Genomic DNA, 230,686 nt, shown 5'->3' on the forward strand with positions numbered 1-230,686 from the left:
TCCTTTGGCATTCGTGAGTGGTAGGTCACATGAAATCAGTGCAATTTCGTTTCACACTTTATGGTTGTATCGCGATTCTCTCTTGGAGTTGTCTGCTTGGCATCGCGAGGTTGGTTACGGAGAGTTTAGGTCCTGTAGGCGGGGCAGCCATGTTGTACTCTCTTAGCTCTGTTTTCCTTCTTATCGTGGTCGGTATTCCAAAGTTGTCTTACTTTTCTCCCAAGTATCTTGCGCTTGGTGGTGCGATGTTCGTCTGTTATGAAATATTTCTCGCTCTATCTTTGGGATATTCCAACTCGCGCGCGCAGGCAATTGAGGTGTCGATTGTCAATTACCTTTGGCCCGCACTGACGGTTTTATTTGCGGTCCTTGGCAGCAATAAAAAAACAAACTGGTTGCTTTATCCCGCAGTTACGCTGGCGTTTGTTGGGGTTGCTTGGACTGTGAGCGGTGAGAATGGCTTATCCATAACTCAGATCATGTCCAATGTTAGTAGTAACCCTCTGGTGTATTTTATGGCTTTCGCTGGCGCGGTTATATGGGCTTTTTATTGCAACTTAACCCAAAGGCAGCAATCTAAACATAATGCGATTACCCTGTTTTTTATTGCAACAGCTGTTTCGCTTTGGGTCAAATACGCGTTTACGGATGAGCCACCAATGACATTCAGTTGGGAAGCGATGGGGTACTTAGTGGCCTCTGCGGCTTTAATGGCTGGTGGTTATGGTTTATGGAATATCGCGATCGTTGGCGGCAATATGGTTTTTCTCGCCACCTTGTCTTACTTCACACCCATTTTTTCCGCTTTATTTTCTTCCATTATTCTTGGCGTAACTCTGAGCCATAGCTTTTGGCAGGGCGTTGTGATGGTAACAGTGGGCTCGCTGATGTGTTGGTTAGTCACCAAAGAGAAGCGCGAAGCGGCTGGGTAAGTTACCAACGAGATCAGAGAATTTAAGTGAGCAACGAACAGATCTCCCTTGCGAGCTGTATTCGAATACGAAGAAACTAAATCGAAAAAATTAAAAAAGCTCCCGAGATTGGGAGCTTTTTATTGAGTTTTAACGGCTCTTTGGTGGCACTCTAATAAGCGACGTTCAAGTGTAGTTGAAGCTTGAATCTGTGCTTCGACAGTCGCTTGATAAGCTGCTTACGAGTGTGCTCTAGTGTATCAAGCTCCAATGTGTCGTCATCAATATGTACGTCCACATTTACTCGTAGCTCTTGGCCCACCTTCGTTACGCCAGCCAGTTTCAATTGATGCTCAGTTACTTTTTCAATCTCAAGAACATCTTTGCCAACGCTCTGACACAGCTCTTTGCTTGGTGCCATCATTAGTAGTTCACGTAAGGCACCTACTAGCATATCGAACGGTACTTTGAGGAAATAAAAGCCCATTAAAACCATCATCATGGGGTCGGCATATACCGCATACTCAGAGAATGGCGTTAGTGAAACAGCCCAAGCCGAGATAAATCCTACGGTCACCGCCACACTCAACAAAGTATCCATTTGCCACTGTTTTTTCTCCGCTTCAATCAAGCCTGATGAGAAGCGGCGGCTGCGTTTCGCCATAAACCACCAAGCGTAACCACAACCGATAACATTCACGATGCCGAATAAGGTCGCAATAGAAGCATCGACCTGGCGACCTCCAGACATCAATGCTGATATCGCAGAGTAGAGAGAGAAGCTTACAACCACTAAAATGACGGCTGCTTTTATCGCAATAACGATTGGTTCTAAGACCGCTTTTCCAAATGGGAATACAGATTTTGAAGGCTTGTTAATATAGTAAGAAGCGGCCAGTGACAATAAAGTTAACAGTAAGCTGACCAAAGAGTAAACACCGTCAAAAACGATTACAATTGAGCCTACAAGCAAGCCAAGTACCATACCACCAGCAGCGAACCCAGATGCCAAAAGGGCTGAAATGGTTAGAATACGGTTTTCGTTTTTGCTTGTCCTGTCACACATAAAAGATGCCTTTGAATTTTAATACCTTACTATTCTTCGCTCATAAGGTAATTTAGGCAACCACAAAGTGACCAGTAACTAATCTAAAAAATTGCGTTTTTATTTATGTTCTTATAAAACAATGGCTTACTATGATTTCTTGGTGTCAGTAAAATTGACGCTCACTGATAAAATGTTTAGAAGTCAAATAAATACTCGCTCAATTTATCTGCTAACCACGTCATTGCTGGATGCTCAGTATGGCCGTTAGGTGAAAACATACAGTAGTCTTCTTGCGTCAAGCCGTATGTGTGTTTGATAACGGCGAGCTTCTGCTGACGAAGGTAATGGCGGATTAATGGTTCAGGAAGCACGCCCCAAGCGTCTTCTTCTAAGATGGTGTTCAGCATGTAGTCAAAACTCGAAAAACCAATATATCGAGTCGAGAAAGGTTGCAGTTCAGGGTTGTCTTTCTCATTTAGGTACACCATTAGTGCTTGCATCTGACTACGTAGATCTTCGTCTGAGACACGGCGCATCTTACTTAGGCGGTGTTCTACACTGCATACTGACATCATACGTATCTTACCTAAAGGGTTATATACGATACGAGGATCGTCTACTCGCTCATAATCAACGCCGAAAGCAAAATCTACTTGGTGGGTACTGACCAAGTTGGCTAAGTCGCCACTGGATGCCAAGATTAAGTTGAAGGTTGTTGAAGGAAAGCGGTTATTCAATGTATGAGATAATTCTTGCCAGAGATCATCAGGTAAGGAGTCGTCACGTGCTACCCAAACTTCCGCGTTAAACCCTTCCGAGATTTGAGCGCAGGTCTTTCTGACCCGTTGTGCGATGATAAGTAGGTGTTCGCAATCTTTGTAAATGGCTTTACCAGCTTCAGAGAGGGTGAGCTGGTTGCCAGTTCGGTTAAACAATTCAACGTCGAGATCTTTCTCTAATGCCTTAATCGACATACTGAGTTTGGTGCGATTGCAGTCGAGTTGCCTTGCCGCTTCAGAAACAGAACCACACTCAGCGATGGTGCAGAAGGCTTCTACTTGAGTTAAGTTCATGATTTGACACAACCAATAAATGAATTCAAATAATTTGGGTATTATGCAGATGCGCTCCCAAAGCCATGAAAGATTATCGAAAAAAACGCGAATCCGCCAGATAAGTCTATGGTCTTTTAACGGTTTTGCGGTAATCTATGTGGGTTACAAAAAGTGAACATGGAGGCCACGATGGCACAAGATTGGGACGGCTTAGCAAAAAACTGGGAATCAAATCCAGCAACAGAGCAATTTGCGCAGTCGGTGTTTGAGCAGTTACAACAGCTAACTCAGCTTGATGGCATTAAAGTACTAGATTTTGGATGCGGAACAGGGCAGTTAAGTCAACGATTGTCACCGATGGTTAAAGACATCGTAGCATTAGACGCATCGGAAGCCATGATTGAGGAACTCGATAAAAAAGAGCTCGTCAACGTAGAACCTGTGGTAGATGCACTATCTCGCGGCTTGGTCGCTCAGCACCCTGCGTTTCGTGGACAGTTCGACTTGGTGGTTGCATCATCAGTTTTAGCGTTCGTGGAAGACTTAGACGCGTCATTAACGATCTCGCATTCTCTACTTAACCACGGCGGCTATTTTGTTCATTTTGATTGGATTGCAGAATGTGAACAAGACGGTTTTACCCTTGCGAAGTCTGAGCGTGCACTGAAAGAAGCAGGCTTTACTGAAGTTGAATCGCAACACGTTTTTGACATTACATCTGATGGTAAAACAATGTCGGTATTAATGGGGCTTGGTCGTCGCTAATACCGCTGAATAAAGAACAAAAAATGACAAAAGCGAGCTAACAAGCTCGCTTTTTTCTTATCTGCTGAGGGTATATGTAACTTCACTTGCTCTAAACAAGCGTCGTGGTGCAGGCAAGGACATACTCGAACAACTTAGTCTTCGGAGGTTATTTTGAGACGACTATCCTGCGTATCTCCTCCAGCACTTCAGGGTTGGCTATTGCGCCTAAATTTTCGACGCTTCGGTTGTTAACGACTTGCTTAACGGCTAACTCGACCAGCTTTCCTGAGCGTGTCTTAGGTATATCGCTTATTGCGTAAATTGCACTAGGTACATGCCTTGGAGAACATGCAGACTTTAGCTGTGCTTTGATGGAAGCGATCATCTCGTCATTGAGCTCTACCCCTTTGACTAATTGGACAAACAGCCATATTTGTTCGTTGCGATCGACTTCTTTTCCTACTGCGATCGAATCTAGAATACCGTCTATACAGTTCACTTGCTGATAGATTTCGGCCGTGCCGATTCTTACGCCACCGGGATTCAACGTGGTATCACTTCGACCATAAAACACGTATCCCCCAACGCTGGTCTGTTCAACATCATCGCCGTGGTGCCAAATATTGTCGAATTTATCCCAATAAGCGCGATGATATCTCTCACCGGTGTCGTTCCAAAAGCCAGCAGGGAAGTTGGGTAATGAATTGGCACAAACCAACTCACCGCGCTCTCCCATTACGCTATTACCTTGTGGGTTAAAGACTCGGACATCGACCCCTAACCCTGCTGATTGGCACTCTCCCCGATAAACGGGAGAAATAGGGTTGCCTAATACAAAGCAGCCACAAATGTCTGTTCCGCCAGAAATCGAGGCGAGGTGTACATCTTCTTTAATGTGCTGATAGACATAATCAAACTGTTCTGGATACAGAACAGAGCCAGTCGAACAAATGGTTTTCAGACTTGAAAATGCATCACTTTTCTGCGGAGAAAAAGATGCTTTTTCCAGCGCCTCTAGGTATTTTGCTGAGGTTCCAAATAGCGTCACTTCGGCTTGTTCTGCGAGGTCCCAGAGCATATTATGAGTAGGGTAAACAGGGCTACCATCAAAAATCACCAAACATGCACCGCTCGCGAGTGAAGAAACGTGCCAGTTCCACATCATCCAACCGCAGGTCGTGTAATAAAACACGCGTTCGTTCGGTTGAATATCGCAATGCAGTTGATGCTCTTTCAAGTGATTAAGCACCGTTCCGCCGACGGAATGAACGATGCATTTCGGTTTGCCTGTTGTGCCTGAAGAATAAAGAACAAATAGCGGATCGTTAAAATTCACACGAGTAAAAGTCAGCGCTTCGGGTGTGTATTGATTCAGGACGTTTTGCCAATCTTGGGTGCAGACATCGCATTCAAAAATGTGTGGTTTAAGGTAGCTAATTTGGCAAACTTGTTTAAGACCATCAAGATGATCCGCAATATGCTGGTTTTTCTCAGACATATCGAAAGTTTTGCCATTGAATGTATAGCCATCACAAGTAAACAGGATTTTGGGTTTCACTTGACCAAAGCGCTCCAAAACGCTTTCGACGCCAAAATCAGGTGAGGTGGAAGTCCAGGTCGCCCCTAAACTGGTGGTTGCTAGCATGGCTATCACCGTTTGAGGTAGGTGAGGTAAATAACCAGCGACGACATCACCTTGCTTAATTCCACATTCTTTCAACCATTGCTGCACACTCGAAACTTCTTCGCACAATTGTTTCCAGGTGTAGGTCTGTTTTTCTTCACGTTCATTTTCAAACCAAATCGCGAGATCATCGGGTTGGTGACACGCGTAGGTTAGCAAATTTTCGGCGTAGTTAATTTGCGCGTTTGGGAACCATTTTATATCCCTATTTTCAACAGGTTGCTGCCAGCGACTTTCTGCTCGCTCTTTTATGGTCTCTCCCGGAGTGCCAATGACGTCGCAGAATAGCCAAACTTCCTGCCAAAATTTTTCTACATGATCGAGTGACCATTGATGCAGATCAGCGAAGCTTTCAAGGGTATTTCCTTGTCGATTAATGTGTTCAATAAACTGTGTAATGTTGGCTTCTTCGATACGACTTTCGCTCGGTTGCCATACTTTGCTGCTCTCGCGCATAGGTCCCTCTATAACAAAGTGATAACAGGTTTTAGTTTGAGAGGAATACACGATAAAGTCAAACAAGCCAGATATTATATCGTGTCATAAAAATCATGCAGTTACGATGCATTGTAAACAATATGTTACATCGGGATGATGCTGAGAAAGTCGCGTAGGGATTGGAAGCTCTTAAGACTACAGATAGGCTTAATGTAAAGGATTTGTTAATGGAGATGAGCCATGACCCAGTATCGTTCTAAACCCGTAAACCAGGAAGGCAGGGTTGAATGGAGCCGTGAAGAAGACGCCATTTGGCGAGATTTGGTAACACGACAAATGGGTGTGATCCAAAACAGAGCTTGTGAGGCTTATTTACACGGTTTGACGCTGCTTGATTTACCTCAAGACCGCGTTCCTCAGTTACCAGAAATTAATCGTGTCTTGATGGAGACAACAGGTTGGCAAGTGGAGCCCGTTCCCGCGCTTATTGATTTCGACCGATTTTTTAATCTACTCGGTAATAAGCGCTTTCCAGTCGCCACATTCTTGCGTACAAGAGATGAGTTCGATTACTTACAGGAGCCAGATTTCTTCCACGAAATATTTGGTCATTGTGCGATGTTAACCAACCCAGATTTTGCTGCATTTACCGAACATTATGGTCAACTAGGGCAAGCCGCTACCCCAAAACAAAGAGCCTATCTCGCTCGCCTCTACTGGTTTACCGTAGAGTTTGGTTTGGTGAAAGAAGGGGACAAAACCAAAATTTACGGTGGTGGTATTCTTTCATCTCCTGGCGAAACCCTCTACGCATTAGAGAGTGATGCAGCAATTCGCGACCCATTTGAATTACAAACTGTGCTGAGAACGCCTTATCGTATCGACATCATGCAACCGAAGTACTACGTGATTGATGACTTTTCTCAGCTTTTTAAAATCAGTCAGTTAAATTTATTGAAACAAGCCGATCTAGCGATTGAAGCTGGACTGCTTCCTCCACTTTTTGAACCAAAGGAACCTGCTCATGTTGAATGAACAAAAATGCGAAGCTTGTAGTATCGATGCCATTGCACTAAGCAAAGAAGAGCAACAGTCTCTGCTTCTGCAATTGTCTGATTGGCAGATCATTGAAAGAGAAGATATACCTCAACTAGAAAAGGTGTATAAATTTAAGAACTTCAAACAAGCATGGGCTTTCAGTAACAAAATCGCGGAACTGGCAGAAGATGAGTTCCACCATCCCTCTATTTTGTTGGAATGGGGTAAGGTTACCGTAACGTGGTGGAGTCACTCTATCAAAGGTCTGCATAAAAACGATTTTATCTGCGCATCAAAGTGTGACGCGCTAGCATCGGCAGAGTAGGACATTACCTCATACAAAAAAACGCCCGGCTTACGTCGGGCGTTTTGGTTCTAAATGACTTTTACATTACTTTATAGATTGATTCGGAAGACGGATGTCGTGCCCGATACCTCATTGCCAACGACGATAAAATGACCACCATTACGGGTAAAGTAATTAATGGATTCTGGACCTAAATCGCCTGCTTTTGGATTGTATGTATCGTTCATGCATTCGCCATCTTCGACTTCTGTACACACTGGTTGATTGTAATCACGGCGGTTGACGTAATGTATAAACTGCGCTTGTTTCGGGTCTGTGATGTCATAAATCATTGTACCGCCTTGACGCTCCAAGCCGATAAACGCGTAATGGCGGCCGTTAATTTGTGCTACTTCAATCGCCTCTGGCTCAATGCCTTTATCATCACTTCGGTCATCGCCACTATTATTGTTATCGTTGGTGCTGTTGAAGTTCTTGCCTTCATTCAGCAGCGCGATAGTCGCGAAATCGTCACCACTATCGAAGACCAACTTGCCGTTTTCATCCCAAATCGAGAATGAACGCGCGCCAAATGATTGAACATTCTCTTGTGCAGAAAGCGTTTGTTCCGGCTTAATCACTTTTAAACGCGCGAGTTGTTTGTTGTCTTTTAGTGCCTCTGCCAATGGGTGTTCTGCTGCCACTTTCAGCTTCTTACCGCGCACTTCATCAATATGGCTTAAACAGCTCCCTTGCTCAGATGTGTATTCATCTGTACCGAGGTAATCGTCTTCATCCCACATAAAGCCAGCTTTGTCGCACAGTTCTTGAGTGGTTTTGAATCTGTACTCACGCCCGTCGCCTTCATTTGCAGATACGATGTAAGTACTCCCATTCACTGAGTAGCTGTCGATGGTGTCAGGCATAAATAAGCCAACCAGTTGTGGGTAGCTTTTCAAGTTCCCAATGATTTTGTCTTTGTTGGATGCATCGAGTTTAGCGCCCGACCAAGACTTCTCTCCTAAGCCAACAATTTTTTCTACCGATTTGCTCTCTGGATTGACGATTGCCATGGCGTTATTTTCTTGTAGCGCGACATAGATTTTACCGTTATCTGCAAAAGTGAGGTATTCCGGCTCTAGATCTTGTGCGATGGTGGCGTTTGGCCCCGAAATACGCACATTCATTGGGAGCTCTGCTTTTCGTGAACCATCAAATTCGTTAAAGCCAATTTGTGTTACTTCTGCTTGAGTAACACCAAGGCTCAGATCGATCAAAGTGATACTACCTTCAGGGTCAATGCTGTAATCGCTGTTTGGTTCTCCTTCATTAGCGGTTGCGATGTATCGGCCATCTTTTGAGAAGCCAACCATGTCTGGCAATGCGCCTGTTGGGAAAGTCGTGACTAATGACAAATCGCCGGAGCGGTACAAGCCAACAATACCATTCGCTTGTTTATTACTGTTTTCAATCGCAACTGCTACCAAACCATTGAATACAGCGACACTGTTTGCTGCGCCAATTTCAATGCCCGCTGCTTCGCCAGCGCTGTTGAGATCAATGAATGCGCTTTGCGTTGGTACGCCGTTGTCATCCATAGAAAGTACATCGACACGTTTTGCTTGAGCATTAACCACATAGAGTTTATCCGTACAAGCGTCATAACTGACGATTTCAGCTGCCGATGTGTCGAATGGAGCATCAGCAACGGATGTTCCGATAAACGTTAAACCTTGAATTGACGTTTCCCCAGTAACGGGTGCAGTGGTAGGTTTGCATTGTGTAGCGAATGAAGCCACGGTATCTTCGGGTTGTGATGAACACGCGATGGCAAGTGATGACAATGCGAGTACACCGATTGCCTTTAAAGGGGTGATCATGATATCTCCTTATCAATCCGATAGGTTGTCAATCAGCATGGGTTTTATGCTGCTGTCCATTTCCGCAATTGGAATGATAGAGCGCTGAATGACGTTTGATTTGGTAAGGCTCTGAATATATGTATGATTGATGACTCTTATATTGGCTTTTTATGAAACTAATGTGTCATCAATATGATGAAGTAGGGATAGAGGAATAATGGAATTAAAATCGTTTTTAGATTTATTGGCAGCGTCACCAGAGCAGGTCGAATTTGAAGCAACGATGGCGGTGATCGAAGATAACTATACGTTTGAGCCAACCGCTTTTGTAAATGGTGAGACACAAAACAATGCAGGCGAGAACAACGGTTCGTGTAAGATCTTCGCTTTCGGTTTGCTAAACAACCTAGACAAAGAAGCGACGCTAGCCTGCTTTGGCCGTTTTTATCGTGAAGATGTATTGCAGTATCCAGAGAACAGCGATCACCAGAATATTCGTAATTTTATGGTGACAGGGTGGGAAGGCATTAAGTTTGAAGCGTCCGCTTTAACCGCTAAATAAACACCAGTCAGAAAACGATGATCAGTAAGCCAGTCGTATTACGCGACTGGCTTTTTTTCTAGACATTTTCGGCACAAACACAGCTGGTTGGCGCTTGGCTTGGGTAAATCACGGGTTTCTATAGTAAAGCACCAGCATGTCTCTTTGCCTGCGGCGATATCACAATGGGCTTGAGTCCCGCACTCAGGACAACTGTGCGTTGAATCTTCTCCTGCGATTTGTTCGATAATCGCATCTCGTTGGAGATCGGTTTTGTCTTTCCATTGGATGATTTCATCCATCGTTCGGTGACAACCAGAGCATATTCCGGCGTTATTTTTACATGCAGCTCGACAAGGTGACTTCATTGCTTTCTCGTTCTCATTTTTTATGCCGCGTACTCTAGCATAAAGCGAGTCAAGGCCGCCAAAAATAAACGTGACTGCGATTTGCTGGTGAGGAGGGAGAACCAGTGTTACCCTTGGACGAGTTACCTTAACTCTCTGTCACTTATGTTAGAAAAAGAAAACCTCATTAAACTCGCTAGAATGCAAATGCCATTTGGGAAATATGCAGGGCGAGTGTTAATCGACCTGCCTGAAGAATACTTACTGTGGTTTGATAAAAAGGGCTGGCCAAGCGGCGAGCTAGGGGATTTGCTCAAGCTATGTTTAGCGCTCAAAATTGAAGGCTTAGATAGTGTCGTGAAGCCTTTGAAGCGTATGTAACTAGCCACAGAAACTCCCACTCTTAATGAAAAGACTTATTATGAATTTTGATATCGATGCACTGAAACATCACCAATTGGTCGAAGATGGTAAACTAGAGGGATGTTACATTCATCAGCCAGCTCAAGGTAGCCAACACAATGACAAAGCTGTTTTGGCAGAGCGCCAAGCGTTGGAAAAGTTGGGATATAAGGTAATACAGCTTAAAGCTAAAAGCGGGACAACAACGTTTGCCGAGGCGATGCAAAAGCTTGCGAAGGAAACTGGTCACCTGCCTAAGGAGTAAGTGAGTGTAACCTGCCACAGCCTTACAAGTTCTCCCACCAGACTATTTTTTCATTCAAAAGAGCCAGACCGTTAGGCTGACTCTTTTTTGCCCCAAAAAAGAACTGGAATAAATACTCTACAAAATTTGGTTCGTACGTTTTACCCTACGAAAAGTTATCCGATTGAATGTAACTCAACACTATTGAGCCTTCATTGTGCTTGTTTGATTAGTCAAACTGCCTATTTAATTGGTTAAATCATCATGCAATCTTGTTGGGGATGATAAATCACTGAAAATATTGTTATTATCCTTTTTATTTATCAGTAAAACCGACTCCCATGAGATATGAATCCTCTCCTGTAGCCCCAGAAGAAAGACAAGAAACCACTAGAGAACGAGCAGCACGTCAACGCTGAGAACGTCAGGAAGAGCTGAGATCTACCGCGAGCGATGAGAAACGATGGGCTGAAAATAGAGAGCGCGTTCTTGCTGAACGCAAAGCGGTCCAACAAGCTTACGACCTAACAGAAAAAGAATGGAACGATGATTTACAAAAGCAAGCTAAAGAATATCAGTGGGACACCTCTCAACAAGAGAACGTGAGTATTGCGGTACTGACTGTTGAAGAAGGTAACGAGTATTTAGACTTGCTCATCAAAGACTCGCATGGACAACTTTCGAACGGCAAGGACTACACTGGCGTAGGCATGGGGCTTAAAGGCGCTTATGAGGTCGCTAAAGAGCTTGGCGGTTGGGGGCAACCGCTAAAGCTGTCAATATCAATGGTGTAATGAATATTGTGGTTGAGAACTACAAGCCTAAATATTTAGACCTAGGTATCCGTTGGCAAGAAGCAACACCACAAATGCTTAAAATTGGTCATGCTCTAAATACTGTTCAAGGCAATGTCAGTTTCTTGAAAGGCAACATCTATGTTGAACTTGTGTTTAGTGGTGCGGTTAATGCGGTTGACTACATTCTACATGATGAAAAAACGCTAGGTGAAGTGGTCGGCCAATTTACAGCGGATATATCTAAGGGCATTGCCGCAGGAGTTATCGCTCAAGGAATAACTATTCTGGGAGTCGCAACATTAAGTACGGTACTTGTTGTGCCAACCGCTCTAACACTTGGTATTTTCGCTGTTACTGCGTTTATTGTAGGAAAGGAAATATCTAAACTAGATGACCAATTTAAATTCACGGAACCGATGAAGAATCAAGTAGAGAAAACTATTAATGATTTCTAATGAAAAATTTAACCGAAGACTAAAGATAAAGCGTTGGCTTAAAGTGATGGCTAGTTGGCCTCTTATGGTTTTTATGGTGTGGTTGAGCTACAGCTCAATTAATGAGTTAATTAGCATTAACAACTCAATCGGTATCATTCCTAAAGTAAAACTAGCAGGTTTAGTGAACAATGTTGCTTCTTTTGTAGGCCTTCTAATATTTGGTTTTATAGCGATCATTCCCATAGCTATGCTACACAGGTCAACAGAACTATTACTAAAAGTACCATTTTCGACAAAAACAGGGCTATATTCTATAGCGATAATAGTATTAAGTTCTATTGCCTCTGCCATATGGTTAGATAACAACACGAGAGAAAAAATAAAGCAATATGACTATATTGAATGTACTTCTGAACAAGAACTTACATTAAAATCCTCAAGTCGGACGTATGTTTTAGACCCTAGTTCGTGCGATTAAATCATCTTTCAAGCTCTTGGCACAAGCACCCTGCTAGCGTATGTACATGTCATGCGCTAGCTCTCAATACTTGAAGTTATCCATTAGTTGCTAATATTCTATTTGTCGTAACGCATTTTTCGCCAATTATAAGCTATAGGGTTTTCTCAAGCTGTATTTTGCTTTACAGGAGTCAGAATGCCTGGCTCCTTTTCCCTTTGCTTGTCGCGAACGCTACCATCTTGGTCGTAGAGTATTGGTTATCGAAACCATTAACTCATGTTAGTGAAAGGAAGTTCCTGAACCCTATAGTGCTTCTTTCACCAATCTTCTGTTTGGGCCATTATCTCTAACATCCAGACGCGAAATAGCATAAGATACACGGCCTTTACTAGCACTGAGCCACTCATTGTAATGACAGATAAAACACAGCAAGCGACATTTGCCGATCTTGGCCTGATTCCAACATTAGTCGAGCGACTAGAAGCGTTGGAATACAGCCAACCGACGCCCATTCAATCCCGTTCTATTCCTGATATCCTTGAAGGGAAAGATATTATTGGTGGTGCCAATACGGGGTCTGGTAAAACCGCTGCTTTTTCGCTGCCAATCTTGCAAAAAATTGTTCAGCAAGACGAATCAAACAATCGCCGTGGCAACTTCGTTTCCCACCTGATTTTAGTACCAACTCGTGAGTTGGCATCACAGGTGGCATATAACGTCAAATCTTACTCATACCATCTCAGAGATAAGATCAAAACGGTTGCCGTATTTGGTGGTGTATCGGTGAACCCACAAATGCTGGCGCTTCGTGGTGGCTGTGACATCATTGTTGCAACGCCGGGTCGATTACTTGATCTGGTATCCAGTAACGCGATTAAGTTGGACCAAGTAAAAACGCTTGTTCTTGACGAAGCCGACCGTATGTTGAGCCTCGGATTTACCGAAGAACTGAATAAGATTCTTGCGTTACTCCCAGAGAAGAAACAGACGCTGTTATTTTCTGCAACTTTCCCTGATAAAGTGACGACGTTGGCTCAGCAGTTGCTCCGCGACCCTGTTGAAGTTCAGTTGCAGAGCGCAGAAGCCAGCACTTTGGTGCAGCGCGTGTTTAGTGTAAATAAAGGTGAGAAGACGGCGGTACTCGCGCACTTAATCAAACAGCATCAGTGGCGACAGACTCTGATTTTTGTGAATGCTAAGAATGCCTGTAATCATTTAGCTCAAAAGTTGTCAAAACGCGGTATTACCGCTGAAGTTTTCCATGGTGATAAAGGGCAGGGCGCTCGTACTCGTGTCCTTGACGGTTTTAAGTCTGGCGAGATTCAAGTTCTTATTGCCACCGATATCGCAGCACGCGGCCTTGATATAGAAAAACTTCCAGTGGTGATTAACTTCGATCTTCCGCGTAGCCCTGCTGATTATATGCATCGAATCGGTCGTAGTGGTCGTGCTGGTGAAGTAGGTTTAGGGTTATCTCTTATCGATTACGACGACTACCACCATTTCAAAGTGATAGAAAAGAAAAATAAGTTTCAACTTGAACGCGAGCAGGTAGTCGGTTTTGAAGTGGAAAACGATCAGAGTGAAGCCTACTTTTTACCAATGAAGCCGCGAGCGAAGCCTGCAGGTACGGGTAAAAAGAAGAAAAAGCGTAATCAATAGAAAACGTAAACTACATGTGAGTTTAATTACGGGAGTTGTTGGAGAAATGGAATGCTCACTAGCTTGAGTCTTCGCTTCTAGCCATTCCTTTAAAGAACAATAGAGCCCTGCTGGAGCTACCAGTAGGGCTCTATTGCTTTTCAAGATAGTGTTATTGGCGACGAGCAGGGCGTCCGCGAGGTGAACGCTTTTTAAATGCAGACGCTGCTTTGGCTTGTGACTTAAGAATAGAGTCAACGGTTAGCGGCATTGGCTCTTTAGGTTCAAGGCCATGAGGGAACGTACGAGCTCTTGGTGGTAAGTTGTATTCTTCTTCGCTCGCGCGTGGCATGCGCTTAAAGCGATAAAGGTAAAAGTTTTCTAATTTTTCTCTCGCCCATTCGGTTTTCTTTAAATACTTCACGCTACTTGCAATCGAAGGCTTAGTGTTAAAGCAATTAAAGCGCATTGCTGTATCTAGAATGTCCCAGCCGTAAAAATCCACTAACTCTTGCAACATAGTCTCTAGCTTCAACCCGTGCAGTGGATTGTTCTGTTGCAGCTCGATTCTCTCTTCGTCAGTCATCATTTTTAAGGGCCTTACTCATTAAAGGGCGGAGTTTAACAAAGTATACAATGCAGAGATATCGATAGTTACTTTGCGATGGATGCGAGCACAGTGCTCTCTACCTTGAAAGTATAAATAGGAATTAGCCGTTCTACTTGGATCTCTGCTCAAAAATGACTCAGAAAAGTTCAAGCGTCCTAGCTCGATGTTAAATTATTGTATAATAAGTGAGATTCTTGTTGTTCTTTTACTAATGTCTAATATTCCTACCCATAGCAACACATGCTTAATAAGCTCAAAATCAAAATTGGTTCATGCCGCTTTCTTAGTATGGCCTAGAAGTTTGATGTGGGTGTTGTCTCGTATTGGTCGAAGGTCTGTCTACCAAGCGAAACTCTAGTTGACGTAGTTCAACGTTGAAACATAAAAGGATGACTCAATGTCTGACAAAAGTAAGACTTTTTACAGGGATGTGCGCAAAAAACCGCATGAATTTGAAAACCGAGAAGACTTTCTAAATCATGATTTAACCGTCATGAGCTTCCGTCGCTGGGGAATTCATTTGCCCTCACGTGATTACAGTATTGAAATCGAAGACTGGGTACCTGCATTAGCAGCAACTATTGGTAAGGTGGTGATGGTCACTGCCATGGTTTCCGCTTTTGCTGCTCAGTTTGGTTTATCTCCGGAATTCATTGCAGAAAACGTGCGTTACGAATTACTTATCGCTGGAGCCCTGTTCGTCATTCTGTTTTCTGCCATCCTAAACCCGAATGCAAACTTAGCGGGCACCCATGGCCCAATGATACCGCTGATTCCTATGATTGCAGCTGCAGGAGGACACCCTCTCGCGTTAGGTTTGATGGTATGTGTTTTTGGTTTAATTCTCGCTTTAACCAAAGGTGGCTCTAAACTCATGACTCTGACTGGTATCGGGGTTCGAGGAGGGTTGTTGATCTACCTTGGTGCTGTTGGGTTGCTCGGGCAAATTAATAAGACGGAAGCGTGGGCTGCAAGTACGGACCAAGGTTACATTTCGTTTGTGGTCATAGGCCTAACCGTTATGGTTTACGCTTACTTAGCCAAGATCAATAAACGTTGGCTCGCTATCCCATTGTGCTCTGCACTCGCGGGTATTGTTGCTTATATGATGGGAGCGGAATTCACTTTTACCACAGAGCCGGGCCTGCCTAATTTCAGTCCATTCTACTGGTGGGGGGAAGATACAGGCTGGCAGTTAGGCTGGCCAACCCTAGAGCACTTTATTGCCGTGACTCCATTTGCTCTATTGGCAGTCGCTATGTGGTCCCCTGATTATCTCGGCCATCGTGTGTTTCAAGAACTTAACTACCCAAAAGAAGCGAAAGGCGTACTCATGGATGTCGACGACACGATGGTCGGAGCGTCTGTTCGTCAGGGGGTTGGTTCACTATTAGGTGGCGGTAATTTAGCTTCTTCTTGGGGTACGTACATGATTCCAGCCGCAATTGCCAAACGTCCTATTCCAGGTGGCGCACTGTTAACGGGTTTCATGTGTATTGCGGCGGCGGTAATTGGCTACCCAATGGATCTAGCAATGTGGGAGCCTGTTCTGCGTGTTGCTTTGATTGTCGGTGTATTCTTACCACTTTTAGAAGCGGGTATGCAGATGATCCATAAGCATAAAGATTCACTCAGTGCAGGTATCTGTATTTTTGCCTGTGCATTCGTTAATCCAGTCTTCGGTTGGGCAATCACGATGCTGTTGGATAACCTCGGGCTTATCGGCGACCATGAGCGTGCTAACGAACTATCGCGCAAAGATAAATATCTGATTCCTGGCACTGCGTTTATCGTTTGTGCAGGCTCCCTTGCTATTGTTGGTCAGCTTCCAGGCATTCCAGCTCTTATCGGTTAATCGAATTATGCTCTAAAGGTATAGTGAGAACAGTGAGTAAAGGGACTTGCTTCTTAAAATAGTAGACAAAAACAAAAAGCTACCTAGTACCAGGTAGCTTTTTGCATGTAGGGTTAGGCTATATGAGTGATTCAATGCCGTATTTTGCGCCGTAGTGTTCAACGACAAAATCAATGTCTTTGTCACCACGGCCTGATAAGTTGATCAAAATCGAGCCGGTTTCTCCTTGCTGCGCGAGTTTAATTGCGTAAGCGACAGCGTGTGAGGATTCAATAGCAGGAATTATTCCCTCTTCACGAGACAGCTCAAAGAAGGCATCAATCGCTTCGTCATCACTGATTGAGCCGTAATTGACACGGCCAATGTCTTTTAAGTAACTATGCTGAGGTCCAACCGATGGGTAATCCAAGCCACTTGCTACAGAGTACACTTCCTGAGGTTCACCTTGTGCATCTTTAAGCATGTAAGACTTAAATCCGTGCATGATACCTGGCTCACCGAGTGTGAGTGTTGCAGCATGCTCGCCAACCTTTTGCAAAGAGCGGCCCGCAGGTTCAACGCCGTGAATGGCGACTTGTTCATCCTCTAAGAAAGCAGTAAATAGCCCCATCGCGTTAGAACCACCTCCAACGCATGCGACGAGATTATTGGGTAACTTGCCGGTCATTTCTTTGAATTGAACTCGTGCTTCGTTACCGATAATTGATTGGAAATCTCTCACCATTTTAGGGAATGGGTGAGGGCCAACGACAGAGCCTATCGCATAAAGTTGTGTATCAGGATCTTTCAGATAAGCTTCGAATGCAGAATCTACCGCTTCTTTGAGGGTTTTGCGCCCATGAGTGGCAGGAATGACATTAGCACCAAGGATTCTCATGCGGACGACATTCGGATGTTCTTTGGCGATATCAACTTCACCCATGTAAATATCGCATTTCAAGCCAACCAATGCCGCGGCTGTAGCAAGCGCAACACCGTGTTGCCCTGCGCCAGTTTCAGCAATCAGTTTCTTCTTACCCATCTTTTTAGCGAGAATGGCTTCCCCTAAGCAGTGGTTAATTTTATGTGCGCCTGTATGGTTTAAGTCTTCGCGCTTTAGGTAGATGTCTGCTCCGTATTTTTTAGACAAGTTTTCCGCATGGAAGATTGGGCTAGGTCGTCCAACAAAGTGCTTATACAAGCGAGCGAGTTCCGCTTTAAATTCAGGATCTTTGCTGCATTCCTCATAAGCTGCGTTGATGTCATGCATGATTTGTTCAAGCTCAGGTGGAACAAAGCTACCACCGTATTCACCAAAGTATCCTTCTTCGTTGGGCATAGTGAGATCAAACGAGTTTTTCATTATTTACATCCTAGTTAACGAAAGTATTGATACTTTTATACCCAAAATTTAGAAGTGGTTGTGTGATCAGTTGCTTAAATCAGAGTTCGCGATCTAGTGCACTAGTTAAAAAGTACAGCTTGTGTAGGGGATAATAGTTGTGATGTAGAATCAGGTGGTTTGAATAGGTGCAAAAAAGCCTCGAGAGATCCTAGGCTGTCATAAGAACCTCTCGAGGCAAACAGAATGCTGGAAATACACTCTGCGATGGTGTCTGGAAACAAAAATTAGATTCGTTTCCTTTGTCAGATATTAGGGTTTTAGAATGAGTCGATGTCAGCGAAATGTCACAAGTTAATTGCGGTATTAAAAGTTTATTTTTTATTTTTGATTAATGGATTAGAAAGTAACCTAAAACAGGCTAACCTACCGCGTGTTCCGCATCTTTTAAGTTGAACATGTCTTTCTTTGTTTCGAATCGGTGTCTTTAACCAACACGTGCACTTTGGTCCCTAAAGTAAACGTGGCGCTCTGGATGGAAATTTTTTGTTTGACTGCATCAAATTCGAACTCACCATTTTGGAAAGTTGGTAAAGGAATGAGACCTTCGATTCGGTTTTCCTCTAACTCAACAAATGCTCCGAAGTGTGTGAATCCAGACGCTGTCCCTATGAAGTGTTGTCCGATAAATGGCTTCATGTAATGGCATTTCAGTGCAAACTCAATCTCTCAGCTAGGGATAATGTGCTCGTAATTATTAGAATTTATTTATTGAGCAGATATATTTAATTTCATTTTTTCTCTTATATTCGCCAATCGCTTTTATTTTATAAACTTTATTTTTATGAGCAAAGCATGAAGCGAAGTGATTCAGATATGAATGAGATTAATTTAGTTCCAAACTGGAATTACAAGGTAGGTTGTGTGATTACCTAAAGATGTATACCAAAGTGACTTTATTGAAAGTGATTAATGATGGTGTGGGAGAGGTAAGTGATTTGGGTATATAAACTTAGATAGAGAATAGTAAGGGCAGTAACAAGTGGAAGGGGATTGTGGCACCAACAACATTGATGCCACACAAAGAATTACAGTGCAGTTACTTCAGCTGCTTGTAAACCTTTGTTACCTTGTTCAACAACGAACGATACTTTTTGGCCTTCAGTAAGAGTTTTGAAGCCTTCAGAAACAATAGAACGGAAGTGAACGAATACGTCATCACCGCCATTGTCTTGAGAAATAAAACCAAAACCTTTAGTTTCGTTGAACCATTTTACTGAACCAGTTAATTTATTAGACATAGATACCTCTATATTTGATTGTTTTAAATATTGAATTTTTAGCTAATATCAAGTGCTACTATATGATTTTAGAGATAACTATTTTGTCGCAGGAACGTAAACGAGGAATTCGATGTGGAACTGAGAGAAACTTTGATCTTTAATTACATTAATAGCTCTTTCCGTAAGAGCTGATGTGCAGTATACCGACAAAATTAATAAAGGCTAGCCTTTTCTTTTTTATTTTTTGAGTACACCAAGCGCATTGCTTTCAAAGCATACGCTTGGTGTATAAGACGGCGTGATGTTATAGGTGGCGTCGAGCGCTTAGTGTTTTCTGGTTGGGCCGTTACGAACGATGTCTTTACCATTGTCATATACGTGCTGCGAAACCCAGCGGCCAAGGAGCAATTGGTGCTTTTCTCCTAATACGGCAACAAATGGACGGCCATCGGTATTAGAGGTGGCTAGCGCAACGCCAGTGACACCTTCAAGGCCTAGAGCGCCGCTTTCTACTAAATGCAGAAATGCCTCCAACTCTTCAATCGTTTCGATTACATGGTTATCAATATTCATTGTATTCAATCTCTTCGAATTGCATTGCGGTCGCGTACTCTACCTAAGTTAAGCGTGGAAACCAAGCTTCTACGTGCGTCATGTAATGAGAGAACTTTGCCCTGCCACTAATCATCAATAAGTTAGTCTCGATAGTCCGGAACTTGCCTAGATTCAATGGGGCAGAAAACACTCTCTGGTTAGACATGAGTCACATAATGTTGTCTGGTTTATCTCATCAATACTTTTGCTATTGGATGGGGTGAAGGGGAGTGCAATAATTTGTAAAACTCTTTTCCTAAAGGCTGTTATGAAGAAAGTCCTGATTACCGGTTTTGAACCTTTTGGTGGTGACGCCATTAACCCCGCCTTAGAAGCGGTCAAGCAATTAGAGGCTGCGGCCATAAAAGGCGGTGTGATAGTTACTTGCCCAGTCCCCGTAGTTCGATATGACTCGGTGAAAGTCGTTATTGAAGCAATAGAAGCGCACCAGCCAGACTGTGTAATTACTGTAGGGCAAGCGGCCGGGCGTAGCGCGATAACCCCAGAACGTGTCGCAATTAATGTCGATGATTTTCGTATTCCAGATAACGCTGGGCATCAGCCGATTGATGAACCCGTGGTGGCTGATGGTCCTGATGCTTACTTCTCGACATTGCCGATAAAGCGTATTGTTCAAACGCTGCAAAAGCAGGGGATACCTAGCCAGATTTCCAACAGTGCCGGAACATTTGTATGTAACCACCTTTTTTATGGGATCCAACATTATCTAAAAGACAAACCTATTCGTCATGGGTTTGTTCATATCCCATTATTGCCAGAACAAGCAGTAGATGGCAGTCAGCCTTCCATGTCTCTGGAGATGATAGTCGAAGGGCTAAGGCTGGTGGCGCAAGTTTGTATTGCCAATGAAAACGACATATTGGTCAGCGGCGGGTCGATTTGCTAGTAAGTGCTTTACAGTCCACTAAGTGTCTGAAAGCTAGTAATAAGTTCATCGTTTGATGTTGTAATAAATGTTAGCTTTGTCAAATTTCACAAGTAGCGAAAGGAGTAGCATTGAATAGTCAGGTTGGATGTTGTTCAAACTGGCACTCCCCTAATACAGGAGGTATTAGGGGCTACCCTTACGAAAGGCGAGTTATCATGAAAAGCAACAAAAGTAAGTCTATCGCACTTATCTCTGTCGTTGTTTTCGCATTGGCTATCGCTGCGCTTAAATTCGAAAATACACTCGGAGTTCTTCCCATTGTAGTCGCTATTATCGCGTTTTTTGCCTGCGTCATTTACACCAGTATGTATCTTTCTGATATGAAGCGTTCAGAGTTGATAAGTCACTCTGATCATTCTCAAAAAATGTATACCCACGCATCACGCAATGAGCTTGATGAGCGCGATAAAAAGCGTTGAAGCGAGTCACATTCTCCGTATACTTTGCTGGAGCATTAATGCACTAACGTGTCGGAGATAAGCATGTCAAATCGAGTACCAACCAACATACTGACCGGATTTTTGGGTGTCGGTAAAACGACCACGATTTTAAATCTACTGAAGAACAAACCGGAAAACGAAAACTGGGCGGTTTTGGTCAATGAATTTGGTGAGATTGGCATTGATGGTGCATTGATGACCGACCAAGGTGCGCTGATTAAAGAAGTGCCGGGTGGCTGTATGTGTTGTACGGCGGGCGTGCCAATGTCGGTCGGTATTACCGCGTTACTGCGCCAAAAACCGGACCGTTTATTGATTGAGCCGACAGGCCTTGGTCATCCAAAACAGGTTATCGCGACGCTTACCTCAGAACAGTATGAACCTTACGTTGATCTAAAAGCGACGATCGCTCTGGTTGATCCGCGTAACTTAAGTGATGAAAAGTATCTTTCTAACCAAAATTTCGTGGACCAGTTAGACAGCGCAGATGTGGTTATAGGCAGTAAGGTTGACCTTTGTACCAGTCACGACATTGATGTGTTTAATGACTGGGTGACGGACCAATCTCCCTCAAAAGTATTCAGTAAGCTTATTCATGATGGTGAGTTACCGATAGAAGTCTTGGATATCGAACGGGTTTACGGCAGCGCTTCTTCCCATATCGAGTCACATCATCATGACCATGCTCACCAAGAGCCTCAATTCCAGTTGCCGCCAGGTGAAGCCTTTGTGCGTAAAGAGAACAAAGGGCAAGGGTATTTTAGTTGCGGGTGGTTGTTTGGGGCAGAGTACACGTTTGATTTTGATAAACTCTTCTCAATGCTTTCGGACTTAACGGCTGAACGTGTTAAAGCAGTGGTCAATACGGATCAAGGTTGTTACGCGTTTAATGTTGCCAACAGAGTCGTGTCGGTGAATGAAATCAGCTTAGAAGGCTTTGAATCACGATTAGAAGTGATAGATTCTCAGCTGTTGCCATGGGATGAGCTTGAGCGAATTCTCCTTCAGTTATCTGGCATCAAACATTAAATCGCGCAAAGGTTAAACGAAAACGGTGAACCACTAATATATCTGTGCTCACCGTTTTTTCTTTTGTAGGATTTCAATGAGAAAAGTGAGATAAATCACTCAAATTCGGGTATAGTGCACGGCTAAATTTTTAAAGCTATTTTTAGTGGTTTGTTTAAGGAATACGCTCAATGTCATTTTCATCTCAAGGTTTTGCGCCAGAAGTGGTTAAAGCACTGGCAGAATGCGGTTATGAAAAGTTAACGCCAATTCAACAGAAGGCGATTCCAATGGCTCGCAAAGGCCATGATATTTTCGCTACAGCACAAACAGGTACTGGTAAAACGGCTGCGTTTTCTCTGCCTATGATTCAGCAGCTGCTAGACAGTAACCGTAGCGCTTCTCGTAAGACTGCTCGCGCACTTATCTTGGCTCCAACTCGTGAGCTTGCTGAACAAATTGCTGACAACATCAAAGCTTACACGAAGTACACGAACCTGTCGGTGGCTGCGATTTTCGGTGGCCGTAAAATGTCTTCTCAAGTAACGGCATTAGAAAACGGTGTAGATATCCTAGTGGCTACACCTGGTCGATTGGAAGAGCACATTGAACAAGGTAATGTCTCGGTCGCACACTTAGAGTTTTTAGTGTTTGATGAAGCAGACCGTATCTTGGATATGGGCTTTATTCATGCAGTTCGTAAGATCATGCTGGATGTGGATACAGACCCACAAATCATGATGTTTTCGGCAACGACTTCGAGCCAACTAAATCTGTTAGCAAAAGATATCCTGCGTAAGCCTAAGCGTATTGAAGTTGAGCGAGCGAATACGACAGCACAGACAGTTGCTCACGTGTTATATCCAGTTGATCAAGAGCGAAAAACGGAACTGCTTTCGGAGCTGATTGGTCGTAAGAACTGGAAACAAGTGTTGGTATTTGTGAACTACAAAGAGACCGCAAACGACGTTGTAAAAGAGCTGAAACTTGATGGTATCAAAGCGGTGGTTTGTCATGGTGACCGTGCTCAAAGCGCTCGTCGTCGTGCGCTAGAAGAGTTTAAGTCCGGTAAAGCACGTGTCATGGTGGCTACCGATGTCGCTGCTCGAGGTCTAGATATTGAAGATTTACCTCACGTTGTGAACTATGACATGCCTTTCCTAGCGGAAGATTACGTTCACCGAATTGGTCGTACAGGCCGTGCAGGTAAACAAGGTCATGCCGTTTCATTTGTAAATCGAGATGAAGAACTCACGGTTGTTCAGGTTGAAAATCTAATCCAGCAGCGAATTCGCCGTATTGAGCTTGCTGGCTATGAACCAAAACAGCGTGAATCTTACATTGAAAAGCTGCACTCAAAACCAGCATTCAAGAATCGTCAAGGTCGTCGTAATAATCCGAACCAGTCGGCAACAGACCAAGGGTCGGCAGAGCGTCGTCTTGCTATGGTGAAGCGCCTGAAAGCGCGTCGTGGCGCAAAGTAAATTACACAGTCTGTGTGAAAAGAGCCCCTCAATTGAGGGGCTTTTTTTGTTTTGTCGTTTCGCGTTAATTTAGGCCAAGCATATTTGGCTCACCACGATAAATAATGCGATCGTTTCCTCGGTGAATACCAAACGTAACTGTAACAGGTGGATTTTCCTCTTCACTTGTCGTGTTATCCCAATCGTATTTCAGCCAAGGGATGCGATTACCTGAGCCGTCTAAATCCAGGTGGAATTGTATTTGCTCGCGTGCTGAGTCAATTTGGCTTGCAACGATATCGGTCATCCTGCCAACATGCATTGTCCCAACTCCAGAAAGCATGGCGTTGTTTGCAGGCGCATTCGACCAAATTGGCGTGCTGAAGTAATATTCACCATTCGCCGTTGTTGAGCTGTCATCGAAGTTAGTCATAAATCGACCGTTTTGCCAAGTTTCTACAGCAAGTGGCACTTTGATCACCATGCCTTGGTTGCCACCTACATCTTGAAAGTTCAAACGACCGAATCGAATGTCTGGTTGTTTTGTGAGTACTTCGCTATCGTCGAAGAAGTTTACCTCATCAACGGCTTTAGTCGTGACTATACCTATTTTGCTGCTGTCACTGTTAGTCCCTTTATTAAATGGGCCATCAGGATATTGCTTATCTGTCGTGTTCTTTTTCCAGCATGGGCTATTGTTACAAGTCGCATTGGTCGAGGGCTTCTCTATAACAAACGTTCCAACACTCGCGCTACCCAGTAGTTTCCAGTCTACCTTCTTAGGCTTAGGCGGCAAAAACCGATCGGAGTATGAGCTTAGCTCGCCTAAATCGAAATGTTGTTGAAGGTTAGACGAAAAGTGGACGTAATTCTTCACGTTTTCCTTATTCGCATTGAGTGCGACAACATCGTAAGTGACTTTCTCAAAAGGTTGATTCATGTAAGCAAAAGTTTGGCCATGTGGGTAGTGCCATTCTTGGTCTTGCACTTGAAAATATTTTGGGTAAAAACGACCAACGTAACGATAGCCTTCGTTCACAGTCATACCTAGATATTTACTTTCTAGGTTTGCTTTTACTCTCAAGCTCCCGACTTCTTCCCAATATAATCCATTAAAGACGAATTGATCATTCTTGGCTGAATTATGCGCCTGAGCCAGTGAGTCACTACTTTTTAGCAATTTTGAGGTTTGGTTCGCTGTCTCTGATGGCGTATGTTGCTCACTCGACAAGACAACCGATGCTGCTGGAGCGTCATCAAGCGTAAAATTACGGGTGATAGAAGCATCACAATAGCGTGCTGATTCAACAGACCCACTTACAGAGCCGTCAGGTTGCCAAATGATTGGTTTCACCGTTAGAGAGAAAAGTTCTCCGGCAGCAAGAAACCCTTCTCCTTGTTCAGAGGTGCCAGAAGGCAAAGCACGTTGGTTGTCACAAATAGCGAGTGTCCATGGTCGCGAGTGCACATTAAATGTCCCTTTCACTTCCACTTTGCCTTCTTCTGGACATTCTTCAAATCCCTCACATTCAAAATGATCGGACAATGTCACTTCAAATATGCCGGACTCGTTCGTGATAAGACCATGTTCAGACAAGCCGTCTTTAAATTCCGCTGAATAGCTAAAGTTTCCTTCACTTCCTCCTAATGGTTGAACCAATGGATGAAAAATCTTAGGCGTACCATTGTAGTTGCTTGCCACTACAGGTTCGCCGGTGGAGGCACAAGCAAGCAATCGCGTATGCACGTTTTCTGGTTTACCTGCAATAACGCGTATTTCATTTAAAGTTGCGCTTTTCGTCTTTGAGTAGGCCTCAAACATAAATGGCGTAAACATAAAGCGAACAGTTTGATGCTTGCTCGTGTCTTTCGCCATAGTGAAAGTTAGTGTGTAGTTGGTATCTAACGAGATCGTATCAATATTATTCGGAACCACTCGAACAACAAGTTCACCATTCTCGTCAGATATAAATTGGTTGGCTCCTAATGTCTGCTGACCTTTAACCACCTCTAAAGTGAACAAGTCAGGGTGTGATAGGACAGCACTGACTTCTGCGCTTACAACTTCTCCATTATTGGTTGTTGTTGCTGTAAATTGCGGAAGATCGTCGCCGCACATCAGTGCCATGTCGTCCGATGGTGTGACGCTGAGGTTTAAGTCGTTCTCCGATGGAGGCTGCATGCTGCAATTCGGAACATCTTGAGGGGTGATTGGACAGACTTGGGAAGAGTAGTGACAATCAGCCTCGCCCAATCCACAGTATTGCGTGTATTTGTTGTCTTGTGCTTTCGTTTGTGCACTTCCTGGCGTTTGTTGGATTTCACCACAAACTTGACTAGGCTGATTTGGAGCGTTGTTGAAGTTCAATGTTTGGAAGTATTTAATTGCTGCGGTGGAACTATAGAATGAGCCACTTAATGTAGCTGACGATCCTACAGATTCAGCCGTACCATAGATCGACATATCTTTTATAATCAGAGATTTGTGCGCAGAAACATCACCGACGACAAAATGGTCTTGTAAAGGATGGTTTGTTTTTAGGTGTAGTGTTTCGCCTTGTGATTCGACCTTACCACAGATGTTTGTATTAAATATATTGGTCGTGCTGTGAGTCAAAATGTCACCAATAATGGTGTTGTACTCACCATTAATATGAAGGGCCTCACCTGTTAGCTCTATATCCCCATCGATGAGTACGTTATGCAGCTTTGTTGGATAAGCCGATAGAAGATCACCATAGATAACAGTGTGCTTGTTTTGGTAATCGTCGAGGTTTGATGCTTTCTCATTGTTAACCGTTAATCCGGTAGCGAGGGCGTGTAGAGAGATACGTTTATTGGGTTCACCAATTGTATTATTCCCCTCTAACACAATTCCATAATCTGCTTTTAATGTTATCTCTTTTTCCGGTAATGAGGAGACAATTTTATCACCAGCGGGTAGGACTAGTTTCCCTGTACAGCGATAAGTCGTGCCATCGCTTTCGATACTAAAACTCTTGTGTGAGCAAAGTTGACCTAACTCAGATAGATCTTTTACGTCATAAGTGGTGGCGTGTGAGGTTAGCGGTAAAAAAAGAACCGCAGTGAAAATACTGCAAAGACGCATCATCAAATGTCCTAATGAGTGGAACAAGATGGCATCAAGCGAGCGTGAGCAAATGCTCACTGAAATTGGAATAGCTGCGGTACTTTTTTGTTCTGAAGCCGCTTAGTTATTGAACTTTGGTTATTTTTTATTTCGTATGTCATACCAAAGTTTAGCGGCCTTATTACAACGTAAGTGTCAGGTTAGTTCAAGAGGCAAGTGTGATGTGTGTCGATTTATATGTGTAACTATTTGTTAGTTAAGGATAATAAGTAAGCATGTTGGTTCAGAATCAGGAAGGACGCGATCCTGATTCTGAACGTTTATAACGCTAGGCAGCGTGAACGATGAGTGGAGCCATCTGATATAACTCTTCTAGTATGGCTTTCGTTTGTCTCGAATACACCAGACAATCTCGATCGCCAACGAGCTGAATTGCTCTCACTTTACCTGCAACCAAACATTGCCTAATCGTGCGTAGAACCATTTGGATATCAATTTCTGACGCGCCATCAAGGCTGTTTTTGGTTTTTAGAGATCCAAGGTCGATACTAATGATTATTTGGTCGCAGTGGTCTAGGTAATTGCCGATCTGTTGCTTAACATTATTGCGATGACGAAAAGAAAACTCTTTATCGGTTACCCAGTCACAACCTTGATCCTCCGCGTATTCCCACGTTTCTTGCTTTGTATCTTGTTCGCTAACACCAGCAAAAAATAATCGCACGTTTTGATAGCGAGAAAGAGCAAAATGAAATGCCGAGCCTAAACGTGGTTCAAGTGTTGGTTTCAAGTTCATGTCATGTCCAATATTTACCACACCCACTTCGTCTCGATAGGACACGACCACAGGTAACATGGACAAGATTGCCTCGGTACAGTTAGTGACTAAAACAGGAATTGAGTGGCGAGAAAGCGAAAGGCTTAATGCTTCCTGAAACTCGCCATTTTCCAGCTTGTCGTGGTTGAAGTGACCAAAGTTTTCAGCGGTTTCATGATCATGTTGTTGGTAAAGCCAATCACTAGCATTTTCCAAACTTTGATCAGCTAATTCAAACGCGCCCTTAGACATGGGTGGCAAATACTCACACACTGTCATAAAAGAAAAAGGGTAATGTTGCGGCTGTTTCACTGTGTGATGGAGTTTATAGCGTTTGAAAAAGCTTAACATGATGAATTACCTTTCTGGTGGTAGTGCCCTTGCCGCTTGCAGTACATGTAAAATAATGCGCTGCTTATCCTTTTCGACTCGGTGGGCCGGAGCCATCACCGAGACTGCGCCAATCAGTTTGCTTCCTTTCATTACCGGTGCGCTAATACCTGAAACACCAGGGTCAATCTCAGAAGTACTGACGGCATATCCGTGTTTACGGATGGTTGTGAGCTCTTTTTCCCACTCGTCGCGTCGGTGATCTTGATTAAAGTATCTCAAGATTTTCTCGCATCGACTTTGAGGCATAAAAGCAAGCATCACTTTAGATGAGGCACCGCGCAGCAGAGGTTGACTTTGACCCTGGACGAAGCTGCAACGCAGCGCCTGCATACTTTCTTTCTGTCTGACACAAAGCGCACGATAACCCGCTGGTACCATATAAGCGGCCATTTCCCCGGTTTGTTGTACCAACCTAGCCAGTATGGTTTCGACCATGTCGAGCCCATGTTGCGCGGTCTCATAGCTGTGCATGAGTAATAATGCCGCCGGACCAACGACAAATGTCTTGTCGTGAACGCTTTCTTCGATCAAGTTCCACTCTTTAAGCAGTTTTAAGTGTCGGTAAAGGCTGCTTAAAGGAACGTTCAATTGCTCGCTTAGCGTTTTCGCAGAAACTGGGAACGGACTAACTGCAACTTGCATTAACAACTGCAGTGATTTTTCGTTTACCTGGTTAGCATTAGCTTTGTTTGTCGTCATGAGAGTGTTGTAACGTGTTGTAGGAGTTACGACAAATATAATTCTTAATCACTGAGAAAAGAAAAATAATTTTAATGGGTAATTCTCACATGATGAGAAACAGACAGGTAAAGACTTTCGCAAGTACCGATAGACATAACATGGTGTCGAATTAAAGTCTCAGGTTTGAGGCGCTTGATACTAAATTGGAACAGGAGTGAATAAGACATTGTTTAGTTTGCGGTATTACTCAGCGTTTCGCATACTGAGTTAATCCAAACAAATAATGTTAAAAAACGTGAGTTGCTAGCGGGTATCGGAATCGAGGTACCATCTCAGTAAATCGGTTTTATAAAAGGTTACTTTTATATGCTGAATAAGGCGATTTTTAAAAAAGCCATCATTTTTCTTCTGCCTATTCCCTTGGTTATTGGAGAGGTTTTGTATTTAGCTCGTGAAAGCGTGCAAAACAATCTCAATCATTTATTAGAAAAAAATGTGCAAATTGCAGATGAAATTTTATTCCAAATAGAGACAGAAAACCGCACGGCGTTGCTACACCCTGAACGATGTGAAGAGCTCCAGCAAAGCTTAATGTTTGAACGAGATATTGAAGAAATGCTCATTGTGAAAGAGGGAGTCATTACTTGTTCTTCGAAATTGGGAAGTATCTCTAAACCGTTAGCTGAGCACATCACCTTTCCTAAGGGACAAACGCTAGCGTTTGGTAGTGTAGATAGTTTGTACGATCAGTTCTTGCTTGTGGTAACGGAAGGAGAGCGCGGTTATCAAGCCGTAACGATTATCGATCATGACTACTTTAATGCGACAATAGGGTTTAACAACGATTTACGCCTAAAACGCTCTGCGCTGTTTATCCATGAGCAAGTTTCACCCGAAGGAGCATTAAGAGCGGGAAGTAATCCTATCGGTATCAAATCGTCGCAAATGTTTGAGTATGAAGCTTTGAGTGAAGCCAGCGATCTTTTCGTCAAACAGAGAACACTTTCCTATTTTTTGTACTCAATTCCAATTATTTTCGTGATCTACCTTTGTTTGTATGCGTTGAATAAATTTATTGATCCTCATCGCAACTTGATACTGGATCTTAAAAGAGCAATAAAAAGAGGAGAGTTGACCCTGTATTACCAACCGCAAGTTAACGTTGATACCGGCCAGTTATTCGGGTTTGAAGCGCTTGTGCGATGGGAGCATCAAAGTAAGGGGTTCATTTCTCCGGATGAGTTTGTCCCTGCGGCAGAGCAAAGTGGATTGGTTTTTTTACTTACTGATTTCGTTCTGGATAAAGCGGCAGAGGACTTCAGTAAATTAGGCTTTGATCAGCCTGTCCACCTTGGTATTAACGTGCCGCCTGGTTATTTAGTCGGACCAAACGCGATCAGAAAAATTCAATTGCTCGACAGACAGTTGAGCCGAAACAAAGTCTCATTAGGGGTAGAGATAACGGAGCGCCAGCTCATTGATTCAGAGGCGAGAAAATGCATTGCAGCGCTGCGAGTGCATGGTATTGATGTGCTGATCGATGATTTTGGAACTGGCCAAACCTCGTTAGCATTTCTACAGCACATGCGCATAGATTACTTAAAAATCGATAAGTGCTTTGTCGAAACCATTGGTATTCCTAGCCTTAGTGCTTCTGTCTTAAAAGCGATGGTTCACTTCGCGGAAGAATTACAAGTACAATTGATCGCTGAAGGCGTGGAAACCATAGCGCAAGCTGAACACTTAAAGCAGATGGGAGTGAGATATCATCAGGGATACCTTTACTCCAAACCATTACCTTATGAGCAGCTTGCGCAGCGAAGTCATTATGATTGGTAGACGTTAGCTCTATAACACTGAGCATTTTCATCAAACACAAACTCTAACTCATTTTTGATGCTATCTAAGCGGTCTTCTTGGTAGTGAGACACATACAATAGTTGGCTTAAATTCTCTCTAGCGATGAGTTCAAGTGTGTTCTTAACTAACCGTCTACCCAAAAAATCTAACCCTTGATACGGCTCGTCCAAAATCAATAATGTGGGTTGTTTCACGATGGCTCTTGCAATCAGTAATAGTCGCTGCTGACCGTACTCTAATTGCTTGAATGAGGTTTTTTTGTACTGGCTCATATGTAAGATATCGAGCCACTCGTTTGCAATATTCATCTCTTTGCGAGTTGGCTGGTTATACAACCCAATCGAATCGTAAAATCCTGACAAAATGACTTCTAATGCGCTGCAATTGACTCGATATTGGAGGTGTAGCGCTGAAGACACCATGCCGATATGCTGCTTAATTTCCCAGATTGTCTCGCCAGTACCACGCTTTTTACCAAAAATATCAATGTCATTGCTGTAGCATTGCGGATGATCGCCAAAGATCAATCCAAGTAAGGTACTCTTTCCACAACCATTTGGACCTTTGACCTGCCAATGTTGGCCCTTGTCTATGCGCCAGTTCAAGCCAGTAAAAATCTTCTTATCGGTGTATTCAACAGCCCCATTCTTTAGTTCAAATATTGGGTTGTTGAATGGTGTCGAGTGCTGATGCTGACGTATCAAGCTCATCATTTCTTCACTCTGTTGTTCTGACTGAGATTTAATTTGTCCAATGATTGGATGATTATCCCAACTGGACTTATCCATTGTACTATCAAGCTTTCCTGCACTGAAAAGCGCGATGCTATTGATCCACTCAGGCATGTCAGATTCGCGAGAGAAGGTTATGAGTAGTTGCACATTTTGAGAAAGCGAGTGTAAATAGCGAGCGAGAGCAGCTCGGTGCGCAATATCTAAGCCAGTAAATGGATTATCGAGTAATACTAAGTCAGGTTGTGTGGCTAAAGCTCGGGCGAGCATTACTCTTCTGGTTTCTCCGGTAGAGAGAACACGGAAGCCACTATCTCTAAGATGACTTAGGTCGAGATCATTAACTAGCTGTTCAGTTAAGTTAGTGTCTTGGCTCTGTTCTAGGATTAATGAATAAACAGTGCTTCCTTGGTCGATACGATCAAGAAAATCCGTATCATCTTTTTCTAATTCTCTTTCCAGTAATCGCTGTTGCTCTGATAACGAGACTTGCGCAACGGACAGCCCATTTAGCTCAATTTCCCCACTATTTGGTGACATTTCATCACAAATAAGGTCTCCAAGCAGAGAGCCAATATCTCCATCTGCGCTGAATATCCCCCAAGACTGCTGAGTGTTAATTTTCCAATCGTCAATAAACAAGTGTGTCGTATTTCTCTTAGCTGCAAGCTGACGAAAGTGAATAGTCATTGTGTTTGTCTTCCTTGTTTTCGTTTTAGTGGATTACTTATAACAATTTACGAACTCAGTACGGAAGCGCTTTTGTGTATTAATTTTGAACAGTACTCAGTCTTGTGCATATTAACGAAGCCTTGTATTAGAGGATAAAAATGCGACTAGAGTCATTAAGTAACAAGTGAACTTGTCAATAATTTTGTTTTATTTTTGAATCAACCTATCATTATGCATGTAAGTGTTATGCTGGTAAATTCATATTTGCCGTTTGTTAATTAATCAATGTAAGGACACATGTTTATGAGTGAAACGGAATACGATTACCCCTCGAGTTACAGCCTAGTTTCCATTACCGATACCTCCAGTTACATCAAATATGCCAGTGAAAACTTTAATGAAGTAGCGGGGTTTGATGAAGGGGAGCTTATCGGTAAACCCCACAATGTTGTGCGTCATCCTGATATGCCAAAACAGGCTTTTAAAGATTTATGGACTCACCTGAAAACTGGCAAACACTGGATGGGAATGGTCAAAAATCGACGTAAAAACGGCGGCTATTATTGGGTTGACGCGTTTGCTTCTCCTATAAAATCTAATGGTGAAGTTGTGGAATACCAATCAGTGAGATTTAAACCTGAGCGTATACACATCCAGCGAGCGGAAAAAGCGTATTCGAAGCTTCGAAATAATCGTAAGCCGTGGAAAATGTATCTTCCTCGTACACGTTTGTGGATGAGATCGGCCTTCTTCCTTTTAATTTCAAACCTTCTTGGCTTACTCACTCTACAAATGAATCAATCACCAATGATAGCGTTTGGCGTTGTTGCGTTACTTTCCGTTTTCTCTATTTATGTATTAACCAGACCAGTTGAGAAGCTCGCTAAACAGGCTAGGCAAGACTTCAACAATCCACTCATGGAATATATTTATTGCGGAAGAATCAACGATCTGGCTGAGATTGAGCTGGGTATGAAGATGCGTAAGCAATTTGCCAATGCGCTATTGGGGCGCGTTGGCGTGTCTGTAAAAGACTCTTGCGAAGAAACGCGCGCAAGTGCTAACAGTGCTGCGACAAATAGCCAGCAAGTGACGGAGAACTTAAGCGCACAGAAAGTGGAGATTGACTCGGTCGCAACAGCGGTCAACGAGATGCAAGCCTCTTCATCTGAGATATCAAATAATGCTCAAGCGACCGCCGAGGCTACGTTAGAAGCGCAAAATACGATGATAGACAGCCGTAGCGTTATCGATAATGTTAACCAATCGGTTTTAGAGTTGGTGGGTGAGCTCGGCGAAATATCTAAAGTGGTCATACGTTTGAACCAACAAACCGAGCAAATTGGAACCGTTGTTGAAGTCATCAATGGTATTGCCGAACAAACTAATTTATTAGCGTTGAACGCTGCAATTGAAGCCGCGAGGGCAGGCGAACAAGGCAGAGGGTTTGCCGTTGTAGCAGATGAAGTGAGAACCTTAGCTAAAAGAACTCAGGAATCGACAACAGAGATTAAATCGGCCATTGAAGGGATTCAAAATGGGAGCAAATCAGCGGTTTCTGCGTTAGAGAAAGGTAATGAAATGTCGACCGGAACGGTAACATTGCTAGGTACTGCTTTGGATAGCATTCAACAACTGGAGTCCCTTGTTCAGGACGTCGTCGAACGAAACCAACAAATTGCGGTCGCGATAGAAGAGCAGGTTTATGTAACGGATGAAATAAATGAAAACATCCAGTCGCTTAATTTAAAGTACAGTGAATCGTATGAACTGATGACTGAAACGAATCATATGAACACCAAAGTGCAAAATTGCACCAATGACCTGTCTGAAATGATTAAGAAGTTTGCTTAAACTTTAGAAAATCGAAGTTAAAAGCCCGCTAAACATTAGCGGGCTTTTAACTGGAATATAGTGAAGTGCTGGGTTCGTTTACGAGAGAGGATTTCTAAATCTCGTTTTTTAAGAGCTAAAACGACGAAAGCTCGCAATAAATGCGAGCTTTCTAAATAAGTGGCGGAGAGATAGGGATTTGAACCCTAGATACGCTATTAACGTATGCCGGTTTTCAAGACCGGTGCTTTCAACCACTCAGCCATCTCTCCGTTGTGGGCGGTATAATAAGGAGCATAGTCCGACTTGTAAAGTGCTGAATTATAATAGAAGTTCTGTTTGCTTGTTTTATGATCACTGATGTGATGTTGGACAGTTTGAAAACGGAGTGAAAAAGGGACAAAAAGTACCAATTTATAGAGTTTTTACTTTATATTGGCGCACGTCAATAAAATGGTGTTTTATTGTTATCTTGCTGATATATAAGACATAACATGCTTTTAGGGTACATGTGTTCGCCCGAAAGTATTTGCAAGACTTTGTGAACTAATTCAAAATTAACTGGTATAGCCAGTTGTGCTTAGAATTCTTAAGGGTGTTTATGAAGGTCACAAATCTATTTAAAGACAAAGTTGATGCGATTTCTGCTCATCAATCCGAGTTTATGAATTGGATGTCTCCAACGTTACGCGATTATTGGAGTGACTTTTTGGGGAAAGCTCAAAATAGCTTTCTTTTCTCAAAAGTTCGTGATCACCAGCAGCCAGCCGTCAACGAAGAAGTTGCACCTCAACCTGCACCGATCGTAATGGCACCTGAGGCTCAAAAGCTTTATGACGAGTTAAGTGAAAAAATTGGCGAAGTTATTCACACTGGTGATTGGGTTCATGTGTCTCAAGAACGTATTAACCAATTTGGTGCGGTAACGGAAGACATGCAATGGATTCATACTGATCCAGAGCGTGCTTCAACTGAATCTCCATTTAAGACAACTATCGCTCATGGCTTTTTAACATTAGCATTGCTGCCTAAACTGACGGATTCAGTCGATCCAGAAAAGCCAATGTTCCCAACAGCTAAAATGGTAGTTAACTTGGGTTTAAACCAAGTCCGTTTCCCTTACCCTGTCAAAGCAGGCAATAATGTTCGTGCAGTCAGCACGTTAACAAAAGTAACGCCAATCAAAAAAGGTTTGGAGATTGAGCGCGAAATTAAAGTGGAAATTGAAGGTATTCGTCGACCTGGTGCGGTTGTGGTCTCTGTAATTCAACTGCATTTCTAATTCCGAAACCGGATAGAACACGACATAGTAAAAGAGAGCATCAGGGTGCTCTCTTTTTCATTTTTACTGATTAAAGTTTTTTACTGGCGTATAACCGTAATCTGCAATCGCTTTTTGTCCCTGCTCTGAACGAAGGAAAGCGATAAAACCTTTACCTGCATCGCTAATCTTATCTACTTTGTATAGCACTAGGAATGGTCGCGCCAACTTGTACTTATGATTGCTAATGTTTGTCGAGGTTGGGTCAATACCATCTAACTGAATCGCCTTGATCGAGCGATCTACTGACCCTACAGAGATAAAACCAATGGCGCGAGTGTTATGGTTAACAATGGTTTTTACCATGCTGTTGCTGTTTACAACCAAGTTGTTTGGGCTGATATCCGAGACAAGGCGATCATTAACGATTTTGGTCAGTCCCAGCAAGCTTTCGAAGCTGTAACGTGAACCTGAAGACGCTTCTCTAGTAACCACCGCGATAGGCTGATCTGCGCCCCCGACCTCTTTCCAATTCTTAATCTTACCTTTGTAAATATCAAACAGCTGTTGCTGAGAAAGGTTTTCTACAGAGTTGGTACGGTTTACAACAACAGCGAGGCCATCATAAGCGATAGGGTATACATTGAGATCTTCACCTTTTTCGCTTTCAGTCAGATAGCGAGAGCTCATGCCTATTTCGGCTACTCCTTTATTGACCATGGTGATACCAGCACTCGAACCAATGCCCTGAACAGCAACGTAATCGTCTGGGTGTGTTTTGTTGTATTCCTCAGCAAGTACATCCATCACACGAGCAACCGACGTTGAACCCGAGATGTTGATTTCTTTTGCAATGGTAGGGAGGGAGACTGCTATGGCCAATAACGTCGCCACAGTAAAACGTAACATATTAAACTCCATATACGGGATAAAGCAGAGTTTATGATATTGCGTTCAGGTTACACTTTTGTGAACTGTTAGCGCTAAACAGGGGAATTGTTTCTAGTCAAGAGGTGATGGAGCTAGCGTTTCCAAGTGGACTGAGATGATAATCTGGGCAAATGATAATATAGCTATCTTATACTTGAGTTAGGTAGATAACTACCATCGGTGATGATGTAAAGGTTATATACTAGGATCGACAGCTCTAACTATCATCCATCGGGAGAACGTTGATGTCAGTGTCCCAAATGGCGACAAGTCGTTTATACAAATCAGTTCAATCGCTCTGCTCTGCGCGTAATGCTAACTTGCCTGTCGAACAGGGCAAGTGCCTCTATGAGCTAGTAGAAAATGGCGTTGAGCTTCATCGGGCGCATTTTCTCCTCGACTCCCAGCATAGCGAGTATACTTCTCCCGTCGCGAAGATCATGTTTGATGAGGAAAACCAACTTTGGTATTTCTATGTTCCCACATATCACAACGAGCTGTTAAGGTGGGTGCCTTATAAGCCACTTCCATTTAGCCGAATGCTTGAGGACTTACTCAACGAGTTGGAGCGCGATCCTCAAGCGTGTTTTTGGGAATAGGGCGAGCCCAACGGATGCGAATGCCGACATGATTTATACTTTAGGCCTAACAACTTGGTTTCTAAAGTCTTTGGGGGTCATGTTGTAAACGGATTTAAATGCTGTACTGAAATGCGCTGCACTTTTAAAGCCAGACTCAAACGCTATTTCTGTTATTGATTTTTCTGACTTGCGCAGTTGGGTTGCTGCGAAGTTTATCCGTTTCACCTTTAATATCTGAGAAAACGAAAGATCATCTGCGGCGAGGCGACGTTTTAAGGTTGCGATGGACATGCTCATATGAGCCGCTAAGCCTTCTAGCGTGATGTCTTTTTCAATATTACCCTCAATGTACTTAATGGCTTTTTGAGAGTCGCTCAGGCTACTTGCATCATCTATGATAGATAGGATGTTTGGCTCTACCTCAACCATCAACGACAGCAATGCCATTGCGATATGGCTTTGTGTGTAGTCTGGAGCATTGCGACTCGCTAACTTAACCAACATGTCCTTCAATTGTGCTACTTCGCTACTGGATTGCGTTGAAAAAGGATAGAAGCGCCTTTCTTCCGTTTTGGAACGTAGCATCGGGTGCGCTTTCTTAAAGTCACAGAATATATTTGGATTGAAGACTAAAGCCAGTGCTTTAAAGCCTCCGTCACTAGAGACGGCTTCTGCACTGCTCAGATCTGCGGAGTTATAGAGTGTGAAATCTCCGGCTTTAAGTTCAAATTGCTCGCCATTAGGTTGATGAACTAATAGGGCACCTTCTTCAACAATATATAACCCATTATGTGTTGCAGTGTAACGCTCACTTTTGCGCGCAGTGAAGTGATTAAAGCGAATGATCTCAATGTTCGGCATACTCTTTCTTATCGTTTTACATAACAAATAAAAAAGGCGCTCAATAGAGCGCCTTTTAACTTCATTCGGTATTACTCACTTACAGTCTGTTCTGTTTGTGCTGCTGGTTGTTCAGCGAATACCTGGGTTGGCTTTGCAACTAAACTGCGGTTTTCTTGGTTTACGTCCGTAAGGACAATTTCCAATGTATCCCCAAGTTTGTATACGACCTCTTTATCGATAGAGATGGTACCGTTGTCGCCATTGCACTCAATTCTTTCTTTATTATCAAGAATTAGTGCACCAGGAATAAAGGCTGCTGCGCCATTTTCGAGAAGTCGGACACGTGCGCCTGCACGATTAATATCGAAAATCTCACCTGTGAAACAAGTTTTCTTACTCGGCTCATCAGCAAGCGTGCGTGCATATAGCCAATCTGAGACATTTCGCTCAGCGATTTTATGATGTTTACGATGTAGAGCTAGCTCTTCGCCTACTTGGTCATCTGGTTTTTGTACGGGTTCTTTACCAAGGATGACGGCCTTCAACATACGGTGGTTGATCATATCACCGTATTTACGAATTGGTGATGTCCAAGTTGCATAGATGTCTAAACCCATTGCGTAATGAGGCAGAGGCTGATTACCCACCTCACTGTATGCTTGGAACTTACGAATGCGGTTATCTAGATAAGACGTTTCTTGAGCTGCCAACCAGCGGCGCAACGCAGCAAAGCCTTCTAGCGTAGCAATAGACTCCGCTGTGAACTCCAACTGGCCTTCTGGATTGACAAGTTGAACCACTTCTTCAATCTTCTCGTTCTTGATACCTGCATGCGTATTGAAGACACCTGTTTCAAATTTATCGCGTAATGTACGACCTGCACAGATGTTTGCGGTAATCATGGATTCTTCAACAAGACGGTTTGCACTGCGGCGCATGTCTGCGTGGATAGCAATTACATCGTTATCTTCACTGAGCTCAAAACGGTAGTCAGGACGATCAGGGAAGACCACTGCGTTTTTCTCACGCCATTCAGCGCGAGCAAGAGAGAACTCATAAAGATCACGAACGATGGTCGCGATCTCTTCAGATGGCTGCCATGCTTCAGAGCTGCCGTTTTCTAACCAATCAGACACGTGATCGTATGCTAGGCGTGCATGTGATTTGATGTTTGCCGCGAAGAATTTAATATCGTCGCCAATCACACCATCTTTACTTACCGTTACGGTACAGCAAATAGCAGGGCGGGTTTCACCTTCAATCAGAGAACATAGGTTGTCCGCTAAATCACGAGGTAACATCGGGATGTTGCGGCCTGGAAGATAAATAGTATAGCCACGCTCACGCGCTACTTTATCCATTTCATCTTCAGGTGTGATGTAGGCGGTTGGGTCCGCAATAGCGATGGTGAGTTCGAAATCGCCAGATACGGTTTTCTTCGCGTACAGCGCATCGTCCATATCTTTAGTCGATTCACCGTCGATAGTGACGAATGGAACATGAGTCATGTCTACGCGTTTTAGCTCCGCGTCGTCTTTCAGTTCCCAGTTATCGATGCCTGCTGGCTCAGAGTTTGGTAGATCGTTTTGAGCAAGCGTTACCCACCAAGGCGCAATTTTATCATTCGCGTCAGTGATTTTTTCAGAAATTTCTACGAAGAAAGAGTTATCGCCTTTTAGAGGGTGGCGAATAAGATGTGCGACAACCCAATCACCTTCGGCGAACTCGTCAGGTTTTAGACCTTTCTTTAGTTTCGCTTTAAGAGATAGCTTTTTAAGCTGTGGGTGATCAGGTGCTACGTTGAGCTTGCCTTTGAACATTTTTACTCGACCAATAAAGCGAGTCACGGCTTGTTCCAGCAGCTCTTGTGGCTCTGCAACTTCGCGTTCATTTTCGGTGCGGATAATGGCGATGACTTTGTCACCGTGCATGCACTTTTTCATGTACGCAGGCGGGATGAAGAAGCTCGTCTTACTGTCCACTTCCAAAAAGCCAAAGCCTTTATCTGTGGCTTTTATTGAGCCTTCTTTTTTAGGCAGGTTTTCTTGGATTTGCTGCTTAAGCTGAGCGAGTAGTGGGTTATCTTGAAACATCTTTTCTTAAATTACCTATGGAGTTGGGCACACTATAATCATTGCGAGCTATTATTACTACCTGTGAAGCGTAATTTCGCCGTGAATTTTGCCAATTTAACCACGAGAAATTGGCTTAAATATTGATGAAATTCTCATCTGTGAGTTACGCGAATCTACGGGGAATGGTAGGGTTGGTGGAAAAATATGCTAAAAATACCATTATTGAGAATAAATTGTGATGTAATTCAATTTTTTCTGGATTTTTTTATGCTTTTAAGGAATAATCCGCCTCCCTTAGTCGTCCCTAATGGCTTATCGCGGTTGTGTACTGTGCTGTGTTCCCGTCTGAATGGAATCAGTATCTGGATGGATCAGTATCGAATTGGAAGAGCATATGGGACTGTTTTTTTGTTTAATTAAGTAGGATCCCAATGCAAGATTCTGTTATTCAATTCAGTGATTTATCTCTGAATGATTCTATCCTTTCTGCTCTAGACGGAATGGGTTTCGTGTCACCAACTCCAATTCAGGCTGCGGCAATCCCACACCTATTGGAAGGTGCTGACGCGCTGGGTAAAGCTCAAACAGGTACAGGTAAAACAGCAGCGTTCTCTCTGCCTCTTCTCAACAAACTCGATCTAAACCAACGCAAACCGCAAGCGATTGTACTTGCTCCGACTCGTGAGCTGGCAATTCAGGTTGCAGCGGAAATGAAAAACCTTGGTAAAAACATCAAAGGTTTGAAAGTTCTAGAGATTTACGGTGGCGCATCTATTGTCGACCAAATGCGTGCTCTTAAAAGTGGCGCTCATGTAGTTGTCGGTACTCCAGGCCGTGTTCAAGATCTTATCAATCGCGAACGTCTACACCTAGACGAAGTTAGTACTTTCGTTCTTGATGAAGCAGACGAAATGCTAAACATGGGTTTCGTAGATGACGTAACTGCGATCATGGAGCACGCTCCAGAGTCAGCACAACGCGTTCTGTTTTCTGCAACTATGCCTCCAATGCTGAAGAAGATCGTTGAACGTTTCCTTCGTGACCCTGTAACGGTTGACGTTGCTGGTAAAAACCACACTGTAGACAAAGTTCAACAACAGTTCTGGGTAGTGAAAGGTGTAGAGAAAGATGAAGCAATGTCTCGTCTTCTTGAAACTGAAGAAACTGACGCGTCAATCGTATTCGTACGTACTCGTCAAGATACTGAGCGTCTGGCTGACTGGCTATCTGCACGTGGCTTCAAAGCAGCTGCACTGCACGGTGACATTCCTCAGTCTCTACGTGAGCGTACTGTTGATCACATCAAACAAGGTGTTATTGACATCCTAGTTGCAACTGATGTTGTAGCTCGTGGTCTTGACGTTCCACGTATTACGCACGTATTCAACTACGACATCCCATTTGATGTTGAGTCATACATCCACCGTATCGGTCGTACTGGCCGTGCTGGACGTAAGGGTAAAGCGATCCTTCTAGTTCGCACTAACCAAATTCGTATGCTTCGCACTATCGAGCGTGTAACTAAGTCATCTATGGAAGAAATCCAACTTCCTCTACGTGACCAAGTTGCTGAAGCTCGTCTAGCTAAGCTAGGCGCTGAGCTTGAAGCAGAGAAAGAGCACAAAGCACTAGACAAATTTGCTGAGTTGGTAGAGAAACTACAAACTTCTCTAGACATCGACCCAGCAACACTTGCTGCTATGCTTCTTAAGCGTCAGCAAGGCAAACGTCCTCTGTTCTACATTGGCGAAGACCCAATGGTTGAAGCAATTGAGCGTGACAAGCAACGTCGTAAAGAGCGCCGTGAAGGTGGTCGCGACGGCGGTCGTAACTTCAACAACCAAGACTGGGATACTTACCAGCTTCAAGTTGGTCGTGAGCAAGGCGTTCAAGTTAAAGACATCGTTGGCGCTCTAGCAAACGAACTAGGTCTAGGTAAAGGTTCTATCGGTGCGATCAAGCTAGCTCAAGGTCACACATTCGTACAGCTACCTAAAGCAATGACTTCAGACGCGGCGAACAAGCTAAGCAAACTACGTATCCGTCAACAAGATGTTGGTGCTGTAGTATGTGATTTCGATGATTTCCGCGAGTCTCGTGGTGGTCGCCGTGACGGTGGTCGTCGCGATGGTGGTCGTCGTGATGGCGGTGGTTACCGTGGCAACCGCGAAGGCGGCAATCGTGGTGGTGATCGTCGTGAAGGCGGTCGTCGCGAAGGTGGTTTCCGTGGTAACCGTGACGGCAACCGCGATGGTAATCGTGAAGGTGGCGAACGTCGTTTCGATCGCAACCGTGGTGGTGATCACCGTGGTGCACATCGTGGTGAACGTGGTCACGGTCGTGGCCGTCGTACAGACGCATAATCACGAGTGATTAAAGCGACGGTTTAAGTTGCTACAAAAAGAATTGAAAGCCGAGCAAAGCGCTCGGCTTTTTTATGCGCGTCTAATACGGTTTTGCTTTTCATCGTGTTTGTTTACCCAACTTATTACTTCGTCTAAGGGCAGGGCAGAACAAGTAACCCTGAATGATGTCACAGCCTCGACTTCTCAAAAAATGCAGTGTGTCCATGTCTTGAACGCCTTCTGCTACGACCGAATACCCTAATCCATGTGCTAGCGCAATCGTGTTCTCAACGATAGAGCGGGAGCCTTCAGTGCGGCTTGCTGTGAAAAGAAATTAACCAGCTTACCTTGAAACGTATTATCAATCTTTCGACGTTTTTGAGGTTATCTCATAATTTGAATCAGTCATTGGCCTTCAGGTTGTGTCATGTCTTCGATAGACTCAAAGTAGTATTTACGATAAGGGAGCCCAGTAAGAGCGTCATGGACGGCATTGCGCTTCTCTCTTTCAGCAACAGTATGAAGCTTTAATATCGAATCGTTGCTCCACTTAATCACCAGCACGACAAAGATACTGCCGCCAAAAAGTATAAGAGAAACCCCCGTTTCTAAGAGAGAAGTAATAGGTTTTTGCATGATAGCGTGCAAAAAAACGGCATAAGCAAAAATGAAACAGCTGATTAACAATAATAGGAAAGTCCACCCGGTTACGTCAGTTTTCGAGCAGATGTTTTTTGTCATCTGCCATCCCCAGCAGAGCAAAATCAAACCTAAGATCACTAATAGAAATGCAATAGTGGGCACATTATTACCCCGATTTATTGATTGGTTTGTTATTTTTGTTCACCCAATAAACAACGTAGCTTATATATCTGACTTTGTACAAATTGACCTATTCATAAATTATGTTTAACAAGTGATATTTTTTAGTCTTCAAATAAAATCAAAACTTGCTACAGATCAACAAAATTTGTTCAATCAAATCGCTTTTACTAAAAGATTGTTGAAAGATTAAAAAATTATTGAATAATAGAGGGGCAAACAAGAAGTACGCAGCGCACAAGCGCTATTACAACCTCTGCTCTACAACAGGATAACTATTTCATGTCTAATTCGTTTGTACTGGTGATCAACTCTGGTAGCTCTTCATTAAAATTTGCTGTTATTGATTCTGAAACCGGTGAAGCTTTGGTATCAGGTATTGGTGAGTGTTTTGGCCTACCTGAAGCTGAAATCAGTTGGAAATATCAGGGAGAAAAAACCGTTGAAGCAATTCCAGCTGGCGGTAACCATCATCAGTACGCTGTTGAGCGAGTGGTAAAACTACTCGAAACTCTAGGTTTGAGCTCAAAATTTGTCGCTGTAGGCCATCGCATTGTCGCAGGCGGTGAAACCTTTAAAGGAACTGTGAAAGTTGGTGAAACAGTTATTCAAGAAGTAGAGCGCCTTGCTGAACTTGCACCACTTCATAACAAAGCGAACGCTGAAGGCATGAGAGCGGCAATGGCGGCGTTCCCTTCACTGCCTCAATTTGCTGTATTTGACACTGCTTTCCACCAAACAATGCCAGCCAAAGCCTTTATGTACGCACTTCCTTACGAGCTTTACGAAGAGCATAAAGTGCGTCGTTACGGTGCTCACGGTACAAGCCACTACTACGTAAGCCGTGAAGCAGCGAAAATGCTAGATAAGCCGGTTGAAGAAAGCAGCTTTATCACTGTGCACTTAGGTAACGGTGCATCAGTGAGTGCGGTTAAAAATGGCGAATGTGTTGATACAAGTATGGGTTTGACGCCGTTAGCTGGCCTAATGATGGGCACTCGCTGTGGTGACCTCGACCCAAGTGTTATCGAGTTCCTTTTCCGTAAAGGCTGGGAAAAAGACGAAGTGTTCGAGATGATGAACAAGAAGTCAGGTTTCTTAGGTGTATCTGGTGTGACAAGTGATGCTCGTGGCGTACTAGAAGCAATGGAAGCGGGGAATTCACGTGCGAAGTTGGCATTTGAGATCTTCACTTACCGCGTTGCGAAATACATTACATCCTACCTCGCGGCTCTGGATTCATTAGACGGCATCATCTTCACTGGTGGTATTGGTGAAAACTCACTACCAATTCGTCGTGAAATCTTGAAAAACCTAAAACTGTTAGGTTTTGTTGAAGATGAGAAAGGTAACGAAGATGCAAGATTTGGTAACGCAGGTGTTATTGCAGCATCTGAGTTGTTAGGTGCCAAAGCTCTTGTTATTCCTACTAACGAGGAATTTGTGATAGCTAAACAATCGGTTGAGCTATTGTAATATATAACGAAAACAGAAAGTTAAAAGCGAGCCTCGTGCTCGCTTTTTTATTTAAAGCAATTTGGTAATTACTCTTTGAGTTTCAGAGCTTCGCGCTTTTCGATTAAAAAATCCATCAAGACGCGGATTTTTTTCGGCATATGCTCTCGTGAAGGCATATATAAATAAAACCCTGGAAACTCTTTGCACCAAGGTGTCAGAACTCGGGTCAATCTTCCCTCATCTATGTGCTTTTCCACCCATAAATCAATATGCTTCACTAAACCCACACCCTGTATTGCAGCTTGTAACATACTATAGTCATCATTAAAAATAGCATTACCTTTAGGCTCGAAAACGAGGGTGCGCTTTGCAACATCTGGAGAGGTTAGCGACCAATGATCAATTGTTCCGCTAGAGGTAAAACGATAAGCAAGGCAATTGTGATCTTCTAAATCCTCAGGAGTTTGAGGTAGTCCATTTTGCCTAAAGTATTCAGGAGAGCTCACTATTGCCGTTGTTAACGGCGGAGTAATAGGGATCGCAACCATATGTTCATCTAAGCTTAATCCTAAGCGAATGCCAGCGTCAACGCCTTCTGCGACGATGTTAGAAAACCCATCATCCATGATTAGCTCTAGGCGTATTTTAGGATAACGAGAGAGGAACTCACCTAGATAGGGCTCAATAAGCAGCCGAGCAGCGGTTCTTGATACACTGATACGGATTAATCCCGAAGGCTCAAGATGAGAGTCGTTCAATTCGTTAACGACCTGCTCAATGTTCACCAATGAAGGTTGCAAAATATCAAGCAGACGTTGGCCTTCTTCCGTCAGCGACATACTTCTGGTGGTTCGATTAATTAACCGAACTTGTAGCTGTTGTTCTAACGCTTTTAGGTGTTGTGATAAGGCAGCACGGGTTACCCCCATTTCTAAGGCTGCTTTAGTGAAACTGCGATGGCGAGCAATATGTGCAAACCACGTCAGTGATGAAATTAAAGAAGGTTCTATTCTCATTTGTTAAGTATAACTAAACAGTCATGTAGATAAAACGATATTTATCCGAAACAGTGTGTTGACTAATATTACATCGAAGCTTAGGTCAGCCTGAGATGAACAGTTAACCTCTAATGGAGAATGTCGCTATGTCTAAAGTCACTTTCAAAAATCTCAATGGTCAAGGTATTGAGATTTCAGCGGTTATCAACTTCCCTACAGATTTTGATGCAAGTAAACAATATGCGGCGGTTGTTGTTTCACACCCAGGTGGTGGCGTAAAAGAGCAAACCGCAGGCCTATATGCGAGTAAACTTGCAAAAAGCGGCATAATTGCCATTGCGTTTGACCGTTCGTATCAAGGTGAAAGTACAGGTGAGCCTCGCCAAATGGAAAACCCTTACACGAGTACTGAAGACGTGAGCGCAGTCGTCGACTATCTGACAACGTTAGAGTACGTCGATAACGATAAAATTGGCGCAATGGGGATTTGTGCTGGTGCGGGCTATAGTGCAAATGCAGCGATCAATGATCGTCGAATCAAAGCACTGGGTATGGTTAGTGCCGTAAACATTGGCCAAATGTTCCGTAATGGTTGGGATAATTCGGTTAACGATGCTGACGCTGTTGGTTACTTAGAATTTGGTTCGAATGCTCGCACAACCGACACGAATGGTACAGAATTCGCGACTATTCCTCTAGCTCCGATGCGTGAAGAAGATGCCTCAAATGCAGAACTACGCGAAGCTTGGGAGTATTACCACACACCACGTTGTGAACATCCAAATGCGCCGGGTTTTGCTCTAACTCGTAACTTAAATCAGATCATTACTTACGATTCGTACCACAAAGCGGAAGCATTCCTAACTCAGCCAATTCTTGCTGTCGTTGGTAGTGACGCAGGCAGCAAATGGATGAGTGATGACCTGATAGAACGTGCTGCGAGTTCAGATAAAACCTTGTATGCCATTGATGGTGCAAACCATATGTCGCTTTATGATGTTGCCGAATACGTCGATGACGCAGTATCCCAACTCGCATCTTTCTTCCAACGCACTCTTTAATATTCCCGATGAAAGGCTCAATTGCTTCGAGCCTTTCTGCTCTCAAGGCTTTTTACTCTTAAGGTATTGATTATGAATATGCAAAAAATCACTTTTAGAAATGCTGATATGTCTTGGGATATGTCTGCATTAATTTTATTCCCAGAAGGCTTCAATGAATCGAAACGCTACCCAACAATGATAAGTGTTCATCCTTTTGGTAGTTGTAAAGAACAAACATCCAGCGCTGTCTATGGTAAAGCCCTTGCTGAGTTAGGTTACGTCGTGATCGCATTTGACGCGAGCTTCCAAGGAGAATCGGGAGGATTGCCTCGCTACGTAGAAGACCCAAGTCAACGTGTTGAAGATATCAGTCGCGTTATCGACTATGCAGTAACTTTACCATATGTCGATGAGAATAGAATTGGTGGACTCGGTATCTGCGGCGGTGGTGGTTACATGATCAATTCAGCCCTAACCGAAAAGCGCTTGAAAGCTGTCGTAGGTATTACGCCTGTTAACTTAGGCCGCTTGTTCCGTGAAGGCTTTAGTATGTACGACCCTATCGCCAATCTTGAAGCTATGGCTGCACAGAGAACAGCCGAAGCTCGCGGCTCAGAGCTGAAAATCGATGAACTTCTTCCTCCAAATATTGAATTTGCAAAAGAAAATGGATTAACAGAACGAGACGTGTTCGAAGCTACTGAATACTACAAAACATCACGTGGACAAACCGAAGGTGGTGCAACTCGTATGCTGTTTTCACATGCACAGAAAACACTGAGCTGGGATGCCTTTGCATTTGCCGAAACGTTATTGACTCAGCCTGTTATGGCCGTGGTAGGGCAAAAAGTCGGGGCGTTTGGTGCTTATCGTGATGGGCAGGAAATTTATGGCCGCTCTGTTCAATCAAAAGACCGACAGCTGGTTAATTTGGAAAATTGGTCTCACTATGAACTGTATGACCATCCAGAAGCAGTCGGCATTGCAATGGACAAGGTTTCTGCATTCCTTGAAACACACTTAAAATAATCTAATAAGTTAGAAGCGTTTTGTAGAGTTGCAAAGCGCTTATTTTTAACAGCGTAAGATGTAGTTCGAAGCGAGTAGGTCGGTAAATCTTCGTGCGAATAACCTCATCTACAGGCTATTGACTAAATACCACTGCCAAATACTGTTTAAGACAATGTAGACTGAGACCTAATTAAAGGCGTTAGATAGGAAGGCAGTTTAATTCATGCGCAAATCAGATAAGAAGGTCGAGAATCTAATTAGAGAAGTGTTGACCGAAGTTTGTGAAGATACGCTAAAAGGCTACGATGGCTTTCTTTGGGTGACTCATACCGTCAAATTCTCTTCTTTTCCACAAAGTTTAGAAATAGTCTGTGTATTCGAAACGAAGCAAGATCGAGCTAACTTTTTTGAAGGAGAGGGCCGCCAGCATGTTTCCACAACTATTCAAAAGGCATTTAATAAGGTAGGAGTGCAACTAAAGAACGTCAGTAAGCAAATCAGTTACGATACAAAACAAAAGCATTAGCCGCGCAGCAATGGTCCGTAATAAAATGGTGCTTGGCTACCTTGCTATAAAAATGCAAAGGGCACTGGATGGGCAATGAAGCTTCGGCTCACTTAGATATACATCGGTGTAACTATGAGTTATGGAGTTATGGATTGTGAATACGGTTGGTTTTCTAATGTTGCCTTAAGAGGCAATGATTAGTCGTTTACAATGAGTAAAGTACGAACTTCTGCATGGTGGATATCCGCAGAAAATTATTGAAAAGAAAGGCTCTAGCTGGAGCGGTCTATCATTTTCTTTGGGTTACCTCGACTATGAATAGCTTAATTGCTGTGTTTCGCAAAATATATGGAGAATCTCCTGCGCGTTATTTTTCTAGATGCCGTGCAGAATAATGTGTTGACCGACTGAGGGAAAAATGAAAACCAAAATAATAATGTCGTTTCTACTCGCTACATTGTGTGTCAGTGCCAGCGCCAGTACGAATGAGCCGAAATACCATTCTGCGCTAACAATCAAAACGGGATTCAGTGAAGACAGAGATAAGCCAGTAGAAGTCTATTATTGGTATCCCACAACGAACGAAAAAAACAATTTCACGTTTGGTAGGGGGAACATTTTTAAATCAGTCGAAACGCAGTTAGATGCCCCTTTAGCAAGTGGAAAATTTCCCGTTGTGCTTTTGTCGCAGGGCGGAACACGGTCAGCGTTTTCCCACAGTGGTTGGATAGCCTCGAGCCTGGCGCAACAAGGTTATGTCGTTGTGGTACCAAAGCCTCCTGCACCGAACGAAATCAATGCAGAAATGGCTGTCGATGAAATCACATTCAGAACCAGTGATTTGGTGCTTGGGCTGAACGAATTAAGTTCGGTCGGGATACTGTCCGGAGGCGTAGATACTGATGCAGTGCAGGGGGTCGGCTTTTTTCTGGGCGGCACATCTATGCTGATGCTCTCCGGAGCGCAAATAAGCCCGGAGAAATATCGAACATCGTGTCACAACGCCACCAATGTAGACTGTCATTGGTTACGTGAAAATAACGTTGATATTACCAGCATCCCGGATCAAAAATTTCCCCGATTTCAGTCTGAAAACAAACTGAAATCGGTCGTCGTTATCAACCCTGAGCTAACGAAAACTTTTGTCCCTGAAACTCTGGCCTTGATGAACAATGCTATCACCGTGGTGGCGCTCTCTGATCGGCTATATCCCGCACTGACACCAGCCGAATCACTTGTTGCTCTTCCCAATGTAACATTTCAAGAGATCCCCAGTGCGAGTCAGTTTAGTGCGTTCGCAGAATGTACTGAGCGTGGCATTAAAATTCTCGCATCAGAAGGGGAGGAAGCACTTTGCCAGGAGCGTGACGAGGTTTCCAGAAAGGACAATCATCAGCACATTTTGGATGTAATTCTGGCCAGGTTAACAAAGTCATAAGAGTGCAACAATGAGGAGCTTTCTTACACATTGTGTGCTTGGACCAGCAAAGCGAGAAGTAAGTTTTTGCAGGCTTATCCTTTCACCATAGTGCAAGGCCTACTAGTGACCGTGTTATTTGCTCTAACTAAGTACTTGTACCAACATTTTGAAACTTAGAAGAACACACAAAATACCAACGATTTTCTTAAGAACTTTATTTGGGAAATACTCTGCACAACGCACGCCGAGGCTAGTAGTTAAGTAGCTACTAATGGAGAAGCTGAGCATTGCAGGAAGGTATATGTATCCTAAGACTAAGTTGTTCCAATCTGTATTTTCCCATCCGTTTAACATGTAACCGAGGCTTCCTGACAGCGCGATAGGGAAACCTATCGCAGCAGAGGTTCCAATAGCACGTTTTACTTCAAAATTTTGCTGGACAAGATAGGGGATGATCAACCCCGCACCGCTTATAGAGACAAGTGCTGATACAGAGCCAATGACCGAGCCTACAGTGATATTACCGATAGCCCCATGTGGGTTAGGGTTGTACTCATTTTCAGTGTTGAGAAACATCTTATAAGCAACATACAACATGAATACGCTGAAAAAGCCTGCCAGATAGACTCCTTGTAGATACGATGCTACGAATGTGGCGCAAAATGTTCCGACTAGAACTCCGCTCAACATTTTTACTACCATTGTCGAGTCTACATTCTCTTTTTTGTAGTGAGCGCGCATGCTGCCCAATGTTGTAACAATCATCGAAGCCATTGATGTCCCCAACGCAAGATGCACTACTTCCGTATCAGCTATTCCCTGTAGTGAAAATAGAAACGCAAAAATAGGGACGGCCATTCCACCACCACCCACACCAACGAGTCCTGCGAGAAAGCCAATGCCCAAGCCTGCCGTAATGTAATAGATAATAAAGATAGGTTCGTTCATGATGGTTCTGCCTTCGATAAAATGGTCGTTGCTAAAATGTTACTCGAACGCTAACTTGCTATGGTAACGTTAAGAGGACAGAAAATAATGAATAATGACCAAAATGGAATTGAGTAAATAAAGTGACAAACTCTGATTACAGCGAATGGAAAAATGGCGCCGCACTGATCGTTAAGGAGTGGCAGCATGAAAGGAGCGACTTCAACCATTTGGATCAACGGCCACATAATTGGCACAGTCATCATCGAGGCCAGTTACTGTGTATAGATGAAGGGCTAATTCAGGTCAAAACCGATGAAGGAACGTGGATACTACCACCTCACCGAGCAGGTTGGATCCCCCCGGGTGCGATGCACAGTGTTTATTTTTGTGGTTCTCTGAAAGGTCGTTCATTACTGTTTACTCCAGAGAGTTGTGAGCGGTTTCCAATGAGACCTTGTGTTATCCAAATGAGCGATGTGTTGAAAGCCCTATCGGTTAGAGCATCGATATGGAGCAAAACAGACGATCTATCCATACAGTCTTTACGTATTCTTGCCGTAATATCCGATGAAATCGTCAATAGCCCTCATGAGTCACTCCACATCCCGCTGCCCAGAGATCCGAGACTGCAAAAAGTTACTCAAGCAATTTTAATAGACCCAAACAGCAAACATTCTGTGGAGCATTGGGCCAATATTGGGGCAGTCTCATCTCGGACGTTAAGACGATTGATTCGAAGTGAGTTAAACATGAGTTTTAATGAATGGCGGCAACAAGTACTGCTAATACATTCATTAGAAATGATAGCTCGAGGGGAATCTGTAGGAGCGGTTGCACATGCTTTGGGTTATTCGACGCCCAGCAACTTTATCGCGATGTTTCGTCGGGTCTATGGCGATTCACCTACGCGTTACTTTTCTAATCGCGGAATATAATTTCCGTGCTCGCATGCTCATGATGTTCCCCTAATTATTTTTAATCAAAAAAGGTAAATATTGAAAAGATTAATTGTTATGTTATAACATTGCTTTGTTTGGGGCTCTACAATTTGTTGTTTAAAGAATTGATCTCACAACCAGTAGTCTCCTATTGAGAGAGAGTAAACGTTGATTTCTTCACAAGCGTTGTCTGACTTGACTCTACATGGGGTGGGACTGTGTCAATATGTCCGTGAACTAGAGCGAAATCGTAACGATTACTAGGTCTCATAGCCCTAGAAAATCAACGTTATTAAAACCTTTACCTGACCTTTTTAACGCTTGGGAGGAAGATATATGAGCATTGATGTAGTTGAGAACCCGCTTCGTGTCCAAACAACATCATCGTTGGCGATATCGACATCAGCGAACATACTTAGCGACATCTACAAACCAGAGCACAATATTGCCATATGGCAGCGAACGCTCTCGAAAGAGTTGACGAAGGACATTAATCTGATGCTGGCACAGGAGCCTAGATTGGCACTGGTACAAAGTGTCACGCCAGATGATGCTGCACAATGGGTACGAAGCAAGTTAAAGGGCTATGCGTGTGCTGATGCGCTGAGTGAAGATGTTGCTTTAATCGTCGATATGTTCTGCTGTTTGTTTGAGGTTAAAGAAGCAGGTTTGAGGCTAACTCGCCTAGACAGCCCGATGTGCCCGAAATTTCACTTTGATCGTGTGCCTTGCAGACTTGTCATAACTTATACCGGCCGAGCGACCGAATGGTTAACCAACGATACCATTGATCGCACTAAACTCGGTGCCGGTAGTCTTGGTCAACCTGATCACCTATCGGGCTTATACGACTCTGAAAGTGCCATACGACGAATGCAGCCTGGCGATGTTGCCCTGCTCAAAGGAAGTGGTTGGGAAGGCAATGAAGCCACTGGACTTATACATCGCTCTCCACATGTTGCAGACAATGAACGTCGCTTACTACTCACATTGGATTTCATCTAGAGATATGAGAAAGCTCAAAACGGTAGATGACGTCATGAAGCAGGTAGAGAAAATCTGCCTGCTGCGAGGTAAACAACTCACTACTAAACGGAAATTGATACTGACTTCACTGCTATATGCGGAGAAGCCGCTTTCTGCCTACGAACTAGTTGACTACTGCAATCACAACTTTTCTCAAAACATTCAAGCGATGTCGGTTTATCGAATACTCGATTTCCTTGAAGCAGAGCACTTTGTCCATAAGCTCAATACATCTAGTAAATACGTCGTTTGTTCTCAAATCGCGTGCGATCAGGAGCATGGCGTTCCACAGTTTTTGATTTGCTCTCAGTGTGGAAAGGTTAGTGAAATAGCGGTTGAAGCCAATGTTATTTCTAGCGTATGTGCGAAAGCCATACAAGAAGGCTTCACCGTTCTTAGCCCACAATTTGAGATTTCCTGTGTTTGCGATGAATGCGCAAACCGCCCCCTATGAGGCAGACACACGATCTCCCCTTATAGCTTCACAAGGTGACCGAGTATTGGCCACCTTTTCAAATTATCTAAAAGAATGAATTATGTCAGCAACATTGATTAAAAACGCTCGGGTGGTCAACGAAAGAGCCATTACCGAAACAGATTTACGTATTGTTGATCAAAGAATTGACAAGATTGCTACTAATATATCCGTACAACACGGAGATATTGTAATTGATGCTAAAGGGGCTTACTTACTGCCAGGCATGATTGACGATCAAGTGCATTTCCGAGAACCTGGGCTGACACATAAAGGCACAATTGCAAGTGAGTCGCGGGCAGCGGTGGCCGGCGGTATTACAAGCTACATGGAAATGCCCAATGTTAGTCCGGCTACAACGACTATTGACTCGTTAGAGCGCAAGTTCGCTCTCGCTAAAGAAAGCTCGTTTGCGAATTATTCTTTCTACCTCGGTGCAACCGAAGACAATCTTGAACAGATTAAACAACTTAACCCCAAACAACATTGTGGTGTGAAAGTATTTATGGGGGCATCAACAGGAAATTTGTTAGTCGAAGATCCGCAAGCGTTAGAGTCAATTTTTCGTGACTCTCCAGTACTCATTGTTACTCATTGTGAAAGTGGGACTGTTATTAAACAAAACCAGCAAAAGCAAAGGCTTAAGAAGCTAGGTTTCACTATCGAAGACCATCCCATTTTGCGTGACGAAGAGGCCTGTTACGCTTCATCTTCTTATGCGGTAGAACTTGCCAAAAAGTATCACAGCCAACTGCATGTGCTGCACATCACAACGGCGAAGGAGCTAGCACTTTTTGACGAGAGAGACATTCGAGACAAATCAATCACCGCGGAGGCTTGTGTTCACCATCTTTGGTTCAGCAACAAAGATTATGGCGCTCTTGGTAACTTGATCAAATGTAATCCTTCAATCAAGTTTCCTAGTGACCGCGATGCGTTGTTAAAAGCGTTAAATACGGGGCAAATAGATATCATTGCAACAGACCACGCTCCTCACACTTGGCAAGAAAAACAAGTGCCTTACGAGCAGGCTCCAGCCGGACTGCCGTTAGTTCAGCATGCGTTACTTACTCTCTTCGAGCATGTCCGTTTAGGTCATATGAGTTTGACTCAAGTAGTCGAAAAAACTGCGCACAACCCGGCCATTCGCTATGGCATTCAAGGCCGAGGTTTTATCCGTGAAGGTTACTACGCCGATTTGGTGTTGGTTGATGCTCATACCCCAACACGAGTTAGCAACGAAAACAGTTTATATCATTGTGGTTGGTCGCCTTTTGCTGGACATGAATTTTCAGCTCAAATTCAAAAGACTTGGGTCAATGGCGCGCTAGTTTATGACAATAACAAAGTCATCGATAAACCAGCTGGAGCGATGCGTTTATCCTTCAATCGTTAAGTCGCTGACCGTAAAAAAAGAGCCATAAACAAACTGGAAGCATTATGTTAAGAAGAAACCCAACGGGCCATATGCCACAGGTGTCCTCAACAGCCTTTATCGATCCAACCGCTATTATCTGTGGCAAAGTCATTATTGAGGATAACGTTTTTATTGGACCCTATGCTGTTATTCGAGCTGACGAAGTTAATAACCATGGAGACATGGAAGCTATCGTCATCAAACGTGACACCAATATCCAAGATGGTGTCGTAATTCACTCTAAGGCAGGGGCTGCGGTGACCATTGGTGAGCGCTCATCCATTGCTCATCGTTCGATTATTCATGGTCCTTGCCAGGTTTGTGATGATGTTTTCATTGGCTTCAACTCCGTCGTGTTCAATAGCGTCATCGGTGAGAGGTGTGTTATTCGTCATAACTGTGTCGTCGATGGCCTCGATTTACCCGCTTATTTCCATGTACCACCGATGACCAATATTGGTGTCGGTTTTGATTTAGAGAGTATCTCTAAAGTGCCGCCAGAATATTCAGCTTTTTCCGAATCCGTCGTTTCTGCCAACCATGAACTAGTCCAAGGCTACCGGAGAATTGCCAATGAACTTTAATAAGCCACTGATTTCGCGAGTGCCGACTAACATCATCACTGGCTTTCTCGGGGTGGGGAAAACATCGGCAATAATGCACTTATTGACCCATAAACCGAGTCATGAACGTTGGGCTGTATTGGTCAATGAATTTGGCGAAGTTGGTATTGATGGCAGCTTGTTACAAGGCCAAAAAAAACAACAAGACCAAGTGTTTATTCGAGAGGTCCCCGGGGGATGTATGTGCTGTGCAGCAGGTCTTCCGATGCAAATCGCCTTAAATCAATTATTGTCTGAAGCAAGGCCAGATCGATTGTTGATTGAACCTACAGGCCTTGGTCATCCTAAAGAAGTACTGCAAGTGCTATCGACCGAGTATTATCGTCAAATTCTCGCTTTGCAAAAAAACATTACTTTAGTCGATGCACGTAAACTATCGGATCCTAAGTACACTGAGCATGAAACGTTTAACCAGCAAATCACTATCGCAGATACAGTGGTAGGTAATAAGCGCGATCTCTATCAAGATGAAGATGAGCAAAAGCTGACGGCTTATATAGCAAAGCTCGGTCTGCGGGAAACAAAAGTGATTTTCGCTGAACATGGCGCTATCCCTTTTCATGAATGTGAGGGAGCGACTCGTATTGACGTGCAAAAAACGCCCTCTGTTCTTTATCGTGAAAGAGAGAAAAAGTCACTTGTTCCTGAGTTGCCTATGCCTGAGAGCGGCATTCTAAAAGCAACCAATCAGGGGGAAGGTTTCTACAGTATCGGTTGGCGTATATCCGCTGAAAACGTGTTCGATCATCAAAAGCTGAGATTATTGCTGCTCGACCTCAAGGTCGAACGAATGAAAGCGGTTTTTATCACGGGAAGCGGTATTTTTGGTTACAATCTAACATCAGATGGACTCACAGAGTTTGAACTAGACGAGTGTTCAGAAAGCCGCCTAGAACTGATCTCTTCCGGTCTAGATGACCAATTTGAAGATAGATTATTTCGATGTTTGGAGAAGGCATCATGATAGAAAAGAGAAAACTCTCCTTTTAACCATAATGTCTTACCTCCTTAAAATTCTAGTGGGGTTTCTTTTAAAGCTGCGCTTAGGGCACTTATGCTGCCGTATTAGGGTGGGGTTAGTACCCGTATTTTCTGCCTATGCGGTTCAGGCACAGTTTTATTCATGGGGTGAGGTATCCACGTTACACGTGGCCTAATTACTTGCTTTAAGTTACACGGAAGAAACACGTCTTTTTTTAGCGAGGGCCATTGCTATATTTGCGGTACTGTAGGCGCTCTCATTGATAAAGTGCGGGTAAATTTCCCCTTTGCCATTCCAATGGATATCATAACCAGCGAAAGTCGCTAATAAAGGTGCTCCTGGTTTGACCGCCTCAAAATCTCTGCCACAAATAGTAGGGTGTACTAGTGCTTGCCGCATACCCTCTTGATCAAGTGGAACCCTGATTTCTTCGGTGTAAAAAAACGCCTCATAATCGCTCAGTAAGCCTATTTGGTTGAGGTTGTGCTTTTCAACATAGTCCAATACTGCGGTAAGCATCTGTTTCATCAACTCCAACGTACTGTACTCTAGCGCACCATGTGCTTGCGCCCCGACCTCAATCATTATTCCATATTGCCCAGCAGTACAAAGGTAAGGTTGCTCTTGCCATTCTTTTCGCTCTTCGAAAAGGACATGTGCTGATGGCATTCGTTGTTTGACGTACGCGCCCAGTTTCCGATAAAACACATCGTTAGAAAGCAGAATCAACGTCGCTCCCATATTGCTTGTTGTATTGTGCAGGTCAACAATCAACAGTTTTTCTTGGTTTGCATATTTCTCGATAAATTGATGTGCAATCTTGCTTTCATGCAAATCAGGACAATGATTGCTATTCATTGCTGAGAACTCGCGATTTAAGTCTGTATCGATGTATCGGACGTTGTGTTTTACTGCTTCGGAGTTTGCGATGATCGAGCAGGCTGAAAAGGTTGATCTATTGACAGAGTAACGTTTTTCTTTGATTAGTTTATGTAAATAAATACCAGAAAGTTCGTTTCCGTGTGTTCCTGCAACGATAAGTGCTGAATTGAATGTGTTCATTATTGATCCTTCTCAAAGAGAATGGGTTGAATGACTGGTCTTCTCTTAGCCAATCCAGTGAACTGAATAAACGTTTACTAAACTGAGTAAAAACAATCCTAGATATGTTATAACATAACAATCGTTATTATTGTTACTTAGTTTCTCATGAGTCAGTTTAAATTTATTGCTTTAATCGTTGCTGTGTTTTGTTTTTCGGTCGCTTTGCTTCTACCTACAGAGGATGAGCCAAATCAAGATAGTCACAGCGTTCAACTGAATCAAAGCAGTGATTCGTCACCACCTCCATCATCAAAGATAGTGGTTCCCTCAGATGTCAGTTTGACTCCGTTGCCTAAACCTAAACAAATACACTACATAGTTAAAGTGGGAGATACGCTCAGTGGTATCTTCGCTCAATTGGGTCTCCCTTACGGTATTTTGCAGCAAATTCTCTCAGTTGATCTTGATCACCTCCAGCTAGATATGATTAAGCCCGGAGAAGAGCTTGAATTAGTGATGGATGACATGGGGCAATTGAGTCGACTAATTTATCATATGAGCCTTGTAGAGAAGGCTCTCTACACTAGAGAAAACGATGGCTCCTTCTCTTACGAATTTCAGGAAATTTCAGGGGAATGGCGTGAAACCTTATTTTCGGGAGAAATCAAAGGGAGTTTTTCAGTCTCGGCACATCGAGTAGGATTGGCATCAGGCCACGTCGCAAATATTACGCAGGTGATGAAAGATAAGATTGATTTTGCGCGATCTCTTAGAGCCGGTGACCGTTTCGATATATTAGTGAAACAGCAATATTTAGGTGAACACAAAACTGGCAATAGTGAGATTAAGGCTATTTCTTTTAACTTAGCGAAGGGCGAAGTCGCTGCATTTCTAGCCGAGGATGGACGGTTCTATGATAGAGCTGGTAACAGTTTGGAGCGAGCGTTTAACCGTTATCCTGTCGATAGGGCATACCGCCGAATCACCTCTGGGTTTAACCCTAAGCGTAAACACCCAGTGACGGGAAGAGTCACCCCGCATAACGGAACGGATTTCGCGACACCAATCGGTGCGCCAGTTTATTCTACTGGGGATGGAAAAGTAATTGCGGTCCGCAAGCACCCTTATGCCGGTAATTATTTAGTGATTGAACATAACAGTGTGTACAAAACTCGTTACCTACACTTGAATAAAATCTTGGTTAAAAAAGGTCAAGTTATAAAGCGTGGGCAAAAAATAGCCCTCTCTGGGAATACTGGTCGTTCAACCGGACCACATTTACATTTTGAAGTTTTAGTTCGTAATCGTCCGGTTGATGCAATGAAAGCCGACTTACCTATCGCGAAGTCGCTTCCTAACATCCAGAAACCTTCATTTTTGGCGCGAGTATCAGAGTTTGATTATCTAGTAGAAACGAAAAACTGAGTCCCGACAATTTGTTAGGGCTCAGTTATGCTATTTTGTGTTATGAGGTTGGAGCAATAGGTGAGTCTCAATATGTGTTCCTAGAAGAATAATGACTGCGATTTTTTCTTTTACGTGCGTCCACATCCGCAACATCGGACGCTTTGCAACAATCTCCGCCTTTGATCGGCCTACGTGAAAACATCACACCAATTGCGAGCATCGCAATACAACTTAGGAAAATAAGAACGGTAAGAACTAAAGTCATAACACCACCTCCTATAAATCGCTGTATTGTCATCTTTCTCCAATTTTATAAACAAAGCAATGGTCGTTTTGTAACCACTTATTATTTTTATCAATAGTCAGACCTTTGCTGGTGATGAAACGTGCTGAGAAACGAAGGCGAGTTCTGAAAAATCAGTCTCTGTGGTCTTTACCGATTCTTAAGCTTTGGGTCTAAGACAGCAATTGGATTCCTTCTATAACTCATCAAATTGTTATGTTATAACATGTGTTTATTCAGAGTTTGTAGGTCAAAGGTATGCCATCAATTCCAGTCACTATTTTGCATGGGTTTCTCGGGTCAGGGAAAACCACTTTTTTACGCAACATTCTTCAACAAGCCGATTCTTCTGGTATTGATCTTTCCGTTATTGTGAATGACATGAGTGAGTTAGACGTTGATGGCGTGCTTATCTTAAATACCGATGCGGTGAGTGAAGAGCAGGGCAACTTTGTCACGATCAGTGGAGACAGCATCAGCAGCCCGAGTGGTGTAAGGCAGCTCGATAAAGCCCTTAAAAAGCTCTGCGCAGAAAAATGGCCAGAATGGATTGTGATTGAAACGTCGGGCAGTAGTCATCCTTTGCCTTTGGTTGAGTATTTTAAAAACAACGCACCATTCGCTCTCAAAGACGTGATTACGTTGGTGGATGCGACTTGGTTGCGAGATGACTATCGACAAGGCTCTGCCTTAATTCCGAAGTGGCAAGAGAACGTAAAGCAGGGTGTTCGCGGCGTTGAAAACTTGTTGGTAGAGCAAATTATGTTCTCAAACCGTGTCATGCTCACCAAGACGGACAAAGTGGATGACAATACCGTTCGCAACATCGCGCAGGGGATTCATCCGCTTAATGTTTACACCGAGATAATCAAAACGTCATGGGGAAACTTGGATATCCGCATGTTGAAAGGTGAGCAAGACTACAATTTCTTCCTTGTTGAGCAGTTAATCGCAGAACTTCGTGAGACGGTGAATGAGCCGTTGAATCTCTCTGATAAAGACGAACAAAGCCTTGTCGCCAAAGTGATCAAAGATGATCGACCTTTTCATCCTGCGCGTTTGTGGAGTACCTGCCACCAGTATTTAACTAAAGGTGTGTTCCGCAGTAAGGGGTTCTTTTGGTTTCCAACTCGAGACGATGTTTCACTGCTTTGGAGCCAAGCAAGCGGCAATGTGGGGCTTGAAATTACAGGCTTTTGGCGCGCTTCGGTAATCAATGACGAATCGCAAAACTTCACTGAGGAACATCGTCAAATCCTGCAAGATAAGATAGACAGTGTTGAAAGCCGCTTTGGTGATCGTCGTTGTCGCTTAACGGTGATTGGGCAAGAAAACGAAGTCGATGTGTTTATTGATGCGCTGGAAAACTGCTTTTTAACGGATGCGGAATTGGAGCAATGGCAACAGGGGGCAACATTTGAAGATCCTTGGCCAAAGAAAATAGCTAAGTTGAGCCAGAAGAAGACAGTTTGAATGTACTGGTGAGGATTCCCTTGGTGCATGTTTGAATCTCGGCTTGTACCAAGAACGGACTTACTGAATTGGCTCGGTATACCAAAATTGGCTCTGTGTAACGAAAAAGCCTCCCGAATGGTGGGAGGCTTTTTTGAATCTCAGTCGTTTACTGTTCCCATTCAGGGAAAGGGTCTTCCAGAGATAACCAATAGTCGAGCCCTTGCTCCATCTCATCTTCTGTTAACAAGCATTCGTTTAGACGAGCAATCAATTTCTCTTGCTCTAATCCCTGACCAATGAACACCAATTCTTGTCGCATATCGCCATAAGGTTCTTGCCAAATGTCGTTTATAGCATCTAAGTAATCTTGAGCCGTCGGCCATTCCTCTTTCGGAATTGCTTTCCAAAACATACCCGCAACACCATAACGTGCGATGCCTCCCGCTTGGCTCCATTGACCGACAAACTCTGGTCTGGTTGCTAGCCAAAAGTAACCTTTGGAACGAATCAGTTTGCCGTAATCTTTCGCATTGTGGAGGAAGTCGTAAAACTTCTCTGGATGGAAAGGGCGTCTCGCATGATAGGCAAAGCTGGAAATGCCGTATTCTTCGGTTTCAGGTATGTGCTCGCCTCGCATTTCTTTCAACCAACCTGGGGCTTGTTGCGCCTTTTCAAAACTGAAACTTTGTGTGTCGAGTACGGCATCAAGTTCTACTTCACCATTCGAGATAGGAAGAATAGTGGCCGATGTGTTTAGGGTTTTAAGAATCGCAAGAAGCCTTTCGATTTCTGATTTCTCAGCGAGGTCGGTTTTACTTATCAGGATCACGTCAGCGAACTCGACTTGATCGACGAGTAAGTCGGCGACGCTGCGTTCATCGTCTTCACCTAAGGATTCGGCTGTCTCTGTTAAGAACTTAGCTTCATCGTAATCACGCAGAAAGTTAATCGCATCAACCACCGTAACCATGGTGTCTAAACGTGCAACGTCTGAAAGTGATAGCCCGTTTTCATCAGCAAACGTAAAAGTCTCTGCAACGGGAAGTGGCTCGGCGATGCCAGTGGACTCGATAACTAAGTAATCGAATCTGCCTTCTTGCGCGAGTTTAGTGACTTCTTCAAGTAGATCTTCACGCAGGGTACAACAGATGCAGCCGTTACTCATTTCAACCAACTTTTCTTCACTGTGGTTGAGAGAAACTTCATTCTGAACAGTTGCCGCATCGATGTTGACTTCGCTCATGTCGTTGACGATGACCGCGACTTTTCTGCCTTGTCTATTGTTAAGAATATGACTTAAAACGGTTGTTTTTCCTGCGCCTAGAAAGCCGGATAAAACCGTAACAGGGAGTTTCTGGGTGTTCATGCTCATGCTCTTTATAGTGTAATGTTATAATGTAACAATTAATATAGTCGGTGATCTTAACTCTGGCATCAAGCAGTTTGTTACTGTGTCGAGTACTGCACCTTATTGGCGGCTTTATTTGTCGTTTAGTTGCACAGGTTCAGATGTCCGGAATTTAGAGATCGAACTCTTATCTCGGTGTGGAGGTTCTATGAACGAAGAGAAAAAGCATGTCATGACAGAAGAAGAAATTCTTGCAGCGCCCGAGGCGGATTATATGAATGAAGCTCAGCTCGCGTTTTTTGAAAACCGATTATTTGAGCTTTATGAATTGACGTTAGCGCATATTGAACGCGCGAAAGAAGAGATGATTGCGCCAATGGAATTCAGTGACGAAAGCGATAGGGCGTCCAGTGAGGAGCAATCTGCAATCGCATTAAGAATCATAGATAGAGAGCAAAAGCTGTTACCTAAGATTCAACGATCGTTGGCTCGCTTGCGCGCAGGGGAGTATGGCTATTGTTTAGAGTCCGGAGAACCTATCGGCATTCCAAGGTTATTGGCACGACCTACTGCTGAATATAGTGCAGAAGTAAAAGCTCAAATGGAGTCAAAAGAGCACTGGTATAAACACTAAAGCCTCACTATCTTATGACGTCGATATTCTTCTCGTTCACTTGTTTTTTTTGATGTTCTCTGAGAAGTCTAAAGCGATGGCGACTACCGTTAGGTATGGTAGTCATTACCTTTGAGATATTAATAGTTATCGATAGGATAGAAGTAAGTTCTGTATTGTAAATAACGCACCATTTTTGTTTTTCTGAATGAGCTCTCGCTATGTTAGCGTCAAACATTTTCTCTGCTACTTCAAGCTGATCTTCTATCCTTAAAGCTAAATTGGTACTGGAGAAAGTAGCATGATTGACTTTGTGGCAACTTTTATCTTTTTCTTTGCTGTCATCGATCCCATAGGTACTGTGCCCGTTTTTATCGCAGCCACAAAAAGCTATGAAGAAGTGGCAAAGCGTAAGGTCGCTCTGTTTGCGACTCTATTCTCCGTTGCTATCCTACTGTTTTTTGTTGTTGCTGGTGAAATCATACTTACAGCAATGCGTATTCCCTTGTCTGCGTTTCAAATCTCGGGCGGTATCGTATTGTTCTTGTTTGCTTTGACTATGATATTTGGTGAGAGTAAACCAGCAGAAGAAATCAGAACGCTCAATAGTCATCATGATACAGCAGTTTTTCCTCTAGCCATTCCATCAATTGCTAGCCCTGGCGCAATATTAGCCGCCGTTTTACTCACAGAGAACGTGCGGTTTAATATTTGGGAGCAAGTCCAGACCGTGGCTATGATGCTGCTGGTACTATTGGTTGTTTATATCTTGCTATTAATGGCCAGCGGTATACACAGGATTATTGGGAATACAGGAGCTAGTGCTGTAAGTCGGATCATGGGGTTGATATTAGCCGCTGTGGCCACGACCAACACTCTGAATGGGATTGAAAGTTACTTTGACCTTTAAGGCTGTTTCGCAAACTGAGCTGAAGGTATACGTTAAGAGCTAATTTTAAGGCGAGATGACCGACCACCTGACAATCACTTTTCTGGCTGTTACTTCTAGCCGGATGTAATCCTTCAGGCTATTCGTGACGACCTTGTTTAAGAGGATCACGGAAAAGTTGAAATTAAAATGCATAGATGTTGAGGGTATAAATCAGATGGGGAACTGGAGCAACACTTGCCCCATTGAGCTGTGCCAATACTCAAAGATTAGCTGCTAGAAAATAATATCGATAATTTCCCCGCCTAGGCACTACTCTATAATCTTGTTGTCTCGTAGTATATAGAGCCTAGCATGGAGGAATCTATTAGCTTCAACGTGCCAAGACAAGGCTCTTTCATGCCTTGAGAGTATCTGCAAAGCCGGGAGGCTGAGATGTTTATTCAGTATGGCTCTTATTGGGCAGTTTATGGATCAGCCAGTAACCAAGACTCATACTAAGAACTACAGCCGCAATTCCAATCAGGTACATTGGAGACAAGGTTTCAAAGTCTATAATAATGACCTTTCGGGAGATTGCCATCAGCGCGGTGGCCATGACGATTTTTACATGAATAACATTTTCTCTCAGGTAAATAGTTATATTGATGAAAATTTCAATAGCAATTAAAACGGCCATAAAAGCACCAAAAGTGGCTAGCATATCTGAAATCGTCAGAATGAGTTTAGGTGGCGTGATAAGTTTTTGATATATCGTCCATGCAACATCTATCACACCCATGACGATTACAAACAACATAACTATCGACAATACTCTTACAGACCAATGAATCACTATCTGTAATTTTTTTGTTAACTTATCATTTTTATCGACTTCCATGGCCCTGTTTCCTTCGCTTGTTTATGTTCACTTAACCTTCATATGTTGAAGCTAGACAATTGAATACATGTCGTTTAAAGCATAGTTGCTGTGGTGAGAGATAGAAGCGTCCGAGGGAAGGAAGTTATGAAACTTAGGAGTGGGCACAATGTTGGACACATAATGTAATCTCTGGTGTCATGCGTTATTACCTCATTACCTCATTTCTGATCGTGACGAATCGACTGATGAGGTGGTGATTCATCACCTTCACGGCAAACTGAATGAGCGAATACCACAACGTATTGATACTGGGCAAATCGATGCGCTTGTTGCTGGTTCCTCCGTGCGCTATTAATAGAAATGCAAGCGAATAAGGAGTGGCTAATCGCTCAAACGGCAAAAACTATTGGAATTAAGTCAAGGCCCTTTTTTTTAATGAAAAGGCTTATTGATCTGAACACACCGCTTCTCCATATAAGTATATCCACAAATACAAACCTCAAACTGGCGATAAAGAGCTTTAATATTGATAAATATATAAACAGCTTGGGCGCTGAAGAAATTTCAGTATACTGCGCTTAGGTTACACTGTAGAAAAAATCGCCGTATTCCCAGCGGGGTCCTTTGATAAGAAATAGAAATCGCGTTTGAATATGCAACCAAACGATTTTGCCGCTTGCAGGTTATTCGGTATACAAATAATAAACCTTTGACTAGTCCGAAGGTCGGTCGAATGAGAGAAAGTCATGTTTTTTAATAAGTCGCTTCAACAAGAAAATCAACGATTAAAGCAGGAGTTGCAAATCCTGCAGCAAATCCAAACCAGTTTAGATGAAGAGATGATCCGCTTAACATTGGATAGTAAAGGCATCATTACTTCTGCAAATACTAAGCTACAGCAAGAACTTTTCTTAAATGATGATGAGATCTTAACGAAATCAATTACTGAATTGGTACCGTCAAATTCGCGCAATACAGATCACTTTCATCGAATGAAGAAAGCCGTCCAAGATAAAGTGTTCTGGAATGGGGCATTGCAAGTACAGAAAGGTAATGGTGAGGAAGCCTGGTTAAGAACGATTATCCAGCCTGTTTTAAATGAGCACAGAGAAGTAGAAAGCTTTTTTGTTTTTGCTTCTGAACTTACGCGAACGATCAAATCATCTCGTGAGCAAGAGGACATGCTAAATGCATTAAGTCGTTCTATGGCGGTGATTGAGTTCACATTAGATGGTCATGTTTTAAAAGCCAACGATAATTTCCTAAACACAATGGGTTATACGCTTGATCAGATTCTAGGGAAGCATCATCGCATGTTTTGTGATCAGGAAGAGTCGAGCTCTCAAGCTTACCGTGAGTTTTGGCAACGTTTAGCAAAAGGGCAATTTTCATCAGAGCGATTCAAACGAGTTAACCGTTATGGTGAAGATGTGTGGTTAGAGGCTTCATATAACCCTATCCATAACGACAGAGGAGAGCTCTACAAGGTCGTTAAGTTCGCGACAGATATTACCCAGCAGGTGATGCAGGAACAGAAAATGACCCAGGCTGCGCAATTGGCGAACGAAATCTCCCAAGAAACTGGAACACAAACCCTGCAAGGGCAAGAGGTTATAGGCTCAACGTTAGAAAAGATGCAGATACTTTCCGAGCAAATGCAGCAAGCGAACACGGCGATTGACGAGCTTAAAGCGCACTCATCGCGTATTAGCGAGTTGGTAAATAGCATCAGTGGTATCGCTGACCAAACTAACTTATTGGCGTTAAATGCGGCGATAGAAGCGGCTCGTGCGGGTGAGCATGGTAGAGGCTTTGCCGTTGTTGCTGATGAAGTCAGACAGCTTGCTACAAGAACCAATGCAACCACCGATGAAATTGTCACAATGGTCAGTGAAAACCTACAGCGAACCGATAACGCAGTTAAGCTGATCGCTAAATGCCAAAAAGAAGCACTAGATACGCTAGAGCTCTCTGAAAAAGCAGGCAATGTGATGAATGAAATACAAGATGGCGCTAGCCGTGTTGTAGAGGCCGTGGAGCAATTTAATCGCTCGTTGTAGTCAGTTCTTCATGCCAGCACAGGCTTTTAAGTTCCTATATAATCAAATTGTTTACTAGTGCTACTCATCGCCAATCAAGCGTGTTTTTGGTGATGAGAAAGCCAGTTCATTCCTTTCTTAATATTTCGTATTTCTATCTTTACGTGTCGCTATTTTACAACACTGTTAATAAAAAGTAGCGTAATTTAATCTCCTGTTAACTTGGTTGCGAATCACAGTTGGGGGAGACCTACTTGGACTTACTAAATTTCACCATAGATAACTTAGCGCTGCTAGGTACGCTTACCATGGAGCACATCTCTTTGGTTGCTCTGGCTGTTGGGCTTGCCATCTTAACTGGCGTACCTATCGGCATTCTTATCACACAAAATGAGCGCGCTGCGAAAGTGGTGCTTTACGTAGCGTCCATCATTATCACCATTCCTTCAATCGCATTGTTTGGTTTGATGATTCCTCTCTTATCGACCATTGGTCATGGGATTGGCTACGTGCCCGCCGTGATTACCGTACTGCTTTATTCTCAGCTGCCTATTATTCGCAACACTTATACCGCAATTCACAACGTAGAACCATCGCTCAGAGAGGCTGCTCGCGGTATCGGGATGACGCCTTTTCAACGTTTGAAAATGGTGGAAATTCCATTGGCGATTCCGGTGATTATGGCGGGTGTGAGAACGGCAGTAGTAATGAATATTGGCGTTATGGCGATCGCCGCGTATATCGGAGCCGGTGGGCTGGGCGTGTTTATCAGCCGTGGCATCTCGCAAAGTGATCCTCGACAACTGATCGTTGGTGCCATCGCCGTCAGCCTTCTGGCTATCATCGCGGATTACGGATTGATTCGACTACAAAAAAGATTAACGCCACCGGGCCTAACCGCTGCTCGATAAAGGACAAATAATAGGGACATTCAAATGATCAAAATTGACAAGCTAACCAAAATTTTTGAAACGCCTAATGGCCCGGTGACTGCCGCAGATCACATTGAGATGGAAGTTCCCAGTGGTGAAATATGTGTGCTACTTGGCCCGTCCGGTTGTGGCAAAACCACCACGCTGAAAATGGTCAACCGAATTATTCCCGCGACATCGGGCAAGATCTATCTTGGCGGTGAAGATACTTCTGGGATGGATACAGTCACTCTGCGCCGCAACATCGGCTATGTTATTCAGCAAATTGGCTTATTTCCCAACATGACGATCGGCGAAAACATCGCGGTGGTTCCCAAGTTATTAGGGTGGGATAAGGCAAGGTACATGACGCGTGCAAAAGAGCTATTGGAGATGGTTGCTCTTGATCCTAGTGTCTTTCTTAATCGTTATCCAAATGAGTTGTCTGGCGGACAGCAGCAACGAATTGGAGTTGCTCGAGCGCTAGCTGCGGATCCTCCCGTCATGCTGATGGATGAACCTTTTGGTGCGATTGACCCGATCAACCGTGAAGTAATCCAGGATGAGTTCCTTAAAATGCAGCAAGAGCTCAACAAGACCATCATGTTTGTCAGTCATGACATTGATGAAGCGGTCAAAATGGCCGATAGAATTGCGATTTTCCGCGATGGTCATCTGGTTCAGTACGATACGCCTGACGATTTGCTCGCACACCCGAAAGATGATTTCGTGAAAAACTTTGTCGGAGATGATCGCGCACTTAAACGTCTACGCTTAGTGACGGCTGAGTCCGTCATGCAGACCACCTTTGCGCACGTGAAACCTAACGAGACGCTTGCCGACGCTTTAACCAAAATTGACGCGTATGGGTATCGCGACGCCGTGATATTAGTAAATGGCCAACACCAGCCTATCGGTTATGTGCCAAAAGCTACAGCAATCAATATGAAGGGGTACTGCGGTGAACATTATGTTGGCCTGAAAACAATCGCCCGAACCACGGATGATCTGCGTAAAGTCGCGTCGAAGATGTTCACGCACGACATTGTTTGGATGCCGTGTGTTGACGAGAATGGCCGCTTAGTGGGAGAAGTCACACAGCGCGGCATTACTCATTATCTAGGCGCAACTTATCAGCGCGATACCTCTCTTAGTGAGCCACAGCCATTGCATCAGGCTAAGGAGGCATCGTGACCAATCAGCTAAAACAAACCTACTATTTCGTTTTATTGGCGTGTGTCTTTGCGTTGGGTATTTATTTACAAGGCGCGGGTACGATCGATGATTTCCTCTACTACCAAGAAGACATTGTTTATTTGACGGTTCAGCACATTGAACTGGTGCTGCTGTCTGGTGGATTGGCGATCCTAATCGCTATTCCCGTCGGCGTATTGCTCAGCCGTCCTCGTTTTCAGAAAGTCGCAGAATCGGCGATGCAGGTTTTGAATGTGGGGACCACGATTCCTACTTTAGCTATTCTTGCGCTGGCAATGAGCTTTCTTGGCATTGGCACCATGCCTGCGGTATTTGGGCTGACGATTGCCTCGTTGTTGCCGATTGTCAGAAACACCTACATCGGGCTGAAAGAAGTGCCCGCTCATTTAAAAGAAGCGGCGTCAGGCATTGGTATGACCGAGTTACAAATGTTATTTCAGGTTGAAATTCCTAATGCGCTGTTCGTCATTTTTGCCGGTATCCGCACGGCGTTAGCTGTCAACGTGGGCACCGTGCCACTGGCCTTCTTAATTGGTGGCGGTGGGTTAGGGGAGCTCATTTTTACCGGTATTGATCTGGATGAACCCATCATGATGCTGGCAGGCGCTATTCCTACAGCGATGTTGGCTATCGCTATCGACAGTGTGGTAGGAGCCGTTTCCTATGTCACTGTACCTAAAGGCTGTAACCCTATTAGAGCTAGACAATAACAATCCTAAAAATTGAACACAGACAGGAGTCAAACATGTTAAAGCAAATTACTCGCCGCTTGCTGGCCGTTGGTGTACTGCTTTCAAGTTTTCACGCATCCGCGGAAATCGTCGTAGGTGGCAAAAACTTTACAGAACAACAGCTTTTAACGGAGATCACGTCTCAATATTTAACCAAAAAAGGCTACGACGTTGATAAGCGTTCGGGCATGGGCAGTGCGGTTTTGCGTAAAGCGCAAGAAAACGGCCAGATTGATCTTTATTGGGAATACACGGGCACATCACTGATCATTTACAACAAAGTCAAAGACAAGCTCCCAGCAGAGCAAGTGTATCAACGCGTTAAGGAACTCGATGCGAAGAAAGGCCTAGTTTGGCTTAACCCTTCAAAAGCGAACAACACCTACGCGCTCGCTATGCGCAGTGACGATGCGAAACAACGTGGCATCTCAACCTTGTCCGAGTTTGCCGAGCAAATGCGCCAAGACCCGCCAATGACCATTGCTTTGAATGCGGAATTCTATGCACGAAAAGATGGCTTCCGACCTTTACAGAAAACCTACAAATTCAAAGCTTCACGAGACCAAGTGAAACGCATGGATACTGGGTTAACTTATGATGCGCTAAAAGGGCAAGAAGTCGATGCTGCGCTCGTATTTGCAACAGATGGTCGTATCAAAGCATTTGGTTTTACCGTTTTAACGGATGACAAACAGTTCTTCCCTGATTACGCGATCACTCCTGTGGTTCGCCAAGAAACGCTAGATGCGAACCCAGACCTTGCCGAGCAAATGAACGCGCTTTCTGCGGCGATCGATGGCGATACGATGTCGACATTGAATCAACAAGTTGATGTGGAGCGACGTTCGATCTCAGAAGTCGCAAGCCAGTTCCTATCTGAGCATAACTTGGGGTAATACCATGACTATCCTGCAAGTCAGTGTGGCCCAAATCAACGCCCAGTTAGGCGATGTGAATGCCAATCTGAATACTCATCAGGATTACATAAAGCAAGCTGCGGCCATAGGGTCGCAGCTATTGCTGTTTCCTGAACTCTCCTTGACCGGATACCAGCTCCAATCCTCTGTGCGTGAAGTTGCCATGAAGCGTGATGATGCTCGGCTTAAAGAGCTTGCGCAACTTGCACCGCAGATGTCCGTGATTGTCGGCTTTGTTGAACAGGCCGCTCCGGGAGAGTACTACAACGCGATAGCTTGGTTGCTCGGTGGTACGGTGGTTGCTGTGCATCGTAAAGTCAATTTACCAACCTATGGTGGGCTTGAAGAGGGTAAGTGGTTTCATTCGGGAGAGGCTACCACCAGCGTTTCTCTTGACGAAAATTGGCGAGGCTCGGTTTTAATTTGCGCCGATTTATGGAATCCACCTTTGGTTCATTGCGCGCTACTCGATAAGCCTGAAATCTTGCTCGCGCCGATCAACTCGGCCAGCAGTATTGTCAGTAAAGACTTTTCCAATGAAGACAACTGGTTAGTTAACGTTAAATTCTATGCGGTGCTCTACGGAACCCCAGTTTTGATGGCCAATCGTTACGGGCCAGAGGGCGAAGCGTGGTTTTGGGGAGGAAGCTGTATTTTGTCTGCAACGGGTGAGCTATTGGCGCAGGCAGAAGACGGTGAAACCTTGATAACTGCAACCTTGTCATTGGACGATATTGATAAAGCCAGGTTCGAGCTGCCTACCGTGCGAGACAGCAATACACCATTGATCACAACGCTATTGTCGAAGGCAAAACGCTAAAACTGGAGCAGTAGATGATGCAATCTATTCATCGATTTATTCACGAATTAACCTTTGAACAGCTTCCAGCTGACGTTATTGAACAAGCGAAATATTGCGTCTTGGATCTGTTGGGTGTCGCCGCAGCAGGTAAAGCGACGCAACTGCAAAATATGGTAGCTAAACTCGCGCAGAAGCAGTTTGCCGGTGATACGCCGATGCTGTTTTCTGATCACACGGCCAGTGGTTGTGGGGCGACTCTATATGGCGGCATGTTGATTGACAGTATGGACGCGCACGACGGCCAAGTCCTGACGAAAGGCCATGTTGGCGTCGCTGTTTTGCCGGGGCTGCTCGCCAGTATGCATGAGTCAGCGATCACGGGAGAAGAGTTATTAACGTCCCTCATCATTGGCTACGAAATTGCAACTCGCGCCGGAATCGCGCTGCATCAAACCGCTTGTGACTATCATACTTCTGGTGCTTGGAATGCGTTGGGCGTCGCTGCGGTGTCTGCAAGAAGAAAAGACTTAACGGATGCACAAACAGAGCATGCGCTCGGCATTGCCGAGTTCTATGGCCCGCGCAGTCAAATGATGCGTTGTATTGAACATCCAACCATGCTCAAAGACGGCTCTGGCTGGGGAGCGATGGCGGGCTTTGCCAGTGCAGAGCTGGCAGAAGAGGGCTTTACTGGCGCGCCAGCCGTGACTCTGCTGGACCAACAAACTCACGCTTTGTGGGCAGATTTAGGGCAGCGCTGGTATATCCTGGAGCAATACTTTAAACCGTATCCGGTTTGTCGTTGGGCTCAACCCGCGGTTGAAGCGGTGAGAGCGCTGCAACAAGAAAATAAACTAAAAGCTGATGAGATTGAACTTATCGAAGTTCACAGCTTTCACCAGGCGGTGTGCCTGCATACCAAGCGCCCTGAGACAACCGAGCAGGCTCAGTATAGTTTGCCATTTTCAGTCGCGAGTGCGGTTATAGATAATACGGTCACGGTAGAAGCCGTCACCAAAGGACTGAAAGATCCTGCTCGCTTGGCACTTACGGAACGGATGAAGTTAATTGAAGAGCCTGCATACAATGATAAGTTTCCAGCCGAACGTTGGGCGCATGTCGTGGTGACGTTGAAAAATGGCGACAAACTGACTTCGCCTCCCTGTATTGCGCGAGGTAATCCTGAAAATCCGCTCAGTCGAGGCGAGATGCGAGGTAAGTTTCGTACTTTGGCAGAGAAAGAACTGCCCGCTTCGCGCGTGTCAGCGATAGAAGAGGGTTGTTTGCAACTTGATAAAGCCAGTAAAGAGCAGGTACTTGCTTGGCTATCATTGCTTTACCAAGGCACGTTGTCCGATAAGCCGTCTGACACATCACGATGAGATCGAAGAGATCGAACTCCTTTCTCTTACTCAATCTTAAGCTAAACGTCGCTCTTCACGCGGCGTTTTTTCATAGCGTTTTTTGTAGCAGCGCGCAAAATACGATGTAGAACTGAACCCACAAGCCGTGCTGATTTGAGTGATGGACAGCATGGTTTGCAACAACAAATGTTGAGCGCGTTCTAAGCGCAATTGAAGGTAGTAATTGCTTGGTTTGTCTTGCAAGTATTGCAAAAATAACCTTTCCATCTGCCTGACCGATAATCCTACTTGTTCGCCAATTTCATAGCACTTTAGCGGCTCTTCCATGTTGGCTTCCATGATCTCTACAGCGTCGAGCAGGCGCGGGTGGCGGATGTTGTGCTTACGGATTAACGACATCCGCTGTTTATCATGCGCGGGTCGAATCGCAGGGTGAATGCATTGCTCTGCCACTTGATTCGCCAAGTCACTCCCATGTTGGTTTGTAATTAAATGAAGCATCATATCCAAACCGGCTAAGCCGCCCGAACAAGTTGGTGTGCGTGGGTCGAATTCGTACAACTCACTGGTCACGTTAATGTTTGGAAATTCCTCTGCCAGGCTGTTGGCGGACTCCCAATGCACGGTACACGTTTTGTTTTTTAACAGGCCAGCTTTTGCTAACAATACGCTGCCTGTCGAAGTCGAGCCCACGGCGATGCCTTGACGAAGCGCTTGCTTTAACCACTGATTCACCGAGCCACTCGCAGCAGCAACATGGGCGCCAATACCTGCCACAACCAGCAGCAAGTCTAAATGAGCAATGTTGTTGACTGACTGTGTTGGCGAGAATGAAACGCCATTACTGGCCGACACTTCTTTATCTTCGAATCCATAAATATCCCACTGATACAAATCGCAACCAGCGAGGCGGTTGGCCATTCGAAGAGGTTCGATAACCGCCGAAAAAGAGAGCATCGAAAAATCAGGAATAAGGAAAAAACCAATGCGATACGTGTGTGTCGTTTTCATTCTCTGTGGTCACCAAGTGGGCAGTTCATCTATGTCGTATTTCTGGATAAGAATGTCGCAATTGTTAAATTATTGCTATCAAAATTCGAACATGATGTGACTTAAGACAAGGACTTCTTTGTCGAGCATACACATTCATTTGGACGAGATAATTATGATTGAACAAAAAGCCCCAGTAATTAGTGATGGTCTACGCCTTGATGGCGCTTTCTTTACTGACGAGAACGTTAACAACCCAGACTTACCGATCGTTATTGTCTGCTCAGGCTTTACTGGGCAAAAAAATATTCACCCAGAGCGTTACGCGAGAGCCTTAACTGCGAAGGGCTTTACAGTATTCGGATTTGACTACCGTGGCTTTGGTGAATCTGAGGGTATTCGTGAGCGAGTTATCCTAGATGAACAAGTACGTGACATCGCGAACGCGGTTGCGGTTGTGAAACAGCGCGCTAACGAGGAAGGCCGCAAAGTCGTACTGGCTGGCTGGGGCATGGCCGGTGGATTAATTCTTGATGCTTACCGAGTTTGTCAAGATGCGATTGATGGCCTTATCTCCATGAACGGCTTTTATGATGCGGTACGTGTTCAGGTTGCTCAACGTGGCGAGCACGGTTGGAAAGCGTTCCGTCAATTTATGTTAGAAGAGCGTACACGTCTTGCTCTTGGTGGAGAAAAGCAGGGGATTGATCCATTTGAAATCTACCCGCTTGACCCAGTAAGCCGCGAATATGTATTCACTGAACTGGTCAAAGCACCGGGCTACGGCGTGACATCTGATCTGGATTTTGCGGATTCTCTCATCAATTTCAAACCGGAAGCCCTACTGGACGAGCGATTTGCAGATGCGCCAATCTTGATTGCGCACGGTGCAGAAAACGATCTTCACCCAGTGACCGAAGCAAAGTCGCTGTACGCGAAATACCCTGGGCCGAAATCTCTATTCTTACTGCCTGAAGGTGGTCACACCGAGTGGATGTTGGACGACGATCCTAAGTTTATTCAGTTCTCTGGCGTGATCGCGAACTGGTTGAGTGAGAACTTCAGTTAAGTCTTCAAGAGGTGCTTTCGTTGATGGCACCTCTACCTTTCTGACAGGATGATTTTCGATGAGCATAATTCCATTTTGTGAAGCGGCGGACCCATTTGTAAATAAACCAACAATCGCGATTCCTGAAGGCGCGGTTGATTGTCATGCCCACGTTTTTTCTTCACGTTATCCGTACTGTGAAACGCGAACCTACACGCCACCCGATGCCAGCGTCGGCGCGTACCTGCATTTGCACCAGCAATTAGGCATCCGTTATGGCGTGCTGGTTCAGCCGAGTGTGTATGGCAATGACAACCAGTTGCATCTTGATACATTACGGTATTTACGCCAGCAAGGTTACGACTACAAAGGCGTCGCGGTCGTGGATGCGGATGTGTCCGAGCAAACGCTGGATGAGCTACAAGAAGCCGGATTTTGTGGGGTGCGGATGAACCTGCTGTTTAAAGGTGGTATTGAGTGGCGTGATGTTGAGCGTTTAGCGGCTCGCCTTGCAGAACGACACTGGCACCTTCAATGCTTAATTGATGTTTCGCAGTTTGATGACTTATATCACCGATTAAGGGCTTTACCCGTGCCCGTAGTGATTGATCATCTTGGACATATGCCAACAAACAAGCTGATTTCTCATCCTGGTTTTCAAACCTTATTGAAGCTTAAGGCCGAAGGGAAAGTGTGGACAAAACTGTCGGCTCCGTATCGTTTGTCGCCTCAATCGCCGCCTTATGATGACGTTTCTCCATTTGCTCAAGCTTTGTTAGAAGCGAATGAAGAGCAATGTGTCTGGGGTTCGGATTGGCCTCACCCATGTTTTGCTGCTGAGATGCCAAATGATGGCCAGTTGTTAGATACTTTGTGGCACTGGACGCAAGATACGACACTGTTTAGCAAGATTCTGGTCGATAACCCCAAGCGCCTCTACCGCTTTTAACTCCACATTCATGTTATGAACCTAAAAAGACAACCGTAAGGCACTGATTCAAATTATGCTTCCTGCACTTCCGCTACAGGTTTCTTCTGATCCTGTGGTTATCAAGTTCTTTAACACCCTTAAACAGCTTGGTTTCAAGGGGGATACTGATGCTCGCTATACCACTCGATTGAGTATGGCGACTGACAACAGCGTCTACCAGCAACTTCCGTTGTCGGTCGTCTTTCCTGCCAACCATCATGATGTGGTAATACTTGGCAAGGTCAGTGCTCGTGATGAATTTAAACACCTGACCTTTTCGCCCAGAGGAGGCGGAACGGGCACTAACGGACAATCATTGAACTCGGGGATCGTGGTTGATCTGTCTCGCTATATGAATCGAGTGTTAGAGATCAACGAGCAGGAAGGTTGGGTGAGAGTGGAAACTGGGATAGTCAAAGATCAACTCAACGACATCGTTCGCCCTTATGGTTATTTCTTCTCGCCAGATCTGTCGACCAGCAACCGCGCGACATTAGGTGGGATGATTAATACCGATGCATCAGGCCAAGGCTCTTTGCAATATGGTAAAACCTCGGATCATGTGTTGGAGCTCAAAGCCGTATTGGCAGATGGCTCGGTGCTCGATACCGAAGCAATTCAACAAAACAAACGGTTAAACTGTGATGTAGTATCGCGAGCGTTAAAAATTACGGAGGAAGTTTGTCGAGACAAGCGTCAACAGATTCTGGATAAGTTTCCTCCTCTGAATCGCTTTCTTACTGGTTATGACCTAAAAAATGCCATCAACGACAAGAGTGAAGAGTTTGACGTCACGAGAATATTATGTGGCTCTGAAGGTACGTTAGCTTTTATTACTGAAGCCAAGCTCAATCTTACGCGAATACCTACTACGCGACGGTTAGTGAACGTTAAATACGATAGTTTTGATTCTGCATTGCGAAATGCTCCCTTGATGGTCGAAGCAGAGGCGCTATCGGTTGAGACAGTCGATGCAAAAGTACTCAACCTTGCAAGAGAAGACATTGTCTGGCACTCGGTAAAACACGCGATCTCAGATGTGCAGGGCAAAGAGATGCAAGGAATTAACTTTGTCGAGTTCGCAGGCAGTCACAGCGATGATATTGAGGATAAAGTTGAACGCTTACTTTCAATTCTCGATAAAGAAATGGCTCATCGACGCAGTGGTATCATCGGTTATCAAGTCTGTCGCGACCCCAAAGACATCCAAGCTATTTATGGAATGCGCAAGAAAGCGGTTGGGCTGCTTGGCGCGGCTAAAGGTCAGGCAAAGCCGATTGCATTCGCGGAAGATACCTGTGTGCCGCCCGAAAACTTGGCGGACTTTATCGCGGAATTTCGTACGTTACTAGACAGCAATAACCTGCATTATGGCATGTTTGGGCATGTGGATGCTGGCGTTCTTCACGTGCGTCCTGCGCTCGATATGTGTGACCCTGAGCAAGAAGCGTTGATGCATCAACTGTCCGATGATGTGGTCGATCTGGTGGCAAAATACAATGGCTTAATGTGGGGGGAGCACGGTAAAGGATATCGCTCAGAATATGGACCTGCCTTCTTTGGTGATGAGCTCTTTATTGAATTAAGGCGCATTAAAGCGGCGTTTGACCCAGACAATAAAATGAATCCGGGGAAGATTTGCACACCACTGAATAGCGACGCTGAAATGGCTAAAGTCACAGCGACCAAGCGTGGCTACTATGATCGTCAGATCCCCGTAGAAGTCCGAGAGTCGCTTAAGCCCGTACTGTCTTGCAATGGCAATGGGCTGTGTTTTAATTACGATGCTGATAGCCCAATGTGTCCATCATTTAAAGTGACAGCCGATCGTCGCCACTCTCCGAAAGGGAGGGCGGGGATAATGCGTGAATGGCTGCGTCGCCTTAATGACAGTGACTTCGATTTGCTCGCCAACGAACAGCAACTTCTCAATCAAACGTTATCGGTTAAGCTTTTGGCTCAGAAGCTGAGTCAACTGATATCTCGCCCCGCATCTGATGATTTATCGCATGAAGTTTATGAGGTGATGAACGGTTGTCTAGCGTGCAAAGCGTGTGCGAGTCAGTGTCCTGTGAAAGTTGATGTGCCTGATTTTAGAGCACGTTTTTTACACCTCTATCACTCTCGTTATCGCAGACCTCTGCGCGACTATCTGGTGTCGAATATTGAGCAACTGCTGCCGATTATGGCAAAAGCTCCCAAGCTGGTTAATCGAATCGCATCTAGTAGGCCTGTTACGCAAGTATTAGAGACATCCATCGGTTTTATTGATTCGCCAGTGCTATCGATCCCTACGTTGCAAAGTCGATGTCAGGCACTTGGCGTGAGCCCGTTTGACTTTGCGTATCTAGAATCGCTTTCCCCAGAAGTGAAGCAAAATTACGTCTTGATTGTTCAAGATCCATTTACCAGCTTTTATGAAGCCGAGTTGGTTGCGGATTTTATTCAGTTATTGCAGCGGTTAGGGAAACACCCTGTTGTTCTGCCTTTCAAACCTAATGGGAAAGCTCAACATGTAAAAGGTTTCCTTAAGAAATTCGCCAGAAATGCACAAAACACTTCGGATTTTCTCAACCAAGTTGCTGAACTTGAAATTCCTATGATCGGTGTCGATGCGGCCTTAGTTCTTTGTTATCGTGATGAGTACCATCAGGCTCTAAAAGAGAAGCGAGGCGAATTTACCGTCTATACGGTTCATGAATGGCTGGTGAATCGACTGAATGAATGGTCACCAGTATGTGCATTAAATGAAGAACCGTGGTATTTGATGGCGCATTGCACAGAAAAGACCAAAATACCGGAGACTGAGAAATCTTGGCAGTCTATTTTTCAGCACTTTGGCTTAAATCTGCAAGTCATACCTACGGGATGTTGTGGCATGGCTGGGACATTCGGACATGAAGTGGATAAGAAAAGTACGTCTGAAGCTATATATCAGCTTAGTTGGAAACCGAATATAAAGAACCTGCCCACTGAGCGTGTGTTAGCCACGGGGTACTCCTGCCGCAGTCAAGTTAAGCGTTTTGAAGGGGAGGTAGTTCGACACCCGGTACAGGTTTTAGCCAGTTTGCTTGCTGTATAGAATGCTAAAGTAATTTAGTATGCGAAAAGGCTTGCCTTAAGACTTTGCCTGCATTTAATGTATCTAGCAGCAGAACTTCAATCTGCGTGACAACAATACAGGAGAGGATCGGGCTTTCACTTCCGCTCGACAGAAACTCCTTTCAAATTTACACAATAGCGCAGTAAAACTCTCTTGCTGCGCTATTGTGTGTTCCATATTTTGTGAGTACTTATGTTTAACTCAGAACGCAAAGCGACGGTTATTCTGGTTGCGACGACGATGATCGCTGCACTTGGCTGGATATTCTCTAAGGAAACAATACAGGGTTTACCACCTTTTGGCTTTATTGGGGCGCGATTTACTATCGCTTCGCTCTGCTTACTGCCTCTATGTTACCGACCTTTGCTGAAAGCAAACTTAAAAGATGTGCTTTCTGCTGGTGGTGTCGGGCTCCTGTTAGGCAGTGCCGTTATGACATGGATTTACGCTATTTCTATCAGTGATACTCTTGGGGAAGGCGCATTTATCATGAGCCTTTCCATGCTGTTTGTGCCGATTGTTGCATGGGTTATGTTTCGTCAACGACCACAACGAATTTTCTGGCTTTCTTTGCCTATCGCTGTATTAGGTCTTGCTTGTCTTTCTTTAGTTGGTGGCTGGAAACAATCGGCCAGTCAATTGTGGTTTCTTGGTGCAGCACTGGTTTTGGCGCTTCATTTTAATGTGAACAGCAAATACTCTCAAAAACTACCTGTGCTGCTGCTTACTTGCGTGCAACTTTTTTCAGCAGGTTGCTTAGGTTTGTTGGTTTCATTTTTTATGGAATCTTTCCCGGCAGAGGTTGACTCCTCTATTTGGTGGTGGTTTGCGTTGAGTACCTTATTAGCGACGAGCTTGCGTTACGTAATGCAAACCATGGGGCAAAAATTTGTTCAGGCAGGTAACGCTGCTCTAATTATGATATTAGAACCAGTTTGGACGGTTATTCTGAGCGTGCTGTGGTATGGCGAGGTGCTAACGGCAAATAAACTAGTAGGTTGTGTGCTTATCTTATTTTCTCTAATTATTTATCGTACTGGCGGGCGGTTTCGCTTCCCTACTCGAAAGTAGAGCAAGTTAACTTGGGTTGGGAGAATTTGAGGTGCCGGATGGCCTTCTACGAAAGTGATAATACGCGGTTACGCAATGCTAATGACACTTTTGATGTAGGCTGCCGACCCAGCTCTTCGCTGATCATCCAGCCAGCTTTAGCCAGTAGCTCTAAGTCGATCCCCGTTTCTATTCCTAACCCTTGGCATAAATATAGTACATCCTCCGTTGCGACATTTCCTGATGCGCCATGAGCGTATGGGCATCCACCCAGCCCAGCTACACTGCTGTCGATGGTATTGATGCCCATATTCAATGCTTGATGAATATTGGCGAGTGCTTGTCCCCATGTATCGTGGAAATGGACAGCAAGCTGGGGAAGAGGTGCAACCAACATGACGGCTTCTAGCATAGCAGCGATACGGTTTGGCGTGCCTGTACCGATTGTGTCGCCTAGAGACACCTCATAACACCCTAAATCGATGAGTGATTTGACCACGCTCGCCACTTGTTTAGGGGCTGTCGGGCCATCGTAAGGGCAGTCGGCAACGCAGGATAGATAGCCACGAACAGGGATGCCGTGTTTGGTGGCTAATCGCATTACAGGTTCGAAGCGAGTTAGGCTTTCTGCAATCGAGCAATTGATATTGTGTTGGCAGAATCCTTCTGAGGATGAAGTGAAAATTGCGACCTGATTGGCGTCAGCCTCCAACGCTTGTTCTAAGCCTTTTAGGTTTGGAGTCAGGGCAGAGTAGGTAACATGATTTCGCCGTGTTATTGCTTTCATGACCTCTATTGAGTCCGCCATTTGTGGCACCCATTTGGGTGAGACAAAAGAGCCCGCCTCAATATGCGTTAACCCAGTATCAGAGAGTAAGTTGATCAGCCGGATTTTAGTTTGGGTCGCAACAGGAGATTCATTTTGCAACCCATCTCTAGGACCTACTTCGACAATCTTTACTTTGGAAGGTAGCATTACTTGTCCTGTGACTTGGTGACCCAACTTGGGCTACGTTTTTCAAGAAACGCTTGCAGCCCATCTTGACCTTGGGGTGATACTCTAATGTCCGCAATGAGCTTGCTAGTATAGTGAATCAGTTGTTGATCAATGGGGTTTTGATGACATTGATGGCAGAGCGTTTTTGCTTTACGCATCGCATCTGGGCTATTCAGTAGTAAAGTCTTGATTACGCTACCGACCGCATTTTCAAGTTGTTTGGCTTCTTTCACTTCGTGCACAATACCAAACCGTTCGGCATCCTCGGCTGAAATGACTTCACCACTTAAAATATAACGTCTAGCTTGTCGATTCCCCATCGCGCGCATGACGTAAGGCGCAATGGTTGCTGGAACTAAACCAAGCCTAACTTCACTTAAGCAAAAGTTGGCACTTTGGCTTGCGATGGCGATATCACTACAACAAATCAACCCCAAAGCGCCACCATAAGCGGAACCTTGAACAACTGCGATGGTGGGTTGAGGGAACGAATCTAATGTTTCCATGAGTCTTGCCAAGTTTTGGGCATCAACGAAGTTATCTTGCCTCGTGCTTTCGGCCATCGACTGCATCCAATTCAAGTCGGCCCCGGATGAAAAATGCTTACCGTTACTTTTTAATACCAAGCACCGCACATCCGTTCGTAAAGCGAGATAATCTAGGCGGTGGATCAGCAAGTCGATCGTACAAGCGTCAAAAGCATTGTGTTTGGCTGTTCTGTTTAGGGTAATGGTCGCTACGCCATTATCATCGACATGCCAAAGAACATCATCTTGCCTTTGGGCGTTGGGAATAATGCTTGGTTGCATTTCCTGCATACTAACTTCCTTAATTCATCTTTGGGTGTTTACATTCTGAAGACGCCAAACTCGCTATCAGGAATGGGGGCATTTAATGCTGCCGTTAACGCTTGACTCAACACCTGACGCGTTTTTTTAGGGTCAATAATTCCGTCATCCCATAGCCGAGCACTCGCAAAATAGGGATGTCCTTGTGTTTCATACAAGTCTATGATCGATTCTCTAAAAATGTGCTCTTCTTGCTCTGACCACGCTTCCCCCTGACGTTCCTTCGCGTCTTTTCGAACTTGTGTTAAAACGCCTGCTGCTTGTTCTCCGCCCATCACAGAAATACGCGCGTTCGGCCACATCCACATCATGGTTGGATCATACGCTCGGCCGCACATGCCGTAATTACCAGCGCCGTACGATCCACCGATGATCACGGTAAACTTCGGCACGTCAGCACAAGCGACGGCCATCACTAACTTGGCGCCATGTTTTGCGATGCCTTCTTCTTCAACCTTTTTTCCGACCATAAAGCCGGTAATGTTTTGGAGAAAGAGAAGCGGTGTTTTCCGTTTGGCGCACAGCTCAATAAAGTGCGCGCCTTTTTGTGCCGATTCAGAAAACAAGATACCGTTGTTTGCCACAATACCAATCAAGTGTCCTTGAATACGAGCGAAGCCACACACTAGCGTTCTGCCGTACAAGGCTTTGAATTCGTCGAAATCAGAATCATCGACGATGCGGGCAATAATTTCTCGAACGTCGAATGACAGTCGTAAGTTGGCATTCACAATTCCGTAGATTTCTTCTGCGTCGTAGCGGGGAGGAAGCACGGTGTTTTCTGGCTTAACAGGTCTTGTTCTATTGGCATTGGCAATGGCTTCTCTCGCAAGCATTAGGGCATGTTCATCATTTTCAGCGTAATAATCTGCGACACCAGATTTTCGACAATGCACGTCTGCACCGCCGAGCTCTTCACCCGTCACGACTTCGCCAGTGGCCGCTTTCACCAAAGGTGGCCCCGCCAAAAAAATGGTGCCTTGCTCTTTAACCATAATGGACACATCCGCCATGGCAGGAACGTACGCGCCCCCAGCAGTGCAAAGCCCCATCACAACAGCAACTTGGGGGATGCCTTTCGCCGACATTCTCGCTTGGTTAAAGAAAATGCGACCAAAGTGTTCTTTATCGGGGAAGACGTCGGACTGATGAGGGAGATTTGCGCCACCGGAGTCCACCAAGTACACGCAGGGGAGTTGGCAACGTTGGGCAATCTCTTGCGCTCTAAGGTGTTTTTTTACCGTGAGTGGGTAGTAGGTTCCGCCTTTTACCGAAGCATCGTTGGCGATGACCATGCATTGAATCCCCTCTATGATACCAATGCCGGCGATAACGCCAGCGCAGGGGATCGCTTCGTCATACACTTGCCAGGCGGCAAACTGGCTGATTTCAAGAAAGTCAGTGTTGTCATCAAGCAAGCGCGCGATGCGTTCTCGTGCGGGGAGTTTTCCTTTTTGCCTCTGGTGCTGAATGGCTTTTTCACCGCCGCCCTGTTTGATGGTCTCGATGTGTTGATTAAGTTGAGTGACCAACGTTTCCATCGCAGCTTTATTGGAAAGAAATAACTCGTCAGTTGGCTTAGTTTTACTTTTGATAATGGCCATAATGACTTCCTTGTCGTATGTTCCGTTAGCGAGATTCTTCGAACAACTCTCGGCCTATTAACATGCGGCGAATCTCTGAGGTACCCGCGCCGATTTCATAAAGCTTTGCATCACGTAGCAAACGACCAGCAGGGTATTCATTGATGTAGCCATTCCCACCGAGCAGTTGTATTGCATCGAGTGCCATTTGTGTGGCGAGCTCTGCACTGTACAAAATCGCTCCTGCCGCATCTTTGCGTGTTGCGTTACCTCGATCACAAGCCGCTGCGACGGTATATACATACGCTTTTGCTGCACTCATTCGAGAGTACATATCGGCGATCTTGCCCTGAACTAACTGAAACTCGCCAATGGATTTTCCAAACTGCTCTCGTTCATGTACGTACGGGACCACAATGTCCATGCAAGCTTGCATTATCCCGAGTGGTCCGGCAGCGAGGACGACGCGCTCGTAATCCAGCCCACTCATTAACACCTCGACGCCTTTATTCAACTCGCCAAGAATATTCTCTTTTGGCACTACGCAATGGTTAAATACAAGTTCGCAAGTATTCGAGCCTCTCATGCCTAGCTTGTCCAGCTTTTGAGCATGAGTGAAACCTGCGAAGTTACGTTCAATAATGAATGCGGTAATGCCACGTGAACCTGCGCTGACATCCGTTTTAGCGTAAAGTACCACTACGTCAGCATCGGGCCCGTTTGTTATCCACATTTTGTTGCCATTCAGTACAAAATGGTCGCCCTTGTTCTCCGCTTTCAGTTGCATGCTTATCACGTCTGAACCGGCATTGGGCTCACTCATCGCTAGGGCGCCAACGTGCGTACCATCAATGAGTTTTGGAAGGTATTTTTCACGTTGAGAAGGCGTGCCGTTACGAAAGATTTGGTTGACGCACAGGTTAGAATGAGCGCCGTAGCTTAGAGCGACAGACGCAGAGGCACGGCTGATTTCTTCCATGGCAACAACATGAGCGAGGTATCCCATGCCTGCACCACCAAGCTCTTCATCGACGGTCACACCAAGCAACCCCATTTCTCCCAACAAAGGCCATAAATGATTCGGGAACTGGTTATCGCGGTCTATCTCAGCGGCGATGGGCGCAATATGTTCCGTAGCAAAGGCATTAACGTGTTCTCGGAGCATATCGATGGTATCACCAAGTCCGAAATTGAGTGGGGTATAGGTGCTTTTCATAACGTCTCCCGGTATCAGAGGTAAGGTGGAAAAGCCGATAGCGGTGTTGCTAATTGAGTATAGCGTTTATGTCTGCTTGCTTTTGAGTGTTTGAATACAACGCTCCTTAGCGGCATTCAACTCAGCCATAACGACGCTGATGTCGTTGAGTTGTTGTTGTAGGACAGCTTGTTTCTCTTCAATGATATTGAGCATTTTCAACAACTGTCCTTCGGTTTGTTGCATGTCGTAGAGCTCGAAAAGTTCACGAATTTCTGCCAACGAAAAACCGAGTCGTTTCCCTCTTAAAATCAGTTTGAGGCGAATTCTATCCCTGCGTTGATAAACGCGCATATTGCCTTTTCGCTCTGGTTCAATCAGACCCACGTCTTCATAAAACCGGATACTGCGAGTAGTAATATCAAACTCCTTGGCGAGGTCACTGATCTTGTATTTTTCCATAACATACTTACCTCGAATAAAAATCCAGTTTCTGGAAATCGAACCTTTAATGGGAAGGTCGAACATCAACTTTGAAATATAAACGCCTGCTTGGTGTGTTTTTTCATCTCATTGTAAAGGCTAGTGCTATGCTTACGTAAACGTCAAGAAATCGCGGAATGAAAGTTTGTTAGTGAAAAAGGCGATAAAGGCTGGTGTGGCGCTTGGTGAGTAATTCTATGTAGGGTGTCATCATTCTGCCAAGTGTTCACATATACCTTAAGGGAATGCGAATCATGGGAAAAGACATCTGGATTGTCAGCGCGAAAAGAACGCCAATTGGGCGCTTTCAAGGCAAGTTGCAAACTTACTCTGCTCCTCAATTAGGCGCACTGGCGATCAAGGCGGCAATGCACGAAGTGAATGTGACTTCGGTGGATGAAGTGTTCATGGGATGTGTGCTTCCAGCAGGGTGTGGACAAGCTCCTGCGAGGCAAGCATCTATGGGGGCCGATCTTCCTTTGGGTGTAGGGTGCACCACCATTAACAAAGTGTGTGGCTCTGGCATGAAGAGCGTCATGTTAGCGCACGATCTCATTAAAGCTGGAACGATTCGCTCAGCCATTGCTGGTGGTATGGAAAGTATGACCAATGCGCCGTATTTGCTGAGGGAGGCGAGAAAGGGAATGCGCATGGGGCACCAGTCTACGTATGACCACATGTTTCTCGATGGGCTACAAGATGCTTACGAAGGGCACTTAATGGGTGTTTATGCTCAGCAAGTCGCTGACAGGCTTAAGTTCACCAGAGAGCAAATGGATGAATGGGCCGTGATGTCGGCAAAACGTGCGTTGGAAGCTCAAGAGCGAGGCTTGTTTGCCGATGAACTTTCGCCGGTTTCACTCAATACCAAGTCAGAACAAGCGGTGCTGGACTACGATGAGCACCCACGCTCGATTGACCTTGGTAAAATTCCTCAACTCAAACCTGCATTCGATGAAAAAGGTACGGTGACCGCTGCTAATTCGAGTGCCATTTCAGATGGCGCGGCGGCTCTTGTGCTTATGGATGAAGACACTGCGCGTCATCAGGGGCTTAAACCACTTGCGATCATCAAGGCGCACTCTACACATGCCAGAAAACCTGCAGAATTTACTTTGGCACCCGTCTACGCAATTGAGCAACTGCTGTTCCAGCTAGATTGGTCAATTTATGAAGTGGACCTGTGGGAAATCAATGAAGCCTTTGCCGTTGTGACACAAATAGCGGTGGCGGAACTTGGACTAGATACGAGCAAAGTAAATATTAAAGGTGGAGCCTGTGCACTTGGGCATCCGATAGGGGCTAGTGGCGCACGAATTCTGGTGACATTGATTCACAGTTTGCGTCAGCTACAAGCGCTAGGCACCAATGGTGATCTCGAAGCCAAAAAAGTGATGCGGGGTGTTGCGTCACTTTGTATCGGTGGTGGAGAAGCCACGGCGATAGGCATTGAAATACCGCTTTAATTGAAATCAGAAAGGAGTAAATGATGACTCGTTTGGTTCCCTTGTTTATTGGTGGCGAGTTTCGTGAATCTCAAACATCGGATTGGGTTGAGGTAACCAATCCTGCCACTAATGATGTCATTGCGTACGTTCCATGTTCCACAGAGCACGAGATGGAAGCTGCCATTGATAATGCGAAAGAGACATTCCAATCCTGGAAGGAAGTGGCAGTATCCGAGCGTGCCAGAGTCATGCTTCGTTATCAGCACTTGCTCAAAGAGCATCATGATGAGCTTGCCACACTGCTTTCTCATGAAACGGGTAAGATTTTAGCGGATGCTAAAGGCGATGTGTGGCGTGGTATCGAGGTGGTTGAGCAGGCGGCAAACATTGCTAGCAACATGATGGGCGAAACCGTCGAAAACGTTGCCACGGATATTGATAGTTACTCAATGATTCAGCCCCTAGGTGTGTGTTGCGGCATTACGCCATTTAACTTTCCTGCCATGATTCCGTTGTGGATGTTCCCAATCGCTATCGCTGCGGGCAATACATTTGTGCTTAAACCCTCCGAACAAGTGCCATTGACCTCTATTCGTTTAGCTGAATTATTTGAGCAAGCTGGCGCGCCGAAAGGAGTGTTGCAGATCGTTCATGGCCGCAAAGAACAAGTCGACTTTCTTCTGGCTCATCCTGATATTCGAGCGGTGTCATTTGTTGGCTCGGTTCCCGTTGCCCGTTATATCTACACCACAGGGACTAAACATTTTAAACGGGTTCAAGCTTTTGCTGGTGCAAAGAATCACATGGTGATCATGCCTGATGCAAACAAAGATCAAGTGGTGAATAACCTAATCGGAGCCTCCGTAGGGGCTGCGGGGCAGCGTTGTATGGCAATTTCTGTTGCGGTATTTGTCGGCGATTCAAAACAATGGATTACAGACCTCAAACAGGCAATGGCGAAAGTACACCCAGGGCCTTGGGACGATGAGCAAGCTGCTTATGGCCCACTGATCAGTGAGCAAGCTAAACAACGCGTATTGGACCTAATTGAAGATGGCAAACAACAAGGCGCAGTGTGTGAACTCGATGGAAGTCAGTGTGAAGTGGAAGGCTTTCCCGATGGAAACTGGATTGGCCCAACCTTGTTTAGCGGTGTAACAGCGAACATGTCGATTTACACGCAAGAGATATTTGGCCCTGTCTTAGTTTGTATGGAAGTCGAAACGTTGCAAGAAGCTATTGAGTTAGTGAATCGCAACCCTTACGGCAACGGAACTTCTATATTTACCGCTAATGGCGCTGCTGCGAGAAAATATCAGCATGACATTCAAGTCGGTCAGGTTGGGATCAATGTGCCTATTCCAGTCCCTTTACCATTTTTCTCCTTTACTGGTTGGAGAGGCAGTTTCTATGGTGATTTACATGCGTATGGTAAACAAGCGGTACGTTTTTATACCGAGACCAAAACGGTGACGGCACGTTGGTTTGATGACGATATTCCAACGGGGCCTAATTTGACCATCCAACTGCGCTGAGTGAATAGAAGGAGCTTTTATGGACTTTGAACTTAATGAAGATCAACGTGCATTTGCCGATACCGCTCAGCAATTTGCCGATGAGTGTTTAGCACCGATGGCGGCGGAGTGGGATGAAAAGCAGATCTTCCCCAAAGACGTATTGAGAGAGGCGGGGGAACTGGGGTTTCTCAGTCTCTACACTCCAGAAGCGCAAGGTGGCCTAGGGCTGAGTCGCTTGGATGCGTCAATTATCTTTGAACAACTCTCAATGGGCTGTACGTCGACGACCGCTTTCATGACGATTCACAACATGGTCAGTTGGATGATCGCGAGTTTCTCGAACGAAGAAGTGAGAGCCAAATATTGCTCTAAGCTGGTCTCTGGCGAGTGGTTGGGTTCATATTGCTTAACCGAGCCTAATGCGGGATCGGATGCCGCTTCGTTGACCACAACCGCGAGCAAAAAAGGTGATACTTACGTGCTGAATGGCGGCAAAACCTTTATCTCTGGCGCAGGAGAGACAGATGTTTTGGTCGTGATGGCGAGAACTGGAGAAGCGGGTGCCAAAGGCGTGTCCGCATTTGTTGTCCCTGCTCACGCTGATGGTATCAGCTATGGGCGCAAAGAACCCAAAATGGGTTGGAACAGCCAGCCAACACGAGCGGTTACTTTTGAAAATGTCGTTATTCCAGCTAGCCATTTACTGGGCGAAGAAGGGCAAGGTTTTGTCTTTGCGATGAAAGGGCTTGATGGAGGGCGTATAAATATTGCGACCTGTTCCGTCGGTACGGCTCAACAGGCCCTTGAACAGGCGACACAGTATATTCAGGAGCGTAAGCAGTTCGGCAAGTCGCTTGCGCAGTTTCAAGCCTTACAATTCAAATTAGCAGACATGGCGACAGAGCTAGTGGCTGCTCGGCAGTTAGTGCGCTATGCCGCCAGCAAGCTCGACCGAAATGACCCAGATGCCACGGCTTATTGCGCGATGGCAAAACGGTTCGCAACCGATGTGGGCTTTCAGGTTTGCGACCAAGCGCTGCAGCTTTATGGCGGCTATGGTTACATCAAAGAGTATCCAATGGAGCGTCATTTCAGAGATGTGCGTGTGCATCAAATTCTGGAGGGAACCAACGAAATCATGCGCTTGATCATCGCGCGCCGTTTGCTCTCTGAGGAATCGGCCTTGCTGTAGCGAAGTATTGGATTTGCTCATTGAGAAAGGATTCAGATATGCCATTAACCCAAGAAGCCATTCAACATACGATCACTAATCACGTTGCGGTGGTGACGATGAACAACCCGCCAGCCAATACGTGGACATCAGAGAGCCTCAAGGTACTGAAGTCGCTGATACTCACACTTAACAATGATAAGCAGGTCTACGCACTGGTTTTAACCGGCAGTGGAGAAAAGTTTTTCTCTGCTGGTGCGGATCTCAAGTTGTTTTCTGACGGTGACAAAGCGGTTGCGTTAGACATGGCGCGATGCTTTGGTGAAGCGTTTGAAACGCTCTCGGAATTCCGTGGTGTTTCCATTGCCGCTATTAATGGTTACGCCATGGGTGGAGGTTTAGAAGTGGCATTAGCTTGTGATATTCGAGTCGTTGAAGAGCAAGCGGTACTTGCTTTACCTGAAGCCAAAGTCGGACTTTTGCCCTGCGCTGGCGGTACCCAAAACCTCACAGCGTTAGTAGGGGAAGGCTGGGCAAAGCGTATCATTTTATGTGGAGAGCAAGTCAGCGCTGACAAAGCAAAAGAACTAGGCTTGGCTGAGGAGTTGGTCTCCAAAGGCGAAGCTTTAAGTAAAGCGCTGGAGCTTGCTGACTCTGTTGCGAACCAGTCGCCATCTTCTGTCGCCGCATGTAAGGCGCTCATTCAAAATATGCGCTCTGCGCCACTTAAGCACGGCTTAATGAAAGAGCGAGAGTTGTTTCTGACTCTTTTTGATACGGAAGATCAAGTTGAGGGTATTCGCGCCTTTTTAGAAAAACGCCCACCGCAATGGAAAAACCGATAGGAGGCCACATGGCAGGGATGGTAGCCATTAGTGAAATAGAGTGCTTCGATGGCGTGCACCGCATTGGTATCGCAACGTTAGACAACACCGCTTCATTGAATGCATTGACGTATGACATGTTAGTCCAACTTAACGATCAGCTTATCAAGTGGCAAGACGATCCGCATGTGACTTGTGTGGTACTCACTGGCGCTGGAGAAAAAGCATTCTGTGCTGGTGGCGATGTTCGAGCTATGTATCACGTCATGCATAACGAGAGTAAAGAAAAAATCGTAGAGTTCTGTACGGACTATTTCTCGTTGGAGTATGAGTGTGACTATCTCATTCACACTTACAACAAGCCTATTATCGGTTGGGGAGAAGGTATTGTAATGGGTGGTGGGATGGGGCTTTTTATGGGAACCAGCCATAAAGTTGTGACAACAACATCACGCCTTGCTATGCCAGAAATCAATATTGGACTGTATCCTGATGTGGGAGGTACGTGGTTTTTAAGCCAGATAGATCCGCAGGTGGGTTTATTCCTCGGATTGACAGGTTCCATGGTGAACTCAAGTGACGCTGTCACTATTGGTTTGGCCGATTGGTTACTGTTGGAAGAGCAGTATCCCACCTTACTGGATGAGCTAAAGCGGCTCCAGTGGGGCAAAGAAGACGCGAAAGAGTTGGTAACTGCGCTACTACAATTAATGGAAGAACAGGTTATTGATAGCAAACCAACCACGCAAATTTGTCCATACTTAGATCAGATAGAGGAAGCGTGCAAAGGCTTTGATCTTAATGCGATAGCACAGCGAATCATGGCTATCGAAGGGAATAGCCAGTGGATAGAAAACGCGAAACAAACGTTCGCATCGGGCAGTGCGATCACCGCGCATATTTGCTTTAGACAAGTGAAAGAGTACCACAGCTTACCGCTTGCAGATTGTTTCCGTTTAGAGTTGAGTTTGTCGGTTCGCAGTGCCTTATTAGGTGAGTTTAAAGAGGGCGTCCGTTCTCGGCTTATTGACCGGGATGGCGAACCTAACTGGATGTTTAACAGTGTCAGTGAAGTCGATGAAGATGTCATCGATACCTTGTTTACCTCACTTTGGCCGGATGACGAACATCCGCTTGCTGATTTGGGTGAACAAACACTAGGTCAATAAGGAGAATGATCATGAGTACCATCGCATTTATCGGTTTAGGAAGAATGGGGCATCCGATGGCGCAAAACTTACTCGCGTCTGGATTTAACGTGCAAGTATTCGATGTCGATAGCGAAGCCGCAAAGCAACTAGTACCTTTTGGTGCGGTGGTGGCGAGCTCTATTGAGGAAGTCGTGGATGGTGCAAGCACAGTCATCACGATGCTACCAGCAGGATCTCACGTTCGTTCCGTGTATCTTGGCGACTTACACGGTGGCGTAGGTGTCCTCAATCTTGTCTCGCCAAGTACCTTGATGATTGATTGTTCAACCATTGATCCAGACTCTGCGCGATTAGTCGCCAATGAAGCGGCAAATAAACGTGTGTTGTTTGTCGACGCGCCCGTTTCGGGAGGCGTTGCTGGCGCGAAAGCGGCGACATTAACCTTTATTGTTGGTGGTTCGGATCAAGCGTTTTCTAAAGCCAATGCGATTTTGCAGTATATGGGAAAAAATGTTTTCCATGCTGGCAAAGCAGGCGATGGTCAAATGGCGAAAATCTGTAACAACCTTATGCTCGGCATTTTAATGTCTGGTACGTGCGAGGCATTAAACCTAGGTATCGATCATGGACTCGATCCAAAAGTGCTATCAAACATCATGCTGCAAAGCTCTGGCCGAAATTGGGCATTGGAGCTTTACAATCCTTGCCCAGGCGTGATGGACAGTGCGCCAGCTAGTCACGATTACCAACCGGGCTTTATGAGCAAACTTATGTTGAAAGATCTCGGTTTGGGGTTAGATGCGGCGTTACAAACACATTCTTCGGTTCCGATGGGGTCGTTAGCGCGCAACTTATATTCTTTCCACAACGCGAGCGGCCACGGCGAGCTCGATTTCTCAAGCTTATTTGAGTTATACAAGAGTAAGAAAGGCTAGACTGAGTTTTGTGACAAACCAGCCCGAGATGGTGACCTAAAACGCGCATCATTTCGGCCAACTTAGACTGGTTGAGATAGAGAACATTACGAGCTATGGAGTGCACCAATATGGACATAAAAAGTAGTGTTATTGCCATTACAGGAGCAGGGCAGGGGCTTGGGCAAATGATGGCCATTACCCTTGCTCAAGCTGGCGCTGATTTAGCGTTGTTGGATGTAAACGCCAGTGGCTTAATGGAAACACAAGAGCAGTGTCGAATGCTGAGTGCGAAAGCGTTGACATATCAAGTGGATGTCACCAACGAAATCGACGTTGAAACCACGTTTGAAGCGATTATCCAAGATTTTGGTCAACTCAATGGGTTAGTCAATAACGCTGGCGTGTTAAGAGATGGGTTACTTGTAAAAGCAAAAGATGGCGTGATCAGTAAGATGTCTTTGGATCAATTCAACTTGGTCATGAACGTTAACGTGACAGGAACGTTTTTGTGTGGGCGTGAAGCTGCCGTCAAGATGATTGAGAGTGGCTCCCAAGGCGTTATCATCAATATTTCTAGTGTTGCGAGAGCTGGGAATATCGGACAAACCAATTATTCTGCGTCAAAAGCGGCGGTCGCGACCATGGCGACAACATGGGCTCGTGAGCTCGCAAGATACGGTATTCGCGCGGCGGCGGTTGCACCAGGTGTAGTTCATACCGCGATGGCAGAGCAAATGAAACCCGAAGCCATAGAGCGATTAGAAAAGATGATCCCAGTTGGCAGGATGGGCGAAACAAGCGAAATCGCGCATGCAGTAAAATACATTATTGAGAGTGATTACTTTACTGGCAGGGTTTTAGAAGTGGATGGCGGCATTCGTATGTAAGTGATCACTGAAATAAGGCTCTGATAGACCTGAATAATAAGTCTCTTTCCATTTCAACATTTTCTATGTTGTGGAGTGCTAATTCTGCGCAACCCAAATGTATTTACAACTTATGTTTGGATTTACCTTGAGAATGATTTCTCACAATCCAATAAAGAGATGTAAATACCACTCAAATATTAAGTGAAATCATTAATTTGATGCTGATCACACTTTTGGTTTTTTAGTTTCCGCTTCTCATTAAGGCTATCTGCGTAAATGAAGTTGATAGTCAGTCTCATCAATTTTAAGTTTCAACTATTTGTTTTTAAATAATTAATTGTTGAAGCACGAGAAATTCGTGTTGAGGTTAATATTCGATTTAAAGTGTGTAACTTCCATTAATGGAAGGTTAGTTTCCAGTTGTGGCTAATGAGCTTTAACTTTTTACTCCTCATAATGCGCCAAATGTAACATAGTGTTTCAAAGTGTAACAATAAACTCACACTAAGAGTGTGGTTTTGATCTCCACTCAATTCCGTTTTGTTTCGCTCTGAGCCCGACGTTACTCATGCTCAACACATAAACATTCTAATGACTATAACAACTGGTTCTTGGCTTGATACCAATCGTATCGTAGCAAATAACGGTTCATTCTAGCTGGTTAAATGCTTGATGACGAAGTTGAAAAATTGTAAGTAGAATAACTACTTATCGAAGTTTTTTCTTGTTCTCATACATTACCTCTGCGCTATTTGTGAGCTCTTATTTACTTTGATTGGCATCTGTTTTGAAACCAGACAACCATCGAGAAAGTTAATGGAAGCCTCAAGATATAAACGCATCTTGTCGAGGGGAAGTTTGGCGTCCGTCATACTTATGCTCTCAGGATGTAATTCAGCTTTACTTGACCCCAAAGGTGCCATTGGTGTGCAGGAAAAAGAGCTAATTATTACTGCTCTTTTGCTGATGTTGATCGTTGTAATCCCTGTGATTTTAATGACGATTTACTTCGCTTACCGATACCGCGCCTCTAACACTGAAGAAGAGTACGCACCCGAGTGGTCACACTCGACCAAAATCGAAGTGGTGGTATGGACAATTCCAATCATCATCATTGCGATTCTTGCGACGATCACATGGCGTTCTACTCATGAACTAGAGCCATCCAAACCTTTGGAAAGTGATGTTAAACCAATGACCATCGAAGTGGTGTCACTCGATTGGAAATGGTTGTTCATCTATCCAGAAGAAAACATTGCGACGGTGAACTATGTGGCGTTCCCGAAAGACGTGCCAGTGCAGTTCAAACTGACTTCGGACAACATCATGAACGCGTTTTTCATCCCTCGCTTAGGTACACAGATCTACGCGATGCCAGGAATGGTAACCAAGCTCAACCTGATAGCGAACCACGAAGGTGACTATAAGGGTTTTGCATCGAACTACAGCGGCGAAGGCTTTTCGCAAATGAAGTTCACAGCTTCAGCAATGTCTGATCGTGCTGCGTTCCTAAATTGGGTGCAGAAAGTGAAGGCGAGCCCTGATCGTATTGAAGATTGGGAGCAATACAGCTCACTGGCAGCGCCAAGTATCGCAGAGCCAGTCACTTTGTTCTCTAGCGTTCCTCCGTTCTTGTTCACCGACGTTGTGACTCAGCATCCTGGTTCAATGAACTGTTTGCCTGAAAACCAAGGATAATCGTAATGTTTGGAAGATTAACTCTTGATTCAGTTCCATTCCACGAACCTATTATCGTCATCACCCTAGCGGTTGTGGCGCTGGTTGGTTTAGCCGTAGTTTACGCGGTGACCAAAGCCGGAAAGTGGCAATATTTGTGGAATGAATGGTTTACTTCAGTAGACCATAAAAAACTTGGCTTCATGTACATCGCAGTAGCGATGGTGATGCTTGTTCGTGGTTTTGCTGACGCAGTCATGATGCGTAGTCAGCAACTCCTTTCTTCTGCGGGTGAAGCAGGTTACTTGCCACCGCATCACTACGATCAAATTTTTACTGCCCACGGCGTGATCATGATCTTTTTTGTAGCGATGCCATTGGTCATTGGTTTGATGAACATCATCGTGCCATTGCAGATTGGTGCACGTGACGTGGCTTTCCCGTATCTGAATAACTTGAGCTTCTGGCTGTTTGTTGTTGGTGTCATCCTAACAAACATGTCTCTCGGCTTAGGTGAATTTGGTCGTACAGGTTGGCTAGCGTATCCGCCGCTTTCAGGTATTGAGGCAAGCCCAGGAGTCGGGGTCGACTATTGGATTTGGGCGCTGCAGATATCAGGTGTTGGTACGACGTTAACAGGCGTGAACTTCTTTGCGACCATTTTGCGTATGCGTACACCGTCTATGCCAATGATGAAGATGCCAGTTTTCACTTGGGCGTCTCTGTGTGCAAACATTTTGATCATCATTTCATTCCCAATCCTAACGGTGACTATCGCTCTGCTTACGCTGGATAGATACCTAGGCATGCACTTCTTTACCAATGATCTTGGCGGCAACGTAATGATGTACGTCAACCTGATTTGGGCTTGGGGTCACCCAGAAGTGTACATTTTGATCTTGCCAATTTTTGGTGTGTTCTCAGAAGTCACCGCAACCTTCTCACGTAAAAAGTTGTTCGGTTACACATCGCTAGTTTGGGCTACCGTAGTTATCACGATTCTTGCCTTTGTTGTTTGGCTACACCACTTCTTTACGATGGGGTCTGGCGCGAACGTAAATGCCTTCTTCGGTATTGCCACGATGATCATTTCTATCCCAACAGGGGTGAAGATCTTCAACTGGCTATTCACCATGTACAAAGGCCGCATCCGCTTTACGACGCCAATGATGTGGACGGTGGGTTTCCTGATCACCTTTACTGTTGGTGGTATGACGGGCGTACTAATGGCTGTTCCGGGTGCAGATTTCGTTCTGCATAACTCAGTATTCCTTATCGCTCACTTCCACAACGTTATCATCGGTGGTGTCGTGTTTGGATGTTTCGCTGCGATCACTTACTGGTTCCCGAAAGCGACCGGTTTCACCATGAATGAAACTTGGGGCAAACGTGCGTTCTATCTTTGGATTATTGGTTTCTTAATGGCGTTCCTACCGCTTTATGCGCTGGGCTTTATGGGGATGACTCGTCGTTTAAGCCAAGACATCAACCCAGAATACTTCCCACTGTTGTCGATTGCCGCAGCAGGTACGGTTGTGATTGCGCTGGGCGTATTGTCTCAGTTCATCCAAATTTACGTGAGTATCCGTGACCGCGAGCAAAACCGTGATCTAACTGGTGACCCGTGGGGTGGTCGTACTCTTGAGTGGGCAACATCGTCTCCACCGCCGTTCTACAACTTTGCGCACCTACCAAAAGGTGATGTGCTGGATGCCTTCTGGTACCAGAAACAAAGTGGCGAGTTCGATCCAAATAAAGAAGTGGAATACGAACGTATTCATATGCCAAAAAACACGGCAACAGGCATCTACGTGTCGGCTTGGTCGCTCCTATTTGGCTTCGGCATGATTTGGTACATCTGGTGGCTAGCGGCGGCAAGTTTGGTCGGTATTATCGTGACGTGTATTCAGCATAGCTATAACGATGATGTGGATTACTACGTGGAAGTTGAAGAGATCAAAGCAATTGAGGCCGAACGTCGAGCTCAGCTTGAAGAAGCGAAGAAAAACTCAGTGAAAGACAGCGAAAGTAAAGATGATCTGGAGGTGACGTATGCAAACTAATATCGCAGCACATCACGACCATGATCACCACCATGACACGAATGGCAACAAGCTATTTGGCTTCTGGGTTTACCTGATGAGTGACTGTGTACTGTTTGCGACCTTGTTCGCGACATACGCTGTGCTGTCGAGCAATTCAATTGCGGGCCCAACAGGTAAAGACATTTTTGAACTCCCATTCGTGTTTGTCGAAACCATGCTGCTTCTGTTTAGCAGTATCACATTTGGTTTTGGCATTATCGCGATGAAGCGCAACAACGTTGCTGGTCTCAAACGTTGGATGTTAGTCACGTTCGCGCTTGGTCTTGGCTTTATCTGTATGGAGGTCTATGAGTTCCATCACCTGATTGAAGAAGGCTATGGGCCACAAACAAGTGCATTCCTATCGGCATTCTTTACGTTGGTTGGTACGCACGGCCTGCACGTAACCTTTGGTCTGATTTGGTTAGCGGTAGCGTATCATCAACTGTCGACGAAAGGTCTGAACGACAATATGGCAATGCGCTTTAACTGCTTAAGCCTATTCTGGCACTTTCTAGATATCGTTTGGATTTGTGTCTTTACCATCGTTTACTTACTGGGGGTAATGTAATGGATCAACATGTAGAAACCAGTTCGTCAGATTACGTGAAAGGCTTTATTGCCTCACTGATTCTGACGGTAATTCCGTTCTACTTTGTTTGGACGAAATCATTACCAGATACAACGACCTATGCGATTCTATTTGGATGTGCATTAGTGCAGATATTTGTTCACTTTAAATACTTCTTGCACATGGAAACAAAAACATCCGACGGACGTTGGAACCTTGTATCACTGATGTTTACCGCCATTGTTGTACTTATCCTTATCGCTGGCTCGGTATGGATCATCTACAACATGAACGTCAACATGAAGTTGTAGGTCAAGGTATGCTGAAAAGTTATTTGTCTATCACTAAACCGGGCATTATTTTCGGCAACCTGATTTCTGTTGCGGCGGGGTTCTTCCTCGCCGCAAAAACAGAACCAGCCAGTCTAATGCTGTTCGTTACGACGTTAGTTGGTGTTGGGTTAGTCATCGCTTCAGGTTGTGTGGTGAATAATATTTTCGATCGTGATATCGACCAAAAGATGGCACGTACACGAAATCGTGAAACAGTGAAAGGCAACATCAATATCGATATTGCGTTTGTTTATGCACTTGCTTTATTGCTGGTAGGAACCGCACTGTTATTTATCCGAGTGAACCCACTATCCGCTGTCGTCGTGTTGCTTGGCTACGTGTATTACGTGTTCTTTTACACGATGTGGTACAAACGTAACTCGGTGTATGGGACCTTAGTGGGAAGTATCTCAGGCGCAGTTCCGCCATTGGTGGGTTACTTAGCGGTAACAAACTTCATTAGCTTGGAAGCGATTTTACTCTTTACCATGTTCTGTCTCTGGCAAATGCCGCACTCGTATGCCATTGCCATGTTCCGCATGCAAGACTACCGAGAAGCCGGGATTCCCGTATTGCCAGTTAAAGAAGGCATTCATAAAGCGCATCGACACATGAAAGCGTATGTCGTGGCTTTTGGAGCAGCATCATTGGGGTTATTTTTACTAGGTGAAGCCGGGTATGAATACTTAGCGGTTGCAGCGGTTGTTTGCTTTATGTGGACGAAAGTGACCTTTCGCAGCATTGATGACAACAACTACATCGCTTGGTCAAAGTCGGTGTTTAAAGTCTCACTGCTAGTGGTGATGGGGATCAGTGGTGTGCTTGGCGTCGAGTTGATTCCTCTAGCTCTGTAACAACCAAACCTAAGCGTTTGCTAAGCGCCAATATCTTTTGCTGCTGAATGCATGAATGACCTTACCTGGAAGTAAGGTCATTTAACTTTCTATTGTCCTTTATTTTCCCTGTTTTTCCTGTTCCTCCTCTAGCTTCACTATCACGTATTCATATCTAAAAGCAAAAACAACCAGAGTGTAAAACATAGTGGGTCGCGCGTTTCCGCTGATGCGTAATAATGCCAAGAGATAGCGACGGTTAAGCTAAAAAGTATAAACAGCGCAATAACTCTACTTACCATATGAGAATTCAATATCGATAGTTTGTAATGTAAACATTTGGGGGGAGTGCTAGTTCTCATAGCAGCATACAAACTAACAATGTGAATGTTTGAGTTGAATCACCTGCTAGCGAAATACACAAGTTTTACTACTGAAAGTGGGAGAGGAAGCATCTTAACTCCAGTGAAATGAACACGATTGGGAATCATCCTTTTACATAATCTAAAAACTCACTAAACCTTAACCCAGATTAAAGTTTTGTCGTCTCCGAGGCATTAAGGTGCGCCTGTAGTTTGCAGGTCTCAAGGATTCAGAGAAGGAACAGCCATACATCGTGTATCGCTGTTCCTTTTTCGATCTTGTTTACTTGCGAAAAGATAAAACATAAAGACAACTTTAAGAGGACTGGTTTTGAGCATTTTGTTTTCCGAAGCCCGAATTGGCAACATGACCCTAAAGAACCGTTTTGTGAGAAGCGCAACGTGGGAGAACATGGCGACCGAAGATGGTCACATGACGGTAAAGCTTTACGATATTTACGAAACGCTTGCGAAAGGGGAAGTTGGGCTTATTGTTACGGGTTATGCCAATATCGTTGAAGAAGAGAAACCCAACGCAGGTATGATGGGGATCTACAACGACTCTTTTATTGAAGAATACAAAAAGCTAACAGAGCTAGTACATCAACAAGATTCTAAAATCGTGATGCAAATTGCTTACGGTGGCACCAAAACCACCCATAACGTCGGTGAGCGTGTCATCTTCGCTCCGAGTGACGTGCCTGAGCGTGGTACAAATACGCAAGGCAAAGCGATGACAAAGGACGAAATAGACTACATCGTAAAGGCATTCGCATTGGCGAGTAAACGTGCTCAAGACGCTGGTTTTGACGGCGTAGAGATTCATGCGGCGCACACTTATTTAATTAACCAGTTTTTAAGCCCGTACTATAATCGTCGCGAAGACGAATATGGTGGTGACTTAGAAAATCGCATGCGCTTTCTTTTAGAAATTTATTCTGAAACCAGAAAGCTGGTTGGAAGCGAATTTCCCATCCTCGTTAAACTGACGGCAACAGAGTTCTTTGACGGCGGTTTAACGTTCGATGAAACTCGCGTCGTCTGTAAGAAACTTGAAGAAGTAGGCGTTGATGCGATCATCGTATCTGGCAATGTTCACGGCAAAGCAAACGAACTTGTTGGTCAAACGTTCGATGGTTACACACTACAAGAAGAAGGTTACTTTCACGAATATGGTCACGTGATCAGTCAGGACGTTAGCATACCGGTGATTACTGTCGGCGGGCTGAGCGACATTGATGCGATTGAGAAAATTGCAGAAAACACAGATATCCAATTTTTTGCTGTGTCACGCCCTTTATTGGCTGAGCCACAGTTGATCAAACGTTGGAAAGAAGGCAATCGCGCACCAGTAGATTGCGAACGTTGCTCAAAGTGTCGTACCAAGCGTGGTAACTTTTGCGTGGTGTATAAGAACCGAAATCGTCGCAAAAAATAAAACGAAGCGACTACACAAATACAAATTAGCCTCCACTCTGAATATGGAGGCTTTTAATTATCCGCATGTTAATCGAACCATTATTTATCTTCTTTTTGATAGTTTAAATAATGCACACAAAGATCGTGAAATGCTTTAGCTTGAGGCGAGATCGTGCGATCGGTTAACGTAAATATACCAATTTGCCTTTCAAGTGGTGGATCGATAAGCGGAATCCAAACCAAGCGTGTTTCATTGGTTGGGAAAGCAAGCTTCGGTAGGGTCGTGACACCAATCCCAAGTTCTAAGACAGAAAACAGCGAAGTAATATTTTCGACCGAATAGAGCGCTTGCTGACTCAGAGCTCTTGCTGGGGTTGGATCGAGAAGTGTACAAGTGCCGTTACGGATAAAGGGTTGTTCCAACAAAGTTTGCCACTCGACTCCTTCTGGATGACTCGCAATAGGGTTGTCCTTTAAACACACCACGCCTATTGGATCAGCTAACAGCGGCGTAAAGTCAATGCCGCCCTCATCGAGGTGAGAGGGGTTACCGAGCGCTAAGTCGACCTCACCGGAGAGTAGGCGAGCCTCGACACCAGCAGCATTATCGTCTATCAAGCTTACTTCTACATTTGGATACTGTTCGCAAAAGGCGCCCAACACGCTAGGAATGAGCTTTGCTGCAACAGAAGGAACGCTCGCAATTCGCACTCTCCCTTGCTGTCCGGCAGCGGCTGCTTTGAGATCGTTGTCTAGTGCACTGTAGATATTGAGAAACTGAACCACTTTGGGCAGACAAATTTCACCAAACGGGGTCAATTTGGTTTTGTTTCCGGGTTCAAACAGCGTTTGCCCTAGAATTTTTTCAAGCTCTTTTATCGATGTGGACAGTGCCGCCTGAGAACGATTTGCACGATGTGAAGCGGCTCGAAAGCCTCCTTCCTCGACTACCATCACAAAATGCATTAATTGTTGAAGCTTAATACTCATCCCTAATGCCTCTTAATCCCTTTATTTACGTTATTTTAAATAGAGTGATAAGTTTAATTTATCAAATGTCAAAAATTTACCGTTAGATTTATCGCCTGTCAATGTGCATCATTTAACCATATTGAAACAAAGCTGTTACAAAGGTTGAAAGGCACGTGAATACTCCTACTAAAAAACACCCAGTTAAAACCAGTCTATTTGCTTCTAAAGCGCCGCTTGAATGGGCGATAGTCAACAACGGAACTCTGTATACGGCTCAAATTCCTATTGATGACACAGGCGCGGTTGTGGAAGGCGGTATCGAAGCACAAACACGTCAAACCTTTAACAATCTCATTCACACCCTGGAGTGTGCCGGGGAGTCTTTGGACTCGGTGTTGCAGGTCCTGATTTATGTGACTGACAGAGAATACTTAAAGACCGTTAACCAAGTGTACGCGGAATATTTTGAAGCGCCGTACCCAAATCGCGCCGCCATGGTGGTTGCAGGGTTAGCACGAGAAGAGATGTTGGTGGAGTTTGTCGTCTACGCGTCGGCAAGCCAACCAGAATAAATCCAATAAGAACAATTAGAGATCAGTGAGTGGGTGGCTTGCCATCACAAATCGGAAGAACAAGGAAAGAACCATGACTTTTATTAACAATGTTCAAGCAGAAAAATCCCTCTATATAGCGGGTGAGTGGCAATCGGGCATGGACACCATCGCCAATATTAACCCTTCTGATATCAGCGAAAACATTGGCGATTTCTCACAAGCGAGTGTGTCGCAAGTAGAGCAAGCGATTCAAGCGGCTAAATCAGCGCAGCCAGAGTGGGAAAAAACACCAATCGAGCGCAAACAAGCAGTGCTGCAAGCGATTGGTGATGAGCTCATTGCACGATGTGACGAATTGGGAACCTTGCTTTCGCGTGAAGAAGGTAAGCCATTTGCTGAAGGTCGAGGTGAGATTTACCGTGCTGGCCAATTCTTCCAATACTTTGCTGCTGAGGTTCTGCGTCAAATTGGCGATAACGCTGCTTCCGTCCGTCCAGGTGTCTCCGTTGAAGTTACTCGTGAAGCCGTCGGCGTTATCGCCATTATCTCTCCTTGGAACTTTCCAACAGCAACAGCTGCTTGGAAAATCGCGCCAGCACTTGCGCTTGGCAACAGCGTCGTCTGGAAGCCTGCCAACCTAACCCCAGCAAGTGCCGTCGCGCTGACAGAGATTATCCATCGCCAAGGTTTACCTGCTGGCACGTTTAACCTCGTTTTGGGTAGCGGTTCGCAAGTAGGTAATACCCTTATCAATTCGAAGGATGTGAACGGCGTGAGCTTCACTGGTTCTGTGGACACAGGCCGTAAAGTTGCAGCGGCTACGGCACCAAACTTTGTACGTTGTCAGCTAGAGATGGGCAGCAAAAACGCGCTCGTAGTGGCAGATGATGCAGACATTCAAATTGCTGTCGAAGCGACAATCGCAGGCTCATTCTCGGGTGCAGGTCAAAAATGTACCGCGTCTTCTCGTCTTGTGGTTATGGACGGAATTCACGACGCGTATGTTGAAGCGCTAATCAAACGCATGAGCGAACTTAAAGTGGGTCACGCACTGGAAGAGGGCGTGTTCATGGGCCCTGTGGTTGATGGTAACCAGCTGAATGCGAACTTTGAGTGGATCGAAAACGCACGCCAAGCAGGCGCGGAGTTGGCTTTCGGTGGTGAGCGTCTGAGCCTAGAGCATGACGGTTACTACATGTCACCAACCCTGTTCTTGAACACACAAAACAGCTGGGAAGTGAACCAAGAAGAAGTCTTTGCACCAATGGCAAGCGTGATTCGCGTTTCTGATCTGGATGAGGCAATTGCAGTCGCGAACGATACGCGCTTTGGCCTGACAGGCGGCATTATCACGCAAAGCTTGCGTAATAGCGCGATCTTCAAACAGCAAGTCCAAACGGGCTGCGTCATGGTTAACTTGCCAACTGCGGGTACAGATTATCACGTTCCATTTGGTGGCCGTAAAGAATCTAGCTTTGGTCCTCGTGAGCAAGGTCAGTACGCCAAAGAGTTCTACACCGTAGTGAAAACCGCTTATCAGCGTCCTTACTAAGAACAGCAGGGTAGCTGATGGTGTCAGTTACCCGCACTGAAAGGCTAAGAAATTGTTTAAGGAGTGGTTATGTACCAACAACGGATTGTGATTGACGGATTGCAGTACTGCAATTGGGATCGAGAGTATTTCCAAACGCTTAAGGCGAGTGGCATTACCGCCGTTCATGCCACCATCGTCTACCACGAAACTGCGCGCGAAACCTTAACGCGTTTTGCTGAATGGAACTTGCGCTTCGAGCAAAATGCGGACCTCATCATGCCTATTTATTCAATGGCAGATGTAGAAAAAGCCAAAGCAGAAGGCAAAGTCGGCATCTTCTTCGGCGCGCAAAATTGCTCACCTATCGATGATGAAATTGGTCTGATTGAAGTGATGCGCCGCCAAGGTCTGCTGATCATGCAACTGACCTACAACAACCAAAGCTTACTGGCGACAGGTTGTTACGAACAAAACGATTCCGGCGTAACTCGCTTTGGTAAGCAAGCGATTGAAGAGATGAACCGAGTCGGGATGATCATTGATATGTCCCACAGTGCAGAGCGTTCGACGTTGGAAGCCATCGATCTTTCTTCGCGTCCAATTTGTATCAGCCATGCTAACCCGACGTTTGCGCATGACGCACTGCGCAACAAGTCCAACACCGTGATCAAAGCACTGACGGAGCGCGGTGGTTTGATTGGATTCAGTTTATATCCGTTCCATTTACCAAATGGCAGCCAGTGCACGCTGGATGATTTCTGCCAGATGGTTGCGAAAACCGCAGACATGTTTGGCGTCGACCATTTAGGCATCGGTAGTGATCTGTGCTTAAACCAACCGCAACAAGTATTGGAATGGATGCGCAACGGGCGTTGGTCAAAAGCGATGGATTACGGCGAAGGTTCAGCAAGTAACTCGGGATGGCCAGATGCGCTGCCATGGTTCTGCGGCAGCGCAGGGATGGAGAACATCTACAACGGATTAATGGGTCACGGATTCAGTGAATCTGAGGCTGGAAAAATATTGGGTGAAAACTGGTTCAACTTCCTTAAAGAAGGATTAGAGCCTCTTTCATAGCATTCCCCAAAGTAGGAACCGCCTGCCCACATAATAACAATACGGCAGGCGTAAAACTCACATTTGTAGCCAGTCTTTGGCTGCTGCAAAGAACCTCTGGAGCCAGAGTATGTCTGATTTAACCAATAGCATGAAAGCTTCCACGATGAGCGTGTCATCGGGCAAGTCAAAAGTAAAACACAACACATCAACAACAGAAAACACGATGGACAAATTAGGACTGAATAACCCGGCCTTTTGGTATAGCGGTGGTTTCATCGCGTTGTTCGTTGCTATTGCACTTTATGACGGCGAGCTGTTATCTACGATCGTTAACGCCGGTTTTAGCTGGGCAGTTCAGGTGTTTGGTCCATACTGGCAGTTACTGCTGCTTCTCACTTTTCTTATTGGTCTTGGCTTGGCTGCAGGGCGAACAGGCAAGGTGATGTTGGGCGGGATTGCAAAACCAGAAATGGATTCTTTCCGCTGGATGGCGATTATTTTCTGTACCTTATTGGCTGGTGGTGGTGTTTTCTGGGCCGCGGCTGAGCCTATCGCGCATTACGTTAGCCCACCCCCTTTGTACGGCGCGCAAGATAACCCGCAGCAAGGTGCGGTGAATGCGTTGTCGCAATCCTTTATGCACTGGGGCTTTCTGGCTTGGGCGATTGTAGGTAGCTTAACTTCCATCGTGGTGATGCACCTGCATTACGACAAAGGTTTACCACTAAAACCCCGTATTTTGCTTTACCCAGTTTTGGGCGAACGAGCACTTAAAGGCCAACTCGGTGCATTGATTGACGCGTGCTGCATTATCGCGGTAGCCGCGGGCACCATCGGACCAATTGGGTTTTTAGGCTTGCAGGTTAGCTACGCGTTAAATGCGCTGTTTGATATTCCTGATGGCTTTACCACTCAGCTTATCATCATCTTGTTTGCGATTGCGCTTTACACCTTGTCAGCACTCAGTGGATTAAGCCGAGGCATGCAACTGCTTAGTCGTTACAACGTGATTCTGGCAATGGCATTGATGGTTTACATCCTGTTTTTTGGTCCGACAAATTTTATCTTTAACGGATACATTCAAGGTGTAGGAAGCATGTTGGATAACTTTATCCCAATGGCGACCTATCGCGGTGACGAAGGTTGGCTAAGTTGGTGGACAGTATTTTTCTGGGGCTGGTTCCTGGGTTATGGTCCGATGATGGCAATCTTTATTGCGCGTATTTCCCGTGGTCGCACTATTCGCCAAGTTATTTCCACCATCAGTATTGTGGCTCCGTTAACCACCTGTTTTTGGTTCACGATTGTGGGCGGCTCAGGCCTTGCGTTTGAAATTGCTGAACCGGGTAGCGTGAGTGCGGCGTTTGAGGGCTTTAACTTGCCAGGTGCTTTGCTTGCAGTGACTCAGCAACTACCAATGCCAATGCTGACTTCAATTCTATTTCTGATTTTAACCACGATCTTCATCGTCACGACGGGCGACTCAATGACCTACACAATCAGTGTCGTGATCAGTGGTGAAACGGAGCCGAATGCGATCATCCGTACCTTCTGGGGCGTAATGATGGGTGTGACGGCACTAATCCTGATTTCTCTTGGCTCTGGTGGCATCTCTGCACTGCAATCTTTCATTGTGATTACCGCGGTTCCGGTTTCGTTGATTCTGTTACCGTCACTTTGGAATGCGCCGCAAATCGCAATCAAAATGGCGAAAGAGCAAGGGCTATAACAATTATCTAATTCAAACAACGTGGAGCTTGTGCGGGTGTTTTCCTCCTGCATCCGCACAAACCCTAGTATTCTTACAATAACAAATAGGTGGTGAGCAAAATGGATGCACATCGTTCTACTTATACGGAAGCAACTATGCGCGATGCAGCGATTGTCATGGCAGCCGAAAGGCTTGGCGCAATGCACCAAAACCGAATCAGCTTTGTTCGCAGTCTGATTCGTAATATGGCAAGCCAAAACTGGCAAGTAACCAAGCATGAGTGGCAGCTTTGTCCTCGTGGTTATGGTCATGTGATTTACAAATTGACCACGCCAGAGCACGTTTATCATTTGGTGGTATTCTGTGATGAAATTGCCGACGACGAGCGTAATGATCGCGTAATTGCTGAAAAGTGGGACGTCACATTTGCACTGGTTCAAGGCGATGTTGATGTTACTTTGTTGGAAAGATTGCGAGAAAATGTACCGCTGCAAGAAGCGGGACGTAATCCAAACAACGTACTTGTTCTTGCTCGCGCAAACAAAAGTGTGCGCGTGTTTGAGCACATTGTTAGCGCGCTTTCTCAAGGCGAGCAGCCTGAGCCGAAAGAGTTAGCGGAAGTGGGTTATATCCTGCGTACCACAGCTGTTTATGGTAACGGAAAGTTTGGTATCGCCGATTTCAAACTGTTAGAGAACAACTCAGATTTCAGCCAGTCTTTTAGTGCGCAAATGTGTGCCGTATATATGTTGCGTGAATTCAGCCTAGATTGGGTGCACTATCTGGCACTTCAACAAGGTGGCGACAACGTGGTGGCTTTGCATCGTGGCTTGCAGCGCTACCTTGGTGTCGGCAATGCGACTGGCTTAGGCATGGCTCCATACTTGATTAATCACCCGTGCATCGTTGACCAATGGATGACCTCTCGCGAACGTGCGGTAGCGCGAGTCTTTGCGATGCCATGTGAAGCTTCATTCCATGCTCCTTTGCAAGGATTACTACAAAAAGCACAGCGTCATTTAGAGCAAGTCATCACCATCAATGAACATCAAGACAGGCTCAATCATCAAGCGATATCAGACATCAAACAACTGCTATCAGAGCTAACAACGTTAATGGCATTACATCCGAACTGGGCGAGTTTGGTCGAGCATAAGAAAACAATGAGTGTGGAAGCCCAAGAAATCCTCACCTCTTGCTTGATCGAACTCTACCCATCTTTGGTGGACGAATTTGCTAGCCAAATGAATACGGATGAAACGTTATCGATTCCGGGCGGGAAAAAGATCCAAGACTTACTGGAAGTGTTGCAAAACAAATACCGCTGGGCGATTGATGCGGATTACTCACTGGCCGAGAACAATTATTGGTTCTGGTATCGTTCACAAGACAAAGAAGAGCCAAGGCTTGGTGTTCGCGGGGAAGAGGCTGGAGAAGAAAAAGAACTGCCGCTTGATATCGGCAGACAAGTGAATCGCTTGTACCAGGCCTTGCTTGACTGTGATGTAGAAATGTCCGTAGCAGAGTTTCTATTGCAAAAACCGGCTTATCGTTCGATCACACGTCGCGTATGGACGCTAGGCAACCGTGCGATGGGGGATATTCAAATGAATGTGCTGCGTAAAGATGCGTTACCAATGCACTTACTGCGTTGTAAATTGGCGATCTTTGGTGCGACTAAATTTGATCCACGCTCGGATCGTTGGGTTCGAGTAACTTTTTTCCAAGGCGCGCCGCTGTTGGATGAAATTCACGATCCTAAACTGGCAGACACATGGATTTTCCCTAGCATGCCGCCGCGTGACGAAATTGCGCAAAGTGACAATCAAAAAATCAACGGAGGATTTGCATTATGATCGTCTCTCACAACGAATTGGTGGCCGCGGTTAATAAGGCATTTCTTGGCATGCGCCGTCACTGTGGTGAGGCGGATGTCATTGCGAACATGGTGGCGGACTTGCAAATGGTTGGCTTACATGGAGTTCGTCATTTTAATAACGCCAGCCTGTTTCTTGGGTTAGATTCGGACTGCGCCGTATCGGTGACCAACAGCACGTCAGCGAGTATCGAGATGGATTTGCACAATGGCAGTGTGGCGTGCCACTTACCCGCCGTGTTGGATTTCGCACTTGAGAAAATGATTAACCGTAAGTCGATTACTATCACGTTGACTCAGTGCCATAATCGTTGGCTAGGTTTTAGTGAGTTGTTGAAGCTCTCTGCAAAAGGCATTGCGTGCCGTGCACAATGGGTCAATGGCTCTAGTCCCAAGCGAACGCTTTATGTGTTAAACCGTGGACGAATCGCGCCAGAAGTCTTTTTCTCGGATCAGTTTGATGGGCATGATACGGATTTGCATAGTATGGTTATCGAGCTCTCCGTGAACGATTTCGATATCGAGAAAAGTGCACAAGGGTATACCACCCACATTGAAGGTGATGAGTTAAGCCGCACGCAACAAGCTTCTTGGCAAAATGGTATCTTTGTCGAAGACCAAGAATGGGAAACACTGAAACAAACCGCAACCGCGTTGCTGGTGGAGAACAGTGAGCGTTCTATGCTCGGTGCTGGCGGTGTGGTTTAAGCGATGAAAGGCGATGATTCCAAGTAGAAGTGATGAAGGCTGCTGTTTAGCGGCCTTTTTTGTGCGCGATGTTTGGTCACTACTGAAGTTCAAAGACTATGATTACCGTTATCCGCAAGATGGAGCAACACAGGTAAGAAAAATGGATCTGCAAGAGAATAAAAGAAATGCCATTGCGTTTTACGAAACCGCCTATAGAGGTAACCCAAGAAAGGCAGTTGAAGACTACGTAGGTGATGAGTACATTCAGCACAATCCATTAGTTGGAAATGGCCCCGAGGCTTTTATCGAGTATTTTGAGCGGATGCAAAACGAGTATCCCGATAAAAATATTACGTTTGTGCGAGCCATTGCTGAGGGGAATTTGGTGGCACTACACACTCACCAAACATGGCCTAATGATATTGAATACGTGACGATGGATTTCTTTCGTTTTGATCATAATGGGAAAATCGTCGAACATTGGGACGCTCTGCAAGAGATTCCTAAAGAAACATTGAATGGTCACACCATGTATTAACGAATCGTTGATTAGCCTCCAATACTATTTATTCAAATGGTATGGGAGGCTAAATTATTTGGTACGAGTTAGACGTCAATCACTAGAGTGCTTTTTCGATCTTCATTGCTACGTCTTCAGATACCCAACCTTTCCATAAGTCAGGGTAGGTATTAAAGAAGTAAAACATCGCTTCTTCACCATCTGCGTAGTTATCTTCCATCCAGGCCAGCATTTCACTCATTTGCTCGTTGGTAAATCCGCGTTTCTGCAAGTACGCGAATGCTTGGGGTTCTTTGCTCGCAAACGCCTCAGTTGTTACTGTGCGAACTGGAGAAGGTGGGTACATTGTTACTTTTGGTGAAGCGCAATCAGGCTGAGTGGTACAGTTGCGATACTCTTCTAAATCTGTTCCGCTACCAAAATCCACTTTGACCATATCATACTTGCCCAATACGGGGGTCGGTGACCAGTAGTAACCAAACCAAGGCATTTTGCGATCATAGGCTTTGGCGATGGTGCCAGCTAATGCTGCGCCAGATCCTGGGTCAACCATCTCAAAGCCGTGCTCACTTAACCCTAATGCATTAAACAAGTGACCGGAGGTGATTTGGCATGTCCAACCAGCAGGGCAGCTATAAAACGCGAACTTGTCATCATCCTCTGGGTGTTCAAATAGTTTGGCGTGCTTGATGACGCCTTCTATCGTCGCGAGTTCTGGATACTGTTTTACCAGATAGGCGGGAACCCAAAACCCTTCTTCACCACCATTGACAAGCGATTCACTAGCGGTGCGCAAGCGTTTATCCGCAATCCCTTTATCAAGTGCTTCTTTAATACCGTTTGTCCATAACTCTGGCGCAACGTCAGGCTGTCCCTTTTCAATCATAGAGGTGCCTGTAGGAACGCTATCACCAGGGATCAATTCCGCATCGCACTGGTAGCCTTCATTTAAGACAAATTGGTCGATGTGCGCCATTAAGCTGGCCGAATTCCAATTCATGTCTGCGATGGTTATTTTTCCGCATTCGTCCGCATTTGCATGAGTAGATAATGCTGATAGCAGCAGAACAGAGAGCATTGAAGGTGTCGTCTTCATGTGACTGAATTTCCTTGTCGTTGTCATTTACTTCAGTATATACATCGGTTTATAAAGATTCAGTGAACAAGTTTTTTTCAGTGACGTTAAGCATAAAAACGGTGATTTATGAAGCGTTTGGTGAGGCGTGTTGAAAGGGAGTTAATACAGCAAGAACACTCCTTCGTAGCCGCCAATCTCAATATGAGAAACATAGTCGCCGATGTTACCGTCTTGATCTACAGGTCGCATAGGCTCTGGAAGTGCGATAGTTATCTTCGGTGAGGAGAAGTAATCGATATTTTTGCCAAAGAAATCAGTCCGATACAGCACTCGGCCTTTGGTGAATTCGCGGGCTAACACCATCTCTGTAGGGCCATGCATCACTACCGTATCGTCTGAGTGATACGCAAAGTACGTATGGGTTGGTAACAAATCGATAGCGCCATTAGGCAAGTCAGGGTGAGCCACTTTGCTCATAGAAGCATCTCCAATCACCGTGTAATCGGCGGAATAGGGCGTGCTGGTGGACATCATTAGCGGAGTCGCCTGATATCCCTCTGGTATTTGATTGGCAGGCTCTCCCAAATCAACGGCAAGCAAGGAGCTAGGTTGATAAGCAATATTCTTTGGTACGCCTGCCTTCCAGAAGTTGTCACTTGTTGTGTTATTACTTCCATATAAGTAGCCATTGTTCCACTGATTAAAGTAAATGCGCTCAGGGTGATAGTTTAAGTAGAACACCGCTAGTGCAGAGTATTGGTCCTGTTTCCAGTTATCCTCAGTGTTGCCAAAGTATTGAACTCGACCATAACGCGTGGTCGCTTGATAAATCACTTTCTGACCCGCTTTGGCGAGTGCAGAGTTATCCCAAAATTTAGCCAAGCCAGCATAGCCACTAAAGCCGGTAGCAGGGAAAAGGTAGTGCTCGCGCAAGTACAAGGAGCCAGCGTTAACCAAGTGGTTTTGCCCATTACGACCGAATAAGTTTGCCGTACCTATGTTGAGGCCAATTAACGCATCTTCATCCAGCGTTGCCAGTTTATTCAAGAACGCCGAGAATTGCGCTTTGTAAGCATCGTCAGCAGCTTGGCTACCCGCCACCAAACCAAGTTCATCCACTGTGCCTCCGGAATATATGTAGAACTGATTTGCACCGAGTAACTTATTCGTATCGTCGTTGTACGCACCATTTAAACCTTGTTTCGCCCATTCAGCTTGGTAATAGTGGCGCATTGTATTGGTAAAAACGGGATTACCGAGATTGGTCAATGCCCAAGAAGAGGTTTGATTCCACATACGACCAAATGGAATAACCCGTGACTCCCAACGAAATCGGGCCGTTGCATTCTTATTCGAACGGTTTTTGTATTCATTCCAAGAAAGATAATTGTCTTGGTTTCGATCTGCAGATTTGTCGAAGCCACGAATTTTACGCCAGCGTTGAATGGTTTGACCTTCCGGTGTCTCCGTTGGTGCTCCTGAGATATTGACGGCAGGGAAGCTATTTTTGAGTTGAATGTTTTCGAGACGTGGGCGGTTTTCTATGTTGCCGTCATGCCAAGTAATTTTCGCAAAGTAAAGGCGGCCGCCGTCGCGTAAAAAGGTGGAGCCAAAGTACTGACCGCCACCATAAGTTTTTCCGCTACCATCATGCGTTGTAGCGCGAACCCAATCCGAAGGAATAGACCAGTTTACTGTTTGGTTTTTAGTCATGTTCTCAGTTTTGTCTTTTTTAATCGCGAAGCGTTTCCATTCTGTTACCCGACCAAACGAGTCGATAGCAGAAGGGTATTCAATCGTGAAGCTGCCGCCTTGAGCAAACTGAGAGAACGTAAAGGCTAAGCGGTCGAACTTCTCTGAGTGATAGACATAGAGGGCTCCACCATTATTCGCCTGGCCAAATACATCAGCATCCCATGGCGGTGGTTGATATAGCCAAAAGCCGGCGTGGTCAGCGCTGGCGGTATAGCCAACGATCATCGGTTTTCGATTGAGTAAGGTATTTTCACCATGGCTTGAGTCGACTTCAGCTAGGATAGTGTCTTCAGAAAAGTGGAGAAAGAAATCTTCGTAGTCAATTCCATTCAGTTCTGCTTGGTTACGTATATCGTTTTCCAGCCAACCTGAGTTAAGTTCCAGCTTTTGGTTGTACATGTAACCAAGCGCTTTTACACGCTCGTTATCACTCTTATCTTTGTAAGCTCCAAACACGATATCGGCATTATCCAACTCCCATTCAAGTGCAGCGGCAGCAGATATAGGCTTATCTTGAAGATCAATACCCTGTTCATGCAATCCAGGTAACACGATTGCTGTTCTACTCCAAACGTTGGGTACAGAAAGCAAGCTCAAAGAAATGAGTGTAACGAGAGAAAAACAATGCGACTTCAACATGGAGTTATCCCATTAATACTTAGATGACTCAAATTAAGAGTCAGATACAAAGAGAAATTATAGTCCATTCGCGAAGTCGTAATCAGGACCCTGCCATAGAGGACTTTACAGGAAAACTAACAGGGGATGCTGTGCAGAAATGAGCGGGTGTACTTGGAATAGATCATCCTCATAGACTCAAAACTTCCTCTACACGTCAGCACAAAAATAACCACCATTTTAACCTTGTTTCGGTCGTCACCATGTTGTTGGATTTTTCTTCAACAAATTCAGTTAAAACTAACTCTTCAAACCAGTCAGATACTCTGTCTTGGTGGTGGCTGATCATACAAAAAATTAACAAATTAAATTTTTATACATTTTTATTGCATAAAAAGTCCAGTTGAGTAATATAAATACCAAGTGACAATTAATGCGGTATGTCAGCATGACTATTCAGGTAAGCGGAATCAATAAATCCTACGGTGAGACACAAGTGCTTCACGATGTCAGCTTTAAGTGTGAAAGCGGCGAAACACTGGTGTTACTCGGTCCGAGTGGTGCAGGGAAGAGCTCTCTACTACGTGTTCTTAACCTTCTTGAAGGAGCGGATAACGGCCAGTTAAACATCGCTAATGACGCATTCGACTTTTCAACTGAAATCAAAGAGAAGCAAGGTTTAGCGCTTCGTCGTAAAGTGGGCATGGTGTTCCAACAGTACAACCTATGGCCGCATATGACAGTGATGGAGAACCTGATTGAGGCTCCGGTAAAAGTATCTGGCATGGATAAAGAAGAAGCGAAGAAGCAGGCAATGCAAATTCTTGCGACGCTGCATTTGGCAGACAAAGCGGATGCATGGCCGATGCAACTTTCTGGTGGTCAGCAACAACGTGTGGCGATTGCTCGTGCATTGATGATGAAACCGGAAGTCTTGCTTTTTGATGAACCGACCGCTGCGCTTGATCCGGAAATTACTAACCAAGTCGTTAAGATTATTAAAGATTTAAGCGAAACCGGAATTACACAAGTAGTTGTGACGCACGAAGTGGATTTCGCCAAGAAAATCGCTAGTCACGTACTGTATTTAGAAAAAGGACACATCGTTGAGCACGGCACAAATGATTCGTTTTCTAACCCGCAAACCGCCCAGTTTGCTGACTACCTAAATCACTAAATCACGTATTTAAAGTTCAGTCTATTTAACAGATAAGCTCGGCTGTCATTGCGAGTGTCAGCCCACTAAGTACACACGGAGTATTGCAATGAAAAAGATTCTACTAGCTTCACTAATCGGACTTTCTTCTGCAACTATGGCAGCAAACGCAGCAGCACAAGAAGAGATCAAATTTGCGATGGAAGCGACGTACGCCCCATTCGAATACATGGATGAAAACAACCAAATCCAAGGTTTTGATGTGGATCTGGCGAATGCACTATGTAAAGAAATCGAAGCAAAATGCACCTTCCACAACCAATCTTTCGATAGCTTGATCCCAGCATTAAAATTCAAGCGCTACGATGCGGCAATCTCTGCAATGGACATTACTGAGGCGCGTTTGGAGCAAGTGAATTTCACGAATGCATACTATGACAACTCAGCAGCGTTTGTTTCTATCAAAGAAAAAGTGGCTGATCAAAAAGCACTAGAAGGTAAGCGTGTTGGTGTTCAAAACGGTTCAACACACCAAAGCTACCTGATTGAGCAAATGCCGGGCGTAACCGCGGTTCCTTACTCAAGCTACCAAGACGCGTTCATCGATATGAAAAATGGCCGTATTGATTCTGTATTCGGTGACACAGCAGTCGTAGCAGAATGGTTCAAGAAAGAAGACAACCTAGCTTACGTGGGTGAGCACATCACTAACCCTAAATACTTCGGTAACGGTTTCGGTATCGCAGTAAATAAAGGTAACGACGAGCTAGTGAACAAGCTGAACACAGCACTGAAAACAGTGAAAGCAAACGGCGAATACGACGTAATCTACAACAAATACTTCGGTAAGTAATATGGCACTAACGGGTTACTCTTTATCGCTTGTTCAAGCTAGTTGGATGACTGTCCAGCTAGCCTTCACAAGCCTCTTAGTCGGTTTGATTCTGGCAGTGGTATTCGCCAGTGGTGAAATGTCTCGCCGCGTTTTCGTTAAATGGCCAATGACGGCGTTTGTGACGATTGTACGTGGCTTGCCAGAAATCCTTGTCGTGTTGTTCATCTATTTTGGTTCGACGCAGGTTCTGTTTTTAATCACCGGCGACTTTATTGAAGTTAGCCCGTTCTTGTCTGGCGTGGTGGCGTTGTCATTGATCTTCGCTTCTTACGCTTCTCAAACTCTACGTGGCGCATTAAAAGCCGTTGGAAGAGGGCAGAGAGAAGCAGCAAGTGCACTCGGCATCAGTCAAGCACACGCTTTCGTTCGCATTGTTTTACCACAAGCAGTAAGACACGCACTACCAGGTTTAACTAACCAATGGTTGGTTCTGCTGAAAGACACCGCGCTTGTATCACTGATTGGCGTAACGGATTTGTTGAAACAAGCGCAGCTAACATCTGCAGCGACGCATGAAGCGTTTACATGGTACGCAACCGCTGCGGTGATTTACCTAGGCATTACTTTGATTACACAACGTGCCGTCAAACTGATTGATAAGAAGTTCTCAATTCAAGGCATGAGCATGGGACAGGAGGCGACCGCATGAACGAACAACACGTTTGGCAAATGCTGGATGGCTTAGGCACTAGCCTCCAATTGACCGCCGCTTCCTTGGTTGTGGGCTGTCTTTTAGCTCTGATGATGACGCTGACTCTGATCCTACGTACTCCGGGTTTGCATTGGGTAAGTCGTGGCATCATCACCTTGTTCACAGGTACGCCTTTGCTGGTACAGATCTTCTTGGTGTACTACGGTCCGGGTCAGTTTGATGCCGTAAGAGAAAGTGTATTCTGGACATGGTTAAGCCAACCTTGGTTCTGTGCGATGTTAGCGCTAGCACTCAATACCGCTGCATACAGCACTCAGTTGTTCAAAGGAGCGTTTAACGCGATTCCTTCTGGTCAATGGCAAGCGTGTCGTGCATTAGGTATGAACAAAACCGCAACACTAAAAGTGCTGCTGCCATACGCTATTCGTCGTGCGGTTCCGGCTTACTCGAACGAAGTGATTTTGGTCTTCAAAGGCACGTCACTAGCAAGCACGATTACGATCATGGATCTGATGGGTTACGCGCAGCGCATTAACGCACAAACTTACGATACGTTGACGGTATTTGGTATTGCGGGCGCATTTTATTTAACGGTAAATGGTGTGCTAACTCTTATTTTCCGTCAGGTAGAGAAGAAAGCATTGGCGTTCGAAGCCGCATAAACCTTCAATCAACACTCATCATCTCGTTCCACAGTGCCTTTGCAAATGACTCTCTTGCAGGGGCATTTTTTATATTCGTTATGGCAAATCCCTCAAGTTCCACCAAACTTAATTCAATGCAATTGTATTGGTGGCACCATGGAAAGAAGACACTTTTTAGCGCTGTGGACATTGTTGTTCGCACCCTCTTTAAAAGCGACGACACCAATGCGGCCGACGCCAGCACAAACAGAAGGGCCATTTTATCCAGTAGTGGATATTCCTCTTCGTCAAAACTTGATTCTGCAATCAGAAGGCTTGGTCGGTGAACCTATCGTGTTGCAAGGCAGAGTAGTAGATACATCGGGAAACCCAGTTTCAGGCATCAAAGTAGAAATCTGGCAATGCGATGGGCAGGGGATTTACGATCATCCTAAGCAACCAAATAACGATAAGTTTGATGCGCACTTTGCTGGCTTTGGTGCAGTTTTAACTCAATCGGATGGTCACTACTTGTTTCAGACCTTGTACCCTGTACCTTATGCTTCTCGCCCACCGCACATTCACGTTAAGTTGTTGCGAGATAATCAAGAACTTCTGACCACTCAGTTGTACTTGAAAGGCAATACTGGCGATGAATGGTGGGGAGGCAAAGCCCGTGATTATCTGCAGTTTGAAACTATACGAATCGACGGGCGATTAACGGGCGAATTTAACTTTGTGATTGGTTAGCGAATCCAGTTAAGCCATTAACTCAACCAATTGCGCCAAGCATTCTTTATCCAGTATCGGATGAGGCTCGACACCCGTGACCAACACGATATCCACGGAAGGCAGCGATGGCATATCGTCTAAGATCTTAAGATCCTCGCTAACGCTAATACTGCCCATCGCACCGATAGCCATGCTTGAACGTACAATCGCTCGTTGTGCAGAGGCCGTATTGCAACACGCCAGTAGTTGATAAGGAGTGCCACGTTTGGTTAATCCGTCTACCGCTGCCGCGTGGTATTTACAGTCGGTTTGGAATAGGGCGAGAGGGAGAGGTTGGGCTTGCTCGATGTCAAAATCAGGATGAGCAATCCACACGCCTTTGTCGCTTGCTAGCCAGTAACCTTCCTCACTGTCCGGTGCTCTTGTCACAATAGCGGCGTCTAGCTTTCCTTCATCAAGTTTTTCTCTCAAGGTGATGCTCGGCTCACTAAAGACTTGAATCGAACATGTGGGCTCAGATTGCTGTAATACGCGGATGACTTTAGGCAAGATATTGTCATTGTAATCCTCAGGGCAACCTAAGCGAAGAGGGCGCTTATTCTCATAACGTTTCACTTGTTTCAGCGCTTGATTGTGCAAGCTGACCAATTGCTCGGCGTGAGAGCGCAGTGCCAGCCCCGCTTCACTCAGTATGAGGTTACGACCTTCTTTTTCAAACAAACTGACACTGAGTTCGTCTTCCAGTTTACGCATTTGTGCACTGAACGCGGATTGGGTGCGATTGATCTGCTTGGCTGCACGAGTGAAACTTCCCGTTTCGACAAAAGCCAGAAAGCTGCGTAACGCATCGATATCCATATATAAAACTCATCCATCGTTTTTGTTGAAGTGTTCCATCAAAACTATCCGTTAGTCCCCTTAAATACAATCAGATATTGTGAATGAGTAATCAAAACACGAACCGCATGGAGGCGTCATGAAACTGTTTATTGCTAACCAAAACTACTCGAGCTGGTCACTTCGCGCATGGCTGATCTTTTCTCAATTCAAATTGGATGTGAAAGTCACCAAGCTCAAATTATTCACGGAAGATTTTTACAAAACCTTGGAAGGTCTTACACCAACGGCGAAAGTACCTACCTTGGTGGATGGTGACGCAACCGTGTGGGATTCATTAGCGATTTTGGAATACGTTAACGAGCAATACTTACAAGGCAAAGCATGGCCAAGCAACTCCGTAGAACGAGCTAAAGCACGCGCCATTGCCTCAGAGATGCATTCGGGGTTCTTTGATTTAAGAAACGAACTCCCAATGAACATCCGCGCGCGCAGAAAAGTCGTTCTAACGGATGGTGCACGTAAAGATATTGCACGCATTGACGCTATTTGGGCAGAACAAGCCAAGCTGTATCCCAACGGTTGGCTATTTGGAGAATGGTCGATAGCTGATGCTATGTATGCACCTGTGGCATTGCGTTTCCAAACTTACGGTATCGAGTTATCCGAAGGTGCCAAAGCTTACCAACAGAAGGTGCTAGCAAGTGAATCTTTACAGCAATGGTTGGAAGAGGCGAGCCAAGAAACGGATATCGTAGAAGAGGACGAGGCAGGGGAAGAAGTATAAGCGCATCTTGCGATCGCCTGTAGCAAGGGAAAGCATGACAAAGCACGCTTTCCTCTTCTAGGATGGTTGTCGTTTCCGGCGCGTTTAAGCTAGGTGTTCAACAATCGCTCTGCCTACGCCGTGTGCGCTCGTTGGGTTTTGACCTGTGATGACACGATCATCCACAATTACAAACTCTTGCCATGGTTGCACTTTAGAGTAGCGCGCTGCGCTGCGTGCAAGAGATTCTTCCAATAGGAATGGGATATCGTTGATGGTGCCGAAGTCGATCTCTTCTTCGCGAGTGAAACCTGTTACTGATTTAGACGCAAGCAGCTTTTCGCCATTGCTAAGCGTGATAGGGAGAAGAGCGCCCGGACCGTGACAAACTGCTGCAACAATACCGCCATCTTCATAGTGTTTTGCAGAAATCTTGGCAAAATCTTCGTTGCTCGCTAGGTCTGAAAGAAGACCAAAGCCACCCGGATAGAAGATCGCATCGTAGTTGTCACCGTTGATTTGTGATACTGGAATCGTGTTGTTGATGCGGTTCTGGAAATCATCATCCGCTAAGATTTTCTCGTTGACTGCATCGCCTTCGATGTCGGTTCCGTACAGTGGTGCTTGCCCGCCTTTGATAGAGGCAATGTCGTAATCGAAGCCTGCATCTAGTAGTTCGCTAAGCGCATGAGTGAGCTCTGGCGCGTAAGTTCCGTTTGCTTGGTCAGTTTCACCAAGGGTCGCATGGTTCGTCACAATGATGAGTACTTTCTTCATGATGGTTTCCTTTTTGGCTTACGTATATTTGTTGAACACCTTCATACTAATTGCTAAACAAATAAGTGATAATATGATTAATTGGCAAAACATTATTGCTATATAGCAAAGGTAAGTATGGACAGTTTTGAAGGTATCAATGAGTTTGTTACGGTCGCTGAGAGCTTAGGGTTTTCTGCAGCGGCAAAACAGTTAGGTTGCAGTACCAGTCATGTCAGTCGTCAAGTCACAAGATTAGAAGAGCGATTAGGTGTCGCCTTGTTAGCACGTTCGACAAGAATGGTGAGTCTAACGGAAGCAGGGCAAGCGTATTATCAGCAGTGTAAAGAGTTGGTGATTGGGCTTCAGCAAGCCAATGAACAGCTCACCACGCAGCAAACTCAACTGAGTGGTACGTTACGTGTGAGTGCCGCTGGTGCGTTTTCTGAAAACCATGTAGCGCCTGCCTTGATGGCGTTTGCCAAGCAACATCCTAATCTCACGGTAGAAATCAACTTCAACACCAGCATGGTCAACTTTATTGAAGATGGTTTCGATTTTGCCATTCGTTACGGTAGGTTGAGTGATTCAGGCTTGGTTGCGAGAAAGCTGGTGGATCGTCCCATGGCAGCGGCAGCCAGTCAGCGTTATCTCGATGAACATGGTTTGCCAACGCACCCCGAGCAACTCAAGCGTCATAGCTGCATTATTGCCAATAAGGACGTTTGGTTGTTTGAAAAAGACGGCAAGCCTTTAGATGGCGTAAAAGTGCAGGGCAGATGGAAGAGCAATAACGCACACACGGTCTTGCAAGCCTGTGCAGAAGGATTAGGTGTGGCGTACTTACCGAAGAGCAGTTTCAACGGTGCTATTTCGTCTGGTCGTTTGGTGCCAATCCTAGAGCCCTATTGGGGAAGTGGCAACAGCAGCTGGATTGTTTATCAGAATCGTCACTTTCTACCACTACGAGCGCGATTGGCTATCGACTTCTTGCTTGATCATTTTGTCGATTGGCAGGAGTAATGAGGCTCTGCCAATCGGTTTGTTTATCCATTTGTTAGATCGTCAACATACTAACGTATCTACATGTTTTGATAGCTCGGTCCACCGCCACCTTCTGGTGCTTTCCACGTGATGTTTTGCGAAGGATCTTTGATGTCACAGGTTTTGCAATGCACGCAGTTGGCGGCATTTATCTGAAACTTCAACTTATTGTCCACTTCCACCACTTCGTAAACCCCAGCGGGGCAATAGCGCTGACTCGGTTCGTCATACATACCTAAATTCACATCAATTGGAATGTGAGGGTAAGTCAGAACAAGGTGACAAGGTTGATTCTCTTCGTGCTGTGTTCCCGACAAAAATACCGACGAAGGCTTATCAAAACTGATTTCACCATCTGGTTTTGGGTATGCAATTGGGTGGCACTCTTGTTTAGGTTTTAACTGCTCATGATCGTGCGAATAGTCCTTGATAGACCAAGGTAACGGCTTCTTAACCAGTGGTTGCCACAGGTTGTGTTCAAAAGTCGAAAGAGCACCGCCAAGTATGCTGCCAAACTTATGAATGTTCGCACCAAAGTTACGCGTTTCGGCGAGTTCGTCATACAACCATGATGATTCAAACAACGACTGGTAGTCTGGCTCAGAAGCTCCAGTTTGTCGGGCCGTATGTACCGCTTCTGCTGCAATGATTCCGGATTTCATTGCTGTGTGGCTGCCTTTAATTTTAGCAACGTTCAAAGTCCCCGCATCACAACCAATCAATAAACCGCCAGGGAATTGCTGTCTCGGCAGAGAGGAAAGCCCACCTTTCGCAATGGCTCTTGCGCCGTAAGCGATGCGCTGAGCACCTTTCAAATGTGGTTCAATAGCAGGATGGTGCTTAAAGCGTTGAAATTCGTCAAACGGACTCAAGTAAGGATTGCTGTAATTCAAGTCGACAATAAGCCCCACGGCGATTTGGTTGTTCTCCATGTGATAGAGAAAACCGCCGCCTGTGGTATTTGTTTCACTCAAGGGCCAGCCAGCGGAGTGGATAACACTGCCAGATACATCCTTACTGTCAGTGGGTAACTCCCATATCTCTTTTAGGCCAAGCGCGTAGTGCTGTGGTTGCTTTCCTGCGTCTAGGTCGAACCTTTGAATAAGTTCTTTACCCAGATGTCCGCGACAACCTTCAGCAAAAAGGGTGTATTTTGCCCTTAGCTCGATACCTGGTTCAAAGTTAGGTTTGGCCTGGCCGTTCTTATCTAGTCCCATATCGCTCGTGTTAATGCCTGTCACTGCGCCAGTCTGATCATAATTGATGCTTGCAGCGGCAAAGCCCGGAAAAACTTCCACCCCAAGATTTTCTGCTTGGTTAGCGAGCCAACGGCAAAGGTTGGCAAGGCTAATTACGTAATTATTCTCGCCATTTATCATTGGACGCGGTGTAAGGATGTGAGGAACTCGAATATGGTTTTGTTCAGTAGTAAGATAAAGGAAATTATCTCGTTGAACCGAGGCTGCTAGCGGGGCGTCCATTTCTTTCCAATTGGGGAAAAGCTCATCTAAGGCACTAGTTTCAAAAACAGCGCCAGATAAAATATGTGCGCCCACTTCTGAGCCTTTTTCTACAACGCAAATTGAAAGTGCGTCACCTTCACTGTCTTGGCTGAGTTGAGCTAGCCGACAAGCGGCGCTTAAGCCTGCAGGTCCGGCCCCCACGATCACGACATCAAACTCCATGCATTCTCGTTCCATCTTTATGCTTCCTTTCTATTATCGTCATCTGCGTGACAGGTTTTGGTTTCTATACAGAAAACTATAGCTCAGTTGACGTTAACGTGAAGTGGACTAAGCTCAAGTAATGGATCTGACGTGTTATATGAGGCATGACCATGGAAGACCGACCATTAGCAACACTTGTGCTCGCAGAGCATGACAACCAATCGTTGGCTGTAGGGACGCTGTGTGCAATTAAAGCGGCATTTGAGATTAAGGATGATGATAAATCGCTTCCTGTTTCTGTGTTGCTTATTGGTTATCAGTGCCAATCAGTTTTGGATGAGTTGAATTGTGTTCAGGGTGTTGCAGAAATTATCTGGGTTGATGCGAAGGGATATGAACATGGATTAGCGGAAAATATCGCACCTTTGATCTCACAAGTAGCCAAAAACTACTCACACATTCTTTCTCCTGCCAGTACATTTGGTAAGAATGTGATGCCTCGTGTGGCGGCGTTGCTTAATGTTGGTCAACTTTCTGACGTGATGACAATCGAGTCTATCGATACGGTGATTCGTCCAATTTATGCTGGAAATGCATTGGCGAGAGTCACGTCGAATGATCCCTATAAAGTGATGACCATAAGAAGTACGGCTTTTGATGCCGCAGAGCTATCTGACACACCAGTTGTCCCTAAGCTTACTCAAGTCGACACGGTGATTATCAATAAACTTAGTGAGTTTGTTTCGCAACAAACGCCAGAAAGTGAGCGACCAGAATTGCCAGCGGCTAGAGTAGTAGTGTCGGGTGGTCGTGCATTCGGGAGTAAAGAGAAGTTTGTTTTAGTAGAACAATTGGCTGACAAGCTAGGTGGAGCGGTAGGGGCGTCACGAGCGGCGGTCGATGCGGACTATGTGTCTAATGACCATCAAGTCGGGCAAACCGGCAAAATTGTTGCACCGGAGTTATACATTGCCGTCGGAATTTCTGGCGCGATCCAGCATTTGGCGGGAATGAAAGATTCCAAGGTGATTGTTGCAATTAATAGTGATCCTGATGCGCCTATTTTTGACATTGCAGATTATGGATTGGTCGGCGATTTGTTTGTGGTAATGCCTGAGCTGTTAGAGAAGCTGTAGATATAGTCTTGTTCCCTAAAACAAAAGGCTTCCAAATTGGAAGCCTTTATCATTTGATTTTAATAAGTTACTTTTCGCTCGGACGTTGCAGGTGCTCTGCAAGTACTTTCGTAAACCTTGCAGCTTCACCACCAGTACAAGCGCGATGATCAAACGTTACGGATAGCGGCATTGCTTTCACCGAAATTGCTTGACCATTTCTTATCACAACTCGGTCGAGTATTCGGCCCGCGCCGACAATAGCGACTTGTGGCGGTGTGACGACAGGTGTTGCGTAAATACCGGCAATCGCGCCGAAGTTGGAAAGCGTAATCGTCGCGTGTTGCAATTGCTCACGACCGATTTTTCTCTCTCTGATCCCTTCAACGGTTTGATCGAGCCAACGACGAACATCTTGTGGCTCGTATTCATCTGCGTGGCGCAAGACTGGCACGTACAATCCATGACGGCTATCTACTGCAATTCCTACATTGACCGTTGTGTGTACACAGCGTGTCATGGTTTCGGCATCAAACCAAGCGTTTAAAGCGGGCTCTTCTTGACACGCATGAACAATCGCTTGAACAAGGCGGATACTGATATCTTCGTTTGGCAGCCAATCTTCCAACAATGCTTCTTCCGTAATGGTTACGGCAGCAACATGTTCGTGCGATTCGGTCATAGACGATACCATGGTACGTCGAGCGCCTTTCAAAACTTCGGTGCCTGGACGCTGTTTTCCGGCTTCGTCGTAAATATCGGCATCTACGATAAGTCCGTTCGGGCCACTACCTGACACAAGGTTAAGATCTACCCCAAGTTTTTGTGCCAACAAGCGAGCCGAAGGCAGGGCGGTAACGAGGTTACTTTCTGTCGTGTTGTGGTTGCCACCAATCCAGAAATCATCAACGTTAACATGATGCGCTTGGTGAGAAACGCTACCGACGACGGTTGCGGCGTCAGCAGTGGCTTTTTTCTCTGCCGTTACTTCTCTCCCGGCACCTGTTTCATCAATCTCTAGCAGTAATGCACCAATATTGACGATTTCACCTTCCTCACCATGACGGCTGACCACACGGCCCGAATAGGGGGCAGGGACGTCGACCGTCGCTTTTGCTGTCTCTACGGTTAAGATCACTTGATCTAATTTAACCATGTCACCGACATTAACGTGCCATTTTACAATTTCTGATTCAGCGAGGCCTTCGCCGAGATCGGGTAAGTTAAACGTCTTCATTTCCAATCCTCCACGAGTTCGCGCGCTGCGGTCACAATGTCTTCTTTCTGAACCATGAAATAATCTTCGTTACGGTAATAAGGCATAATGGTGTCCATTCCAGTTACTCGTTTAGGTGGGGCTTTAAGTAAGCACATGGCGTGTTCAGCGGTTCGAGCTAATAGCTCAGATCCCACACCACAAGTTTTACTCGCTTCATGAACAACGAGTAAACGTCCAGTTTTTTCTAGTGAGCTGAAAATCGTCGCGGTATCAATTGGCTTAATACTCGCCAAATCAATCACCTCGACTTCAATTCCCTGACTAGACAAGGTTTGCGCGGCCTGAAGTGACTCTACGACGCATGCGCCCCAAGTAACGAGCGTGATATCTCGCCCCTTGCGTAAGGTGAAGCAGGTGTCGAGTGGGAGTGCTTCGCCGTTATCAACGACTTCAGATTTAACGGTGCGATATATGCGCTTCGGTTCGAAGAACATGACGGGATCATTGCTTCTAATTGCAGCGAGAAGTAAGCCGTATGCGCGTTGTGGAGAAGAAGGAATCACCACTTTAAATCCAGCAGTGTGAGCAAATAACGCTTCCACGCTTTCTGAGTGGTGTTCCGGAGCGTGGATACCGCCGCCAAATGGCGCACGGAAAACCGCGGGACAAGTGAGCCGACCGCGAGTTCTGTTACGCATTCGAGCCGCGTGGCACATTAAGTGCTCCATCGCAGGAAAAACGAAACCTTGAAACTGAAATTCGGCGACAGGTCGTAATCCTTGCGTTGCCATACCGACCGCAACCCCGCCGATTAAGGCTTCAGCGAGTGGCGTATCGATGACTCGTTTAAGACCAAACTCTTGCTTGAGTCCGACAGTGGCACGAAATACACCACCATTATCGCCCACGTCTTCACCTAATACGACAACATTGGGGTCTTGTTGCATTTCGTGGTGCAGGGCAAGGTTAACTGCTTCAACCAACGTTAGCTCAGCCATGTCTGCCTCCCTGCATTCTCATTGCCTTGTTGATGAGTTCATCTCTTTGTGCATGAAGCTCTTGAGGTAGCGATTCATACAAATAATCGAAACCGGTTTCTGGTGCTTGTGGCGGTAAGCTCAGATAGCGTTCAACAGCTAACTCTACTTGCTCTTTACAGTAATCTAGCCATTGCTGTTCTTGTTCGTCGCTCCAAGCGCCTTGATTAAGGAGGTACGTTTTAAGACGTGCGATAGGTTCGTATTGCCATGCAGTTTGAACATCATCTTCTTTACGATAACGAGTCGCATCATCGGCCGTAGTGTGGTCACTCAGTCGGTAACTCACCGCTTCGATGAGTGTTGCGCCTTTCCCTTTTCTTGCTCTCTCAAGGGCGGTTTTAGTTGCATCATAAACGGCGACGACATCGTTACCATCGACAGTAATACCCGGTATACCTGCACCTTGCGCTTTTTCTGATAAGAAATCGGCGGCACATTGGAGACTACGCGGCACTGAAATTGCCCACTGGTTATTGTTTACGACGAAAACAAGTGGAATATTCCAAGTACCTGCGCAGTTTATTGACTCAAGAAAGTCCCCTTTGGATGTACCACCATCGCCACACATGACTAGCGCAGCTTCATGGTTACCTTGAATTTTTAGCGCGGAAGCCACCCCGACAGCATGCGTACATTGCGTCGCTATGGGTACACAGTAGGGAAGGTCTCGGCTAGGAACCGGACTGCCTTCAGGAGCAAAATCACTCCCGCGCTCATCGCCACCCCAGTATTGAAGGTTCTTTTCCATGCCAATGCCACGACACCACATCGCAGGCATATCGCGGTAGTAAGGGACAAACACATCATCGGCTTTAAGTGCTCTGCCGACCGCAATGCCTATGGCTTCCGCGCCTAAGTGTGAGGGATAGGTCCCTAGCTTACCGGTGCGTTGCAAGGCAACTGCTTTGTTGTCGTAAGTGCGAGTTAATACCATATCTCGGTAAAACCCGACCAATGTTTCAGTGTCAGCCCAGTTGGGTAGTTGGCCGACTAGGTCCCCACGATGGTCGATAAACCGATGCATGGGTAATGCCTGAACGTTCATCTCAAGCTCCTTTTGACGCTGCGGGTCTTTTGGACTGCAGCTGTTCATACAAAACCAGAGTTTGTATGGGTACTCAAACTCTGATATCAGCGCAAAGGCCATACCTAAGGTTGCGTGTGCTTTCGATAGCGGTAGGCATCTGTTCGTCCCTTAAACTATTTGTCGATAACATCGCTGCGACTATTTCACCGCAAGATACAGAGAAAGGCTTTTCTGTATCTAACCCTCTAACTAAATCGTGGTATAGCCAGATACAATAAGTGTAAACAAATTGTTAAATTATGCTTCATTTTGACTTTCGCTCAGTAGTAAAGTTTTGCTTACACCCTGATTTTGCAGAGTAATATGCTGCTATTTTGTTGGTGGTATTTTTAAACTCGAATTTAATTACTGGTTAATGAAACATATTTGCAACAAAATTTGGCTGTAAAATTTGACAAAGTGAGTCATTATTAATGAATCAACTCAAACAGTTGCTATATGATGAATTGCAAATTTTTGTTGTGCTCGAAGCCTCGACCTTATGAGAATGCATAACTTCTTCCCAACTGAGTGGAATCAAGGTAGGGTGACGGCATTACAAATGTATACCCTCGGCAGTCCTTGAGCTTATCCAAAGTAGGTGGTGCTCAAGCGGAAGTGATTATGGAGAAGTTATGTACCACGCTCATGTTTATTTTCCCCTAAGAGAACAAGATAAAGCGCAAGCCTTGAACGAGATCATCCGTCAAGAGCGTCAAGATGTGCTGCGTGTGTTTCCATTAGTTGGAAGGTTAGTTGGCCCACACAAGATGCCGATGTTTGAAATTCACCTAGAATCACTGAGTGAAGAGTTCTTGGCGTGGCTTGATACGATTCGAGGCGATTTTTCTGTGCTTATTCACCCAGTAAGCGAAGAAGAGTTGCTCGATCACACAGAACGCGCGATTTGGTTGGGCAGAGAGATTGGTGTATTTGAAGAAAAGTTAGAGAAATAGTTGCTCTTCTCGCCCATGCATGACCGCTTTGAATCCTTCTCTTCTCATTGCGGTCGCAGCTTCTGCTTAACGCCTCATCTTCATTGATGGGTGCGGAATCCCTCTCTTACGCTTTGCTGTAGTTATTTTTGTGCTAAACCTAAAAGTAGGCTTTCGAACTTCACGCACAAAGCGTGAAAATGTTGCTGTTTAGCATGCCATTAAATGAATTTTGGTGGTAATAAAATAATAAGTCTTTGATAAATCAAATAGGTATAGCAGGGAAGTGCAGTTTACGACCCCAACGCCATTGGCAGTGGCGCCGATAATTTCTGAGGGGGAAGGGTATGTTTTCAATACTCTTGGTTATACTTGCACTCTATATATTTTGGCTGTTGTTTCGCAACGGGCCTGAGTTTGCCGAGCGTACCGCCCAAAAAAAACGTGACTGGGTAGGGCCTACCGCCAACAAAGAAGAATGGCGAGGATTTTGTAGGGATGTATTTCAGCCGTTCAGTTCTCAAACGACTTTCTACGCTATTGCTTATTTTGCCAATTACGTAGCAGCAGCGAACGCAATATCTTGGTCAACGATATACGAAGGCGATTATCCGGTCATCATAAGCCGATTTGGTAGCTACTTCATTTTAAGCACGCATGATGCACTGGTCGTAGCTGGGTTTATTGCGCTTGCTTTCTTTATCATTAATTGGCAACTTGCCATGCGCTGCTCCGGTATTCTTAGCCAGTATCTAGTGCGGATTCTTATTATTAATCAAAAGCGCTTTGTCGCGATTAGCTTGGTGTTTTGCAGCTACTTTTCGTACCTACTGACGCTTGGTATATTCTGGCTGTTCCATGATGGGTATTCAATCTGGCATGGATTAATGCTTAGCCCTGTGTTCCTGCTGTTAGCTTTATTGGTAGCGGTTGTTGTGCCATCTGCAAAAAGAGAAAGTAGTGTACCTTAGATAGATTTTCCACGTTAAATTACACTTGATTTTGGGATAGTAATTCTTATGCCATTAAGTTAGCATTGCCAGCTTTTTAACGCTCAAAAGGCCACTAATCAGTGGGACAGTGGGAGAAACAATGTTTATCGGCTTTGACTATGGTACTGCAAACTGTTCAGTGGCTAAAATGGAATCGGGTGATCCAGTACTGCTTAATCTGGAAGGAAACAGCCCTTTTATTCCTTCCACCCTTGCTGCACCGACTCGTGAATCGGTATCCGAGCATTTATTTCGCCATCGAGATATTAAACCATTAGATCAAGTTGGTGAGCAGGTTTTACGCCGGGCAATCAATTTAAACCGAGAAGAAAGTATTGACTTAGAATCCGACGACATCGCGTTTGGTCAGGCTGCACTTAATCTCTATTTGGAAGATCCTCGCGATATCTATTATGTGAAATCGCCGAAGTCTTTTCTTGGTGCATCTGGCTTGCGTGATGTGCAATTGGCTTTCTTCGAAGACCTTGTCTGCGCGATGATGGACAATATTAAGTCTCAAGCCGAAAACGATGCGCAGCAAAGTATTACCGATGCTGTGATCGGCAGACCAATTAACTTTCATGGGCGTGGCGGTGAAACGGCTAACATTCAGGCTGAACGCATTTTGTTGCGGGCAGCGAAACGTGCGGGCTTCCAAAATGTGGAGTTTCAGTTTGAGCCTGTCGCGGCGGGCCTAGAGTATGAAGCGACACTCAGCGAAGATAAAATCATTCTAGTAGTCGATATTGGCGGTGGTACAACGGACTGTTCGTTGATCCAAATGGGACCGTCTTGGCGCGGCAAAGCAGATAGGACCGCAAGCTTGTTAGCTCACAGTGGCCAGCGTGTCGGCGGGAATGATCTTGATATCGCGCTAGCATTTAAGCAGCTCATGTTCCCTTTTGGCATGGGAAGTAAAATGGAGTCAGGCATTGTGATGCCGACTACCCAATTCTGGAACCCGATAGCAATCAATAATGTAGAAGCGCAGAGTGACTTCTATTCGCGAGAGAACCTATCAGCGTTAAAGTTGCTTCAAAAGCAGGCTCAAGAGCCAGAAAAACTTGCTCGTTTGCTAGAGGTGTATCATGAGTCTTTAGGCTACAACATTGTTCGCCGTGCCGAAGAGGCAAAAGTGGCACTTTCAGAACAAGCTTCTTACCGAACTGGCATCAACTTACTATCAGAAACGATTGAAGTTGATGTACAACGTGACGAAATGATCGAAGCGATCCAGTCGCCAAAGAATAAAATGACGGCGTTGGTGACAGAAGCGGTAGAGCAAGCTGGAGTTAAACCCGATGCTATCTTTATGACTGGAGGTTCGGCACGCTCGCCAATCTTGCGCGATGCGGTGCAAACCGTACTGCCAAGTATTCCGGTTGTCAGTGGAAACTATTTTGGCTCAGTAACTGCCGGCTTAGCTCGTTGGGCTGAGGTTTGTTTCAAGTAGAAAGAAAGCCGATTAACAGTGGGTCTTTGTTGCCAAACTTATGATTTCATTTAGGCTTGCCAAGTGATGGTTGGAGAACTTTGTCGAGAGGTTGAGTTTTAAGCGGGTAGGGAACCTTTTTAGGATCTTAAGTCTTTCAAGGTCATTCTGAATAGTGAGGGACGAGCGTGATTTAGAATCTCTTGCCCGAGCACGCTGTTATGATATGTGACCCCGTTTCGCCGAGCGTTATTCATCACCATTATTCTGAAGAGTCGAGTTAGGATCTACCGGAATAATGATTTTGACTAAGCTGAGATAAAAATGCCCGCTAAATCAGCGGGCACTTTTGTTTACGTCATTAATGGTGCATGTGTTTTTCCATGTGACCTTGTTTTTCAACCGCCATTTCTACTTCCACTTTACCCGCGTTTTTGAATGTTAACGTCATAGGGAAGCGGTCGCCTTCTTTAAGAGTTTGTGTTGGGTCAAAAATCATTAAATGGAAGCTGCCTGGCTTAAACAACACTGAGTCATTGGCTGGAACGCGCACTTCGTCAATCTTAATCATTTTCATCACACCATCTTCTTTCTTATGCGTGTGAATTTCGACATGCCCTGCGATTGGGCTTTCTGCTGCGATCAATGCATCTTCACTGTCACCGTGGTTGGTTAATTGAAAAAAACCACCGATAACAGGTGCGTTTGGTGGCGCTTCGCGGCTCCATGGATGGTCGATATGAATTTTTCCTGCTTCATAATCGTGCGCTAAACTCAGTGGGCTAGCGATGACAGCAATAAGCGCGATAGCGGCGGTTTTTAATGATTTAAGCATGTGTTTTTCCTTTTGAATTAATAGCTTCTCTGAATGGACAACAAACAGAGTCATCGTTATTTTTGAATAAAGTTGTCAATGATTAGATGCCTGTTAGGCAGGAAAAACACTCGGCGGAGAGTGCTTAGGCGCGATGTGTTTGTAAACGAGCTTATCGCATTTTGAAAAGTGATAAGTCGTCAGTGCATACTTTACTCGGCGCAGCCAATGGATGGTTGTCAGGTAAAGCCCAATCGCAACTAAAAGAAAGAATTGAACAGCTTGAAGAAGCGGGCATTCAAACTGGAAGCCGTCGTGTAAGTTAAGATCTTGGATGAGCTTAGAAGAAGATTGAGCGTTAGCCTCAATCAACGTATTGATATCCACCCATTTGAAACCATCTGCGGTACACAGTAAAACCTTTTCACTTTGGACTTTGTTGAGCCAAGTTGTGCTGTGAACTTGTGTAGGGTTAAGAGCGGCTGTGGACGCTAAATACAACTGAAACAACACCGCGATAATAACCGCAATAGCGTGCAAGCGATGGTGTTTGTGCTGTATTAGAGTGTTTTCCATACAATTGAGTGCTTATCTTCTTCGGCGCGGGATACTAACAAATTAACCAAACAATGTAATTATCAGTTTACTAAAAGGTGATGCAAGTGTGCATTATTTGTTTTATTGTCTATTTTTAACGCTTTAATGTCTTGATTCGGCTGACATTCACAACCTCCAATTCAACTTGTCAGTCTTGCCTAGTCGCTTTTGAAGATACCGAATTAATCTCTCTTATATGCCACTGAAGCTTCGGTTAGTGGGTGTCGTGGTGGTGTTTTTACGTGCTAGATTTGGCTGATATCGATTCAAAATGCACACCGAATCTTCACTTGTTTTCCATTAACGGAATTATGACAGTAATTTAATAAAGGATACGGTATTCTGCGCTCCTTTGTACATGCCAGAAACGTCCGTCCTACTTAGTCGGAGGGGCGATTAATCTTAAGAAATTTCTCAAATGAAATACGAACAACAGATTGGATATCGATACCCTAAAGGTCGATTTGCCATGGTGAGTGTATATGCATTCACCGGTGCTGCGATTTTAGCATCGACTATTTTTTCTCTATTGCTGTTTTTGTCTATCGACGAAAATCCGATGATGCAAACCTTATTTGGTGGTTTAGCGATCATTTTTGAAGCGGGTAAATTTTACGCTTGGTATGAATACGGTGAGCGCCGAGCCCATCGCAACTACACAGGAGCAGCAACCGCTCTCGTGTTTTATTTAGTCTTAGCTGCGATTTCCATTGGCGGTAGTATTGGTGGCATAAATAGTGCAACCAATAGTGCACAAAGTCATATTTCGGTAGAGCAGGCGAAAGTGGAAGCGTTTAATCGTCAGATTGCGGCAATCGATAAGCAGATTGAGCTCAACAATATGGCAGCGCAGAAATACATCGAGATGGAGCGTATCGCGACTGGTGTAACTCGCATTCAGGATCAAAACAAAACCTTACGTGAAGAGCAGCAACGCTTGGCTATGGAGCGTGATAGTTTACCGCCGGTTACGCAAGGCTCAGTGATTGGTTTGATTGATAGCCTAGCCAACGCATTTGGTACCACCTCTCAGCAAGCTCAGCTTGGCTTGGTTGTATTTCTTTCGATTCTTTTGGACTTCTTTGCTGCATTTTTTGTTGGCTTGATTGGTGAAGAGCAACGGTTCCGATATTTCTATCGCAGAAATGAGGGCATGATATTGAAAACAGTTCGCGATATAGATCCAGCGCCTGCGGGTTATCTTCCTTATATAAAAGAGGAAGAAGAGCAAGAAATACCAGCTGCGCCGGAGCCAGAAGAACCAAAGGAACCGAAAACCTTGTTAGAGCAAGTTAGCGATGCACTTAAAACGCATCAAATTACGTGCACCAAAAAAGCCGTTGCTAAACAGTTTAAGCTGTCTGCGGAAGAGGTAGACAAGGTATTTGAAGAATTGGCAGAGCTCGGTTTAGTGGGGAAAAAAGCCAACCACCATTATCATTGGATAGGTGAAGCAGAAACCGCATAATTGGTTATCTATTAAAGTTCGGAAAGAGCGTCAATCGGCGCTCTTTTTTTGGGGGGGAATTTTCGCTATTAAAGTTAACGACAAGAAAGCGTATCAATCTTTATTGAGCTTTTTGGTTACGTCTTTCACCGTTTTCTTCTCTTTTTCAGGTGTCATTGCATCAACAGCTTTACCCGCCATCCCTTCATCTGGCAATTTGTCTTTTCCTGCATCAACTGCGGTATCTTTCAGTGCCTCTTTAGGCGTACAGCGACCACCAACACCAACCACGGCTTTTGTCGCAGCGGCTTTAGCTGCCTTTTCTGCATCGCAGTCAGGATCCATAACGCTAGCTAAGCTCGTGGCTGAACCAAAAAACAAGATTAACAAAATGAGGTTGCGTTTTTTCATATTCGTCACCAATGTTGTGAAACATAGGTAAAGTGTAACGGAGAGAAAAGGCTTTGGCTGAGAATTTGTTGGTTTGAGCTTGGGAAGCAAAGTAAGGTGAAAAGAAAAAGTGCCACCGAAGTGACACTTTTTCTTAAGCGTAGAAGGGATTAGTTGTCGTAAACGTCTAACTCCACTTCACGGGCAATATTTTGCTCGTTAATGATCACACCTTCGACTTCGACTTCGACACGAGCACCATTTAGGTTAAGTTCTTCAATGCCTTGGAAGCGTGTTTGTGCATCAATCACAACGGTGGTGTTACTTAGTACTTGATCAGCATCATTCTCACAATGCTCGATTTCAAACACTCTTGAATCAGCATCGTAGTTTGATACATAGCCTTCACATTCAAACTCTTTACCTCGCCATTGGTTGTCATTGTCAAACTCCGACCGCTCAAATTCGATGACGGTAGCGGTGCGTTTGCCATTTTTCATCACAGAGGTCACTTCTACTTCTTGACCTTGTTCTAGATTAGCTTTGCTACCATCCTCAAAGCGTGTTGCGTTATCAATGAAGAAGGCTCCTCGGTAGTTTAGAGAGAACTCACTATAATCCTTGGCAACCCAAGTCACGATGCCTTCCACATCGCTGTCATTGCTTATGACGTCGTAGCCTTCAACTTGTACCTCATGTGCCATGAAGATACCGTTTTGCATTTCACCTTCTACTTCCACCCATTGGCCGATGCTAAGTTGGCTAATGTTGTCGTAAGATACGGTTATATTTGTACCAAGCTCAAACGTGCCAGCATTTTCATCGATACTGGTAATACGGCCTTCCAGTTCGTAGTAGCTTCCAAGGGCTGGGTAATCGTTATCTACGTCGATTTCGACCACAGACAACACTCGATAACCCGCATCAGCAGTTGGCAATGATGACACCATCACCCAGTCGTTGACCTCTATATCATCACTTAAACCGTCAAACTGCAGATCTACGCCGTTTACCGTAAATGTTTTCTTCACATGATCAATCGCTGTGACACGTCCTGTAATGGTTGGTTCAAGTGTGACTCGGACGCCATTATTCGAAGCTTGCTGAATATCTGACCCCACGCGAACCACCATTTTTGGTTTTACATCGGCCAGTTGCACTTGTGTGTCGTCATAAACCACCTCAGACACACGATACGTATGTCCATTGACGGTTAACGTGCTTTCTTCAGCGTTGACCGCTTCAACAGAGCCAATCGCTACACTTGGTTTCACTGCTGGTTGAGTTGATGTGCTATCGCTATTGCTGCCACCACCTGAACCACCACAACCAGACAATGCCAAACCTACTACAGAAATAAGAGCGAGTTTTTTCATTGTATTAACCTCAATTTACGAGCGAGTTTAGGAAATTGCCTGTATCTTATTGGGCATATCGTGAAGAGATCGTGAAGAAATGTGATTTTATGAAAATTTTAATTGTAGATGACAACCATAACGTCTCGGAGACGATTGCAGACTATCTTGAGCTAGAAGGCATGATTATCGATTGTGCGTTTCATGGAGAGGCTGCGATTAAGTTAATCGAGGAAAATCATTAAGATGTAATCATCATGGATATCATGATGCCGAAGCTCGATGGCATCAGTACGGTACAGAAGCTTCGACAAGATAAGTTATGTGGAACGCCAATTCTCTTCCTAACGGCAAAAGATACGCTAGAGGACAAAATCGCGGCTTTTAAAGCGGGGGGAGATGACTATTTAATGAAGCCATTTGCGATGGAAGAGCTCAGTTTGCGTGTTCATGCTTTGGCTAATCGTGGTCCAAGACAAGATATCGGAACGCTCAAATTTGCAGATATTTGTTTAGATGCGCGGACAGGAAAAGTAACGAGAAAAGACAAAGAAATTAAGCTGAGTCGAATTCAAACTAAAATTTTAAAATTGCTCCTCCAACGTGCTCCAGCAGCGGTCACGCGCACAGAAGTGATCGATAGTGTGTGGGGAGACGAACCACCCGGAAGTGATGCACTTCGTAGCCATATTTACGGTTTAAGAACCGCGCTAGACAAAGGTTTTGAAGAATCACGATTAGAGACTATTCATGGACAAGGTTACCGACTTAAAGCATAACGAATATCCAAGCATTTATCGCAAGATCCGTTGGGGTTTTGGGGTCATGACGTTTGTGATGTTTACTCTTTTTTGGTCGCTGATTTATGTGGCAGAAAACAAACTGGAAGTGCTGAGTTTACATCACTGGCTCGATACTGAAGCGGCGCTTTATAGTGAGAATTTCGAGAAACAGGGTTGGGATGCGCCATTGCCAAACGTATTGGAATTCAACTCATATTGGAGTGAAGCACCGACACCCGATTGGTTGCTCTCTTTTACTTCACCTGGTTTTTACGAATACCTGCTTGGTGAAGAAGATAAACACTTTGTTGTATTGAAACACCCCTCAGGGAAGGGGCTTATGTACATTGTGTTTCAAGATGACTCAGATGATTACTTGGACGAATACGAAAGCTCGCTGCATCAGTTTACGCTGCTGCTCGGTGGCTTATTTTCATTTGTTATGGTCGGGTATGGCATTTATATGGTGCGAATATTGTCTCGACCACTAGCGCAAATCGAAGACAAAATTAGCCAAATGTCACCGGATCAACCCGCTTTCCAAGTTGAAACTAAGTTCAGCGAAACATGCCAGATAGAGCAAACTTTGCTGGATAATAAAAACGATATCGCGGGCTATTTCAAACGAGAGCAAGAATTTAGCCGTTTTGCATCGCATGAGTTGAGAACGCCAATCATGGTGATTAAAGGCTCAACAGACATTCTGACGCGTATTCCTGATCAACCTCGAGTTGCGCAAAAAGCCATCACGAGGATGCAGTCAGCTTGTGACGAAATGCGTGTACTGACAGAAGCGTTTCTCTTACTTGGTAAAGAGAAAATAGAGCCTCAGCATTATGGAGAGCATCAGCTTCTCACTTGTTTACAAAAACAGTTGGAAGAGCTAGCGCCTTTATTTGCCAAGCAAGATTCGAATTACGCTTTGCACGAACAACATAGTGGTGTAATGAAGGCCCCAGAGAGTTTTGTGACCATTGTTATCAACAATCTGATTAAAAACGCCTTTAGCTATAGTGTGGGAGATATTGAAATTGAGTTGAAAGGTCATGCGCTTAAGATCCTAAACCGTCACGATGGCAACGAGACGTACAACGCTGGTTATGGTTGTGGGCTTGTTATCGTACAACGAATATGTGAACGGATGGGGTGGGCGTTAGTACTGGACGATGATGGTGTTCGATTTAGTGCAAAAGTGGAGTTCTGCTCTTAGCTTTGCGCGTATTGATTCAAGTGAGAATTAACGCTCTGGATTTTTCTTGTCGTACGCATCTAACCCGTAGTCAAACAAGAAAAAACTGGAATTTGAATTAGACTGAAGTTAGTGAAGCGGAAACTCGAGGAACCGTTATGCTCTCTTATCAGGTCAGCCGAAGTATTGAAATTAATAAGAATCAAAGTGAAATTATTGGCTATCTCAAGAACTTCAATAACTGGCCCAGCTGGTCACCATGGATCATTCTTGAACCAAGCTGCGAGCTGACATTCAGTGATAATCAGGGCCACGTTGGAGCTGGTTATCAATGGAATGGTCAGCGTATTGGGACTGGCGCGATTGTACTGGAAAGTACTCAAGAGCATCGATTAGATATGGAGCTACATTTCTTTCGCCCAATCAAGAGCCATGGAAAGGTGACTCTAATCGTGACGCCGTCACAAAATGGCTGTTTAGTCGAATGGCAAATGCAATCTCGCGTCCCTTGGTATCTGTTCTTTCTGAAAAGTATGTTTAAGTCGATGATAGAGATGGATTATCAACGTGGGTTACGCATGCTCAAAAGTAAGCTTGAAACCGGAAGAGTGCATTCAGACTTAGTCGAAATAGGTAACCGAACGTTGCCTCAAATTCATTACATTGGGATCAAGGGTGTGGCTAGCTTGCAGGAATTAGGTTCGGTAATTGAGAAGCATGTTCAGCAACTAGAACAGTTAATTAGTGACGAAACCCTATCCGTGAATGGTGAATTGTTTTGTTATTACCAGTCGATGGATATGCAGAAAGGTACATTCGAGTTTATCACTTGCTTTCCTCTTCATAACTCAGTACCAGCGCCTCAAGGGGCGGTTACTGGTACCATTCCTGAGAGTGAAACATTTGTCGTTGAACACCGAGGTGAATATCAGTTTTTGGGAAATGCATGGGCTTTAGCGATGAACTTGGTCCGTCAGAGTGGCATGAAAGTCAAAACCAGTCCTTTAGGAATCGAACGCTACCTGAATAGTCCGAAGGAAACCACGGAAGAAGAGCTAAGAACGGAAATTATTTTGTTTAAGAAATGACAGGCGCAGGCGAGTAGGGTGTTTAGGTATCATACTAGTTATGCGAAATGTTACTAAAGAATAATAGCGTATCTGTTCCTACCCATAAAAATGCCTCAGCAATCGCTGAGGCATGGTTTTACAGGCCAACTTCTCTTGTTAGAGAATTATTGTGCACGGTATTTACCGCTGTTTAGTTCAATTTTAGACGCTTTTACCCGGCTGTCTGCATTTAGGTAGTCGCTAATACTTAGCAGATCTTGATCTTGAGATGCTTTTAACACCGCTGATTCCCCCTCTGCGAAGATAACTTCTAATTTTAACTCTTTGGCGACTGCTTTCGCTTCGTTAGGATTGTTTACGGTGATGTAAACCAGTCCAGTGGCTTTGGATACGTTACTAAACGCATTCTTAAACACCTCATCACCCGCTTGAAGTTTTACGTCTTCAGATAGGGTTCTAACAGTGCCAGTTTGCACTTTTCGATAGTCTTGGCCATTAATCTCAACCGCTTCTGATGGCACAAACAGTTCTGGTGCAGGTTGTTGAGAGAGCTGTTGCTCTGCGTATACACTCGACGTCATGATAACGAGAGCCAGCATAGAAAATGATTTGTATTTCATGTTATTGACTCCTTAGTGTCCAAATATGCGCATCGACCAGTTCTTAATAACACCGGGTTGAGCGTTGTTTGCCATCGGAACGTCATAGGTGGTGGAAGAGTTGAAATATGCAATGTAAGAATAGACTTCATCGCCGTTCGTATCTATTGCTCGCAACGTCCATTCGCCTTTTGCATCTTCGCCATAAAATTGGTTAGACAACATTAATTGATCTTTGTAGCCTGTAATCGTTGGATCAAGAGATTGACCAACAAGACCATTGCGCGGTGTTTGCAAAACGGAACGAGTCCCTGATGGCGAAATGAGCTCAATAGCTAAGTCGGGCAGACGAGCGTGGTCCAATGTCAATGTCACTTGAACGGATTCTACTGTCAGCTCATCGGCAATGGCGATACTTGAAGAACCACCAACTAGACTTGCATCGGGTACACTTACTTCTGTAGCGTTATTAACCCATGGCGTAATGACTTGAGCTGGTAAAACACGATTCGTCATGCGAGCACGTTGCATCGCTTCATCTAAATCTACAGCGCCGAAGCCATAAAAAGTATGGAAATCTACGCCTGCTGCGTTTTTCTGCCAAGGGGCAATTGCCTCGTAGCTAACCTGTTCACCTTTATGGTTAGTAAATTCAAGCTGTACGCCTGGATGCGCTTTATCCGTTACTTTTGCTGTCTCCGCTAGTAAAGCACGTACATCACGAGCAGAAAGTGCGTGGTTGGTTGACATGATTGCTGCGATGGCACCCGATGTGTTTGGCGCAGCCGATGAGGTTCCGTTCATCGTACTGGTATAGTTACAGTTCGGATCGAGCTCCGTTCCGCCGTGTAACCCATTAATGCCAAGGCCTTCACTGGTATTTTGCCCTTCTTCACAACCCATTAAATCAGTGGTGACCATAGCAGGGAAATCTTGCCCATATTCACCTGCTGGTGCTGCAATCCACACGTTCGAACCCACCGATGAGTAACTCGCTCGCGTACCATCCGCTCGTAGTGCACTAGTGACTAAATTGAAGTAATTGGCGTTATCATAAGACTGAGCAGAGTTGTGCATCGGTAAGCCTTGATTGTCTCCACCAGCAAAGAAGTTACTTGGCAATACGAAGAATCGCCCTGCATTGAAATAGCGGTAACCATTACCTGCTGACTTTACAAATACAGCACCTCGACCCCAGGCGTTACTCTCGCTGACGTTTTTCATCACGTCCATTTCAAGTTTTAGTTGAGGGTCGCTTTCATCAAAAGTAATCGGGTTTATAGGGCTGAAACCGTAACTTTGGTTAAATACGCGAACATCACGTGTTGCTGGGTCCATGCCATGGGAGATTAACCAACCTTCTAATGTCTGGTTGGCTAACCAGTTAAAACCAATGAGGGAAGAGTGAGAAGCGACACCGCGTCCGCCTTCACCGTTGTTGCCGACGGCGCTAATCAAACCGGCTACAGCAGTGCCATGACCATTAGTATCAACCGGATAACTTAGTGGGAATGAAGAGTCTTCGACGAAGTTTCTGCTACCTATAACTATATTACCTGCAAGGTCGGGGTGATCGATCTGCACTCCAGAATCAATGACGGCAACTTTCACACCAACACCTGCAATCCCCATTGCCTGAGTGAGCTTAGTGTTTAAGTCGTTCCCAGCAACAGCAGGATTAGCCGCAAACGCAGTTTGCCCCGTGTTGTCTAAGTGCCATTGTTCAGAATAGAGTGGATCAAACGCCGAGACGGCAGGTGCAATGCCTACTGCCAACATAGCGGCAAATAGGCGATTAATGCGTATTTCCATTTTTGACCTCATGTCTTTGTTTGGAATTTTTTAGTTCCTGTTTCATATTCCGCTAACAGGAACAAACAAAGCTAACGACAAAGAATAAGGACGAAAACCATTTACAACTTGTTTACATTAAAAGTTCGATGGACAACATAAGTCTTTGTTAATTTACTGAAACCATGAGGTTTTTATATGTCGTATCGAACATGCATGAAAAGTGAAAAGCAGAAAATACTAGTGTACCGTCTGCTTCAAGAGGGGGTTATTTAGTTGAAGCGGGTTGAATAGTTGCCATTGGTTTCTTAGGTTCGGCTTTTTCCTTAGGCAGCACATTATCAATCCACTTTTTAATGTACAACTTATCGAATTCTTTATCACACCACTTTTTGTTTAATCCACGTCGATTGAACTCAGCACCAATCGCCACTTTGGTTTGGTTGGTTGCACGGTTGTAGTAGAGAGTTTCACATAGTTGAGTGTTACTCATTTGCTGGGCATATACGTTGACACTGCTGCTGCGCATTCCCAGTTGAGATGCTTGCTGATTACTGCACGCCATAAGAAATAGAGGCGCAAAAGTAATAATGATTAGATTTTTTTTCATGTGTGCTTTTTTATGATGTAGGGTGAATGATGAACTGGTTTCTGCCAGCTTGCTTCGCATCATACAAAGCTTGGTCTGCCAAGAAAAACCACTGATCCCATTCTTGTTTAATTGTTTGTGCCGACAGTTTGTCCACTGCTCCAAGGGAAATTGTCGCGCTTAATGGTTTAGAGTCAACCACCAATGGTGTGTTTTCAACAGTATATCTCAATCGCTCCAAAAACTTAGCGCAATCTTCAACTCGCTGTACTTCGAATAATAGGACAAACTCTTCTCCACCCCAACGAATGAGTAGGTCACCAGAGCGGGTGGATTCATTAAATAGCGTGGCAATATGAGTCAGCATTTTATCGCCAATATCGTGTCCATATTGATCATTAAAGGTTTTAAAATGATCAACATCTAAAACTGCTAAGGCAAATGTTCTATCTGGGCTTCTACGAGCCATTTTGTCCAGCCAAATGTGAAGATAGCGACGGTTATGCAGTTGAGTTAACGGATCGGTAGTATTTTCTTGAGTGAGTGCTTTATTAATACGTCTAACGCGCAGTACGTAACGAAAACCAACGACACCAATTGCCGTAATAGCGATAAAGTAGAACATTTCTCGATAGCGCTGTGAACGCAGTTCAGAGGCTTGTAGCGCATTTTTTGTTTCTAGCAATTTGAGTTCTTTCTGGGCTAACTTAGCTTCGAGGTCAAACTTAATGTTAATCATCTCTTCACCATGAATATGATGAGAAAACTCAGCCTCTAGCTCTCTTAATTGGGTTAAATAATGAAAAGCCGCTTCATAGTCATTAAGAATTTGATGAGCGTTTACCAGTACCGAAAGCATATCAATACGCTGACGCAGCTCTAATTCACTGGTTGATTTGGTTTGTTCTAGAACGTTAAGCGCTGTTGTAATAGCTTTATCGTATTGTTTGTTTGCGAGGTAAGCCTCTGCAAATGCCTCGTAACAAGACGTTTTTAGCATTTCTAGATTTTTTGGAATGGGCAGGTCTACGCAACGTTGTGCGACCATTAATGCATCATCAATTTTTCCTACCGAGCTCAACATTTGTGAAAAGCTGGATAAAGAGTGGTGCTTGACTGTGTCCGACCCCGTTTGCATTGAAAGTCGAATGGCTTCATTGAAATAATATTCCGCTTTTTTGTTATCTCCGAGGCTCGAGTGAACGATGCTAAGGTTTGCGTAGATAACCCCCATAAAAAAGCTATTATCGTATTGATATTCGCTCTCTAGGTAAGTGTCGAGAGCTTGCGTTAGGTAACTGTTGGCCCGAGCCCAATCTGATGCGTCGATGTAGACCGTCCCAATGTTGTTCAGTGTCATCGCGACTTGTATTTCAAACACTGTTTTTTCTAATAACTCATAGGCATTGCGATAATATTTTAGGCCACTGCGTAGTTGATTGCGAGATACTTCTAGATTGCCTAACCAGCGGTAAGCACGGCCTTCTAATGCTAGATAACCAAGATCACGGGCTGTAGAAACAACGTCATGGAGTAACAATTCTGCGTTCCAGTTATCGTCTTGCTCAATCATTGTTACAGCCTTATTGAGCTGTGCTTCAGCGACGACCCATTCCAAATGGTGCTTTTTACCGAATTCGATTAAATCGGGCATATCTTTCGGTAATGGAACGCCTTCGTAACGCTTAAGGTACTTTCGTGCAAAGTAATACAGAGCAAGAGACTCCGCTGATGCATTCTGTGGCGCATTTAACTCATCTTTTTGAATTGATCGCGGCTTACCCATCGAGCGAAAGTAGAGTTTTAACATGGGCTTGCTTTCTGCTGAAATGTGTTCTTCCAGATAAGCTTGCTTTTCGGTACTCGCCAGTACGTTGGTGGGATGCAAGAAAAGTCCAAGTGCAGTACAAAGTGCGCAAGCCAGTTTTTTAATTGAGAAGTGCATGAGCGTATTAATAAAATGTGATCTCTTAACCGAATACCAGTTAAGTCTACCATTTCTTGTTGGTTAAGTGCGGATGGATTCCCAGTGGTAAAGTGTTTTGGGAGTGAGAGACGAGAAGGCTCTCTATAATATTATGATTTATAAAACAAAACCTATTGAAAACTTATGCAATGATTAGACGATGGTATAGACAAGGTAACGATGACAGGTAGGCGAGCATATTCGGTGGACTCAATCTAATGATTTAAGCCGCGGATTCATCGCTCGAAATCAGGGTGAAGTGTAAAAAATTACGTTTCTGTCATAAATATTTAATGTTTGTATGGGTTGTTAAAAAACTGGATATTAGACATAGTGTTATTAAGCCAATAAAAAATGGCTTTTATAATAAATAGGAGATTAACTATGCATAATGAAATGATTCAACCTTCGCACTTCGGCATTATCGGCCGTACCTGCATTGCTTCAGTACTTATGATTGCGGGTGTTTTCGCTCTTATTTAAGAGTCAAGGGTAACGATGATTACCTTTTAAAGAGTAAGAAAATTCAGGGAATCACCTTAACCTTGTGTAAGGTATTCCCCTGAAAATCCAAGCTAGTCTTTAGTTATTAGCTGAAGAAGCTAAAAATCAATGCACTTACCGCCACAATGCCTGCTGCTAGAACAAAGTAAGTAGAGACATTTCCTCGATATTGTTTCATCGCCTCGATTTTATACACCGCTAACATTGGCATAATAAATAAGATCATTGCAATAACAGGCCCTGACAATGCTTCCATCATACCAAGAATACTTGGGTTCATGATCGCCGCCGCCCAGATTGAGAAGAACAGTGCTGCCACGCTGATACGATCAACACGCTTCTCAGATAGGTTAAAATGCTTGTTAATTAAACCATTTAAGCTTTCACGCGCACCTAAAAAATGCCCAAGGAAAGATGAAGTGATAGCAACAAACGCTACTAAAGGACCAAGTGTTGCAATAAATGGATTATCGGTTGCGTTCGCTAAGTAAGACAATACGGATACGTTTTGTTCTTTTGCTTGAGCCAATTGTTCAGGTGACAGTGTTAGCACACAGGAAAATACAAAAATAAGAACAAAGGCAATCAGCATGATGCTAGTGCGACGAAGAATAACTTCGGATTTGGCATCTGCCTGCTTACCGTAATGGCGACGTTGTACATTTGCAAAGCTTGAAATTGCAGCTGCGTGACTAAACGAGAAAATCACTACAGGAACTGCTAACCACATAGTGCTAGCAAAAGCTGACGCTTCTGGCACATCCATGACAGGCATGGTCCAGTTCGGTATTAAGTAAAATGATAGAAAGGCAAGAATGGCAACAAGTGGGAACACCATAATGGCAAAGGCCCGTAGCATTACTTTTTCACCCGCCATCATAATAGCAATTAGTGCAAACACTAGTACGCCAGAAAGCAAAGGTCTAGGTAAAGAAGCCATATCAGCCTGATTTACCATGAAGCTATCTACTGTGTTTGTTATTCCAACCCCATATATCAACAGGATCGGGAAGATCGAAAGAAAATACAGCAGTGAAATAGAACGGCCTGCTTTTGCGCCGAAGTGCTCTTCCACTACATCAGTGAAGTCTGCGTTTTTGATCTTAGAAGATAGTACAAAACGAGCTAAGCCACGGTGCGCAAGATAGGTCATTGGAAAAGCAAGTACTGCCATCGCGACTAAAGGCCAAAAACCACCAATCCCAAGGTTAATTGGCAGAAACAGGATGCCTGCGCCAACGGCCGTTCCAAATAGGCTAAGAACCCAATGTGTATCATGTTTTGACCAAGCTGTGGTTGTGTTTATTTCACTAGGATTTAAGGCATTTCGAGATTCTTTCACTTTAAAACTCGCTTTTATAAAAATAATAATGCTGAAAATGGTAAAGGTTTTAGTGTTTATTATCACATGCGAAGCTTGGTGAATAATGCTGTGGATTTGGTGTGGTTGTAAATTATCCAACTATGAATTTTTCAATAAACCAGAATAAAGTTCTTAAATTTAATTTGTTTAATGGTTGTATGTGTTGAAATTTTCATCTTGTGTGGTTTTTGATTTTGTGGTTAAAACTTAATCACAGATGTATGTTCTAAGTGAGTTAGGCCTAATTTTCAGGAAGAATATTACATTTCTTAAGCACTTAATTGAGATGTTTGTGTCCCGTCATTTAGATGAGATTTAGGTATACTGCTGCCATTCATGTTAAAGAAGGAGTCATTGAATGGACATCTTGTCTGCGCAAAAAGAGGACTTATTTGCCATATATAAGCTCGAAAATACTTTATTTGGAGAACACGCCTATCCTCAATTTTTCTTTCGGCAAGCTTTTGATTGTTGGGGAGAGAGTTTACTGGTAGCAAAAGAGGGAGAGCAGGTCGCAGGGTATATATTGCTAACGACTAGCACAAATGCACATCAATATTGGATCATGTCATTGGCCGTCGATATTCAACATAGAGGTAAAGGTATTGCGCGTTCCCTCCTAGAAAACGTTATTGCGCCGTTGACGTTAGGCTCAAGCGTGAAATTGACTGTCGATCCTAAGAACCAACCTGCATTGTCTTTATACCTCTCCCTTGGCTTTAAAACGTTAGAAGAAGAAGCGCATTATTTTGGTGACGAAGAATCCAGGTTAGTTATGGAATTAGTAAAGTAATACTGCACGATAATGACCGAAATTTGCACACAATCAGTGCGTAGCATTACGTTGCTATAATTGGTTTTAATCTAACCTTTTGTATAGTAAGGGTTTTTAATCTTGGCACCTCACTTGCTTTACATAAACGTTCATCGATAACTCGATGCGCCGCTCTTAATAGCAGGCGAGAGCGGTATAGGGTATTACTTTTTGAAAATGTACTAACAGCGTTAAAGGCATTGTTGCCTCTCTCGATTCGGGAGAGGCTTTTTTTTGCTAGTAAGTTGGGCTGAATCGCACTGGAGGTGTTATGTCGCAAGGATGCAAAAAAACCACTTGTCCCTATTGTGGTGTTGGATGTGGTGTCGAGGTCAATGCGAAAGGAATCGTTGGGGATGCGTGTCATCCTGCAAATGCGGGATCACTGTGCGTGAAGGGTGTCGCGCTGGCAGAGAGTTTGAATATGCCTTCGCGCTTGTTGTATCCAAAGCTTGTCACCAAGCAACGACCTCAAGGGCAAGAGGTGCAATGGCAACAAGCCACGGCTCTGATTGCTGAAAAGATTCATCAAGCGAAAGCGGAGTTTGGACCGGATTCCGTCGCGATGTACGTGTCAGGGCAGTTGTTAACGGAAGACTATTACGTCGCCAACAAACTCATGAAAGGCTATGTTGGCAGCGCAAACATCGATACGAACTCGCGTTTGTGTATGTCTTCGGCGGTTGCGGCTCATGTACGAGCATTTGGTGAAGATGTCGTTCCCGTCAATTACGACGATATTGATAAGACTGAGCTATTGATAATTTGCGGTGCTAATACCGCTTGGACGCATCCTGTTTTATTCCGACGTATTCAACAAGCGAGAGAAAACAATCCTAACCTCAAGCTAGTGGTCATTGACCCGCGTGAAACGGTCACAGCGCAGCAAGCCGATTTGCATCTACCGATTAAAAACGATGGGGATGTATCACTTTTTAATGGGTTGCTTAAGTTTCTTATTGAGCAGCAATACATTGATTCTCTATACATAAACTCCTATACCGACGGGTTTGAGGTGCTTGCAGAAGAAGTTGCTGATTTGCGTTACGATATCACTAATTTGACGTCTTCCATTGGCATTTCAGAAGTAAAACTCACGACATTCTTCCAATGGTTTGCGCAAAGCCCAACCGCAATCACATTGTTTTGCCAAGGGGTTAACCAAGCCGAAAATGGTGTCGATAAAGGCAATGCCATTATTAATGCACATTTGGCGACAGGTAAAATTGCCAAGTCAGGTTGCGGGCCGTTTTCTATTACAGGTCAACCGAATGCAATGGGTGGGCGAGAAGTCGGTGGACTGGCAAATCAATTAGCGGTTCATCGTGCTTTTGACGCAGAGTCTATCGAGCAAGTGCAAGCGTTCTGGGATTCACCAGAAATTGCCACTCAGCCCGGTTTAAAAGCCGTTGAATTGTTTGAGGCGGTAGAACGTGGTGAGATTAAAGTTCTGTGGATCATGGCAACTAATCCTGTTGTCTCTTTGCCAGATAACCAATTGGTAAAACGAGCACTAGAGATTTGTCCGTTTGTGATTGTTTCCGATATCACAGCGGATTCGGATGTAGCGCATTACGCGGACCTATTGCTACCCGCCGCTGGCTGGGGGGAGAAGCAAGGCATGGTGACCAATTCTGAGCGTCGACTTTCAAGGCAGCGCCAGTTTCAAACGCCTCCGGGTGAAGCAAAATCAGATTGGTGGGCGATAAGCCAAGTCGGGCAAGCTCTGTGTGCATTGGAAAAGATACAAAATGGCTTTGCGTTTACTTCTGAGCGGGCGGTATTCAGGGAATATGCCGCGATGACAGGCATGAATGCAGATTCGCCATTGAAGCTAGATCTTTCTCAATACGCCAACTTAACCGAGCAAGAATACGAAGAGTGGATGCCGACACAATGGGGAGGAGAGCGTCCTTTTGCTGATGGCATCTATTCGCACCCAGATGGTAAAGCACGTTTTGTCGTGACCAGTGAATCTCCTACGCGTTTAGAAAGAACAAAAGGCTGGTGGCTCAATACGGGCAGGCAACGTGATCAATGGCATACCATGACGCGCACAGGTCATATCGCACACCTTGCCGCCTCTGAGTTAGAACCAACCGTGTACATGAACACACTCTCTGCAACTCAAAATCGCTTAAAAGCAGGACAACTCACCAAGCTGTTTCAGCCTACTTCAAACACCAGTATTTATGCCAAAGTTGCAATTGATGAAGGTTTGGGTTTTCAAGAGCTATTTATGTCAATGCACTGGGCGGGTCGATATGGCGGTGAAAGCAGTGTTAACGCGATAGTAAACAGCGCAAAAGACCCTATTTCCGGGCAGCCTGCGTTTAAGTCGTCTTATGTTGAAGTGCAAGATGCGGCGGTAAAAACCTACGGTATGTTCATCGGTACACAGTTTGATTCCGGTAAATTTCTCTACAGCGCATTTCAAGCAGAAAGCAATTTGGGCATTTGGCGCTTTGCACACGATAAGCGACCAAAGAAGCAGAGTTTTTGTCGAACGGAAAAGAGCCGCAGAATTACGATAGATATTGCCCAAGGTTGGTTAGCAGTGGATTACGACCTTGTTGGAGACGTTCGTATCATTCGTTCTGTTTTAGTGGTGTCTAGTGAACCGATTCAAACCGACTACACCAACTTTACCGGCTTGATTGGCAAACCGATGGAGCTATCGCAACTGCTTACCATCACTCAATCGCAAAGTAGCGCCAAACTGGTTTGTAGTTGTTTCCGCGTCACCGATAAACAAATACATGACGCGATGGAGAAACAAGACTGCACTTCACTGACTCAACTTCAAAACAAACTCAAATGCGGCACTAACTGTGGCTCGTGCGTTTCTCAAATCAAACAAATGGTCGACAGCCATCAGCATCAAAAGGGCAAACAGCAAGCGAGCCAGCAAAGTCTGGCGATTCAAATAAAGTAAGTCACAAAGAGGATAAGCACATGGAGGCGCCTTATCAAAAGTCTTGGTTTAAGAAAGGACAAGCGAATCAGAAAGAAGAACGCTCGTCTCGCTTTTCTAAGCATGATCAAGCAAGCAAACTGAGCCAACTTTTAGAAGACCATTCAGTAAACCTAGACGCGAACCAGGAAGGTTTTGTCTCGATTGTCGGAGCTGGGCCGCACGATCCAGACTTGTTAACCGTAAAGGCAGTGAAAGCGATTATGTCGGCAGAGGTTCTGTTGTACGACCGTTTGGTTAACAAAGATATTTTGGAGTTGGCTTCGCCACAAGCCGATTGGATTTACGTGGGCAAACGATGCGGACAACCCAGTATTGGTCAGGAAGAAATCTGTGATTTGATGGTGTCGCTCGCTCAACAAGGAAAGCGAGTTGTACGCTTAAAAGGGGGAGATCCTTTTGTATTTGGCCGTGGAGGTGAAGAGGCGTTAGCACTCGTCAAACACTCAATCGCTTACGAAGTCATCCCCGGTATTACTGCTGCGATTGGGTGTTCCGCAAACAGCTTGATTCCGCTGACTCATCGTGGCGTTGCTCGCAGCGTTACCTTTGTGACAGGGCAAGTGGTAACAGGCGCATTTGAGGCTTGGAGCCAACTGATGCAAAGCGGACAAACGTTAGTCTTCTATATGGGGTTAGAAAAGTCATCGCAAATACAAACGGGTTTATTAGGCTCCGGTTTGAGAGAAGATTTCCCTGTCGCGATCATCACTCATGGTTGCAGCCCTCAACAACGAGTGCACGTTACACAACTCAATCAGCTCAATGATTTATCGATTACACTTAAAGGCGTGAGTCCAGCATTGATTGTGATGGGAGAAGTTGTCAAACTGCGCGAACAACTAATAGAAACCGTACAGTCAGTGACGAAATACGAGGGAATATGAGCAGCATTTTGGAATGTATTAGAACAGTCGGTCGTGGCGAACGTGGTAGAAAACCACTGAACTTTGACCAAGCGTTTCGAGTTATGGATGAATACCTAAACGGTGAGTGCGATGACGATCAGATGGCAATGTTATTGATGCTGATTCGTGTACAGAACGAGACTCAACAAGAAATCGCCGGCTTTGTGAAAGCATTCCAATCCCGCATGCCTGCTATTGGTGCAGACATCGACTGGCCATGTTATGCAGGTAAACGTGAAGCGGCAGGTCAACCTTGGCACCTGTTGGCAGCGAAGATCCTCGCCGATAATGGCCATAAAGTGCTGATGCATGGTTATCACGACCGTCAATCTGGTCGTTTGCATGCTGAAGATTACCTCGACAAGTTTGCTATCAAGAAAGCGGAATCAGCCGAAGACGCAAAACGTGTCTTAGACACACAAAACATCGTGTATCTGCCGCTCAGTGCGTTCGCTCCTCAAGCAGAAACCATGATCGGTTGGAAGAATCGTTATGGGCTTAGAACGCCGATTAATACTGTGGTTCGAGCATTGAATCCGGGGCAGGCGACGGTTGGTATTCGTGGTAGCTTCCATCCTGGATTCCAACAACTTCATGCTGAAGTCGAATACGAGATTGGTCAAACCGCTCATGCTGTTGTGTCCTTCAAAGGACAATCGGGTGAGTCAGAATACAACCCGAAAGTAAGCCAAACGGTCTGGTTAAGCCAAACAAGCGGCGTGACATCGCACTACTGGACGGAGCAAATGCTGTCTGAGGTGACAATGCCTGCGAACTGCCCGTTTGGGACGTCAGAAGATGACATGAACCAAATGGCGAATACGGTTCTTGCCACCATGACAGTGGTGCTATTTGCACAAATGCACGACAGAGAAAAAGCATTCGAACGAGCCTTCTCTTACTGGCAAGCCTATTGCGCCCAGCAATGACGCACTATTGTCAATTAATGTAAAACCAACGACGCAAAGTTGTTGAATCTGAATCCATTATCTATTGTTTGAAGAAGGTAAAAGATCCTAGCTCGCCAATGATGTGTTTCACCACCTTGCTTCGTATCAGAGTGGTGAAACCGCAGTTTTAGCCTCAATCGCGTTCGTTTTTAGCTTCGCGTTTGAGAATGAGAAAATCCCATATGGTAAGACACAGAGGACATGGATAATGGTTCTAAAGCATACCACTCCTAGTGAAAAGGCTTCTCATCCGATCCCGCAAGAAGCCTTCGATTGGTACGACGAATACGCCCACGGAAAAATCTCGCGCCGTGAGTTTCTAAATAGGCTGGGTGGCCTTGCTGTGCTTGGCTTTAGCATGACAGCACTGGTCGACGCGCTAACCCCGAATTATGCACTCGCAGAACAAGTTTCATTTAACGATCCTGACATCAAAGCAACTTACGAAACCTTTCCATCTCCAAATGGGCATGGAGAAGGGCGTGGTTATTTGGTGATGCCACAGAAGAAGACCTTAAAATCGCCGACCGTGTTGGTGATTCATGAAAATCGAGGTCTGAACCCTTATATCAAAGATGTCGCAAGACGACTTGCAAAGGATGGCTTTATTGCTTTCGCTCCAGACGCACTTTATCCACTCGGCGGCTATCCGGGGAACGACGATGAGGGGCGCGCCATGCAGAAAGAGATGGACAGAGCCAAGATCGAACAAGACTTTATTGCAGCCGCTAACTTCCTCAAACAATACGAGGGTGGAAACGGTAAATTGGGCGCGGTTGGATTCTGCTTCGGTGGATACATTGTCAATATGCTTGCAGCGGTAATGCCTGAAGAGCTCGATGCAGGTGTGCCTTTTTATGGAACACCAGCGGCACAAGAGATCCAAAAGCAAGTCAAAGGACCGTTGATGATTCACTTTGCAGGGCTCGATAAGCGTGTTAACGACACATGGCCTGCCTATGAGCAGCAGTTAATCGCGACCGACGCACAGTATCAAGCGTTAATGTATGAAAACGTCAACCACGGCTTCCATAACGACTCAACGGCACGCTACGCTCCAGAAGAAGCAGCGCTCGCTTGGGAACGCACACTCGGCTTCTTCAAAGAACATCTCGCTTCTAGTTAAAAGGCATCTACTTTAGTTGGCACATTCCTTGTTATGTCTCTCTTAGTGAGTGAGATATAAACAAGGAATGTGCATGACTCAATCAACGTCAAAAACACCCATCATAGTGTGCTGTGATAGCCTACAAGAGCAGGCTCGATTGTCCGGCTTATTGAGCAAAGATTACGACAACATCATCGGTTGCCAATTGGCACAACTAGAAACGTTAATGCAACGAGAACCGTCGGCAAGCGTTGTGGTTGGATGGCAGCAACCAACCGCGGAACTGCGTTTGATCGTCGATTTCTGCCGCAGAAAATCGGCACCACTTCTTATCGTCTTAAAGCAGTTATCATCTAATGATATCAATCGGTTATCAGAAAAAATGGACTATGTGCTCATGCCGCACGATAGTGAGTTTGCGCTTCAGCCTTGGATTGAACATGCGACACTAGTGAGAGCGAAATTCGAAAGTATGCAATCGGAAATTGAATCGCTGACCCATAAGATTGAAGAGCGCAAGCTGGTGGAAAAAGCCAAAGGTCTGCTGATGAAGATGCACAGCGTTGATGAAGAACAGGCTTATAAAGCACTTAGAAATTCAGCCATGCAATCGAGCCAAACGCTCGCACAAGTTGCCAAGAATTTGATAACTACTTTGGAGGTGCTTGATTAGTTGCTCTACCACTTTGGGGTTAGAGTACGTTTTCTAACGTGGTGCGTGTTGCACTATCAGCAAGCAATAACAGGGAATAAGAAACGGTAGAACAAGCTAATTCATTGTATTTAATGTGAAAAATAAGTTGGCACAGTAATTGGATTAGTAGAATTGGGTTTATTGTTGAATCGCTTATCTCAATTATCAACGGCGGTAATTGTAGACTTAGCAACGGCGCTACTGCTCTTCGGAGTAGTGGCGCTTTTTTTATGGGAGCAAACCAATGAAATGGAGTTCGATGCTGAAAGTGTCAGCAATTTCGTTATCGGTATTCACCGCGGTCAGCGTAAAGGCAGAGTTGGGTGAGCCAGAAATTGAAGACCTGAAGTTTGGTTTTATTAAGTTAACTGATATGGCACCGCTGGCGGTTGCTTATGAGAAAGGCTTTTTTGAAGACGAAGGCTTGTACGTCACTTTAGAAGCGCAAGCAAACTGGAAGGTGCTTTTAGACCGAGTCATCGATGGTGAGCTTGCGGGCGCGCACATGCTTGCTGGTCAGCCATTGGGCGCGACGATTGGTGTCGGCACAAAAGCAGAAGTGATTACCGCGTTCAGTATGGATTTGAACGGCAACGCAATCACGGTTTCCAATGATACTTGGGAACAGATGAAGCAGTACATTCCCAAACAACCAGATGGCAAACCTGTTCACCCAATCAAAGCGGATGCACTGAAGCCTGTGGTCGACAGCTATCTGGATAAAGGCAAACCGTTCAACATGGGCATGGTGTTCCCTGTATCGACGCACAACTATGAGTTGCGATACTGGTTAGCAGCGGGTGGGATCCATCCAGGTTTTTATGCCCCAGAATCAGGTGACAACAGTGGTCAGTTGGATGCTGACGTTCTTTTGAGTGTTACACCGCCACCACAAATGCCAGCGACGATGGAAGCGGGCACGATCAAAGGGTACTGCGTGGGCGAACCATGGAACCAGCAAGCCGTATTCAAAGGCATTGGCACACCAGTCGTGACCGACTACGAAATCTGGAAGAACAACCCAGAGAAAGTATTTGGTGTCTCCAAAGCTTGGGCTGAGAAGTATCCAAACACGCACATTCGCGTAGTTAAAGCCTTGATTCGAGCGGCACATTGGTTGGATGAAAACGACAATGCCAACCGCCAAGAAGCAGTGAAGATGCTATCAAAAAGCGAGTACGTCGGAGCCGATGCCGAAGTTATCGCCAACTCAATGACCGGCACATTTGAATACGAGAAAGGCGACAAACGAGACGTGCCAGACTTCAACGTGTTCTTCCGTCATAACGCCACGTATCCGTATTACAGCGATGCGATTTGGTATCTGACTCAAATGCGCCGTTGGGGACAAATCTCAAGCGAGAAATCCGATGATTGGTACATGGATGTGGCGAAAGAGGTTTACCGTCCAGATATCTACCAACAAGCAGCTCAAGCGCTAATTGAAGATGGTGTGTTGAGCAAAAAAGACTTCCCAGATTTTAGTGCTGAAGATGGTTTCCGTGCGCCACAAACACACTTTATCGACAACATCGTTTATGACGGTCGCGAGCCAAATAAATATCTAGAGAAGTTCTCTATCGGGCTTAAAGGAAAAGACAAGGTTTAACCATAACGATAAACGCCACAGGCGAGGGAATTCGCTTGTGGCAACAAGGATGTAAATTTCTTAGGAGTGAGTATGTCTAGTAATGTCATTTCCCTGTTTCCTGCTAAGCAGGTAGTGAACCGAAGTCGGTTGGTACTTTTGCCCGTCATTGGTTTGCTGATCTTTTTGGCAATGTGGCACTTAGCAGCGAGAGAAGTGCAAACCTCATTAGGTACGCTACCGGGGCCTGTGCAAACTTTTCAGCAGTTCAGCAACCTTGTCGATGACCATTGGCAAGAGCGAGAAAAGGAACAAGCGTTTATCGAACGTCAGGAAAAACGCAATGCTGCGAAGTTAGTCAAGAATCCGGATGCGGAAGTGAAGATTCGTCCTTACACAGGTAAACCGACGTTCTTCGACCAAATCATAACAAGCTTAGTGACTGTGACAGCGGGCTTTCTGCTGGCGACGATTATAGCGATTCCACTTGGCATCGTGCTTGGTCTTAATCAAGGGCTGTATCAAGCGTTCAACCCAATCATTCAATTGCTCAAGCCCGTATCACCTTTAGCTTGGCTACCCATCGTTACCATGGTGGTAAGTGCCACTTATGTGAGTGATGACCCGATGTTTGCTAAGTCGTTCATTAACTCTCTAATCACTGTGGCGCTGTGTAGCTTATGGCCGACGCTGATTAACACCGCTGTGGGTGTAACGAGCGTTGATAAAGACTTAATCAACGTGAGCAAAGTACTCCAACTTTCGTGGTGGCAGCACATACGCACCATCGTTTTACCTTCTGCCATTCCAATGATCTTCACCGGTTTACGTCTCTCTTTAGGTATCGCTTGGATGGTATTGATTGCGGCAGAAATGCTCGCGCAGAACCCTGGGTTAGGCAAGTTCGTTTGGGATGAATTCCAAAACGGCAGCTCGGCATCATTGGGTCGCATTATGGTCGCGGTCATCACCATCGGCTTTATTGGATTGATGCTCGATAGAGGCATGTTGCAACTTCAAAAGTGGCTGTCTTGGAATAAACAACAAGCGTTGAGATAAGGGAAAAGATCATGGAAAAAGCATTATTAGATCTAACGCGTTTAGGGATGCGATTCCCAACGCCAGATGGCGAGTTCATCGCGCTTAAGAACGTCGATTTACAAATCAATAAAGGTGAGTTTGTATCCCTGATTGGCCACTCTGGCTGCGGTAAATCAACGGTATTGAACTTAGTTGCGGGTCTACACATGCCAACAGACGGCGGCGTGATCGTCGATGGACGAGAGGTGGCAGGACCGGGACCCGACCGCGCAGTGGTGTTCCAAAACCATTCATTATTGCCTTGGTTAACCGTGTATCAAAACGTTGAGCTCGCAGTAAAACAAATTGCCGGCAAAAAGGGCAAAGCGTGGATTCAGGAACAAGTGAACCACTATTTGGAGTTGATTCAAATGCAGCATGCCGCGCACAAAAAGCCCGATGAAATCTCGGGTGGTATGAAGCAGCGAGTCGGCATCGCGAGAGCACTGGCACTTCAACCAAAGGTTCTGCTGATGGATGAACCATTTGGCGCGTTGGATGCGCTAACACGCGCGTATTTACAGGATGCACTGATGAAGATTCAAGCCGAGCTAAACAACACCGTCATCATGATTACTCACGATGTGGATGAAGCGGTGCTGCTATCCGACAAAATCGTGATGATGACCAACGGACCGGCGGCAACTATTGGTGAAGTGTTGGAAGTGAATCTACCGCGTCCTCGTGAGCGTGTCGCACTGGCGGATGATGCGCAGTATCAGAAGTGTCGACAAGCGGTGTTGAAGTTCCTTTATGAGAAGCAATCCAAAGTCGAGATTCCTGCTTCGAAAGAAGACAAACCCAAAACCGCAGCGCAAACGGCATAAGGAGGCAGCGATGAACAGTCCTTTAACGATTCCAGTAAAGAACGCATTGAGCCACATCGTTGTGGTAGGCAACGGTATGGTCGGGCAACACCTCGTCGAGCAATTAGTGCAGAAAAACGCGCATTTGGAGCACCGAATTACCGTGATTGGTGCAGAGCGCTTTATCGCGTATGACCGTGTACAGTTGTCCTCTTTGTTTGCGGGTAAGTCTCATGATGATTTGATGCTGAGCAACCAAGAATGGTACGACATGCATGGCATCCAACTCGTACTTGGCAGCCAAGTAACAGGCATCAACAGAGAGCAAAAGCGCATTCTTCTTGATGGTGAAGATGTGCTGGGTTACGACGAACTTGTGCTCGCGACCGGTTCTTACCCATTTGTGCCGCCAATTGAAGGCAAAGACCGCGACAACGTGTTTGTCTATCGCACGCTTGATGATCTTTCACAAATCAAAAAGGCATGTGAAGGCGCAAGAACAGGCGCAGTGATTGGCGGCGGCTTGTTGGGTTTAGAAGCGGCAAACGCACTCAAACTATTGGGGCTAGAAACTCACGTTATTGAATTTGCACCCCGCCTGATGCCCGTGCAGTTAGATGATGGTGCTGGCTTAGTGCTAAAAGAGAAGATTGAAGCGCTAGGGCTAACCGTTCACACCTCAACGGGTACGGAGCGAATCTGCGATGGTGAAACGGCTAAGCATCGTATGGTGTTTAAAGACAAAGATCCTCTCGAAGTGGATGTGATTGTCTTTTCCGCAGGCATTCGCCCTCAAGATGAGTTGGCAAGATTGGCCGAGCTAGAAGTCGGTGAGCGAGGCGGCATTGTGATCAACAACCAATGCCAAACCAGCGATGAGAACATATACGCGATTGGCGAATGTGCCCTTTGGGAGCAGAAGATCTTTGGTTTAGTCGCACCCGGTTACACTATGGCGAGAACCACTGCCGATGTCTTGACTGGGATGCCAAGCGAAGGTTTCAAAGGTGCAGACATGAGCACTAAACTTAAGCTGCTTGGGGTAGATGTGGCGTCTATCGGCGATGCACAAATGCAAACCGAAGGCGCACAAGAAATGGTATTGCAAGATGCGGTTGCAGGCATCTACAAAAAGCTGGTGGTTGATGCGAGTGGTACCCAATTGCTTGGTGCAATTCTTGTTGGTGACAACAGCGATTACGATGCGCTCTTACAGTGTTATTTGAACAAAACGGTCCTGCCAGACCACGCAGCGAACCTGCTGTTTGATACCGGAATGCTTGATGGAGAGATGCCAGACAGCGCCATCATCTGTTCTTGTCACAACGTCACAAAAGGCGACTTAGTTGCCGAGATTCAAGCTGGCACTACCAACCTGACGGATCTTAAAGCAAACACTAAAGCCGGTACTGGCTGTGGTGGCTGTAGCAATATGGTCAAGTCGGTATTGGATACTCAATTGGCAGCCATGGGGGTAGAGGTTAACAACCACCTTTGTGAGCACTTTGAGTTAAGTCGCCAAGAGATGTTCCATATTTGCCAAGTGGAACAAATCAAAGACTTCGACACCTTAATCGCACTGCATGGCAAAGGGCATGGGTGTGATATTTGTAAGCCGACAGCAGCATCTGTGTTTGCTTCTTTGTGGAATGAACACATCATGGAACCACAGCATCAATCTCTGCAAGATTCCAACGATGCCTTTATGGCGAACCTGCAAAAAGACGGCTCTTACTCGATTGTACCTCGTGTTCCGGGCGGCGAAATTACACCAGACAAACTTATCGTGCTAGGCGAAGTTGCTCAGCAATATGATTTGTACACCAAGATCACTGGCGGTCAGCGCGTGGATTTATTTGGTGCGCAGTTAGAGCAACTCCCAGAAATCTGGCAAACCTTGATTGATGCTGGTTTTGAAACAGGACATGCCTACGGTAAATCGGTACGCACCGTGAAATCTTGTGTCGGTTCTACTTGGTGTCGCTATGGTGTTGATGATTCAGTTGGATTAGCCATTGAGTTAGAGAACCGCTACAAAGGATTGCGAGCGCCCCATAAGCTTAAGTTTGCCGTATCGGGCTGTACTCGCGAGTGTGCAGAAGCACAAAGTAAAGACATTGGGGTGATCGCCACTGAAAACGGCTGGAATCTATATGTGTGTGGTAATGGCGGCATGAGACCAAGACACGCTGATTTGTTTGCATCCGACTTATCTAAATCAGAGTTGATCACCATGATCGACCGAGTCTTGATGTTCTACGTCAGCACCGCTGATCGCTTGCAGCGCACGTCGGTGTGGATGGAGAACATGGAAGGGGGCTTAGATTACCTTAAACAAGTGATTTTGGATGACTCTCTCAACCTATGTGATGCATTGGATGAGCAAATGGCGCGAGTCATAGATACCTATCAATGTGAGTGGAAGAGTACGCTGGATAATCCTCAAAAACTGCAACGCTTCCGTCCTTTCTTGAACAGCACGTCGGGCAGCAAAGTCTTGCCTTACCAGCGTGTGCGCGGTCAGCGTATTCCAGTGAAACAGGAGGTGTAAATGGCAGCTTTAACCAAAGTGAAATTGTGTCAGCTTGATGACCTAATGCCGTTCATCGGTGCCACTGTATTGATTGAAGGCGAGCATGTCGCGCTATTCTACATTCCTGATAGCGGTGTTTACGCCGTTCAAGATTGGGACCCAATTGGTAAGGCTTATGTGATGAGTCGAGGGATTGTCGGTGATATTGATGGTGAGATGTGTGTTGCATCACCACTGTATAAACAGCACTTCAGTTTAAAGAGTGGGCAATGTCTGGAAGACGATGCGCACTGTCTAAAAACGTGGCAAGTAACAGTCGACGATAATCAGGTTTGTTATTTAGTCGAAGAGTGATCCTAGAAATTTGCCTGCTCGATATGAGTAAATTCTTAGCGTAAGAGATAAGCGAATAAAGCTCCAGAGACAGCACAGTATGGCTCTGGAGCTTTTTACTATTTGGAAGGATTCACTTGGAGTTCGGTATAGCCAGTCGAGTCGTCCATCGCTCTGGTAAACTCAAGTTTTGAGTAAGAATGGATGATCAATTCTGCGGTGGTATCTATAACCGTGCCTTCCATTAAATGCCCACCCCAAACTCGTCCCTCACGATCAGACACCGAGATATGAACGTGTTGATGTTCAGGCGTTAGGGTTCCCATCACAGAGACGATTTCAAATGGCTCTTGTTTGGTTAACGTACTCTCTGCACCTGCCAAACGAAGGTTGAGGTCAGAGATACAGCCAACGCATGAGGCAATCGAGCCTGCTTTGATACCATACTGCTCGACCAATTTCGCTAGGCTCAGCTTTAAGTCCATGCCTTTGGTAAGACGTACTGCTATCACTTCAATCGACATGTCACTTCCTAATCAAAACCAGCAAGCAGGAAAGCGCGGTATCCAAGTCGGCATAACGTTTGGCTTTGCCAAGTACGCGCATGCCTTGCATGTTGTTGAGAACGAAACGAGCGAGTTCTTCTGGTTTCAGCGTTTTCGGCACTAAGGTTTCTTTTTGCGCATTGGTCAGCGCATCCGCAATGATGTCGATAAGATGGTCGAACAAAAAATGTCCTTTGCGCAGTACATCATCGTCTTCACCAGCGTGCTCAATCAACGCATTTTGGATAAAACACCCACAGCTGCGTTTGCGTTGCAGATCAGCAAAAGATTTAAGGAACGATTCCAACTCAGGTAAAGACGCGTCGTCTTTTTCCAAATCATTCAGTGACGGTAGCGAGACCTTTTTTAAGTAAGTATCGAGCGCTTCGTAGTAGAGCTGTTGCTTGTCACCATAGGTGTTGTAAAGACTGAAGCGGTTGATGTTCAGTTCGTCGGTGAGATCCGAGATAGACGTGTTCGCAAAGCCCTTGCGCCAAAACACATCCATAGCCACGAGAAGCTTTTCATCTCGGTCGAAGTTGGCTTTTCTTGCCATAAATTACCTGCCTGGGTCTGCTTATTGGGTAATTAAATTGCTTTGGAGGGATGGTACAGAGAACCTCTAGCGTTAGAACTGAACCAATATGATGAATACCCATCTATTCTTGGGTATCAGCCCCCAAATTCATGTGAACTCACAAACGGCATCAAAAATCTCGCTCAGCAAACAGACCCACAACTGTTTGAAAATTTTTGATAGTGAAGTTCTTGACTGATCGTTTATAAACTGACTACAGTATATCCTAACCAATCGGTTAGAAAAAGATAAAAGGATGTGAAATGAAGCTCTATGAAACCGCAATGACTCCAAGTTGTAAGCGAGTTAGCATTTTTCTGAAGGAAATCGGTGGCGAGGTTGAGCGAATTGCGCTGAACGTTCGTGAGGGCGATAACCTATCTGAACCGTTTAAATCGAAAAGCGTGAATGGCAAAGTGCCTCTGCTGGAACTGGATGATGGTACGACGATCTGTGAAAGCGTGGCGATTTGTCGCTACCTAGATGAAGCGTTTGGAAATGATCTGGCGCTGTTTGGTGCTAACCAGCTCGAACGTGCTCAGGTAGAAATGTGGCATCGTGTGGTGGAGTTCCAAGGACTAAATGCGGCATTTCAGGCGTTTCGAAACATGACCGGAGTTTATGGAGACAGAGAACGTTGTGTTGAAGCATGGGGCGAAGAATCAAAACAACGCGTCTACGAATTTCTGCCTGTCTTAGACAAGCGTCTTGAACATAATGATTTTATCGCCGTAGACCATTTTACTATCGTCGATATAACAGGCTTTATTTTGATCAGTTTCGCAATTAAAGGCCTAGAAATTGATGTGCTATCGACGTCGCCAAACATTGCTCGATGGTATAACCAAATTTTAGCTAGACCTGCATTTCAGAGTTAATGTATTGCAGCGAGTGGATGATAGCTCGCTGCTACCACCTTACCGATTCTTAACTCAGCAGGATATTCAAATTTTTTCAGATTTTTCTTATTTTTTCTCCTATCGCCTATAATTGGAAAAACAACCTCAATTTGCTTCGTTGCGTTTTAGAGCCTTGAGCTCTTGGTCCGTAGACGCTCTCTTTCATCATGGAAAGTCTAATAATAGACAAGGAGAGGTCATGAATATTCAAGTGAAAACTATCAATAATATTCTAATCGCCCTGTTAATGGTTTCGGTTTTTGGTCTATTCGCACTGTACCTCAATTACACACAGCAGAATGAACAGATTGAAAGGCTGCAAAGTCAGTTAATCGAAAAAGAGCATCAGATACTAATTTCTAATGAAGCGTTGTCTTACACTCGATATCAACACCAATTATTAGCCGAAGACTACAGCCGTTTTAGAAATGAGCAGTCAGTGACTAGTGTTTTGCGTTAGCCAGTATAGCAACCACTTTAAGGAGGCAGATGAAACCCATTCTTTTGGTCGATGACAGTAAAACAGTACTGCTTTACATCAGCAGTGCATTGGAAAAGCAAGGCTATGAAGTGCTTGCTGTTGAAGACGGACGAGCGGCGCTCGAAGTGCTAACCCACCGCCCTGATATTCAGTTTGTGCTGAGTGATTTAATGATGCCTGGAATTAATGGTATTGAATTGTGTCGCCAATTAAAATCTAAAGTTAGCGAACGTTACATTTTTTTTGTTCTACTGTCTTCTAGAAATGACCAAAGTTCGATCGTGAAAGGCATTGATGCTGGCGCAGATGATTTCGTAGATAAGAAGACGTCTGTAGAGGAACTTCAGGCCAGAATCCGTGCGGGGTTTCGTACTTTAGAACTGCACAACAAACTCGTTGAGAGAAATAAAGAGCTAGATGCGGCCTACCAAACAATTCACCAAGACCTGCAGTCTGCGAGTCAACTGATGGAGCAACTACTCCCTGCTGAATCAACTATCCAAAATATACAGTTTAGTTATGTCTACAGACCATGCTCCCAGATTGGTGGTGATATGTTGGGGTATTTGGAGCTCGATGAACAACATGTTGCGTTTTATGTATGTGATGTTTCTGGTCATGGTATTTCTTCAGCTTTGATGGCTTTTTCTATTCAACAGACACTATCTCAAAGTCAGGGGCCTGATTCGATCACGATGGAGTTGAGAGATGACTGCTATTGCGTAAGTGAGCCAGCATCTGTGATTGAACGGCTAAATCGGCGTTATCAGCAAACTAGAAACAGTCAACTTTACTTTACTATGGCTTACGCCATTCTTAACACAAAATCAGGGCGACTTAGCTATTGCACGGCTGGCCACCCCAGGATCTTAGTTTGGCGAGCGAGTACGAACACGATGGAACAGATAGGTGACGATAACTTTATCGTTGGTGCAATGCAGCCGATAGAATATAGCGGTAACCAAATTAGTCTAGATGAGGGCGATGCATTGTGGCTTTATTCGGATGGTTTGATTGAAGCGAGGCAGGGTGAGGAGATGTTTTCACTACAACGATTGGCATCGAGTATAAAAGCTGTTTGCACGCTGCCAGTTGAAGATCAAGTGGGAGACGTCTTTAAAAAAGTACAATCTTGGCACAACGAAGATGAGTTTGATGATGATGCCAGCCTTTTACAGGTAAAATGGCATGGTGAGAGGCTCGATTTTAAGGAAAAGAATGTCAAAGAGCGAATTTAAACGAACTTACGGGAGCTCCCTTACTCACTCACGAAGTGCGAGCAAAGACGTTGTTCGGTTTTTGATGGGTCATCAAATCCCCTTAAATGCAATTCAATCATTGGAGCTTTGTGTCGTTGAGCTCATGAATAACGCTTATATTCATTCTTACAGTGAAATAGAAGGCCTGCCAATTGAAGTGGAGTGTAGGGTTGGGGATGACCAAGTGTCCGGTTTCGTGGAACTGAGAGTCTCTGATTGCGGAGCGCCGATCAATGAAAAGACGTTCATCCAACATAAAAATAAACAGATTGAGGCACCTAACTTAATGGATGACGATAGTTGGTCCTCCTCTGGTCGCGGACTGATGTTAGTCGCTCAATTATCTGACCTGTTTACATTGGAAAAAGGTTTCGAAAACAATACGTTTGTTGTAGTGAAAAGGAATAGGGAGAGAAACTAACAACCAAGCAAAGTCGATTTGCTTCACTTGGTCCCTAGCGTTAATCTGACGGTTGCGTTGTATATCATTGTTATTTTGTATTCGTTGTTGGTGCCGGTGATAGTAACGCCTCCAACTCTTCTGGTGTTAGAATATCACTGATGTTTAACATATTACTTTCATCATCTAGCGCCATCTTTGTACGGCTAAGTAAGTACCTTTTTTGAGTTGGTGTTAGGTCTTTGAGAGACTCAATCAACTCCCTGAAATTGCTATTATTCATTGCCATATTTCCCCCAGTTAAGCCTTGAATTTCTTTATTGCATATTCTTCAAGTAAGCGAAGATTTGTTGATTAATTGCAGCTAGCTCTTTAGTAACTATAGCTATATCTGAGCTATCTGGCGCTGTATCGTTTCTGGTTTTTTCTTCTATTCTTTGAAACGCAATGACCGCGGTGTCTTCTCCGAAACTCTCTAGAATGCCCTTTAAACTATGCGCTAATAGATAGAGTTCTGACCAACATCTGCTTGTATATAGCTCATCTATACGCTCTATATCATTCGTGTGATCTTCAAGGTATGTAGAAAAAACAGTGACGATCAGATCTACGTCGTTATCCATGTATGTATTGAGAACATCAAAATTAATCATGTATACCCCTATTAAACGTTGAGGTAGAGGAATGTTTCGGATAATGAAGGCTTAGCCGAAGGTATGAATGGCATAACCAGTATTTGAGCAGAAATAGTTTGCTTGTCGCTTGAGATAAACTTACAAAAAGAAAGTCATTGTTAAAGATATTTTGACTTATATCCAAACGGCAATGGTCGAAATGTAGGGATGAAAAAACTTCAACTCGCGTGTTTTTAACACAAGTAGCAAAGGGGATGTTTCCAAGTAAAACGCCGAGTCGGTAAGTGTCTTGCAGTCCTAGTTTAAGGCTATCATTACATACGGACGCCAGACGTTCGCCAACTTTGACTATTCCTTCAGTCAAGGCTAACTCTCCTCATTAAGTACAAGTATAAATTAGCAATCTAGTTGCATATTGGCAAGTAATCTACGGCAAAAAAGGGACTCGCGTCCCTTTTGTATTACTAGCCTTGCTTAGAGTCCTGTTCTATTTGCTTCATAAGCTCGTTGGCTTTCTTCATAGCGCGTCTTGCGCTTGAAGTCCTTCGCTTATTAAGCAATATATCGGAGAAGCGTAAGTATTTATCAGCAGTTTTGAATCTTAAATCGTTAACATCCTGAAAACCAATAGGAAAGTTTTTCGAGAACAGATCCACATCCTTCACCAAGTTATCGAGATGAGTTGTCGTCCTTGCCTTTTCTAGGCGAGAATAAAAGTTTTCAAACTCTTCTTGGAACAGGATTCTAGCGGCATCTTCTGGAAACGGTAGAGGGCTGTTGGAATCTAGCGCTGTCTCATATAATTTCATTTCCAGCACTGCATCTTTCATCGCATTACTTATCTGTAAGTTCTCTTGATGCTCTTCTACGTTTGAAAAGAAGGTGTTCCCAACCTTAATAAGAGCAACAAGTGCAGCTGCGTCTTTCTTTTTGAGTGCTTCAGTGAGGTGCTGACCGAAAACATCGCTAGATAACGAACTTGGCGTGAAAGGATAACCTTGATGAATCTGATTTAACTCATCCTTGAGCTCATAGATGGATTTACTGCCGTCTTCTTTACTGTACCGAGACTTTTCAAGTTGACTGTTGATTTGCCTTGCTATCGAAAGTAACGTGGAGTGCTTGCTTGACTGAATATCTAAGGCAAGAACTTCTATTTTATGTGAGTCAGGGTAGTAGGTTTTTGCTTTATCAAGTATGGACTCAATTTCATCATAATTCGGGTAGTTGTTGGCATCAGAATTCAAAACCTGATCAATTTCAGATTCAAACTCGCTGAGAATATAGGTCTTGTGTAAGCGTAATAAGCCAGCCTTAACGACTGGATGTAAGCTTTTTTCACTATCAATCAGTGCCAAACTTTTTTCTGCTGACGTATCAAGCTGCCACTCTTGTCCGGCAATTTGATCATTTTGCTTGCTAATAACGGTTTCCAAAGTGGCGATGGTTTCTTGTTGCTGCTGATAACCAAATACAATGCCGCTAACTAATAATATACTCGCTGCCGCGCCGCTAGCGATAGGCCAATAGCGCATATTCAATTTGCGTTTCAACTGCTCAGGGGTCAGCTCGTTCGGAATGATGCCAGTTGAAAATACGCTTGAAAATATTGGCCACTTAGATGCGGGCATGTTAGTTGGTTTAGAGACCTTGATCTTCTGTTTGAGAGCTTCATTAACTGGAGTTCTTGCGTAAGGGTGTTTGCAACTCAATAACTCGTAAGCAATACAAAATAGAGCAAACATATCGTCGCTTAAGTTCGGTTCCTTACCGGATAACAGGTTGAGTGATGCATAGTTGGGAGTATAACCAAGCGTTTCAACATTTTCGGATTTACGTTTAGCCGCATATTGATCCTGCTTTAATTGATGAGTTTTAGATACACCAAAATCAAGCAGCTTAACGTTACCCTCAGACGTTAAAATCACATTAGCGGGCTTTAGGTCGGCGTGCACTACACCAAGAGAGTGAGCATATGAGAGTGCATCGAGTACCTGATTTAGGATTGATAAAGTTGCATTAAACTTCAGCCCATGGGGCCTAGAACGCTGTATTAAACTCTCTAATGTTTCTCCGTTAATATACTCCATAACTAAAAAGTATATTTCGCCATCAACACCAAAATCAAAAACCCTAATGATATTAGGGTGGCTTAACCTTTGAGTTTGTTGAGCTTCACGTATTAACATGCGTGCAGTCTCTGGTTGAGAAGCAAACTCTTTCTGTAATATTTTTAACGCAACGTAGGGTGTTTCTGAACCTGAAGATTCAAGAATCTTATCTTTAGCTAAGTAAACATCGCAAAGCCCACCATGCCCAATAACCGACTCAATTTCATACCGATTTTTAACGGTCGTTCCTATTAAGCTTTCGTTAATAACATCTTTGTTATTATTTAATGAGTCATCTTTATTGTTTTTTTTCTTATTAACTAACGGAGTGTTTTCTTTTTGAGACAGTTTTGTATTTGTTTCATTTTTATTTTTAACGGAGGTTTCATTATTAGTGAGTTTGGTTGATTTAATTGCATTGTCTCGTTTTTGAGTCTTTACAATTTTAGTTTTATCTCCGCTTTCTTCGTTATTTATAGAATTGTTTTTATTACTGTCTTCCATCACAAGAACTCCGTATAAATGATGGGGGAATATATACCTTTCTGCTCAATGAAAAGTCATTATGTTAGAATTTCTCGGCCAAACTAACATTCGTTTTTTTATTGATGAAAGTCTAAGTGTCAAAAATTTGAACTTGGTTGGATAATTAAAATTGTTGAACAATACGTGATTGCTTTGATAAAAAAATGATTCATTATTCCGTGCATGATTTTCAATGGCATTATTAAGATTTTTATTAATCTTACTGTTAATAAGAAAGCAGTTAATAATAAAATTAAAAATAATATCTAGCAGGTCTTTGGCGAGGTTTACATGAAGTTGGTTTTAACCATAACAAGTTTTCACAAATTTACTCCAGAGATTGAGAGTGAGTTCGTGTTTGAATCAAGTGATGAACATGCCAAGGTTACATTTGGTAGGTCTGAACAATGTGATTGGACACTACCAGATCCTGAAAGAGTGGTATCCGGAACCCACGGAGAACTGATTAAGTTTGGTGACAAATACTTGATAAAAGACCTCTCAACTAATGGTACTTTTGTAAATAATGCTGTAACTCCTGTGGGTCAAGGAAATGAAATAGCACTAAGCGATGACGATATGGTTAGCTTAGGGGATTATCAAATTTCAGTTTCTATTCAAACAGATACAGATGTATTCAGTCTTGAGACAAGTAAAAGTCTTTCTAGCGCACCCCCTGAAGTAGTCTCAAGTCCATCGGAAGCAGAATTTGTTGACCTAGGCCTTAGTGCTAGTGAACTCTTAAACGAAAGTGTTCCTTCTGACTTTCAGCTAGATATTGGTTTAGTCGATGATTTTATTGATATCCCAAAGCCCGAAAAACAGAGCATCGTATCTGAAACTTTACCGAAGGTTAACCGACAATCAGAACACCTATCGACTCCCAACTTTGATACCAATGGGGGTGAACTTGCGGCTTTTGTTAGAGGGGTGGGTATAGATCCAATGATGATTCCCAGCGATAACCGAGAGGAATGGTTTGAACAACTGGGGGAGTCATTTTCTTTGATGCTAGTTGGTTTAATGGAAACACTGCATAACAGAGCAGTGTTTAAACAAACAAATCGACTGAGTCATACCGCATTTCGTAAGTCAGAAAATAACCCTTTAAAGTTTTCTGCAAACTTAGAAGATGCGATTCATAACTTATATAACCGTCAAACTGCTAGCTTCTTAAAGCCAAATGCAGCCATTAAAGAAGCATTTAATGACATCGAAAGTCATGAGCAAGCCTTAATGAAAGGTGTTGAAGGTACGGTTTCAAGTGTTATGTCACTTGTTGAACCTACTTCTATATACTCAGATGCTTTAGCGAAAGACACGGTTATTAATAAGGTTATTCCAGCTAGAAAATATGCTCAAAGTTGGAAGAGGTTTGAGGATATTCATGAAAAGCTATCCGATGATATTATCAATAAAGAGTCTCCGTTCTATTTAGAAGACTTCGCTAAGCACTATGAATTAGCATTAAAAAACAAGGGCTAGGAATTAGGGTGATGAAAAAGTTTTACCAATATATTTTGTTATTAATTTCAATGGCTTTATTTGGGTGCTCAGCAGCGAACCTAGTTGTTGATCCATACTCAGATTTAGAAATAGCAGCAAGTCATAACATTAATCCTGATTCAAACGGCAGGCCTTCTCCTGTAGTGGTGTATGTATTTGAATTAACGTCAAATACCATTTTCGAAAGCCAGGACTTTTTTTCTATTTATGAAGAAAGTGAAAAAGTCTTAGGACCTGATTTAGTGAATAAATATGAAGTTTCATTAACTCCAGGTCAGAAAGAAACATATCAAGCAAGTATGTCTCCAAAGACAGAATATTTAGGCATTGTCGTAGCGTTTCGAGATATTGAAAACTCAAATTGGCGACAAGTCATTAAAGTGGATAAGACCGGTTACAACACATATCAAGTATTGTTAGAAGATCTGTCTTTGGTCGTTAAATAACGTTTAGTTGGCTAATTATAAATGACGCAATACTCCAAGACGGCTTGGTGCGAAGGAATGTTTTTACGTCCCCAGCACTTCCAACAACAAGAACGCGCAACCTCTCAAGAATTCAAGGGCTTACATCAGTTAGGTGGGGTTTACAATTGGGGAGTTTGGAAATGTCGAGTAAAAAAACACGCGCTAAAAGATGGTCTTATTGAACTTGAGCATCTTGAAGCTGTTTTGCCAGATATGACGTTGGTTAATACGTTAATATCCAACGATTCAGTTTCGCCTCTACTTATTGATAAAAACACTGAAAATACGTTAGTAAAAATAACTCTCCCTCTTTCAAGTGTTACAGGTAAAAACGTTTCGGATGTAAGCGAATCGATCGTCTCTCGTTATGTACTTCAAGATATCGACGTGATAGATAACCTTACAGGACAAGATGAAGAAACCATCCAAGTTGCAGCCCTCAACCTTGAGTTGAAAGCGAGTAATGACAAATTAGCGGGTTATGTGGAGTTACCTATCTTAAGGATCAAAGAGGTAACTCCTGAAGGGGAAGTTATACTAGACGATGAGTACGTTCCTCCGCTTATCAATCTCCTGAGCGATAAAGTCATGTCAGCTTATCTACGTAACGTTATCGCGATGACAAAGATGCGTGCTGACGTTATTGCGCAGCGCTTGATTAAGGGCAAATCTGCATCGGCATCTGCTGTTGATTTCATCATGCTCCAAATGTTGAACCGATATGAGGCGAAGTTAAAGCATTTCAGTGAGTTAGATAGGTTACATCCACTGGAATTAGCGACGACACTTAAAGGTTACATTGGTGAGTTAGCCACTTTTTCTAATAAAACTAAAAGACTCCCAAGTTTGCTTGCGTATGATCACTTAGATGTATCAAGTGTTTATAGCGAGTTGAATCAGATACTCAGTCAGTACCTCAGTGTTGTTCTTGACCAAACTGCGACCAAACTTCCGTTGGAGCCTCGCCAATACGGTATTCAAGTGACGCCGCTTCCAGATAAACGCTTGCTTGAGTCATGCCAATTTGTGCTAGCAATTAAAGCAGATACCACAACAGATGAAATAAGACGCCTGGTCCCAGCGCAACTCAAGTTTGGCCCGGCAGAACAGATTCGCGATCTAATTAATAATCAGATCAACGGTATAAACGTAGTGCCGTTGAGTGTCGTCCCGAGACAGATTCCTTACCAAACGGGCTATGTCTATTTCGAAGTTGTCAAGAAAGGGCCATTTTGGATGAGGCTAAAAGATAGTGGCGGTATTGCGCTTCACCTATCAGGGCATTTTCCGAATGCTGAACTTGAGCTTTGGAGTATTAATCAATAGGCGCGCTCTGTATGGAACAAACGATAGTAAAACCAACACCGGGTGGAAGAGCACCCGCATCGAAACCACAATCAGAAAAGTCTGTGGATAATACCGTAGTTATCTCAAAAAGCCCTGAATTGGTGAACAATGATTCAGTGGTCGCTTATGGGAATAACTCTCTACTAGCAGAGGCGAATGGCCTGTTATCTATTATCGGTCAAATTCGGTCGACAGCGACTCATTCCGATCCGTTGTTTCTAAAAGAGACATTGGCACAAAAGCTTAGAGATTATGAGAACCGATTACGTCAGCATGACGTTGATTTGGATACCATTGATACAGCTCGTTATTGTTTATGCTGTTCACTAGATGAAGTTGTCCTTAACACCAATTGGGGTGGGCATTCATTCTGGAGTCACGATTCATTACTCAGCTCCTTCTATGCTAGCAGTCAAGGTGGGGAAGCGTTCTTTAAGCATCTTGATAAGTGCATGGCGAAACCAGATGCGAACTTAGATTTGCTTGAACTAATGTATGTGTGCTTATCTCTCGGGTTTCTGGGTCAATACCGTTTAGAAAAAAATGGACTAGAGTCGCACCGGAAATTGAGAAGACAGGTTATTGCTACTCTTAAGCCTTATGGGAGAGGAGTCCCTCAGGAACTAAGCAATAGTATCGACCAACACATTTTGAATGGCTCAAAGGCTTCTGATAGAGCTCCTCTTTGGGTTGTATGTTCTGTAACGGCGGCACTATTGGTCTGCATATATATGTATTTTAGTTATGAGCTAAATAAGGCATCCAATCGCACCTTTTCTCAATTAGTCAATTTGATTCAACCGCAACAACTTAACCAAGATGCAACGTCAGAATCAAAATCAGCGCCAATTGCAGAAAAGATTTCAATGTATCTAGCAACTGAGATCGGTAAGGGGCTAATCAATGTTGAGCCGCTGCAAGACAGGGTAAGAATTTCGTTAAAGTCTCAAGATCTATTTGAATCAGGTAGTGCTGATGTTGTCGCTTACATCCAACCCGTTATTTCTAAGCTTGCGAGAACATTGGAGTCGACCCAAGGCAAGATCATTGTTACTGGTCACACCGACGATAGGCCTATTTTCACGAGTAAATATCCCTCGAACTGGCACCTATCATTAGCTCGAGCCACTGCTATGTCTGAACAACTGATCTCGAATAGTGCATTAGAAGGGCGAGTGATACCCGAGGGATTGGGGGATGCAAGACCATTAGTTGAAAACAGTAGTGATGAAAACCGAGCTATTAACCGCCGGATTGAAATCGACCTTCTTGTCGCGAATTAATAATAGGTAGATAGAGATGCGTATTAAAGAAATTGGCAGAATATTTACTCAAAGATGGTTTCTCGGTCTTATAGGTGTCGCTGCTTGTTCTATTTTCATTTGGGTTGTTGGTCCACTTATTACCATAGCGGGATATGAGCCCCTAAAGAGTGACTTTCAACGGCTAGTCACTATTCTTGTGTTGGTGTTGCTTTGGGCGATATTTAACGTTACCAAGCAGCATAAGCAGAAGGTGAAAGAAGACGAAAGTATTCAAACGTTGCTTGAGGTTGATAGCCAATCAGATAAAGAAGCGGCAAGTGAAATTGACTTAATGCGCGAGCGTATTGAGCAAGCTGTCAAAGTAGTGACGAAAACACACAAAGGCAAGAGAAGTTTGTATGACTTACCGTGGTATGTATTGATTGGCCCTCCTGGAACGGGGAAAACAACCGTATTAAAGCAGTCGGGGTTAGAGTTTCCATTAGGAGACAGCCTTGGCTCTGACTCTATTGCCGGTGTAGGTGGCACTCGCCACTGTGATTGGTGGTTTGCAAATAAAGCAGTTCTTATAGATACGGCTGGCCGGTATACGACACAAGACAGTCAAGAAAAGGTCGACTCTAAAGCGTGGCATGGTTTCTTAGGATTGTTGAAAAAGTATAGAACGCAAAGACCAATTAATGGTGCGATTGTTACGATAAGTTTAGCCAGCGTGATGTCTCAGACTCGAACCGAGCGAAGTCTTCATGCTCGAGCAATTAAGTCGAGACTTCAAGAACTGAAAAACCAGTTAGGCATGCAGTTTCCGATTTACGTATTGCTCACCAAAATGGATTTAGTTGCCGGTTTCAATGAGTTTTTTGCCGATTTAAGTAAGGAAGAGCGAGAGGAATTATTTGGTTTCATGTTCCCTCGTGAAGTGGATGATGAAAGAGGCGTTATTTCTCTATTCAACAAAGAATTTCATGGCATGTTGGAGCGCCTTGATGCCCGTATGCTTAGAATACTTGAAACAGAGGACGATTTAGATAAACGCGCGCTTATCTTTGAATTTCCAAAGCAATTAAGAGTGCTACAAGCTAATCTTGACGAGTTTTTAGCTGAAATTTTTGCACAAAACAGTTTTGAAGAGCCTGCCTTGATTCGTGGTGTGTTTATGTTGAGTTCGGTTCAAGAAGGCTTACCAGTCGATAAGCTGATGAATGAATCAACCAATGGACTTGGGTTAAATCGTTTAGCTCTAGCAAAGAGTCAGACTGGTTCTCATAGTTATTTCGTAAAGAATCTTTTTGACAAGGTTATTTTCAAAGAGCAACTGTTAGGAACAGTTAATCGTCATTATCAAAAGCAGTCAGGTTGGATGCGTCGAGGTGTTTACATTGGATGTACAACGCTACTGCTAGGAGCTTCTGCGCTTTGGTTTATGAGTTATAAGTGGAACTCACAGTTAATTGTCGATACCAATGAACAAGCGAGCCATATTGATGCAATGATTGGCGCTCAAAGTTTAGATTTTGAAGCGGATATTGTTTCAGCTGTAGAAACATTAGATAGGTTGATGACGCTTCCTCTCGGAAAGCAAAGCGACTACGGTGATGCCGACTCTGTAAAGAGGTTTGGTCTCTATCAAGGAGACAAAGTGTCTCAGGCGGCAAACAATGCATATTCTGATGCTTTGACCCAATATTACGCCCCTCTGCTTCTTGATAGCTTGGTGTCAGAAATGGAGAGCAATCAACAGCATCGTGAGTATTTGTACGAAACGTTAAAAACGTATTTGATGTTATTCAATCCAGACAAATATCAACAAGATGAAGTGTTGGCTTGGTTTAACTTTTATTTCGAACGTCAATATCCGGGTGAGCTAAACGCAGACTTAAGAAGACGTTTGCTACAGCACACTCAATATTTATTAGGCAACGATGGACAAGGCTTTACTTACAACACTGCTGCCGTGACGAGTGCTCGAGAAGTGTTGACTCAAATGTCTCTACCTGAACGTGCTTATCAGCGAATGAAAATACAATTTTCTAAGAGTCATGTACCTTCATTTCGCTTGACTGATGTATTGGGACCTAAAGGGCTTGAGCAGTTCGAGCGAGCTAGTGGAAAACCGCTATCACAAGGCATTTCGGGTTTCTACACGTACAATGGTTTTCATAGCATTTTTCAGATTCAGATCAACCGTACAGTAAAAAGCTTAATGGAAGAGAACTGGGTTTATGGTGACGATCTTAAGGCTCATGAAATTGATCAAGATAGTGCCATCCAAGGCGTTCAGTCTCGATACTATCAAGATTATGTTAATGAATGGAAAACGTTGATCGAAGATATTCAATTGAAGCAGGCTCCGAGCCTAGAACTTGCGACAGAGCAAGCGAGGGTTTTATCTGGAGTTGAAAGACCAATCGAATCTTTGTTGAGAGCAATCCAAAAAGAGGTTGCTCTATCAAAAGTATCATTGTCAGAAAATCAAAAAGCCGCTTCTGAAGTTGCTGGTAAAGTTGCCAAAGTTAAGTTTTCAAATACGGCAGATAGACTAGACATGTATTTACCTGAAGAAAACGGTTTCAATGTTGCTCTGCCAGGTAAAGAAGTCGAATCGCATTTTTCAGAGATCTTACGCCTTGGTGAGCAAGACTTTGATGATATTCAACAAGCAATGGTTAACTTGCGTTCGTATTTAAGTGACTTATCAAGCTCTGGTAACAATCAGAAAATTGCCTACAAAAGTATTTTAGATGGAACCGTTACACAAGATGTCGCAGCTTCCTTTTCTCGTGCTAAAGAACTTTTGCCGAGACCATTTAATCAATGGCTAGGTGATCTTTCTCAAGAGTCGGTTAAGTTTGCGGAGAGCGGTTCGAAGGATCATCTAAATCAACTTTGGGTAACACAAGTGGTCCGCCCTTATCAGCGGACTATTGCTGGCAGATATCCATTCGAGCCCAACGCGAGCAGAGAAGTTAGATTGAAAGACTTTAAGCGATTCTTTGGTTATGGAGGTACGCTTGACGCATTCTTCCAAGAATACCTCGAACCGTTTGTGGATACTTCGAAAAGTCGTTGGCGATTAGAAAAGGAAATTGGAGTTCGCCCAGAAACACTAATGGTCTTTCAAAGAGCGCAACGTATCAGGCAGTCTTTCTTTGAATCTGATAATTCCTTACGCGTAGAGTTTGGGATGAAGCCTGTTTATCTAGACCAGCACATTACTCGATTTGTCTTAGAGTTGGGGGGACAAGATTTGGTTTATAAGCATGGACCAGCAAGAGCTAAATCGTTGAGTTGGCCTGCCGGTCAAGATCAGACTCGAATTGTGTTCACACCACCTGAATCTAAACGCGAAATTGCGCATACCTATGAAGGTGAGTGGGGCATATTCAAGCTTTTGGATCAATCACTTAAAGCAAGGCCAGAATCGCGTAAAGACAATATAGTTATGATTGATTTAAAGGGAAATAAGGTGCAGCTAGAGCTTATTCCTTCTAGTGCCATTAATCCTTTTTGGTCAAATGAAATGGAGAGGTTCAGATGTCCACGAACCTTATAACATCAGGCTGGGGCTATATCGGTAAAATGCCCGCAAAAGGGGACTTTGTGAAAGATGGTTTATCACAAGATTTCTCGGAGCGTTGGCATGATTGGCAACAGGCGGTTATTGCAGTCAGCAGGGAACAACTGGGTGAAAGCTGGAATGAGCACTTTTTAACGGCTCCTGTGTGGCACTTTGCTTTGGATATTAGCTATTTAGAAGACTCAACCTACATTGGTAGCATGATTCCTAGTGTTGATGCATGCGGTAGATACTTTTTCTTTACTATAGCTCGTGCCGTAAAAGGTGAAGCTGCGCAATATTGGGGTGACAGAGCTTGGACAGAGGACAGTGCCGCTCTTGCTCTTTCAGTACTTGAGGACGACTTTGTCTTTGATGTTTGGCATAAGAGTACTCAAGAAAAAAATGACCTCGTTGCGAATGTAACAAGTGGAGTGAGGCCTCTAGAGTTTCTTTATCAAAGCCAAATATCTACAGTTTTTCATGATCACGGCAATACTGATCAAAATACGCTTTTGAATTACCTCATTAAAGAAAAATTGAGTAAACCATGTTTTTGGTGGACTGAAGGTTCAACGAAGGTTGAACCATGCATGTTCATTACTAGTGGATTTCCTTCAATTGGTCAGTTTTCAGCCATGCTTGATGGCGGCTGGAAAAACTGGAATTGGTAGGATAGAAGAATGAATTGGAACTATTTTACCTTTGCTAAATCGCACGCAGGAAAAGTACGCCCTTATAACGAGGATGCTCTGTTGGATATGACAGAGCAGCATATTTGGGTGGTTGCCGATGGAATGGGTGGACACAGTGCTGGCGATATAGCAAGCCAGATGCTAGTGGATAGAGTCGCGCGCCACATGCAGGATGTCTCCAATACTAATATCGATGATATCCGAAGAGTGGTTCAAGAAGCGAACTTAGAAATTTACCAATACGCACAAAATCACTTAGACGGTAAAACGATGGGAACAACACTTGTTTTGTTGTTTATTCAGGATGGGTATTACCACTGCCTTTGGGTGGGGGATAGCCGAATTTACCAGCTTAGAAGTGGTAATTTTGTCCAAAAAACACGTGATCATAGTCAAGTCATGGACTTAGTGGATCAGGGCTTATTGGCATTTGAAGATGCCGAATCTCACCCTCTTGCAAATGTTATTACCAGAGCTGTTGGGGTCGACGAAAGTGTCACTATTGATCAAGTTTCAGGGCAGTTGGCTGACGGCGATCAGTTTCTACTCTGTAGCGATGGACTCTCTAAGGAACTTACGAGTGATGAAATTCATCGGACATTGTATGCAGACTCAGTCAACCAAGCTGGATTAGCGCTCATGCATTCGGCTTTGGTTCGGGGCGCAAGTGATAACGTAACTTGTGCTTTGATCAAAGTTCGCCAAGCGCAAACGGAGTGCGAAACAGTAACTAGAGAAGACGCGACAATACCTGTCTTTCTAAGAGGGAGAGCTTATGAGTAATGAAATGTTTGATTGGTATGAACAAGCGTTGGCTCCTATATCTCAAGAAAATCCTACAGGTGTTGATCCTAGAGAGGATGTATCACCACAGTCTGCTTACTATCGGTTGAAAGATCAGCGTATGGCCGCCCGCAACGCTGAACGTAATGCTCTTATAGAAGAAGAAAGTATCTATACCCACAGTAATTTATGGCGAGTATTTATTGAAGATGTCCCAGAAATACTCACGAATCAGTCTAAAGATTTGGAATTTGTTGCCTGGCTTATAGAAGCCCTAACTCGATTGTATGGTTTTCGTGGTATGGGCGTTGGCTACAAACTCGCAACCAGTTTAATTGAGAACTTTTGGGATGATCTGTACCCAATGCCTGATGAAGATGGTATTGAGACAAGAATATCGGCGATTATTGGCCTCAATGGTATCGATAGTGAAGGAACACTTATTTTTCCAATTGCTTGTATACCATTGACTGACTTAGGCGTGGAGCAAGCTTATGCCTATTGGGAATATCAGCAAGCTATAGAGCTTGAGCGCTTAGACGAAGATAAGCGCCGAAATCGAGTCGAGCTTGGGGCTGTTGAGTTATCTGAAATTATAACTACGGTTAAGTCGACTTCTGATACGTTTTATCAAGAATTAATCACGGATTTGGAGTTCGCTACAGAATCATTTAATGAATTCAGTCAGCGATTAGACGAAGCGGCCGGTGATGTGACTCCTAGCTCTTATATATCAAAAAGACTTGAATCAATACACTCGGCATTAAAGCACCTTCTAGGAGATCGTTTCAATCAACCACAAGCCGTGTTTGAAGAGCTAGAGGATCTTGATGAATCTTCTTCTGAACAACCGTTAAGTTCACAAAGTTGTGATGCATTATTAGCGACAAACATGAAATCACGAGAGCAGGCAATTAGACAATTGCAGCAAGTAGCTGATTTCTTCCGAGAGAGTGAACCTCACTCACCAGTTTCTTACTCCATCGAACAGATTATTCGTTGGTGTGGGATGCCTCTGCCGGAGTTACTGGCGGAACTTATCTCCGACGGGGATGCAAAGAAAAGCTACTTCCGTTTGGTTGGCATAGCAGAACAAAATGAAAATTAATAAAGGGAGAATGGTATGACGAGTATCCACTCGAAACTATCACGAGTACGGAAGCCTCGTGTCCACATTACCTATGATGTTGAAACTGAAGGTACGACTCTTAAGAAAGAACTGCCTTTTGTTGTAGGTGTAATGGGTGACTTCGCTGGTCAAAACACAGAAGCGTTGAAGCCATTAAAAGACCGCCGTTTTATTCAGATCGATCGAGATAACTTTGACGATGTACTCAAAAAAATGAATCCATCGGTGAAGTTTAAAGTTGCGAATAAGCTTGCGAATGACGATTCACAGTTTGAGGTCGATTTAAACTTTAAATCAATGCAAGACTTTGAGCCTGCTGCGATCGTAAATCAAGTTGATCCACTACGCCAATTGATGGAAACGCGTAATAAACTGCGTGATTTGATGACAAAAGTTGACCGCTCAGAAGAGCTTGAAAATATCCTAGAGGATGTTTTGAACAATACAGACAATCTGGCAAGACTTGCAGGCGAGTTAGATCTTGACAAGAAAGCGAAGTCAGACAGTACTGAAGGAGCGGAATAATGACGACTGAAGCTGAAAAACAGTTAGATCCAACAGTTAATGAACAGACAACTTCATTCTTAGATCAAGCTATTGGTGCGACTAAGCAGACCGAAGCTTCTCGTGCTGAGGAGCTGATTAAAACGCTCGCTGAAGAAGCAATGAAAGGGACAGTTACTTGGAACAAAAACCTAACAGTAACTTTTCGTGAAGCGATTAATTTGCTCGATAGGCAGATTTCTGATCAGTTGTCTGAAGTAATGCATCACCCAGAATTACAGAAACTCGAAGGTTCTTGGCGCGGCTTAAATTATCTAGTGATGAATTCAGAGACCAGCTCTACTCTGAAAGTTCGCATGATGAGCATGACCAAGAAAGAGCTACATAAAGACTTGAGCAAAGCTGTTGAGTTTGATCAAAGCCAGATCTTTAAAAAGGTTTACGAGTCTGAGTTTGGTAGTGCTGGTGGTGAACCGTATGGTGCATTGATTGGAGACTATGAGTTTACCAACCACCCAGAAGATATTGAGTCGTTACGCCTAATGTCAAATGTAGCGGCTTCTGGCTTCTCTCCATTCTTGTCCGCGGCTTCACCAGCACTATTCGGCTTTGATGAGTGGACTGAGCTGTCAAAACCACGCGACCTAGATAAGGTATTTGAATCACTAGAATACGCCCAATGGCGTTCGTTCCGCGAGAGTGCCGATTCGCGCTTCGTTAGTCTGACGATGCCAAAAGTCCTTGCTCGTTTGCCATACGGACAAGCTACCGCTCCAGTCGAAGAGTTTGGGTTTGAAGAGTTCGAAGTAGATCCTGTTTCAGGTATTGCTGTTAACGCTGAACATAACGACTACTGTTGGATGAACTCTTCGTATGTTCTTGGTGTTAAGTTAACCGACGCATTTTCAAAATATGGATTTTGTACTGCCATCCGTGGTGCAGAAGGCGGCGGTCGAGTGGATAACTTGCCAACGCATTTCTTCATGAGTGATGATGGCGACCCTGATATGAAGTGCCCAACAGAGATTGGTATTACCGACAGACGTGAGGCGGAGCTTGGTAAGCTTGGTTTCTTACCGCTTTGTCACTACAAAAACACCAACTATGCAGTGTTCTTTGGTGCGCAAACCTGTCAAAAACCAGCGAACCATGAATCCCCTGAAGTAACGGCCAATGCGGCCATTTCTGCCCGCCTACCTTATATGATGGCAACATCTCGTTTTGCGCATTATTTGAAAGTAATGGCTCGAGATAAAATTGGTAGCTTTATGGAAGCAGAAGACGTTGAGTCTTGGCTGAACCGCTGGATCCTAGGTTACGTCAATGCTTCTGAAGGCGGTGGTCAAGAGATCAGAGCGAAATACCCTCTAGCAGACGCTCGTGTTCAGGTTAAGGAAATTCCTGGCGCACCTGGTTCTTACAATGCCGTAGCATGGCTGAAGCCTTGGTTACAAATGGAAGAACTGACCACATCTTTGCGACTTGTGGCAAAGATCCCTCAGTCAGGTGGATAAGAAATGAATTGGCTGGTCGAAAGGCCAGCCATGACCAATCTTTATGTTCTAGATGGAATTAGCAGTGTCACTTAACTTTCGCGACCCTAGCAAGCTAAAACATGAGTTCAGTACCGGAGGCTATGCTGAACTTGATAGCCCGTGGTTGACTCGATTCAATGAATCTTCTGATCTTGTATCGTCAGCTCGAATTTGGCTAGAAGGTACACGTTCAAGAGATTTGGACAGCTTTCGTCATAGTGTGATGAACACAATTAACCGCATTGATGAGCTATTAGAATCTCAACTAAATGAAATATTACATCATCCTGAGTTTCAACAGCTCGAAAGGGGGTGGGTTGGAGTTAGGTATTTATGTGAACAGGTTGATTCTCGTTCATCGGATTCTGTAAAAGTTAAGGTTTTAACGGCGACATGGAATGAAATCAGTAAAGATGCTTTAAAAGCCATCGAGTTTGACCAATCAGCACTATTTAAGTTGCTCTATCAAAATGAATATGGCATGGCAGGGGGAGAACCCTTTGGTGTGGTGGTTGGAGATTATCAGCTTCGCTGTGATCCTAGTAAAAATTATTTTGATAGAGATCTGTCTGTGTTGAGTAAGATCTCTCAGTCTGCAGCTGCAGCATTCAGCCCATTTATCATGTCTGCATCGCCAGAGATGTTTGGTGTTGATAGTTTCGCTCAACTCTCTGCGATAAGAGATATAGCAGCCCAATTTGAACAGGAAGATTATGCAAAGTGGCGTAGTTTGAGAGATAACGATGACGCTAAATTTATTGGTTTGACTGCACCTAACGTCTTGTTCCGTCAGCCATACAAAAGTGATGGCTCGCGGAATGATAAATTCAATTTTCAAGAACACGTCTGCGACTCCAACCGAGATTTGCTATGGGGGAGTAGTGCGTACTGTTTTGCTGCTGTATCAATTAGAGCATTTCAGGAACATGGTTGGTTCACGCATATGCGAGGGATTAAACAAGGCGATTACAGTCAGGGTATTATCGTCGCTCCTACAAGGAGCAAGATGCGTGTTAATGGCAAGAATGATCGTGAAAGATGTCCGTTAAACTTGAAAATCTCTGAGAGAAAAGAACAAGAATTGTCTGAGTGCGGTTTTATTTCTATTTCTCCAATACCTGAGACCGATATGGTAGGGATGACCTCGAATGTATCTCTCTACAAGCCCAAACAATACGCAGAAAAGCATATTTCAACGAATGCAAAACTGACATCGATGTTGCAATACACATTGTGTGTATCGCGAGTCGCACATTATCTCAAGGTTATGGGGCGTGACAAAATTGGTGGGTATCAAGACGCGGAAAGCCTAGAGCGTGACTTTCAACGCTGGTTACACCAGTACACTACCGCATCAGATGAAGCGTCGGATGAGCTTCGGGCTAAATACCCCCTAAATGAAGCAAAAATTACAGTTCGAGAGAAAAGAGAAACTCCTGGACATTATTACTCAGTTATCCATTTGCGACCGCATTTTCAACTCGATCAAATGGTATCTAGCATTAAATTAATTACCGAATTATCACCAGAGCACATGGTGTAAGGAAATAACAATGACTCAATGGAAAAATGCTTTGTCCCAAGGCCTATTGCAACACGCTCTAGAGCAATTAATTGATGAAATTAAAGCAACCCCTAAAGATGCGAGCTTGAGAAGTTCCTTCATTGAGCTTCTTTGCATTGATGGGGACTTCGAGCGTGCGGACGCTCAGCTCATGCAATCGATTAAATTGTTTCCTGAGTATCTGCCTGGTGCAAGTCAGCTACGACATTTAGTGAAAGCAGCTCAAGCTAGAAAGGATTTTATCAATGGTGCGGCTAGTGCCAAAGTATTAGGTGATGAGGAATTAACTAAAGAGCTTGTTCGATTTAATCTTGCTCTCGGAAATCAAGAGTACGAAGAAGCGTCACGTCTATCGCATCGCATTGAAGAGCGTCGTACTATTAAAGGGTTTAACGTAAACGGCACAAACTACGAAGATGCTAGAGATATTGATGATCGTTTAGGTGGTTACATTGAACTGTTTTCTACAGCAGGTAACTATTTTCTTGTACCCATATCGAGCATCCATACGCTAGAAGTTAAAGCACCTACTTCTTTGTTAGAAAGTATTTGGCGACCTGTCGAGTTTGATATCGATGGACTTGGTGAAGGCGAAGGCCATATGCCTTTGACGTATGTCGACTCAGAGACCGATGCACAAAAGTTAGGCCGAGAAACGGATTGGAAGCAGATTGGTGAGCAAGAATCTTTTGTTGGCTTGGGTCAAAAATGTTGGTTAGTCGGTGACTCAGCGCTTCCAATCTGTGATTTGACTACATTATTAGAACAGAAACAAATAGCGTAGAAATATCATGTCGTTAACCGTTTCTCTGCTCGACAAATTGATAGATAGTGATCCTCTCACTCGAGATGAGAAAGACTTCCCTGCAAGCCAGCAACAGATGTTGAGCAGCTTACTTAGAGATCTAGAGTCGATGCTGAATAGTCGTATTGGATGGAAAAATATTCCTGATGATCTTCTAGAGGTTCGTTATTCAATATTGAACTATGGGCTGCCAGATTTTTCCTCAATGCCCTATAGCAGCCAAGAAGGGCAGAATCAGCTTTGCGACATCGTTCATGATGCAATTAAAGAGTTTGAGCCGAGGTTAAGGAACCCTCATGTCCAGATTTCGGACGAGAAAAACGCTATTGATAGGGTATTGAGGTTACAGATAAATGCCACTTGCTTAATTGATAACAGTATTCATGAAGTGCGATTCAATTCTGAAGTAGAGCCGGTAAATTTAGGTATGAAACTGAGTAGAGCAAAATGAGTGAAGAGTTTCTCAAGTACTATAATCGCGAGTTAGCTTATTTGCGTCACAAAGGGCAAGAGTTTGGTGAGCAGTATCCCAAGATTGCCGCGAGACTTCGTATTAGTGAGGAACAGGTTGACGATCCACACGTAGAAAGATTGTTAGAAGGCTGCGCATTTCTAACAGCAAGGATTAGACAAAGCTTAGACAATAGTTACCCTCAGTTTACAGAGTCTTTGATGGGACAGTTATATCCGGATTTTCACGCCCCAATCCCGTCAATGTCAGTCATTAAAATGAGCTGTTCTAACTCCACTTCCTCTTATTTTGATGTAGAAGAAGGCGAGCGAGTTGTTATCGGTGCTACTGGATATCATGAATGCGAGTTTAGAACTTGTTATCCGGTCAGAATGTATCCTGTTGATGTGACCTCTGGCGTTTTTAAAAATGCGCCTTTCAAGCCAGTTGGCTCACGATGGGAAAGCAATGCTCATTCAGTTTTGAAAGTACAGCTCACGGCTCAAGATGAAGAGACTCCTCTTGGTGAAATGGGGATAGAACGGCTGCGCTTCTATTTAAACGGTCAATCTCAATTGACTTTTAAGCTCTACCAAATGCTGTTTCAAAACCTAATTGGTTTATCTGTTGTTGTGGATGGCAAAGAAGTTCGTCCTTTAACCAAAAGACATCTTTCTGAAGTAGGATTTTCAGAAGATGAGAAAGTTGTGCCATACAGTAAAAGAAGCTTTTCAGGAGCAAGATTACTTGTTGAGTATTTGCACTTTCCTGAGAAGTTTATGTTCTTTGATATCACCGAACTTGGATTATCTGAGCTAGATCTTGGAGAGCAAGTCGAACTGTATTTTTACTTTGATACCAACGATGACTGGCTTCCAAAGCAAGTGGACGAAGAAAGCTTAATGGTAGGTTGTGTGCCTGTAATCAACTTATTTAAAAGTATTATGGAGCCTAAGCGTATTCTACCAACTGAATACGATTACCACTTGTCTCCGCAATACCAAGAATCTGAAAGTAATGAGGTTGTCTCAATTTCTGACGTAACGTTGAGAAACTGGAACAAAACGTACCACAATTTGCCATGTTATCACGCTGGTGAGCACACGCATTATACAAACACTAGTGAGATTTATTGGTTGATGAGACGTGAGGATAAGAACTGGGCTGGTGGGTATGATGAGCCAGGTAGAGAAACTTACATTTCTTTTGTTGATAAAAAACATCAATTGTTCAGCCCGGATAGCCGGGAAAACTGGTTAATGTACGTGGAAGCTGAGTGCTGTAACCGCAACTTAGCGCAGAAACTTCCATTTGGAGGTGGGCTGCCGCAAGTATCTTTACCGGAGGTAAATGACAATTTCGAATCTGTTCGTTGTTTAGTTTCTTTATCAGAAACTATTCGGCCAGAAATGGATGAAAGCACACGATGGCAGTTAACTAAGCTTTTAACTTTAAACCATTTTACCGAGGAAGATGGTTTAGCAACTTTGAAGCAGACCCTTAATCTCTATGCATTTTCTGGGACAGCAGAAACGAAAGCGGTAATCGATGCTTTAACTAAGTTAGAGTTTGAGCCTACTACAGGAAGAATTAGTCAGAAAGGCAAAGTTGGATTTGCGCACGGTATAAAAATTATTTTGACGGTTTCTGATCAAATTTTACCTAAAGAGCAGATCTTTCTCTTAGGTAGTGTTTTATCTGTTTACTTCTCGCAATATGCTGAAATTAACATTTTTACGCAGTTAGAAATAAGAATTAAGTCCACGGGAAAGTCTTTCCACCTATGGCCCGCATTAACTGGCGATAAGGTGTTGCTATGAGCGCGGAACAATTTTATCGAGAATTAAAGCAACATCCATTGTTTGAAGCGATTCATCTTATTGAACACGAAGTTCTGCAAGCAGAGGCGCAAATAGGAACAGATGCGTTACCGAAGCATGAAAAGCTAAACTTAAAGGTTAATCCATCATTAGGTTTTGAAAATGCTCAGCTTTGTGAACTGAAAAATATAGATGACAGCAAGTTAGAGATTGAGACCAATTTAATAGGCCTAACGGGTGAGCAAGGTGTGCTTCCCCAGCACTATAGTGAATTAGCTTTACATCGCCAAAAAGAAGGCGATACGGCTATGGTGGACTTCTACGATATTTTCAATCATCGCTTATTATCTCTTTATTATCGATGTTGGCAACTGAGTCAGCTGACTGTTCAGTCTCGTGCGCATGCGCAGGGCGCGCGTTCGCCGTTAGAAAGCTGTAAATCGGCATTAACTGGGAAAGGGAGTTCACTGTCCCGGCACTATGGTGGTGTGTTTGCTTCACCAGTGAGAAGTAAAGGTGGACTGAAAAGTATTCTTGAATGTTTATCTGGATGCCAAGTAAAAGTTCATGAATTTCAAGGACAATGGTTACACCTTACGAAAGAAGAGCAAACACGCCTTGCATCCCGAACTATGCCTGAAGGGCAGTTTGCTCAACTTGGTTTAGGAGCGTCTTTGGGTTCGAAAGCATGGAACATCAACGCGGGGACAACAATAGAATTTCTGCCAAAAGATAAACAGCTAGTTAGTAAATTGCTTCCTAACCAACCCAATATAGCAATCATTAAGAACGCTGCTTATGAGTTGATTGGAAAACATAAACAACTGAAGTGGCAGCTCACCACCAAACATAGTTTGCTACCACAAGCTTGTTTATCGAAACAGCAGGGGCAGTTAGGTATTGGTTCTGTGCTTAAAAAACACGAACGTACAAAAGATCGAACTATAACAATTACTATTTAAAGGAAATGTAATGGCTTCACTCTCACTTTCAGCGTTGGTCGAAAGATTGTCTCCTCAGGCTAAGGAAACACTTGAACAGGCAGCTGCGATGGCAAGCTCCCGAACTCATCACAGTATTGAAATGTCTCACTGGTTAATGATGATTATCCGCCATCCTGACGATATTTACTCTGAAGTTTTTGACGAATTTGATGTCGATAAAATCAAGGTTGAAACCGATATTCAAAAGGCATTAGAAAAATACAAAACAGGATGCCAGTCGGTGCCTGGGCTATCAGCTCATACGGTGACTGTTATGCAAAATGCCTTGTTGTCTGCAACCATTGAATTCAATCAAGAACAGTTGGGGTGCATCCATCTTTTATTTGCCTACTTGTCTGATGATACGTTAGTCAACATGGCTGGTTCGATTAGTCCTGAACTAAACAAGATAGAACCATCTCGCTTATTGAACTTTAAAGAAAGTAATGCGCCTCAATCAAGATCGAATGACTTAGCGCAGTCAAACGCGAATTCCGCCTTGAATCAATTTACAACAGACCTTACTGAGCAAGCTAGGGAAGGTAAAATAGATCCGGTGATTGGTAGAGATAATGAAATTCGCCTAATGATCGATATTTTATTAAGACGCCGACAAAACAACCCGATTCTTACGGGAGAAGCTGGTGTTGGAAAAACAGCCGTTGTTGAAGGTTTGGCGCAAAAGATCATTGATGGCGATGTACCTCCCGCTCTGCAAAATGTGGCAATTAAGTCTCTGGATTTGGCGTTACTGCAAGCCGGCGCAGGCATGAAAGGTGAGTTTGAAAACAGGCTTAAGAACCTTGTTAAGGAAGTAAACGACGCTCCACAGCCTATTATATTGTTCATTGATGAAGCTCATGGCCTAATTGGCGGTGGTGGGCAAGCGGGCCAAGGTGATGCGGCGAATATTCTGAAGCCAGCATTAGCGAGAGGTGAACTCAGAACGATCGCAGCAACAACGTGGGCAGAGTATAAAAAGTATTTTGAAAAAGATGCAGCTTTAACTAGGCGTTTTCAAGTCGTAAAGGTTGATGAGCCTGCCCCTGAACTCGCGATCGAAATGTTACGAGGCTTACTTGATGTAATGGCACAACACCACGATGTTCATATCACTAACCAAGCTCTCAATGCAGCGGTCCAACTGTCAGCTCGATACATTAATGGTCGTCAACTGCCAGATAAAGCGGTTTCTGTTTTGGATACGGCCTGTTCTCGAGTTGCGTTAAGTCAGTCATCTACACCGGGAGGCCTAGATGCGAAAAGAAACAAACTTAAAGCAAAGCAAGCTGAGTATGAGCATCTTAGCCAAGAGAGTCGGCTAGGAGCATCTCTTGATGTGCAGCTGCAAGGTGTCCGAAAAGAGATTGATGCGCTATCTAATGACATTATTGAATTAGAAGTACTTTGGGAAAAAGAAAAAGAATGGGTAAATGAAGCTAAGTCACTTAGAACCCAAATAATCCAGGAGGGTTCTGAAACTGCTAGAGACAAGTTACAAGAGCTTGAAAATAACCTTTCCGCTAACTCACAGCCCTTAGTTTTTTCGCATGTAAATGAAGCGCTAATCGCAGAAGTTATTTCGGATTGGACCGGTATACCGCTAGGTAAACTTCAGGATGATGAAATCCAAGCAGTATTGGGTTTGAAAGAAAGTTTGTGTAAGCGAGTTGTCGGGCAGGATCACGCTTTAGAGCTCATGTCTGAAGTGATAAAAACCGCGAGTGCGCAGCTCACGGATGAGACACGACCAAATGGTGTATTTCTCCTAACCGGACCAAGCGGAGTGGGTAAAACCGAATCGGCTTTGGCGATTGCAGAGAAAGTCTATGGTAGTGAAGAAAATGTCACGACTATCAATATGTCGGAATTTAAGGAAGAGCATAAAGTCTCATTGCTATTAGGTTCTCCTCCTGGTTATGTCGGTTATGGAGAAGGAGGTGTACTGACTGAAGCTGTTAGACGTAAACCTTATAGTGTAATTCTCCTCGATGAAATGGAAAAAGCGCACCCTGGTGTTCAAGATATTTTTTATCAGGTGTTTGATAAAGGCTCAATTAAAGACGGTGAAGGTCGAGATATAGACTTTAAAAACACTATTATTATTATGACCGCGAACACAGGGACCGAAACGACGATGTCTTTGTATTCTGATCCTGATTTAGCTCCTGAGCCGTCAGCACTAAAAGATGCTTTACGCGATGATTTGTTGGTCGACTTTAAACCTGCATTTTTAGGGCGTGTGAACGTATTACCTTATTTGCCTCTATCAAGAAAAGTATTGATAGAAATAACAAAATTAAAGTTGGATAAAATTACGACTCGTATTCGTAAGCACTATAACGCTGACCTGTTTTTTGATGAGGAACTAATTAATGATATTGTAGACAATAGCAATGAGTCTGGCAGTGGTGCGCGTGTGGTACAAACAACCATAGAAAATACATTGCTTCCGAAGATTTCTCATGAAATATTGCATGCAATTCTTAATGATAAGACGTTTGATGAAATTATTGTTAAAGGTACAACTAGTGGACTTGATGTCTCAATAGTTTAACATCCTTTACACTCTCAATAATAATTGGGAGTTGGTTCATATTAACTATTATTTTTTATAAAAAACGCTTAAATTAAATCTTATTTAAAGATATAACAGGGCGTATTTAAAATGAAGTTTTTGATACATTAATCACTAATTATCACCAAACGTCAGATAATTAAATTACTACGATATATGTCAATTAATAATGCTATAGGAGATTAGCATGCAGTCTAATACGTATCTTAAATACGCAGATATTAAGGGTGAGGCAACAGCCGAGCAATACAAAGATTTGATTACACTACTATCTGTAGATTGGAGTGTAGGTCGTGAGATCTCATCATACACTGGTACAGCGATGGACCGTGAAGCGAGCGCTACTCGTCTATATGATTTGACTATCACTAAACTTCAAGACCGTTCTTCTCCTGACTTATTTAAAGAAGCGACGATTGGTAAAGGTAAACCAGCGGTTTTCCATATTACTAAGCAGGGTGAGAAGGTTGAAGAGATCATGAAGATCGAACTGACTGATGCGATGATTTCTAACTACTCAGTTTCTATCCAAGACGATCGTCCAGTTGAAACTATCACAATTTCTTACACAGAAATGATGATGACAGTGACTCCTACTGACGATAAGAACAACACTTCTGCTCCATTGGTATACGGCTACAGCGGTGTTAAAGGTCAACAAATGTAATTTTCATGCGGGGGAGTATTCCTCCGCATTTTTTTGAAAGAAGTATTTAATGAAAAGAGCAACTCAAGATAACAATTTCATCCGAATTTCTTCCCCATTCGGTAAAGATGCCATCATACTAAACTCGTTTGAGTATAAAGAAGAGATCTCAGAACTTTTTTCATTGCGTGCTAAAGCTTACTTTAATGATCAACGAAGTGAGTTAAACGAAATTATTGGTAAGGAAGTTACCATTACCCTTGAAAATAATGAGGATGTTTCTTCAAATCCTCGTTATATGCATGGTTACGTTTCTGCTGCAAGATTAGAAGGGAAAAGGGTTTCTAATACACATAAAGGCGAAAATTATAAAAACATAGAATTATTAATAGAGCCTAAATTACGTTTCGCTGAATATCGAAAAAATTGCAGAATATTTCAGCATAAAGATATAAAGGAAATTATCTCTGAAGTACTATCGGAGCATAGTGTTGCCTTTAGTTTTGAGCTAACCAAGTCCTATCCTAAATACACGTACAAAGTACAATATGAAGAATCAGATCTTGAATTTGTTCGACGTCTGTTATCGGAGGAGGGGCTATCATTTTGTTTTACACATACTAAGTCTGCCCATACGCTCAATATTTTTGATGACATCAGTTTTTATAAGCCGGGTACTGAGTTTTTAGTCGATTTTGATACAGGTACGGCGAAGTCTAGCCACATTTCTTCTTGGCATGAAACGCAAATTCTGACTACTAAAGCGAGTCAAAAGTCAGGCTATAACATGTTCAAGCCTTCTTCGAATCCTAAAAATACTGCAAAGGGTGAAAGTGATTTTTTTACAGTACCTGGAAGCGAGTATTTTGAATACATGGGTGAAATGGAGAGCAATGATCAATACGCACTGAGAAACACGCATGCAATAGAAGCACTACAGCAAAATGCATATTTGTGTCGTGGCGAGGCTACGTGCAGAACATTCAGCGTAGGCAAGTGCTTCAAGTTTAAAAAACATGAAGATAAATCTCGAGTTGGCAAAGAATATGTACTGTCTTCTGTTTTTTTGTCTGCTGCTGTTTATAACCAGACTGGTCAAGGTGGCACCGGTGCGCAAGGTGTCAAAGTCTCGTTTAGTTGTGTTGACTCAAAGACAATCCTTCGTCCTTCAGTTAACTATCCGAAACCTCAGATGAAAGGTTTGCAAACTGCAATAGTTACGGGGAACAAAGATGGTGAAATTTACATAGACAAACATGGCCGTATCAAAGTTCAGTTTCACTGGGACCGTGTTGGTAAATACGATGTAAATAGTTCATGTTGGATTCGTGTTGCGCAAAATATCGCAGGTAACGGATGGGGGTCGGTGTTTCACCCTAGAGTCGGACAAGAGGTCATCGTCGAGTTTGTCAACGGAGACCCTGATCAACCAATCGTTACGGGGTCACTATATAACGGTAGTCAACTCCCTCCTTACGCTTTACCAGAGCAAAGTTCTCAGAGTGGTTATAAATCACGCTCTGTACAAAAAGGTACATCCAATTTTAATGAGTTGCGCTTCGATGATAAGCCTGGTGAAGAGCACATTTATCTTCATGCTGAAAAACTGTTCCAAATGCTAGTTGAAGACTGTGTTGATATCGCCGTTGAAAACAGTAAAACCGAAAAAGTGACCAATGATGTTAATCAAGAGGTTGGTCAGAACGCGAGCTTGAAAGTAGGTAAAAACTTTTCGAATGAAACGGGTGAAGTGCTGTCTTTTAATGCAGGAAAGAGCGTCGAGATCAAAGTAGGTGGTGCTTCTATTCAGATGTCTAGCTCTGGAGAAATCAATATCAAAGGTAATAAAATATCTATTAACGGCTCAGCTATTGCTCTTAAAGCTGGGCAAATTTCATTGAACTAAGGTGATTTAAAGTGGGTAAACCAGCCGCAATTTTGGGCAGCTTTCATCTTTGCCCTAAAAAAACAGGAAAGATACCGCATGTCGGTGGTCCCGTCGTTGTTGGTTCACCAAACGTAACGATTGGCGGGATACCTGCGGCAAGACAAGGCGACAAGCTTATTTGTATCGGTCCTCCGGATAGTATCTCAGCAGGTTCTTCTAGCGTAACAATCAACGGTAAACCAGCCGCAAGAGTCGGCGATTCAACGTCTCATGGTGGCAAAATTCTATCTGGTATGCCTACGGTTTTAATCGGAGGCTAGATGCCACTCGCATTTCAAACGCATCTTCTATCCTTTAATGGCCGTTCACACACCGTTCGCGAGATAGCTGATGATTCTTTTAGATTGTCCGAGGAAATCCGACCCCCTGACTTTGCTCAATCAATAGATGAGCATATATTAAGCCTCGTGCGCTCTGAGCGCGAGAGTCTTGAGCAAGCTGATATCAAGGAGAATCTCTGTGTTCTTTTACCATCTTCGGTGGACAAAAGTTTGCTTAAAGCATTGATAAGCGAGCTTTCTATTTTCGTTGACCAAACTGTCAATACTGAAATTTACTTTTATCCTTATGGCCAAGCTGCATTTTTGATGGCACTAAATCGGATAAATCGTGAAGTTAATGAAACGCAAGCGACTTGGATACTGGCTATAGAGGTTACGAGTGATGTAGAAGGGCATGTCAAACCTCAAAGCTCTATCATTTTAACCAAGTGTTTTTTTCGACATTCAGGTCTTGTGCCTGATGTTGTTCGAATTGATTTAGATGCCAAACAACAACGCATCGCCGTGGACAAAGTGTTTAAGCAATTAGGAGTAAGTTGTGAACATCCACTCAGTCAATTGTATTTATCCGTTAATGAGGAAGAACCGCAATGGTTAAACTCAATGCAATTCTTGTCTCCGTGGGTGACCGATCAAACTCAGTATCAATTTGTTGATATCAAACTTGGCGGATTGGGTGCATGTGGCGGCGTTTTAAAAGCGTTAGTGATTGATGAGCTTCAAAGAAGCAGCCCCTGCCCAGACTTTCACGTGTTGCAAGCCGACATCGAGTCAGATGGCTATGCGGTAGGAGTAATATACAATTGGCGTAGTGAATAGGTCTGGCTATTGCTTTTCCTTCTAGTAGCTGAGGTTTTAGTGATGCAAATGTTATGGGGGATTGACTCGAAACTGGCCCTTTAATGATGTTTGGACAATGACTAGGCGCAGCTTGCTTTTCAAAATAGCTTTGCTCACCGCGTTTTTACAGTGTTCTTCTCGCTTTCTGATTAAATAGCCAGCCATAGAACACAAACCACATGAAAAGCTGTTCGACTCAAGATATCCTTACCGATATAAAATAACTTGAGTTTTGGTTTGTTCGAGATCCCACCCGTGACGCATTCCTTTTTATAAACGGTACATGGACTCTGACAGAAGCAAGCCTACTCATAGAATTGGCGGAAAGTGAATTCGAATGAAGTTTATCCACACCTCAGATTGGCATCTTGGTCGACAATTCCACAACGTATCACTACTCGAAGATCAACAAGCAGTACTCGAACAACTGATTAACTATATTGAACGCAACCCCGTCGATGCAGTTGTAGTGGCGGGAGATATCTATGACCGTTCGGTGCCACCAACGGTTGCAATAGAACTGTTAAATCGAGTCGTGAAACGCATTTGTACCGAGTTAGAAACACCAATGATATTGATATCTGGCAACCATGATGGTGCAGAAAGGTTAGGTTTCGGCTCAGAGCAAATGAAAAATGCAGGTCTCCATATTGTTAGCAACTTTGAAGAGATGCTCACTCCCATCATCATAAAAACGGACTCTGCGGACGAGGTCGCGTTTTATGGTATGCCTTATAACGACCCTGAACAGGTCAGGTTTGCCTACAAAGCCTCGGTATCCACTCATGATGAGGCTCATCAATTGCTTGTTGAGCAAATTAAAGAGCGCTTTATCTCTAAGCAAAAGCGCGTGCTCGTGAGTCACTGTTTTGTTGATGGGGCTATCGAGTCAGACTCTGAACGACCATTATCTATTGGTGGTTCTGATCGCGTGAGTCATGAACACTTCTTAGATTTTGACTACGTCGCACTTGGTCATTTGCATCAGCCTCAAAAGAAAGGCGCAGAGCATATCCGTTACTCTGGCTCTCTCATGAAGTATAGCTTTGGTGAACAGAACCAGAGAAAAGGTTTCACGTTAGTTGAACTGGACAAGAAAGGATTCGTTTCTGCAAAGCATATTGATCTTACGGCTCCTCATGAAATGCGCATTGTAGAGGGCGAGCTGGATAAAGTTATTGATCAAGGCAAAACAGACCCTAAGAATGAAGATTATTTGTTAGTTCGTTTGATGGATAAACATGCGATTTTAAACCCAATGGAAAAGCTTCGTTCAGTGTATCCAAACGTTTTACACCTTGAGAAACCTGGCATGTTAATTGGGGTAGAGCAGGAAATGGCGCAAGCAAAGTTGGCGCGAAGCGAAATTGATATGTTCCGAGATTTTTTTATTGAGGCGCAAGATAGCCAGTTGTCTAAAGAGCAAGAGCAAGCTGTTACTGACATTATTAAGCAATTATCACAGCAATAGGGACCAAAGATGAAACCAATTAAACTAACCATGCAAGCCTTTGGTCCGTTTGCAAAAACTGAAATCATTCATTTTGAGAAGCTTGGCAGTAACCCTCTATTTTTGATTAATGGTCCTACAGGTTCCGGTAAAACGTCGATCTTAGATGCCATTTGCTTCGCCCTTTATGGTGAAACCACAGGTAATGAGCGACAAGGTATTCAGATGCGGTGTGACTTATCCGCGCAAGATTTACCAACCGAAGTAGTTCTCGAATTTTCGTTACACGGCAAACAATACCGAGTTGTTCGATCTCCTGAGCAGGAAGCGCCCAAGGCCCGTGGCGAAGGGATGACGATTAAAAAGCACACTGCGGCTCTTTATGAACTCGGTGAGACTGAAACGCTTATTACCAGCAAGGCGACTCAGGTTAAAACTGAAGTTAGCAATATTATTGGCTTGAATGAAACTCAATTTCGTCAAGTTATGGTGTTGCCTCAAGGAAAATTCCGAGAACTGTTGCTTGCTAGCTCTAAAGAGCGTGAAGAAATTTTTGGCCAGCTCTTTCAAACTGACATATATAAAAAAATTGAGTACGCGCTCAAAGATAAAGCGAGTGCAATTAGTAAAGCGAAAGGCGAATTTGATAATCAAATTCGAGGTGCTTTACAAGTTGCAGAAGCGAGTTCTGAACAAGAACTATTACAACAACTGGAACAAGTAACTAAGCAATTAGAGTCTGATAAAAAGAATGAGCAAGCAGCGTTAGATAAGCTCAATACTGCTAAATCTGAATTGCAAAAAGCGGAAACCTTGAATGGAGAGTTTTCGAAACGAGAGCAAGCAGAAAGCGCACTCAAGCTGCATCTAGAACACTCAGATTCGATAAAAGCTCGTCAACAGCAATTAGAAAACGCTAAAAATGCCAATAAGATAGAGTTGCCCTACGTCTCATTACAAAATGCAAAAGCTCAAACGCAAGAGCTTAGGCAAAAAATCGTAGCTTTGAAAGAGAGTCTCGAAAAAGCTCATGTCGTTGCGAGAGAACAAGAAAACTTGCAGCAAAGTGCAAAAGAGGCCGCGGCAAAGGTCCCGCAGTTAACGCAACTGCAGTATCAGCTTGAAAGTATGAAAAACAAGTTGGTCGAGAAAGACAATTTGGAAAGTAAAATAACGGCGGGTTATCAACAAAAACAACAATTTGAAGCAACGTTAAAACAGTACATAGAACTAAAAGATAAGTTAACGTTACAGGCCCAGCAGGGACAGAAGGAGCTAGAGAAAGCACGAGTTGATGTTGCGCTTATTGGCAGCATCGATGCGGAAATAAAACAAAAACAACGGCTGTTACAGGATCTACAAAAGCTGCATGATCTTACTTTAGAGCTCTCTAAACTCAATGCGCTAACTGTAGGTAAGCAGCAGTCACTAAACGAAGCCAGTCAGCGCTATATGCAGTATCAACAAGACGCTGATACGATAGAGCTTAAGTGGCACAACGCTCAAGCAGCAGTATTAGCGCAGCGACTAAAAGCAGGTGAAGCATGCCCGGTGTGTGGTAGCGAAACGCATCCTAACCCCACAACGTTTGTTGAAGAAGCCGTTACAAAAGAGCAAGTTCAGGCGGCTAGAGCGAAAGAGCGAGAAGCTCAAACCTTGTTGAACCAACTAAGCAATCAGCTAGAACAACATAACGTTGTCATTAGTCAGTATCAGAATCAGTATAACCAGTTGAAAGAGGAGTTGGGTGAGTATGCTACATCTGAGATCTCGACGGTTCAAAATGATTTGCAAGCGCTTAATGCTCAACTCCTACGTCTACAAGCTATTGATATTGAAAAACTAGAAAGGAACGTTGAACAGCTTAATCAACGCTGCGTCGTGGGTGAAAATAAAATTCATGAGCTGCAGAATAAAATGGCGGCAAATGAATCAACCGTTAAAGCGAACCAAGAACAATTGGCTCAATTACAAGCTTCTATTGACCCAAAATACAGTTCCGCTGACTTGCTTGAACGTGAAATTTTGCTGACAAACGAGCAAATTCTGAGTTTGAACACAGGCTTAGAAAAGGCGCAAAACGCTTTGCAGCAAGCGATATTGGAGAAATCAAATGCGGAAAGTCACTTAGCGACGAACAAGCAGTGGTTATCTGAGTCAGAGCAAAAACTTAGCCAAGCAGAATTAGCGTGGAATGAGGCACTACAGGCGAGTAAATTTGAGGATGAAAGCCATTATCTAAGTAGTCGAGTGGGAGATGATGAACTTCAAGCCTGGCAGCAAGAAATAGACAGCTTCAAACAGGCACAAACCAAGCTTGAGCAAACACTACATGATTTAAATCATGCATTGAAAGATCTTGAAAGGCCTAATTTAGAGTCGTTTAACGACAGGTTAACCACTCTGCAGACGCAATATATTGAAGTAAGGAATCAACTTGATACCACACGCTCAATATTTGAACGCCTTGAAAAGGTTCGTAAAGATATTGCCGTGTTGCATGAGAAAAATAGTAAGTTAGAAGAAGAATACAAAGTCTTTGGTACGTTGTACGACGTTGCTAGTGGTAAAACAGGCAGCAGGGTTAGCCTACATCGCTTTGTTCTTGGTGTACTGTTGGATGATGTGCTGATTCAGGCCTCTCAACGCTTAAGCCTTATGAGTAAAGGGCGCTATATTCTTGCTCGAAAAACAGAGGGCTTCAAAGGCGCTGCGGGTCGCGGCTTAGATTTAATGGTTGAAGATGGCTACACAGGAAAAACGCGTGATGTTGCGACACTTTCCGGCGGTGAATCATTTATGGCAGCGCTTGCTCTGGCACTTGGTTTGTCGGATGTTGTGCAATCCTATAGTGGCGGTATCCGTTTAGACACTTTATTTATTGATGAGGGCTTCGGTAGTTTAGACCCAGAGTCTTTAGATCTTGCTATTCAAACGCTAGTGGACCTGCAACAGACTGGGCGCATGATCGGTGTTATTTCTCACGTTTCTGAGTTGAAAGAACAAATGGCGCAGAGGATTGATGTAGAACCATCAAGACTTGGTTCAACGGTGTCGATTAAATCTCAATGTCGCTTCGCTGTCTAATTCAGTGACTACTGTTAGATCAAAAAGCCCCTAATGTTGGGGCTTTCTGACTAAGTCGCTACTGTTCGCAAAAGTGGCCTTCTTTTGGCGATTGGGTAATCGCATATTCGCCATCGAGGTTGCGATAAACAATCGTGTTCCAAACAGAGCCATCATCCAATTCAAACTCAATAGCATAGTTGACGCCGCTAACGATTTGCGCGTGAACATTCAGTATTTGTTTAAACGACGCTATTGTGTCCATTTTCTTTAAAACAAAGGCCATTGCCTTTTGTGCATCAGGGGTCGCGTTAAACTCATTCCACCCACCTGGCATGTTTCCTTGTGCATTACATACATCTGCCGAGGTCGTTAATTGTGTCGTTTCGCTCGGCTTTTCCTGCTGACAACCTGCAAGTAAAACCAAAAGTGTACAAACTGACACTGTTTTTAATTTCATAACAATAACCTCTGTCTATAACGCAACGTATTATAGGAGGGTGATATGCCTACGAATGTCTATGTTGTGCAAAGTTTCTATATGCATAGGGTTAAATGCTGACAAAATGTACAAGCATGGTCAGCTTGTAAGTCAAAAATAGAGCAATCTTGTTATCGATTTGCTGAGATGACGAGGTTTCGGTGTTCAGCGCGCTATTGATGATGAAGAATTGTGATGTGTACCTATTAGGGCGATGGTGCGGCTTAGTGATCGATTTGTTATCTTCTAGAGTAAAATCAATCACTAATTAAAATTTAGGTGTTGTATGAAATCGATAAAAATATTTTTACTTTTGTCACTTGCAACTTTATTTGGTTGTACCTCGAAGCCGGATGGGGTGGAACCCGTCAATAATTTCGATTTAGAGCCATATCTAGGTAAGTGGTACGAAATTGCACGCCTAGACCATTCATTTGAGCGAGGCTTATCCAACGTTACCGCTGAGTATCAGGTTCGCGAGGATGGTGGGGTTAAGGTGATAAACCGTGGATATTCCGAAGAAGAGCGACAGTGGTCAGAAGCTGAAGGCAAAGCTTATTTTGTTGAAGATAAAACGGTTGGACACTTAAAGGTTTCCTTTTTTGGGCCAATATACTCTTCTTACATTGTTTTTGAGCTAGGTGAAAACTATAACTATGCGTTTGTTTCCGGTTACAACCACGACTATTTGTGGCTATTGTCTAGAACGCCTAACGTTGATGAGAAAGTAGTGGAGCGCTTTAAGTACGTAGCTAAAGAGAAAGGTTTCGCTATAGACGAGCTCATTTTTGTTGAACAAGAGAAACAAAGACAGCTTTAAGTTCATCAGCGTGGCTGAAAAAGCGGACAGAGGGGAAGCTTCCTAATTAAGAGCTCAGTTTGTCATTTCGCTTAACAGTAATTTGTTACCGCGTAACTTAATGTGGTCAAAATGGATATAGCCCCATCATTTGTGATTACTCGTGATGGGGCTTATATAAATTTGAGTGAGCGTCGAAAGGTTGATCTATCAACAAACGGTTATGGTTTACTTAATCAAACGAACGATCAGGGAGCCTGGTGCTCGAATAGATTCAACATTGTGGCTAAGTACTGTGCCGCTTGTTGGGGCGGTGTAGCGTTTAATCTCAGCGCCAAAGCTGTCGTATTGAATCGCAAGAAGTTGACCTTGCTCGACAAAATCCATCAAACTAACATGAGGCAGTACAAAGCCGCCGTGTGTCGCTTTCACACTGATGATTTCGTTTCCTTCCAAGCATGACGTAATAGTGTCCACATCACCTTCAGCAATGTTATGCTCTTTCAGCACATTAAAAATGCCTGTTACAGTTCGACTGATGAGCTCTTGCTCGGTGTATCGCCCCATACCTACTTCAACTGTAATGCTTGGGACACCGTGGTTATTCCAAACCGTTTCAAGGACGCCAGCATCTCCAGGATCATTTAAAATCGCATCAGGATTAATGAGACGAGCCATTTCTAATGATTGCTCGATTCGGAAATCTGCAAACACGTAAAGCGGATAGGCCGCACCACTGGTTTGAGTGTGAAGGTCAATGGCTAAATCAGCATTTGGTTTGAGCAAATCATTCCACAATGCATATAAGTAGCGTTGGGCTTCATTGCCGTTTTGGTCACCAGGAAAAAAGCGGTTTCAGTTTGCAGGAGACGCATCAGGGTCTGCGGAATAGAAATCACGGCTGTGGTTTAGCATACCTGGCATGTTAACGGTTGGAACAATAGTGACAGTACCAGCGACTTCAGTGCCGATGAGCTCTCGAGCAGTTTGCTGCGCTGCTAACACACCATTGTACTCATCACCATGAACCCCTGCGGTAATCATGATTTTCTTGCCAGGTTTTTCACCTTTGAACACTAGCACAGGTAGGTGTTGCCACTGAGAGAGAGCATTCGTTGCGATGCGAAACCAAAACTTATGCTCGCCCGAATTTAGGTCTGCTACATTGAGAGATTGAATCACTTGATGACCTTGAATCACGTCATCGAGAAATTGTGTTGCCATTAAAGTTACCACTCCAAAACCATGAGCTAATCTAAAACCTTAGCGTCGTCATACCATGAATATTAATAAGGCGAGAACATGTCTCGCCTTAATTACCAATTGGCTTCGTTTTACGCAAAACCCATAATATGAGCTGCGATAACGACGATACTTGATAGGGTAAAGAGTAATAGAATAAATCGCCAGCAGAATTTTGCCCAGTCACCCCAGTCGATACGGCAGACACCAAGCGTTGCCATGAGAGATGCCGAAGTAGGGACGATAACGTTAGTAAAGCCATCGCCAAGTTGGAATGACAAAACTGCCACTTGGCGCGTAACTCCTGCAATGTCTGCCAGAGGGGCCAGTAGAGGCATCGTTAGTGCCGCTTGTCCGGATCCTGAAGTGACGAAGAAGTTGAAGATAGATTGGAATACATACATTAACCATGCCGCAGCCACGTCAGGAAGCCCGCTAATCACGCCGCCAGCACTGTTTAGAATTGAATTCAGTACACTCGCTTCATCAGTTGTACCACCACCAAGTATAAGCAATACACCTTTCGCACAACCCACTAATAGGGCAGGTGCAAGCATAATAGCTGCACCTTCTTTAAATGCATCAGCTGCGCAGTTTAGCGTCATACCGTTCAGGCGGAAAATCGTACCGATGATCGCGACAACAAAGCCCATAGTGAAAAATTGAGAAGCGATTTCTGGGATGTACCATGCGTTAGCGACTACGCCCCAAACGACCCACACCGTGGTCGCAATAACCGTAAGGATAACGAGTGTGTCACCTAGGTTCCAACGAGAATCTTGATTGCCAAGCTCTTGCTGACGGAAATACTGGTCTGTGCGGTGGCTGTAAGAAAGTTTAGGATTTGACTTCACACGAGCGGCGTAGATCATTGTGAAAGCGATACCGATTAACGTAAAGCCAGCCCATAACCCCATGCGCACTGTCATGCCAGATAAAACAGGTACACCCGCAATGCCTTGCGCAATAGCGACGGAGAAAGGGTTCATCCAAGAAGTAGCAAAGCCAATTTGAGTCGCAACATAGGTAACCATTACCGTAGTGATACCATCATAACCAAGGCGAACCATAAGCGGCGCGATAATAATCGCAAATGCTACGGCTTCTTCACCCATACCAAATACCGCACCGCCTAGCGAGAACAGCAAAAATAGCACTGGAATGAATAGCGCTTCGTTACCTTTGGTCTTATCGATAAGGCGCAGGATACCGTTATCGATTGTGCCTGTGCGCATTACAACGCCGAAAGCACCGCCGATAACCAACATGAACATAATCACGCCGATTGCGCTGCCCCATTTAGAGCCAGAAACTAGCCCTTCGAAAGGGAAGTTCATCAGACCAATGCCACCACCAGAAGCAAACAGGCCAACCTTGTTGTAAACCAATTCACCGTTTTCGTCGGTTGCATAAGAGAAAGAAGAAGGATCGATAACTGTGCGAGTTTTTTCTGCACCGTCGACCATGTAGGTCACCTGTTGGCTATCAAAATGACCAGCAGGAATTAAGTAGGTAAGAATCGCAGCAAGAATACCAACAATGAAGATCAAAATGAGGGTATCTGGCATCTGCCACGACTTAGGGGTAGCAACCGAGTCTGCTGGTTGCGCATGTGTGTGAGACATAACTTACTTCACGTCAAATTCAATAAAGCATGAAATATCGATAAAATAGAATAAAAAGTCAATATTAATGCTTATGTTGAACTATAAATTCATCAAATATTTGAAGTGAAGTTAATTTGATTGTTTTGTGGTCAAATGTTGGGTTAATGTTTCAATATGCGTTGAGTTTGGATGATTCACGAGCTTTCATAGTCATCTACAGGTGATCTAATTACTTGATTTCTGTCTGTTCTGCATAAAAAGCAGCGACATCACGAAGGTCTTCATCATTTAACATTTTTAACTGTGCTGCCATCATTTCTGCAAGCGGCCCTTTACGCTCACCGGCTTGATAAGATTTCATTGCATTGTAAAGGTACTGAGAATTTTGACCAGCAAGGCTTGGATAGGTGTTGTTCGTTGCGATGCCTTTAACACCGTGACAATAGACACAGCTAGGTGATTTGATTTTACCTTTATCAGCATCACCAAACGGCTCGGCATGGATAGCGGAAGAGAAAATAAAAGAGATTAGAAGTACAAACCTGAGCATGGAGGTTATCTATTCGCTAAAAATCATGGCGATACAATAAAGCTTCCCCTTAGGGGAAGCTCAATGATCAAAATCAAATTAAAGTAGAGATTTTATACTTGATAAGAAAGTGTCGATGTCTTTCGCTGAAATATCTTTATGAGTTACAAAACGAATTGGATTTCCAGGGGTTATCGTGATGTTTTGTTCCTTTAGTTTCGCAGCGATACTTACTATGTCCACTTGAGGATCAAGCTTCGCGAACACGATGTTCGTTTGAACAAATTCAGGGTTGACTGAAAAACCAGGCAGTTCTGCTAAACCTTCCGCTAAGGTTTTTGCGTTGATGTGGTCTTGTTTTAGCTGTTCCACTTGTTCGGTAAGGGCAAGTTTGCCTGCTGCGGCAAGAATACCCGCTTGACGCATACCACCGCCGACCATCTTTCTTAAGCGACGTGCTTTTGCGATGTAGTCTTTGCTACCAAGTAGTAGCGAGCCAACAGGGGCAGCCAGACCTTTCGACAGACAGATCGTCATTGAATCAAAGTACTGACCGATCTCTTTTACCGGAACATCAAGTGCAACGGCTGCGTTAAAAACGCGAGCGCCATCTAGATGCATCTGCAAGTTATGTTTATTCACGAAGTCACGTGCTTCTGCTAAGTAAGACAGAGGTAGTACTTTACCATTAATTGTGTTTTCTAAGCTGAGAAGCTTAGTGCGAGCAAAGTGACAATCATCTGGTTTAATCGCAGCAGCCAGTTTATCAAATGGTAGCGTGCCATCTGGGTTATTTTCGACTGGTTGAGGTTGAATTGATCCCAAAACCGCCGCGCCACCAGCTTCGTATTTGTAGTTATGTGCTTGTTGCCCACATAGATATTCATCTCCCCGCTCGCAATGCGCCATTAAACCGAGCAGATTGGCTTGAGTGCCTGAAGTGGTAAACAAAGCTGCTTCGAAACCAGCAAGCTGCGCAGCAAATTTTTCAAGCTCATTGACCGTAGGGTCATCACCATAAACATCATCCCCAACGGGGGCCTTAAACATGGCTTCTCGCATGGCTTGGGTGGGCTGTGTAACGGTATCTGATCGAAAATCCATGAATGTCTCCTTGGTCAAAGTCCTAAATATATCCGCAAAGGCGCGCTTTGCTTAAGCAAGCGATCGTTTTGGCATCGGTGATCGTGCCATCGACTATCTTTTCTTCGAGTTGCTTGATTGACAAGGTGACGACCTCAATCACTTCGTCTTCATCGCACTCGTAACGGTTTGTTTTGTTGAGCTTTTCGGCAACAAATAGATACTGTATCTCATCACAAAATCCGGCAAGAGGGGTGACTTGGCCGAGAGACGTGAATTTCTCTGCACTAAACCCAGTTTCTTCCTCTAACTCTCTTTTGGCGCAGCAGAGTGGCTCTTCGTTGCCTTCTCTGGTACCAGCAGGAAGTTCCAATAGCCATTTATTAAGTGAAGGCCGAAATTGGTGGACAAGGACAATGTGACCCTCCGCTGTAATAGGGAGAATCACCGCAGCACCCGGATGATGGATTGTGGTGTGCGTAATTGCCTGTCCTGTAGGAAGCACAACGTCTTCTTCAATCAGAGAAATTTGCTTCCATTTATGAATTATCTTGCTCATGCAGTTATAAACCCTAGCTGTTACCGCATTTTTGACGTTTTTCGACATTAACCACAAATGGTGGGAAACAAAAGCAAAAAATACTGCAACACGACGAAAGCGTTTGCACTTTAAGTGAGCAATGTCTCATAAATGGAAACTTTGATTGCTTCGTCAAGAAGGGGAAAAGCATCTGCTATAAGGGGAATTCGACAAAATACATTTGTAACAAAGTTATAACAAGTGTATAAAAATGTTAACGCAATACCACTTCAGCAGCCGGAGAACGTATGACACAAACCTTATTTACCTCAAATGCCGAAAAAGCGCTTCTCTCAGAACGCATCAATAAATTGGCGAAAGCGTTAACGGATGGCGTTTATGAGCGTGAACATACGATCAAGCTCTGCCTTCTTGCTGCACTTGCTGGTGAAAGTGTTTTTCTTTTAGGTCCCCCTGGTATTGCAAAAAGCTTAATTGCCAAACGACTCATCCAAGCGTTCGATAACAGCAGTTACTTCGAATACCTGATGACGCGCTTCTCAACCCCTGAAGAGGTGTTTGGGCCACTGAGTATCCAAGAGCTAAAAGACAACGGCCGTTATGTTCGCTTAACTAAAGGGTATTTGCCAACTGCACAAGTCGTATTTTTGGATGAAATCTGGAAGGCGGGCCCTGCAATTCTTAATACATTGCTGACAGTGGTTAATGAGAAAACATTCAAAAATGGCAGCGATATCGAGCGTGTGCCAATGCGCTTGTTGGTATCGGCTTCCAATGAATTACCCGATGAAGATAGTGGATTGGATGCGCTCTACGACCGCATGTTGGTGCGTGTGTTTGTGAATCGAATTCAGAATAAACAAAACTTTAAGTCGATGTTGACTGTGGGCACATCGCAAGAGGCACAAGTACCAGAAGGCCTAGCGATAACTGATGAAGAATATCATCAATGGCAACAACAGCTCGACAAATTGACGTTAACCGACAATGCATTCGAAAAGCTTTTCCAGCTTAAAACGATGTTAGAAAGCAAAGTTGAAGCTCAGTTTGGTGATGTGGCCAATACCGATATGTATGTCTCTGACCGCCGCTGGAAGAAAGCCGTGAAGTTGTTAAAAGCGAGCGCGTTTTTTAATGGTCGCGATGAAATAAATCCGCTTGACCTTTTACTGCTGCAAGATTGTTTATGGAACAGTCCTGAATCGCGAGATGTGGTACGTGAAGTGGTTCAAGAGTTCGCCTTAAAACATGCATTTGATCAACAAGACGCGGAGCAGGAAATCGAGTACTGCCGTGAGTCTTTGGTTGATGTCCAACATGAACTAGAAGATGCCTACCGCATGACGTTAACGTCTGAAGCGGCCACGGGTATTTTGCGTAAAGAAACCATGCGCTTTGATACCTCTAAAGCCAAGATGTACAAAGTTGGCGCAGCCGTTAACTTAGTTAAATTGGTTGTCTTGCAAAGCAACATGTCGGTTTCAGAATCAGAAAAAGGTGATAGCCGCTGGGTTTATGTACCCAAAGATGAGTTAGATCGAGTCATTAAAGAGGGAAGCGGTGATGTGTATGGTTACGTCAATCAAAACACCAACATGTGCCGTTTACGATTTGATGTTGACGCGGCGAATAACCTAGTTATCCGTGATATCGCGAACCGAGGCATTTTGGTTAGCCTAGTGACTCAAGAGGGCTTGGATGTAGAGCTTTACCAAAAGTGGTTAACGCAGAGCGAAAAAGCCGTAAATCAGCTTAGTGAGGCAGAACACCATATGCGCAAGGTGAAAGCGAACTTTCATGATGCGCTTCCGCATAGCTTTGTTGATCCTGAACTACCCCGCCTTATGGAGTCGAGTCTACAACAGGTCAGTCAGAGACTTGAATCAATCCAAGCAGAAAGTGAAAAAGTTATCCAACGCTTTAAAAACTTAAATCAGTTTTTCTCATAAGGAGACGACATGCTAGGTGCAGACGGACTTAACCTCGCGCTGATGGTGGCCGACTCCGGCATCATCGATAGCGCAGTTAATGATTTGATGGCTCGTTCACAAGTCATGATGATGGCAGAAAACCGAGGTGTTAAATCTTCGGTCAAAGGTCACTTGTTAAAGTGGCGAGGCAGCGTCAAAAAACGGATCACCAAGGTATGTGAGACAGAGCGTTTCCAACAAGAGCTGTCTTTATATCAAGAGGTTATTCATTGGGATGAAGAGGCGTTTTTTGAAAACATCGAAGATGTGATTAAAAAGCTGGAATGGCACTCTGCGTTTTACATGCAAGCTCGCCGAATGATGGAAAAGAACAAAGGGATGAATAACCCTATGTTCCCTCATTACTTTTGTGATCAATGGTACAAAAGCCTCACCGATGCTATAAAACAAGCGCAAGTAAGCGAGCTTGAAGCCAATAAAGAAAAGGTGCTGAATGACCTGTATCAACGTATGGAAACCATGCGTAATATGGATAAAGTCACGGAGTCGGGTGACGCTGAAAGTGTAGGGCGCCTGTGGGATATGGCATCTGCCAAGTTGAGTAAAACAGACTTAACGGTGATGAAACGCCATGCTGAGTTTCTGAAGAAGCACCAAGGCTTGCAAGAAATTGCGGAGCAACTCGGTCGTATGGCGGGGCAAGTAAATGATCCTGAACTAAATCGTGCGCCCACTGAAGAACTTCAATTGGTCGAAGAGAAAAGTGATGAGGCGACGGATGATATTGTCGGTATTCACGAAAGCGATGATCTAAATAAGCTACTTCCCAACGAAACGATGTTTTTGGCGTATCCTGAACTTGAAGTTGTGTTCTATAAACACTTAGTTGATAAACGGCTCATGAACTATCGTACACAAGGCAAATCGCGCACGTTACGTAAAGTTAAAGCTCACCGACCTGACCATAAAGCGGTAGATATCGAAAAAGGCCCCTTCATTGTTTGTGTGGACGCGTCCGGTTCCATGAGTGGCTTTCCTGAGCAATGCGCCAAAGCCATGGCTTATGCTCTGATGCAAATCGCACTAGCGGAGCAACGTGATTGCTATGTCATTATTTTTTCTACGGAACACATTACCTACGAACTAACCAAACAAGATGGTCTGCGCGAGGCGGCGGACTTTCTAACTTATAGCTTCCATGGTGGTACAGACTTAGAGCCAACTTTGATTAAATCTATCGACTTGATGAGCGGTGATAAATATAAAAACGCAGACATGGTAGTCATTTCCGACTTTATCGCGCCAAAACAACAAGACGAGTTACTGGCCAAAGTGGATGCGCTCAAAGCGAAGAAAAACCGTTTTCACGCGATTAGCTTATCGAAATACGGAAATCCTGCATTAATGTCGATGTTTGATCACACTTGGTCTTATCACCCTAATGTTGTGGGAAGATTGCTAAAAAGGGTCAGCAACTATTAAACGCCTTAATGTTTCATGGGACAAAACGAACTGAAAGCGAGATTTATATTGCTTCGTTTTAAGCCAATAAGATCGAACTTTGGTCGAATTGACTTAAAAGAAATCAAACGAACAGAAAATGAAATGTTTTTGTTTGACTATCTTCTCTCAATCCGTAAAGTAGCCACCAACGCAACGGGGTAGAGCCCTGAAGCGTAATAAAAAGGCGCCTTGGCAGAGTGGCTATGCAGCGGATTGCAAATCCGTGGACCTCGGTTCGACTCCGGGAGGCGCCTCCATTATTCTTTTGAGAGCGAATGGCTTTCGAGAATAAATGCGACACTAGCTCAGTTGGTAGAGCGCAACCTTGCCAAGGTTGAGGTCACGAGTTCGAACCTCGTGTGTCGCTCCAAATTATTCAGATATGGCCATGGCGGTATCTCGATGCCAAGTGCATCAACTTAAAACCAGCGAAAGCTGGTTTTTTTGTATCTGAAGACTGATAAATTCACACCATCTCTTTTTCATTACCTGTGAGCTTAGCAACCCCATCTCTGTCACGAGTTTCTGATATTAAGTGTGACCCGATGTTTCGCACCTCAGCCAATTTCAGTTTACAATACGGGCTTCCAAAGGATTTGACGAAGACGCATGAGAAATACCGACGATTACATCATTTTTTATCACTTGATCGAGCAAGGTTCATTCAGTGCTGCCGCGAGACATATGTCACTGACCAAATCGGTCGTCAGTAAACGGATTGCCAAGCTTGAACAAGAGCTTGGTGTACAGCTTCTCTACCGAACAACGCGAACGCTAACGTTGACTGAAGCAGGACGAGCGTTTTTTACTCATGCAAAAGCGGTTTATCAAGCGGTGGCAACGGCGGAAGAATCCATTGTGGGTTTAGGTAAAAACTTATCTGGAAACATTAAAATTTCGGTGCCTACTATCTCTGGTGAATTAATTCTTCCTCAAGTGATTAATGAATTTAATCAGAAATACCCAGACATCAATATCGATATGGATCTAGATAATCGTTTCGTCGATATCGTGAATGAACGTTTTGATTTGGCAATTAGAACGGGTGTGTTGCCAGATTCTAGTCTGATTGCAAGAAAGCTGGTGGATGCGAATTGGATCATTTGCGCGTCACCCCAATACCTAGCTAAACATGGCATACCTAAACAACCTCAAGCCTTGGCTAAACACAATTGTTTAGTCTATTCCTACCAAGAAACCGGAGCGCATGAGTGGGCGTTTAAAGATGGAGACGAGGTATATCAAATCACCGTCGACGGTAACCTCTGTACCAACAATTCTTCTGTATTGAGAAATGTGGCGCTGTTAGGGCAGGGAATCATCTATGTACCGCGTGTATTGGTTTATGAAGACTTAAAGCAAGGCAGTCTGATTCAGTTATTTAAAGACGAAACCGCCAAATGTTTGGGTATTTATGCGGTGTATCCTTACACTCGTCAGCAACCAGAAAAAATTAAGATCTTTATCGATCATCTATACTCAAGCTTTCAAAGTCAAAACCATCGATTTTAAGCCAATAACTCAACACCGATCGTTATATTGGTGTTGAGCTTATGTTTCCATCTTCATTTCTAAGAATCCTCTTAAATTTAGGGGCTTACGCTTCTCCTCGTTTTCTTCACTAATATTGATAACAAGATACCCCGCACAACTGTTAACAAATGGTTTTGCTATTGTTTCTTTTAAGAAACGGTCTGTTTCTTACGTTAAATTTCTCAAATGTGAAAGATAAGTGACAGAAAAATAAAGAATTATTTTGTTTGTTGTTTATTGATTACGTATTGCACGCCCGTCTGACATAGACGCAGAGAAATGGACTGCTTATAGTGGCTCAAACGCCATGCCTGCCGCTAAGCGGTGTTGTGAGCGAAGTACAATAACTAGAGATACGGATATGAAACAAAAGCAGCTGATTGAAGAATTTAAAGCCATCGTTGGGGAAGAAAATGTTCTAACCGACGAGGTTAAAACGAAATATTACCGCTCGGGGTTTCGTTCGGGTAGTGGTAATGCGCTTGCTATCGTGTTTCCTAACACTCTTCTAGAACAATGGAAGATTATTAAACAGTGTGTTGAAGCAAACTGCATCATTATCATGCAGGCGGCTAAAACAGGTTTAACAGAGGGCTCGGCTCCGAGTGGTAATGATTATGATCGCGATGTGGTTGTGATCAATATTACCAAAATCAAGAAGATTCACTTATTAGATGGCGGTAAGCAGGCGGTTTGCTTGCCTGGTGCGAGCTTACACTCTCTGGAGAAAGAGTTGAAGGCAGTGAACCGAGCACCGCATTCTATCATCGGCTCTTCATCCCTAGGTGCCACTGTGGTCGGTGGTATCGCTAATAACTCAGGCGGTGCGCTAGTTAAGCGTGGTCCTGCTTATACGGAACTGGCGATCTATGCGCAGGTGGATAAGCAAGGCCAGTTACATTTGGTGAACCACCTTGGTATTGAAGGATTAGGTGAAACGCCAGAAGAAATTCTAACAAACCTGCAAGAAGGGAACTTTGACCCAGCGAAGATCATTCATGATGAGCGAATGGCGTCAGACAAAGAATACGATGAACGTGTTCGAGACGTGACTTCTGACATTCCTTCTCGCTTTAATGCCGATGAACGCCGATTATTTGAAGCCAGTGGCTGCGCTGGTAAGTTGGGGATTTTTGCCGTTCGGGTTGACAGCTACCCAGTCCCAGAAAAAGAGCAGGTTTTTTACCTTGGCACCAATGACCCTGCGAAACTAACGAAGTTGCGAAAAGACTTCTTATCTACGTTTGATAACTTGCCTGAGATGGGAGAATACTTGCATCGAGATATCTTCAACATGGCAGAGAAGTACGGCAAGGATGTGTTCTTATCCATCGACTTGTTAGGCACAGATAAGCTGCCAAAAATGTTCGCACTTAAAGCTAAGGTAGAAAACTTCTTAGAGCGCATCCCGTTTGTCAGTAAATATCTGCCAGACACCATTTTGTACTACGCGAGCAAGTTGTTCCCACAACATTTACCAGAGCGAATGCTGGATTTCCGTGACAAGTATGAGCATCACCTGGTATTGAAAATGAGTGATGGTGGTATTGCTGAAGCACAAAAATACCTCAAGGAAGTTTGGGCTGTTGAAGACGACTGTGATTTCTTCGAGTGTACGCCGGAAGAAGGTAAAAAAGCTTATTTACATCGCTTTGCAGCAGCAGGTGCAGCAATTCGTTACGAGACGATTCATCGAAAAGACGTAGAAGACATCGTTGCACTTGATATCGCTTTGCGACGTAATGATGAAGAGTGGCTAGAAACTTTGCCTGAAGAGGTGAGTAAGAACCTTGTTCAAGCGCTCTATTATGGTCACTTTATGTGTTACGTCTTCCATCAAGATTACATTTTCAAAAAAGGGACTGACACGAAGTTGATGAAAAAGCTGATGCTAGAGCACCTCAATAGCCGTGGTGCCAAATACCCAGCAGAACATAACGTGGGTCACTTGTATGAAGCCGAAAACTCGTTGCAGAAGTTTTACCACGAATTAGACCCAACCAATACCTTTAACCCTGGTATTGGCAAAATGGACAAATATAAGCGCAATTGTAACTGCTGTGCATAATGTGCTGCATCACCATGATTAATAATCGTTGTTCATCGTTAAAATGATGAGCATAAGATAAGCCCTGATGACACTTGTGACATCAGGGCTTTGTGTTTTGGGTCTTTTATTGATGATTGGTATCGGCTTTGAAACAACGACTAAAGAGCACGTACTGCAGCGGCAGCGATGATGCCTGCTGCGATTGCGGGTAGAGGCTTTTTCACGATGAACATGACAACGGCAGTAGAAAACAGTGCTGCTCTAGCACCATTATCACCCTCTACTGCTAGCGGAGCTAAAAGCGCAACCAGTACGGAACCTGACATCGCAGTAATGAAACGTTGAACCCGTTCGCTAATTGGAATGAATGACATAACATACACACCGCCCCAGCGGGTTATGAGCGTGACTAACGCCATAGCGATAATGATAAGCAGTGTGCCACCTAAGGTTGTTTCGATGTTCATGCTTTCTTCTCCTTCCAACAAGCACCCAATACTCCGCCAGTAATGGCGCCAACCACTACGTGGCTATTCTCTGGCAAATACCAATACGCCAACATAGAAGAGGCTGCTGCTATGGCCCAAATCGCAAAGATTCTTAAGTCTTTCGGCCCGGCTACCACCATAGACAGCAGGAAGCACCCCATAACCATATCGAGCCCGAGGCCCACCGGATCTTTGATTGCGCTACCAAAATAAATGCCGATCCAGGTGCCCACAATCCAAAAAGACCACATCGCTAAGCCGCCACCAACAAGTAAGCCAAAGCCTGGTTCTTTTCTACCGAATGCATTGAGTGCCATTGCCCAGTTAGCGTCTGATGCTACCAGCATTACACCGTAACGTTTTGTTGGTGGGAGTTGTCGTAACCATGGATAAAGTGTGGCTCCCATCAAGAGGTGACGAGCATTAATCGCAAATACAGTAATAAGTACTGGAATGAGAGGGACTTCTGCTCCCCACATTTCTAACGTGGCAAATTGTGAAGCACCGGCGAAGACCAGTGTGCTCATCAACATAGTGGGAAATACATCTAGTCCAGTCTGTACGGCAGCAACACCGAAAGCGAGGCCAAATATGACCACGAACATAGAGAGGGGTAAAAGTTGGGTGAATCCGTTCCAGACGTCAAGCCGATTAAATTCGTGCAACTCAGTGGAGGAGCGTTGAAGATGTTGAGTATTTTCTGTCATAGAGATACCTAGCTAGCAGGCAAAGGGGCAGTGCCATACGAGTGTGTTTGTTATTCTTTTGTAAACTTCATGTTTAACATCAATTAGAGGGGCTTTCAAACACTAAGTGCTATATAAAATTGAGCCATCCAAGCGGCTTTAAGAAACAGAGTGTAGAGAGTCGCGCTTGGTAGTGCTAAAGGAGAATAAAACAACAGAAATAGTAAGCTCTGTTCAATTGATAACATCACGAGCTAGTACAGATTAGTAAATAAGAAAGAAAGCGAGCACGAGGCTCGCTTTTTCGCTCTGTTACGAATAACTGAATAGGTTTATTTTACGTAGACACGAGGGTTCGCGCTTCCCCAAACCGTGTATAGTTCAGGGAAGATGACTTCTGCGTGTTTTTCCATCTCAGCAGCTGAAATCGTTTTGCCTTGTTGGGAGCCAAACAAAACAACTTCAGAACCAGGCTCAACATCTTTGATACCTGTAACATCTACCATTGTAGTGTTCATTGAAGCAACGCCCGCAACTTTTGCACGTTGGCCATTGATCAGAACTTCTGCTGTATTCCCCATTTTTCGTGGATAACCATCAGAGTAACCAACAGGAATGTTCGCCATTAAGCTTTCTTTGCTTGTTGTGTAGCTGCTGTCGTAACCGACTGTGCTATTTTTTGGAAGGTGGTGAACGGATGCCACGCGTGTTTTGAAAGACACGATAGAAGGGTACTCAGGGTTAGTTGGTAAGTCTCCGTATAAAACGCCACCAGGACGAACCATATCAAGCTGGGCCTCAGGAACATTAAGCGCGGTGTAAGAGTTTGCTACGTGCAGTAAAATGTTGTCGCGTTTTAGATTCGCTTCTTTAATCAGCCATGCAGAACTGTCTTTGAATGAAGCTAACTTTTGGCGCACGTCGTCTGCATTGTAGTTAGGGAAATGAGTCATGATACCAACAATACTAACGCCAGCTTGTTGAGCGATTTCTAGCGCTTCTTTCTTGCCCGCTTCTGTCGTCATATCAACACCATTACGTCCCATACCACCGTCGTTCAGAGCAAGGTGAACTTTGATTTCTTTACCAGCTTTCTCGGCTAGTTTAGACAGTGCTTTAGCTTGCTCTGCTGTGCCTATCAACTCTTCGACATTTAGGTCGATTGCGGCTTCAATCTCGCCAATATCCGCTGAGCGTACACGCATGAGTTGGCCTTTAAAGCCACTGTCGCGAACAGTTTGTGCTTCGGCGTTACTTGCAACGGCAACGCAAGGAATTTGTTGTTCGATAATAGTCGGCATCAGGCCTGCGATACCATTACCGTATGCGTCGGCTTTCATCACGGCGCAGATTTTCGTTTTGCCATCCATGTGCGATTTAAACTGCTCAATATTATCGCGGAACTGACCTAAGTTTATTTCTAGCCAAGCGTTAGCACCTTGAACTTGCTCTGCTTTTGCTGCTGTATTGCTAATTTGAAGAGGAGCGGCAGTGGCTTGCATTACAGGAACCGCGATTGCAGCAGCGATAGTCAGTGATAGTAAGGTTTTATTTAAGCGCATAAAGTCTCCGTACGCGTTTTTTGTATTGGTTATGTTATTGAGTACTTGGGGAAAGTACCTGACGAAGTAAAACGCTCCAAGTGGTGCTTTGGAGCGTTTATTAAGATAGTGATTTAATATATACCTAAATATACCTCAGTGATGACATTCAATTTAAGCAAATCGGGATTGATTTGATATCTACTAAGGTATCCACTGAGTTTAACTCAGTTTAAAGCGGCTCATTACATCTTTAAGAGAAATGGATAGCTGGCTTAGTTCGCGGCACGCCTGTGCGGTTTGCTCCGAACCTTGCGAGACCTCTTGAGATGCCAAATGTATGTTTTCAATGCTGCGGTTAAGCTCTTCTGCAACAGAGTCTTGCTGGTTACAAGCCGTGGCGATTTGGGTACCCATGTCTGAGATGTCCGAAATCGAATGCTCAATGTCGCTCATCAGCTGTTTTGATTGAATGCCTTGTTCTGCACATTCTGAAATACTGGTTCTAGAAAGTTCAGTGGCTGATTTTGCGTCTTTTGCAAGTGATTGTAGCTGCTCAATGATCGAAGTGATTTCACTCGTTGAATCTTGCGTACGGCCGGCAAGAGTTCGAACTTCGTCTGCAACGACGGCAAAGCCACGACCAGACTCACCAGCACGCGCCGCTTCAATGGCTGCATTAAGTGCAAGTAGGTTGGTTTGATCGGCGATGTCGCGGATAACATCCACGATCACGTTAATTTTATTCGATTGCTGTTCAAGCTCTGCTACGGTATCGCCTGCAGCGCCAATTACGTTTGAAACTTCTTGAATCGCGTCAACCATACCTTGGGTTTCACGAACACCGTGTTGTGTGCGGCGGTTTGCTTCGTTAGCTTGGTTCGCTGAGTCTTCAGTGTTACGAGCAACATCGGCTACGGCCGCTTTCATTTCTGTCATTGCTGTTGCGATGTGCGTAATTTGCAGCTGTTGATCTTTCATACCAGACGCAGAAATATCGGAGATTTGGTTCATCTCTTCGACAGCGCTGCTTAACTGAGTAACTGCAGCAATCACATTATCGATAACTTGGCGTAAGTCGTCTTGCATCTTAGTGGTCGCGTCTGCCAGTTCACCAAGCTCGTCATTGCCGATTGCTTTACGGTCAATGTCACTTGATAGATCACCTGTCGCGATGGCATTTGCTTGCTCAACAACAAGTTTAAGTGGGCCACAAATTAGGCGAGTCAGCACGTATGTCATGCCTACCATGATCAGTAGAATAATCACGTTACTTGCAATTGAAGAATTACTCAATCCATTTACAGAGGACAGGATATGAGTTTTGTTGCTGTCCATAGCTTCTTTAAGGAGACGGATTAGTTCGCCTAACTCTGAGTCAACCGCTTCGAAAGCAGACAAGGAGTTCGCCAAAATAGGGTGGGCCTTGCTTTTGTCGTTAGCTAGCATCGCTTCATTGTACTGGTCCATAGTAACCAAGTACTTTTTCCATTGACGCATAAGACGCTGGTAAGTTTGCTGCTCTTCGCCAGGCCAGATAGTTTCACCGTAAGCGTTGAGCTCTCTAGTGATCTTTTCGCGTTCTCTAATATTGTTAGAAATTTTAGTTTTGACTTGGTCTGCGTCTTCATAAGTGTACGCAGCAAATTGAGCTCGGCGCCAGCGAGACAAGTGATCTCGAATCGAATCGACCCTTTCCATTGCAGGAAGCGTATCGTCGGTATAGTTTAAAAGCTCAGATTTGATGCTTTTGAGCTCTGTAGATAAAAATACGCCAAATGCAATGTTGACGATGGCAATGAGTAAAAACGATAGCGATATCTTTTTCGCTATAGAAAGATTCTTGATAGACATTAGTGATATACCTTGTTTTTCTTATGTTGTGTCGCCAAAGTAAACCACATCCTTATATGTGATATATGTCCATTAAATTACTGCAACTCGTGTAACGTACCATTATTTATTGATATTTTCGATAATGAATTGAGCTTTGTTTGAAAATAAAAAAAGTCAATGATTTTATAAAGGTACGACCACATTCGATATAAAGTTATCGGTAACAAAATATGATGTTCTGTACGCAGTCGTGCCAAGAGTAGGGAATCAAATTGTTACAGATGTTACAACGATGAAAAGATCAGCGTTCATAACGTGATAGTCGCGTGTTTACCTCGAAGCAGTTACGGACACTAGTATGCGTATGACTTCATAGCTAATGAAAGGGAACGGGTGCTTATTGGTCTAATTGAATGCCAAACGTACTAGTCAGATCGCTTTTTAAGCACTTAAATCAAAAAGATAAAATTTATTGTTGACCAGATAAATTAATCCGTTAAAGTACGCCTCGTTCTCACGGCAAAGGCCGCTGAGACAGATGGTGTCTAACCCATCGCATGATTGCGTTGCCCTGGTGGTGGAATTGGTAGACACAAGGGATTTAAAATCCCTCGGCGTTCGCGCTGTGCCGGTTCAAGTCCGGCCCGGGGCACCATCAAAATCTTTGGTGACAGAGATACAAAATCAGAAAGGCGCCTTGGCAGAGTGGCTATGCAGCGGATTGCAAATCCGTGGACCTCGGTTCGACTCCGGGAGGCGCCTCCACTATTTCGAAAGCCAGTCTTAAATGACTGGCTTTTTTCGTTTTTAGTCCGCCTTTTCGTAACCCTTCGCGCTTTCCTAAAGTCTCCCATGTTTTGATCACCATTCAATATTTTTAATGCGCTAATCATTGATTTTATAAATGTTAGACAACTCAATAATTGTATAGTGTGATTGGTGATAGTTTCTCTTCGATTGTAATCCGAACTTTTTGTATTACAGGCAGCAACCTAGCTAGCGTCATAGTTAGTATCGCTTGGTGCGTATATGCAGAAAGGAGGATTCTAGTCCTTAACGTGAGAGAAAAATAATGAAAACATTCAACCTTAAACCTACACTTTTACCCTTAACTTTGCTGCTCAGTTCGCCTGTAATGGCGGCACAAAATGGCACCATGATGCAGTATTTCCATTGGTATGTGCCAAATGACGGTGCACTCTGGACACAAGTTGAAAACAACGCGTCGGCACTATCTGATAACGGCTTTACTGCGTTATGGTTACCACCCGCCTATAAAGGTGCTGGTGGTAGCAACGACGTCGGTTATGGCGTTTATGATATGTACGATTTGGGAGAGTTTGATCAAAAAGGTTCGGTGCGCACCAAGTATGGCACCAAAGATCAGTACCTAAGCGCCATCAATGCTGCCCATAAAAACAATATCCAGATTTATGGCGATGTGGTGTTCAACCATCGCGGTGGTGCGGATGGAAAGTCTTGGGTTGATACCAAGCGAGTAGATTGGAACAACCGAAATATTGAACTTGGTGATAAATGGATTGAAGCGTGGGTAGAGTTTGATTTCCCTGGGCGCAACGACAAGTACTCAAACTTTCATTGGACGTGGTACCACTTTGATGGCGTGGACTGGGACGATGCTGGCGAAGAAAAAGCTATCTTCAAATTCAAAGGTGAGGGTAAGGCATGGGATTGGGAAGTTAGCTCGGAAAAAGGCAACTACGATTACCTTATGTACGCTGATCTAGACATGGATCACCCTGAAGTGAAGCAAGAGCTGAAAGACTGGGGCGAGTGGTATATCAACATGACGGGTGTGGATGGGTTTAGAATGGACGCGGTGAAGCACATCAAATATCAATACCTGCAAGAATGGATTGATCACCTACGTTGGACAACAGGGAAAGAACTATTCACGGTCGGAGAGTACTGGAACTACGATGTGAATCAGCTGCATAACTTTATCACCAAAACTTCTGGCAGCATGTCTCTATTCGATGCACCGTTACACATGAACTTCTACAATGCTTCTAAATCGGGTGGTAGCTACGATATGCGTCAAATCATGGATGGTACGCTGATGAAGGACAATTCAGTCAAAGCGGTAACCTTAGTAGAAAACCATGACACTCAACCTTTGCAGGCTTTGGAGTCGACGGTTGATTGGTGGTTTAAGCCGCTCGCTTACGCGTTTATCTTATTGCGTGAAGAAGGTTATCCATCCGTGTTTTATGCAGATTACTACGGCGCGCAGTACAGTGATAAAGGACATGACATCAATATGGTCAAAGTGCCTTACATTGAAGAGCTAGTAACACTGCGTAAAGATTATGCGTATGGCAAACAACATTCTTATCTCGACCACTGGGATGTAATTGGTTGGACTCGAGAAGGTGATGCAAAGCATCCACATTCAATGGCCGTGATCATGAGTGATGGACCTGGCGGCTCGAAGTGGATGTATACGGGTAAACCAAGTGCTCGCTACGTAGACAAGTTGGGTATCCGAACTGAAGAAGTTTGGACTGATGCGAATGGTTGGGCTGAGTTCCCAGTAAACGGCGGATCTGTCTCGGTTTGGGTTGGCGTTGAATAATCCATTCCCGTGATTTTGATACAGAGTAGGCAATTCTTGATAAAACTTTTCAATGAATCAATGTGTTATTTGATATTCATTCAGCAAATGAGTAACTTATATTTGAGCATAATCTAGAGGAAGATAAAGAATGGAATCTATTGCTGATGTATTGGTTGTGGCTATTGTGTTCGGTGCCATATTTGGAGGCGGGATAATAAAGTTAATCTTGAACCATCGTAAAGAAGTAAGAGCGTTGGAGATATCTGAACGTAATATGATGAGCCGAGAAGAACAAGATGACCTTAACAAGCAAATTGGTGACTTGAAGCGACGCGTTGAAGTGTTAGAGCGAATTGTCACAGATAACAAATATCAACTTGAAAAAGAAATTGCCTCTCTGTAGATCACCACTTAATCGTAAAGCCGGCGGAGTCCGGCTTTATCGTGTCTGTACGTCATACCTTTCGGATGTTTAACTCAGCGTTCATCAAAAAAGTCTTTGTCGCGAATGTATTTACTCATAAAGTGATAAGAGAACGGTCGCATTAACCAACTAAATAAGGAGCGCCCAAGCCGTATGAGCGTTGGGGTGTTCTCGTATATTCTCCCGTTATATAACCATAGCATTTTGCCTACATGCCAATACAAAAAAGGTACGGGCGGCATGAAGGTCACGATGTCGATGTCGCAACAAATCCTGTATGTTTTGTGCCCCAAACGGTAGCGTTTCTTAAACGTCCAATCTCCGACAGCGGGCTGTCCGAAAGTGACCACGCGTTTAATGCTTTTGGGGTATTTTTTCTCAATATAGTCAGCAAAAACACTGCCAATCGCGCCACCTGAAGAGTGGCCAGTAATAGTGATTCTTTTTCCCCTGAGAATAAGTGGTACAACGATACCTTCGAGGCGTTCGATCACGGTCAACCCTAACCGATCTTCATTCCGGCTCGGTAAACTTTCTTGGAACAACAGATGATAGAAACCCGCGTGAATGCGATAGTTTAGTCCCAACCTTCGACAACTTCTCGTCCACATCGCGAAGTTCAACAACCAATCACTGATACTGTGTGAGCCTTTAATCACTACGACCACTTCACTCTGTTTTTTACTCCAGAGCACGCGAATCATAATCTTACCGTGTTCATTTCTAATGACTCGTTGCCCATTAGGATCGAATCCATATTGAGTTTGTCTGAAGACGCGAGGGTAGGCGAGATTACAAAGCACCGCATAGCGCTCGTATTGGTATCGTTTTAATGGTTTCACGTTATCTTTCTTAGTGGAGCCCAACGATTGACTGTAATTAATGAATATTAAGAATACGTGAACCTTGATTTAGGGTCGGTAGAGATTTTGTGTATTGGAATCGCGAACGAAAGACTCTAACTGGCTTAAATGCGTCAAGATGGTTTGGCGAGAGAGTTCATGATGTTCGCTAAGCACGTTAATTAGCTTTTTCAAAGCCTTACGATCTTGTTTATTGAGATTTGCTGTTTCTTTGAGTTGTGCGAAAAATTCAATTTGACTTGAAGTGTCGTTAAAGTCACCGAGCTTGTCTTGCAATAGTTTTAGTTGTTTCACGTTGTTTTTGTGCTGTTGGGAAGGATAGAGCGTGGAAAATCCTTCTAACAAATAACGAAGCGCTTTGCACTTTATCCGCATCGAATGAATCACGCTGTCACGACTTTTGTCCGAGATTTTGCGTCGTGCTTTATCAACTTTTTTAAATTGAACGGAGATTTTTTGGCTTGCGAAAAGTAACGCAGGTACGTTGCTATCCACTGGTTCGTGTTGCGTACTTCGCAACATACTATTCCTGATCAAAGTGCAGTGCGTTGTGTATTCTTGTGTAGCTAGCCAACGCGTAACTTTTGCTTGTTCGTAAGCACGTTCAGATTCTATAAAGCAAAAAAGTTGCTCAAGAGACGATTTGTGATTTAGGAGCATTTCAATGTATTGGTTTTTGTCCAAGATAAATACGTCCAAATCACGCAGCTTATTTGTTTTCTTCATCATTATTCTTAAATGAGGTTTCAAAATACGCTGTTCAAAAGGAGGGATCAGTTCGCGAAGTAGTGAGCATAGTGAGCGTATGCGCCTCAGTGTGACGCGATATTGGTGTGTATATTCAGGATCCAAGTCGTCGATGACTCCCTGCTCCAGAGAGCGTGCATAATCAAATTCAGTAAGGAAGAAGTGGGGCACTACGAAGTCGAGTTCGGAGTCGGCATGTAAGGGTAAGTGAAATGATGGTTTTCGAAACATGATGAGCGCTATTTTGTTCTCTGAAATACACATTAAGTTTATACCCATACTGTTAACTTGCGCGATTTGTTGGCTCTTCATTGATATAAAATGAGAAGGTTAAAAGGCACGAAAGCAAAGTGTATTGATGATCAAATAAGCAAAATGATCGCCCTTTGTTCGTTAGAGTCGTCTTTTTAACCATTTGAATAAAAAAGACTAATTTTTTGTTGACCAGATAAATTAATCCGTTAAAGTACGCCTCGTTCTCACGGCAAAGGTCGCGAGATAGATGGTGTCTAACCCATCGCATGATTGCGTTGCCCTGGTGGTGGAATTGGTAGACACAAGGGATTTAAAATCCCTCGGCGTTCGCGCTGTGCCGGTTCAAGTCCGGCCCGGGGCACCATCAAAATCTTTGGTGACAGAGATACAAAATCAGAAAGGCGCCTTGGCAGAGTGGCTATGCAGCGGATTGCAAATCCGTGGACCTCGGTTCGACTCCGGGAGGCGCCTCCATTCTTTTACTTGTCCATGAGTTCCGATAGTAACCTGTAGGATCTCAACTTCTCAGATTGTTCAAACACCATCGTGTTTACCATAATTTCATCTGCCCCAGTGCGTTCCAAAAGTTTCTCAATTTTCTGTCTTACATATGTTTGATCACCATGGATAGATTCACGTAATTGAGTTTCAACGTGAAGCTTTTCCTGTGCTGACCATAGTGGTGCCATACTTTTCACTGGTGCGCGAAGTTTTTCGCGATTGCCGCGAATCATTTTTAAGAATTTTTGCTTCTCTGTTGTCGCGAGAAAATCTGCATGTGACTGAGTATCCGCTACGATAACGTTGGCACAAATCATCACATAGGGTTGAGCTAAATGCTCGGATGGGACAAACTCATCTCGATAAAAGTTTAGAGCACGAGACATTGCATCTGGAGCAAAGTGTGCAGCAAATGCGAAAGGTAAGCCTCTCTTAGCTGCTAAACGTGCGCTGTATGTACTCGACCCCAGAAGCCAAATCGGCAGAGATGTGTTGTTACCTGGATAAGCCGCGACTGGTTGATTTCGAGATACGGGACCAAGAAAGAAATTAAGTTCCTCCAACAGCTCTTCAAAGTCAGGATCTATATGCTCTGGTTCCCGCCTTAATGCATGCATTGTTTGGTAGTCGGTGCCTGGTGCGCGTCCTAATCCGAGGTCAATACGACCAGGGTATAATGCCTCTAACGTTCCGAATTGCTCTGCAATAACTAGTGGTGCATGGTTAGGTAACATGATTCCACCTGATCCTAAACGGATCGAGTTCGTGTGCGCTCCAATATGACTGAGTAATACACTGGTTGCGGCACTGGCGATGTCGGGCATGTTATGGTGTTCAGCCATCCAAAACCGATGATAGCCCCAGGACTCGATTGATTGAGCTAATTCAACGGAGCGTTCGAACGTTTCGGTGAAGTTTGTTCCGTCGGACACGGGTGCCAAATCCAGAACAGATAAACGAGGAAAAGACATAGGATAGTTATAGCCTGTTAATGAATCTTAACTATCATATGGTGGTGAAAGTTGACGTTTAAAAGGGGAGGATTAACCATTCACAATGGATTATTTTTCTTCAATGCCTGGAGAGCGTTTAGCTTACGAGTTTAGCTTTTGCTATGTGATAAAAGCGGCTTTATTACTGTAAGTGGCCACAGTGGTCGATGTCGTTGAATATTCGCATGTAGAACGTTTCCACAGCTACTTTAGATTAAAACATAGGCCTCTTTAACAGCGAACTGCTGTTGTCGACAATAGTGAACGAGCTAGCTTTAGAACGTTTTGACTGATACATAGACTTGTCTGCCGCTGTTAATAATTCATGTACATTCGACCCATGCTCAGGATAGAGTGCAATACCAATGCTAGCTCCGACGCATAACTCTTTACCTTTAAAATGAATTACTTTTTCTATTTCTTGGATATAGCGTAGTGCACATGCAGACAGAGACGTACCTGTTGTGTGTGAACGATGAATAATAATAAATTCATCTCCACCAAAGCGGCCTACCATGTCTGATTCGTCGATAATACTTGATAATCTACTAGCTACAGATTTTAACACTGCATCACCTACCTCATGGCCATGGCTATCGTTAATATCCTTAAATAAATTTAAATCTATAAAAAACAAACTAAACCTATTCTCACTGCCTCTGAAATTACGCGTAAGCTGGATCAAATGTTTTTCTATTGCTCGACGATTGTAGATATTAGTTAAGGAGTCGTGCTCAGACAAAAATACCAAACTTTCTTTTTGACGATTTAGAACTGAAGTTTGATTCTCTACTTCTTCTTTAAGTTTTGATTTTGATATTGTTGTGTGGTTTAACAATGCCGCCATTTTATTGAAGTAACAAGACAGATTTTCAAATTCCGTGAATTGATTTTCTGAAGGGATTTTATAGTCAAAATTTGACCTGCTTAATTGTTTTATTCCATTTATAAACCTTTGAAAGCTTCTCTTGAACTTTATTTTTATATAAAAGCATAATAGCATAACAACCAGAGAGATAAAAATAATACCTGCTTGAGTGTAATAATTTAAATTTTGTAGTTTTGTAGACTTATTATTAAGTATTTTTTTATAAATATATATTATTTCATTATTCATATCCTGGGATACAATGTTTATTCTGGATTGTATGACAGGATTTGATTTATTATAATTTACGACTGAATCATAATGGCGATCTTTGTCTAGTAAATGATTATTTTCGTATTGAACTAAAAAATACAGTTCGAGATTCATTTTTTTTAGGTCTTTAGTAAGGTATAAAACATCTTCATTTTGAGATAATAATTCGTTTAATTTGTTATGAGAAATCATGAATTGTGTGAAATTGTTTTTTCCTCTATTTTGAGTGTAAGCCCAAAGATAACTACTTAATGACTCTAATGATATTTGTATGTCCATTATTTGGTTTAATTGTTTCTTGGCTTTATAATCTTCTATTTTTATGAAGCTTATGTATACTATAACGCTGATACATAGTATTACGCTTAGACTGAATAGTGATGCTAAATAGTGGTTTAACGAACGATGCATTTTAATCTAGACCATCAAAATATGAATTGATATAGTTTTCTTTAAATATTTTTCTGTAATTTGGAATCTGTCCTTCTACATAGTTTTGTTTTAATGCCCAATTAGCTTCTGATTGTAATGTAAATAATAAAGAATTCGTTAAATTTAATCGAAAGTTATAATCATCCCAACTCCAAGATATTTCTTCAACTGTTATGTTAAGTTTTTGTGATAGTATTTTCATTGTTAAATGAGGGTTTTTATCCATCCAGTTAATTGAGTGATGAAGTGACTTTATTATTTTCATTACTTCTTGATCTGATTTTTCAATGTGTATTTCTTTTGATACAAGCAAAAAGTAAAGTTTATACACGCCAATAATTCCTATGTTCTTTACTTCTTCATTTATTCTATTCTTGGCCATAAATCCGTATGGCTCCCAAGTAGATATTGCATCGACGTTTCCTTGCATTAAATGATTTATAATAACCTGCGTTGTTGATGATATTTTTTCTACTTTTTCTAAATCAATGTCATTTACCTGTAGCAACAAGTCTAAGTAATATTCGCTAGCGCTCTTTTTTATTACACCAACCTTTTTTCCTGGTAATTTATCTATACTTTCTATGCCAGACCGCTTTTTAGTTAGCAGCTTAATATCATTCGTAGAAGATGCAAAAGAAGTGATTAATGCTAAATCTTTGTATTCAAAGCTTTTAAACATCAGTACGCTTTCAGAAAAAGTGGCGTAATTAACATGGTTTTCTAGAAGTAGGTTTGAACATTCGACCCCTCCAAAGCACATGATAAGCTCAACGTTTAAATCGTTTTCTTCAAACGCACCTATGTGCTCTGCAATGATAAAAGGTGCTGACAGAGGCGTCTTAGATATACCGATTGTTGTAGGTTTGTGGATAGCATTTGATACCGTTGTTAACTTTAAATAAGAAACCACTAATACAGAAAGAACTAAAATTATGATAACTGTAGAAATCTGTTTTGTATCCATCAAAAACAACTCCCTTCATAATAGTAGTAATTAATCTATCAGTTAAATGAGTGTAGTTGCTTATTGGGTTGATGCTAGGAGAGGAGGGGATTTATTTGTATCGTGCCAAATTTATGAGTACCTAGGGGTAATTTCGGTAACTGGCTTAGATATAAAGAATTTATCTTGAGTTAGTTCAAGTTGTAGCAAATGACTGATTTCATAACATGATGATTTATGGAGAGATATCAACTTTTTAAGTTGAAAAATTGTACTCCATTTTTGCCATTTTTCTTTATCTCATACATTGCATGATCGGCTTTTTGATAAACTTCATTAAACTGTTGTTTTCCTTTATCAAATAGACAAACACCGATGCTCATTCCAATCGTTACTTTATTTAAGTCCTGATTTATCGCAGGAATGATGGAACTTAAGAGTCGATCACAAAGTTGAGATATTTCTTCTTGATTTGAATAAGAGCTTAAAACGACAAACTCATCTCCTCCTATGCGTCCGACTTGAGACTTGCTTGGCGCAAGCTCTGTTAAGCTATTGGCGATATTGATGAGGAGAGTATCACCAGTATGATGGCCTAGCTGGTCGTTAACTGCTTTAAAATTATCTATATCAACAAACACTAAGGCAGACTGCTGAGACGGCTTGGTTTGAGGTTGATGATTAAAGTTTTCCTCAATTGCTTTTCTATTTAACAGTCCGGTCAATGGATCACTCGAAGCTAACTTAGCCAGTTGCTGCTCATATCGCTTTTCTTTTGTAATATCGATATGAGTGCCCATCATGCGCAGTGGTTCGCCATCAGAACCATACTCGACGATGCGCCCTCGATCGTAGACCCAACTATCACTGCCGTCTTTATGAATCATGCGATGAACTACCTCATAAAGGTCGGTTTTGCCAGCTAGGTGATCTTCAAATGCACCCACCGCAAGATCATAATCTTCAGGGTGGAGATTGTTTTTCCACGTTTCAACCGTCGCGGTTAACTCATGGGGCTGATAACCTAGCATTTTGCCCCACTGCATATTGAATATCGTCAAAGTACCTGAAGGAATATGCTGCTCCCACAAACACAGTCCATTACTGTCGAGTGCAGCATTCAACTTTTCTTGTAGTCGCGCATTCTTCCGCTTCAGCTCTTCATTTTCTTTTTCTAAGCAGGCAATTCGAGTTAGATATTCTTCCATTTTGCGCATAATTTACGTCGTTTTCGGAGCGACAATATACGAAAAATACTTTGCAATTTCTATGATTGAGCTTGGAGATATAAATATTGAATATGCGGTAAATAATAAAGAATCGGTGATGTTACTTAAGAGCAGCAAAGTAAATGCTTGGAAAACAAAGAAGGAAATAGGGGGTAAGCGAGGGGCTCTCCTGGTGCAAAGTCTTAAATGGAGGCCTTTGCACCGGGACTACTGAGGGCTAGCGGTTTAGTGCACCACAACGCTCAGGTTGGTATGTGATATCGACAATTTCAATTGTCTTCACTTGATTATTTGGCATTGGCCATTCAAGTTTTTGGCCGACAGACAAACCGATCAGTGCGCTGCCTACGGGCGCAAAAATAGAGATATCATCACTGCTTTTCAGTTCAGAAGGGTAAACCAGTGTCTTTGTCATGGTTCTATCTTCACCTGAAAATTTAAACTCTACAGTCGAGTTCATCGTGACCACGTTATCTGGCATTTGTTCTGGCTCAAGAACTGTTGCTCGGTCGAGCTCTGCTTCTAATTCCACAAGCTCCGCTGCGATGTTTGGCATTTTATCCAACAAGGCCGTGATTCGGTTCATATCTAAGCTTGAGATGTAGATAGAATTGTTTTCTGACATTTTATGACTCCCAAATAAAAGGCCGCCTCACAAAAATGGGACGGCACTCTATATGTCAATTACGGTATCAATCATATGGACGCTATTCCATATGAACTAAACCTGATTTTAGTCTTTATAGTGCGACTTAGCTAGTAAAAAATTTTTGTTGTGAAGCTTGATTTTTCTAAATCTTTCAATCACTTCAGATATTGTTCTCTGATCACCTTGAAACGGTGAAGTCAAGTGAGTGCGTCGTTTAGAAGCAAAACAGGATTTATCGTAGGTGTGCTCGGTTTCGATGGTCAACCTAACTTCATAAAAGCAAAACGGTATAGTCCGTTGCTAGCATGGCTTCGGTTATCTCAGTTTATTAAAACTACCAATATCCGTTAATAAATTACTTTTTATTTCGCAATAGTCAGATAAATACGTTCATCTACCCCTTTAGGGTAGTTTGAAATTGTAATTGATTTACATCATGTATTAATTTTCTTTCACAATTAACAATGAGCTCAGTGATAAGAACCTAACCCTTAGGAATTATAATGAGCAAGTTGAAGCTAGTAGTCATCGGTAACGGTATGGTAGGGCACCGTTATATTGAAGACTTAGTCGAGAAAGCTGATATGTCTAATATAGACATTACGGTTTTCTGTGAAGAACCTCGTGTCGCATACGACCGTGTGCACCTTTCCTCTTACTTTTCTCACCATACTGCAGATGAACTTTCTTTAGTAAAAGAAGGCTTCTACGAGAAACACGGTATTAACATGCTGATCGGCGAACGCGCAATTAACATCAACCGTGAAAACCGCATTGTTTACTCAAGCACTGGCCGTGAAGTTCAATACGACAAGCTTATTCTTGCTACTGGCTCATTCCCATTTGTTCCACCTATCAAAGGTCACGAAAGCAAAGACTGTTTTGTTTACCGTACTATCGAAGATCTTAAAGCGATCGAAGCGTGTGCGAAGAAGAGCAAATCAGGCGTTGTTGTCGGTGGTGGTCTGCTAGGCCTTGAAGCAGCAGGCGCACTGAAAGCACTGGGTGTAGAAACGCACGTTGTTGAGTTCGCGCCAAAACTAATGGCTGAGCAACTTGACCTGGCTGGTGGTAACCAGCTTCGTCAAAAGATCGAGCGTATGGGCGTGAACGTTCACACCAGCAAAAATACGCTTGAGATTGCGCCAGAAGGCACAAACGCACGCAACGTTATGCGTTTTGCTGACGGTTCAGAACTAGAAACAGACTTCATCGTATTCTCTGCAGGTATTCGTCCACAAGACAAACTAGCACGCCAAATGGAGCTAGAAGTGGCACCTCGTGGCGGTGTTGCTATTAACGACCACTGTCAGACTTCTGATGAGAACATCTACGCTATCGGTGAATGTGCGTCTTGGAACGAAATGTTCTACGGCCTTGTTGCTCCTGGCTACAAGATGGCGACAGTTGCCGTTGATCACCTACTAGGTAACACAGAAAGCAAATTCGAAGGCGCTGATATGTCTGCGAAGCTGAAACTTCTGGGTGTAAAAGTAGGTTCAATCGGTGACGCGAACGGTCGTACTGAAGGCTGTAAGAGTTACGTTTACCAGAACGAAGAACAAGAAGTTTACAAACGTCTTATCGTTTCTAAAGACAACAAGAAACTGCTTGGCGCGGTTATGGTTGGCGATACGTCTGACTACGGCGACCTGCTTCAACTTATGTTGAACGAAATCGACCTACCAGAACACCCGGATGCGTTGATCCTTCCTGCACACGCAGGCGCTGAGAAACCAGCACTAGGTGCAGACGCTCTACCAGAAAGCGCAGTGATCTGTTCTTGTTTCGACGTGACAAAAGGCAAGGTCGCACAAGCGGTCGCTAATGGTCACCACACGTTGGGCGACATCAAAGCAGTGACGGGCGCGGGTACAGGCTGTGGTGGTTGTATTCCTCTAGTGACCTCTGTTCTAAATGCTGAGCTTGCTAAATCGGGTATCGAAGTGAAGAACGACGTGTGTGAGCACTTTGCATACTCACGCCAAGAGCTGTTCCACCTAATCCGCATTGAAGAGATCAAAACGTTTGATGAGCTTCTAGAGAAATACGGCAAAGGTTACGGCTGTGAAGTTTGTAAACCACTGGCTGGTTCTATCTTGGCTTCTTGCTGGGGTGAGCACATTCTTAAGCCACAATTGGTTAAGCTGCACGACACGAACGATAACTTCCTAGGTAACATCCAAAAAGACGGAACTTACTCTGTTATCCCACGTATGGCGGGTGGTGAAGTAACACCTCAAGCACTGGGTGCGCTAGCGAACGTTGCTGCGGAATACAACCTATACACCAAAGTAACCGGCGCTCAACGTATTGGTCTGTTTGGTGCTCAAAAAGACGATCTTCCAGAGATCTGGCGCAAGCTTATCGATGCTGGCTTCGAAACAGGTCAAGCGTACGCAAAAGCACTTCGTATGGCGAAAACATGTGTGGGCTCTACTTGGTGTCGTTACGGTGTTCAAGACTCTGTTGGTCTAGGTTCTTACATCGAGAACCGTTACAAAGGCATTCGTACACCTCATAAGATGAAGTTCGGTGTTTCTGGCTGTACTCGTGAATGTGCGGAAGCACAAGGTAAAGACCTTGGCATCATCGCGACTGACGCAGGTTGGAACATGTACGTATGTGGTAACGGCGGTATGAAACCTCGTCACGCAGACCTACTTGCAAGTGACCTAGATAAAGAAACGCTGATTAAGTACATCGACCGCTTCATGATGTTCTACATCCGTACTGCTGCGCCACTACAACGCACATCAGTTTGGATGGAAAACATGGAAGGTGGCGTTGACTACCTACGCGAAGTGATTGTTAACGACAAGCTTGGCATCAACGCTCAACTAGAAGCTGACGTAGCGAAGCTTGTAGACGAGTACGAGTGTGAGTGGACTGCGACCATCAACGACGAATCACAACTGACTCGTTTCGCGCACTTCATCAACTCTGACAAGCGCGATGACAACGTTGTGTTTGTACAAGAGCGTGAACAGCACCGCCCAGCAACCTTCACGGAAAAACACCCTGAAGCGAAAGGCGATATCCTACACGTAGCGATCACTGAAGCATAAGGGAAGGTTGATTATGTCATTTGAAAAGATTTGCCAAATCAGCGACATCGTACCGGGCACGGGTGTTTGTGCACTGGTTGATGGTCAGCAAGTTGCGGTATTCCGCCCAACACAAGCAGAAGAAGTGCTGGCGATCAGCAACACTGACCCGTTCTTCCAATCAAACGTGCTTTCTCGCGGTTTGATTTGTGAGCACCAAGGCGAGCTTTGGGTGGCAAGCCCACTTAAGAAGCAGCGCTTTAACCTGACAACAGGTGCGTGCATGGAAGACGAGCGTTTTAGCGTGAAAGCGTACAAAACCCGCGTAACAAACGGCGAAGTAGAAATCTCTGCGTAAGCTTGGTTTTCATTCCCTCCTCTTAGGGGAGGGAATGAACTGAAACCTAGATTTAATAGACAAAGGCTTTCCAAGCATCAACTCAGGGGAACAGGGAAGCGAGGTGTTGTAGACAGCGTTCAGGTGTCAACGGGAAGCCTTTCTCTATTAAATCTTTAACTTTTTAACTTTCAATTTTGGATAAGGACACATTCATGTCTACTGATTTTAAGCCTGCAGAATTCGTGCAAACCATGATCAATGTTGGTGAAGCGAAAACCAATACAAGCACGCGAGATCTTCTGCTTCGCGGTACGATGGCTGGCGTTATTCTTTCGCTTGCGGTGGTGGTTGCTATTACCGCGATTGTACAAACGGGTATCGGTCTTGTAGGAGCACTTGTTTTCCCCGTTGGTTTCGTAATTCTAAGTGTGATGGGGTATGACCTAGTAACCGGTGTTTTTGGTCTAGCGCCTCTGGCTAAGTTTGCTAACCGTCCGGGCATCACTTGGGGTCGTATCTTCCGTTGTTGGGGGCTTGTAGGCTTGGGTAACCTTATCGGTTCTCTGATCGTTGCTTACCTAGTGGCTATCTCTCTAACAGGTAACTTCTCTCTAGAACTGAATGCAGTAGCGAAGAAATTTGTCGCTGTTTCTACCGCGCGTAGCCTTGGTTTTGAAAACATGGGTATGGACGGATGGATCACGTGTTTCGTACGCGGCATCTTCTGTAACCTAATGGTATGTCTAGGCGTTATCGGCAACATGACAGCACGTTCAGTATCTGGTCGCGTAGCAATGATGTGGTTCCCAATCTTCATCTTCTTCGCTCTAGTATTCGAGCACACAGTAGTAAACATGTTCCTATTCCCACTAGGTATGATTCTAGGTGCGGATTTTGGTATCGCGACTTGGTTGAACTTCAACCTTATCCCAACCATCCTAGGTAACATTGTTGGTGGTCTAGTAATGACTTGTATTCCACTGTACCTAACTCACGCTAAAACTGCGCCTTCTATCAATGCTGAAGAAGAAGTAAAAGCGCAACCTGCAATGGCTAAATAACCATTAACGGGTAATTCGCTTAATATGGTCCCGCTTCTGGATGGGCGGGACTATTCTCTAACTAGATTTCAATTTTTAACTTTCACTTTCGCGACATATTTTATTGATTTAGCTATAAAAAGTAATAACTCCTTAGAGTGGTTTTAGCCCTAAGTGCATAACGCGAGTGTTACTCTTTATATCTAAATTTTTCGATAGGCGTTGATATGACTACTGCTCACTCATCTTTAAACAGCGGCTTTGTTTCTCTTGTTGGTGCAGGTCCAGGTGATCCTGATTTGCTCACAGTAAAAGGCTTAAAAGCCATTCAAGCGGCTGAAGTTGTGGTGTACGACCGATTAGTGTCGAAAGACATTCTTGAATTGGCTCACGCATCAGCAGAGATGATTTACGTAGGAAAAAAATTGGACTTTCACTGTGTGCCTCAAGATCAAATTAACCAAATCTTGGTGCAGAAAGCGCAAGAGGGTAAACGCGTTGTGCGCCTAAAAGGTGGGGACTCATTTATCTTTGGCCGTGGTGGTGAAGAGCTAGAAGAGCTAGCCGAATTTGGCATCAAATACGAAGTGGTTCCGGGTATTACGGCGGCGGCGGGCGCGACGGCTTATGCTGGTATTCCATTAACACACCGCGACCATGCACAAAGCGTTCAATTTATCACAGGTCATGTACAAAAAGATGGTCGTGAGATTGAATGGCATTCACTAGCGCAATCCAACAACACACTTGTGTTCTATATGGGTTTGAAGCAAAGCGGCCATATTATGGATAAGCTGATCACTCATGGGTTAGATCCTGAGATGTCATGCGCCATTATTGAAAACGGTACGCGCCCAGAGCAGCGCGTGTTCCAAGGAAAGTTGAACGAGCTATCGATCATGGCAGAGCAAGCCGTGAGCCCAGCATTGATTGTGGTTGGCAGCGTGACTCAACTTCACAACAAGTTGGATTGGTTCGCAAAGTAATACTGCTCAGAAGTGACTATATTTTACAGGGGCTTTGTTGCCTCTGCATTTCTTGCTTACGCATAGGCATTTGATCAATGAGGTTGTTGATAAACGGCCAGTCTGTTTCTGCGCCCCAGCGGTGCTTTTCTAGACCATCTTTACCAAGCAAAATAGCGGTATGAGAACCTTTTTCGACCTCATAAAGACGAGCTAGCATTTTTAAGTCGAACTCTTCTTTAAGCCAAGCAGGAAAGGTATAACCTTGTTCTGTAATGACAAGTGTGACGACATCTCTGTCTTCCAACTCACACTCATTCATAAGTGTTTCTAGCAAGAATTGTTTGACGTATTCATCATTTTCCGGCGCAAAGTAGAGCACACTTCTATGTGGCCAGTATTTGGAGTGCGCTGGATAACCAAATGCTGTCGATGACAAGATACAAGAAAGTAGTATCACTAGTAACTTTCCGCCCATGACAGTTCCCCTAGAAACCCAAATAACTTTTTATACGTTAAGTTTAGTGGAATTGGCTCATTGTGCTTTTTCCAAAACTGGCATAGGGTAGGCAGCAAATAAATTGAGCGTAGAAATAGATGAGTTCGGAAAGCAAACAAAAAATCGCCATTTTGGTTGATGTACAGAATGTGTATTACACCTGTCGCGAAGCGTATCGAAGCAACTTTGATTACAACCAGTTTTGGTATGTTGCCACACAAGGGAAAGAGGTGGTATGTGCTCGTGCTTATGCTATTGCGAGTAACGACCCTAAGCAGCGTCAGTTCCACCATATTCTTCGTGGTGTTGGATTTGAGGTGATGCTTAAACCCTACATCCAGCGTCGTGATGGCAGCTCGAAAGGCGATTGGGATGTGGGTATTACTCTCGATGCAATTGAAATTGCTCCCGAAGTTGAGGAAGTGATTCTAGTTTCGGGAGATGGAGACTTTAGTCTGCTAGTAGAGAGAATTCAGCAGCGCTTCAATAAAACGGTGACCGTTTATGGTGTACCTAAGCTAACATCCCAAACTCTGATTGATTGTGCCGACAATTTTGTCGCGATTGATGACGATTTCTTGCTGTAGTTAATAGTGCAATAAAGAAAGGCGAGTCACTCAGGCTGTACGAAACGTACAATGACTCGCCTCTAATTTATCCTTGATTTGGCTAGTTACGAAGGAATGATCATTTGCCCTAGCAAGTAACCCAAGCAACACGCACCAATCACGCCGATTAAGCCCACAGACATGAATGAGTGGTTGAAGTACCACTTACCAATCTTAGTTGTGCCCGAGGTATCGAAGTTCACAGTCGCGATATCTGAAGGGTAGTTTGGAATAAAGAAGTAGCCGTATACCGCAGGCATCAAGCCGATAAGCAGCGCAGGTTCCAAACCTAAGCCGAGACCAACAGGCAGCATCATGCGAGCCGTTGCAGCTTGAGAGTTCACCACAACCGACACAATGAATAACGCAAGCGCGAATGTCCAAGGATAGTTGGTTACCATCTCTACGATGCCAGATTTAAATTGAGGCATAGCGTACTGGAAGTAGGTATCTGACATCCATGCAATACCGAAGATAGCAATCGCCGCCACCATACCAGATTTAAATACCACCCCATTTGGTACGTCACGCGGGTCAGTTTTGGTCGCAAGCAAAATGATACCGCCGAAGCAGAGCATCATCATTTGAATCACAACTGCCATGCTGATTGGCTTCGAGCCATCTACGATGGTACGAATGTCTGGCCACATCGCGATAACGACGATAACCAAGATAGAAGCAATGAACAGCAATACAGAGTTACGAGCACTTGTTGGTAGTACTTCATCAAGAGACGTCGCAGTTGTGTTGAGGATCTTTTCGCGCCACACAGGATCTTTCAAACGCTCTTGGTATTCTTCATCGTCGTCTAGCTCTTTACCACGCTTTAGGCTGTAAAGTGACATCAACAACGTACCGAATAAGGTTGCAGGTACAGTAACGAGCAGAATTGAGAGCAGAGTGATCTCGTGTTGAATATCAGAGAGTTGCGCCAAGTAGTAAACTACGGCCGCTGAAATTGGTGATGCCGTGATTGCGATTTGAGACGCGACAGAAGCGGCAGCCATAGGACGCTCTGGACGAATGCCGTTTTTCAATGCAACGTCGCCAATGATTGGCATAATGGAGTAAACCGCGTGACCTGTACCGAGCAAGAAAGTCATAAAGTAAGTCACAAAAGGAGCAATAAGGGTGACGCGTTTTGGGTTCTTACGAAGCACACGCTCGGCAACTTGCAGCATGTATTTCAAACCGCCAGCGGCTTCAAGAATGGAAGCACATGTTACCACCGCTAAAATGATCAACATGACGGTGACAGGAGGAGAGGTTGGCGGCATCTTAAAGATGAATACTTCAATCACCAAGCCAATTCCGGATACGACCCCAAGGCCTATACCACCATAACGTGAGCCGATATACAGCATCACGAGCAAAAATAGAAACTCAAGATACAACATGTGGATTTCCTTATTCAAAACAGAGGGCTACATAGCCAAATTACCTCTTTGTATTGTCTCGATATTCAGAAAGAAAATACTTCATGTTGTTCACAATCCGCTGGATAAGAAACAGCAATATTCAATTATTGGCAATAACTCACGCTACACAGGGAAACTGTTAACACAGTTTTATCAGGGTGTTTTTATGCTGTGTATTTTTGCGATCATGTGAGCGTTAAATGCGAAGAGGTTTAAGAGTTTGTTGCTATTCATCGCATACGTAACCAGACCTTACAGCTTCACAGAACTCGGAAATACAGTCATAACTAACCCTAAGAGTGCTTCTTTGTTATGAAAACGCAAAGGATAATAGTTTGCATTGCGATTGGGGCTTGGGTATAAAGGTGTCAGAATGACTACACCAACAATAAGCCACCATGTCTGAGCAATTTTTCCCGCAACTGTTTCAAACTTCGAGTGAGATTACACCTTACCTACACGGTGATATCGGCGAGATAGGGCAAGAAGCTATCCATATAGAGAATGATATCAACCCGATCATCCAAGTCCTTTACCAGCAAATCTCGGAGGCTCATCCGGAAGCGGGAAAAGCATATTGGTTGACAAGAACGTGGGATTTACTTTGTTGGCAGCCAGTTTATGTCGCATTCATCTCTATTTACGGTTACCACACGTTGCCAAACATTCGCGAGATAGCGCAGCACCTCAAACCTTGTTTTGTTTCTGGGTACCGATTCGCCGACGAAGCGCATATACATGGCGAGCCAGAAGCGTTGATAAAAGAGGCGGGGCGTCAAATCCGAGAACTGTTCGACTTCTATCAACAAGAGATGAGTCAATGGACACGCATTCGTCCTGGCTTCACCCATCAATTGATGTCGGACGGAATCATGGCTTGTTTAATTCGTCTCCAACAGCGCTTTCCGCAAATGACTAACTCGACACTTCAGGAGCATGCGGTCTTGTGGCTAAGCGCAATGGGTTTGGATGTTGATAATAGTCGCTCACTTCATGAGACGGAATCTGATCAGCCGCTAAAGTTAGTAAGAAAAAGTTGTTGTTTAGTCTATAAGTGTGAAGGCAGAAAGCTTTGTGCAGATTGTCCTCGTTTAGAGGAAAATCGACAGCTTATGAGCAAGAAGGTTCTTAATTAACATTTATTTAACTTGTGTAACAGTGCTCGATTTGAGAGTGAGAATAAGTATCATTGCATGCTCTTGTTGACAACAAAAAGATAAATACAATGATGAAAAGGACGTTTTCTTTCAATCTCATCGTACTTGCGATGAGCAGTGGATACGCAGTTAGCTCAATAGCAGCAGAAGATCTTCAACAAACATCGACTCCGAGCGATGAGCAATTGGTTGTTGTAGGCAGTGTGATGCCGAAATCGATCTCCGATATTCCAGGAACGGTTTGGTTTGTTGGCCAAGAAGAGATTGCT

201 protein-coding genes, 7 tRNA genes and 4 pseudogenes (1 of these 212 cut by a window edge) are annotated in these 230,686 nt (G+C 44.2%); 140 read left to right on the plus strand and 72 right to left on the minus strand.

From position 1 onward, the window contains the following. Positions 1-29 precede the first annotated feature (29 nt). Positions 30-932, plus strand: coding sequence for an aromatic amino acid DMT transporter YddG (gene yddG, locus R7Z10_RS06090; protein ID WP_005389394.1), 903 nt, complete (start codon positions 30-32; stop codon positions 930-932). Positions 933-1,083: 151 nt separating this feature from the next. Here yddG and R7Z10_RS06095 read toward each other — a convergent pair whose 3' ends face one another. After that, on the minus strand, positions 1,084-1,977 hold the full coding sequence (locus tag R7Z10_RS06095) for a cation diffusion facilitator family transporter (protein ID WP_318079865.1): 894 nt from the start codon (positions 1,975-1,977) through the stop codon (positions 1,084-1,086). A gap of 176 nt (positions 1,978-2,153) precedes the next feature. Beyond that, a complete protein-coding gene (locus tag R7Z10_RS06100; protein WP_005375568.1) occupies positions 2,154-3,032 on the minus strand; it encodes a LysR family transcriptional regulator in 879 nt (292 codons plus the stop codon). Positions 3,033-3,203: 171 nt separating this feature from the next. On the opposite strand from R7Z10_RS06100, the gene R7Z10_RS06105 reads away from it, so the two are divergent. Beyond that, positions 3,204-3,779, plus strand: coding sequence for a class I SAM-dependent methyltransferase (locus R7Z10_RS06105; RefSeq protein ID WP_017821100.1), 576 nt, complete (start codon positions 3,204-3,206; stop codon positions 3,777-3,779). A 148-nt stretch (positions 3,780-3,927) separates the two neighbouring features. Here the strand turns inward: R7Z10_RS06105 and R7Z10_RS06110 are convergent, their stop codons facing one another. Then, positions 3,928-5,901, minus strand: a complete 1,974-nt coding sequence (locus tag R7Z10_RS06110; RefSeq protein WP_318104346.1) for an acetoacetate--CoA ligase — start codon at positions 5,899-5,901, stop codon at positions 3,928-3,930. A 222-nt stretch (positions 5,902-6,123) separates the two neighbouring features. Here R7Z10_RS06110 and phhA point away from each other — a divergent pair, with 222 nt between their 5' ends. Next, positions 6,124-6,918, plus strand: a complete 795-nt coding sequence (gene phhA / locus R7Z10_RS06115) for a phenylalanine 4-monooxygenase (RefSeq protein ID WP_005375564.1) — start codon at positions 6,124-6,126, stop codon at positions 6,916-6,918. Then, the gene (locus R7Z10_RS06120) at positions 6,908-7,246 is read left to right on the plus strand and encodes a 4a-hydroxytetrahydrobiopterin dehydratase (protein ID WP_005375563.1); all 339 of its coding nucleotides are present in this window, start codon (positions 6,908-6,910) and stop codon (positions 7,244-7,246) included. The genes phhA and R7Z10_RS06120 overlap by 11 nt, the downstream gene beginning before the upstream one ends. Positions 7,247-7,317: 71 nt before the next feature. On the opposite strand, the gene R7Z10_RS06125 is transcribed toward R7Z10_RS06120, so the two are convergent. Beyond that, positions 7,318-9,087 (minus strand): choice-of-anchor I family protein, encoded by a 1,770-nt coding sequence (locus R7Z10_RS06125; protein WP_318104348.1) that lies wholly within the window; start codon positions 9,085-9,087, stop codon positions 7,318-7,320. A 199-nt stretch (positions 9,088-9,286) separates the two neighbouring features. Between R7Z10_RS06125 and R7Z10_RS06130 the strand changes: the two genes are divergently transcribed. Then, entirely contained in the window at positions 9,287-9,631 is a 345-nt protein-coding gene (locus R7Z10_RS06130) for a HopJ type III effector protein (RefSeq protein ID WP_017634382.1), read from the plus strand. Between the two features lie 38 nt (positions 9,632-9,669). On the opposite strand, the gene R7Z10_RS06135 is transcribed toward R7Z10_RS06130, so the two are convergent. After that, a complete protein-coding gene (locus R7Z10_RS06135) occupies positions 9,670-9,978 on the minus strand; it encodes a cysteine-rich CWC family protein (protein ID WP_080276966.1) in 309 nt (102 codons plus the stop codon). A gap of 144 nt (positions 9,979-10,122) precedes the next feature. On the opposite strand from R7Z10_RS06135, the gene R7Z10_RS06140 reads away from it, so the two are divergent. The 6 genes from R7Z10_RS06140 to R7Z10_RS06165 all read left to right on the plus strand — a co-directional run bounded on the left by R7Z10_RS06140 (position 10,123) and on the right by R7Z10_RS06165 (position 13,959). Continuing rightward, positions 10,123-10,338: a DUF3820 family protein gene (locus tag R7Z10_RS06140; protein WP_005375557.1), complete on the plus strand. Its 216-nt coding sequence runs from the start codon at positions 10,123-10,125 to the stop codon at positions 10,336-10,338. A gap of 40 nt (positions 10,339-10,378) precedes the next feature. Then, positions 10,379-10,624, plus strand: coding sequence for a hypothetical protein (locus R7Z10_RS06145; RefSeq protein ID WP_213910309.1), 246 nt, complete (start codon positions 10,379-10,381; stop codon positions 10,622-10,624). A 581-nt stretch (positions 10,625-11,205) separates the two neighbouring features. Next, entirely contained in the window at positions 11,206-11,397 is a 192-nt protein-coding gene (locus R7Z10_RS06150) for a hypothetical protein (protein WP_005375555.1), read from the plus strand. After that, on the plus strand, positions 11,358-11,855 hold the full coding sequence (locus R7Z10_RS06155; protein WP_232284614.1) for a hypothetical protein: 498 nt from the start codon (positions 11,358-11,360) through the stop codon (positions 11,853-11,855). Before R7Z10_RS06150 ends, R7Z10_RS06155 begins: the two co-directional genes overlap by 40 nt. Next, the gene (locus tag R7Z10_RS06160) at positions 11,845-12,315 is read left to right on the plus strand and encodes a hypothetical protein (RefSeq protein ID WP_017821094.1); all 471 of its coding nucleotides are present in this window, start codon (positions 11,845-11,847) and stop codon (positions 12,313-12,315) included. The genes R7Z10_RS06155 and R7Z10_RS06160 overlap by 11 nt, the downstream gene beginning before the upstream one ends. 393 nt (positions 12,316-12,708) lie before the next feature. Beyond that, positions 12,709-13,959 (plus strand): DEAD/DEAH box helicase, encoded by a 1,251-nt coding sequence (locus R7Z10_RS06165; protein ID WP_318104351.1) that lies wholly within the window; start codon positions 12,709-12,711, stop codon positions 13,957-13,959. Between the two features lie 151 nt (positions 13,960-14,110). On the opposite strand, the gene R7Z10_RS06170 is transcribed toward R7Z10_RS06165, so the two are convergent. After that, positions 14,111-14,527 (minus strand): VF530 family DNA-binding protein, encoded by a 417-nt coding sequence (locus tag R7Z10_RS06170; RefSeq protein WP_005375544.1) that lies wholly within the window; start codon positions 14,525-14,527, stop codon positions 14,111-14,113. Positions 14,528-14,945: 418 nt separating this feature from the next. On the opposite strand from R7Z10_RS06170, the gene R7Z10_RS06175 reads away from it, so the two are divergent. Continuing rightward, positions 14,946-16,403 (plus strand): DUF3360 domain-containing protein, encoded by a 1,458-nt coding sequence (locus R7Z10_RS06175; RefSeq protein WP_062730944.1) that lies wholly within the window; start codon positions 14,946-14,948, stop codon positions 16,401-16,403. A 118-nt stretch (positions 16,404-16,521) separates the two neighbouring features. Here R7Z10_RS06175 and trpB read toward each other — a convergent pair whose 3' ends face one another. From trpB to R7Z10_RS06195, 4 genes and pseudogenes are all read right to left on the minus strand, one after another. Further along, complete coding sequence (gene trpB / locus R7Z10_RS06180; protein ID WP_005375643.1) at positions 16,522-17,745, minus strand: tryptophan synthase subunit beta; 1,224 nt, start codon at positions 17,743-17,745, stop codon at positions 16,522-16,524. A gap of 426 nt (positions 17,746-18,171) precedes the next feature. After that, a pseudogene (locus tag R7Z10_RS06185) lies at positions 18,172-18,459 on the minus strand (S1 RNA-binding domain-containing protein); the annotation flags it as partial. A gap of 353 nt (positions 18,460-18,812) precedes the next feature. Beyond that, positions 18,813-19,025: a cold-shock protein gene (locus R7Z10_RS06190; RefSeq protein ID WP_005375644.1), complete on the minus strand. Its 213-nt coding sequence runs from the start codon at positions 19,023-19,025 to the stop codon at positions 18,813-18,815. Positions 19,026-19,331: 306 nt separating this feature from the next. Further along, entirely contained in the window at positions 19,332-19,580 is a 249-nt protein-coding gene (locus tag R7Z10_RS06195) for a hypothetical protein (protein WP_005375646.1), read from the minus strand. A gap of 289 nt (positions 19,581-19,869) precedes the next feature. Between R7Z10_RS06195 and pcp the strand changes: the two genes are divergently transcribed. The 4 genes from pcp (at position 19,870) to R7Z10_RS06215 (ending at position 23,482) form a co-directional block, all read left to right on the plus strand. Beyond that, positions 19,870-20,508 (plus strand): pyroglutamyl-peptidase I, encoded by a 639-nt coding sequence (gene pcp, locus R7Z10_RS06200; protein ID WP_025768981.1) that lies wholly within the window; start codon positions 19,870-19,872, stop codon positions 20,506-20,508. Positions 20,509-20,705: 197 nt separating this feature from the next. Further along, positions 20,706-20,969, plus strand: coding sequence for a hypothetical protein (locus R7Z10_RS06205; protein ID WP_017635759.1), 264 nt, complete (start codon positions 20,706-20,708; stop codon positions 20,967-20,969). Between the two features lie 63 nt (positions 20,970-21,032). Beyond that, on the plus strand, positions 21,033-22,019 hold the full coding sequence (locus tag R7Z10_RS06210) for a GTP-binding protein (protein ID WP_025768980.1): 987 nt from the start codon (positions 21,033-21,035) through the stop codon (positions 22,017-22,019). 170 nt (positions 22,020-22,189) lie between these two features. Continuing rightward, positions 22,190-23,482 (plus strand): DEAD/DEAH box helicase, encoded by a 1,293-nt coding sequence (locus R7Z10_RS06215; protein ID WP_025768979.1) that lies wholly within the window; start codon positions 22,190-22,192, stop codon positions 23,480-23,482. 64 nt (positions 23,483-23,546) lie between these two features. Here the strand turns inward: R7Z10_RS06215 and R7Z10_RS06220 are convergent, their stop codons facing one another. From R7Z10_RS06220 to R7Z10_RS06230, 3 genes are all read right to left on the minus strand, one after another. Further along, a complete protein-coding gene (locus tag R7Z10_RS06220; RefSeq protein ID WP_025768978.1) occupies positions 23,547-26,573 on the minus strand; it encodes a DUF6701 domain-containing protein in 3,027 nt (1,008 codons plus the stop codon). 307 nt (positions 26,574-26,880) lie between these two features. After that, entirely contained in the window at positions 26,881-27,720 is an 840-nt protein-coding gene (locus tag R7Z10_RS06225; RefSeq protein ID WP_025768977.1) for an arginase family protein, read from the minus strand. A gap of 6 nt (positions 27,721-27,726) precedes the next feature. Continuing rightward, entirely contained in the window at positions 27,727-28,461 is a 735-nt protein-coding gene (locus tag R7Z10_RS06230; RefSeq protein ID WP_005386192.1) for an IclR family transcriptional regulator, read from the minus strand. Positions 28,462-28,809: 348 nt separating this feature from the next. On the opposite strand from R7Z10_RS06230, the gene R7Z10_RS06235 reads away from it, so the two are divergent. Then, positions 28,810-30,282: an EAL domain-containing protein gene (locus R7Z10_RS06235; protein ID WP_213899598.1), complete on the plus strand. Its 1,473-nt coding sequence runs from the start codon at positions 28,810-28,812 to the stop codon at positions 30,280-30,282. On the opposite strand, the gene modF is transcribed toward R7Z10_RS06235, so the two are convergent. Beyond that, the gene (gene modF / locus R7Z10_RS06240; RefSeq protein WP_053350645.1) at positions 30,270-31,724 is read right to left on the minus strand and encodes a molybdate ABC transporter ATP-binding protein ModF; all 1,455 of its coding nucleotides are present in this window, start codon (positions 31,722-31,724) and stop codon (positions 30,270-30,272) included. The two genes, R7Z10_RS06235 and modF, sit on opposite strands and share 13 nt — an antisense overlap. 285 nt (positions 31,725-32,009) lie before the next feature. Between modF and R7Z10_RS06245 the strand changes: the two genes are divergently transcribed. After that, positions 32,010-33,560 (plus strand): PAS domain-containing methyl-accepting chemotaxis protein, encoded by a 1,551-nt coding sequence (locus R7Z10_RS06245; RefSeq protein ID WP_165401664.1) that lies wholly within the window; start codon positions 32,010-32,012, stop codon positions 33,558-33,560. 160 nt (positions 33,561-33,720) lie between these two features. On the opposite strand, the gene R7Z10_RS06250 is transcribed toward R7Z10_RS06245, so the two are convergent. Continuing rightward, positions 33,721-33,811 (minus strand) — tRNA-Ser (locus tag R7Z10_RS06250). Between the two features lie 329 nt (positions 33,812-34,140). Here R7Z10_RS06250 and R7Z10_RS06255 point away from each other — a divergent pair. Beyond that, a complete protein-coding gene (locus R7Z10_RS06255) occupies positions 34,141-34,821 on the plus strand; it encodes a MaoC family dehydratase (protein ID WP_005386198.1) in 681 nt (226 codons plus the stop codon). Positions 34,822-34,884: 63 nt separating this feature from the next. On the opposite strand, the gene R7Z10_RS06260 is transcribed toward R7Z10_RS06255, so the two are convergent. Continuing rightward, a complete protein-coding gene (locus R7Z10_RS06260; protein ID WP_017635752.1) occupies positions 34,885-35,709 on the minus strand; it encodes a phosphate ABC transporter substrate-binding protein in 825 nt (274 codons plus the stop codon). A 266-nt stretch (positions 35,710-35,975) separates the two neighbouring features. On the opposite strand from R7Z10_RS06260, the gene R7Z10_RS06265 reads away from it, so the two are divergent. Beyond that, complete coding sequence (locus R7Z10_RS06265; protein ID WP_017821084.1) at positions 35,976-36,329, plus strand: DUF3024 domain-containing protein; 354 nt, start codon at positions 35,976-35,978, stop codon at positions 36,327-36,329. A 33-nt stretch (positions 36,330-36,362) separates the two neighbouring features. Here R7Z10_RS06265 and R7Z10_RS06270 read toward each other — a convergent pair whose 3' ends face one another. Both R7Z10_RS06270 and rnb read right to left on the minus strand, forming a co-directional pair. After that, entirely contained in the window at positions 36,363-37,172 is an 810-nt protein-coding gene (locus R7Z10_RS06270; RefSeq protein ID WP_017635750.1) for a helix-turn-helix transcriptional regulator, read from the minus strand. Between the two features lie 71 nt (positions 37,173-37,243). Then, positions 37,244-39,247 carry an exoribonuclease II gene (gene rnb / locus R7Z10_RS06275; RefSeq protein ID WP_262634905.1) on the minus strand — a complete coding sequence of 668 codons (2,004 nt, stop codon included), beginning with the start codon at positions 39,245-39,247 and terminating at the stop codon, positions 37,244-37,246. 413 nt (positions 39,248-39,660) lie between these two features. On the opposite strand from rnb, the gene R7Z10_RS06280 reads away from it, so the two are divergent. Further along, the gene (locus R7Z10_RS06280; protein WP_005375680.1) at positions 39,661-41,592 is read left to right on the plus strand and encodes a DEAD/DEAH box helicase; all 1,932 of its coding nucleotides are present in this window, start codon (positions 39,661-39,663) and stop codon (positions 41,590-41,592) included. Positions 41,593-41,664: 72 nt separating this feature from the next. On the opposite strand, the pseudogene R7Z10_RS06285 reads toward R7Z10_RS06280, so the two are convergent. Further along, positions 41,665-42,315, minus strand: a pseudogene (locus R7Z10_RS06285) (EAL domain-containing protein). Positions 42,316-42,678: 363 nt separating this feature from the next. Between R7Z10_RS06285 and R7Z10_RS06290 the strand changes: the two are divergent. Continuing rightward, positions 42,679-43,872: an acetate/propionate family kinase gene (locus R7Z10_RS06290; protein ID WP_318104357.1), complete on the plus strand. Its 1,194-nt coding sequence runs from the start codon at positions 42,679-42,681 to the stop codon at positions 43,870-43,872. Positions 43,873-43,940: 68 nt separating this feature from the next. On the opposite strand, the gene R7Z10_RS06295 is transcribed toward R7Z10_RS06290, so the two are convergent. Next, positions 43,941-44,870, minus strand: coding sequence for a LysR family transcriptional regulator (locus R7Z10_RS06295; protein ID WP_062730945.1), 930 nt, complete (start codon positions 44,868-44,870; stop codon positions 43,941-43,943). A gap of 128 nt (positions 44,871-44,998) precedes the next feature. On the opposite strand from R7Z10_RS06295, the gene R7Z10_RS06300 reads away from it, so the two are divergent. The 4 genes from R7Z10_RS06300 (at position 44,999) to R7Z10_RS06315 (ending at position 48,852) form a co-directional block, all read left to right on the plus strand. Next, positions 44,999-45,913 carry an alpha/beta hydrolase gene (locus tag R7Z10_RS06300; protein ID WP_054574368.1) on the plus strand — a complete coding sequence of 305 codons (915 nt, stop codon included), beginning with the start codon at positions 44,999-45,001 and terminating at the stop codon, positions 45,911-45,913. A 72-nt stretch (positions 45,914-45,985) separates the two neighbouring features. Beyond that, positions 45,986-46,924 carry an alpha/beta hydrolase gene (locus R7Z10_RS06305; protein WP_017635745.1) on the plus strand — a complete coding sequence of 313 codons (939 nt, stop codon included), beginning with the start codon at positions 45,986-45,988 and terminating at the stop codon, positions 46,922-46,924. A 205-nt stretch (positions 46,925-47,129) separates the two neighbouring features. Beyond that, positions 47,130-47,432 carry a hypothetical protein gene (locus R7Z10_RS06310; RefSeq protein ID WP_005375707.1) on the plus strand — a complete coding sequence of 101 codons (303 nt, stop codon included), beginning with the start codon at positions 47,130-47,132 and terminating at the stop codon, positions 47,430-47,432. Between the two features lie 400 nt (positions 47,433-47,832). Next, positions 47,833-48,852, plus strand: a complete 1,020-nt coding sequence (locus R7Z10_RS06315; RefSeq protein ID WP_062730946.1) for a hypothetical protein — start codon at positions 47,833-47,835, stop codon at positions 48,850-48,852. A gap of 123 nt (positions 48,853-48,975) precedes the next feature. On the opposite strand, the gene R7Z10_RS06320 is transcribed toward R7Z10_RS06315, so the two are convergent. Beyond that, entirely contained in the window at positions 48,976-49,782 is an 807-nt protein-coding gene (locus tag R7Z10_RS06320; protein ID WP_062730947.1) for a sulfite exporter TauE/SafE family protein, read from the minus strand. 122 nt (positions 49,783-49,904) lie between these two features. On the opposite strand from R7Z10_RS06320, the gene R7Z10_RS06325 reads away from it, so the two are divergent. The 6 genes from R7Z10_RS06325 (at position 49,905) to R7Z10_RS06350 (ending at position 55,207) form a co-directional block, all read left to right on the plus strand. Further along, positions 49,905-50,699 carry a helix-turn-helix transcriptional regulator gene (locus R7Z10_RS06325; RefSeq protein ID WP_005375710.1) on the plus strand — a complete coding sequence of 265 codons (795 nt, stop codon included), beginning with the start codon at positions 49,905-49,907 and terminating at the stop codon, positions 50,697-50,699. Positions 50,700-51,038: 339 nt separating this feature from the next. Beyond that, positions 51,039-51,707 (plus strand): DUF1826 domain-containing protein, encoded by a 669-nt coding sequence (locus tag R7Z10_RS06330; protein ID WP_005375711.1) that lies wholly within the window; start codon positions 51,039-51,041, stop codon positions 51,705-51,707. Between the two features lie 4 nt (positions 51,708-51,711). Further along, positions 51,712-52,182, plus strand: a complete 471-nt coding sequence (locus R7Z10_RS06335) for a Fur family transcriptional regulator (RefSeq protein WP_017821073.1) — start codon at positions 51,712-51,714, stop codon at positions 52,180-52,182. An 82-nt stretch (positions 52,183-52,264) separates the two neighbouring features. Then, positions 52,265-53,599: a dihydroorotase gene (locus tag R7Z10_RS06340; RefSeq protein ID WP_269333956.1), complete on the plus strand. Its 1,335-nt coding sequence runs from the start codon at positions 52,265-52,267 to the stop codon at positions 53,597-53,599. Positions 53,600-53,643: 44 nt separating this feature from the next. Beyond that, the gene (locus R7Z10_RS06345) at positions 53,644-54,204 is read left to right on the plus strand and encodes a carbonate dehydratase (protein ID WP_017821071.1); all 561 of its coding nucleotides are present in this window, start codon (positions 53,644-53,646) and stop codon (positions 54,202-54,204) included. Continuing rightward, on the plus strand, positions 54,194-55,207 hold the full coding sequence (locus tag R7Z10_RS06350) for a GTP-binding protein (protein ID WP_021707804.1): 1,014 nt from the start codon (positions 54,194-54,196) through the stop codon (positions 55,205-55,207). Before R7Z10_RS06345 ends, R7Z10_RS06350 begins: the two co-directional genes overlap by 11 nt. A gap of 207 nt (positions 55,208-55,414) precedes the next feature. Here the strand turns inward: R7Z10_RS06350 and R7Z10_RS06355 are convergent, their stop codons facing one another. Beyond that, positions 55,415-56,287: an aspartoacylase gene (locus R7Z10_RS06355; RefSeq protein WP_042521104.1), complete on the minus strand. Its 873-nt coding sequence runs from the start codon at positions 56,285-56,287 to the stop codon at positions 55,415-55,417. Between the two features lie 147 nt (positions 56,288-56,434). Here R7Z10_RS06355 and R7Z10_RS06360 point away from each other — a divergent pair, with 147 nt between their 5' ends. Both R7Z10_RS06360 and R7Z10_RS06365 read left to right on the plus strand, forming a co-directional pair. Next, positions 56,435-57,694 carry a peptidoglycan DD-metalloendopeptidase family protein gene (locus tag R7Z10_RS06360; RefSeq protein ID WP_182038364.1) on the plus strand — a complete coding sequence of 420 codons (1,260 nt, stop codon included), beginning with the start codon at positions 56,435-56,437 and terminating at the stop codon, positions 57,692-57,694. A 523-nt stretch (positions 57,695-58,217) separates the two neighbouring features. Continuing rightward, positions 58,218-59,432: a GTP-binding protein gene (locus R7Z10_RS06365; protein ID WP_176311604.1), complete on the plus strand. Its 1,215-nt coding sequence runs from the start codon at positions 58,218-58,220 to the stop codon at positions 59,430-59,432. Between the two features lie 148 nt (positions 59,433-59,580). Here R7Z10_RS06365 and zigA read toward each other — a convergent pair whose 3' ends face one another. After that, on the minus strand, positions 59,581-60,780 hold the full coding sequence (gene zigA / locus R7Z10_RS06370; RefSeq protein WP_017821067.1) for a zinc metallochaperone GTPase ZigA: 1,200 nt from the start codon (positions 60,778-60,780) through the stop codon (positions 59,581-59,583). A 190-nt stretch (positions 60,781-60,970) separates the two neighbouring features. Here zigA and R7Z10_RS06375 point away from each other — a divergent pair, with 190 nt between their 5' ends. Further along, the gene (locus tag R7Z10_RS06375; RefSeq protein ID WP_064354628.1) at positions 60,971-61,396 is read left to right on the plus strand and encodes a TraR/DksA C4-type zinc finger protein; all 426 of its coding nucleotides are present in this window, start codon (positions 60,971-60,973) and stop codon (positions 61,394-61,396) included. Positions 61,397-61,676: 280 nt separating this feature from the next. Further along, positions 61,677-62,285: a MarC family protein gene (locus tag R7Z10_RS06380; protein ID WP_132936374.1), complete on the plus strand. Its 609-nt coding sequence runs from the start codon at positions 61,677-61,679 to the stop codon at positions 62,283-62,285. 418 nt (positions 62,286-62,703) lie between these two features. Here R7Z10_RS06380 and R7Z10_RS06385 read toward each other — a convergent pair whose 3' ends face one another. Next, positions 62,704-63,144 carry a phosphate-starvation-inducible PsiE family protein gene (locus tag R7Z10_RS06385; protein WP_005375731.1) on the minus strand — a complete coding sequence of 147 codons (441 nt, stop codon included), beginning with the start codon at positions 63,142-63,144 and terminating at the stop codon, positions 62,704-62,706. Positions 63,145-63,872: 728 nt separating this feature from the next. On the opposite strand from R7Z10_RS06385, the gene R7Z10_RS06390 reads away from it, so the two are divergent. The 7 genes from R7Z10_RS06390 (at position 63,873) to R7Z10_RS06420 (ending at position 71,123) form a co-directional block, all read left to right on the plus strand. Continuing rightward, positions 63,873-65,186: a methyl-accepting chemotaxis protein gene (locus tag R7Z10_RS06390; RefSeq protein ID WP_042521095.1), complete on the plus strand. Its 1,314-nt coding sequence runs from the start codon at positions 63,873-63,875 to the stop codon at positions 65,184-65,186. Between the two features lie 233 nt (positions 65,187-65,419). Beyond that, complete coding sequence (locus R7Z10_RS06395) at positions 65,420-66,076, plus strand: ABC transporter permease (protein ID WP_005375739.1); 657 nt, start codon at positions 65,420-65,422, stop codon at positions 66,074-66,076. 24 nt (positions 66,077-66,100) lie between these two features. Continuing rightward, positions 66,101-67,270, plus strand: a complete 1,170-nt coding sequence (locus R7Z10_RS06400; protein WP_005389193.1) for an ABC transporter ATP-binding protein — start codon at positions 66,101-66,103, stop codon at positions 67,268-67,270. Next, positions 67,267-68,001 (plus strand): ABC transporter permease, encoded by a 735-nt coding sequence (locus R7Z10_RS06405; protein WP_182035719.1) that lies wholly within the window; start codon positions 67,267-67,269, stop codon positions 67,999-68,001. Before R7Z10_RS06400 ends, R7Z10_RS06405 begins: the two co-directional genes overlap by 4 nt. A gap of 35 nt (positions 68,002-68,036) precedes the next feature. Then, positions 68,037-68,918: a glycine betaine ABC transporter substrate-binding protein gene (locus R7Z10_RS06410; protein WP_005375745.1), complete on the plus strand. Its 882-nt coding sequence runs from the start codon at positions 68,037-68,039 to the stop codon at positions 68,916-68,918. A gap of 4 nt (positions 68,919-68,922) precedes the next feature. Then, complete coding sequence (locus R7Z10_RS06415; protein ID WP_262659519.1) at positions 68,923-69,759, plus strand: nitrilase-related carbon-nitrogen hydrolase; 837 nt, start codon at positions 68,923-68,925, stop codon at positions 69,757-69,759. 14 nt (positions 69,760-69,773) lie between these two features. Next, positions 69,774-71,123, plus strand: coding sequence for an MmgE/PrpD family protein (locus R7Z10_RS06420; RefSeq protein ID WP_017634272.1), 1,350 nt, complete (start codon positions 69,774-69,776; stop codon positions 71,121-71,123). Between the two features lie 36 nt (positions 71,124-71,159). Here R7Z10_RS06420 and R7Z10_RS06425 read toward each other — a convergent pair whose 3' ends face one another. Next, complete coding sequence (locus R7Z10_RS06425; RefSeq protein ID WP_318104365.1) at positions 71,160-72,116, minus strand: GlxA family transcriptional regulator; 957 nt, start codon at positions 72,114-72,116, stop codon at positions 71,160-71,162. Between the two features lie 154 nt (positions 72,117-72,270). Here R7Z10_RS06425 and R7Z10_RS06430 point away from each other — a divergent pair, with 154 nt between their 5' ends. The 4 genes from R7Z10_RS06430 (at position 72,271) to R7Z10_RS06445 (ending at position 78,287) form a co-directional block, all read left to right on the plus strand. Continuing rightward, positions 72,271-73,164, plus strand: coding sequence for an alpha/beta hydrolase (locus R7Z10_RS06430; RefSeq protein ID WP_167418992.1), 894 nt, complete (start codon positions 72,271-72,273; stop codon positions 73,162-73,164). A gap of 58 nt (positions 73,165-73,222) precedes the next feature. Further along, on the plus strand, positions 73,223-74,092 hold the full coding sequence (locus R7Z10_RS06435) for an amidohydrolase (protein ID WP_213961480.1): 870 nt from the start codon (positions 73,223-73,225) through the stop codon (positions 74,090-74,092). 55 nt (positions 74,093-74,147) lie between these two features. Beyond that, the gene (locus R7Z10_RS06440) at positions 74,148-77,195 is read left to right on the plus strand and encodes an FAD-binding and (Fe-S)-binding domain-containing protein (protein WP_318104369.1); all 3,048 of its coding nucleotides are present in this window, start codon (positions 74,148-74,150) and stop codon (positions 77,193-77,195) included. Between the two features lie 213 nt (positions 77,196-77,408). Next, on the plus strand, positions 77,409-78,287 hold the full coding sequence (locus R7Z10_RS06445) for a DMT family transporter (RefSeq protein ID WP_005375761.1): 879 nt from the start codon (positions 77,409-77,411) through the stop codon (positions 78,285-78,287). Positions 78,288-78,333: 46 nt separating this feature from the next. On the opposite strand, the gene R7Z10_RS06450 is transcribed toward R7Z10_RS06445, so the two are convergent. From R7Z10_RS06450 to R7Z10_RS06470, 5 genes are all read right to left on the minus strand, one after another. Next, positions 78,334-79,242, minus strand: a complete 909-nt coding sequence (locus tag R7Z10_RS06450; protein WP_054574355.1) for a hydroxymethylglutaryl-CoA lyase — start codon at positions 79,240-79,242, stop codon at positions 78,334-78,336. Continuing rightward, positions 79,242-80,081, minus strand: coding sequence for an enoyl-CoA hydratase-related protein (locus R7Z10_RS06455; RefSeq protein ID WP_318104371.1), 840 nt, complete (start codon positions 80,079-80,081; stop codon positions 79,242-79,244). Before R7Z10_RS06455 ends, R7Z10_RS06450 begins: the two co-directional genes overlap by 1 nt. Positions 80,082-80,110: 29 nt before the next feature. Continuing rightward, the gene (locus R7Z10_RS06460; protein ID WP_064354631.1) at positions 80,111-81,715 is read right to left on the minus strand and encodes a carboxyl transferase domain-containing protein; all 1,605 of its coding nucleotides are present in this window, start codon (positions 81,713-81,715) and stop codon (positions 80,111-80,113) included. A gap of 25 nt (positions 81,716-81,740) precedes the next feature. After that, positions 81,741-82,910 (minus strand): isovaleryl-CoA dehydrogenase, encoded by a 1,170-nt coding sequence (locus R7Z10_RS06465; RefSeq protein ID WP_158159375.1) that lies wholly within the window; start codon positions 82,908-82,910, stop codon positions 81,741-81,743. 66 nt (positions 82,911-82,976) lie between these two features. Further along, positions 82,977-83,351, minus strand: a complete 375-nt coding sequence (locus tag R7Z10_RS06470) for a MerR family DNA-binding transcriptional regulator (protein WP_017821195.1) — start codon at positions 83,349-83,351, stop codon at positions 82,977-82,979. Between the two features lie 275 nt (positions 83,352-83,626). On the opposite strand from R7Z10_RS06470, the gene R7Z10_RS06475 reads away from it, so the two are divergent. From R7Z10_RS06475 to R7Z10_RS06535, 13 genes are all read left to right on the plus strand, one after another. After that, positions 83,627-84,838: an acetyl-CoA C-acyltransferase gene (locus tag R7Z10_RS06475; RefSeq protein WP_017821196.1), complete on the plus strand. Its 1,212-nt coding sequence runs from the start codon at positions 83,627-83,629 to the stop codon at positions 84,836-84,838. A 23-nt stretch (positions 84,839-84,861) separates the two neighbouring features. Further along, positions 84,862-86,355: a CoA-acylating methylmalonate-semialdehyde dehydrogenase gene (locus R7Z10_RS06480; RefSeq protein WP_064354633.1), complete on the plus strand. Its 1,494-nt coding sequence runs from the start codon at positions 84,862-84,864 to the stop codon at positions 86,353-86,355. Positions 86,356-86,374: 19 nt separating this feature from the next. Beyond that, complete coding sequence (locus R7Z10_RS06485) at positions 86,375-87,529, plus strand: acyl-CoA dehydrogenase family protein (protein ID WP_054574351.1); 1,155 nt, start codon at positions 86,375-86,377, stop codon at positions 87,527-87,529. A gap of 38 nt (positions 87,530-87,567) precedes the next feature. Further along, positions 87,568-88,353, plus strand: a complete 786-nt coding sequence (locus R7Z10_RS06490; protein ID WP_318104373.1) for an enoyl-CoA hydratase — start codon at positions 87,568-87,570, stop codon at positions 88,351-88,353. A gap of 8 nt (positions 88,354-88,361) precedes the next feature. Further along, positions 88,362-89,501, plus strand: coding sequence for an enoyl-CoA hydratase/isomerase family protein (locus R7Z10_RS06495; protein ID WP_318104376.1), 1,140 nt, complete (start codon positions 88,362-88,364; stop codon positions 89,499-89,501). Between the two features lie 11 nt (positions 89,502-89,512). Beyond that, on the plus strand, positions 89,513-90,418 hold the full coding sequence (gene mmsB / locus R7Z10_RS06500; RefSeq protein ID WP_005375775.1) for a 3-hydroxyisobutyrate dehydrogenase: 906 nt from the start codon (positions 89,513-89,515) through the stop codon (positions 90,416-90,418). Positions 90,419-90,528: 110 nt separating this feature from the next. Next, positions 90,529-91,287 carry an SDR family oxidoreductase gene (locus R7Z10_RS06505; protein ID WP_005375778.1) on the plus strand — a complete coding sequence of 253 codons (759 nt, stop codon included), beginning with the start codon at positions 90,529-90,531 and terminating at the stop codon, positions 91,285-91,287. Positions 91,288-92,085: 798 nt separating this feature from the next. Then, entirely contained in the window at positions 92,086-92,967 is an 882-nt protein-coding gene (gene cyoA / locus R7Z10_RS06510) for a ubiquinol oxidase subunit II (RefSeq protein WP_005388604.1), read from the plus strand. A gap of 5 nt (positions 92,968-92,972) precedes the next feature. Beyond that, a complete protein-coding gene (cyoB, locus tag R7Z10_RS06515) occupies positions 92,973-95,009 on the plus strand; it encodes a cytochrome o ubiquinol oxidase subunit I (protein WP_033906952.1) in 2,037 nt (678 codons plus the stop codon). Then, positions 94,999-95,601 carry a cytochrome o ubiquinol oxidase subunit III gene (cyoC, locus tag R7Z10_RS06520; RefSeq protein WP_005375782.1) on the plus strand — a complete coding sequence of 201 codons (603 nt, stop codon included), beginning with the start codon at positions 94,999-95,001 and terminating at the stop codon, positions 95,599-95,601. The genes cyoB and cyoC overlap by 11 nt, the downstream gene beginning before the upstream one ends. Next, on the plus strand, positions 95,601-95,912 hold the full coding sequence (gene cyoD, locus R7Z10_RS06525; RefSeq protein WP_005375783.1) for a cytochrome o ubiquinol oxidase subunit IV: 312 nt from the start codon (positions 95,601-95,603) through the stop codon (positions 95,910-95,912). Before cyoC ends, cyoD begins: the two co-directional genes overlap by 1 nt. Beyond that, on the plus strand, positions 95,873-96,787 hold the full coding sequence (gene cyoE / locus R7Z10_RS06530) for a heme o synthase (protein WP_033906955.1): 915 nt from the start codon (positions 95,873-95,875) through the stop codon (positions 96,785-96,787). Before cyoD ends, cyoE begins: the two co-directional genes overlap by 40 nt. Before the next feature lie 672 nt (positions 96,788-97,459). Beyond that, positions 97,460-98,566, plus strand: coding sequence for an NADH:flavin oxidoreductase (locus R7Z10_RS06535; RefSeq protein WP_053307780.1), 1,107 nt, complete (start codon positions 97,460-97,462; stop codon positions 98,564-98,566). An 80-nt stretch (positions 98,567-98,646) separates the two neighbouring features. Here the strand turns inward: R7Z10_RS06535 and R7Z10_RS06540 are convergent, their stop codons facing one another. Beyond that, a complete protein-coding gene (locus R7Z10_RS06540) occupies positions 98,647-99,537 on the minus strand; it encodes a LysR family transcriptional regulator (protein ID WP_017821200.1) in 891 nt (296 codons plus the stop codon). A gap of 155 nt (positions 99,538-99,692) precedes the next feature. On the opposite strand from R7Z10_RS06540, the gene R7Z10_RS06545 reads away from it, so the two are divergent. From R7Z10_RS06545 to R7Z10_RS06575, 7 genes are all read left to right on the plus strand, one after another. Next, positions 99,693-100,091: a RidA family protein gene (locus R7Z10_RS06545; protein ID WP_005375789.1), complete on the plus strand. Its 399-nt coding sequence runs from the start codon at positions 99,693-99,695 to the stop codon at positions 100,089-100,091. A 73-nt stretch (positions 100,092-100,164) separates the two neighbouring features. Further along, positions 100,165-101,625, plus strand: a complete 1,461-nt coding sequence (locus R7Z10_RS06550) for an aldehyde dehydrogenase family protein (protein WP_318104379.1) — start codon at positions 100,165-100,167, stop codon at positions 101,623-101,625. Positions 101,626-101,694: 69 nt separating this feature from the next. After that, a complete protein-coding gene (locus R7Z10_RS06555) occupies positions 101,695-102,684 on the plus strand; it encodes a membrane dipeptidase (RefSeq protein WP_085568961.1) in 990 nt (329 codons plus the stop codon). Positions 102,685-102,793: 109 nt separating this feature from the next. Beyond that, entirely contained in the window at positions 102,794-104,395 is a 1,602-nt protein-coding gene (locus R7Z10_RS06560; protein ID WP_005375792.1) for a BCCT family transporter, read from the plus strand. Positions 104,396-104,496: 101 nt separating this feature from the next. After that, positions 104,497-106,233 (plus strand): hypothetical protein, encoded by a 1,737-nt coding sequence (locus tag R7Z10_RS06565; protein ID WP_047100935.1) that lies wholly within the window; start codon positions 104,497-104,499, stop codon positions 106,231-106,233. Further along, positions 106,230-106,961 (plus strand): DUF3726 domain-containing protein, encoded by a 732-nt coding sequence (locus R7Z10_RS06570; RefSeq protein ID WP_226083104.1) that lies wholly within the window; start codon positions 106,230-106,232, stop codon positions 106,959-106,961. Before R7Z10_RS06565 ends, R7Z10_RS06570 begins: the two co-directional genes overlap by 4 nt. Positions 106,962-107,103: 142 nt before the next feature. Next, positions 107,104-107,481, plus strand: a complete 378-nt coding sequence (locus R7Z10_RS06575; protein WP_047101148.1) for a nuclear transport factor 2 family protein — start codon at positions 107,104-107,106, stop codon at positions 107,479-107,481. A gap of 82 nt (positions 107,482-107,563) precedes the next feature. Here the strand turns inward: R7Z10_RS06575 and R7Z10_RS06580 are convergent, their stop codons facing one another. Beyond that, positions 107,564-108,559, minus strand: coding sequence for an ABC transporter substrate-binding protein (locus tag R7Z10_RS06580; RefSeq protein ID WP_318104386.1), 996 nt, complete (start codon positions 108,557-108,559; stop codon positions 107,564-107,566). A gap of 141 nt (positions 108,560-108,700) precedes the next feature. After that, positions 108,701-110,935, minus strand: coding sequence for a hypothetical protein (locus R7Z10_RS06585; protein WP_238970841.1), 2,235 nt, complete (start codon positions 110,933-110,935; stop codon positions 108,701-108,703). 427 nt (positions 110,936-111,362) lie between these two features. Between R7Z10_RS06585 and artP the strand changes: the two genes are divergently transcribed. From artP to R7Z10_RS06610, 5 genes are all read left to right on the plus strand, one after another. Next, positions 111,363-112,091, plus strand: a complete 729-nt coding sequence (gene artP, locus R7Z10_RS06590; RefSeq protein WP_318104390.1) for an arginine ABC transporter ATP-binding protein ArtP — start codon at positions 111,363-111,365, stop codon at positions 112,089-112,091. Positions 112,092-112,179: 88 nt separating this feature from the next. Further along, positions 112,180-112,923, plus strand: coding sequence for an arginine ABC transporter substrate-binding protein (locus tag R7Z10_RS06595; RefSeq protein ID WP_047100941.1), 744 nt, complete (start codon positions 112,180-112,182; stop codon positions 112,921-112,923). 1 nt (position 112,924) lies between these two features. Beyond that, positions 112,925-113,614, plus strand: coding sequence for an arginine ABC transporter permease ArtQ (gene artQ / locus R7Z10_RS06600; RefSeq protein ID WP_042521067.1), 690 nt, complete (start codon positions 112,925-112,927; stop codon positions 113,612-113,614). Further along, positions 113,611-114,279 carry an arginine ABC transporter permease ArtM gene (gene artM, locus R7Z10_RS06605; RefSeq protein WP_005388569.1) on the plus strand — a complete coding sequence of 223 codons (669 nt, stop codon included), beginning with the start codon at positions 113,611-113,613 and terminating at the stop codon, positions 114,277-114,279. The genes artQ and artM overlap by 4 nt, the downstream gene beginning before the upstream one ends. Positions 114,280-114,417: 138 nt before the next feature. Continuing rightward, the gene (locus R7Z10_RS06610) at positions 114,418-114,990 is read left to right on the plus strand and encodes a protocatechuate 3,4-dioxygenase (RefSeq protein ID WP_318104393.1); all 573 of its coding nucleotides are present in this window, start codon (positions 114,418-114,420) and stop codon (positions 114,988-114,990) included. A gap of 9 nt (positions 114,991-114,999) precedes the next feature. On the opposite strand, the gene R7Z10_RS06615 is transcribed toward R7Z10_RS06610, so the two are convergent. Further along, positions 115,000-115,830, minus strand: a complete 831-nt coding sequence (locus R7Z10_RS06615; protein WP_258635100.1) for a LysR family transcriptional regulator — start codon at positions 115,828-115,830, stop codon at positions 115,000-115,002. A gap of 118 nt (positions 115,831-115,948) precedes the next feature. Here R7Z10_RS06615 and R7Z10_RS06620 point away from each other — a divergent pair, with 118 nt between their 5' ends. After that, the gene (locus R7Z10_RS06620; RefSeq protein ID WP_318104396.1) at positions 115,949-116,596 is read left to right on the plus strand and encodes a glutathione S-transferase family protein; all 648 of its coding nucleotides are present in this window, start codon (positions 115,949-115,951) and stop codon (positions 116,594-116,596) included. Between the two features lie 84 nt (positions 116,597-116,680). Here R7Z10_RS06620 and R7Z10_RS06625 read toward each other — a convergent pair whose 3' ends face one another. Beyond that, on the minus strand, positions 116,681-117,352 hold the full coding sequence (locus tag R7Z10_RS06625) for a type 1 glutamine amidotransferase domain-containing protein (RefSeq protein ID WP_213867781.1): 672 nt from the start codon (positions 117,350-117,352) through the stop codon (positions 116,681-116,683). A 117-nt stretch (positions 117,353-117,469) separates the two neighbouring features. Here R7Z10_RS06625 and R7Z10_RS06630 point away from each other — a divergent pair, with 117 nt between their 5' ends. Next, positions 117,470-118,354 (plus strand): LysR family transcriptional regulator, encoded by an 885-nt coding sequence (locus tag R7Z10_RS06630; RefSeq protein WP_215810414.1) that lies wholly within the window; start codon positions 117,470-117,472, stop codon positions 118,352-118,354. Between the two features lie 59 nt (positions 118,355-118,413). On the opposite strand, the gene R7Z10_RS06635 is transcribed toward R7Z10_RS06630, so the two are convergent. Further along, positions 118,414-120,075 carry an electron transfer flavoprotein-ubiquinone oxidoreductase gene (locus R7Z10_RS06635; RefSeq protein ID WP_318104400.1) on the minus strand — a complete coding sequence of 554 codons (1,662 nt, stop codon included), beginning with the start codon at positions 120,073-120,075 and terminating at the stop codon, positions 118,414-118,416. A 137-nt stretch (positions 120,076-120,212) separates the two neighbouring features. On the opposite strand from R7Z10_RS06635, the gene R7Z10_RS06640 reads away from it, so the two are divergent. Then, positions 120,213-121,178, plus strand: coding sequence for an FAD-binding protein (locus R7Z10_RS06640; protein ID WP_318104402.1), 966 nt, complete (start codon positions 120,213-120,215; stop codon positions 121,176-121,178). Between the two features lie 67 nt (positions 121,179-121,245). On the opposite strand, the gene R7Z10_RS06645 is transcribed toward R7Z10_RS06640, so the two are convergent. From R7Z10_RS06645 to pdhA, 3 genes are read right to left on the minus strand one after another with little or no spacing between them, the layout of a single operon-like run. Further along, positions 121,246-122,394, minus strand: coding sequence for a dihydrolipoamide acetyltransferase family protein (locus tag R7Z10_RS06645; RefSeq protein ID WP_005375831.1), 1,149 nt, complete (start codon positions 122,392-122,394; stop codon positions 121,246-121,248). After that, positions 122,391-123,374 (minus strand): alpha-ketoacid dehydrogenase subunit beta, encoded by a 984-nt coding sequence (locus tag R7Z10_RS06650; RefSeq protein ID WP_042521051.1) that lies wholly within the window; start codon positions 123,372-123,374, stop codon positions 122,391-122,393. The genes R7Z10_RS06645 and R7Z10_RS06650 overlap by 4 nt, the downstream gene beginning before the upstream one ends. Next, positions 123,367-124,461 (minus strand): pyruvate dehydrogenase (acetyl-transferring) E1 component subunit alpha, encoded by a 1,095-nt coding sequence (gene pdhA / locus R7Z10_RS06655; RefSeq protein WP_025998586.1) that lies wholly within the window; start codon positions 124,459-124,461, stop codon positions 123,367-123,369. Before pdhA ends, R7Z10_RS06650 begins: the two co-directional genes overlap by 8 nt. Positions 124,462-124,526: 65 nt before the next feature. Between pdhA and R7Z10_RS06660 the strand changes: the two genes are divergently transcribed. The 4 genes from R7Z10_RS06660 (at position 124,527) to yegD (ending at position 127,862) form a co-directional block, all read left to right on the plus strand. Continuing rightward, positions 124,527-124,721 carry a hypothetical protein gene (locus R7Z10_RS06660; RefSeq protein WP_127891143.1) on the plus strand — a complete coding sequence of 65 codons (195 nt, stop codon included), beginning with the start codon at positions 124,527-124,529 and terminating at the stop codon, positions 124,719-124,721. Between the two features lie 396 nt (positions 124,722-125,117). Beyond that, complete coding sequence (locus R7Z10_RS06665) at positions 125,118-125,438, plus strand: DOPA 4,5-dioxygenase family protein (RefSeq protein ID WP_005375836.1); 321 nt, start codon at positions 125,118-125,120, stop codon at positions 125,436-125,438. Between the two features lie 326 nt (positions 125,439-125,764). Then, a complete protein-coding gene (locus R7Z10_RS06670; RefSeq protein WP_213916927.1) occupies positions 125,765-126,388 on the plus strand; it encodes a hypothetical protein in 624 nt (207 codons plus the stop codon). A gap of 121 nt (positions 126,389-126,509) precedes the next feature. Continuing rightward, positions 126,510-127,862: a molecular chaperone gene (gene yegD / locus R7Z10_RS06675; RefSeq protein WP_005375838.1), complete on the plus strand. Its 1,353-nt coding sequence runs from the start codon at positions 126,510-126,512 to the stop codon at positions 127,860-127,862. A gap of 340 nt (positions 127,863-128,202) precedes the next feature. On the opposite strand, the gene R7Z10_RS06680 is transcribed toward yegD, so the two are convergent. Continuing rightward, the gene (locus R7Z10_RS06680; protein WP_318104405.1) at positions 128,203-128,676 is read right to left on the minus strand and encodes a copper chaperone PCu(A)C; all 474 of its coding nucleotides are present in this window, start codon (positions 128,674-128,676) and stop codon (positions 128,203-128,205) included. Positions 128,677-128,769: 93 nt separating this feature from the next. Continuing rightward, positions 128,770-129,231 carry a hypothetical protein gene (locus tag R7Z10_RS06685; RefSeq protein WP_005388493.1) on the minus strand — a complete coding sequence of 154 codons (462 nt, stop codon included), beginning with the start codon at positions 129,229-129,231 and terminating at the stop codon, positions 128,770-128,772. Positions 129,232-129,670: 439 nt separating this feature from the next. On the opposite strand from R7Z10_RS06685, the gene R7Z10_RS06690 reads away from it, so the two are divergent. Beyond that, positions 129,671-130,720: a Preprotein translocase subunit SecY gene (locus R7Z10_RS06690; protein ID WP_318104407.1), complete on the plus strand. Its 1,050-nt coding sequence runs from the start codon at positions 129,671-129,673 to the stop codon at positions 130,718-130,720. A 93-nt stretch (positions 130,721-130,813) separates the two neighbouring features. On the opposite strand, the gene R7Z10_RS06695 is transcribed toward R7Z10_RS06690, so the two are convergent. Together R7Z10_RS06695 and R7Z10_RS06700 are read right to left on the minus strand one after the other, a co-directional pair. Next, the gene (locus R7Z10_RS06695; protein WP_017634219.1) at positions 130,814-131,110 is read right to left on the minus strand and encodes a hypothetical protein; all 297 of its coding nucleotides are present in this window, start codon (positions 131,108-131,110) and stop codon (positions 130,814-130,816) included. Between the two features lie 149 nt (positions 131,111-131,259). Further along, positions 131,260-132,465 (minus strand): DUF5666 domain-containing protein, encoded by a 1,206-nt coding sequence (locus R7Z10_RS06700; RefSeq protein WP_318104409.1) that lies wholly within the window; start codon positions 132,463-132,465, stop codon positions 131,260-131,262. Between the two features lie 89 nt (positions 132,466-132,554). Here R7Z10_RS06700 and R7Z10_RS06705 point away from each other — a divergent pair. From R7Z10_RS06705 to R7Z10_RS06715, 3 genes and pseudogenes are all read left to right on the plus strand, one after another. After that, positions 132,555-133,223: pseudogene (locus R7Z10_RS06705) on the plus strand (response regulator transcription factor). After that, a complete protein-coding gene (locus R7Z10_RS06710; RefSeq protein ID WP_318104410.1) occupies positions 133,195-134,436 on the plus strand; it encodes a HAMP domain-containing sensor histidine kinase in 1,242 nt (413 codons plus the stop codon). Before R7Z10_RS06705 ends, R7Z10_RS06710 begins: the two are co-directional and overlap by 29 nt. Before the next feature lie 137 nt (positions 134,437-134,573). Next, positions 134,574-135,503 (plus strand): SRPBCC family protein, encoded by a 930-nt coding sequence (locus tag R7Z10_RS06715; RefSeq protein WP_017820241.1) that lies wholly within the window; start codon positions 134,574-134,576, stop codon positions 135,501-135,503. A gap of 146 nt (positions 135,504-135,649) precedes the next feature. Here the strand turns inward: R7Z10_RS06715 and R7Z10_RS06720 are convergent, their stop codons facing one another. From R7Z10_RS06720 to R7Z10_RS06740, 5 genes are all read right to left on the minus strand, one after another. Next, positions 135,650-136,105: a hypothetical protein gene (locus R7Z10_RS06720; protein ID WP_025767689.1), complete on the minus strand. Its 456-nt coding sequence runs from the start codon at positions 136,103-136,105 to the stop codon at positions 135,650-135,652. A gap of 12 nt (positions 136,106-136,117) precedes the next feature. Next, entirely contained in the window at positions 136,118-137,896 is a 1,779-nt protein-coding gene (locus R7Z10_RS06725; protein ID WP_318104413.1) for a S8 family peptidase, read from the minus strand. Positions 137,897-138,143: 247 nt separating this feature from the next. After that, positions 138,144-138,485 carry a hypothetical protein gene (locus tag R7Z10_RS06730; RefSeq protein ID WP_033906993.1) on the minus strand — a complete coding sequence of 114 codons (342 nt, stop codon included), beginning with the start codon at positions 138,483-138,485 and terminating at the stop codon, positions 138,144-138,146. A gap of 10 nt (positions 138,486-138,495) precedes the next feature. Further along, the gene (locus R7Z10_RS06735) at positions 138,496-140,409 is read right to left on the minus strand and encodes a tetratricopeptide repeat-containing diguanylate cyclase (protein ID WP_318104415.1); all 1,914 of its coding nucleotides are present in this window, start codon (positions 140,407-140,409) and stop codon (positions 138,496-138,498) included. A 610-nt stretch (positions 140,410-141,019) separates the two neighbouring features. Further along, positions 141,020-142,276: an aromatic amino acid transport family protein gene (locus tag R7Z10_RS06740; protein WP_017820237.1), complete on the minus strand. Its 1,257-nt coding sequence runs from the start codon at positions 142,274-142,276 to the stop codon at positions 141,020-141,022. Between the two features lie 379 nt (positions 142,277-142,655). Between R7Z10_RS06740 and R7Z10_RS06745 the strand changes: the two genes are divergently transcribed. From R7Z10_RS06745 to nirD (R7Z10_RS06795), 11 genes are all read left to right on the plus strand, one after another. Continuing rightward, positions 142,656-143,090: a GNAT family N-acetyltransferase gene (locus tag R7Z10_RS06745; RefSeq protein WP_005375870.1), complete on the plus strand. Its 435-nt coding sequence runs from the start codon at positions 142,656-142,658 to the stop codon at positions 143,088-143,090. Positions 143,091-143,382: 292 nt separating this feature from the next. After that, the gene (locus R7Z10_RS06750; protein ID WP_318104417.1) at positions 143,383-146,046 is read left to right on the plus strand and encodes a molybdopterin-dependent oxidoreductase; all 2,664 of its coding nucleotides are present in this window, start codon (positions 143,383-143,385) and stop codon (positions 146,044-146,046) included. A gap of 20 nt (positions 146,047-146,066) precedes the next feature. Continuing rightward, positions 146,067-146,972 carry a uroporphyrinogen-III C-methyltransferase gene (gene cobA, locus R7Z10_RS06755; protein WP_226083059.1) on the plus strand — a complete coding sequence of 302 codons (906 nt, stop codon included), beginning with the start codon at positions 146,067-146,069 and terminating at the stop codon, positions 146,970-146,972. Further along, a complete protein-coding gene (locus R7Z10_RS06760; RefSeq protein WP_213972159.1) occupies positions 146,969-147,922 on the plus strand; it encodes a glycosyl transferase family protein in 954 nt (317 codons plus the stop codon). The genes cobA (R7Z10_RS06755) and R7Z10_RS06760 overlap by 4 nt, the downstream gene beginning before the upstream one ends. 229 nt (positions 147,923-148,151) lie before the next feature. After that, entirely contained in the window at positions 148,152-149,069 is a 918-nt protein-coding gene (locus R7Z10_RS06765) for a dienelactone hydrolase family protein (protein WP_009704599.1), read from the plus strand. A gap of 73 nt (positions 149,070-149,142) precedes the next feature. Then, positions 149,143-149,724 carry an ANTAR domain-containing response regulator gene (locus R7Z10_RS06770; RefSeq protein ID WP_012842515.1) on the plus strand — a complete coding sequence of 194 codons (582 nt, stop codon included), beginning with the start codon at positions 149,143-149,145 and terminating at the stop codon, positions 149,722-149,724. Positions 149,725-149,989: 265 nt separating this feature from the next. Next, positions 149,990-151,354 carry a CmpA/NrtA family ABC transporter substrate-binding protein gene (locus R7Z10_RS06775; protein WP_045417805.1) on the plus strand — a complete coding sequence of 455 codons (1,365 nt, stop codon included), beginning with the start codon at positions 149,990-149,992 and terminating at the stop codon, positions 151,352-151,354. A 72-nt stretch (positions 151,355-151,426) separates the two neighbouring features. Then, positions 151,427-152,392, plus strand: coding sequence for an ABC transporter permease (locus R7Z10_RS06780; protein ID WP_318104422.1), 966 nt, complete (start codon positions 151,427-151,429; stop codon positions 152,390-152,392). 11 nt (positions 152,393-152,403) lie between these two features. Further along, positions 152,404-153,240, plus strand: coding sequence for an ABC transporter ATP-binding protein (locus tag R7Z10_RS06785; RefSeq protein ID WP_318104424.1), 837 nt, complete (start codon positions 152,404-152,406; stop codon positions 153,238-153,240). 10 nt (positions 153,241-153,250) lie between these two features. Continuing rightward, positions 153,251-155,770 (plus strand): nitrite reductase large subunit NirB, encoded by a 2,520-nt coding sequence (nirB, locus tag R7Z10_RS06790; RefSeq protein WP_318104427.1) that lies wholly within the window; start codon positions 153,251-153,253, stop codon positions 155,768-155,770. After that, a complete protein-coding gene (gene nirD, locus R7Z10_RS06795) occupies positions 155,771-156,106 on the plus strand; it encodes a nitrite reductase small subunit NirD (RefSeq protein ID WP_042764613.1) in 336 nt (111 codons plus the stop codon). A 98-nt stretch (positions 156,107-156,204) separates the two neighbouring features. On the opposite strand, the gene R7Z10_RS06800 is transcribed toward nirD (R7Z10_RS06795), so the two are convergent. Together R7Z10_RS06800 and R7Z10_RS06805 are read right to left on the minus strand one after the other, a co-directional pair. After that, entirely contained in the window at positions 156,205-156,609 is a 405-nt protein-coding gene (locus R7Z10_RS06800; protein ID WP_213962415.1) for a PPC domain-containing DNA-binding protein, read from the minus strand. 1 nt (position 156,610) lies between these two features. Then, positions 156,611-157,186, minus strand: a complete 576-nt coding sequence (locus tag R7Z10_RS06805) for a TetR/AcrR family transcriptional regulator (protein ID WP_009701863.1) — start codon at positions 157,184-157,186, stop codon at positions 156,611-156,613. 284 nt (positions 157,187-157,470) lie between these two features. Between R7Z10_RS06805 and R7Z10_RS06810 the strand changes: the two genes are divergently transcribed. From R7Z10_RS06810 to R7Z10_RS06825, 4 genes are all read left to right on the plus strand, one after another. Beyond that, on the plus strand, positions 157,471-158,085 hold the full coding sequence (locus tag R7Z10_RS06810; RefSeq protein ID WP_033907003.1) for a glutathione S-transferase family protein: 615 nt from the start codon (positions 157,471-157,473) through the stop codon (positions 158,083-158,085). A gap of 220 nt (positions 158,086-158,305) precedes the next feature. Continuing rightward, on the plus strand, positions 158,306-158,566 hold the full coding sequence (locus R7Z10_RS06815; RefSeq protein ID WP_005375908.1) for a hypothetical protein: 261 nt from the start codon (positions 158,306-158,308) through the stop codon (positions 158,564-158,566). Between the two features lie 29 nt (positions 158,567-158,595). After that, on the plus strand, positions 158,596-159,825 hold the full coding sequence (locus R7Z10_RS06820; protein WP_005375910.1) for a PP2C family protein-serine/threonine phosphatase: 1,230 nt from the start codon (positions 158,596-158,598) through the stop codon (positions 159,823-159,825). Next, positions 159,806-160,267, plus strand: a complete 462-nt coding sequence (locus tag R7Z10_RS06825) for an ATP-binding protein (RefSeq protein WP_025998580.1) — start codon at positions 159,806-159,808, stop codon at positions 160,265-160,267. Before R7Z10_RS06820 ends, R7Z10_RS06825 begins: the two co-directional genes overlap by 20 nt. Before the next feature lie 70 nt (positions 160,268-160,337). On the opposite strand, the gene R7Z10_RS06830 is transcribed toward R7Z10_RS06825, so the two are convergent. From R7Z10_RS06830 to R7Z10_RS06840, 3 genes are all read right to left on the minus strand, one after another. Continuing rightward, complete coding sequence (locus R7Z10_RS06830) at positions 160,338-160,529, minus strand: hypothetical protein (RefSeq protein ID WP_025767706.1); 192 nt, start codon at positions 160,527-160,529, stop codon at positions 160,338-160,340. 34 nt (positions 160,530-160,563) lie between these two features. After that, positions 160,564-160,899 (minus strand): Hpt domain-containing protein, encoded by a 336-nt coding sequence (locus R7Z10_RS06835; RefSeq protein ID WP_115386676.1) that lies wholly within the window; start codon positions 160,897-160,899, stop codon positions 160,564-160,566. Between the two features lie 446 nt (positions 160,900-161,345). Then, positions 161,346-163,496, minus strand: coding sequence for a serine/threonine-protein kinase (locus R7Z10_RS06840; RefSeq protein ID WP_318104430.1), 2,151 nt, complete (start codon positions 163,494-163,496; stop codon positions 161,346-161,348). 312 nt (positions 163,497-163,808) lie between these two features. Between R7Z10_RS06840 and tagH the strand changes: the two genes are divergently transcribed. The 22 genes from tagH to R7Z10_RS06950 all read left to right on the plus strand — a co-directional run bounded on the left by tagH (position 163,809) and on the right by R7Z10_RS06950 (position 192,757). Then, positions 163,809-165,002 carry a type VI secretion system-associated FHA domain protein TagH gene (gene tagH, locus R7Z10_RS06845; RefSeq protein ID WP_205460987.1) on the plus strand — a complete coding sequence of 398 codons (1,194 nt, stop codon included), beginning with the start codon at positions 163,809-163,811 and terminating at the stop codon, positions 165,000-165,002. A gap of 11 nt (positions 165,003-165,013) precedes the next feature. Further along, positions 165,014-165,469, plus strand: coding sequence for a type VI secretion system lipoprotein TssJ (gene tssJ, locus R7Z10_RS06850; RefSeq protein ID WP_017820223.1), 456 nt, complete (start codon positions 165,014-165,016; stop codon positions 165,467-165,469). A gap of 21 nt (positions 165,470-165,490) precedes the next feature. Then, positions 165,491-166,816 carry a type VI secretion system baseplate subunit TssK gene (gene tssK, locus R7Z10_RS06855; protein ID WP_085569002.1) on the plus strand — a complete coding sequence of 442 codons (1,326 nt, stop codon included), beginning with the start codon at positions 165,491-165,493 and terminating at the stop codon, positions 166,814-166,816. 11 nt (positions 166,817-166,827) lie between these two features. Further along, positions 166,828-168,120, plus strand: a complete 1,293-nt coding sequence (tssL, locus tag R7Z10_RS06860) for a type VI secretion system protein TssL, long form (protein ID WP_318104433.1) — start codon at positions 166,828-166,830, stop codon at positions 168,118-168,120. Positions 168,121-168,136: 16 nt separating this feature from the next. Continuing rightward, a complete protein-coding gene (gene tssM, locus R7Z10_RS06865; protein WP_318104435.1) occupies positions 168,137-171,655 on the plus strand; it encodes a type VI secretion system membrane subunit TssM in 3,519 nt (1,172 codons plus the stop codon). Next, positions 171,637-172,332: a type VI secretion system-associated protein TagF gene (gene tagF, locus R7Z10_RS06870; RefSeq protein WP_318104438.1), complete on the plus strand. Its 696-nt coding sequence runs from the start codon at positions 171,637-171,639 to the stop codon at positions 172,330-172,332. The genes tssM and tagF overlap by 19 nt, the downstream gene beginning before the upstream one ends. Before the next feature lie 9 nt (positions 172,333-172,341). Next, on the plus strand, positions 172,342-173,136 hold the full coding sequence (locus R7Z10_RS06875) for a PP2C family serine/threonine-protein phosphatase (protein ID WP_005375947.1): 795 nt from the start codon (positions 172,342-172,344) through the stop codon (positions 173,134-173,136). Beyond that, on the plus strand, positions 173,129-174,244 hold the full coding sequence (tssA, locus tag R7Z10_RS06880) for a type VI secretion system protein TssA (protein WP_054701384.1): 1,116 nt from the start codon (positions 173,129-173,131) through the stop codon (positions 174,242-174,244). The genes R7Z10_RS06875 and tssA overlap by 8 nt, the downstream gene beginning before the upstream one ends. A gap of 15 nt (positions 174,245-174,259) precedes the next feature. After that, positions 174,260-174,790 (plus strand): type VI secretion system contractile sheath small subunit, encoded by a 531-nt coding sequence (tssB, locus tag R7Z10_RS06885; RefSeq protein WP_005387524.1) that lies wholly within the window; start codon positions 174,260-174,262, stop codon positions 174,788-174,790. Further along, positions 174,790-176,283 carry a type VI secretion system contractile sheath large subunit gene (tssC, locus tag R7Z10_RS06890; protein ID WP_318104441.1) on the plus strand — a complete coding sequence of 498 codons (1,494 nt, stop codon included), beginning with the start codon at positions 174,790-174,792 and terminating at the stop codon, positions 176,281-176,283. The genes tssB and tssC (R7Z10_RS06890) overlap by 1 nt, the downstream gene beginning before the upstream one ends. A 52-nt stretch (positions 176,284-176,335) precedes the next feature. After that, the gene (gene tssC, locus R7Z10_RS06895) at positions 176,336-177,847 is read left to right on the plus strand and encodes a type VI secretion system contractile sheath large subunit (RefSeq protein ID WP_318104443.1); all 1,512 of its coding nucleotides are present in this window, start codon (positions 176,336-176,338) and stop codon (positions 177,845-177,847) included. Positions 177,848-177,857: 10 nt separating this feature from the next. Further along, positions 177,858-178,652 carry a type VI secretion system accessory protein TagJ gene (locus R7Z10_RS06900; protein WP_017820215.1) on the plus strand — a complete coding sequence of 265 codons (795 nt, stop codon included), beginning with the start codon at positions 177,858-177,860 and terminating at the stop codon, positions 178,650-178,652. A gap of 7 nt (positions 178,653-178,659) precedes the next feature. Next, positions 178,660-179,124, plus strand: coding sequence for a type VI secretion system baseplate subunit TssE (tssE, locus tag R7Z10_RS06905; RefSeq protein WP_017635621.1), 465 nt, complete (start codon positions 178,660-178,662; stop codon positions 179,122-179,124). After that, the gene (tssF, locus tag R7Z10_RS06910; protein WP_017820213.1) at positions 179,121-180,944 is read left to right on the plus strand and encodes a type VI secretion system baseplate subunit TssF; all 1,824 of its coding nucleotides are present in this window, start codon (positions 179,121-179,123) and stop codon (positions 180,942-180,944) included. The genes tssE and tssF overlap by 4 nt, the downstream gene beginning before the upstream one ends. Continuing rightward, positions 180,941-181,906, plus strand: coding sequence for a type VI secretion system baseplate subunit TssG (tssG, locus tag R7Z10_RS06915; protein WP_005375963.1), 966 nt, complete (start codon positions 180,941-180,943; stop codon positions 181,904-181,906). The genes tssF and tssG overlap by 4 nt, the downstream gene beginning before the upstream one ends. A gap of 10 nt (positions 181,907-181,916) precedes the next feature. Then, positions 181,917-184,484 carry a type VI secretion system ATPase TssH gene (gene tssH, locus R7Z10_RS06920; protein ID WP_213967644.1) on the plus strand — a complete coding sequence of 856 codons (2,568 nt, stop codon included), beginning with the start codon at positions 181,917-181,919 and terminating at the stop codon, positions 184,482-184,484. 208 nt (positions 184,485-184,692) lie between these two features. Continuing rightward, on the plus strand, positions 184,693-185,172 hold the full coding sequence (locus R7Z10_RS06925; protein WP_005375967.1) for a type VI secretion system tube protein Hcp: 480 nt from the start codon (positions 184,693-184,695) through the stop codon (positions 185,170-185,172). A gap of 49 nt (positions 185,173-185,221) precedes the next feature. Continuing rightward, a complete protein-coding gene (gene tssI / locus R7Z10_RS06930; protein WP_285335192.1) occupies positions 185,222-187,057 on the plus strand; it encodes a type VI secretion system tip protein TssI/VgrG in 1,836 nt (611 codons plus the stop codon). 11 nt (positions 187,058-187,068) lie between these two features. Then, a complete protein-coding gene (locus R7Z10_RS06935; RefSeq protein ID WP_005375969.1) occupies positions 187,069-187,359 on the plus strand; it encodes a PAAR domain-containing protein in 291 nt (96 codons plus the stop codon). Continuing rightward, entirely contained in the window at positions 187,360-188,199 is an 840-nt protein-coding gene (locus R7Z10_RS06940; RefSeq protein WP_017633638.1) for a hypothetical protein, read from the plus strand. It begins immediately after the preceding gene. A gap of 358 nt (positions 188,200-188,557) precedes the next feature. Beyond that, entirely contained in the window at positions 188,558-189,691 is a 1,134-nt protein-coding gene (locus R7Z10_RS06945; RefSeq protein ID WP_318104447.1) for an exonuclease SbcCD subunit D, read from the plus strand. Positions 189,692-189,700: 9 nt separating this feature from the next. Then, complete coding sequence (locus tag R7Z10_RS06950) at positions 189,701-192,757, plus strand: SMC family ATPase (RefSeq protein ID WP_318104449.1); 3,057 nt, start codon at positions 189,701-189,703, stop codon at positions 192,755-192,757. Positions 192,758-192,815: 58 nt separating this feature from the next. On the opposite strand, the gene R7Z10_RS06955 is transcribed toward R7Z10_RS06950, so the two are convergent. Further along, a complete protein-coding gene (locus tag R7Z10_RS06955) occupies positions 192,816-193,196 on the minus strand; it encodes a cystatin domain-containing protein (RefSeq protein WP_053307727.1) in 381 nt (126 codons plus the stop codon). Between the two features lie 307 nt (positions 193,197-193,503). Between R7Z10_RS06955 and R7Z10_RS06960 the strand changes: the two genes are divergently transcribed. Beyond that, positions 193,504-194,037 carry a lipocalin family protein gene (locus R7Z10_RS06960; protein WP_005375974.1) on the plus strand — a complete coding sequence of 178 codons (534 nt, stop codon included), beginning with the start codon at positions 193,504-193,506 and terminating at the stop codon, positions 194,035-194,037. Between the two features lie 207 nt (positions 194,038-194,244). On the opposite strand, the pseudogene R7Z10_RS06965 reads toward R7Z10_RS06960, so the two are convergent. The 5 genes and pseudogenes from R7Z10_RS06965 to R7Z10_RS06985 form a co-directional block, all read right to left on the minus strand. Beyond that, positions 194,245-195,240: pseudogene (locus tag R7Z10_RS06965) on the minus strand (succinylglutamate desuccinylase/aspartoacylase family protein). A 110-nt stretch (positions 195,241-195,350) separates the two neighbouring features. Further along, positions 195,351-196,883, minus strand: coding sequence for a putative basic amino acid antiporter YfcC (yfcC, locus tag R7Z10_RS06970; RefSeq protein WP_005387492.1), 1,533 nt, complete (start codon positions 196,881-196,883; stop codon positions 195,351-195,353). Positions 196,884-197,094: 211 nt separating this feature from the next. After that, the gene (locus tag R7Z10_RS06975; protein ID WP_005375977.1) at positions 197,095-197,415 is read right to left on the minus strand and encodes a cytochrome c; all 321 of its coding nucleotides are present in this window, start codon (positions 197,413-197,415) and stop codon (positions 197,095-197,097) included. A gap of 78 nt (positions 197,416-197,493) precedes the next feature. Further along, complete coding sequence (gene ltaE / locus R7Z10_RS06980; RefSeq protein WP_005375978.1) at positions 197,494-198,498, minus strand: low-specificity L-threonine aldolase; 1,005 nt, start codon at positions 198,496-198,498, stop codon at positions 197,494-197,496. A 22-nt stretch (positions 198,499-198,520) separates the two neighbouring features. Further along, positions 198,521-199,036, minus strand: coding sequence for an NUDIX hydrolase (locus R7Z10_RS06985; RefSeq protein ID WP_005375979.1), 516 nt, complete (start codon positions 199,034-199,036; stop codon positions 198,521-198,523). A gap of 269 nt (positions 199,037-199,305) precedes the next feature. Here R7Z10_RS06985 and R7Z10_RS06990 point away from each other — a divergent pair, with 269 nt between their 5' ends. The 6 genes from R7Z10_RS06990 (at position 199,306) to dld (ending at position 206,053) form a co-directional block, all read left to right on the plus strand. Continuing rightward, positions 199,306-200,967, plus strand: a complete 1,662-nt coding sequence (locus R7Z10_RS06990) for an ATPase RavA domain-containing protein (protein WP_005375980.1) — start codon at positions 199,306-199,308, stop codon at positions 200,965-200,967. Between the two features lie 9 nt (positions 200,968-200,976). Next, complete coding sequence (gene viaA, locus R7Z10_RS06995) at positions 200,977-202,431, plus strand: ATPase RavA stimulator ViaA (protein WP_005375981.1); 1,455 nt, start codon at positions 200,977-200,979, stop codon at positions 202,429-202,431. Between the two features lie 204 nt (positions 202,432-202,635). Continuing rightward, a tRNA-Cys gene (locus tag R7Z10_RS07000) sits at positions 202,636-202,709 on the plus strand. Between the two features lie 37 nt (positions 202,710-202,746). Further along, positions 202,747-202,822: transfer RNA gene (locus tag R7Z10_RS07005), tRNA-Gly, on the plus strand. A gap of 239 nt (positions 202,823-203,061) precedes the next feature. Continuing rightward, complete coding sequence (locus tag R7Z10_RS07010; protein ID WP_047101034.1) at positions 203,062-203,964, plus strand: LysR family transcriptional regulator; 903 nt, start codon at positions 203,062-203,064, stop codon at positions 203,962-203,964. A 382-nt stretch (positions 203,965-204,346) separates the two neighbouring features. Beyond that, a complete protein-coding gene (gene dld, locus R7Z10_RS07015; RefSeq protein WP_047101035.1) occupies positions 204,347-206,053 on the plus strand; it encodes a D-lactate dehydrogenase in 1,707 nt (568 codons plus the stop codon). A gap of 140 nt (positions 206,054-206,193) precedes the next feature. Here dld and R7Z10_RS07020 read toward each other — a convergent pair whose 3' ends face one another. The 4 genes from R7Z10_RS07020 to R7Z10_RS07035 form a co-directional block, all read right to left on the minus strand. Next, entirely contained in the window at positions 206,194-206,502 is a 309-nt protein-coding gene (locus R7Z10_RS07020) for an AzlD family protein (RefSeq protein WP_017820198.1), read from the minus strand. Then, the gene (locus tag R7Z10_RS07025; RefSeq protein WP_017820197.1) at positions 206,499-207,230 is read right to left on the minus strand and encodes an AzlC family ABC transporter permease; all 732 of its coding nucleotides are present in this window, start codon (positions 207,228-207,230) and stop codon (positions 206,499-206,501) included. The genes R7Z10_RS07020 and R7Z10_RS07025 overlap by 4 nt, the downstream gene beginning before the upstream one ends. A 311-nt stretch (positions 207,231-207,541) precedes the next feature. Further along, a complete protein-coding gene (gene alr, locus R7Z10_RS07030) occupies positions 207,542-208,771 on the minus strand; it encodes an alanine racemase (protein WP_047101038.1) in 1,230 nt (409 codons plus the stop codon). Positions 208,772-208,972: 201 nt separating this feature from the next. Continuing rightward, a complete protein-coding gene (locus R7Z10_RS07035) occupies positions 208,973-210,604 on the minus strand; it encodes a methyl-accepting chemotaxis protein (protein ID WP_005375988.1) in 1,632 nt (543 codons plus the stop codon). Between the two features lie 550 nt (positions 210,605-211,154). On the opposite strand from R7Z10_RS07035, the gene R7Z10_RS07040 reads away from it, so the two are divergent. The 4 genes from R7Z10_RS07040 to R7Z10_RS07055 all read left to right on the plus strand — a co-directional run bounded on the left by R7Z10_RS07040 (position 211,155) and on the right by R7Z10_RS07055 (position 213,567). Then, positions 211,155-211,241 (plus strand) — tRNA-Leu (locus R7Z10_RS07040). Between the two features lie 36 nt (positions 211,242-211,277). After that, positions 211,278-211,351: transfer RNA gene (locus tag R7Z10_RS07045), tRNA-Cys, on the plus strand. A 307-nt stretch (positions 211,352-211,658) separates the two neighbouring features. Next, positions 211,659-213,182, plus strand: a complete 1,524-nt coding sequence (gene amyS, locus R7Z10_RS07050) for an alpha-amylase (protein WP_047101041.1) — start codon at positions 211,659-211,661, stop codon at positions 213,180-213,182. 130 nt (positions 213,183-213,312) lie between these two features. Continuing rightward, on the plus strand, positions 213,313-213,567 hold the full coding sequence (locus R7Z10_RS07055) for a hypothetical protein (RefSeq protein ID WP_047101042.1): 255 nt from the start codon (positions 213,313-213,315) through the stop codon (positions 213,565-213,567). Positions 213,568-213,641: 74 nt separating this feature from the next. On the opposite strand, the gene R7Z10_RS07060 is transcribed toward R7Z10_RS07055, so the two are convergent. After that, complete coding sequence (locus R7Z10_RS07060; RefSeq protein WP_005375991.1) at positions 213,642-214,430, minus strand: lipase; 789 nt, start codon at positions 214,428-214,430, stop codon at positions 213,642-213,644. Positions 214,431-214,499: 69 nt separating this feature from the next. Further along, positions 214,500-215,429, minus strand: a complete 930-nt coding sequence (locus tag R7Z10_RS07065; RefSeq protein ID WP_047101155.1) for a CHAD domain-containing protein — start codon at positions 215,427-215,429, stop codon at positions 214,500-214,502. 301 nt (positions 215,430-215,730) lie between these two features. On the opposite strand from R7Z10_RS07065, the gene R7Z10_RS07070 reads away from it, so the two are divergent. Next, positions 215,731-215,817, plus strand: a tRNA-Leu gene (locus R7Z10_RS07070). 36 nt (positions 215,818-215,853) lie between these two features. Continuing rightward, positions 215,854-215,927 (plus strand) — tRNA-Cys (locus R7Z10_RS07075). 5 nt (positions 215,928-215,932) lie between these two features. Here R7Z10_RS07075 and R7Z10_RS07080 read toward each other — a convergent pair. The 5 genes from R7Z10_RS07080 to rnk all read right to left on the minus strand — a co-directional run bounded on the left by R7Z10_RS07080 (position 215,933) and on the right by rnk (position 221,319). Continuing rightward, positions 215,933-216,925, minus strand: coding sequence for an LLM class flavin-dependent oxidoreductase (locus R7Z10_RS07080; RefSeq protein ID WP_047101045.1), 993 nt, complete (start codon positions 216,923-216,925; stop codon positions 215,933-215,935). A 235-nt stretch (positions 216,926-217,160) separates the two neighbouring features. Then, positions 217,161-218,366, minus strand: a complete 1,206-nt coding sequence (locus tag R7Z10_RS07085) for a diguanylate cyclase (RefSeq protein ID WP_318104457.1) — start codon at positions 218,364-218,366, stop codon at positions 217,161-217,163. Between the two features lie 133 nt (positions 218,367-218,499). Then, positions 218,500-219,486, minus strand: coding sequence for an ABC transporter substrate-binding protein (locus tag R7Z10_RS07090; RefSeq protein ID WP_318104459.1), 987 nt, complete (start codon positions 219,484-219,486; stop codon positions 218,500-218,502). Between the two features lie 227 nt (positions 219,487-219,713). Beyond that, positions 219,714-220,673 carry a GGDEF domain-containing protein gene (locus R7Z10_RS07095; RefSeq protein ID WP_047101156.1) on the minus strand — a complete coding sequence of 320 codons (960 nt, stop codon included), beginning with the start codon at positions 220,671-220,673 and terminating at the stop codon, positions 219,714-219,716. Between the two features lie 238 nt (positions 220,674-220,911). Continuing rightward, the gene (gene rnk / locus R7Z10_RS07100; protein ID WP_005376048.1) at positions 220,912-221,319 is read right to left on the minus strand and encodes a nucleoside diphosphate kinase regulator; all 408 of its coding nucleotides are present in this window, start codon (positions 221,317-221,319) and stop codon (positions 220,912-220,914) included. A 527-nt stretch (positions 221,320-221,846) separates the two neighbouring features. Here rnk and nirB (R7Z10_RS07105) point away from each other — a divergent pair. From nirB (R7Z10_RS07105) to cobA (R7Z10_RS07120), 4 genes are all read left to right on the plus strand, one after another. Next, on the plus strand, positions 221,847-224,411 hold the full coding sequence (gene nirB / locus R7Z10_RS07105; RefSeq protein ID WP_318104462.1) for a nitrite reductase large subunit NirB: 2,565 nt from the start codon (positions 221,847-221,849) through the stop codon (positions 224,409-224,411). Between the two features lie 13 nt (positions 224,412-224,424). Then, a complete protein-coding gene (gene nirD, locus R7Z10_RS07110; protein WP_005387969.1) occupies positions 224,425-224,748 on the plus strand; it encodes a nitrite reductase small subunit NirD in 324 nt (107 codons plus the stop codon). A 194-nt stretch (positions 224,749-224,942) separates the two neighbouring features. Further along, the gene (locus tag R7Z10_RS07115; RefSeq protein ID WP_005387971.1) at positions 224,943-225,791 is read left to right on the plus strand and encodes a formate/nitrite transporter family protein; all 849 of its coding nucleotides are present in this window, start codon (positions 224,943-224,945) and stop codon (positions 225,789-225,791) included. 206 nt (positions 225,792-225,997) lie between these two features. Continuing rightward, positions 225,998-226,756: a uroporphyrinogen-III C-methyltransferase gene (cobA, locus tag R7Z10_RS07120; RefSeq protein ID WP_017634651.1), complete on the plus strand. Its 759-nt coding sequence runs from the start codon at positions 225,998-226,000 to the stop codon at positions 226,754-226,756. Between the two features lie 16 nt (positions 226,757-226,772). On the opposite strand, the gene R7Z10_RS07125 is transcribed toward cobA (R7Z10_RS07120), so the two are convergent. Further along, a complete protein-coding gene (locus tag R7Z10_RS07125) occupies positions 226,773-227,213 on the minus strand; it encodes a DUF4174 domain-containing protein (RefSeq protein ID WP_005376058.1) in 441 nt (146 codons plus the stop codon). Positions 227,214-227,332: 119 nt separating this feature from the next. Between R7Z10_RS07125 and R7Z10_RS07130 the strand changes: the two genes are divergently transcribed. Beyond that, on the plus strand, positions 227,333-227,821 hold the full coding sequence (locus R7Z10_RS07130) for an NYN domain-containing protein (protein ID WP_017634650.1): 489 nt from the start codon (positions 227,333-227,335) through the stop codon (positions 227,819-227,821). An 86-nt stretch (positions 227,822-227,907) separates the two neighbouring features. Here R7Z10_RS07130 and R7Z10_RS07135 read toward each other — a convergent pair whose 3' ends face one another. Beyond that, positions 227,908-229,239: an anaerobic C4-dicarboxylate transporter gene (locus R7Z10_RS07135; protein ID WP_005376060.1), complete on the minus strand. Its 1,332-nt coding sequence runs from the start codon at positions 229,237-229,239 to the stop codon at positions 227,908-227,910. Positions 229,240-229,658: 419 nt separating this feature from the next. Here R7Z10_RS07135 and R7Z10_RS07140 point away from each other — a divergent pair, with 419 nt between their 5' ends. Then, positions 229,659-230,396, plus strand: coding sequence for a siderophore ferric iron reductase (locus R7Z10_RS07140; RefSeq protein ID WP_025767741.1), 738 nt, complete (start codon positions 229,659-229,661; stop codon positions 230,394-230,396). Between the two features lie 89 nt (positions 230,397-230,485). Beyond that, a protein-coding gene (locus R7Z10_RS07145) for a TonB-dependent receptor (RefSeq protein WP_213962428.1) crosses the window boundary here: on the plus strand, positions 230,486-230,686 show its start. It continues 1,971 nt past the right edge of the window; the window shows 201 of its 2,172 coding nt (coding positions 1-201); it begins with the start codon at positions 230,486-230,488; the stop codon falls past the right edge of the window.

Origin of the sequence: Vibrio sp. Vb1018, assembly GCF_033338775.1 — a bacterium.
GTDB classification, from domain to species: Bacteria; Pseudomonadota; Gammaproteobacteria; order Enterobacterales; family Vibrionaceae; genus Vibrio; species Vibrio alginolyticus.

What these genes read in the sequence shown, in the direction of transcription:
- yddG (WP_005389394.1), top strand. Translation starts at nt 30, where the DNA reads ATGAAATCAGTGCAATTTCGTTTCACACTTTATGGTTGTATCGCGATT.
- R7Z10_RS06095 (WP_318079865.1), bottom strand. Translation starts at nt 1,977, where the DNA reads ATGTGTGACAGGACAAGCAAAAACGAAAACCGTATTCTAACCATTTCA.
- R7Z10_RS06100 (WP_005375568.1), bottom strand. Translation starts at nt 3,032, where the DNA reads ATGAACTTAACTCAAGTAGAAGCCTTCTGCACCATCGCTGAGTGTGGT.
- R7Z10_RS06105 (WP_017821100.1), top strand. Translation starts at nt 3,204, where the DNA reads ATGGCACAAGATTGGGACGGCTTAGCAAAAAACTGGGAATCAAATCCA.
- R7Z10_RS06110 (WP_318104346.1), bottom strand. Translation starts at nt 5,901, where the DNA reads ATGCGCGAGAGCAGCAAAGTATGGCAACCGAGCGAAAGTCGTATCGAA.
- phhA (WP_005375564.1), top strand. Translation starts at nt 6,124, where the DNA reads ATGACCCAGTATCGTTCTAAACCCGTAAACCAGGAAGGCAGGGTTGAA.
- R7Z10_RS06120 (WP_005375563.1), top strand. Translation starts at nt 6,908, where the DNA reads ATGTTGAATGAACAAAAATGCGAAGCTTGTAGTATCGATGCCATTGCA.
- R7Z10_RS06125 (WP_318104348.1), bottom strand. Translation starts at nt 9,087, where the DNA reads ATGATCACCCCTTTAAAGGCAATCGGTGTACTCGCATTGTCATCACTT.
- R7Z10_RS06130 (WP_017634382.1), top strand. Translation starts at nt 9,287, where the DNA reads ATGGAATTAAAATCGTTTTTAGATTTATTGGCAGCGTCACCAGAGCAG.
- R7Z10_RS06135 (WP_080276966.1), bottom strand. Translation starts at nt 9,978, where the DNA reads ATGAAGTCACCTTGTCGAGCTGCATGTAAAAATAACGCCGGAATATGC.
- R7Z10_RS06140 (WP_005375557.1), top strand. Translation starts at nt 10,123, where the DNA reads ATGTTAGAAAAAGAAAACCTCATTAAACTCGCTAGAATGCAAATGCCA.
- R7Z10_RS06145 (WP_213910309.1), top strand. Translation starts at nt 10,379, where the DNA reads ATGAATTTTGATATCGATGCACTGAAACATCACCAATTGGTCGAAGAT.
- R7Z10_RS06160 (WP_017821094.1), top strand. Translation starts at nt 11,845, where the DNA reads ATGATTTCTAATGAAAAATTTAACCGAAGACTAAAGATAAAGCGTTGG.
- R7Z10_RS06165 (WP_318104351.1), top strand. Translation starts at nt 12,709, where the DNA reads ATGACAGATAAAACACAGCAAGCGACATTTGCCGATCTTGGCCTGATT.
- R7Z10_RS06170 (WP_005375544.1), bottom strand. Translation starts at nt 14,527, where the DNA reads ATGATGACTGACGAAGAGAGAATCGAGCTGCAACAGAACAATCCACTG.
- R7Z10_RS06175 (WP_062730944.1), top strand. Translation starts at nt 14,946, where the DNA reads ATGTCTGACAAAAGTAAGACTTTTTACAGGGATGTGCGCAAAAAACCG.
- trpB (WP_005375643.1), bottom strand. Translation starts at nt 17,745, where the DNA reads ATGAAAAACTCGTTTGATCTCACTATGCCCAACGAAGAAGGATACTTT.
- R7Z10_RS06190 (WP_005375644.1), bottom strand. Translation starts at nt 19,025, where the DNA reads ATGTCTAATAAATTAACTGGTTCAGTAAAATGGTTCAACGAAACTAAA.
- R7Z10_RS06195 (WP_005375646.1), bottom strand. Translation starts at nt 19,580, where the DNA reads ATGAATATTGATAACCATGTAATCGAAACGATTGAAGAGTTGGAGGCA.
- pcp (WP_025768981.1), top strand. Translation starts at nt 19,870, where the DNA reads ATGAAGAAAGTCCTGATTACCGGTTTTGAACCTTTTGGTGGTGACGCC.
- R7Z10_RS06205 (WP_017635759.1), top strand. Translation starts at nt 20,706, where the DNA reads ATGAAAAGCAACAAAAGTAAGTCTATCGCACTTATCTCTGTCGTTGTT.
- R7Z10_RS06210 (WP_025768980.1), top strand. Translation starts at nt 21,033, where the DNA reads ATGTCAAATCGAGTACCAACCAACATACTGACCGGATTTTTGGGTGTC.
- R7Z10_RS06215 (WP_025768979.1), top strand. Translation starts at nt 22,190, where the DNA reads ATGTCATTTTCATCTCAAGGTTTTGCGCCAGAAGTGGTTAAAGCACTG.
- R7Z10_RS06220 (WP_025768978.1), bottom strand. Translation starts at nt 26,573, where the DNA reads ATGATGCGTCTTTGCAGTATTTTCACTGCGGTTCTTTTTTTACCGCTA.
- R7Z10_RS06225 (WP_025768977.1), bottom strand. Translation starts at nt 27,720, where the DNA reads ATGTTAAGCTTTTTCAAACGCTATAAACTCCATCACACAGTGAAACAG.
- R7Z10_RS06230 (WP_005386192.1), bottom strand. Translation starts at nt 28,461, where the DNA reads ATGACGACAAACAAAGCTAATGCTAACCAGGTAAACGAAAAATCACTG.
- R7Z10_RS06235 (WP_213899598.1), top strand. Translation starts at nt 28,810, where the DNA reads ATGCTGAATAAGGCGATTTTTAAAAAAGCCATCATTTTTCTTCTGCCT.
- modF (WP_053350645.1), bottom strand. Translation starts at nt 31,724, where the DNA reads ATGACTATTCACTTTCGTCAGCTTGCAGCTAAGAGAAATACGACACAC.
- R7Z10_RS06245 (WP_165401664.1), top strand. Translation starts at nt 32,010, where the DNA reads ATGAGTGAAACGGAATACGATTACCCCTCGAGTTACAGCCTAGTTTCC.
- R7Z10_RS06255 (WP_005386198.1), top strand. Translation starts at nt 34,141, where the DNA reads ATGAAGGTCACAAATCTATTTAAAGACAAAGTTGATGCGATTTCTGCT.
- R7Z10_RS06260 (WP_017635752.1), bottom strand. Translation starts at nt 35,709, where the DNA reads ATGTTACGTTTTACTGTGGCGACGTTATTGGCCATAGCAGTCTCCCTC.
- R7Z10_RS06265 (WP_017821084.1), top strand. Translation starts at nt 35,976, where the DNA reads ATGTCAGTGTCCCAAATGGCGACAAGTCGTTTATACAAATCAGTTCAA.
- R7Z10_RS06270 (WP_017635750.1), bottom strand. Translation starts at nt 37,172, where the DNA reads ATGCCGAACATTGAGATCATTCGCTTTAATCACTTCACTGCGCGCAAA.
- rnb (WP_262634905.1), bottom strand. Translation starts at nt 39,247, where the DNA reads ATGTTTCAAGATAACCCACTACTCGCTCAGCTTAAGCAGCAAATCCAA.
- R7Z10_RS06280 (WP_005375680.1), top strand. Translation starts at nt 39,661, where the DNA reads ATGCAAGATTCTGTTATTCAATTCAGTGATTTATCTCTGAATGATTCT.
- R7Z10_RS06290 (WP_318104357.1), top strand. Translation starts at nt 42,679, where the DNA reads ATGTCTAATTCGTTTGTACTGGTGATCAACTCTGGTAGCTCTTCATTA.
- R7Z10_RS06295 (WP_062730945.1), bottom strand. Translation starts at nt 44,870, where the DNA reads ATGAGAATAGAACCTTCTTTAATTTCATCACTGACGTGGTTTGCACAT.
- R7Z10_RS06300 (WP_054574368.1), top strand. Translation starts at nt 44,999, where the DNA reads ATGTCTAAAGTCACTTTCAAAAATCTCAATGGTCAAGGTATTGAGATT.
- R7Z10_RS06305 (WP_017635745.1), top strand. Translation starts at nt 45,986, where the DNA reads ATGAATATGCAAAAAATCACTTTTAGAAATGCTGATATGTCTTGGGAT.
- R7Z10_RS06310 (WP_005375707.1), top strand. Translation starts at nt 47,130, where the DNA reads ATGCGCAAATCAGATAAGAAGGTCGAGAATCTAATTAGAGAAGTGTTG.
- R7Z10_RS06315 (WP_062730946.1), top strand. Translation starts at nt 47,833, where the DNA reads ATGAAAACCAAAATAATAATGTCGTTTCTACTCGCTACATTGTGTGTC.
- R7Z10_RS06320 (WP_062730947.1), bottom strand. Translation starts at nt 49,782, where the DNA reads ATGAACGAACCTATCTTTATTATCTATTACATTACGGCAGGCTTGGGC.
- R7Z10_RS06330 (WP_005375711.1), top strand. Translation starts at nt 51,039, where the DNA reads ATGAGCATTGATGTAGTTGAGAACCCGCTTCGTGTCCAAACAACATCA.
- R7Z10_RS06335 (WP_017821073.1), top strand. Translation starts at nt 51,712, where the DNA reads ATGAGAAAGCTCAAAACGGTAGATGACGTCATGAAGCAGGTAGAGAAA.
- R7Z10_RS06340 (WP_269333956.1), top strand. Translation starts at nt 52,265, where the DNA reads ATGTCAGCAACATTGATTAAAAACGCTCGGGTGGTCAACGAAAGAGCC.
- R7Z10_RS06345 (WP_017821071.1), top strand. Translation starts at nt 53,644, where the DNA reads ATGTTAAGAAGAAACCCAACGGGCCATATGCCACAGGTGTCCTCAACA.
- R7Z10_RS06350 (WP_021707804.1), top strand. Translation starts at nt 54,194, where the DNA reads ATGAACTTTAATAAGCCACTGATTTCGCGAGTGCCGACTAACATCATC.
- R7Z10_RS06355 (WP_042521104.1), bottom strand. Translation starts at nt 56,287, where the DNA reads ATGAACACATTCAATTCAGCACTTATCGTTGCAGGAACACACGGAAAC.
- R7Z10_RS06360 (WP_182038364.1), top strand. Translation starts at nt 56,435, where the DNA reads ATGAGTCAGTTTAAATTTATTGCTTTAATCGTTGCTGTGTTTTGTTTT.
- R7Z10_RS06365 (WP_176311604.1), top strand. Translation starts at nt 58,218, where the DNA reads ATGCCATCAATTCCAGTCACTATTTTGCATGGGTTTCTCGGGTCAGGG.
- zigA (WP_017821067.1), bottom strand. Translation starts at nt 60,780, where the DNA reads ATGAACACCCAGAAACTCCCTGTTACGGTTTTATCCGGCTTTCTAGGC.
- R7Z10_RS06375 (WP_064354628.1), top strand. Translation starts at nt 60,971, where the DNA reads ATGAACGAAGAGAAAAAGCATGTCATGACAGAAGAAGAAATTCTTGCA.
- R7Z10_RS06380 (WP_132936374.1), top strand. Translation starts at nt 61,677, where the DNA reads ATGATTGACTTTGTGGCAACTTTTATCTTTTTCTTTGCTGTCATCGAT.
- R7Z10_RS06385 (WP_005375731.1), bottom strand. Translation starts at nt 63,144, where the DNA reads ATGGAAGTCGATAAAAATGATAAGTTAACAAAAAAATTACAGATAGTG.
- R7Z10_RS06390 (WP_042521095.1), top strand. Translation starts at nt 63,873, where the DNA reads ATGTTTTTTAATAAGTCGCTTCAACAAGAAAATCAACGATTAAAGCAG.
- R7Z10_RS06400 (WP_005389193.1), top strand. Translation starts at nt 66,101, where the DNA reads ATGATCAAAATTGACAAGCTAACCAAAATTTTTGAAACGCCTAATGGC.
- R7Z10_RS06410 (WP_005375745.1), top strand. Translation starts at nt 68,037, where the DNA reads ATGTTAAAGCAAATTACTCGCCGCTTGCTGGCCGTTGGTGTACTGCTT.
- R7Z10_RS06415 (WP_262659519.1), top strand. Translation starts at nt 68,923, where the DNA reads ATGACTATCCTGCAAGTCAGTGTGGCCCAAATCAACGCCCAGTTAGGC.
- R7Z10_RS06420 (WP_017634272.1), top strand. Translation starts at nt 69,774, where the DNA reads ATGATGCAATCTATTCATCGATTTATTCACGAATTAACCTTTGAACAG.
- R7Z10_RS06425 (WP_318104365.1), bottom strand. Translation starts at nt 72,116, where the DNA reads ATGAAAACGACACACACGTATCGCATTGGTTTTTTCCTTATTCCTGAT.
- R7Z10_RS06430 (WP_167418992.1), top strand. Translation starts at nt 72,271, where the DNA reads ATGATTGAACAAAAAGCCCCAGTAATTAGTGATGGTCTACGCCTTGAT.
- R7Z10_RS06435 (WP_213961480.1), top strand. Translation starts at nt 73,223, where the DNA reads ATGAGCATAATTCCATTTTGTGAAGCGGCGGACCCATTTGTAAATAAA.
- R7Z10_RS06440 (WP_318104369.1), top strand. Translation starts at nt 74,148, where the DNA reads ATGCTTCCTGCACTTCCGCTACAGGTTTCTTCTGATCCTGTGGTTATC.
- R7Z10_RS06445 (WP_005375761.1), top strand. Translation starts at nt 77,409, where the DNA reads ATGTTTAACTCAGAACGCAAAGCGACGGTTATTCTGGTTGCGACGACG.
- R7Z10_RS06450 (WP_054574355.1), bottom strand. Translation starts at nt 79,242, where the DNA reads ATGCTACCTTCCAAAGTAAAGATTGTCGAAGTAGGTCCTAGAGATGGG.
- R7Z10_RS06455 (WP_318104371.1), bottom strand. Translation starts at nt 80,081, where the DNA reads ATGCAGGAAATGCAACCAAGCATTATTCCCAACGCCCAAAGGCAAGAT.
- R7Z10_RS06460 (WP_064354631.1), bottom strand. Translation starts at nt 81,715, where the DNA reads ATGGCCATTATCAAAAGTAAAACTAAGCCAACTGACGAGTTATTTCTT.
- R7Z10_RS06465 (WP_158159375.1), bottom strand. Translation starts at nt 82,910, where the DNA reads ATGAAAAGCACCTATACCCCACTCAATTTCGGACTTGGTGATACCATC.
- R7Z10_RS06470 (WP_017821195.1), bottom strand. Translation starts at nt 83,351, where the DNA reads ATGGAAAAATACAAGATCAGTGACCTCGCCAAGGAGTTTGATATTACT.
- R7Z10_RS06475 (WP_017821196.1), top strand. Translation starts at nt 83,627, where the DNA reads ATGGGAAAAGACATCTGGATTGTCAGCGCGAAAAGAACGCCAATTGGG.
- R7Z10_RS06480 (WP_064354633.1), top strand. Translation starts at nt 84,862, where the DNA reads ATGACTCGTTTGGTTCCCTTGTTTATTGGTGGCGAGTTTCGTGAATCT.
- R7Z10_RS06485 (WP_054574351.1), top strand. Translation starts at nt 86,375, where the DNA reads ATGGACTTTGAACTTAATGAAGATCAACGTGCATTTGCCGATACCGCT.
- R7Z10_RS06490 (WP_318104373.1), top strand. Translation starts at nt 87,568, where the DNA reads ATGCCATTAACCCAAGAAGCCATTCAACATACGATCACTAATCACGTT.
- R7Z10_RS06495 (WP_318104376.1), top strand. Translation starts at nt 88,362, where the DNA reads ATGGCAGGGATGGTAGCCATTAGTGAAATAGAGTGCTTCGATGGCGTG.
- mmsB (WP_005375775.1), top strand. Translation starts at nt 89,513, where the DNA reads ATGAGTACCATCGCATTTATCGGTTTAGGAAGAATGGGGCATCCGATG.
- R7Z10_RS06505 (WP_005375778.1), top strand. Translation starts at nt 90,529, where the DNA reads ATGGACATAAAAAGTAGTGTTATTGCCATTACAGGAGCAGGGCAGGGG.
- cyoA (WP_005388604.1), top strand. Translation starts at nt 92,086, where the DNA reads ATGGAAGCCTCAAGATATAAACGCATCTTGTCGAGGGGAAGTTTGGCG.
- cyoB (WP_033906952.1), top strand. Translation starts at nt 92,973, where the DNA reads ATGTTTGGAAGATTAACTCTTGATTCAGTTCCATTCCACGAACCTATT.
- cyoC (WP_005375782.1), top strand. Translation starts at nt 94,999, where the DNA reads ATGCAAACTAATATCGCAGCACATCACGACCATGATCACCACCATGAC.
- cyoD (WP_005375783.1), top strand. Translation starts at nt 95,601, where the DNA reads ATGGATCAACATGTAGAAACCAGTTCGTCAGATTACGTGAAAGGCTTT.
- cyoE (WP_033906955.1), top strand. Translation starts at nt 95,873, where the DNA reads ATGGATCATCTACAACATGAACGTCAACATGAAGTTGTAGGTCAAGGT.
- R7Z10_RS06540 (WP_017821200.1), bottom strand. Translation starts at nt 99,537, where the DNA reads ATGAGTATTAAGCTTCAACAATTAATGCATTTTGTGATGGTAGTCGAG.
- R7Z10_RS06550 (WP_318104379.1), top strand. Translation starts at nt 100,165, where the DNA reads ATGACTTTTATTAACAATGTTCAAGCAGAAAAATCCCTCTATATAGCG.
- R7Z10_RS06555 (WP_085568961.1), top strand. Translation starts at nt 101,695, where the DNA reads ATGTACCAACAACGGATTGTGATTGACGGATTGCAGTACTGCAATTGG.
- R7Z10_RS06560 (WP_005375792.1), top strand. Translation starts at nt 102,794, where the DNA reads ATGTCTGATTTAACCAATAGCATGAAAGCTTCCACGATGAGCGTGTCA.
- R7Z10_RS06565 (WP_047100935.1), top strand. Translation starts at nt 104,497, where the DNA reads ATGGATGCACATCGTTCTACTTATACGGAAGCAACTATGCGCGATGCA.
- R7Z10_RS06570 (WP_226083104.1), top strand. Translation starts at nt 106,230, where the DNA reads ATGATCGTCTCTCACAACGAATTGGTGGCCGCGGTTAATAAGGCATTT.
- R7Z10_RS06575 (WP_047101148.1), top strand. Translation starts at nt 107,104, where the DNA reads ATGGATCTGCAAGAGAATAAAAGAAATGCCATTGCGTTTTACGAAACC.
- R7Z10_RS06580 (WP_318104386.1), bottom strand. Translation starts at nt 108,559, where the DNA reads ATGAAGACGACACCTTCAATGCTCTCTGTTCTGCTGCTATCAGCATTA.
- R7Z10_RS06585 (WP_238970841.1), bottom strand. Translation starts at nt 110,935, where the DNA reads ATGTTGAAGTCGCATTGTTTTTCTCTCGTTACACTCATTTCTTTGAGC.
- artP (WP_318104390.1), top strand. Translation starts at nt 111,363, where the DNA reads ATGACTATTCAGGTAAGCGGAATCAATAAATCCTACGGTGAGACACAA.
- R7Z10_RS06595 (WP_047100941.1), top strand. Translation starts at nt 112,180, where the DNA reads ATGAAAAAGATTCTACTAGCTTCACTAATCGGACTTTCTTCTGCAACT.
- artQ (WP_042521067.1), top strand. Translation starts at nt 112,925, where the DNA reads ATGGCACTAACGGGTTACTCTTTATCGCTTGTTCAAGCTAGTTGGATG.
- artM (WP_005388569.1), top strand. Translation starts at nt 113,611, where the DNA reads ATGAACGAACAACACGTTTGGCAAATGCTGGATGGCTTAGGCACTAGC.
- R7Z10_RS06610 (WP_318104393.1), top strand. Translation starts at nt 114,418, where the DNA reads ATGGAAAGAAGACACTTTTTAGCGCTGTGGACATTGTTGTTCGCACCC.
- R7Z10_RS06615 (WP_258635100.1), bottom strand. Translation starts at nt 115,830, where the DNA reads ATGGATATCGATGCGTTACGCAGCTTTCTGGCTTTTGTCGAAACGGGA.
- R7Z10_RS06620 (WP_318104396.1), top strand. Translation starts at nt 115,949, where the DNA reads ATGAAACTGTTTATTGCTAACCAAAACTACTCGAGCTGGTCACTTCGC.
- R7Z10_RS06625 (WP_213867781.1), bottom strand. Translation starts at nt 117,352, where the DNA reads ATGAAGAAAGTACTCATCATTGTGACGAACCATGCGACCCTTGGTGAA.
- R7Z10_RS06630 (WP_215810414.1), top strand. Translation starts at nt 117,470, where the DNA reads ATGGACAGTTTTGAAGGTATCAATGAGTTTGTTACGGTCGCTGAGAGC.
- R7Z10_RS06635 (WP_318104400.1), bottom strand. Translation starts at nt 120,075, where the DNA reads ATGGAACGAGAATGCATGGAGTTTGATGTCGTGATCGTGGGGGCCGGA.
- R7Z10_RS06640 (WP_318104402.1), top strand. Translation starts at nt 120,213, where the DNA reads ATGGAAGACCGACCATTAGCAACACTTGTGCTCGCAGAGCATGACAAC.
- R7Z10_RS06645 (WP_005375831.1), bottom strand. Translation starts at nt 122,394, where the DNA reads ATGAAGACGTTTAACTTACCCGATCTCGGCGAAGGCCTCGCTGAATCA.
- R7Z10_RS06650 (WP_042521051.1), bottom strand. Translation starts at nt 123,374, where the DNA reads ATGGCTGAGCTAACGTTGGTTGAAGCAGTTAACCTTGCCCTGCACCAC.
- pdhA (WP_025998586.1), bottom strand. Translation starts at nt 124,461, where the DNA reads ATGAACGTTCAGGCATTACCCATGCATCGGTTTATCGACCATCGTGGG.
- R7Z10_RS06660 (WP_127891143.1), top strand. Translation starts at nt 124,527, where the DNA reads ATGGGTACTCAAACTCTGATATCAGCGCAAAGGCCATACCTAAGGTTG.
- R7Z10_RS06665 (WP_005375836.1), top strand. Translation starts at nt 125,118, where the DNA reads ATGTACCACGCTCATGTTTATTTTCCCCTAAGAGAACAAGATAAAGCG.
- R7Z10_RS06670 (WP_213916927.1), top strand. Translation starts at nt 125,765, where the DNA reads ATGTTTTCAATACTCTTGGTTATACTTGCACTCTATATATTTTGGCTG.
- yegD (WP_005375838.1), top strand. Translation starts at nt 126,510, where the DNA reads ATGTTTATCGGCTTTGACTATGGTACTGCAAACTGTTCAGTGGCTAAA.
- R7Z10_RS06680 (WP_318104405.1), bottom strand. Translation starts at nt 128,676, where the DNA reads ATGCTTAAATCATTAAAAACCGCCGCTATCGCGCTTATTGCTGTCATC.
- R7Z10_RS06685 (WP_005388493.1), bottom strand. Translation starts at nt 129,231, where the DNA reads ATGGAAAACACTCTAATACAGCACAAACACCATCGCTTGCACGCTATT.
- R7Z10_RS06690 (WP_318104407.1), top strand. Translation starts at nt 129,671, where the DNA reads ATGAAATACGAACAACAGATTGGATATCGATACCCTAAAGGTCGATTT.
- R7Z10_RS06695 (WP_017634219.1), bottom strand. Translation starts at nt 131,110, where the DNA reads ATGAAAAAACGCAACCTCATTTTGTTAATCTTGTTTTTTGGTTCAGCC.
- R7Z10_RS06700 (WP_318104409.1), bottom strand. Translation starts at nt 132,465, where the DNA reads ATGAAAAAACTCGCTCTTATTTCTGTAGTAGGTTTGGCATTGTCTGGT.
- R7Z10_RS06710 (WP_318104410.1), top strand. Translation starts at nt 133,195, where the DNA reads ATGGACAAGGTTACCGACTTAAAGCATAACGAATATCCAAGCATTTAT.
- R7Z10_RS06715 (WP_017820241.1), top strand. Translation starts at nt 134,574, where the DNA reads ATGCTCTCTTATCAGGTCAGCCGAAGTATTGAAATTAATAAGAATCAA.
- R7Z10_RS06720 (WP_025767689.1), bottom strand. Translation starts at nt 136,105, where the DNA reads ATGAAATACAAATCATTTTCTATGCTGGCTCTCGTTATCATGACGTCG.
- R7Z10_RS06725 (WP_318104413.1), bottom strand. Translation starts at nt 137,896, where the DNA reads ATGGAAATACGCATTAATCGCCTATTTGCCGCTATGTTGGCAGTAGGC.
- R7Z10_RS06730 (WP_033906993.1), bottom strand. Translation starts at nt 138,485, where the DNA reads ATGAAAAAAAATCTAATCATTATTACTTTTGCGCCTCTATTTCTTATG.
- R7Z10_RS06735 (WP_318104415.1), bottom strand. Translation starts at nt 140,409, where the DNA reads ATGCACTTCTCAATTAAAAAACTGGCTTGCGCACTTTGTACTGCACTT.
- R7Z10_RS06745 (WP_005375870.1), top strand. Translation starts at nt 142,656, where the DNA reads ATGGACATCTTGTCTGCGCAAAAAGAGGACTTATTTGCCATATATAAG.
- R7Z10_RS06750 (WP_318104417.1), top strand. Translation starts at nt 143,383, where the DNA reads ATGTCGCAAGGATGCAAAAAAACCACTTGTCCCTATTGTGGTGTTGGA.
- cobA (WP_226083059.1), top strand. Translation starts at nt 146,067, where the DNA reads ATGGAGGCGCCTTATCAAAAGTCTTGGTTTAAGAAAGGACAAGCGAAT.
- R7Z10_RS06760 (WP_213972159.1), top strand. Translation starts at nt 146,969, where the DNA reads ATGAGCAGCATTTTGGAATGTATTAGAACAGTCGGTCGTGGCGAACGT.
- R7Z10_RS06765 (WP_009704599.1), top strand. Translation starts at nt 148,152, where the DNA reads ATGGTTCTAAAGCATACCACTCCTAGTGAAAAGGCTTCTCATCCGATC.
- R7Z10_RS06770 (WP_012842515.1), top strand. Translation starts at nt 149,143, where the DNA reads ATGACTCAATCAACGTCAAAAACACCCATCATAGTGTGCTGTGATAGC.
- R7Z10_RS06775 (WP_045417805.1), top strand. Translation starts at nt 149,990, where the DNA reads ATGAAATGGAGTTCGATGCTGAAAGTGTCAGCAATTTCGTTATCGGTA.
- R7Z10_RS06780 (WP_318104422.1), top strand. Translation starts at nt 151,427, where the DNA reads ATGTCTAGTAATGTCATTTCCCTGTTTCCTGCTAAGCAGGTAGTGAAC.
- R7Z10_RS06785 (WP_318104424.1), top strand. Translation starts at nt 152,404, where the DNA reads ATGGAAAAAGCATTATTAGATCTAACGCGTTTAGGGATGCGATTCCCA.
- nirB (WP_318104427.1), top strand. Translation starts at nt 153,251, where the DNA reads ATGAACAGTCCTTTAACGATTCCAGTAAAGAACGCATTGAGCCACATC.
- nirD (WP_042764613.1), top strand. Translation starts at nt 155,771, where the DNA reads ATGGCAGCTTTAACCAAAGTGAAATTGTGTCAGCTTGATGACCTAATG.
- R7Z10_RS06800 (WP_213962415.1), bottom strand. Translation starts at nt 156,609, where the DNA reads ATGTCGATTGAAGTGATAGCAGTACGTCTTACCAAAGGCATGGACTTA.
- R7Z10_RS06805 (WP_009701863.1), bottom strand. Translation starts at nt 157,186, where the DNA reads ATGGCAAGAAAAGCCAACTTCGACCGAGATGAAAAGCTTCTCGTGGCT.
- R7Z10_RS06810 (WP_033907003.1), top strand. Translation starts at nt 157,471, where the DNA reads ATGAAGCTCTATGAAACCGCAATGACTCCAAGTTGTAAGCGAGTTAGC.
- R7Z10_RS06815 (WP_005375908.1), top strand. Translation starts at nt 158,306, where the DNA reads ATGAATATTCAAGTGAAAACTATCAATAATATTCTAATCGCCCTGTTA.
- R7Z10_RS06820 (WP_005375910.1), top strand. Translation starts at nt 158,596, where the DNA reads ATGAAACCCATTCTTTTGGTCGATGACAGTAAAACAGTACTGCTTTAC.
- R7Z10_RS06825 (WP_025998580.1), top strand. Translation starts at nt 159,806, where the DNA reads ATGTCAAAGAGCGAATTTAAACGAACTTACGGGAGCTCCCTTACTCAC.
- R7Z10_RS06830 (WP_025767706.1), bottom strand. Translation starts at nt 160,529, where the DNA reads ATGAATAATAGCAATTTCAGGGAGTTGATTGAGTCTCTCAAAGACCTA.
- R7Z10_RS06835 (WP_115386676.1), bottom strand. Translation starts at nt 160,899, where the DNA reads ATGATTAATTTTGATGTTCTCAATACATACATGGATAACGACGTAGAT.
- R7Z10_RS06840 (WP_318104430.1), bottom strand. Translation starts at nt 163,496, where the DNA reads ATGGAAGACAGTAATAAAAACAATTCTATAAATAACGAAGAAAGCGGA.
- tagH (WP_205460987.1), top strand. Translation starts at nt 163,809, where the DNA reads ATGAAGTTGGTTTTAACCATAACAAGTTTTCACAAATTTACTCCAGAG.
- tssJ (WP_017820223.1), top strand. Translation starts at nt 165,014, where the DNA reads ATGAAAAAGTTTTACCAATATATTTTGTTATTAATTTCAATGGCTTTA.
- tssK (WP_085569002.1), top strand. Translation starts at nt 165,491, where the DNA reads ATGACGCAATACTCCAAGACGGCTTGGTGCGAAGGAATGTTTTTACGT.
- tssL (WP_318104433.1), top strand. Translation starts at nt 166,828, where the DNA reads ATGGAACAAACGATAGTAAAACCAACACCGGGTGGAAGAGCACCCGCA.
- tssM (WP_318104435.1), top strand. Translation starts at nt 168,137, where the DNA reads ATGCGTATTAAAGAAATTGGCAGAATATTTACTCAAAGATGGTTTCTC.
- tagF (WP_318104438.1), top strand. Translation starts at nt 171,637, where the DNA reads ATGTCCACGAACCTTATAACATCAGGCTGGGGCTATATCGGTAAAATG.
- R7Z10_RS06875 (WP_005375947.1), top strand. Translation starts at nt 172,342, where the DNA reads ATGAATTGGAACTATTTTACCTTTGCTAAATCGCACGCAGGAAAAGTA.
- tssA (WP_054701384.1), top strand. Translation starts at nt 173,129, where the DNA reads ATGAGTAATGAAATGTTTGATTGGTATGAACAAGCGTTGGCTCCTATA.
- tssB (WP_005387524.1), top strand. Translation starts at nt 174,260, where the DNA reads ATGACGAGTATCCACTCGAAACTATCACGAGTACGGAAGCCTCGTGTC.
- tssC (WP_318104441.1), top strand. Translation starts at nt 174,790, where the DNA reads ATGACGACTGAAGCTGAAAAACAGTTAGATCCAACAGTTAATGAACAG.
- tssC (WP_318104443.1), top strand. Translation starts at nt 176,336, where the DNA reads ATGGAATTAGCAGTGTCACTTAACTTTCGCGACCCTAGCAAGCTAAAA.
- R7Z10_RS06900 (WP_017820215.1), top strand. Translation starts at nt 177,858, where the DNA reads ATGACTCAATGGAAAAATGCTTTGTCCCAAGGCCTATTGCAACACGCT.
- tssE (WP_017635621.1), top strand. Translation starts at nt 178,660, where the DNA reads ATGTCGTTAACCGTTTCTCTGCTCGACAAATTGATAGATAGTGATCCT.
- tssF (WP_017820213.1), top strand. Translation starts at nt 179,121, where the DNA reads ATGAGTGAAGAGTTTCTCAAGTACTATAATCGCGAGTTAGCTTATTTG.
- tssG (WP_005375963.1), top strand. Translation starts at nt 180,941, where the DNA reads ATGAGCGCGGAACAATTTTATCGAGAATTAAAGCAACATCCATTGTTT.
- tssH (WP_213967644.1), top strand. Translation starts at nt 181,917, where the DNA reads ATGGCTTCACTCTCACTTTCAGCGTTGGTCGAAAGATTGTCTCCTCAG.
- R7Z10_RS06925 (WP_005375967.1), top strand. Translation starts at nt 184,693, where the DNA reads ATGCAGTCTAATACGTATCTTAAATACGCAGATATTAAGGGTGAGGCA.
- tssI (WP_285335192.1), top strand. Translation starts at nt 185,222, where the DNA reads ATGAAAAGAGCAACTCAAGATAACAATTTCATCCGAATTTCTTCCCCA.
- R7Z10_RS06940 (WP_017633638.1), top strand. Translation starts at nt 187,360, where the DNA reads ATGCCACTCGCATTTCAAACGCATCTTCTATCCTTTAATGGCCGTTCA.
- R7Z10_RS06945 (WP_318104447.1), top strand. Translation starts at nt 188,558, where the DNA reads ATGAAGTTTATCCACACCTCAGATTGGCATCTTGGTCGACAATTCCAC.
- R7Z10_RS06950 (WP_318104449.1), top strand. Translation starts at nt 189,701, where the DNA reads ATGAAACCAATTAAACTAACCATGCAAGCCTTTGGTCCGTTTGCAAAA.
- R7Z10_RS06955 (WP_053307727.1), bottom strand. Translation starts at nt 193,196, where the DNA reads ATGAAATTAAAAACAGTGTCAGTTTGTACACTTTTGGTTTTACTTGCA.
- R7Z10_RS06960 (WP_005375974.1), top strand. Translation starts at nt 193,504, where the DNA reads ATGAAATCGATAAAAATATTTTTACTTTTGTCACTTGCAACTTTATTT.
- yfcC (WP_005387492.1), bottom strand. Translation starts at nt 196,883, where the DNA reads ATGTCTCACACACATGCGCAACCAGCAGACTCGGTTGCTACCCCTAAG.
- R7Z10_RS06975 (WP_005375977.1), bottom strand. Translation starts at nt 197,415, where the DNA reads ATGCTCAGGTTTGTACTTCTAATCTCTTTTATTTTCTCTTCCGCTATC.
- ltaE (WP_005375978.1), bottom strand. Translation starts at nt 198,498, where the DNA reads ATGGATTTTCGATCAGATACCGTTACACAGCCCACCCAAGCCATGCGA.
- R7Z10_RS06985 (WP_005375979.1), bottom strand. Translation starts at nt 199,036, where the DNA reads ATGAGCAAGATAATTCATAAATGGAAGCAAATTTCTCTGATTGAAGAA.
- R7Z10_RS06990 (WP_005375980.1), top strand. Translation starts at nt 199,306, where the DNA reads ATGACACAAACCTTATTTACCTCAAATGCCGAAAAAGCGCTTCTCTCA.
- viaA (WP_005375981.1), top strand. Translation starts at nt 200,977, where the DNA reads ATGCTAGGTGCAGACGGACTTAACCTCGCGCTGATGGTGGCCGACTCC.
- R7Z10_RS07010 (WP_047101034.1), top strand. Translation starts at nt 203,062, where the DNA reads ATGAGAAATACCGACGATTACATCATTTTTTATCACTTGATCGAGCAA.
- dld (WP_047101035.1), top strand. Translation starts at nt 204,347, where the DNA reads ATGAAACAAAAGCAGCTGATTGAAGAATTTAAAGCCATCGTTGGGGAA.
- R7Z10_RS07020 (WP_017820198.1), bottom strand. Translation starts at nt 206,502, where the DNA reads ATGAACATCGAAACAACCTTAGGTGGCACACTGCTTATCATTATCGCT.
- R7Z10_RS07025 (WP_017820197.1), bottom strand. Translation starts at nt 207,230, where the DNA reads ATGACAGAAAATACTCAACATCTTCAACGCTCCTCCACTGAGTTGCAC.
- alr (WP_047101038.1), bottom strand. Translation starts at nt 208,771, where the DNA reads ATGCGCTTAAATAAAACCTTACTATCACTGACTATCGCTGCTGCAATC.
- R7Z10_RS07035 (WP_005375988.1), bottom strand. Translation starts at nt 210,604, where the DNA reads ATGTCTATCAAGAATCTTTCTATAGCGAAAAAGATATCGCTATCGTTT.
- amyS (WP_047101041.1), top strand. Translation starts at nt 211,659, where the DNA reads ATGAAAACATTCAACCTTAAACCTACACTTTTACCCTTAACTTTGCTG.
- R7Z10_RS07055 (WP_047101042.1), top strand. Translation starts at nt 213,313, where the DNA reads ATGGAATCTATTGCTGATGTATTGGTTGTGGCTATTGTGTTCGGTGCC.
- R7Z10_RS07065 (WP_047101155.1), bottom strand. Translation starts at nt 215,429, where the DNA reads ATGTTTCGAAAACCATCATTTCACTTACCCTTACATGCCGACTCCGAA.
- R7Z10_RS07080 (WP_047101045.1), bottom strand. Translation starts at nt 216,925, where the DNA reads ATGTCTTTTCCTCGTTTATCTGTTCTGGATTTGGCACCCGTGTCCGAC.
- R7Z10_RS07085 (WP_318104457.1), bottom strand. Translation starts at nt 218,366, where the DNA reads ATGGACATACAAATATCATTAGAGTCATTAAGTAGTTATCTTTGGGCT.
- R7Z10_RS07090 (WP_318104459.1), bottom strand. Translation starts at nt 219,486, where the DNA reads ATGGATACAAAACAGATTTCTACAGTTATCATAATTTTAGTTCTTTCT.
- R7Z10_RS07095 (WP_047101156.1), bottom strand. Translation starts at nt 220,673, where the DNA reads ATGGAAGAATATCTAACTCGAATTGCCTGCTTAGAAAAAGAAAATGAA.
- rnk (WP_005376048.1), bottom strand. Translation starts at nt 221,319, where the DNA reads ATGTCAGAAAACAATTCTATCTACATCTCAAGCTTAGATATGAACCGA.
- nirB (WP_318104462.1), top strand. Translation starts at nt 221,847, where the DNA reads ATGAGCAAGTTGAAGCTAGTAGTCATCGGTAACGGTATGGTAGGGCAC.
- nirD (WP_005387969.1), top strand. Translation starts at nt 224,425, where the DNA reads ATGTCATTTGAAAAGATTTGCCAAATCAGCGACATCGTACCGGGCACG.
- R7Z10_RS07115 (WP_005387971.1), top strand. Translation starts at nt 224,943, where the DNA reads ATGTCTACTGATTTTAAGCCTGCAGAATTCGTGCAAACCATGATCAAT.
- cobA (WP_017634651.1), top strand. Translation starts at nt 225,998, where the DNA reads ATGACTACTGCTCACTCATCTTTAAACAGCGGCTTTGTTTCTCTTGTT.
- R7Z10_RS07125 (WP_005376058.1), bottom strand. Translation starts at nt 227,213, where the DNA reads ATGGGCGGAAAGTTACTAGTGATACTACTTTCTTGTATCTTGTCATCG.
- R7Z10_RS07130 (WP_017634650.1), top strand. Translation starts at nt 227,333, where the DNA reads ATGAGTTCGGAAAGCAAACAAAAAATCGCCATTTTGGTTGATGTACAG.
- R7Z10_RS07135 (WP_005376060.1), bottom strand. Translation starts at nt 229,239, where the DNA reads ATGTTGTATCTTGAGTTTCTATTTTTGCTCGTGATGCTGTATATCGGC.
- R7Z10_RS07140 (WP_025767741.1), top strand. Translation starts at nt 229,659, where the DNA reads ATGTCTGAGCAATTTTTCCCGCAACTGTTTCAAACTTCGAGTGAGATT.